This window comes from Thiomonas sp. OC7 (assembly GCF_900634595.1).
Taxonomy (GTDB): domain Bacteria; phylum Pseudomonadota; class Gammaproteobacteria; order Burkholderiales; family Burkholderiaceae_C; genus Thiomonas; species Thiomonas arsenitoxydans.
In genome coordinates, this window is sequence record NZ_LR131953.1 from 1,860,816 (window position 1) to 2,087,851 (window position 227,036).

General features: G+C 64.4%; 201 protein-coding genes, 3 tRNA genes and 1 pseudogene (2 of these 205 cut by a window edge). 118 read left to right on the plus strand and 87 right to left on the minus strand.

Features of this window, described 5'->3' with window-relative positions; all coding sequences use genetic code 11:
* The 9 genes from tuf to BIO17B3_RS09030 form a co-directional block, all read right to left on the minus strand.
* Positions 1-1,007: the 5' portion of an elongation factor Tu gene (gene tuf, locus BIO17B3_RS08990; protein WP_013107281.1), read on the minus strand. Its footprint begins 184 nt before the window's first position; only the first 1,007 of its 1,191 coding nucleotides appear in the window; it begins with the start codon at positions 1,005-1,007; the stop codon falls past the left edge of the window.
* A gap of 49 nt (positions 1,008-1,056) precedes the next feature.
* Positions 1,057-1,131: transfer RNA gene (locus tag BIO17B3_RS08995), tRNA-Thr, on the minus strand.
* Between the two features lie 60 nt (positions 1,132-1,191).
* Positions 1,192-1,265: transfer RNA gene (locus tag BIO17B3_RS09000), tRNA-Gly, on the minus strand.
* Positions 1,266-1,387: 122 nt separating this feature from the next.
* Positions 1,388-1,473, minus strand: a tRNA-Tyr gene (locus BIO17B3_RS09005).
* 64 nt (positions 1,474-1,537) lie between these two features.
* The gene (gene trpC / locus BIO17B3_RS09010; protein ID WP_232054233.1) at positions 1,538-2,410 is read right to left on the minus strand and encodes an indole-3-glycerol phosphate synthase TrpC; all 873 of its coding nucleotides are present in this window, start codon (positions 2,408-2,410) and stop codon (positions 1,538-1,540) included.
* The gene (trpD, locus tag BIO17B3_RS09015; RefSeq protein WP_013107513.1) at positions 2,407-3,453 is read right to left on the minus strand and encodes an anthranilate phosphoribosyltransferase; all 1,047 of its coding nucleotides are present in this window, start codon (positions 3,451-3,453) and stop codon (positions 2,407-2,409) included. Before trpD ends, trpC begins: the two co-directional genes overlap by 4 nt.
* A complete protein-coding gene (locus BIO17B3_RS09020; protein WP_156053787.1) occupies positions 3,440-4,030 on the minus strand; it encodes an aminodeoxychorismate/anthranilate synthase component II in 591 nt (196 codons plus the stop codon). The genes trpD and BIO17B3_RS09020 overlap by 14 nt, the downstream gene beginning before the upstream one ends.
* 44 nt (positions 4,031-4,074) lie before the next feature.
* Positions 4,075-5,574, minus strand: coding sequence for an anthranilate synthase component I (trpE, locus tag BIO17B3_RS09025; protein WP_013124523.1), 1,500 nt, complete (start codon positions 5,572-5,574; stop codon positions 4,075-4,077).
* Between the two features lie 302 nt (positions 5,575-5,876).
* Positions 5,877-6,341, minus strand: a complete 465-nt coding sequence (locus BIO17B3_RS09030; RefSeq protein ID WP_156053788.1) for a PaaI family thioesterase — start codon at positions 6,339-6,341, stop codon at positions 5,877-5,879.
* 122 nt (positions 6,342-6,463) lie between these two features.
* On the opposite strand from BIO17B3_RS09030, the gene BIO17B3_RS09035 reads away from it, so the two are divergent.
* Positions 6,464-7,087 carry a chalcone isomerase family protein gene (locus BIO17B3_RS09035; RefSeq protein ID WP_156053789.1) on the plus strand — a complete coding sequence of 208 codons (624 nt, stop codon included), beginning with the start codon at positions 6,464-6,466 and terminating at the stop codon, positions 7,085-7,087.
* Between the two features lie 144 nt (positions 7,088-7,231).
* Positions 7,232-7,807, plus strand: a complete 576-nt coding sequence (locus BIO17B3_RS09040; protein WP_013107518.1) for a chalcone isomerase family protein — start codon at positions 7,232-7,234, stop codon at positions 7,805-7,807.
* A gap of 72 nt (positions 7,808-7,879) precedes the next feature.
* On the opposite strand, the gene gph is transcribed toward BIO17B3_RS09040, so the two are convergent.
* Positions 7,880-8,581, minus strand: a complete 702-nt coding sequence (gene gph / locus BIO17B3_RS09045; protein ID WP_156053790.1) for a phosphoglycolate phosphatase — start codon at positions 8,579-8,581, stop codon at positions 7,880-7,882.
* Complete coding sequence (gene rpe / locus BIO17B3_RS09050) at positions 8,581-9,279, minus strand: ribulose-phosphate 3-epimerase (protein ID WP_013107520.1); 699 nt, start codon at positions 9,277-9,279, stop codon at positions 8,581-8,583. The genes gph and rpe overlap by 1 nt, the downstream gene beginning before the upstream one ends.
* A 131-nt stretch (positions 9,280-9,410) precedes the next feature.
* On the opposite strand from rpe, the gene apaG reads away from it, so the two are divergent.
* From apaG to BIO17B3_RS09070, 4 genes are all read left to right on the plus strand, one after another.
* Complete coding sequence (apaG, locus tag BIO17B3_RS09055; protein ID WP_013124528.1) at positions 9,411-9,785, plus strand: Co2+/Mg2+ efflux protein ApaG; 375 nt, start codon at positions 9,411-9,413, stop codon at positions 9,783-9,785.
* Positions 9,785-11,908, plus strand: a complete 2,124-nt coding sequence (locus BIO17B3_RS09060; RefSeq protein WP_156053791.1) for a site-specific recombinase — start codon at positions 9,785-9,787, stop codon at positions 11,906-11,908. The genes apaG and BIO17B3_RS09060 overlap by 1 nt, the downstream gene beginning before the upstream one ends.
* 2 nt (positions 11,909-11,910) lie before the next feature.
* A complete protein-coding gene (locus BIO17B3_RS09065) occupies positions 11,911-13,176 on the plus strand; it encodes a murein transglycosylase A (protein WP_232054234.1) in 1,266 nt (421 codons plus the stop codon).
* A gap of 95 nt (positions 13,177-13,271) precedes the next feature.
* The gene (locus BIO17B3_RS09070) at positions 13,272-13,508 is read left to right on the plus strand and encodes a YdcH family protein (RefSeq protein WP_156053792.1); all 237 of its coding nucleotides are present in this window, start codon (positions 13,272-13,274) and stop codon (positions 13,506-13,508) included.
* A gap of 30 nt (positions 13,509-13,538) precedes the next feature.
* Here the strand turns inward: BIO17B3_RS09070 and BIO17B3_RS09075 are convergent, their stop codons facing one another.
* A complete protein-coding gene (locus BIO17B3_RS09075; protein WP_156053793.1) occupies positions 13,539-14,459 on the minus strand; it encodes a DUF808 domain-containing protein in 921 nt (306 codons plus the stop codon).
* 113 nt (positions 14,460-14,572) lie between these two features.
* Here BIO17B3_RS09075 and BIO17B3_RS09080 point away from each other — a divergent pair, with 113 nt between their 5' ends.
* Positions 14,573-15,328 (plus strand): sulfite exporter TauE/SafE family protein, encoded by a 756-nt coding sequence (locus BIO17B3_RS09080; protein WP_013107526.1) that lies wholly within the window; start codon positions 14,573-14,575, stop codon positions 15,326-15,328.
* 26 nt (positions 15,329-15,354) lie between these two features.
* Here BIO17B3_RS09080 and BIO17B3_RS09085 read toward each other — a convergent pair whose 3' ends face one another.
* A complete protein-coding gene (locus BIO17B3_RS09085) occupies positions 15,355-15,534 on the minus strand; it encodes a hypothetical protein (RefSeq protein WP_156053794.1) in 180 nt (59 codons plus the stop codon).
* A gap of 193 nt (positions 15,535-15,727) precedes the next feature.
* Between BIO17B3_RS09085 and BIO17B3_RS09090 the strand changes: the two genes are divergently transcribed.
* From BIO17B3_RS09090 to BIO17B3_RS09105, 4 genes are all read left to right on the plus strand, one after another.
* Positions 15,728-16,114, plus strand: a complete 387-nt coding sequence (locus BIO17B3_RS09090) for a CZB domain-containing protein (protein WP_156053795.1) — start codon at positions 15,728-15,730, stop codon at positions 16,112-16,114.
* A gap of 155 nt (positions 16,115-16,269) precedes the next feature.
* On the plus strand, positions 16,270-17,364 hold the full coding sequence (hemE, locus tag BIO17B3_RS09095; RefSeq protein WP_156053796.1) for a uroporphyrinogen decarboxylase: 1,095 nt from the start codon (positions 16,270-16,272) through the stop codon (positions 17,362-17,364).
* 394 nt (positions 17,365-17,758) lie between these two features.
* Positions 17,759-20,032: a primosomal protein N' gene (locus BIO17B3_RS09100; RefSeq protein WP_156053797.1), complete on the plus strand. Its 2,274-nt coding sequence runs from the start codon at positions 17,759-17,761 to the stop codon at positions 20,030-20,032.
* 156 nt (positions 20,033-20,188) lie between these two features.
* Positions 20,189-20,776 (plus strand): CBS domain-containing protein, encoded by a 588-nt coding sequence (locus tag BIO17B3_RS09105; protein WP_156053798.1) that lies wholly within the window; start codon positions 20,189-20,191, stop codon positions 20,774-20,776.
* A 12-nt stretch (positions 20,777-20,788) separates the two neighbouring features.
* Here the strand turns inward: BIO17B3_RS09105 and BIO17B3_RS09110 are convergent, their stop codons facing one another.
* The 7 genes from BIO17B3_RS09110 to BIO17B3_RS09140 form a co-directional block, all read right to left on the minus strand.
* Entirely contained in the window at positions 20,789-21,973 is a 1,185-nt protein-coding gene (locus BIO17B3_RS09110) for a multidrug effflux MFS transporter (protein WP_156053799.1), read from the minus strand.
* A gap of 59 nt (positions 21,974-22,032) precedes the next feature.
* On the minus strand, positions 22,033-23,286 hold the full coding sequence (locus tag BIO17B3_RS09115) for a cytochrome c (RefSeq protein WP_156053800.1): 1,254 nt from the start codon (positions 23,284-23,286) through the stop codon (positions 22,033-22,035).
* 245 nt (positions 23,287-23,531) lie between these two features.
* Positions 23,532-23,864 carry a chemotaxis protein gene (locus tag BIO17B3_RS09120; RefSeq protein WP_156053801.1) on the minus strand — a complete coding sequence of 111 codons (333 nt, stop codon included), beginning with the start codon at positions 23,862-23,864 and terminating at the stop codon, positions 23,532-23,534.
* Between the two features lie 3 nt (positions 23,865-23,867).
* Complete coding sequence (locus BIO17B3_RS09125; RefSeq protein ID WP_156053802.1) at positions 23,868-24,737, minus strand: neutral zinc metallopeptidase; 870 nt, start codon at positions 24,735-24,737, stop codon at positions 23,868-23,870.
* A 147-nt stretch (positions 24,738-24,884) separates the two neighbouring features.
* The gene (locus BIO17B3_RS09130; RefSeq protein ID WP_156053803.1) at positions 24,885-28,511 is read right to left on the minus strand and encodes an indolepyruvate ferredoxin oxidoreductase family protein; all 3,627 of its coding nucleotides are present in this window, start codon (positions 28,509-28,511) and stop codon (positions 24,885-24,887) included.
* Between the two features lie 245 nt (positions 28,512-28,756).
* The gene (locus BIO17B3_RS09135; RefSeq protein ID WP_156053804.1) at positions 28,757-30,622 is read right to left on the minus strand and encodes a hypothetical protein; all 1,866 of its coding nucleotides are present in this window, start codon (positions 30,620-30,622) and stop codon (positions 28,757-28,759) included.
* A gap of 212 nt (positions 30,623-30,834) precedes the next feature.
* Positions 30,835-31,431 carry an MliC family protein gene (locus tag BIO17B3_RS09140; protein WP_156053805.1) on the minus strand — a complete coding sequence of 199 codons (597 nt, stop codon included), beginning with the start codon at positions 31,429-31,431 and terminating at the stop codon, positions 30,835-30,837.
* 210 nt (positions 31,432-31,641) lie between these two features.
* Between BIO17B3_RS09140 and BIO17B3_RS09145 the strand changes: the two genes are divergently transcribed.
* The 3 genes from BIO17B3_RS09145 to BIO17B3_RS09155 all read left to right on the plus strand — a co-directional run bounded on the left by BIO17B3_RS09145 (position 31,642) and on the right by BIO17B3_RS09155 (position 37,818).
* Positions 31,642-34,176: a DNA internalization-related competence protein ComEC/Rec2 gene (locus BIO17B3_RS09145; RefSeq protein ID WP_232054235.1), complete on the plus strand. Its 2,535-nt coding sequence runs from the start codon at positions 31,642-31,644 to the stop codon at positions 34,174-34,176.
* 139 nt (positions 34,177-34,315) lie between these two features.
* Positions 34,316-36,889 carry a circularly permuted type 2 ATP-grasp protein gene (locus tag BIO17B3_RS09150; protein ID WP_156055259.1) on the plus strand — a complete coding sequence of 858 codons (2,574 nt, stop codon included), beginning with the start codon at positions 34,316-34,318 and terminating at the stop codon, positions 36,887-36,889.
* A gap of 11 nt (positions 36,890-36,900) precedes the next feature.
* Positions 36,901-37,818 (plus strand): transglutaminase family protein, encoded by a 918-nt coding sequence (locus tag BIO17B3_RS09155; RefSeq protein ID WP_156053806.1) that lies wholly within the window; start codon positions 36,901-36,903, stop codon positions 37,816-37,818.
* A gap of 12 nt (positions 37,819-37,830) precedes the next feature.
* Here BIO17B3_RS09155 and BIO17B3_RS09160 read toward each other — a convergent pair whose 3' ends face one another.
* Together BIO17B3_RS09160 and BIO17B3_RS09165 are read right to left on the minus strand one after the other, a co-directional pair.
* A complete protein-coding gene (locus BIO17B3_RS09160) occupies positions 37,831-38,412 on the minus strand; it encodes a hypothetical protein (RefSeq protein WP_156053807.1) in 582 nt (193 codons plus the stop codon).
* Between the two features lie 97 nt (positions 38,413-38,509).
* On the minus strand, positions 38,510-39,574 hold the full coding sequence (locus BIO17B3_RS09165; protein WP_156053808.1) for a homocysteine S-methyltransferase family protein: 1,065 nt from the start codon (positions 39,572-39,574) through the stop codon (positions 38,510-38,512).
* A gap of 188 nt (positions 39,575-39,762) precedes the next feature.
* Here BIO17B3_RS09165 and BIO17B3_RS09170 point away from each other — a divergent pair, with 188 nt between their 5' ends.
* The 4 genes from BIO17B3_RS09170 to BIO17B3_RS09185 all read left to right on the plus strand — a co-directional run bounded on the left by BIO17B3_RS09170 (position 39,763) and on the right by BIO17B3_RS09185 (position 42,447).
* Positions 39,763-40,176 (plus strand): transcriptional regulator algP, encoded by a 414-nt coding sequence (locus BIO17B3_RS09170; RefSeq protein ID WP_156053809.1) that lies wholly within the window; start codon positions 39,763-39,765, stop codon positions 40,174-40,176.
* Positions 40,177-40,261: 85 nt separating this feature from the next.
* Positions 40,262-41,350 carry a transporter gene (locus BIO17B3_RS09175; RefSeq protein ID WP_156053810.1) on the plus strand — a complete coding sequence of 363 codons (1,089 nt, stop codon included), beginning with the start codon at positions 40,262-40,264 and terminating at the stop codon, positions 41,348-41,350.
* Between the two features lie 45 nt (positions 41,351-41,395).
* The gene (locus tag BIO17B3_RS09180) at positions 41,396-41,908 is read left to right on the plus strand and encodes a copper chaperone PCu(A)C (protein ID WP_013124551.1); all 513 of its coding nucleotides are present in this window, start codon (positions 41,396-41,398) and stop codon (positions 41,906-41,908) included.
* Positions 41,909-41,919: 11 nt separating this feature from the next.
* The gene (locus BIO17B3_RS09185) at positions 41,920-42,447 is read left to right on the plus strand and encodes a TlpA disulfide reductase family protein (RefSeq protein ID WP_156053811.1); all 528 of its coding nucleotides are present in this window, start codon (positions 41,920-41,922) and stop codon (positions 42,445-42,447) included.
* 35 nt (positions 42,448-42,482) lie between these two features.
* Here BIO17B3_RS09185 and BIO17B3_RS09190 read toward each other — a convergent pair whose 3' ends face one another.
* Positions 42,483-44,378 carry a potassium transporter Kup gene (locus BIO17B3_RS09190; RefSeq protein ID WP_172979049.1) on the minus strand — a complete coding sequence of 632 codons (1,896 nt, stop codon included), beginning with the start codon at positions 44,376-44,378 and terminating at the stop codon, positions 42,483-42,485.
* Positions 44,379-44,580: 202 nt separating this feature from the next.
* Between BIO17B3_RS09190 and hemN the strand changes: the two genes are divergently transcribed.
* From hemN to BIO17B3_RS09205, 3 genes are all read left to right on the plus strand, one after another.
* A complete protein-coding gene (gene hemN, locus BIO17B3_RS09195) occupies positions 44,581-45,981 on the plus strand; it encodes an oxygen-independent coproporphyrinogen III oxidase (RefSeq protein WP_232054237.1) in 1,401 nt (466 codons plus the stop codon).
* 155 nt (positions 45,982-46,136) lie between these two features.
* Positions 46,137-46,760, plus strand: a complete 624-nt coding sequence (locus BIO17B3_RS09200; protein WP_013107573.1) for a MarC family protein — start codon at positions 46,137-46,139, stop codon at positions 46,758-46,760.
* 250 nt (positions 46,761-47,010) lie between these two features.
* Complete coding sequence (locus tag BIO17B3_RS09205; RefSeq protein ID WP_156053813.1) at positions 47,011-47,766, plus strand: TSUP family transporter; 756 nt, start codon at positions 47,011-47,013, stop codon at positions 47,764-47,766.
* Between the two features lie 84 nt (positions 47,767-47,850).
* Here BIO17B3_RS09205 and BIO17B3_RS09210 read toward each other — a convergent pair whose 3' ends face one another.
* Both BIO17B3_RS09210 and BIO17B3_RS09215 read right to left on the minus strand, forming a co-directional pair.
* Positions 47,851-48,042: a DUF2892 domain-containing protein gene (locus BIO17B3_RS09210; RefSeq protein ID WP_013107575.1), complete on the minus strand. Its 192-nt coding sequence runs from the start codon at positions 48,040-48,042 to the stop codon at positions 47,851-47,853.
* A gap of 78 nt (positions 48,043-48,120) precedes the next feature.
* Entirely contained in the window at positions 48,121-48,792 is a 672-nt protein-coding gene (locus BIO17B3_RS09215) for a Crp/Fnr family transcriptional regulator (protein WP_156053814.1), read from the minus strand.
* A 121-nt stretch (positions 48,793-48,913) separates the two neighbouring features.
* Here BIO17B3_RS09215 and mnmG point away from each other — a divergent pair, with 121 nt between their 5' ends.
* From mnmG to BIO17B3_RS09240, 5 genes are all read left to right on the plus strand, one after another.
* Positions 48,914-50,848, plus strand: a complete 1,935-nt coding sequence (gene mnmG / locus BIO17B3_RS09220) for a tRNA uridine-5-carboxymethylaminomethyl(34) synthesis enzyme MnmG (RefSeq protein ID WP_156053815.1) — start codon at positions 48,914-48,916, stop codon at positions 50,846-50,848.
* On the plus strand, positions 50,845-51,519 hold the full coding sequence (gene rsmG / locus BIO17B3_RS09225; RefSeq protein WP_156053816.1) for a 16S rRNA (guanine(527)-N(7))-methyltransferase RsmG: 675 nt from the start codon (positions 50,845-50,847) through the stop codon (positions 51,517-51,519). Before mnmG ends, rsmG begins: the two co-directional genes overlap by 4 nt.
* Before the next feature lie 116 nt (positions 51,520-51,635).
* The gene (locus BIO17B3_RS09230) at positions 51,636-52,409 is read left to right on the plus strand and encodes a ParA family protein (protein WP_013107579.1); all 774 of its coding nucleotides are present in this window, start codon (positions 51,636-51,638) and stop codon (positions 52,407-52,409) included.
* Positions 52,406-52,972: an alpha/beta hydrolase gene (locus tag BIO17B3_RS09235; RefSeq protein ID WP_156053817.1), complete on the plus strand. Its 567-nt coding sequence runs from the start codon at positions 52,406-52,408 to the stop codon at positions 52,970-52,972. The genes BIO17B3_RS09230 and BIO17B3_RS09235 overlap by 4 nt, the downstream gene beginning before the upstream one ends.
* Before the next feature lie 27 nt (positions 52,973-52,999).
* Positions 53,000-53,902: a ParB/RepB/Spo0J family partition protein gene (locus tag BIO17B3_RS09240; protein ID WP_156053818.1), complete on the plus strand. Its 903-nt coding sequence runs from the start codon at positions 53,000-53,002 to the stop codon at positions 53,900-53,902.
* On the opposite strand, the gene BIO17B3_RS09245 is transcribed toward BIO17B3_RS09240, so the two are convergent.
* Both BIO17B3_RS09245 and hemP read right to left on the minus strand, forming a co-directional pair.
* Positions 53,903-54,181 carry a hypothetical protein gene (locus BIO17B3_RS09245; protein ID WP_156053819.1) on the minus strand — a complete coding sequence of 93 codons (279 nt, stop codon included), beginning with the start codon at positions 54,179-54,181 and terminating at the stop codon, positions 53,903-53,905.
* Between the two features lie 75 nt (positions 54,182-54,256).
* On the minus strand, positions 54,257-54,397 hold the full coding sequence (gene hemP, locus BIO17B3_RS09250; protein WP_232054362.1) for a hemin uptake protein HemP: 141 nt from the start codon (positions 54,395-54,397) through the stop codon (positions 54,257-54,259).
* A 224-nt stretch (positions 54,398-54,621) separates the two neighbouring features.
* Here hemP and istA (BIO17B3_RS09255) point away from each other — a divergent pair, with 224 nt between their 5' ends.
* Together istA (BIO17B3_RS09255) and istB (BIO17B3_RS09260) are read left to right on the plus strand one after the other, a co-directional pair.
* On the plus strand, positions 54,622-56,163 hold the full coding sequence (gene istA / locus BIO17B3_RS09255) for an IS21 family transposase (protein ID WP_156053820.1): 1,542 nt from the start codon (positions 54,622-54,624) through the stop codon (positions 56,161-56,163).
* Positions 56,164-56,175: 12 nt separating this feature from the next.
* Positions 56,176-56,913: an IS21-like element helper ATPase IstB gene (gene istB / locus BIO17B3_RS09260; RefSeq protein ID WP_156053821.1), complete on the plus strand. Its 738-nt coding sequence runs from the start codon at positions 56,176-56,178 to the stop codon at positions 56,911-56,913.
* A 503-nt stretch (positions 56,914-57,416) separates the two neighbouring features.
* On the opposite strand, the gene BIO17B3_RS19215 is transcribed toward istB (BIO17B3_RS09260), so the two are convergent.
* Together BIO17B3_RS19215 and BIO17B3_RS19220 are read right to left on the minus strand one after the other, a co-directional pair.
* On the minus strand, positions 57,417-58,403 hold the full coding sequence (locus BIO17B3_RS19215; protein ID WP_232054238.1) for a GGDEF domain-containing protein: 987 nt from the start codon (positions 58,401-58,403) through the stop codon (positions 57,417-57,419).
* Positions 58,346-58,987, minus strand: a complete 642-nt coding sequence (locus BIO17B3_RS19220; protein WP_232054239.1) for a hypothetical protein — start codon at positions 58,985-58,987, stop codon at positions 58,346-58,348. Before BIO17B3_RS19220 ends, BIO17B3_RS19215 begins: the two co-directional genes overlap by 58 nt.
* 191 nt (positions 58,988-59,178) lie before the next feature.
* Between BIO17B3_RS19220 and BIO17B3_RS09270 the strand changes: the two genes are divergently transcribed.
* From BIO17B3_RS09270 to trxC, 5 genes are all read left to right on the plus strand, one after another.
* Positions 59,179-65,838 (plus strand): non-ribosomal peptide synthetase, encoded by a 6,660-nt coding sequence (locus BIO17B3_RS09270; RefSeq protein ID WP_232054240.1) that lies wholly within the window; start codon positions 59,179-59,181, stop codon positions 65,836-65,838.
* Positions 65,839-65,852: 14 nt separating this feature from the next.
* Entirely contained in the window at positions 65,853-66,695 is an 843-nt protein-coding gene (locus BIO17B3_RS09275; RefSeq protein ID WP_156053823.1) for a helical backbone metal receptor, read from the plus strand.
* A 66-nt stretch (positions 66,696-66,761) separates the two neighbouring features.
* The gene (locus tag BIO17B3_RS09280; RefSeq protein WP_156053824.1) at positions 66,762-67,379 is read left to right on the plus strand and encodes a carboxymuconolactone decarboxylase family protein; all 618 of its coding nucleotides are present in this window, start codon (positions 66,762-66,764) and stop codon (positions 67,377-67,379) included.
* A 39-nt stretch (positions 67,380-67,418) separates the two neighbouring features.
* Positions 67,419-68,096 carry a DUF6790 family protein gene (locus BIO17B3_RS09285; protein WP_232054241.1) on the plus strand — a complete coding sequence of 226 codons (678 nt, stop codon included), beginning with the start codon at positions 67,419-67,421 and terminating at the stop codon, positions 68,094-68,096.
* Positions 68,097-68,149: 53 nt separating this feature from the next.
* A complete protein-coding gene (trxC, locus tag BIO17B3_RS09290) occupies positions 68,150-68,566 on the plus strand; it encodes a thioredoxin TrxC (protein ID WP_013124577.1) in 417 nt (138 codons plus the stop codon).
* Positions 68,567-68,606: 40 nt separating this feature from the next.
* On the opposite strand, the gene BIO17B3_RS09295 is transcribed toward trxC, so the two are convergent.
* The gene (locus tag BIO17B3_RS09295) at positions 68,607-69,278 is read right to left on the minus strand and encodes a PhaM family polyhydroxyalkanoate granule multifunctional regulatory protein (RefSeq protein WP_156053825.1); all 672 of its coding nucleotides are present in this window, start codon (positions 69,276-69,278) and stop codon (positions 68,607-68,609) included.
* A 173-nt stretch (positions 69,279-69,451) separates the two neighbouring features.
* Between BIO17B3_RS09295 and BIO17B3_RS09300 the strand changes: the two genes are divergently transcribed.
* Positions 69,452-70,636, plus strand: a complete 1,185-nt coding sequence (locus BIO17B3_RS09300) for a DUF3108 domain-containing protein (protein ID WP_156053826.1) — start codon at positions 69,452-69,454, stop codon at positions 70,634-70,636.
* Between the two features lie 48 nt (positions 70,637-70,684).
* On the opposite strand, the gene BIO17B3_RS09305 is transcribed toward BIO17B3_RS09300, so the two are convergent.
* A complete protein-coding gene (locus tag BIO17B3_RS09305; RefSeq protein ID WP_156053827.1) occupies positions 70,685-72,292 on the minus strand; it encodes an L-lactate permease in 1,608 nt (535 codons plus the stop codon).
* A 377-nt stretch (positions 72,293-72,669) separates the two neighbouring features.
* Here BIO17B3_RS09305 and BIO17B3_RS09310 point away from each other — a divergent pair, with 377 nt between their 5' ends.
* On the plus strand, positions 72,670-72,951 hold the full coding sequence (locus BIO17B3_RS09310) for a DUF3567 domain-containing protein (protein WP_156053828.1): 282 nt from the start codon (positions 72,670-72,672) through the stop codon (positions 72,949-72,951).
* Positions 72,952-72,971: 20 nt separating this feature from the next.
* Here BIO17B3_RS09310 and BIO17B3_RS09315 read toward each other — a convergent pair whose 3' ends face one another.
* On the minus strand, positions 72,972-74,264 hold the full coding sequence (locus tag BIO17B3_RS09315; protein ID WP_232054242.1) for an MFS transporter: 1,293 nt from the start codon (positions 74,262-74,264) through the stop codon (positions 72,972-72,974).
* 365 nt (positions 74,265-74,629) lie between these two features.
* Here BIO17B3_RS09315 and BIO17B3_RS09320 point away from each other — a divergent pair, with 365 nt between their 5' ends.
* Entirely contained in the window at positions 74,630-74,980 is a 351-nt protein-coding gene (locus BIO17B3_RS09320) for a helix-turn-helix transcriptional regulator (RefSeq protein WP_013107595.1), read from the plus strand.
* A gap of 62 nt (positions 74,981-75,042) precedes the next feature.
* On the opposite strand, the gene BIO17B3_RS09325 is transcribed toward BIO17B3_RS09320, so the two are convergent.
* Positions 75,043-75,612, minus strand: coding sequence for a CoxG family protein (locus BIO17B3_RS09325; RefSeq protein WP_013107601.1), 570 nt, complete (start codon positions 75,610-75,612; stop codon positions 75,043-75,045).
* A gap of 234 nt (positions 75,613-75,846) precedes the next feature.
* Here BIO17B3_RS09325 and BIO17B3_RS09330 point away from each other — a divergent pair, with 234 nt between their 5' ends.
* A complete protein-coding gene (locus BIO17B3_RS09330) occupies positions 75,847-76,857 on the plus strand; it encodes a D-2-hydroxyacid dehydrogenase family protein (RefSeq protein ID WP_156053830.1) in 1,011 nt (336 codons plus the stop codon).
* Between the two features lies 1 nt (position 76,858).
* Here BIO17B3_RS09330 and mnmE read toward each other — a convergent pair whose 3' ends face one another.
* The 5 genes and pseudogenes from mnmE to rpmH form a co-directional block, all read right to left on the minus strand.
* The gene (gene mnmE, locus BIO17B3_RS09335; protein WP_156053831.1) at positions 76,859-78,277 is read right to left on the minus strand and encodes a tRNA uridine-5-carboxymethylaminomethyl(34) synthesis GTPase MnmE; all 1,419 of its coding nucleotides are present in this window, start codon (positions 78,275-78,277) and stop codon (positions 76,859-76,861) included.
* Positions 78,278-78,320: 43 nt separating this feature from the next.
* Positions 78,321-80,018 carry a membrane protein insertase YidC gene (gene yidC, locus BIO17B3_RS09340; protein WP_156053832.1) on the minus strand — a complete coding sequence of 566 codons (1,698 nt, stop codon included), beginning with the start codon at positions 80,016-80,018 and terminating at the stop codon, positions 78,321-78,323.
* Positions 80,019-80,296: 278 nt separating this feature from the next.
* Positions 80,297-80,503 (minus strand): annotated as a pseudogene (gene yidD, locus BIO17B3_RS19225) (membrane protein insertion efficiency factor YidD); the annotation flags it as partial.
* Positions 80,500-80,916 (minus strand): ribonuclease P protein component, encoded by a 417-nt coding sequence (locus BIO17B3_RS09350; protein WP_232054243.1) that lies wholly within the window; start codon positions 80,914-80,916, stop codon positions 80,500-80,502. The pseudogene yidD and the gene BIO17B3_RS09350, both read right to left, overlap by 4 nt.
* 131 nt (positions 80,917-81,047) lie before the next feature.
* Positions 81,048-81,182 (minus strand): 50S ribosomal protein L34, encoded by a 135-nt coding sequence (rpmH, locus tag BIO17B3_RS09355; RefSeq protein ID WP_013107607.1) that lies wholly within the window; start codon positions 81,180-81,182, stop codon positions 81,048-81,050.
* Positions 81,183-81,773: 591 nt separating this feature from the next.
* On the opposite strand from rpmH, the gene dnaA reads away from it, so the two are divergent.
* From dnaA to BIO17B3_RS09385, 6 genes are all read left to right on the plus strand, one after another.
* Positions 81,774-83,228, plus strand: a complete 1,455-nt coding sequence (gene dnaA, locus BIO17B3_RS09360) for a chromosomal replication initiator protein DnaA (protein ID WP_156053835.1) — start codon at positions 81,774-81,776, stop codon at positions 83,226-83,228.
* Between the two features lie 250 nt (positions 83,229-83,478).
* Positions 83,479-84,594: a DNA polymerase III subunit beta gene (gene dnaN / locus BIO17B3_RS09365; RefSeq protein ID WP_156053836.1), complete on the plus strand. Its 1,116-nt coding sequence runs from the start codon at positions 83,479-83,481 to the stop codon at positions 84,592-84,594.
* Positions 84,595-84,710: 116 nt separating this feature from the next.
* The gene (gyrB, locus tag BIO17B3_RS09370) at positions 84,711-87,194 is read left to right on the plus strand and encodes a DNA topoisomerase (ATP-hydrolyzing) subunit B (protein ID WP_156053837.1); all 2,484 of its coding nucleotides are present in this window, start codon (positions 84,711-84,713) and stop codon (positions 87,192-87,194) included.
* Positions 87,195-88,106: 912 nt separating this feature from the next.
* On the plus strand, positions 88,107-89,366 hold the full coding sequence (locus tag BIO17B3_RS09375) for a hypothetical protein (RefSeq protein WP_156053838.1): 1,260 nt from the start codon (positions 88,107-88,109) through the stop codon (positions 89,364-89,366).
* Positions 89,347-89,874, plus strand: coding sequence for a hypothetical protein (locus BIO17B3_RS09380; protein ID WP_156053839.1), 528 nt, complete (start codon positions 89,347-89,349; stop codon positions 89,872-89,874). The genes BIO17B3_RS09375 and BIO17B3_RS09380 overlap by 20 nt, the downstream gene beginning before the upstream one ends.
* Complete coding sequence (locus tag BIO17B3_RS09385; RefSeq protein WP_156053840.1) at positions 89,862-91,802, plus strand: ATP-binding protein; 1,941 nt, start codon at positions 89,862-89,864, stop codon at positions 91,800-91,802. Before BIO17B3_RS09380 ends, BIO17B3_RS09385 begins: the two co-directional genes overlap by 13 nt.
* A 293-nt stretch (positions 91,803-92,095) precedes the next feature.
* On the opposite strand, the gene BIO17B3_RS09390 is transcribed toward BIO17B3_RS09385, so the two are convergent.
* Entirely contained in the window at positions 92,096-92,920 is an 825-nt protein-coding gene (locus BIO17B3_RS09390) for a hypothetical protein (RefSeq protein WP_156055420.1), read from the minus strand.
* Between the two features lie 315 nt (positions 92,921-93,235).
* On the opposite strand from BIO17B3_RS09390, the gene BIO17B3_RS09395 reads away from it, so the two are divergent.
* From BIO17B3_RS09395 to BIO17B3_RS09410, 4 genes are read left to right on the plus strand one after another with little or no spacing between them, the layout of a single operon-like run.
* A complete protein-coding gene (locus BIO17B3_RS09395; RefSeq protein WP_232054244.1) occupies positions 93,236-93,841 on the plus strand; it encodes a hypothetical protein in 606 nt (201 codons plus the stop codon).
* Complete coding sequence (locus BIO17B3_RS09400) at positions 93,838-95,826, plus strand: DDE-type integrase/transposase/recombinase (protein WP_156053842.1); 1,989 nt, start codon at positions 93,838-93,840, stop codon at positions 95,824-95,826. The genes BIO17B3_RS09395 and BIO17B3_RS09400 overlap by 4 nt, the downstream gene beginning before the upstream one ends.
* Entirely contained in the window at positions 95,823-96,797 is a 975-nt protein-coding gene (locus tag BIO17B3_RS09405; RefSeq protein ID WP_156053843.1) for a TniB family NTP-binding protein, read from the plus strand. The genes BIO17B3_RS09400 and BIO17B3_RS09405 overlap by 4 nt, the downstream gene beginning before the upstream one ends.
* Complete coding sequence (locus BIO17B3_RS09410; protein WP_156053844.1) at positions 96,797-98,527, plus strand: TniQ family protein; 1,731 nt, start codon at positions 96,797-96,799, stop codon at positions 98,525-98,527. Before BIO17B3_RS09405 ends, BIO17B3_RS09410 begins: the two co-directional genes overlap by 1 nt.
* Here BIO17B3_RS09410 and istB (BIO17B3_RS09415) read toward each other — a convergent pair.
* Together istB (BIO17B3_RS09415) and istA (BIO17B3_RS09420) are read right to left on the minus strand one after the other, a co-directional pair.
* Positions 98,487-99,224: an IS21-like element helper ATPase IstB gene (istB, locus tag BIO17B3_RS09415; protein WP_156053821.1), complete on the minus strand. Its 738-nt coding sequence runs from the start codon at positions 99,222-99,224 to the stop codon at positions 98,487-98,489. The two genes, BIO17B3_RS09410 and istB (BIO17B3_RS09415), sit on opposite strands and share 41 nt — an antisense overlap.
* 12 nt (positions 99,225-99,236) lie before the next feature.
* The gene (gene istA, locus BIO17B3_RS09420) at positions 99,237-100,778 is read right to left on the minus strand and encodes an IS21 family transposase (protein ID WP_156053820.1); all 1,542 of its coding nucleotides are present in this window, start codon (positions 100,776-100,778) and stop codon (positions 99,237-99,239) included.
* Positions 100,779-100,998: 220 nt separating this feature from the next.
* Between istA (BIO17B3_RS09420) and BIO17B3_RS09425 the strand changes: the two genes are divergently transcribed.
* From BIO17B3_RS09425 to BIO17B3_RS09445, 5 genes are all read left to right on the plus strand, one after another.
* Positions 100,999-101,388, plus strand: coding sequence for a hypothetical protein (locus BIO17B3_RS09425; RefSeq protein ID WP_156053845.1), 390 nt, complete (start codon positions 100,999-101,001; stop codon positions 101,386-101,388).
* A gap of 69 nt (positions 101,389-101,457) precedes the next feature.
* A protein-coding gene (locus tag BIO17B3_RS09430) for an IS5 family transposase (protein WP_156052812.1) occupies positions 101,458-102,221 on the plus strand; the annotation gives its coding sequence in 2 pieces (ribosomal slippage) (positions 101,458-101,830 and positions 101,830-102,221; 765 coding nt in all).
* A gap of 181 nt (positions 102,222-102,402) precedes the next feature.
* A complete protein-coding gene (locus BIO17B3_RS09435; RefSeq protein ID WP_156053846.1) occupies positions 102,403-103,185 on the plus strand; it encodes a TIGR04255 family protein in 783 nt (260 codons plus the stop codon).
* Between the two features lie 32 nt (positions 103,186-103,217).
* Positions 103,218-103,814 carry a hypothetical protein gene (locus BIO17B3_RS09440; RefSeq protein ID WP_156053847.1) on the plus strand — a complete coding sequence of 199 codons (597 nt, stop codon included), beginning with the start codon at positions 103,218-103,220 and terminating at the stop codon, positions 103,812-103,814.
* Between the two features lie 6 nt (positions 103,815-103,820).
* Positions 103,821-104,663 carry a hypothetical protein gene (locus BIO17B3_RS09445; protein WP_232054245.1) on the plus strand — a complete coding sequence of 281 codons (843 nt, stop codon included), beginning with the start codon at positions 103,821-103,823 and terminating at the stop codon, positions 104,661-104,663.
* Between the two features lie 82 nt (positions 104,664-104,745).
* Here the strand turns inward: BIO17B3_RS09445 and BIO17B3_RS09450 are convergent, their stop codons facing one another.
* Positions 104,746-109,266 carry an AAA domain-containing protein gene (locus BIO17B3_RS09450; RefSeq protein WP_156053848.1) on the minus strand — a complete coding sequence of 1,507 codons (4,521 nt, stop codon included), beginning with the start codon at positions 109,264-109,266 and terminating at the stop codon, positions 104,746-104,748.
* Positions 109,267-110,061: 795 nt separating this feature from the next.
* Between BIO17B3_RS09450 and BIO17B3_RS09455 the strand changes: the two genes are divergently transcribed.
* Positions 110,062-110,637 (plus strand): type IV toxin-antitoxin system AbiEi family antitoxin, encoded by a 576-nt coding sequence (locus BIO17B3_RS09455; protein ID WP_172979047.1) that lies wholly within the window; start codon positions 110,062-110,064, stop codon positions 110,635-110,637.
* Positions 110,638-110,830: 193 nt separating this feature from the next.
* Here the strand turns inward: BIO17B3_RS09455 and BIO17B3_RS09460 are convergent, their stop codons facing one another.
* The 3 genes from BIO17B3_RS09460 to BIO17B3_RS09470 form a co-directional block, all read right to left on the minus strand.
* Positions 110,831-111,049: a cold-shock protein gene (locus BIO17B3_RS09460; RefSeq protein WP_156053850.1), complete on the minus strand. Its 219-nt coding sequence runs from the start codon at positions 111,047-111,049 to the stop codon at positions 110,831-110,833.
* A 118-nt stretch (positions 111,050-111,167) separates the two neighbouring features.
* A complete protein-coding gene (locus BIO17B3_RS09465; protein WP_232054246.1) occupies positions 111,168-111,419 on the minus strand; it encodes a hypothetical protein in 252 nt (83 codons plus the stop codon).
* An 82-nt stretch (positions 111,420-111,501) separates the two neighbouring features.
* Positions 111,502-111,837, minus strand: a complete 336-nt coding sequence (locus tag BIO17B3_RS09470) for a hypothetical protein (protein WP_156053851.1) — start codon at positions 111,835-111,837, stop codon at positions 111,502-111,504.
* A 179-nt stretch (positions 111,838-112,016) separates the two neighbouring features.
* Between BIO17B3_RS09470 and BIO17B3_RS09475 the strand changes: the two genes are divergently transcribed.
* The 3 genes from BIO17B3_RS09475 to BIO17B3_RS09485 all read left to right on the plus strand — a co-directional run bounded on the left by BIO17B3_RS09475 (position 112,017) and on the right by BIO17B3_RS09485 (position 114,077).
* On the plus strand, positions 112,017-112,553 hold the full coding sequence (locus tag BIO17B3_RS09475) for an HAD domain-containing protein (protein WP_156055265.1): 537 nt from the start codon (positions 112,017-112,019) through the stop codon (positions 112,551-112,553).
* Between the two features lie 40 nt (positions 112,554-112,593).
* The gene (locus BIO17B3_RS09480; protein ID WP_156053852.1) at positions 112,594-113,394 is read left to right on the plus strand and encodes a metallophosphoesterase; all 801 of its coding nucleotides are present in this window, start codon (positions 112,594-112,596) and stop codon (positions 113,392-113,394) included.
* Positions 113,395-113,552: 158 nt separating this feature from the next.
* Positions 113,553-114,077, plus strand: coding sequence for an HAD domain-containing protein (locus BIO17B3_RS09485; protein ID WP_156053853.1), 525 nt, complete (start codon positions 113,553-113,555; stop codon positions 114,075-114,077).
* On the opposite strand, the gene istB (BIO17B3_RS09490) is transcribed toward BIO17B3_RS09485, so the two are convergent.
* Both istB (BIO17B3_RS09490) and istA (BIO17B3_RS09495) read right to left on the minus strand, forming a co-directional pair.
* Positions 114,020-114,787, minus strand: a complete 768-nt coding sequence (istB, locus tag BIO17B3_RS09490) for an IS21-like element helper ATPase IstB (protein ID WP_156053323.1) — start codon at positions 114,785-114,787, stop codon at positions 114,020-114,022. The two genes, BIO17B3_RS09485 and istB (BIO17B3_RS09490), sit on opposite strands and share 58 nt — an antisense overlap.
* Positions 114,774-116,366 carry an IS21 family transposase gene (gene istA / locus BIO17B3_RS09495; RefSeq protein ID WP_156053322.1) on the minus strand — a complete coding sequence of 531 codons (1,593 nt, stop codon included), beginning with the start codon at positions 116,364-116,366 and terminating at the stop codon, positions 114,774-114,776. Before istA (BIO17B3_RS09495) ends, istB (BIO17B3_RS09490) begins: the two co-directional genes overlap by 14 nt.
* A 363-nt stretch (positions 116,367-116,729) precedes the next feature.
* Here istA (BIO17B3_RS09495) and BIO17B3_RS09500 point away from each other — a divergent pair, with 363 nt between their 5' ends.
* The 3 genes from BIO17B3_RS09500 to BIO17B3_RS09510 are packed head-to-tail and all read left to right on the plus strand — an operon-like array spanning position 116,730 to position 122,807.
* Complete coding sequence (locus BIO17B3_RS09500; protein ID WP_232054247.1) at positions 116,730-120,083, plus strand: TM0106 family RecB-like putative nuclease; 3,354 nt, start codon at positions 116,730-116,732, stop codon at positions 120,081-120,083.
* 45 nt (positions 120,084-120,128) lie between these two features.
* A complete protein-coding gene (locus tag BIO17B3_RS09505; protein ID WP_232054248.1) occupies positions 120,129-121,502 on the plus strand; it encodes an McrB family protein in 1,374 nt (457 codons plus the stop codon).
* 3 nt (positions 121,503-121,505) lie between these two features.
* Positions 121,506-122,807: an McrC family protein gene (locus tag BIO17B3_RS09510; protein WP_156053856.1), complete on the plus strand. Its 1,302-nt coding sequence runs from the start codon at positions 121,506-121,508 to the stop codon at positions 122,805-122,807.
* Between the two features lie 69 nt (positions 122,808-122,876).
* Here BIO17B3_RS09510 and BIO17B3_RS09515 read toward each other — a convergent pair.
* A protein-coding gene (locus BIO17B3_RS09515) for an IS5 family transposase (RefSeq protein WP_156052812.1) occupies positions 122,877-123,640 on the minus strand; the annotation gives its coding sequence in 2 pieces (ribosomal slippage) (positions 122,877-123,268 and positions 123,268-123,640; 765 coding nt in all).
* 555 nt (positions 123,641-124,195) lie between these two features.
* Here BIO17B3_RS09515 and BIO17B3_RS09520 point away from each other — a divergent pair.
* The 3 genes from BIO17B3_RS09520 to BIO17B3_RS09530 are packed head-to-tail and all read left to right on the plus strand — an operon-like array spanning position 124,196 to position 129,848.
* Positions 124,196-125,989: an NADH-ubiquinone oxidoreductase-F iron-sulfur binding region domain-containing protein gene (locus BIO17B3_RS09520; RefSeq protein ID WP_156053857.1), complete on the plus strand. Its 1,794-nt coding sequence runs from the start codon at positions 124,196-124,198 to the stop codon at positions 125,987-125,989.
* Complete coding sequence (fdhF, locus tag BIO17B3_RS09525; protein WP_156053858.1) at positions 125,990-128,839, plus strand: formate dehydrogenase subunit alpha; 2,850 nt, start codon at positions 125,990-125,992, stop codon at positions 128,837-128,839.
* A gap of 31 nt (positions 128,840-128,870) precedes the next feature.
* Positions 128,871-129,848 carry a formate dehydrogenase accessory sulfurtransferase FdhD gene (locus BIO17B3_RS09530; RefSeq protein WP_156053859.1) on the plus strand — a complete coding sequence of 326 codons (978 nt, stop codon included), beginning with the start codon at positions 128,871-128,873 and terminating at the stop codon, positions 129,846-129,848.
* 100 nt (positions 129,849-129,948) lie between these two features.
* Here BIO17B3_RS09530 and BIO17B3_RS09535 read toward each other — a convergent pair whose 3' ends face one another.
* The gene (locus tag BIO17B3_RS09535) at positions 129,949-130,929 is read right to left on the minus strand and encodes a glucokinase (RefSeq protein ID WP_156053860.1); all 981 of its coding nucleotides are present in this window, start codon (positions 130,927-130,929) and stop codon (positions 129,949-129,951) included.
* Positions 130,930-131,065: 136 nt separating this feature from the next.
* Between BIO17B3_RS09535 and edd the strand changes: the two genes are divergently transcribed.
* Positions 131,066-132,958: a phosphogluconate dehydratase gene (gene edd / locus BIO17B3_RS09540; RefSeq protein ID WP_156053861.1), complete on the plus strand. Its 1,893-nt coding sequence runs from the start codon at positions 131,066-131,068 to the stop codon at positions 132,956-132,958.
* Positions 132,955-133,578 carry a bifunctional 4-hydroxy-2-oxoglutarate aldolase/2-dehydro-3-deoxy-phosphogluconate aldolase gene (eda, locus tag BIO17B3_RS09545; RefSeq protein WP_156053862.1) on the plus strand — a complete coding sequence of 208 codons (624 nt, stop codon included), beginning with the start codon at positions 132,955-132,957 and terminating at the stop codon, positions 133,576-133,578. Before edd ends, eda begins: the two co-directional genes overlap by 4 nt.
* A 20-nt stretch (positions 133,579-133,598) precedes the next feature.
* Here the strand turns inward: eda and BIO17B3_RS09550 are convergent, their stop codons facing one another.
* The 4 genes from BIO17B3_RS09550 to BIO17B3_RS09565 all read right to left on the minus strand — a co-directional run bounded on the left by BIO17B3_RS09550 (position 133,599) and on the right by BIO17B3_RS09565 (position 136,924).
* Positions 133,599-133,802: a hypothetical protein gene (locus tag BIO17B3_RS09550; RefSeq protein WP_013121841.1), complete on the minus strand. Its 204-nt coding sequence runs from the start codon at positions 133,800-133,802 to the stop codon at positions 133,599-133,601.
* Positions 133,803-133,923: 121 nt separating this feature from the next.
* Positions 133,924-134,133 carry a hypothetical protein gene (locus BIO17B3_RS09555; RefSeq protein WP_013121842.1) on the minus strand — a complete coding sequence of 70 codons (210 nt, stop codon included), beginning with the start codon at positions 134,131-134,133 and terminating at the stop codon, positions 133,924-133,926.
* 14 nt (positions 134,134-134,147) lie between these two features.
* Positions 134,148-135,281 carry a cytochrome d ubiquinol oxidase subunit II gene (gene cydB, locus BIO17B3_RS09560; RefSeq protein WP_156053863.1) on the minus strand — a complete coding sequence of 378 codons (1,134 nt, stop codon included), beginning with the start codon at positions 135,279-135,281 and terminating at the stop codon, positions 134,148-134,150.
* A 5-nt stretch (positions 135,282-135,286) separates the two neighbouring features.
* Complete coding sequence (locus BIO17B3_RS09565; RefSeq protein WP_013104169.1) at positions 135,287-136,924, minus strand: cytochrome ubiquinol oxidase subunit I; 1,638 nt, start codon at positions 136,922-136,924, stop codon at positions 135,287-135,289.
* A 382-nt stretch (positions 136,925-137,306) separates the two neighbouring features.
* Here BIO17B3_RS09565 and BIO17B3_RS09570 point away from each other — a divergent pair, with 382 nt between their 5' ends.
* Positions 137,307-137,630, plus strand: a complete 324-nt coding sequence (locus tag BIO17B3_RS09570; protein ID WP_156053864.1) for a DUF1840 domain-containing protein — start codon at positions 137,307-137,309, stop codon at positions 137,628-137,630.
* On the plus strand, positions 137,631-138,599 hold the full coding sequence (locus BIO17B3_RS09575) for a cation diffusion facilitator family transporter (protein WP_156053865.1): 969 nt from the start codon (positions 137,631-137,633) through the stop codon (positions 138,597-138,599).
* Here BIO17B3_RS09575 and BIO17B3_RS09580 read toward each other — a convergent pair.
* Together BIO17B3_RS09580 and BIO17B3_RS09585 are read right to left on the minus strand one after the other, a co-directional pair.
* Entirely contained in the window at positions 138,587-139,630 is a 1,044-nt protein-coding gene (locus BIO17B3_RS09580; protein WP_156053866.1) for a sterol desaturase family protein, read from the minus strand. The two genes, BIO17B3_RS09575 and BIO17B3_RS09580, sit on opposite strands and share 13 nt — an antisense overlap.
* 29 nt (positions 139,631-139,659) lie before the next feature.
* A complete protein-coding gene (locus BIO17B3_RS09585) occupies positions 139,660-140,712 on the minus strand; it encodes a beta-propeller fold lactonase family protein (RefSeq protein ID WP_156053867.1) in 1,053 nt (350 codons plus the stop codon).
* Positions 140,713-140,991: 279 nt separating this feature from the next.
* Here BIO17B3_RS09585 and BIO17B3_RS09590 point away from each other — a divergent pair, with 279 nt between their 5' ends.
* From BIO17B3_RS09590 to hprK, 16 genes are all read left to right on the plus strand, one after another.
* Positions 140,992-141,396, plus strand: coding sequence for a hypothetical protein (locus BIO17B3_RS09590; RefSeq protein WP_156053868.1), 405 nt, complete (start codon positions 140,992-140,994; stop codon positions 141,394-141,396).
* 43 nt (positions 141,397-141,439) lie between these two features.
* Positions 141,440-142,018 (plus strand): hypothetical protein, encoded by a 579-nt coding sequence (locus BIO17B3_RS09595; protein ID WP_156053869.1) that lies wholly within the window; start codon positions 141,440-141,442, stop codon positions 142,016-142,018.
* Between the two features lie 92 nt (positions 142,019-142,110).
* The gene (locus BIO17B3_RS09600; RefSeq protein WP_156053870.1) at positions 142,111-144,684 is read left to right on the plus strand and encodes a penicillin-binding protein 1A; all 2,574 of its coding nucleotides are present in this window, start codon (positions 142,111-142,113) and stop codon (positions 144,682-144,684) included.
* A 79-nt stretch (positions 144,685-144,763) separates the two neighbouring features.
* A complete protein-coding gene (gene glyQ, locus BIO17B3_RS09605) occupies positions 144,764-145,759 on the plus strand; it encodes a glycine--tRNA ligase subunit alpha (protein WP_156055266.1) in 996 nt (331 codons plus the stop codon).
* Positions 145,760-145,822: 63 nt separating this feature from the next.
* Entirely contained in the window at positions 145,823-147,940 is a 2,118-nt protein-coding gene (gene glyS, locus BIO17B3_RS09610) for a glycine--tRNA ligase subunit beta (RefSeq protein WP_172979046.1), read from the plus strand.
* A 26-nt stretch (positions 147,941-147,966) separates the two neighbouring features.
* Entirely contained in the window at positions 147,967-148,554 is a 588-nt protein-coding gene (gene gmhB / locus BIO17B3_RS09615; protein WP_013104179.1) for a D-glycero-beta-D-manno-heptose 1,7-bisphosphate 7-phosphatase, read from the plus strand.
* Between the two features lie 10 nt (positions 148,555-148,564).
* Entirely contained in the window at positions 148,565-149,302 is a 738-nt protein-coding gene (locus BIO17B3_RS09620; protein WP_013104180.1) for a 1-acyl-sn-glycerol-3-phosphate acyltransferase, read from the plus strand.
* The gene (locus BIO17B3_RS09625) at positions 149,289-150,185 is read left to right on the plus strand and encodes a M48 family metallopeptidase (protein ID WP_232054249.1); all 897 of its coding nucleotides are present in this window, start codon (positions 149,289-149,291) and stop codon (positions 150,183-150,185) included. Before BIO17B3_RS09620 ends, BIO17B3_RS09625 begins: the two co-directional genes overlap by 14 nt.
* Before the next feature lie 26 nt (positions 150,186-150,211).
* Positions 150,212-151,654, plus strand: coding sequence for a cardiolipin synthase (gene cls / locus BIO17B3_RS09630; RefSeq protein ID WP_013104182.1), 1,443 nt, complete (start codon positions 150,212-150,214; stop codon positions 151,652-151,654).
* A 78-nt stretch (positions 151,655-151,732) separates the two neighbouring features.
* Entirely contained in the window at positions 151,733-152,122 is a 390-nt protein-coding gene (gene gloA / locus BIO17B3_RS09635; RefSeq protein WP_156053872.1) for a lactoylglutathione lyase, read from the plus strand.
* A 57-nt stretch (positions 152,123-152,179) separates the two neighbouring features.
* Entirely contained in the window at positions 152,180-152,512 is a 333-nt protein-coding gene (locus BIO17B3_RS09640) for a multidrug efflux SMR transporter (RefSeq protein ID WP_013104184.1), read from the plus strand.
* 143 nt (positions 152,513-152,655) lie between these two features.
* Complete coding sequence (locus BIO17B3_RS09645; RefSeq protein ID WP_156053873.1) at positions 152,656-153,456, plus strand: transcriptional initiation protein Tat; 801 nt, start codon at positions 152,656-152,658, stop codon at positions 153,454-153,456.
* A gap of 61 nt (positions 153,457-153,517) precedes the next feature.
* Positions 153,518-154,549 carry a substrate-binding domain-containing protein gene (locus BIO17B3_RS09650; protein ID WP_013104186.1) on the plus strand — a complete coding sequence of 344 codons (1,032 nt, stop codon included), beginning with the start codon at positions 153,518-153,520 and terminating at the stop codon, positions 154,547-154,549.
* A gap of 434 nt (positions 154,550-154,983) precedes the next feature.
* The gene (hpf, locus tag BIO17B3_RS09655) at positions 154,984-155,316 is read left to right on the plus strand and encodes a ribosome hibernation-promoting factor, HPF/YfiA family (RefSeq protein WP_013104188.1); all 333 of its coding nucleotides are present in this window, start codon (positions 154,984-154,986) and stop codon (positions 155,314-155,316) included.
* 128 nt (positions 155,317-155,444) lie between these two features.
* Positions 155,445-155,915, plus strand: a complete 471-nt coding sequence (ptsN, locus tag BIO17B3_RS09660; RefSeq protein ID WP_013104189.1) for a PTS IIA-like nitrogen regulatory protein PtsN — start codon at positions 155,445-155,447, stop codon at positions 155,913-155,915.
* A 99-nt stretch (positions 155,916-156,014) separates the two neighbouring features.
* Positions 156,015-156,968 (plus strand): HPr(Ser) kinase/phosphatase, encoded by a 954-nt coding sequence (hprK, locus tag BIO17B3_RS09665; protein WP_013121858.1) that lies wholly within the window; start codon positions 156,015-156,017, stop codon positions 156,966-156,968.
* Between the two features lie 48 nt (positions 156,969-157,016).
* On the opposite strand, the gene fur is transcribed toward hprK, so the two are convergent.
* On the minus strand, positions 157,017-157,496 hold the full coding sequence (gene fur, locus BIO17B3_RS09670) for a ferric iron uptake transcriptional regulator (RefSeq protein WP_156053874.1): 480 nt from the start codon (positions 157,494-157,496) through the stop codon (positions 157,017-157,019).
* A 141-nt stretch (positions 157,497-157,637) separates the two neighbouring features.
* Here fur and BIO17B3_RS09675 point away from each other — a divergent pair, with 141 nt between their 5' ends.
* From BIO17B3_RS09675 to BIO17B3_RS09690, 4 genes are read left to right on the plus strand one after another with little or no spacing between them, the layout of a single operon-like run.
* A complete protein-coding gene (locus BIO17B3_RS09675; RefSeq protein WP_232054250.1) occupies positions 157,638-158,237 on the plus strand; it encodes an outer membrane protein assembly factor BamE in 600 nt (199 codons plus the stop codon).
* 23 nt (positions 158,238-158,260) lie between these two features.
* Positions 158,261-159,082 carry a 4-hydroxy-tetrahydrodipicolinate reductase gene (gene dapB, locus BIO17B3_RS09680; RefSeq protein WP_156053876.1) on the plus strand — a complete coding sequence of 274 codons (822 nt, stop codon included), beginning with the start codon at positions 158,261-158,263 and terminating at the stop codon, positions 159,080-159,082.
* Between the two features lie 7 nt (positions 159,083-159,089).
* Entirely contained in the window at positions 159,090-159,743 is a 654-nt protein-coding gene (locus BIO17B3_RS09685) for a MotA/TolQ/ExbB proton channel family protein (RefSeq protein WP_156053877.1), read from the plus strand.
* Between the two features lie 12 nt (positions 159,744-159,755).
* The gene (locus BIO17B3_RS09690) at positions 159,756-160,202 is read left to right on the plus strand and encodes a biopolymer transporter ExbD (protein ID WP_156053878.1); all 447 of its coding nucleotides are present in this window, start codon (positions 159,756-159,758) and stop codon (positions 160,200-160,202) included.
* 6 nt (positions 160,203-160,208) lie between these two features.
* Here BIO17B3_RS09690 and BIO17B3_RS09695 read toward each other — a convergent pair whose 3' ends face one another.
* Both BIO17B3_RS09695 and BIO17B3_RS09700 read right to left on the minus strand, forming a co-directional pair.
* The gene (locus tag BIO17B3_RS09695) at positions 160,209-160,547 is read right to left on the minus strand and encodes a cytochrome c (protein ID WP_232054251.1); all 339 of its coding nucleotides are present in this window, start codon (positions 160,545-160,547) and stop codon (positions 160,209-160,211) included.
* 302 nt (positions 160,548-160,849) lie between these two features.
* Positions 160,850-162,676, minus strand: a complete 1,827-nt coding sequence (locus BIO17B3_RS09700; RefSeq protein ID WP_232054252.1) for a diguanylate cyclase — start codon at positions 162,674-162,676, stop codon at positions 160,850-160,852.
* Positions 162,677-162,835: 159 nt separating this feature from the next.
* Between BIO17B3_RS09700 and BIO17B3_RS09705 the strand changes: the two genes are divergently transcribed.
* Entirely contained in the window at positions 162,836-163,474 is a 639-nt protein-coding gene (locus BIO17B3_RS09705) for an MBL fold metallo-hydrolase (protein WP_156053880.1), read from the plus strand.
* Position 163,475: 1 nt separating this feature from the next.
* On the opposite strand, the gene BIO17B3_RS09710 is transcribed toward BIO17B3_RS09705, so the two are convergent.
* From BIO17B3_RS09710 to pyrE, 9 genes are all read right to left on the minus strand, one after another.
* Complete coding sequence (locus tag BIO17B3_RS09710) at positions 163,476-164,735, minus strand: OmpP1/FadL family transporter (RefSeq protein ID WP_156053881.1); 1,260 nt, start codon at positions 164,733-164,735, stop codon at positions 163,476-163,478.
* Between the two features lie 159 nt (positions 164,736-164,894).
* Positions 164,895-165,227 carry a BON domain-containing protein gene (locus tag BIO17B3_RS09715; protein WP_013121870.1) on the minus strand — a complete coding sequence of 111 codons (333 nt, stop codon included), beginning with the start codon at positions 165,225-165,227 and terminating at the stop codon, positions 164,895-164,897.
* An 11-nt stretch (positions 165,228-165,238) separates the two neighbouring features.
* Positions 165,239-165,715 carry a DUF6691 family protein gene (locus BIO17B3_RS09720; protein ID WP_156053882.1) on the minus strand — a complete coding sequence of 159 codons (477 nt, stop codon included), beginning with the start codon at positions 165,713-165,715 and terminating at the stop codon, positions 165,239-165,241.
* Positions 165,716-165,739: 24 nt separating this feature from the next.
* Positions 165,740-166,285 carry a YeeE/YedE family protein gene (locus BIO17B3_RS09725; RefSeq protein WP_370512637.1) on the minus strand — a complete coding sequence of 182 codons (546 nt, stop codon included), beginning with the start codon at positions 166,283-166,285 and terminating at the stop codon, positions 165,740-165,742.
* Positions 166,224-166,463, minus strand: coding sequence for a hypothetical protein (locus BIO17B3_RS09730; RefSeq protein WP_013121873.1), 240 nt, complete (start codon positions 166,461-166,463; stop codon positions 166,224-166,226). The genes BIO17B3_RS09725 and BIO17B3_RS09730 overlap by 62 nt, the downstream gene beginning before the upstream one ends.
* Before the next feature lie 240 nt (positions 166,464-166,703).
* Positions 166,704-168,074 carry a sigma 54-interacting transcriptional regulator gene (locus BIO17B3_RS09735; RefSeq protein ID WP_156053883.1) on the minus strand — a complete coding sequence of 457 codons (1,371 nt, stop codon included), beginning with the start codon at positions 168,072-168,074 and terminating at the stop codon, positions 166,704-166,706.
* Between the two features lie 9 nt (positions 168,075-168,083).
* Positions 168,084-168,587, minus strand: a complete 504-nt coding sequence (locus BIO17B3_RS09740; protein ID WP_156053884.1) for a hypothetical protein — start codon at positions 168,585-168,587, stop codon at positions 168,084-168,086.
* Positions 168,584-170,047, minus strand: coding sequence for a HAMP domain-containing sensor histidine kinase (locus BIO17B3_RS09745; RefSeq protein ID WP_156053885.1), 1,464 nt, complete (start codon positions 170,045-170,047; stop codon positions 168,584-168,586). The genes BIO17B3_RS09740 and BIO17B3_RS09745 overlap by 4 nt, the downstream gene beginning before the upstream one ends.
* 32 nt (positions 170,048-170,079) lie before the next feature.
* Entirely contained in the window at positions 170,080-170,778 is a 699-nt protein-coding gene (gene pyrE / locus BIO17B3_RS09750; RefSeq protein WP_156053886.1) for an orotate phosphoribosyltransferase, read from the minus strand.
* Between the two features lie 104 nt (positions 170,779-170,882).
* On the opposite strand from pyrE, the gene BIO17B3_RS09755 reads away from it, so the two are divergent.
* The 4 genes from BIO17B3_RS09755 (at position 170,883) to ubiM (ending at position 175,048) form a co-directional block, all read left to right on the plus strand.
* A complete protein-coding gene (locus tag BIO17B3_RS09755) occupies positions 170,883-171,728 on the plus strand; it encodes a 23S rRNA (adenine(2030)-N(6))-methyltransferase RlmJ (RefSeq protein ID WP_156053887.1) in 846 nt (281 codons plus the stop codon).
* Between the two features lie 216 nt (positions 171,729-171,944).
* The gene (locus BIO17B3_RS09760; protein WP_156053888.1) at positions 171,945-172,277 is read left to right on the plus strand and encodes a YegP family protein; all 333 of its coding nucleotides are present in this window, start codon (positions 171,945-171,947) and stop codon (positions 172,275-172,277) included.
* 93 nt (positions 172,278-172,370) lie between these two features.
* Positions 172,371-173,774: a dihydrolipoyl dehydrogenase gene (locus tag BIO17B3_RS09765; protein ID WP_156053889.1), complete on the plus strand. Its 1,404-nt coding sequence runs from the start codon at positions 172,371-172,373 to the stop codon at positions 173,772-173,774.
* Between the two features lie 44 nt (positions 173,775-173,818).
* Positions 173,819-175,048, plus strand: a complete 1,230-nt coding sequence (gene ubiM / locus BIO17B3_RS09770; RefSeq protein WP_156053890.1) for a 5-demethoxyubiquinol-8 5-hydroxylase UbiM — start codon at positions 173,819-173,821, stop codon at positions 175,046-175,048.
* 6 nt (positions 175,049-175,054) lie between these two features.
* Here the strand turns inward: ubiM and cydC are convergent, their stop codons facing one another.
* Positions 175,055-176,842, minus strand: coding sequence for a thiol reductant ABC exporter subunit CydC (gene cydC / locus BIO17B3_RS09775; protein ID WP_156053891.1), 1,788 nt, complete (start codon positions 176,840-176,842; stop codon positions 175,055-175,057).
* Complete coding sequence (cydD, locus tag BIO17B3_RS09780) at positions 176,842-178,599, minus strand: thiol reductant ABC exporter subunit CydD (protein WP_156053892.1); 1,758 nt, start codon at positions 178,597-178,599, stop codon at positions 176,842-176,844. The genes cydC and cydD overlap by 1 nt, the downstream gene beginning before the upstream one ends.
* Positions 178,600-178,792: 193 nt before the next feature.
* On the opposite strand from cydD, the gene BIO17B3_RS09785 reads away from it, so the two are divergent.
* From BIO17B3_RS09785 to BIO17B3_RS09830, 10 genes are all read left to right on the plus strand, one after another.
* Positions 178,793-179,242: an OsmC family protein gene (locus tag BIO17B3_RS09785; protein WP_156053893.1), complete on the plus strand. Its 450-nt coding sequence runs from the start codon at positions 178,793-178,795 to the stop codon at positions 179,240-179,242.
* 48 nt (positions 179,243-179,290) lie between these two features.
* Positions 179,291-179,941: a class I SAM-dependent methyltransferase gene (locus BIO17B3_RS09790; RefSeq protein ID WP_156053894.1), complete on the plus strand. Its 651-nt coding sequence runs from the start codon at positions 179,291-179,293 to the stop codon at positions 179,939-179,941.
* On the plus strand, positions 179,942-180,253 hold the full coding sequence (locus BIO17B3_RS09795; protein ID WP_156053895.1) for a hypothetical protein: 312 nt from the start codon (positions 179,942-179,944) through the stop codon (positions 180,251-180,253).
* A gap of 159 nt (positions 180,254-180,412) precedes the next feature.
* Complete coding sequence (locus tag BIO17B3_RS09800; protein ID WP_156053896.1) at positions 180,413-180,625, plus strand: hypothetical protein; 213 nt, start codon at positions 180,413-180,415, stop codon at positions 180,623-180,625.
* Between the two features lie 243 nt (positions 180,626-180,868).
* Entirely contained in the window at positions 180,869-180,958 is a 90-nt protein-coding gene (gene kdpF / locus BIO17B3_RS09805) for a K(+)-transporting ATPase subunit F (protein WP_172979044.1), read from the plus strand.
* Positions 180,958-182,751 carry a potassium-transporting ATPase subunit KdpA gene (gene kdpA, locus BIO17B3_RS09810; protein ID WP_156053898.1) on the plus strand — a complete coding sequence of 598 codons (1,794 nt, stop codon included), beginning with the start codon at positions 180,958-180,960 and terminating at the stop codon, positions 182,749-182,751. The genes kdpF and kdpA overlap by 1 nt, the downstream gene beginning before the upstream one ends.
* 50 nt (positions 182,752-182,801) lie before the next feature.
* On the plus strand, positions 182,802-184,889 hold the full coding sequence (gene kdpB / locus BIO17B3_RS09815; protein WP_156053899.1) for a potassium-transporting ATPase subunit KdpB: 2,088 nt from the start codon (positions 182,802-182,804) through the stop codon (positions 184,887-184,889).
* 50 nt (positions 184,890-184,939) lie between these two features.
* Positions 184,940-185,527 (plus strand): potassium-transporting ATPase subunit KdpC, encoded by a 588-nt coding sequence (gene kdpC, locus BIO17B3_RS09820; RefSeq protein WP_156053900.1) that lies wholly within the window; start codon positions 184,940-184,942, stop codon positions 185,525-185,527.
* A gap of 10 nt (positions 185,528-185,537) precedes the next feature.
* Positions 185,538-188,282 carry a DUF4118 domain-containing protein gene (locus tag BIO17B3_RS09825; protein WP_156053901.1) on the plus strand — a complete coding sequence of 915 codons (2,745 nt, stop codon included), beginning with the start codon at positions 185,538-185,540 and terminating at the stop codon, positions 188,280-188,282.
* Positions 188,283-188,355: 73 nt separating this feature from the next.
* The gene (locus BIO17B3_RS09830; protein WP_232054253.1) at positions 188,356-189,120 is read left to right on the plus strand and encodes a response regulator; all 765 of its coding nucleotides are present in this window, start codon (positions 188,356-188,358) and stop codon (positions 189,118-189,120) included.
* An 84-nt stretch (positions 189,121-189,204) separates the two neighbouring features.
* Here the strand turns inward: BIO17B3_RS09830 and BIO17B3_RS09835 are convergent, their stop codons facing one another.
* From BIO17B3_RS09835 to BIO17B3_RS09845, 3 genes are all read right to left on the minus strand, one after another.
* A complete protein-coding gene (locus BIO17B3_RS09835) occupies positions 189,205-189,474 on the minus strand; it encodes a hypothetical protein (RefSeq protein ID WP_156053902.1) in 270 nt (89 codons plus the stop codon).
* 133 nt (positions 189,475-189,607) lie between these two features.
* Complete coding sequence (gene ssb / locus BIO17B3_RS09840; RefSeq protein ID WP_156053903.1) at positions 189,608-190,105, minus strand: single-stranded DNA-binding protein; 498 nt, start codon at positions 190,103-190,105, stop codon at positions 189,608-189,610.
* Positions 190,106-190,209: 104 nt separating this feature from the next.
* On the minus strand, positions 190,210-191,481 hold the full coding sequence (locus BIO17B3_RS09845) for an MFS transporter (RefSeq protein WP_156053904.1): 1,272 nt from the start codon (positions 191,479-191,481) through the stop codon (positions 190,210-190,212).
* A 261-nt stretch (positions 191,482-191,742) separates the two neighbouring features.
* Between BIO17B3_RS09845 and uvrA the strand changes: the two genes are divergently transcribed.
* Both uvrA and BIO17B3_RS09855 read left to right on the plus strand, forming a co-directional pair.
* Positions 191,743-194,619, plus strand: coding sequence for an excinuclease ABC subunit UvrA (gene uvrA / locus BIO17B3_RS09850; protein WP_156053905.1), 2,877 nt, complete (start codon positions 191,743-191,745; stop codon positions 194,617-194,619).
* 69 nt (positions 194,620-194,688) lie between these two features.
* Positions 194,689-194,928: a GlsB/YeaQ/YmgE family stress response membrane protein gene (locus BIO17B3_RS09855; protein ID WP_013104236.1), complete on the plus strand. Its 240-nt coding sequence runs from the start codon at positions 194,689-194,691 to the stop codon at positions 194,926-194,928.
* Between the two features lie 27 nt (positions 194,929-194,955).
* On the opposite strand, the gene tyrS is transcribed toward BIO17B3_RS09855, so the two are convergent.
* Positions 194,956-196,191 carry a tyrosine--tRNA ligase gene (gene tyrS, locus BIO17B3_RS09860; RefSeq protein WP_156053906.1) on the minus strand — a complete coding sequence of 412 codons (1,236 nt, stop codon included), beginning with the start codon at positions 196,189-196,191 and terminating at the stop codon, positions 194,956-194,958.
* A 302-nt stretch (positions 196,192-196,493) separates the two neighbouring features.
* On the opposite strand from tyrS, the gene BIO17B3_RS09865 reads away from it, so the two are divergent.
* Genes BIO17B3_RS09865 through BIO17B3_RS09875 form a run of 3 tightly spaced genes read left to right on the plus strand, consistent with a single transcriptional unit; the run spans position 196,494 to position 200,578 of the window.
* Positions 196,494-197,924, plus strand: a complete 1,431-nt coding sequence (locus BIO17B3_RS09865; protein WP_156053907.1) for a M23 family metallopeptidase — start codon at positions 196,494-196,496, stop codon at positions 197,922-197,924.
* Positions 197,917-199,476 (plus strand): M23 family metallopeptidase, encoded by a 1,560-nt coding sequence (locus BIO17B3_RS09870; protein WP_232054254.1) that lies wholly within the window; start codon positions 197,917-197,919, stop codon positions 199,474-199,476. Before BIO17B3_RS09865 ends, BIO17B3_RS09870 begins: the two co-directional genes overlap by 8 nt.
* Positions 199,466-200,578, plus strand: coding sequence for an anhydro-N-acetylmuramic acid kinase (locus BIO17B3_RS09875; RefSeq protein ID WP_156053908.1), 1,113 nt, complete (start codon positions 199,466-199,468; stop codon positions 200,576-200,578). Before BIO17B3_RS09870 ends, BIO17B3_RS09875 begins: the two co-directional genes overlap by 11 nt.
* Positions 200,579-200,640: 62 nt before the next feature.
* Here BIO17B3_RS09875 and erpA read toward each other — a convergent pair whose 3' ends face one another.
* Both erpA and argC read right to left on the minus strand, forming a co-directional pair.
* Positions 200,641-201,018, minus strand: coding sequence for an iron-sulfur cluster insertion protein ErpA (gene erpA, locus BIO17B3_RS09880; RefSeq protein ID WP_013104241.1), 378 nt, complete (start codon positions 201,016-201,018; stop codon positions 200,641-200,643).
* A gap of 76 nt (positions 201,019-201,094) precedes the next feature.
* Complete coding sequence (gene argC / locus BIO17B3_RS09885; protein WP_156053909.1) at positions 201,095-202,153, minus strand: N-acetyl-gamma-glutamyl-phosphate reductase; 1,059 nt, start codon at positions 202,151-202,153, stop codon at positions 201,095-201,097.
* 179 nt (positions 202,154-202,332) lie between these two features.
* Between argC and yajC the strand changes: the two genes are divergently transcribed.
* From yajC to secF, 3 genes are all read left to right on the plus strand, one after another.
* Entirely contained in the window at positions 202,333-202,668 is a 336-nt protein-coding gene (gene yajC / locus BIO17B3_RS09890; protein WP_156053910.1) for a preprotein translocase subunit YajC, read from the plus strand.
* 118 nt (positions 202,669-202,786) lie between these two features.
* Complete coding sequence (gene secD / locus BIO17B3_RS09895; protein WP_156053911.1) at positions 202,787-204,757, plus strand: protein translocase subunit SecD; 1,971 nt, start codon at positions 202,787-202,789, stop codon at positions 204,755-204,757.
* 39 nt (positions 204,758-204,796) lie between these two features.
* Positions 204,797-205,750, plus strand: a complete 954-nt coding sequence (gene secF / locus BIO17B3_RS09900; RefSeq protein WP_013121899.1) for a protein translocase subunit SecF — start codon at positions 204,797-204,799, stop codon at positions 205,748-205,750.
* Between the two features lie 58 nt (positions 205,751-205,808).
* Here secF and BIO17B3_RS09905 read toward each other — a convergent pair whose 3' ends face one another.
* The 4 genes from BIO17B3_RS09905 to BIO17B3_RS09920 form a co-directional block, all read right to left on the minus strand.
* Positions 205,809-206,657, minus strand: coding sequence for a hypothetical protein (locus BIO17B3_RS09905; RefSeq protein WP_156053912.1), 849 nt, complete (start codon positions 206,655-206,657; stop codon positions 205,809-205,811).
* A 61-nt stretch (positions 206,658-206,718) separates the two neighbouring features.
* Complete coding sequence (locus BIO17B3_RS09910) at positions 206,719-207,177, minus strand: DUF494 domain-containing protein (RefSeq protein ID WP_013104248.1); 459 nt, start codon at positions 207,175-207,177, stop codon at positions 206,719-206,721.
* Between the two features lie 93 nt (positions 207,178-207,270).
* The gene (dprA, locus tag BIO17B3_RS09915; protein ID WP_156053913.1) at positions 207,271-208,410 is read right to left on the minus strand and encodes a DNA-processing protein DprA; all 1,140 of its coding nucleotides are present in this window, start codon (positions 208,408-208,410) and stop codon (positions 207,271-207,273) included.
* A 30-nt stretch (positions 208,411-208,440) separates the two neighbouring features.
* Positions 208,441-209,592 carry a LysM peptidoglycan-binding domain-containing protein gene (locus tag BIO17B3_RS09920; protein ID WP_156053914.1) on the minus strand — a complete coding sequence of 384 codons (1,152 nt, stop codon included), beginning with the start codon at positions 209,590-209,592 and terminating at the stop codon, positions 208,441-208,443.
* Positions 209,593-209,934: 342 nt separating this feature from the next.
* Between BIO17B3_RS09920 and def the strand changes: the two genes are divergently transcribed.
* The 3 genes from def (at position 209,935) to htpX (ending at position 212,395) form a co-directional block, all read left to right on the plus strand.
* Entirely contained in the window at positions 209,935-210,441 is a 507-nt protein-coding gene (def, locus tag BIO17B3_RS09925) for a peptide deformylase (RefSeq protein ID WP_232054255.1), read from the plus strand.
* 35 nt (positions 210,442-210,476) lie between these two features.
* On the plus strand, positions 210,477-211,433 hold the full coding sequence (gene fmt / locus BIO17B3_RS09930) for a methionyl-tRNA formyltransferase (RefSeq protein WP_172979077.1): 957 nt from the start codon (positions 210,477-210,479) through the stop codon (positions 211,431-211,433).
* Positions 211,434-211,525: 92 nt separating this feature from the next.
* On the plus strand, positions 211,526-212,395 hold the full coding sequence (gene htpX / locus BIO17B3_RS09935; protein ID WP_156053917.1) for a zinc metalloprotease HtpX: 870 nt from the start codon (positions 211,526-211,528) through the stop codon (positions 212,393-212,395).
* A gap of 70 nt (positions 212,396-212,465) precedes the next feature.
* On the opposite strand, the gene BIO17B3_RS09940 is transcribed toward htpX, so the two are convergent.
* On the minus strand, positions 212,466-212,828 hold the full coding sequence (locus tag BIO17B3_RS09940; RefSeq protein ID WP_156053918.1) for a phage holin family protein: 363 nt from the start codon (positions 212,826-212,828) through the stop codon (positions 212,466-212,468).
* A gap of 16 nt (positions 212,829-212,844) precedes the next feature.
* Positions 212,845-214,248: an adenylosuccinate lyase gene (gene purB / locus BIO17B3_RS09945; RefSeq protein ID WP_156053919.1), complete on the minus strand. Its 1,404-nt coding sequence runs from the start codon at positions 214,246-214,248 to the stop codon at positions 212,845-212,847.
* Positions 214,249-214,352: 104 nt separating this feature from the next.
* Between purB and BIO17B3_RS09950 the strand changes: the two genes are divergently transcribed.
* Complete coding sequence (locus tag BIO17B3_RS09950; protein WP_013121908.1) at positions 214,353-214,973, plus strand: glutathione S-transferase N-terminal domain-containing protein; 621 nt, start codon at positions 214,353-214,355, stop codon at positions 214,971-214,973.
* A gap of 12 nt (positions 214,974-214,985) precedes the next feature.
* On the opposite strand, the gene BIO17B3_RS09955 is transcribed toward BIO17B3_RS09950, so the two are convergent.
* From BIO17B3_RS09955 to thiL, 3 genes are read right to left on the minus strand one after another with little or no spacing between them, the layout of a single operon-like run.
* Entirely contained in the window at positions 214,986-215,498 is a 513-nt protein-coding gene (locus BIO17B3_RS09955) for a CinA family protein (RefSeq protein ID WP_156053920.1), read from the minus strand.
* A 4-nt stretch (positions 215,499-215,502) separates the two neighbouring features.
* The gene (locus tag BIO17B3_RS09960; protein ID WP_156053921.1) at positions 215,503-216,018 is read right to left on the minus strand and encodes a phosphatidylglycerophosphatase A; all 516 of its coding nucleotides are present in this window, start codon (positions 216,016-216,018) and stop codon (positions 215,503-215,505) included.
* 22 nt (positions 216,019-216,040) lie between these two features.
* On the minus strand, positions 216,041-217,012 hold the full coding sequence (gene thiL, locus BIO17B3_RS09965; protein WP_156053922.1) for a thiamine-phosphate kinase: 972 nt from the start codon (positions 217,010-217,012) through the stop codon (positions 216,041-216,043).
* 136 nt (positions 217,013-217,148) lie between these two features.
* Between thiL and BIO17B3_RS09970 the strand changes: the two genes are divergently transcribed.
* The 3 genes from BIO17B3_RS09970 to BIO17B3_RS09980 all read left to right on the plus strand — a co-directional run bounded on the left by BIO17B3_RS09970 (position 217,149) and on the right by BIO17B3_RS09980 (position 220,607).
* On the plus strand, positions 217,149-219,437 hold the full coding sequence (locus tag BIO17B3_RS09970; RefSeq protein ID WP_013121912.1) for an NADP-dependent malic enzyme: 2,289 nt from the start codon (positions 217,149-217,151) through the stop codon (positions 219,435-219,437).
* A gap of 314 nt (positions 219,438-219,751) precedes the next feature.
* Positions 219,752-220,198, plus strand: coding sequence for a ribonuclease domain-containing protein (locus BIO17B3_RS09975; protein ID WP_156053923.1), 447 nt, complete (start codon positions 219,752-219,754; stop codon positions 220,196-220,198).
* Complete coding sequence (locus BIO17B3_RS09980) at positions 220,161-220,607, plus strand: barstar family protein (RefSeq protein WP_156053924.1); 447 nt, start codon at positions 220,161-220,163, stop codon at positions 220,605-220,607. Before BIO17B3_RS09975 ends, BIO17B3_RS09980 begins: the two co-directional genes overlap by 38 nt.
* 183 nt (positions 220,608-220,790) lie before the next feature.
* On the opposite strand, the gene rsmA is transcribed toward BIO17B3_RS09980, so the two are convergent.
* The 3 genes from rsmA to BIO17B3_RS09995 form a co-directional block, all read right to left on the minus strand.
* A complete protein-coding gene (gene rsmA / locus BIO17B3_RS09985) occupies positions 220,791-221,597 on the minus strand; it encodes a 16S rRNA (adenine(1518)-N(6)/adenine(1519)-N(6))-dimethyltransferase RsmA (protein WP_156053925.1) in 807 nt (268 codons plus the stop codon).
* A 105-nt stretch (positions 221,598-221,702) separates the two neighbouring features.
* Positions 221,703-223,121, minus strand: a complete 1,419-nt coding sequence (locus tag BIO17B3_RS09990) for a peptidylprolyl isomerase (protein ID WP_156053926.1) — start codon at positions 223,119-223,121, stop codon at positions 221,703-221,705.
* The gene (locus BIO17B3_RS09995; protein ID WP_232054256.1) at positions 223,114-225,399 is read right to left on the minus strand and encodes an LPS-assembly protein LptD; all 2,286 of its coding nucleotides are present in this window, start codon (positions 225,397-225,399) and stop codon (positions 223,114-223,116) included. The genes BIO17B3_RS09990 and BIO17B3_RS09995 overlap by 8 nt, the downstream gene beginning before the upstream one ends.
* A gap of 303 nt (positions 225,400-225,702) precedes the next feature.
* On the opposite strand from BIO17B3_RS09995, the gene BIO17B3_RS10000 reads away from it, so the two are divergent.
* Entirely contained in the window at positions 225,703-226,731 is a 1,029-nt protein-coding gene (locus BIO17B3_RS10000) for an aminoglycoside phosphotransferase family protein (protein ID WP_156053927.1), read from the plus strand.
* 26 nt (positions 226,732-226,757) lie between these two features.
* Positions 226,758-227,036, plus strand: the 5' end (the start) of a protein-coding gene (gene murU, locus BIO17B3_RS10005) for an N-acetylmuramate alpha-1-phosphate uridylyltransferase MurU (RefSeq protein WP_156055271.1). Its footprint extends 408 nt past the window's final position; only the first 279 of its 687 coding nucleotides appear in the window; the start codon lies at positions 226,758-226,760; its stop codon lies off the right edge, out of view.

Below are 227,036 nucleotides of genomic sequence, written 5' to 3' on the forward strand. Positions count from 1 at the left end.
CGGAAGTAGAACTGGGGACGGTAGTTGTTGAAGAAGGGGGTGTGACGGCCGCCTTCGTCTTTGCTGAGCACGTAGATCTCGGCGGTGAAGTGGGTGTGGGGCTTGACGCTGCCGGGTTTGCACAGCACTTGGCCGCGCTCGACGTCTTCGCGCTTGGTGCCGCGCAGCAGGATGCCGACGTTGTCACCGGCTTGGCCTTGGTCGAGGAGTTTGCGGAACATTTCGACGCCGGTGCAGGTGGTTTTCTGCGTGGCGCGAATGCCGACGATTTCGATTTCTTCACCGACTTTGATGATGCCGCGCTCGATCCGGCCGGTCACGACGGTGCCGCGCCCGGAGATGGAGAACACGTCTTCGACGGGCATGAGGAAGGCACCGTCCACAGCGCGCTCGGGCGTGGGGATGTAGCTGTCGAGGGCGTCGGCGAGGTTGAAGATGGCTTTCTCGCCGAGTTCGCCTTTGTCGCCTTCGAGGGCGAGTTTGGCGGAGCCTTTGATGATGGGGGTGTCGTCGCCGGGGAAGTCGTACTTGGACAACAGTTCGCGCACTTCCATCTCGACGAGTTCGAGCAGCTCGGCGTCGTCGACCATGTCGCATTTGTTGAGGAACACGACGATGTAGGGCACGCCGACCTGGCGGGCGAGCAGGATGTGCTCGCGGGTCTGGGGCATGGGGCCATCAGCGGCGGAGACGACGAGGATGGCGCCGTCCATCTGGGCGGCACCGGTGATCATGTTCTTGACGTAGTCGGCGTGGCCGGGGCAGTCGACGTGGGCGTAGTGGCGGTTGGCCGTCTCGTATTCCACGTGCGCGGTGTTGATGGTGATGCCGCGAGCCTTCTCTTCGGGCGCTGCGTCGATCTGGTCGTAGGCCTTGGCCGATCCGCCAAACTTGGCCGCCAGCACGGTGGTGATGGCCGCCGTCAGCGTGGTCTTGCCGTGGTCCACGTGACCAATCGTGCCCACGTTGACGTGCGGCTTGGTCCGCTCAAACTTTTCCTTCGCCATGATTCAAACTCCTCAAGCCTACAAAGATGGACAAATCGATAAATTCAACTGGTGCCCATGGCGGGAATCGGACCCGCGACCTCTCCCTTACCAAGGGAGTGCTCTGCCACTGAGCCACATGGGCCTGAACGCTTGCACGCTCAAGAAAAAACCGTTACATAACAACACTAAATACCGCAGGAGCTGGAGCGGGAGACGGGAATCGAACCCGCGCCATTAGCTTGGAAGGCTAAGGTTCTACCATTGAACTACTCCCGCCTTGCCTAGCACTGGACACCCTGGCGAGGCCCGCAGCGACCAACTCGGAGCGACTGATCGCCGCCAACACGACGAAGCCCGCAGCAAAAACCAAAAGCAGCAAAGCACATCATTCTTGCGCCTGGTGGAGAGGGCTGGATTCGAACCAGCGTACTCGTAAGAGGGCAGATTTACAGTCTGCTGCCATTAACCACTCGGCCACCTCTCCGAGGCGAACCGCAGATTCTTAGCGATTTTTGCAGCAATGTCAAATAGAAGGCCTTTTAGCCGGGTCAATCGAAGAGCGCGCGCAGGGCTGTGCCGGGGTCGTCCGCGCGCATGAAGGCTTCGCCGACGAGGAAGGCCTGAACGCCGGCGGCCCGCATGCGCGCGACGTGATCGGCGGTCAGAATGCCGCTTTCGGTCACAACGACGCGGCCCTCAGGAATCTGTGGCAGCAGATCAAGGGTGGTCTCCAGCCGGGTTTCAAAGCTGCGCAAGTCGCGGTTGTTGATGCCAAGCAGCGGCGTGCGCAGCGCCAACGCCGCCTCCAGTTCAGCCGCGTTGTGTATCTCGACCAGCACATCGAGGCCGTAGCTCATCGCCTCGGCTTCCAGTTCGATCAATTGCGCCCGCGGCAGAGCGGCGGCGATCAACAGCACGCAGTCGGCCCCCATCGCGGCCGCCTCGGCGATCTGGTAGGCATCGACCATGAAATCCTTGCGCAATACGGGCAGCGCGCAAGCCGCCCGCGCCTGCTGCAGATAAGACGCCGCCCCCTGGAAGTACTGCACATCGGTGAGCACGGACAAGCAGGTGGCGCCCCCGGCCGCGTAGCTGCGAGCGATAGCGGCCGGATCGAAGTCGGCACGCAGAACCCCGCGCGACGGACTGGCCTTTTTCACTTCCGCAATGACGGCGGGCCCACCCTCGGCGACTTTGGCCTGCACCGCGGCGGCAAACCACCGCGTTGGGCCCCGCGCCGCAGCCTGCTCGCGCAGCGCCGATAAAGGCACCTGCTCGCGCGCCGCTGCCACTTCTTGCGCTTTGGTGGCGAGGATGCGCTGAAGAATGTCGCTCTCAAGAAACTCGCTGGGCCGCCCCGAGAGTTTCTTGCCCCTTGAGGGGAGAGCCGAGCGAAGCGAAGGGTTTCGGGGTGGGCTCATACGCTGGCCGCCAGATTCTGCATGGCGCGGGTGACGCGCACGAACTCTTGCATTTTGTCGCGTGCTGCGCCGCTGGAAATGGCTTCGCGCGCCATCTGTACGCCGTCGATCAATGCGGGCGCGACGTTCGCGGCGTACAGCGCGACCCCTGCATTGAGTGCCACGATGTCTCTGGGCGCGCCCGCCACATCGTTGAGCGCCTCGTGCATCAGCTCGATGGACTGAGCCGGGCCTTCCACCCGCAGCGCCTCCAACGGCGCGGACTTCAGCCCGAGATCGCCGGGGTGAATGGCGTATTCGCTGATCTGGCCGTTCTTGAGTTCGCCAATCAGCGTCTCGCCCGACAGTGACACCTCGTCCAGACCATCCAGCCCATGCACCACCAGGGCGTGCTCGCTGCCCAGCCTTTGCAAAACACGCACCAGAATACCGACCAGATCGGGGTGGAACACCCCCAGCAACTGGTTAGGCGCACCCGCGGGGTTGGTCAGCGGCCCAAGAATATTGAACAGGGTGCGCACTCCCAACTCCTTACGCACCGGCGCCGCGTGCTTCATGGCCGGATGGTGGTTGGGCGCGAACATGAAGCCGATGCCGCATTCGGCCAGACTTTGCGCCACTTGCTCTGGCGTGAGCTGGATGTTGGCGCCCAGCGCGTCGAGCGCGTCGGCCGAGCCGGAGGAAGAACTCACGCTGCGCCCGCCATGCTTGGCCACCTGCGCCCCGGCGGCGGCGGCGACAAACATGCTGGCGGTGGAGATATTGAAGGTGCGCGCGGAATCGCCCCCTGTGCCGACGATGTCGACCAGGCGCTTTTTATCGGCCACTTCGACCGGCGTGGCGAATTCGCGCATCACCATCGCGGCGGCGGTGATTTCGCCGATGGTTTCCTTTTTCACCCGCAGGCCGGTGATGAGCGCGGCCATCATGACCGGGGACATCTCGCCGGTCATGATGCGGCGCATCAGCCCGATCATTTCATCGTGGAAGATTTCGCGGTGCTCGATGACGCGCACCAGCGCATCGTGATTACTGATGGTCATGGAAGTGGCCCTCGTTCAACGCCAGAAAATTCTGCAGCAGCCGGTGGCCGTGCTCGGTCTCGATGGATTCCGGGTGAAACTGCACGCCCTCGATGGCGAAATGGCGGTGACGCACCCCCATGATTTCGCCATCTTCGGTCTGCGCGGTAATTTCCAGGCAGGTCGGCAGGCTGTCGCGCTCGATGGCCAGCGAGTGATAGCGCACCACGGTGTACGGACTGGGCAGATCGGCGAACACGCCTCGGCCGTCATGGGTGATGGGGCTGGTCTTGCCGTGCATGATTTGCCGCGCCCGCACGATCTGGCCGCCAAACGCGGCGCCGATGGCCTGATGCCCCAGGCAGACGCCCAGAATGGGCAGTCGCCCGGCGAAATATTGCAGCACCGGCACGGAGATACCCGCCTCGGCGGGCGAGCAGGGCCCGGGAGAAATGACGATGCGCTCGGGATTGAGCGCCGCGATGGCTTCGAGATCGAGCTCATCGTTGCGCACGGTGTGCACGTCCTGGCCGAGTTCGCCGAAATATTGCACCAGGTTGTAGGTAAAGCTGTCGTAGTTGTCGATCATCAGCAGCATGGTGGGCTCCGTGGGTCTGGGAAGAGAGGGGGCAGGTCGGCGCTTTAGCCGTCCAGCCCTTCCTGCACTTGCTCGGCCGCGCGCAACACGGCGCGGGCCTTGGCCTCGGTTTCGCGCCACTCCATCTCGGGCACGGAATCAGCCACCACGCCAGCGGCCGCCTGCACGTACAACCAGTTGTCCTTGACGATGCCGGTGCGAATGGCAATGGCCAGATCCATGTCACCGGCAAAACTCCAGTAGCCGATGGCCCCGCCGTACAGCCCGCGGCGGGTGGGTTCGAGTTCGTCGATCACTTCCATGGCGCGAATCTTGGGCGCGCCCGACAGCGTGCCCGCCGGGAAGGTGGCGCGCAGCACATCCATTGGCGTGCGCTGCGGTTGCAGCAGCCCCTCGACGTTGCTGACGATGTGCATCACATGCGAATAGCGCTCGATGGCGAACGCCTCGGTCACCTTCACGCTGCCGGTCTGCGCGATCCGGCCCAGATCGTTGCGCGCCAGATCAATGAGCATCAGATGCTCGGCCCGTTCCTTCGGGTCGGCCAGCAGTTCGGCCTCGTTGCGCACATCGGCCTCGGCGGTGGCGCCGCGCGGCCGCGTGCCCGCCAGCGGGCGGATGGTGACCTTGCGTCCTTCGGGCACGGCCTCTTCGCGCACCAGAATCTCGGGCGATGAGGCCGCAATCTGAAAGTCGCCGAAGTTGAAATAAATCATGTACGGCGAAGGGTTGAGCGAGCGCAGCGCACGGTAGAGCGACAGCGGCGAATCGCTGAAGCGCTTGCGCAGGCGCTGCCCCACCTGCACCTGCATGAAATCGCCGGCGGCGATGTAGTCCTTCGCCTTCTCGACCGCTTTCAGATAGTCGGCCTTGTCGAACTCGCGCTCGATCGGCGTCACGCTGCTGCGCTGCATGGGCGGCGCCGAAACGGAATAGCGCAGTTGCTCGCGCAGACCGCGCAAGCGCGAGCGCGCCTGGCTGTAGGCCTCGGGCTGGCCGGGGTCGGCATAGACGATGAGGTAGAGCCGCCCCGACAGGTTGTCGATCACGGCGAGTTCTTCGCACAACATCAGCAGGATGTCGGGCATACCGAGCGGATCGGGCTTGGGATGCTTGGCCGCAGACGCCATCAGGCGCGGCTCGATATAGCGCACCGCGTCATAGCCGAAATACCCCGCCAACCCGCCGCAAAAACGCGGCATGCCTGCAGGCAGCGCCACCTTGAAGCGGGCGTGGAACGCTTCGATGAAATCCAGCGGCGGCGCTTCGGAGGTTTCCACCACCGCGCCGTCGCGCAGCACCTCGGTGAGGCCGTTCTTCACCCGCACCTGCGTGCGCGCGGCCAGGCCGATGAAGGAGTAGCGGCCGAAGCGCTCGCCGCCGACGACGGATTCCAGCAAAAAAGTGTTTTTCCCGGCTCCTGCACCCACCCCCAGCTTGAGGTAGAGCGACAGGGGAGTTTCCAGATCCGCCAGCGCTTCCGACACGAGCGCAATGCGGTTGTAGCCCTGGCGGGCCAGTTCTTTGAATTCGAGTTCAGTCATGTTCGTCTCAAGGGTCGGCTGCCCCGCAGGGGCGGGCAGCGGATATCGCGGGAGTGCAGCCTGTTGCCGACACGGCCCCGAGCATTGACGCGCGAATGGGGCGCAGATCGGAGGTGATTCAGGCCGCAGCAGCGGGCACGATCAGCCAGAACCGCCAGGGCCAGGCCCCCCGGTCTCCAGAACCCGATGCGTGTCGCCGATGGATGAACATGGACAGTGAATGAATCGCGCAGATCTATCCGAGTGAGCGAATGTAGCAAACTCGCAGGGCCATTTTCCGCGTAACGGGCTCAAACGCGGTCTCAAGCGCCGAAGTTTTCCGGCATCTGTACCGCGACGACCTCCCCGCGCACGGTGGCCACGCCGCCCGCAAACACCGTGGACTCCACAATGACCTTGCGGCCCTTGATTTCTTTGACACGACCGCGAATTTCAAGCGCTGTGCCCAAGGGCGTCGGTTTGAGAAAATCGACATGCAGCGATCCGGTGACAAAACGGAACGCCGGTTGCGTGTCCATCTCCCGCCCTTCGGCACGGTACATCGCCGCTGCCGCCGTGCCGGTGCTGTGGCAATCGATCAGCGAGGCGATCAAGCCGCCGTACACAAAGCCAGGCACTGCGATGTGATAGGGCTGGGGCGTGAAGCGCGTGACCGTTTCATCACCATCCCAGACGGTCTTGATCTGATGCCCCTCGGCATTGAGGCGGCCGCAGCCATAGCAGTGCGCCAGTGCGTCGGGGTAGCTGTCCTGAAAAACCTTGGGCATGACGTCTCCTTCATGGGTGTCGTTGCAGTATCTTAAACGGCGCCCGATCCAAATTCACTTGTCAAAGCACGGCGTTTTACGAAAAATGAACGACCGTTCGATAACAGACAACAGGAGACTTCATGGATCACACCGCTCACAAGCCGCTGCGCACCTTCGGCGCAACCGCCTCGCTGATCGCTGCACTGGCCGCCGCATCCTTCATGCCGAGCGCGCAGGCGCTCACCCTGCACGGCGTGGATATTCCGCCGCAAGTGGATGTCGGCGGCAAGGCGCTGACGCTCAACGGCGCCGGTACCCGGTACGTGTTCTTTTTCAAGGTTTACACCGCCGCGCTGTATTTGCCGCAGAAAAGCACGCAACCGCAGGCGATTTACAACATGGCCGGGCCCAAGGAGTTGAAACTCACCCTGCTGCGTGATGTGAGCGGCAAGGAGCTCGGCGACAAACTCAACGAAGGCATCAAAAACAACCTCAGCCCGGAGGAGTTCAGCGCCTTTATTCCCAGCCTAGTGCAACTGGGCGGACTGTTTGCCCAAAAAAGCCAGATCAAAACCGGGGAAACGGTGACTATCCGCGAGATTCCCGGCAAGGGCAGCACTATCGCCATCGATGGCGTGCCCTCGGGCGGGGTGTTCACCGAGCCGCAGTTTTTCAACTCCATGCTCAAAATCTGGCTGGGCAAAGATCCCGCTGAAGACCGGCTCAAACGTGCGCTACTGGGCAACGAAGCGGACAGCAACTGACCGGCTTCACCGGGCAAGGCTTGCGCGCCGTCATGTTTGGTGACCACTCAAACACGCCGTTTCGGTGAAAACCCGAACATGCAAGGGGTGGGTTCATAAAATAAGATTTGGCTGATATACCCACAAACCACCCGAGGATCGTCCATGAAAACAGTTCTGACCGCAACCGCCATCGCGCTGGCCGCGACGTTCGGCGCCGTAAGCGCCAATGCCGCCGTCAAAGTGGGCGGCGTTCCTGTGATGCAAACCGCCCCGGCCAACGGCGTGCCCCTGCTGATCAACGGCGCTGGCGTGGTCGATATGGGCGGCAAGATGGCCGCGGCGGTTTACCTGCCGCAAAACACCACGTCGGTCAGTAACATCATGACCATGCCCGGGGCCAAATCGATTCGCCTCACCGCCATTTCCAATATGTCGGCTGACGCTTTGGCCAAGGCGCTGGATGCTGGGGTGAAAAAGGGCGTGTCCGCCGCGCAGTACGCCTCGTTCAAGCCGGCGATGGACGCCTTCAGTAAACAACTGGCCAGCGTGAAGCAGATCGCCAAGGGTCAAACGGTTGAACTGCTGTTCGAACCCTCCAACGGCATCGTGCTGATGGGTCCGGGCTCGCACATCATTCCGGGCACCGGCAACGCCGAGCTGTATCAGGCTATGCTGCGCATGCTGCCCGCTGGCGTGCTGTCCAATACCTCGATTCAAAAGCAGAACATCAACGGCTGATCGCAGCGGCTCTGCCCACAAAAAAGCCGCTCCTGTTCGGAGCGGCTTTTTTATTGCTGCGTGCTGAATTATTCAGGCGAGGAGCAGATCGCCGATGCGGTCGGCAAAGCCATCTGCGTCCACCGCACGCACGGGCTCGCCGTGGTTGTAGCCGTAGGTGACCAGAGCCACCGGGCAACCGGCGGCACGGGCGGCCAGGGCATCGTTCTGCGAATCGCCGATCATCAGCACCACCGCGGTGGGCAGGCCGATCTGCTTGCAGGTTTCGACCAAGGGCATGGGGTCGGGCTTCTTGCGCGGGAAGGCGTCGCCGCCGTTGACCACTTCAAAGTGCTGCAGCAGCCCTTTGAGGTCGAGCAGTTCGCGCGCGTAGCGTGTGGGCTTGTTGGTGATGCAGGCCAGCCGCAAGCCCGCAGCCTTCAAGGACGCTAGCCCTTCGGGCACGCCGGGAAACGGGTTGGAATACTGGCCGTTGATGGTGCCGTAAATACGCTGATAGGTTTCGATGGCGCGCGGGTACAGGTCTTGGGCCTGATCGTCGCGGAGGTGAATGCGCAGGGTCTGCAGCACCAGATATTCGGAACCTTTGCCGATGCGATGCTCCACCTGCTCACGGCTGACCGCGGGCAGACCGAGTTCGTCCATCAACCGCGAAAGCGCCGCATGAAAGTCGCCCAGGGTGTCGATCATGGTGCCGTCGAGATCGATGATGGCGGCCTGCACGGCGTGGCCGACCAAGGTCAGGGCTGGCGTTGCAGCGGTGCGGGCGTCCATCAGGCCACCGCCGCGAGGTTGGCGCGCATGGCGTCGATCACGGCCTTGTAGTCGGGCTTGCCGAAAATGGCGCTACCGGCCACGAAAGTGTCCACCCCGGCCGCGGCGGCCGCGGCGATGTTGTCGGGCTTGATGCCGCCGTCGATTTCCAGCAGGATGTCGCGGCCCGTCTGTGCCTTGTAGGCGTCGAGCTTGGCACGTACCTGTTTGGCCTTGGGCAGGCTGCTTTCAATGAAACTCTGTCCGCCAAAGCCGGGGTTGACGCTCATCAGCAGCACCAAATCGACCTTGTCCATGACGTAGTCGAGCACGGAAAGCGGCGTGGCGGGGTTGAACACCAGCCCGGCCTTGGCGCCGCCGTCGCGAATCATCTGCAGGGTGCGATCGACGTGCTTGCTGGCTTCGGGGTGGAAGCTGACGATGTCGGCGCCCGCCTTGACGAAGGACTGGGCGATGGCATCGACCGGCTCGACCATCAGATGCACATCCAGCGTGATGGGGGTGCCGTCGGCCTTCTTGCAGTAGGGCTTGATGGCCTCGGCCACCAGCGGGCCGATGGTGAGATTGGGCACGTAATGGTTGTCCATCACGTCGAAGTGGATGAAATCAGCGCCGGCGTCGATGACGTTGCGCACCTCCTCGCCCAGGCGGGCAAAGTCGGCCGAGAGAATGCTGGGAGCGATGCGGTAGGTTTTCATGGCGTTCATTTTAGAGGGATGCCCAACTGATTCTGTAGGGATTTGAACCCAACTACCTGACGCGGCGCAATTCCCTGAATGTCAAGCCATCTCAAGCGCGCACTCCACTGCTAACTCCTAGAATCGGGCGCATGTCGACCTATCAATTTTCCGTTTCGGTGATTCCGCAATACCTGCCCGAGCAGTCGGATGCGGAGCAAGGCGTTTATGCCTACAGCTACACCGTCACCGTGATCAACACCGGACGCGTGGCCGCGCAGCTCATTTCCCGCCACTGGATCATTACCGACGGTGCGGGCAAGGTGGAAGAAGTGCGCGGCCTGGGCGTGGTGGGGCAGCAGCCCTTTCTCAAGCCCGGCGAAGCGTTCGAATACACCAGCTGGTCGCAACTGAGCACGCCGATGGGCAGTATGCGCGGCAGTTATTTCTGTGTCGCCGAAGATGGCGAGCGCTTCGAGGCGCACATTCCCGAATTCGCGCTGGTTCAGCCGCGGAGTCTGCACTGATGTTTTTTGCCAAGCGACGGGCGCGCAAGGCGGCGGCGCGCGCGGCGACGGAGGTGCATTCGCTGCTCGACGCGGCCAGCGCACAGGCGCAGCCCGTGGAGCAAGCGCTCTGGATCATCGAACTGCTGGACTGGCTGCGACGCGGCCCCGACGCCGATCTCCTGCGAGAGGGTCTGAACCTCCCGCCCGCTCTCGCTGCGCAAAACGGCGAAGACACTACGGCGCTCGCCGAAATCCGCCGACTGCAAACCCTGCTGGACGTGCTCGACCACCTGCCCGAGCGCCGCGCCGAAATCGCCGCCGTGATCAACGGCCTGCTGCGCAACACCGATGCCACCTTGCTGCTGGCCGATTTCGGCTTCAGCCAGCGGCCTTCGTTTTTCAGCGAATTCAGCGAACGGCTGGGCAACAAATGGCTGCCCAAATCGCCCGAAACGCGCGATCTCGCCGTGCTGTTCGCCCTGTTTTTTCCGCAGGCGCACGACGCCGTCTGGCTCGAAGCGCTCGATGCCGAGACCCTCGCACGCCTGCGCGAATTGCTGGCCACGCGCGAGATCGAAACCGAAAAAACCGCCAGCGCGCAGCTCTGGCGCACCGCCCTGCTCGATGCGCTGACCTATACCGTCAGCCAGATCCGCGCCACCGGCTTCTCGCCCGATCTGCGCTCGCGTATGCACAACAGCGGCCCACTGGCGGGCGAGGTCGAAGCCCCGTTCAAGCATCTGGCCGCGCAGTATGAAACGGTACAGACGCTGTTGGCGCAGCAGCCCCCCGGCGACGAAGAGGCGCTGCGGCAGTCGCTCACACTGCTTCGCGCCGGGCTGGAAGCCTGTCGCCAGCAGGCCGATTCGGTCACGGCGCATCTGGAAGACTACGGCACTTCGCTCAGCCTGGTCTATGTGCTGCACCAGTTGCATCAGCGCATCGACCGCGCCGAGGCGCTACTCAATTGCCTGGTGGGCGACACCCCGGCGCGCGACACCGCCCATCTGTTCGCCAATTTCGTGCGCCTGAACGCCCAGCGCCGCAGCCTGCGCGCCCTGTGGCGGCACAACACCGCGCTGCTGGCGGAAAAAATGGCCGAACGCCACGCCGAGACGGGCGAGCACTACATCACCCGCGACCGCCGCGAATACCGCGCCATGCTCGGCGCGGCGATGGGCGGCGGGCTGATCATGGGGTTCACCACCTGGATCAAGATCGGCATTCTCGGCCTGAAAACCGCGCTGTTCTGGACCGGCCTGCTCGCCGGGCTGAACTACGCGGTGAGCTTTGTCATCGTGCAATTGCTGCACTGGACCATCGCCACCAAACAACCGGCGATGACCGCACCGGCCATGGCCGACAAGCTCGGCGAGCTGTCCAAACCCGGTGGGGTGGAGCGATTCGTTGACGAAGTCGCCAACCTCACGCGCTCGCAGTCGGCCGGGGTGTTCGGCAACGTGCTGCTGGTCATGCCGGTGGCGCTGCTGCTTGGCCTGGGTGGGCTGGCCGTGTTCGGGCCGCAGTTTCTGCCCGTGCCCAAGGCGGAGCACGAGCTGCAATCGTTGTCGCTGCTGGGCCCCACACCGCTGTTTGCCGCGTTTACCGGGGTGCTGCTGTTCCTCTCCAGTGTGATGGCAGGCTGGGCGGAAAACGCCTTCGTGCTGCACCGGCTCGACAGCGCCATCGCCTGGAATCCGCGCATCCGGCGTCGCCTGGGCGCGCTGCGCGCAGCGCGCTGGGCCGCCTGGTGGCGTCGCAATATCGGCGTGATGTCGGGCAATGTGTCGCTCGGCCTGCTGCTCGGATTGACGCCGGAGTTCTTCCGCATTTTCGGCCTCGACCTGCAAGTGCGGCACGTCACCCTGTCATCGGGCCTGTTTGGCGCGGCGTGCGCCAGCCTGGGGCCCGCGGTCGTGAACGATCCGGCGTTCTGGTGGGCGCTGGCGGGCATTGCCGTCAACGGCGTGCTCAACGTCGGCGTGAGTTTCTATCTGGCCTACCGCCTGGCCTTGCGCGCCCGGGGCATTCAGGTGAAAGAGCGCCGCGCCATCTACACCAGCATTGCCCGTCGGCTGTGGCGCAGGCCCTGGACGTTCATCCTGCCGCCGCGACACGCTGCGGCCAGCGCACACGGCTGAGCATGACGTTGTTTTCGCACCGACCGGGGTTGATGGGCCGGGTCCGCACCGCCCTGCTCTGCCTGCTGGGGCTGGTACTGGCGTCCTGCGCCACGCCGCCCGCGCCGCCCACTTCTTCGCTCACGACCCTCCCGCCCACTTCGGCGCCGACGGCGCCTTGGCCTGCAACCCCGCCGGGCACCGCCGCCGCGCTCACCGGCCCCGGCGTGCGGCTGCAACCCGCCCAGTGGGCCGATTTGCCTGGCTGGCCGCAAGACGATTTCAGCGGCGTCTGGCAGGCCTTCCGGCGCGACTGCGGCGCACGCCTACCCAGCGCGCTGGCGGCGGTGTGCCGACGCGCGGCGTCCGTGCCGGCGGACGATCCGCAGTCGCAGCGGGCGTTCATCGAGGCCGAGTTCGCGCCGTGGCAAATCACCGCCTCGGAAAAACCGGACCAAGAGAACAAAGGCTTGATCACCGGCTACTACGAGCCGGTGCTGCACGGCTCGCTCACCCGCATCTGGCCTTATGTGGTGCCCGTCTGGGGGCTGCCCGCCGACCTCGTGCCGCGCGCGCCGGGCGCCGATGGTGTCAGCGGCGGCCGGGTGGCTTGGGTGGACGGGCAGCAGCGCGTGCTGCCCTACTGGAGCCGGGCGCAGATCCAGTCCGACCCCGCCTTACAGGCCGCGCTGGATCGTCACACCGTGGTCTGGCTCGACAGCGCGGTGGACGCCCTGTTCCTGCAGGTACAAGGCTCCGGCCTCGTGCGTCTGCCCAGCGGCCAGACCTTGCGACTGAGCTACGCCGGCACCAACGGCTGGCTCTACAAATCGGTCGGTCGCTGGCTGCTCGACACCGGGCGGGTGAACGGCACGATCACCATGTCCATCATCCGCGCCTGGGCGCAGATGCACCCAGCTGAAGTGCCCGAAATGCTGGCCGCCAACCCGCGCGTGGTGTTCTTCAACGCCGCGCTCGACACCGACCCGCAACGCGGCCCCATCGGCGCCCTGGGCGTGCCCCTCACGGCCATGCGCAGCATCGCGGTGGACAAGCGCGCCATCGCGCTGGGCCTGCCGGTGTGGCTGTCCACCGCGCAACCTTACGACGGCAGCGCCAGCCCCCCCAAGGCGCTCAACCGGCTGGTGTTCGCGCAGGATGTGGGCTCGGCCATCACGGGCACTGTGCGCGCCGACTTGTTCACCGGCACCGGCGATGCGGCCGGCGAACTCGCAGGCCGCATGCAGTGGCCCGGGCGCATGTGGGCGTTGCTGCCGGTCAATCCCTGAAAGGCCTGCAACGGGCAGCTTGCGCGCAGCGGTGGCACGTCCGCGCGAACCGTCCTATGGTTAAGCCTTGCTCAACAACACAGGAGGACGTCCCCATGACACTAGACCCGCACGATCTGACCCACGAATTTCCCGCCCAGGCCGACAAGATCCACGCGCTGAAAGCGGACAACGCCCACTTCCAAAAGCTGGCCCAACGCTACGAAGAACTCAACAAGGAAGTGGTGCAGATTGAAGAAGGCGTGCACGCCGCCGATGACCTGCACCTGGAAACGCTGAAAAAAGAGCGTTTGCAGCTCAAGGACCAGATCGCCGCACTGCTGGCTGCCTAAATACTTTGTCGGTATGCGCACCGGCGCGGCTCAATGTGCCGCCGCGCCGCGCCCCCGAAGTTTCTGCCCGAGCGTCCACACGCCGAGCACCCCGATGCCGGTGGCGATGCCCACCGCGGCATCCAACAACAGCGGGCTCAACCAGCCCAGCGCCGCACCCGACTGATGCACCACGGCCTCGCTGGCGTGATGCAGCCAGGGCCAGCCGTGGCGGATGATGCCGCCGCCCACCAGAAACATCGCGACAGTGCCCACCACACTCAGCCCCTTCATCAGCCAGGGCGCCGCAGTCAATAGGCCGCGCCCCAGCGCCTGCGCGGCGGCAGACGCCTGACGGCTCAGGTAGAGCCCGGCGTCGTCCAGCTTCACAATGCCCGCAACCAGCCCATAAACGCCCACGGTCATCAGCACCGAAATGCCGACCAGCACGGCGACCTGCGTGATGAAGCTCGCACCAGCCACCGCACCGAGCGTGATGGCGATGATTTCGGCGGAAAGCACGAAGTCGGTGCGCACCGCCCCCTTCACCTTGTCGCGCTCAAGCGCCAGCAGATCGACCTCCGTGTGGGTCAGCGCCTGGGTCAATTCCTCGTGATGGGCTTCTTCTTCTGATGGGCTGTGGAAGAACTTGTGCGCCAGCTTTTCCGCGCCCTCAAAGCACAGATACGCCCCGCCCAACATCAACAAAGGGGTGATCGCCCAGGGCGCAAAGGCGCTGATCGCCAGCGCCAGCGGTACAAGAATCGATTTGTTGATCAGCGAGCCCTTGGCCACGGCCAGCACCACGGGAATTTCGCGATTGCTCTGCACCCCGGTGACCTGCTGGGCGTTGAGCGCCAGATCGTCGCCCAGCACGCCCGCGGTTTTTTTGGCCGAGAGTTTGGTGAGCACCGCGACGTCATCCAGCACGGTGGTGATGTCATCTAAAAGAGCGAGCAGACTGGTTGCCATTGCAGTAGGGGGTCGTGTTACCAATTGAAAGCGGTATTGGACGACAAACCGCAGGCCTGCCGGGCGCAGCGCTGGCGTTCTGCGTATGCTTGACGCTTTTTCGCATCAAGCTCATGTTCAACGACGGTTTCACTTTGGCGCTGGTCGCGCTGGCCGCATTTTTTGGGGCGGCGCTCAACGCCGCTGCCGGTGGCGGTAGCTTCCTCACCCTGCCCGCATTGATCTATGCCGGGATTGCGCCCGTTGCCGCCAACGCGACCGGCACCACGGCCCTGTTGCCCGGCTACTTGGCCAGCACCTGGGGCTTCCGCGAAGACCTCGGCCCGCCGCGCTCGGTCGGCATGACCGCGCTGATGCTGACCTGCCTGGTGGGCGGGGGCATCGGCGCCGGGCTGTTGATCACCACCAGCAATCACGCATTTCGGGCACTAGTGCCGTGGTTGCTGTTGTTCGCCACCGCCTTGTTCGCCTTCGGGCCGACCTTGTTGCGCCGCATCGGCCGCCACCCCGAGCAGCATGCGCCGCGGCTGCAGGCGCTGGTCGGCCTGTTCGTGGTCAGCGTGTACGGCGGCTACTTCAACGGCGGCCTCGGCGTGCTGCTGCTGGCGATGCTCACCCTGATCGGCGAGACCCATCTCAACCGCATGAACGCACTGAAAAACGCCATCTCCGCCGTGCTCACCCTGTTCGCCGTGGGCATCTACGCCGCCGCTGGCACCGTGCAGTGGCGCTGGGTGGCGGTCATGCTGCCCGCCGTGCTGGTAGGCGGCTATGTAGGTGCGCGCGTCGCCCGGCGAATTCCGCGCGAGGTGATGCGCTGGAGCATCGTGCTGATCGGTCTGGTGATGAGCGCGCTGTTCTTTCGCTGAATTCCCGGGCGTCTCATCCCGGCCTCTCATCGCCCGTCTTTGACGATGAGATAGACGCCCACAGCGACCAGCCCCATCCAGAGCGCGACCGCCCCCGTGCCCAGCCATTGCGCCGCCTGGTCGATGAACAGCAGAAACACCGCGGCCAGCGCCAGAATGCCGTTGCCCAACCAGAATCTTGGTCCGTGTTTGGGTTCTTGTTGCACAGTTCCTCCCGGGTTGATAAAGAGGTGCAGCCTATCGTAGGGCGATGCTGAAAAACATCGCTTGGGTGGAAACTTGGCCTCTCGCCTTCCGAATTTTGAAGCCCCTCAGCCCAAGGCGCATCGCCGAATTGTAAAGTTTCATCCTGACAACTATATTTGGGCCATCTGCCAAACTATCGTCAACCCAACCCGTATGGAACTGAACTTTTTTTCGGCGACAAACGCCCACAAAGCGTGGAAGAAGCGGTTGCACGATTGTGTCAGCGGCGCCTGCTCCACCCTCGACCCGGACACCATCGCGCTGGACAACCGCTGCGATCTGGGCAAGTGGCTCTATCGCATTCGCGAAAGCCGTCCGGCGCTGAGTACCGACACGCAGCGCTTGTTCACACGGCTGTTCGAAGAACACGCCGCATTTCATCGCGTGGCCGCCGATGTCGCCCGCCAGGCTTTGGCCAATCAACGACAAGAGGCGCTGCAGCAATTGCAAGGCGGAGGCGAGTACGCCCGCATTTCCAATCAAGTCATCGGCACCTTGGGCGATCTTTATCTCAAACGCAGGGAATTCGGCATGGATTGAACCCGGATGATCCACCCCGGCCTGTGGCGACCATGATGACAAACGCTACTGGCGCACCCGCGCCGTCGTCCCTTGTCCCCACAGAGCATCCGGGTTGAAACATCCAGAGCAAAACGCGCGCTGGGCTGCGCCTGCAGTTTGCGACAATACCGTCCATGACTGCACCCATTGCCAACGACACCTTCCTGCGCGCTCTGCGCCGCCAGCCCACCGACTACACCCCGCTTTGGCTCATGCGCCAGGCCGGGCGCTACCTACCGGAATACAACGCCACCCGCACCCGCGCCGGGAGTTTTCTCAGCCTGGCGCAGAACCCGCACTTCGCCACCGAGGTGACGCTCCAGCCGATCGACCGCTACGCGCTGGACGCGGCCATTCTGTTTTCCGACATTCTCACCGTGCCAGACGCCATGGGCCTGGGCCTGCGCTTCGAGGCGGGCGAAGGGCCGAAATTCGATCGCCCGCTGCGCACCGAGGCCGATGTGGCCGCGCTCGCCGTGCCCGACATGGACAAGCTGCGCTACGTGTTCGACGCCGTCAGCGAAATCCGGCGCGCGCTGGTGCAGAACGGCACCCAGCGCGTGCCGCTGATCGGTTTTTCCGGCAGCCCCTGGACGCTGGCCTGTTATATGGTCGAAGGCGGCGGCAGCGACGACTACCGCACCGTCAAGACGATGCTGTATTCCCGCCCCGATCTGATGCACCGCATTCTCGCGGTCAACGCCGAAGCGGTGGCGCAGTATCTGGCCGCGCAGATCGACGCCGGCGCGCAAGCCGTGATGATTTTCGATAGCTGGGGCGGTGTGCTGGCCGACGGCGCTTTTCAAGAATTTTCACTCGCCTACAGCCAGCAGGTCATCGCCGCGCTCAAACAGCGGGCGCCTCAGACCGACGTGCCCGTGATTCTGTTTACCAAGGGCGGCGGCCAGTGGCTCGAAGCCATGGCCGACACCGGCGCCGACGCGCTCGGGCTCGACTGGACGACTTCGCTCGCCCAGGCCCGCGCCCGCGTGGGCCAGCGCGTGGCGCTGCAAGGCAATCTCGACCCCAACGTACTGTTCGCCCCGCCCGCCGCCATCGAAAAAGAAGTGCAACGGCTGCTGCACAGTTTCGGCCCGGTCGGCGCGGGCGCAGGCCATGTGTTCAATCTCGGACACGGCATTTCGCAATTCACCCCGCCCGAGCATGTGTCGGCGCTGGTCGAAGCGGTGCACACCCACAGCCGGGCCTTGCACCGCAGCGCGTCCTGAACGGGTGAAGCTGGCTGCGTTCAGGCTCGCGGCCAGCTCCCCGGCGCGCCCCTCTGTCGCTGCCCGGCGATACCTCGCGCTGCAAGGGAAATTCTGATTTGTCAAGCTTGACAAATTGGCTTATGCACATTTTTGGTCAGCTTGCACCGCAGCAAGTTGATCACAGATTTAGCTTTAGATCTTCTCGCTTAATTCATTGATTTATCTTGATTTTTTCGATATTTCACAATTCGGTAAATTTTTCTGCACAGGCTTATCCACAAGGCTGCCGTCCTGGCGCATGGTATTGATGCACAGAGTTATCCACACCCTGTTTTGATCCAGAATAACTCCTGATCTGACGCCGACTTAGCGCCCGTTTCGAACGCCGACCTCAACCCGCTACGCACTACCCATGTCCGTCGTTCTACAGGTTGCCGTCGACGCGCCGGGCCTGCCGCCACTCGATTACAGCGCTCAGGCGCCGCTGGCGCCGGGCACGCTGGTACGCGTTCCTCTGGGACGCCAGACCGTCAGCGGGGTGGTGATGGCGCTGGTACCGCAGCCGGACGCAGCCCGTCTCGCCGTGCTGCGCCCCATTGCCGCAGCGCACACCGCCCTCACCCCGCTGGCCCCCGCCTGGCTGGACTTGATGCAGTTCGTCGCGCGGTATTACCAGCGCGCGCTGGGGGAAGTCATCGGCGCGGCCCTGCCCGCCCAGTTGCGCAACCGCCAACCCGGCGAGGGAACGGCCGCGCCGCCTCGATCTTCGAACACGAGCTATCGCTGCACCGCAGCGGGCCTGTCGGCCTTGCCCGGCCAGATTGCGCCGCGCAGCGTGGCGCTCTGGCGGCTGGCGCGCGCACTCGGCGTCGCTGAAGCGGGGGAAACTCCTGCTGCCTCGACGCTGCCGTGCCTCAGCCTGACCGAGGCGCGGCGCTTGCATCCGCAAGCCGTCAAGGTGCTGGCCGACTGGGAGGGCTCGGGCTGGGTGGAAGCCACCGCAGCCGCCCCCGTCTCGCCGAACCCGGCCGCATCGGCCGCTGCGCCCACGCTGCACCCAGAGCAGGCGCAGGCGCTCGAAGCCATCGCCGCCAGTTCGGGCTTTTCGCCCTTCCTCTTGTTTGGCGTGACCGGCAGTGGCAAGACCGAGGTTTATCTGCACGCTGCGGCGCAGGTGTTGCAGCGCGAGCCCGAAGCGCAGGTGTTGGTGCTGACGCCCGAAATCAATCTCACGCCGCAACTGGTGGGCCGTTTCGAGCAACGCTTCGGCGCAGAGCACCTCGCCGTTTTGCACAGCGGCCTGTCGGAAGGGCAGCGGCTGCGACACTGGCTGGCGGCCCACAACGGCGCGGCGCGCATCGTGCTCGGCACCCGGCTGGCGGTGCTGGCTTCGCTGCCGACGTTGCGGCTCATCGTGGTCGACGAAGAGCACGACCCGTCCTACAAACAGCAGGAAGGCGCGCGCTATTCCGCCCGCGACCTGGCGCTATGGCGGGCGCAGCAACTCGGCATTGCCGTCGTGCTCGGCTCGGCCACACCCTCGCTGGAAAGCTGGCGGGCCGCGCAGACCGGGCGCTACCAGTTGCTCACCTTGAAACAGCGCGCCACCGGGGTGCTGCCCAGCGTGCGCATCGCCGACACCCGGCGCGACCCGACGCTGCGCGCCAGCGGCACGCTGATCGGCCAGACACTCGACGCCGCGCTGCGCCAGCGGCTCGCGCGCGGCGAGCAAAGCCTGTTGTTTCTCAACCGCCGCGGCTATGCCCCGGTGTTGAGCTGCCCCGACTGCGGCTGGATGTCGGACTGCCCGCACTGCGACGCGCATCTGGTGTTTCACCGCACCGACCGCACCCTGCGCTGCCACCACTGCGGCTACCAGGCCGCCGTGCCGCGCGCCTGTCCGGGCTGCGGCAGCCTCGATCTGCAGCCCGTGGGCAAGGGCACGCAGCGGGTGGAAGAGGCGCTGGCCGAAAAATATCCCGAGGCCCGCATCGCCCGCATCGACGCCGACAGCACGCGCCGCAAAGGCGCGGCGGCGAGCCGTTTCGACAGCGTCCACGCCGGTGAAGTGGACATTCTGGTGGGCACGCAAATGGTGACCAAGGGCCACGACTTCCAGAAAGTCACCTTGGTCGCCGCACTCAACCCCGATGCCGGACTGTTCACCCACGATCCGCGCGGCCCCGAGCGTCTGTTCGCCCAACTCATGCAGGCGGCCGGGCGGGCGGGCCGCGCCTTGCCGCCCCAGGGCGATACCCCCGCCTCCACCCCCGAGATGCTGGTGCAGACCGCCCACCCCGAACATCCGCTGTACCGCGCGCTGGTGGCGCACGACTATCCCGGTTTTGCGCAGGCCGAACTCATCGAGCGCGAGCGCGGCGGCATGCCGCCGTTTTCCTATCAGGCTTTGCTGCGCGCGGAACACCGGAATATCGACGCCGTGGTCGAGTTTCTGGCGCAGGCGCAGCAACTCGCCGCGCCCTTGGCCGAGGCGCTGGGCGTGACCGTCTATCCCCCCATTCCCGCCACGCTCGCCCGCATGGCCGATGTGCACCGCCTGCAGATGCTGATCGAAGGCAGCCATCGCGGCGCGTTGCAGAGCCTGCTTTCGCAGTGGCGCGCCGAGCTCACCGCCCTGCGCTCTCGGGTGCGCTGGGCAGTCGATGTCGACCCGCTCGATTTCTGAACGCCCGCATTGGCGGATGAAATGGCGCATATGTCGCATTCGGCGGCGGATTCGACATTTCGATACAACAGCCTGGCGCAGCACGGACTAAATTGGGTGCATCGAAAGCGTATTGCAGTGCAGCAAACGCTGGTCCTTTTCTGGGAGAGAACCCTCATGTCCACTCAACGCCCTCTGCATCATCACCCCCTTCCCGCAGGCACACCCGTGATCGAGTTCGACCACGGCCGCCCCGGCAGTGTCACCCCTGACTCTCCGGCCACCGATGTGATGACCGACCTGCGCCACACCCCGGCCTTCACCACCGAAGCCGACGCGTCCGCCAACCAAGCGCTGCAAAAGATGATGCACGCCGGGGTGCGTCTGCTGCTGGTCACTAACTCCGCGCGGCACGTCGTCGGCCTGATCACCGCGCGCGACCTGATGGGCGAAAAGCCGGTACGCGCCGCCACCGAAAACCAGATTCCGCGCGACGCGGTCACCGTGGCGCAATGCATGGTGCCGCAGCAGCACATCGAAGTGCTCGATTACGCCGAAGTGCTGCGCTCTACCGTGGCTGAAATCGTGCTCACCCTGCGTCACTCCGGCCGTCAGCATGCGCTGGTGCTGGAAGCCGACGGCAAACCCGTGGTGCGCGGCATTTTCTCGGCGGTGCGCATCGGTCGGCAACTGGGGATCGAACTGCAGGCCAGCGGCCAGATGCAGAGCTTTGCAGAACTAGAGCAGGCAATCGCCGCGCTCTGAACGAGGCCTGCGTCAACGCGGCGCAAGGCGCTGGTTCACCCACAAGGCCAGGCCCGCAAACGCACAGAACACGGCGGCCATCGGCAAGGCGCTGTGGGCGGCGATCATGCCCACGGCCGAGCCGCTGGCCGCCGCCAGTGTGAACTGAAGGCTGCCCATCAGGGCCGCCGCGCTGCCCACGCGGCCCGTCTGATGCGCCAGCGCCAGCGCCGTGGCGTTGGGAAACGAAAAACCCAGGCTGGACAGGGCGATGAACAGGGGAATGACCACGCCCCATAAACCGCCCACCTTGAACACGGCAAGCGCCAACATCACGCTCGCCCAGACCGTCAGACTGAGCAAGGCCCAGTGCAACAGCACGCCGCTGCCCACGCGAGCCAGCAGCGCATGATTGATCTGCGACGCGGCAATCAGGCCCAGGGCATTGGCGCCGAACACCCAGGCGAACTGCGCCGAACTCAGTCCGAATACCTGCATGAACACGAACGGCGCAGCGGCGATGTAGGCAAACATGGCCGACTGCCCTAGTGCCCCGCTGAGGGCAAAACCGATGAAGCGCCGATCGCGCAACAGATCGAAATAAGTGCGCAGGGCATTGCGCACCGGGTGCTGCTGGGCATTGCTGCGAGCCCCCGGCGCCAGCGACTCCGGCAGCGCTAGCGCGGCCAGCAGGCAGGCCACGCCGAAGGCTGAGAGCACCAGAAAAATCGCCCGCCAGCCCCAGGCCTGCACGAGGGCCGCACCCGCCAGCGGCGCCAGAATGGGGGCAGCGCCAAGCACCAGGGTCAGCCGCGAGAACACCCGCGCGGCGTCAACCGGGGCGTAAAGATCGCGCACCATGCTGCGCGCAATCACGATGCCCGCACAGCCGCCCAGTGCCTGCAAGAGTCGCCACAGCATCAAGGCATCCATCGAGGCCGCCATGGCGCAGCCCAGCGAGGCCAGAACGTAAAGCGCGATGCCGATGAGCAGCGGCCGCTTGCGGCCATAGCGGTCGGACACCGGCCCCCAGAATGCCTGACCCAGCGCCAATCCGACAAAAAACACCACCAGCGTGCGCTGTACTGCCTCGGGCGTGGTGTGCAGATCATGCTGCAGGGCGGTGAAGCCCGGCAGGTACATGTCGATGGACATGGGGGCGAAGGCGGTGAGCGCCCCCAGGGTGAGAATGCGCTGCAGCGCGCCGGATCGGGCCATGCAGCGCATTGTCGCAGCGCTGCCACGCTGCCACTGCGACTGACCCTGGCCCGTGGCGATCAGTGCGAGTCGATGGCGCGCCGCAACTCCTTGACCTGCTCGGCCGAGACCGGCTCGGCAGCGTTGCCCCAGCTGGTGCGGATGTAGGTCACCAGATCGGCGATCTGCTGATCGCCGAGTTGCGCGCCGAACGGCGGCATGACCATCGGCGCGGGGGCTGATGCCGTCACCGCGGTGCTCGCCCCGGCCAGAATGACGTGGATGGCGTTGGTCGGGTTGATGCACTGCACAGAGGGATTGGCCACCAGGCTGGGAAAGGCGGCGGGCACGCCCTGGCCGTTGGGTTGGTGGCAAGCCACGCAATGCTGGTTATACAGCGCCTTGCCGCGCTGCACCGCAGCGGGGTCGGGCTGGGTGCCCGCTACCTGCGCGCTGGTCTCGGAGGGCAACGATTTGAGATAAACGCCCATGGCGAGCAGATCCTCATGGTCGAGGTGCTGGGTGCTGTGGTGGATGACCTCGGTCATGCCGCCCGCCACGGTGTAATTCTGAGCGCTACCCGTTTGCAGCAACAGCGCGAAGTCCTGCGCGCTGAGGGTTTTCTGCAGACAGGCGCTGCGCAGATTGCTGGCATACCAGTGCTCCACCGTACCGCCGGTGAGGTAGAGCCTGCCGCCCGGCCCGTTGGCGCTCAGCGCTTTTTCCTGGAAGAACAGCCCGCGCGGCGTATGGCAGGCGCCGCAATGCCCCAACCCTTCGACCAGATACGCGCCGCGGTTCCACTGCGCGCTCTGCTTGGGATCGGGTTTGAACACCGTGTCGCGCACGAACAGCCAGTTCCAGATCGCCAGCGGCCAGCGGATGGTCATCGGCCACACCATATCGGGTTTGCGGTTGGGCGTGGGGTTTGGCGCCACGCCTTGCATGAAATAGGCATACAGCGCGTGCATGTCCTGCGGCGTGACGCGCGCGTACGACGGATACGGCATGGCCGGGTAGAGGTATTTGCCGCCCGGCGCCACACCATGGCGCACCGCACGGTCGAACTGTTCGAAGCTGTAGTTGCCGATGCCGTGCGTCTTGTCCGGGGTGATGTTGGAGGAATAGATCGCGCCCATGGGCATGACCATCTTCAGACCGCCGACAAAGGGCTTGCCGCCCGGCGCCGTATGGCAGGCCACGCAATCACCCGCGCGGGCCAGATACGCGCCACGCTGCACCTCCTGGTCGGAAAATTGGGCCGCCACCGCCAAACCGCATTGCGCAGCCAGCAGCCCGGCCAGCATGACACGCCACCCCATCTTCTTGTTCATACCCGTTCCTTTTCAGCGCTGCGATGAAAGAGTTTGCAGCGCAACAATCTGTAATCAGGTTACGGGGCGTGGCGGCCTCCAGGGTTGATGCAGGCCAAAGGAGTGCGACACGGTGTCGCAACCCGCGCCCGGCGACAGGCAGGCGGGCGGACGGGTTGACCTGCTGCAGGGCCGGGTGCAGATCCCTGCATTCCTCCCGCACGGCAAACAGAAACTCTTTGCCGACCGCAGCCAACCGCGGCGCTTCAGCGCAGCAACGCGGCGAGGGCCAGCACCAAAGCCACGGCGCCCAGGCTCAGCGCCAGTGCGGCCCAGCGCTGCTGTTTGCGCTGCGCCTCGGCGAGTTGCAGGCCAGCCTGCTCCAGCGCGGTGACCGTGGTTTGCAGTTGCTGTGCGAGCGCCCGCACGTGTTCGGCGTTGTGGGTCACGGCCGTCTGCAATTCCTCGATCTGCTTCTGCTGCGTATCGGCCGCCTCTTTGTCTGACTTGCGTTGCTTGAACACCGGCAACGCAAGTTTCGCCACCGACTCGATATACGGCAAGGCGGCGCCGATGGCCGTCATCCAGGTTACGGGCATGGCTCAGAGCTGAGAGGCGTTGAAGGTATCGCAGACCTGCGGCCGCCCGCTGGCGAAGCCGGTCTGGAACCAGCGCGCGCGTTGCGCCGAGGTGCCGTGGGTGAACGAATCGGGCACCACATAGCCGTGCGCCAGCTTTTGCAGCCGGTCGTCACCCACGGCCTCGGCCGCGTTGATGGCCTCTTCCACATCGCCCGGCTCCAGCACCTTGCGCTCGTTCTGCGCGTGATAGGCCCAGACCCCGGCGTAGCAATCGGCCTGCAGCTCCAGCCGCACCAGCAGGGCGTTGGCGCGAGCGGGGCTGCTGCGCTGCATGGCGTCGCGCACCTTGCTCTCCACGCCCAGCAGATTCTGCACATGGTGGCCGACTTCATGCGCGATCACATACGCCTCGGCGAAGTCGCCCTTCGCGCCAAGGCGCTGCTGCAACTCCTGGAAAAACTGGGTATCGAGATACAGCTTCTGGTCCGCCGGGCAGTAGAACGGCCCGGTGGCTGCCTGCGCGTAGCCGCAGGCCGACTGCACCGCGCCGGAAAACAGCACCAGCTTGGGATCGACATACTGCCGCCCCGCCTGCTGGAACAGCGCGCCCCAGGTGTCTTCGGTATCGGCCAGCACCACGGAGAGAAACTCCTTGTCCTGCTGATCCTTGGCGGTCAGCGCGGCAGGGGCTTGCTGCGTGGATTGCTGCGTCTGCTGCTGCGCCACCTGATTGAGCACCACACTCGGGTCGACCCCGAAATACAGCGCCACCAGCGCCAGCACGATGGTGCCAATGCCGCCGCCCACAAGCCCGCCCCGCCCGCTGGGCCGAGGCCCGGAAGCCCGCTGATCTTCGACGTTGTCACTGCGTCTGCCATTTTTCCAGAGCACGATGCCCCTCCCCTTCAAGGAAACGCCGGGCCGCCCCAAGTTTCCTTGACCCCCATGGGGGGCGGGTCGGCAAGCCGACCCCGGGGGCACTCGAATGGCGCGAATTATGCCGTTTCAACGAACCCGCCCGGAAGGATGGCACATACATCAAGCCACGGTCTCTGGCACGGTCTGGGAGTCTGGAGACGAGACACCCGCCGTCACTTGCCGCCACTTGCGCATCAGCGCCTCCCACTGCGGCAGCACTTGCGCCAGATGGCGCTGCTTGATGTGGCCGTAGCCGCGGATGCCGTCGGGCAGACGGGCGATCTGCGTGGCGAGCTGCAGGCGCTCGGGCGGGCTGTTGGCGTCGAGGCCGCGCAGCAATTCGGCAATCGTCTCGCGGTATTGGCCGATCAGGGCGCGTTCCTGCTTGCGTTCCGCCGTATGGCCGAAGGGGTCGAGCGCGGTGCCGCGCAGCACCTTGAGCGGCGCGAGCAGCTTGAATGCCGTCCCCATCCAAGGGCCGAACTCGCGCTTGATGAGTTCGCCCTTGGCATTGCGCTTGCTCCACAGCGGCGGGGCCAGGTAGTAATGGCGCTTGAAATCGCCCTCGAACTGCTCTTGCAGTTGTTTGGCAAACGCCGGGTCGGACTGCAGCCGCGCCACTTCGTACTCGTCTTTGTAGGCCATGAGCTTGAACAGATTTTGCGCGACCGCCGTGGTGAGCGCGGTGGAGCCCAGCGGCGCTTCCGCAGCGCGCACTTGCGCGACGAAGTCGGCGTACTGCCGGGCGTAGGCAGCGTTCTGGTAGCCGGTGAGGAACTCCACCCGGCGCTGAATGATTTCGTCCAGGCTGGGACGCTTGACCAGTTGAATGACTTGCTCTGCAGCACTCAGCGCGGCGATGCCCTGCGGATCGTGCGCCGCATGGCGGCCCCATTCGAACGCCGCCTTGTTCTTCTCGACCTGCACCGCGTTGAGCTCGATGGCGCGCATCAGCGCGGCATGGCCCAGCGGCACCCAGCCCTTCTGCCAGGCGAAGCCCAGCAGCATGGGGTTGGCGTAAATGGCGTCGCCCAGCAACTTCTCGGCGGCGCGCACACAGTCGAACCCCGCCACATGGTCGGCGCCAGCGGCCTGTTCAATGGTCTTGTGGCAGGCAGCGTCGGGAAACTGCCAATCGGGGTTGTGAACGAAGGCGGCGGTGGGCGTGCTGTGGGTGTCGATCGCGACGAAGGTGCGGCCTTCGCGCACGCGCGCCAGGGTTTCGCGGTCGGCAGTGACGATGGGGTCGCAGCCGAGAATCAGTTCGGCCTCGGCCGTGCCGACCCGGGTGGTGACGATCTGCTGCGGGTCATTCGCGATCAGCACATGGCTCCAGGTCGCGCCGCCTTTTTGCGCCAGCCCGGCGGCGTCCTGCGTGACCACGCCCTTGCCCTCGATGTGCGCGGCCATGCCGAGCAACTGGCCGATGGTGATAACGCCGGTGCCGCCGACACCCGCGACGACGATGCCGTAGCTGCCGCCGCCCGCCACATCGTCACGCACCGGGTCGGGCACCTCGGGCTGAGGCAGTTCGGGCATGGAAGCCAGATCGGCCCCCGGCTGCGGCTTGGGTTTGCGCAGCGTGCCGCCTTCTACCGTGACGAAGCTGGGGCAGAAGCCCTTGAGGCAGGAAAAGTCTTTGTTGCAGCTGCTCTGGTTGATGCTGCGCTTGCGGCCGAATTCGGTTTCCAGCGGCTCGACCGACAGGCAGTTGCTCTGATCGGAACAGTCGCCGCAGCCTTCGCAAACCAGCGGGTTGATGACCACGCGCCGCGCCGGATCGACCATCAGCCCGCGTTTGCGGCGGCGACGCTTTTCAGTGGCGCAGGTCTGGTCGTAGATGATGACGGTGATGCCAGCCTCTTCGCGCAACTCGCGCTGAATGGCATCGAGATCGTCGCGGTGGCGCACCGTTGCCCCGCTGGCCAAGCCGACGGCGTTGTCGTACTTCTGCGGCTCGTCGGTGACCACCACGATGCGGCGCACGCCTTCTGCCTCGAGCTCGCGGCTGATCTGCGGCACGGTCAGGCCGCCTTCGACCGGCTGCCCGCCCGTCATCGCCACGGCATCATTGAACAGAATCTTGTAGGTGGCATTCACCCCGGCGGAGATGGCTTGGCGGATGGCGAGCAGCCCCGAGTGGTAATAGGTGCCATCGCCCAGATTGACGAACACATGCTTGTCGGTGGTGAACGGCGCCTGGCCCACCCAGGCCACGCCCTCGCCGCCCATCTGGCTGAAGGTCTGCGTGGCACGGTCCATCCACACCACCATGTAATGGCAGCCGATACCGGCCATGCCGCGCGAGCCTTCGGGCACGCGGGTAGAGGTGTTGTGCGGGCAGCCCGAGCAGAACCAGGGCGGACGCTGAGCACTAGCGCCCGGCGCCTGCAGGGTGCGCTCGCGCGCGTCGATCACCGCCAGCCGTTCGCTGATGCGGCGCTGCACATCCACCCCGGCGTCGCGCAGGATGCCCAGCCGCTCCAGCCGCGCGGCGATGGCGCGGGCGATGATCGCCGGATTGAGGTCCGCCTTGGCGGGCAGCAGCCAGTTACCACCGGGATTGGGCTGGCTCCATTCGCCGCCGGTGCGGTCTCCCGCGATTTCGTCGAACTTGCCGATGACGTTGGGCCGCACGTCTTCGCGCCAGTTGTAGAGCTCTTCCTTGAGCTGATACTCGATGACCTGGCGCTTTTCCTCCACCACCAGAATTTCCTGCAGCCCGGTGGCGAATTCGCGGGTGAGCTGCGCCTCGAGCGGCCAGACCACGGCGACCTTGTGCAGACGGATGCCGAGCTGCGCGCAGGTGTGGACGTCCAGCCCGAGATCGTTCAGGGCTTGACGGGTATCGTTATAGGCCTTGCCCGAGGCCATGATGCCCAGCCGCGCGTGCGGGCTGTCGATGACGGTGTGGTTCAAGCGATTGGCGCGGATATAGGCCAGCGCCGCGTACCACTTCACATCCATCAGCCGTGCCTCCTGGGCCAGCGGCGTGTCGGGGATGCGGATGTGCACGCCGTCCGGCGGCAGGGCAAAGTCTTCGGGTAGCAGAATGCGCACGCGGTCGGCGTCCACATCGACCGTGGCCGAAGACTCCACGATTTCCTGGATGGTCTTCATGCCCGACCAGACGCCGGCATAGCGGCTCAGGGCAAAGGCGTGCACGCCCAGATCGAGAATGTCCTGCACCGAGGTGGGAAAGAACACCGGCAGCCCGCAAGCCTTGAAGATATGGTCGCTCTGGTGCGCCAGCGTCGATGATTTGGCCACATGGTCATCGCCCGCCACGGCGATCACGCCGCCGTGACGCGCGGTGCCAGCGCTGTTGGCGTGCTTGAACACATCCGAGCAGCGATCCACGCCGGGGCCCTTGCCGTACCAGATGCCGAACACCCCGTCGAATTTGTTTTTATCGGGAAACAGATCGAGCTGCTGCGTACCCCAGACGGCGGTGGCCGCCAGTTCCTCGTTGACCCCGGGCTTGAACACCACGTTGTTGGCCTCGAGGATTTTTTTGGCCTTCCACAGCGCCTGGTCGTAGCCACCCAGCGGCGAGCCGCGGTAGCCCGAGATGAAGCCCGCGGTGTTGAGCCCGACGGCGGCATCGCGCTGCCGCTGCAGCATGGGCAGACGCACCAGCGCCTGAATGCCGCTCATGAAGGCGCGGCCGGAATCTAGGGTGTATTTGTCGTCCAGCGAAATGGTCGCCAGCGCACGACGGATGTGCTCGGGTAGGGGAGCGTTCATCGCCTGTCTCCTTGTGTGGCGCGCACCGCTCAAAGGCCGCGCCGTTGGGTCACCGATCGGCCGCCGATCAGGCTGGCCGGGCAATTGCGGTGCCATGTCTCAGCACGGCCCGCACGCCGTCTTGTGAACGGCGGTCGGCTTTATGCCGACAAGGTCATGCTAGTGCGGCTGCGAAGGAGTGAACAGGGGGAGAAGCGATAGGCGCTTTGGGCTTGCGGACTTGCGCGCGCAAGCCTTGCGCGCGGTCAGGCGTAGGACGGCAGAATGAGCACGTAGGTGTCCACCGCCGCATTGGGGTTGACTACCGGATTGCTCGGATCGCCATCGCCCCAGTCGCTGTTGAACAGAATGCGCGTGCCGCTGGTGCTGAAGGTCACGTTCGGCTGCGCCCAGTAGTTGCTCTGCGAGGCGTTGCTCCAGTTGCCCGTACTGCGGTGGTGGGCCAGCCGCCAGGTGACGCCACTGGTCAGGTTGGTGATCATCAGCTCCTGGTCGAGGATGGTGCAGGGATTGGCCGTCGGGCCGCTGTTGCCGTTACTGCCGGGCGAGGCCACCCCATTGCTGCCGGTGCCGTAGATGTTGCCCGTCATGCCGGTGACGACCCAAGACGGATTTTTCCAGGCGGTCGAACCGCTGAGGCTGCCCGTCGTGGGATAGCCCCAGCCGCTACTCTCGCCCACATCGTTACTCACCGCTCCGGTGTTGAGGTTGCAAACAATCACATTGCCGTTGCCGCCGGTGTTGCGCGAGAACTGCGAGCCCACCAGCAGATCGTTGCCGCTCGCATCCATCGCGGTATCGCAGTGCTCGTTGGTGTCGAAGTTCACCCAGCGCACCAGCTTGCCGGTAGCGGCGTCCAGTACGGCGCTTTGCGTGGTGGGCTGCGAATTCAGCCCCACGGCAGCGTTCCAGATGAAGAACTTGCCGGACACCGACGGGAACGGCGTCGATCCCCGCGCCTGCGGTTGCGGCACGATGCTCTGGTCATACAGCGTGAACGCCCCCGTCGCCTCGTTAAAGCCGAACACCCACATGCCTAGTTCGCCGGACACATTGGGCACATTGGTGCCAAACGCGCCCAAGCCCCAGATGCGCTGCCCCTGCGCGTTCACGCCCAAAGCGAACGGGTAGCCGCAGCGCACCCCTTGCGTGCCGGAAGGACAACCCGGCGGCAAGCCGTTGGGCAGAAAACTGTGGATGATGGTCTTGGCCCCGGTTTCCACATTGATCGCCGTGAGGTCGGCCAGGTTTTGGCTGCCCACAGAGTGGTTGTCGATATAGCGCAGCGTGGCCGGGTCGGCGTGATCCCAGTAGAACTGTTCCACGTCACCCGGATTGATGTCGAGGAACTTGATGAAGGCGTAGGTCGTGCCGTCATACATCGCCCAGCCCTGCTGCCCACCGGCCTGTGCCGTCGAACCGGGCACGTAAAGGATGAAGCGGGTTTCATCGCAATTCCAGGCCATCGCCGTGGGGTAGGCCGGGGCGACACACAGATTGTTGAAGTCCTTGACACAGTCCGTGATGCGAGTGATCTGCAGGCCCGTGTCCGGATCTTTGATGGTTTGGCCCTTGGCGGGTTTTGTCAGTTTGCTGTAGGGGATGGGCGTCTGCCCAAATTGTTTTAACCCAGCAGATAAGTCAGTTCCGGACGCAACCTGTTGCGTTGCCTGCGTAGGCGACGACGCGGGCTCAGAAGGCTGAGCCGACGTCGTGGTGGTCTGCGTTGGTTGCGTCTGCTGTGAAGCGGGCGAAGTGGTGGGAGCTGACGATGCCGTCGAAGTCGGCTGTGACTGTGATGACGCGGCTGGTGGCGATGTGGCTGGCGCGGTCTGGCTAGGCGCCGTGCTGCTTGGAGCTGTCTGCGTCTGCTGCGCGCTGGACGCGGTCGTCGTCGGCATCACAGGCGGCATGGTGTTGCCGCCCGAGGCGACCGGCTGCACATTGTTGGGACTCGCCTGGGCGCCAGTGGACAGGGCCGTCGGACCGGAGGAGCTTGCCCCGCCCCCGCAAGAAGCCAACGTGCCGATCGCCGGCAAGGTCAGGATGGTTTTCTGGATGAATAGGCGTCGGGATTGCTGCACGGTGGACTCCAGGATGATGGTTGCCATGGGTGACGGGCCGCTTGCAGGCCCTGCCTTCCAGTCGCCCTAACAGCCCGTTCTTGGCCGGTAACGCCCCCCCTGACCATGCCCAGCGCATGAAATATTTCACGCCGATGGCCATGGAATTGGCATTCATCCCTAATTTAAGGGGGTAAGCACCTTCAGTCTGTATCTTGAAGTAAAAGTGGTGAGATTTATCCGGGGTCCTTCGGCGCCGCTCACTGCTGCTGACACACCGTGTTGGTGTTCTGCAGGAAGTTGGTCACCGTGGCCTGGCGGCCTTTGAACCAAACCTGGAAAGCGCTGTTGCGATAGCGGGCGCCGTCGGCGGAGACGGTCTGATCCAGGGTGAGATTGCCCAGCGCGGTTTGCAGCGTGACCGACACATCGCCGAAGGTGGCGATGAAAGAGCTGCCGTCCTGGCAGTTGAAGCGCACGGCGCCCGGCGGCAGGGCGGATGCACTGGGCTGCGGTGCCGAAACTTCAGGCGTGGGCGCTGGGGGCGCGAACTGCGGCGCAGCGGGCGCGCTTGCGGCCGGGGCCACACCGGCCGGCCCCAGGGGCTGCACGGTGATGGGCGCGGAGGGTGCCAGCGGCTGGGCTTCGCTCTGGGGCGCTTGCGGAGTGACGGGGGCGTAGGTCGACGGCGGCACCGTGACGCGCGGCGTGGGCGGGTTGAGTTGCTGCACCGGCACCGGCTGGTTGAGATTGACCGGCGTGGCGCATCCCGCCAGGGTCAGCGCACCGAGGGCCGCAAGTGCCGCCGCACCGACTGCGCTCAAGCGCAGAAAAGAAGTGTGTTCTTGCCGATTCATGCAGGGACTCCCGAAATCTGTTGCAGAAATTGAACCATACAAACTTAACCTGCTTGCCCATGTGATGGCGCGCAACTGTAGAGACTTGTAAAACCCGCAAAACTACCGCGTCGCCCTGCCCGCTTTTTATGATGCATCAAGACGCCCTCCCGGGAAAACGCCGGGACGCCCCGCGATAAACCCTCTGCCTGCGGCCTGAAGGAACCCGACTTGCCGACCTTTGCCCTTGCCGTCCTGCTGGGCTGTGCGCTGCAGACCGCGCAGGCCGCGCTCTGGCCGCAGCCGATTTACGGCGTGATGGCGACCGCAGGCATCGGACTGACTGCGGCGCTGCTGCTGTGGCAGGGCCGCTACGGCGGCTGGGCGAACAAAAAGCAAAAGCGGCAACGCATCGCCCTTGAACTTCTGCTCGCCAGCGGCGGTTTTGCGCTCGCTTTCGGGTTGACGGGCTGGCGCGCCACTCCGCTGCTGGCCGACCGCCTCGATCCGGCGCTCGAAAGCCAGGTCATCCAGGTGCGCGGCGTGGTGACCGGGCTGCCGGTGCTCTACCCCGATGCCACGCGCTTCGTCCTCACGATCACCCCGCCCGCCCCGGCCGGGGTACCGAGCAAGGTGTCGCTGAGCTGGTATGCGCGGCGTAACGGTTCCGGCCCTGCTGAAGCTCCGCCGCGAGTGCATCCCGGCCAGGAATGGCAGTTTTCGGTGCGCCTCAAGCGCCCGCATGGCCTCGCCAATCCGGGCGGCAACGACACCGAACTGACGCTGTTCCGCGAGGGCATCGGCGCTACCGGAACCGTGAGCCGCATGGGCGCGCCCCCGCAGCTTCTCGGCCTTCGCCGCGCGCCTGCCGACTGGATCGCGCAACTGCGCGACCACCTGCGCCAGCGCATGATGACCGCGCTGCAAGGGCAGAACGCGCCTCACCCCCTCCCTACCTCCCCCACGGCGTGGGGGAGGAGCGATCACTCCGTCCCCGCTGCCGACACCGTCATCGCGCTGGCTCTGGGCGATCAAAGCGCCATTTCCGCGCAAGACTGGGCGACTTACCGCATCACCGGCGTCGCGCATCTGATGAGTATTTCCGGTCTGCACATCACCCTGCTGGCCTGGCTGGCGCTGGGTCTCGTGGGCGGTTTGTGGCGGCAGAGCGCCCGGCTGCGTCATCCCTGGACGCTGACCCTTCCCGCCCCCACCGTCGCCGCCTGGGGCGCGCTGCTGATCGCCACCGCCTACGCGTTCATCGCGGGCTGGGGCGTGCCGGCGCAGCGCACCCTGCTGATGCTCGCGGTGGTGCTGTTGCTGCGCCAGCGGGGGCTGCGCGCCGACTGGCGCGACGTGATGGCGCTGGCGCTGACCGCCGTGCTGCTGTGGGATCCGTGGGCGGTTCGGCAGGCCGGGTTCTGGCTGTCTTTCGTGGCGGTGGGCATGTTGTTCGTTGCGGGCAACCGCAGGCACCCGGAAACCGCAGCGCTGGCCTGCGGCCCCGCTGAAGCCGCGCCCGCCAGTCGGCTGCAGCGCGGCGCTCAGGCGTTGCGCCGCGCCGCGCACTCGCAGTGGGTGGCCACTATCGCCCTGCTGCCGCTCACGCTGTTGTTCTTTCAGCAAATCGCGGTGCTCTCGCCGCTGGCCAATGCTCTGGCGATTCCCGTGGTCACCCTGGTGGTTGCGCCGCTGGCGGTCGGCGGCCTGCTGCTGCCCGCGCCGCTGGACGGCTGGGCGTGGCGGCTCGCGGCCTGGGTGCAGCAGGGCCTGGACGCGGTGCTGCGCCAAATGGCCGACTGGCCGCTGGCGCAGTGGCACGCCGCCGCGCCCGACGGTCTAACGCTGGCGCTGGCCGCGCTCGGCGTGCTGGCGCTGGCGCTGCCGTGGAACTGGCGGCTGCGCGCGCCCGGTCTGTTGCTGCTCCTGCCACTGGCGAGCAACCCCGGCACAGCGCCCGAGACCGGGGCGATGGAGGTGTGGTTTGCCGATGTCGGACAGGGCATGGCGGTAGTGGTGCGCACCGCGCGGCACACCCTGCTGTACGACACCGGGCCGCGACAGGCGCCGGGCGTGGACGCCGGTGGCCGCGTGCTGCTGCCGCTGCTGCACAGCCTGGGCGTACGCCGTCTCGACCGCGTGGTGGTGAGTCACGACGACAGCGATCACGCGGGTGGCGCAGCCACCCTCGCCCGCGCCCACCCCGAGGCCGATCTGCTCACCTCGGCCCCACCGGACGTCGCCGCCCGCTACGGCCTGCAACAGCGCCAGCCCTGCACCGCCGGCCAGCACTGGCGCTGGGACGGCGTGGACTTCCGCATCGTCAACCCCCCGCCCGGCGACGCCCCCAGCAGCGACAACGCCCGCTCCTGCGTGCTGCATGTGGCCGCGCGCGGCGCCTCGGTGCTGCTCACCGGCGACGTCGATCAGCCGCAGGAGCGCGCCCTGCAGCGCGCCGATCTACTGCCCTATGCCGACGTGCTGCTGGCGCCGCATCACGGCAGCAAGACGTCGTCGAGCGAGGCTCTGCTCGACACGGTGATGCCGCGCGCCGCGGTGGTGCAGGCGGGCTACCGCAATCCGCACGGCCACCCCCACCCCGCTGTGCTGGCGCGCTACGCCGAGCGCGGCATCGCCGTCTGGCGCACCGACCAGCAGGGCGCGCTGCTGTGGCGCGACACCGCGCCCGACACCTTCATCGCCTGGCGCGATGCGAAACCGCATTACTGGAGCGCAAATGTGAAGCCTGCCGAGGTTTCTCGCTGAAGTTTCACACCAAACGACCTGTTTGGCCGGTATCTTGCCGAATCTGCCCTATGCTCGCAGTCAATGGGCGCATGAAGTTTGACCGCAATCGGGGGAGGCCCGCCGCTGTCTGGGCGTCCCCTGCATGCCACAATGCCGTATGGTCAGCCTGTTCCAATCTCAATCTCAAGGCGCGTTCGGTCCGGGTGAAGATTGCGCCGCGCTCGCCCGTGACCTGGCCTCCCCCGTCATCCCCGGCCACTGGGACGAATTGCGCGGCCGCGTCTCCGATGGCGGGACGGGTGCGCCGCTGGCCCCGCTCTGGGACCAATTTTTTCGCCTGCTCGGCTCCGGCGGCTTCGACAGCCTGAGCGCCCGGCAGCAGCAGTTGCTGCAGCAGATTCACGACGACGGCGTGACCTACAACGTCCACGCCGACGCCGCGCAAGCCGTGCGCGCCTGGTCGGTCGATCTGTTCCCTCTGCTGGTCGACGCCGCCTCGTGGAAGCAGATTTCCGCCGGCGTCGCCCAACGCGCCGCGCTGCTCAACACCATCCTTGCCGACCTCTACACAGGCCCGCAGCGCACCCTCAAGGAAGGGCTGCTGCCACCGGCGCTGGTGCAGGGGCATCCCGGCTATTTGCGTGCCCTGCACGGCCACGCACCGCCGGGCAATATCTGGCTGCACATCGCCGCCTTCGACCTGGCGCGCGGGCCCGACGGCGTGTGGCGCGTGGTCAATCAGCGGGTGCAGGCGCCCTCGGGCCTTGGCTATTTGCTGGAAAACCGCCTCCTCATCTCCCGCCTGTTCCCGGACGCGTTCAGCCAGCTCAAGGTGCAGCGCCTGGCCGCCAGCTACCGGTTGCTGATGGATATGCTGCTGCGGCTCTCGCCCGGCGGCGTGGGCAGCCGCGTGGTGTTGCTCACCCCCGGCCCGTATAGCGAAACCTATTTCGAGCAGGTCTATTTGGCGCGTTACCTGGGCATCACCCTGGCCGAAGGCAGCGACCTCACGGTGCGCGAAGACCGGCTCTACCTCAAGACCCTGCGCGGCCTGGAGCCGGTGCATGTGGTGCTGCGCCATCTCGACGACAGCTTCTGCGATCCGCTCGAACTGCGTCCCGATTCCATGCTGGGCGTGGCCGGGCTGCTGCAGGCGGTGCGTGCGGGCAACGTGCTCGTGGCCAACGCGCTCGGTGCCGGTTTTCTGGAGTCGCCTGCGGTGGAGGGTTTTCTGCCCAAGCTGTGCGAAACCCTGTTGGGCGAGCCACTCCAGCTGCCCTCGCTGCCCACCTGGTGGTGCGGCGAGCCCGGCGTGTGCGACGCGCCGATGGACGATCTGCGCGCCTGGGTGATCAAACCGGTGCACCCGGATTGCGGCTTCGAGCCCACGGTGATGGCCAGCCTCGATTACGGCCAGCTGCCCGCCTGGCGCGAACGGGTGCAGTCCAACCCGGCACTGGTCACCCTGCAGCAATATCAACCCCTGCCGCATGTGCCGGTGTGGAGCAATGAGCGGCTGGCCGCCCGCGCCGCGATGCTGCGGGTCTACGCCATTTCCGACGGCCAGGGTGGCTGGCGGGTGCTGCCCGGCGGGCTGGTGCGCACCGCGCCGCGCGGGGGCAACACCGTGTCGATGCAGCGCGGCGGCAGCAGCCAGGACGCCTGGATCATCACCGGCGACGCGGTGGACAGCTCCACCCTGCTGCCCGAGCCGATGCGCCCGCAAGATCTGATCGACCATCACCGCGTGGTCACCAGCCGGGCGGCCGAAAACCTCTACTGGCTCGGACGCTACTGTGAGCGCGCCGAATTCAGCGCTCGGCTGGCGCGCATCACCCTGCGCGCGCTGTCGGGCGACGACGATCTGGGCCCGGCCGTCTGCGACATGCTCGACCAATGGTGTCGCAGCAACGGCCTGGTCGAGAAGGAAGCGCCCGATCTTCGCGACAACCCGCAGGGCTTCGAGCACTGCGTGGTGCGCGGTCTCGTGCCGGGGCAGCACGCCGGCGGCATCGTGCAGAACCTACAGGCGCTGGGCCACGCGGCCACTCAAGTGCGCGAACGTCTGGGCGGCGACCACCGGCAATGGATCGCCTCGGCCACCGCACTGGAGCTTTTGCCCACGGCCTCGCGGCGGGAAGAATTGCAGTCGGCCCAGGCCTTGCGCGGGCTGGAGCAGCTCACCGAAGTGCTCAGCGCCATCACCGGCGCGCAAACCGACCGCATGACCCGCGACGACGGCTGGCGCCTGCTGAGTATCGGCCGCCACATCGAACGCCTCTTGCTGCTGGGGCAAGCGCTGGCCGTAGCCTTCCGCAGCGGCGCGGTGCACAGCGACAGCGGCTTCAACCTGCTGCTGGCGCTGTTCGACAGCACCATCACCTACCGCGCGCTATACCAGAAGCGGCTGGAAGTTCCGCCCCTGCTCGACCTGCTCATGCTCGACCGCGAAAACCCCCGCGCCCTGGGCTGGGTGGCGCAGACCCTGCGCGCCCGCATGGCCAGACTGCCCGGCGAGGCCGCCGACAAAGAAGCCCTGATCGCCCTCGCGCCCGACCCCGATGACTGGCATCTGCCCGAACTCTGCACCCACACGCAAGAATTGCATTACATGGGGCTGGATCTCGCCCTGACGCAGAGCATGGATCTCGCCTGGCGCCTGTCGGACGAGATCAGCCGCCGCTATTTCGCCCACGCCAGCCTGCCTGACCGCACGCTGGGCGGGTATTGAAAGCCGCACGCATGACCCAAGTCGCTTCTACCGCGCAGGCTGACGCCGTGCTCTACCGCGTGGTGCACGAAACCGCCTACGCCTACGCCACCCCGGTCGAGCTGGCCCACCATCTGGCGCACCTCTGCCCGCTCGATCACGCCGCGCAGAAACGCATCGACTACGTCTGCGACATTCACCCCGAGCCCGAACATCGGCACAGCGATGTCGATGTGTTCGGCAACCAGCGTGAGTTCTTCGCCTACTACAGCCCGCATGACACGCTGACCGTGCGCGCCGTCAGCCTGGTGCAAGTGCGCGCGCCCGAGGCGCCCGACTGGGACGCCAGTCCGCCGTGGGAACAGGTGCGCGAACAACTGCTCTACCGCGTCGGCAAGCCCTATGTCGCCGAGGCCGAGTTCACCTTCGGCACCCATTTCGCCCCCCTGTTTGCCGCCGCAGCCGCCTACGCCGCCCCCAGCTTTGCGCCCGAGCAACCGTTGCTCGGCGGCGCCCTCGACCTGATGCAGCGCATCCACGCCAACTTCACCTACAACCCCGAGAGCACCGAAGTGCAGACCCGCGCCCCGCAGGCGCTCGAACTGCGCGCCGGCGTCTGCCAAGACTATGCGCACGTCATGATTTCCGCCTTGCGCAGCCTCGGGCTGGCCGCGCGCTACATCAGCGGCTACCTGCGCTCGCATCCCAAGCCCGGCGAAGAACAACTCGTCGGCGCCGATGCCTCGCACGCCTGGGTGGCCGTGTGGTGCCCGGTCAACGGCTGGGTGGAGTTCGACCCCACCAACAACCGCCAGCCCGCCGCCGACTATGTCCGCATCGCCCTGGGCCGCGACTTCGCCGACGTCTCTCCCCTGCGTGGCGTCATCCGCGGCGGCGGCGATCACACCCTTAAAGTCGGGGTGCGCGTCAGCCCGGCAGACCCGCGCTGACCTTGCCCCGCCTTATGCGCGCAGCCGATTGAGCGACTGCAGCTCGTAGATCAACCTCGTGCGCACGCCATTGATCGACAGCGTGTCCTCGATGCCCTTGACCGCGCGCCCTGCTGCCGGCGCGTACCAGTAGTGCGTCATCACCGTGGCCTGCGCGGCGGTGTAGTGCCCTTGCAGGCGAATGGCGTGAAAAGTGCCCGCGGGCACGGTGATGGTCTGCTCGGCCTCCACGCTCACACTCACGCCCAGCCGGGTGTGCAGTTCCCAATCGGGCTGGCTCTGGGTGATGGTGTCTTTCCAGTTCTTGCCCACGCTCAGCGGAAAGTCGAACTGCGGAAACGCCGGGCTGTACTTAATCGCCTCGCCCGGCACGATTTCGCGTGAGAGCAGATCGAACTGCTTGGAATAGATGTTTTTCAGCACCGGCGCGTCGGCCTTATTGGTGCGCTGCACTTCGACATGCACCTCGCCATTCGGCCCGATCTGCGTGACGTGATTGGCCAGCACCAGACCGGCGTCACCACGCTCGATTTCTTCCTGCGTGCGGGTGACGAACACCCAGCGGTCTCCAACGCGGATATCGGGCAACTGCATCTCATGTCTCCTCTAGGGCTCGAACGGTGTTGCGATTTTGCCCGCACGCCCGGCAAGACGCTGCGCGCGGCGCAATGCCCGTCAAGGCATAGGTGAATCAGTCCGCGTCGGCATAGAACCCGGCACGGCGGCGCGCGCGCGGGGCTTCGTCTTTCACCGCCGATTGAATGGCGGCGATGTGCTCGGGCGTGGTGCCACAGCAGCCGCCGACGATATTCACCAGCCCCTCGGCGGCAAACTCGTGCAGCAGCCGCGAGGTCACTTCGGGCGTTTCATCGAAGCCGGTGTCGCTCATCGGATTGGGCAGGCCGGCATTGGGGTAGCAGGAGATGAAGGTATCAGGCGCGGCCTTGGCGAGTTCCTGCAGATAGGGCCGCATGAGGGCGGCGCCCAGTGCGCAGTTCAGCCCTATGGCCAGCGGCTGGGCGTGGCGCACGCTGGCCCAGAATGCGGTCACGGTCTGGCCGGACAGCACGCGCCCGGAGGCGTCGGTCACGGTGCCGCTGATGATGATGGGCAGACGCTCGCCGGTCTGCTCGAAGACTTCGTCAACGGCGAACAGCGCGGCCTTGGCGTTGAGGGTGTCGAAAATGGTTTCCACCAAAATGACGTCGGCGCCGCCGCGCATCAGCGCGCGGGTCTGCTGGGCATAGGCAGCGCGCAGGGTCTCGAAATCGACATTGCGCGCACCGGGATCGTTGACATCGGGGCTGATGCTCGCGGTCTTGGGCGTGGGGCCCAGAGCGCCCGCGACGAAACGCGGCTTGTCCGGGGTGCCGAACTTGTCGCAGGCCGCGCGCGCCAGCCGGGCCGAGGCTTCGTTCATCTCGTCCACCAGTTCGGCCATGCCGTAATCGTCCTGCGCCACCGTGGTCGCACCAAACGTATTGGTCTCGACCAGATCGGCGCCCGCGGCCAGATAGCCCTCGTGAATGTCGCGGATGATCTGCGGCTGCGTCAGGCTGAGCAGTTCGTTATTGCCCTTCACATCGCGCGGCCAGTCTTTGAAGCGCTCGCCACGATACTGCGCTTCGCTGAGTTTGAAGCGCTGGATCATGGTGCCCATGGCGCCATCGAGGATGACGATGCGTTGCTTGAGCAGAGCAGGCAGTTGGGCGGCGCGGGTGTAGGGCTTGGGGGCGGGTGGGTGGACGGTCTGCATCCTTGCATGGTAAAGGCTTGCAGGGTGGGTGCCTGTGGCCTGGTCTGCGCGGTGCGAAGCCTGTCTGACGGCGCCGCTGCGGGTGCTGCTGCGCCGAATCAGATTTCAGCCGCAATGTATTGCGCAAACGCAAAATCGCCAGCGACGGCGCTTGTTTGCGTAAGATGCAAAGCAGACACTCCACCGCCATGCGCTTTCTGCCGCGTCTGTTTTCCACTCTGCGCCGCGCCTCCCATCTGATCTGGGTGGTGCTCGCGGCGCTCATGCTGCAGCCGCTGGCGTTGGCGCGGCAGCCGACTGCCGTTTGGATCTCGCTGCCGTATTGCGCGAGCGCAGCCGCCGACCACGATGCGTCGGCGCGCAGCGCACAGCCCGCGCGCCACAGCCCGTCGCAGCCGCACGCGCACAGCCTGCTGGTCCTGCTCAACCCGGCAGCGGCGGTCACGGCGTCCGCCCAGGCTGCGTTGCCCGCGCCCGACACATCGGCCCTGCCCAGCAAAGCAGGTGTGGTCGCACAATGCCCTGCCTACCGGGCCGCGCCGTATGCGGCAGCGCCGCCCCACTCCCCGCAACAGCCCCGCGCTCCACCCCGGTTCTCCTGACCCGCTTTCCAAGTCGCGCCGCGCGTTTCGCCACACGCGGCGCTCGGCACGCACGCCCGCCCCTGCGGGCCTACAGGAGTCTCCGATGCTTTGCGTACATTCCCCACGGGCAAGACGCTTGCCCGCCCCCCAGTCGCGTGCCCTGCGCGCAGCCAGCCTGGCCTGCAGCGCCATGGCGCTGGCTTTTCCCTTGTCTGCGCACGCCTGCGCCACCTGCGGCTGCAGTCTGAGTACCGACGCCGCCATGGGTTATTCCGCCGCCTCGGGTTGGCGGGTCAATCTGCAGACCGACTACATCAACCAGAGCCAGCTCCGCACGGGTACGCACAGCGTGTCGGCGGCGAGCGTGGCCACGCTCAACCCCGCCGCGGGGCAGGAAGTCGAGCACGACACCATCAACCGCTACACCACCCTGGGGCTGACGTACAGCCCGAATGCCGACTGGTCGGTCAACCTGCAGATTCCCTACATCGACCGCAGCCACAGCACCTATGGCGCAGCCACGCCGGATCAGCTCACGGCAGACAACCTCAGCGGCGCCACGCTGCGCGGCCTGGGCGACGTCAAACTCATCGGCAGCTACCAGGGCCTGCTGCCCACGCACAACGTCGGGCTGCAGCTCGGCCTGAAGTTACCGACCGGCCGCTACGGCGGGCCGAACGCCGACGGCACGGGTACGGTGGGCCGCAACCCGGTTGCTTTTTCCAGCGGGCCGAGTGCCGGGCAATTGGTGGATACCAGTCTGCAGCCCGGCACGGGCAGCACCGATCTGATCGTCGGCGCCTACGCCTATCAGGCCATCAGCCAAGACTTCGACGCCTTCGTCAGCGGCCAATTTCAGGCGGCGGTGGCGCACAAACTCGACACCCCGGGCGAGGACTACCGCCCGGGCAACCTCGCCAGCCTGAGCTTTGGCCTGCGCGATGAGGCGCGCCCCGATTTTGTGCCGCAAGTGCAGGTGAATATCACGCACAAAAGCCACGACCAGGGCGCGCTGGCCGACACCGCAGATACTGCGGGCACCGTGGCCTACCTCAGCCCCGGCCTATCGGCGACACTGGTCAAGGGCTGGCAAGCCTACGGCTTTGTGCAACTGCCGGTATACAGCCGCCTCGACGGCTATCAGCTCTTCCCGCACTGGACGGCCAGCCTGGGAATCAGTACCGCGTTTTAATCTCTGCTTATCTCTGCTTTCTTTCACTCGCAAACGGAGTTCACCATGCGTTCTAACGCTTTTTTCTCTCGCACCGCCCGGCGCGGCTTGGCCGCGGGCGCGCTCAGCCTGGGGCTGCTCGGCTCGGCCTTCGCCGCGGGCATCCAAGTGACCGATGCCTGGATCCGCTGGCTTCCGGCCAACCTGCCCGCAGGCGGCTATGCCAAGGTCACCAACGATACCGACAAGGAGATCAAGCTCGTCGGCGCCTCCAGCCCGAAATACGGCATGGTCATGCTGCACCAGACGGTCAACAAGAACGGCATGTCGAATATGGTGCACGTCGATGCCATCGCCATCGCCCCGCACAAAAGCATGGCGTTCACCCCGGGCGACTATCACATCATGCTGATGCAGCCCAAGCCGGGGATCGAGCCGGGGCAGAAGGTGCCGGTCACGCTCAAGTTCTCGGACGGCCAGACGGTCACCGCCGAATTCGAGGTGCGCAAGCCCACCGCCTCGGGCCCGGGGGACATGAAGGGCATGGACATGGATCACATGCACGGCATGCAGCACTGAGCCGTCAGACGATGACCGCATGGTCCCGGCGCGCCCTGCTGCAACGCGGCGCCTACCTTGGCCTGAGCCTGCTCGGCATGGGCTCGCGGACGGCCCGGGCGGCTGGCCTGCACGTCGGCCAGCCCGCACCGGTCGCGGTGCTGCAGACCCTGGACGGGCAGACGATCTCTACCGCGGCGCTGCGCGGCGAGGTCGTCATCCTCACTTTCTGGGCGACCTGGTGCGACCCCTGCCGAGCAGAGCTGCCCGTGCTGTCGCGCTATGCCGCAGACCACGCCGCGCAGGGCTTGCGGGTGCTGGGCTTCTGCCTGGACGGGCCCGAGCGGCTGGCGCAGGTGCGCGCCGTCGCTGCCACGCTGTCTTTCCCCGTCGGCTTGCTGCCCAGCCCGTGGATGCCCGGCTACGGCCGCATTTGGCGGATTCCCGTGAGCTTTGTCATCGACCGCGACGGCCGTCTGGCCGATAACGGCTGGAACGATCCGCACCCGGCGTGGACGCAAGAGCGGCTGCAGCAAGTCGTCGGTCCGCTGCTGGTTTGAGTGTCCCTAGATTTGCCGCGCGGAGACAGCCTGGCTCAGATCTCGACCTGCGTGCCCAGCTCCACCACACGGTTGGGCGGAATGCGGAAGTAGTCCGACGCATCCTGCGCGTTGCGGCTCATCCATGAGAACAGCACTTCGCGCCACAACGCCATGCCGGGCAGCTTGGACGGGATGATGGTCTGCCGCGCCAGGAAGAAGGAGGTTTCCATCAACTGGAATTCCAGGCCGTAGAGCCGTTCGCATTCCTTGAGCAGGCGCTGAATGTCGGGCTCGTCCTGGAAGCCCAGCTCGACGTGCAGCAGGTAGATGCCCTCGTCCATTGGCGTGAGCTTGAGCCCCTGTTCGGCGCTCACATGCGGCACATCCATGGTCTGCGCCGAAAGAAAAATCACCCGCTCGTGCAGCACCTTGTTGTGCTTGAGGTTGTGCAGCAGCGCGTGCGGCACGGTGGTCGCGCTGGGGGTGAGGTAGATGGCCGTGCCTTCCACCCGGGTGGGCGGATAGGTGGACAGGCTGGCGACGAAATCTTGCAGGTTCAGCGCGTGCTCTTCGAGCTGGCGACGCAGCAGAGTGCGGCCGCGCTTCCAGGTGGCCAGCAGGGTGTAGACCACGGCGCCGAACAGCAGCGGGAACCATCCACCGTGATCGATCTTCAGCGCGTTGGACGACAGAAAGGCCAGATCGATCAGCGCGAACAGCCCGAACACCGCATTGGCCCGCGCGGCGCTCCAACCCCAGCGGTGCTGCGCGATCATCCAGCAGAACGCGGTGGTGACGATCATGGTGATGTTCACCGCGATACCGTAGGCCGCCGCGAGGTTTTCCGCCGTTTTGAAACTCAGCACCAGCAGGATGACAAAGATGAGCAACAGCCAGTTGATGAAGGGCACGTAGATCTGACCCTGATTGCTCTCATTGGTGAACAACACCCGCATGCGCGGCAGATACCCCAGCTTGATCGCCTGCGTGGTGATGGAGTAAGCGCCGGTGATGACCGCCTGCGAGGCGATGATGGTGGCGGCAGTCGCCAATGCCAACAAGGGCCACAGCGCCCAGGACGGCGCCAGATAGAAAAAGGGATTCTTGGTGGCTTCAGGGTGCGCCAGCACCAACGCGCCCTGGCCGAAGTAGTTAAGCACCAGCCCGGGCATCACCAGACTGATCCAAGCGAGCTGAATCGGCTTGCGGCCGAAATGCCCCATGTCGGCATACAGCGCCTCACCGCCGGTGAGCACCAGAAACACCGCGCCCAGCAAAATGAGCGCCACACCGGGTTCGCGCACGAACAGCTCCGCACCGTAATACGGGTTGATCGCCAGCAGCACCGCGGGGTTTTGCACGATCTGCGCCAGTCCTAGCACGCCAATGGCGGTGAACCACAACAGCATGATGGGGCCGAAAAAGCGCCCGACCAGCGCGGTGCCGTGCTTTTGCACCACGAACAGCCCCACCAGAATGCCCGCGGTGATGGGCACGATCCAGTCATTGAAAATCGGCGTGGCCACACTTAGGCCCTCCATCGCCGAGAGCACCGAAATCGCCGGGGTGATGACGCTGTCGCCATAAAACATCGACGCACCCACCAGCCCGAGGGTGATGGCAACCGTCCGCCCGCGCGTGCCTTTGGCATAGCGGCGCATGACCAGCGCCATCAACGCCAGAATGCCGCCCTCGCCATCGTTGTCGGCGCGAAGCACCAGCAGCACATACTTCACCAGCACGATCAGGGTGAGCGCCCAGAAGATCAGCGACAGCACGCCCAGAATGTTGTCCGGGCTATAGGGCACGCCGTGATCGGGGCTGAAAGCCGTCTGGAAGGCGTATAGCGGGCTGGTGCCGATGTCGCCGTACACCACGCCCAGGGCGCCGAGGCTGAGGGCCGCCATACCAGATTTGTGTTCGGTCGCGGAATGCGTTTCTGTCTGCATGGGAATTGCGCGAGGCCAGGCCCGCGACGCCGGAAGATGCGCGTCGCAGGATAGTTCATTCCTCCCTTGTTTCCACGCGCGGCGCCCCAGCCTGGCCTGCAACTGTTGGTTTTGCGTCGCAGCAATTGTGCCGCTGCCTCGCCAACCGTTGCGTCAGATCAAAACCTTCCTACTGGCTTTGCGCAAACATTCAATCATTATGATGAATCAATCTCTCGACTTCCAGCCCGAGCTGCTGCAGCGTTTCGACATCTCCGGCCCGCGTTACACCTCCTACCCTACCGCCGACCGCATGCACTCCGGTTTCGGCGCGCGCGACTACGCCGAGGAATTGCGACGCCGCGCCCAGCGTCCCGACGAGCCGGTGTCGCTGTATTTCCATGTGCCGTTCTGTGAGACCCTGTGCTACTACTGCGGCTGCAACAAGATTCCCACCAAGAATCACGGCCGCTCCGCGCCCTATCTCGACAGCGTGGAACAGGAGTTGAGGCTGATCGCCGGCCTCTTGCAGGCCCGTCTGCCCGTCACCCAACTGCACTGGGGCGGCGGCACGCCCACCTTTCTGAATGACGAGGAAGCCGCGCGGCTGATGGCCATGACGCGCGAACATTTCGACCTGCAGCCCGGCGGCGAATTCTCCATCGAGATCGACCCGCGCAAGGTGAATGAGGCGCGCGTGGCGCATCTCGCCCGGCTCGGCTTCAACCGCATGAGCGTGGGCGTGCAGGATTTCGCACCGGAGGTACAGCAGGCGGTCAATCGCATCCAGAGCGTGGAAGAAACCCGGCTGGTGATCGACGCTGCCCGCGCCAACGGTTTTGGCTCCATCAGCCTCGACCTGATCTACGGCCTGCCCTTGCAGAACCTCGATTCGTTCGCCCGCACCCTCGATCAGGTGATCGAGATCTCGCCCGACCGGCTCTCGCTCTACAGCTACGCGCATCTGCCGCACATTTTCAAGCCGCAGCGCCGCATCAACGCCGAAGACCTGCCTACGGCCGAGGTCAAGCTCGGCCTGCTGGGTCTGGCCATCCGTCGGCTGGAAGAAGCGGGTTATGTCTACATCGGCATGGATCACTTCGCCAAGCCGGGCGACGAGCTCGCCCGCGCCCAGCGCGAGGGCAAGCTGCACCGCAATTTCCAGGGCTACTCCACGCAGGCCGAACTCGATCTGCTGGCCTTTGGCGTGTCCAGCATTTCCAACGTCGGCAATTGCTATGCGCAGAACGCCAAGACCATCGATGAATACACCGAGATGCTGGCTTTCGGCAAGCTGCCCACGGCGCGCGGGGTGCATCTCACCCCCGAAGACCACCTGCGACGCACCGCCATTCAGCGGCTGATGTGCGATTTCCAGCTCGATCTGGCCGCGCTGGCCGACGAATTCAAAGTGGACGCCGCCGCCACCTTTGCCCTCGACCTGCAGCGCCTCAAGCCGCTGGAAGATGCCGGGTTGGTCGTGCGCGAAGGCCCGCAAGGTCTGCGCGTCCAGGTCACGCCGCAAGGCCGCCTGCTGGTGCGCATCGTCGCCATGCAGTTCGATGGCTATTTGCATCAGCCGCGCGAGCAATTGTTGCAGCCCCGCTATTCGCGGGTGATCTAAACCCTGGCCTTCACGCGGCGACGAGGTGAGCGCGAGGGCGTCGATAATGGAGCCCGCGCACTCTCAAGGTAACGCCGGGCCGCCCCAAGTTTCCTTGACCCCCGCGGGGGGCAGGCCGGCGAGCCGACCCTGGAGGCACTCACAACTCCAAATCCATGAATCTGGTCAAGCCCTTGATCGCCCTGCTGGCGATCGTCAATCCGCTGGGCATCATTCCCTTTTTCATTCTGTTCACCGAGAGTTTCTCGCGGGAGCAGAAGAAGCGGACCATCCTCGTCGCTTCGATCTCGGCGTTTCTGGTCATCGCCGTCAGCACACTGATCGGCGCTGACCTGCTGCATTTTTTCGGCATTTCCATCGCGTCGTTTCAGGTCGGCGGCGGCATGCTGTTGCTCATCAGCGCCATCAGCATGCTCAACGCTAAAACCGGCGCCACCAAATCGACCAGTGACGAGGTAGAAGAAGCCGCCGACCGCGCCAGCGTGGCGGTGGTGCCGCTCACCATCCCCCTGCTCACCGGCCCGGCCACCATCAGTACGGTGATCATCTATGCCAGCAACACGCACCACTGGTGGCAGCACGCGGTGCTGATCGGCTACGGTGTGATCATTGCCGGGGCCGCGGCGCTGTGCTTCATGGCGGCCGAACCGATTGCGCGGTTTCTGGGCAAGACCGGCATCAATGTGATGACCCGCTTGATGGGTCTGATCCTCTCGGCGCTCGCGGTGGAAATGATGAGCGACGGCCTGATCAAGCTGTTTCCTGGCCTCGGACGCTAACCTGCAAACCCCAACTCTCAGGGTTCGCCCCTAGTGCGCGCGGCAGCCAAAATTCGAACAATGTTTTGTATTGCGATTGGGCTCACCCAACGCGCCCCAACAAGAGGGATCGAGGAGACAAACGACCTGCAACCCAGGTTGTTTCACGACAACAGCGCTGCACAAGATGGCAGCGCAGCAGTACCCCGAAGCACCGTGAACACTCGTTCCGGTGCTTTTTTACGCCCCGCTCCCCACGCCCGCTCCCAATATGGAACTGATCTTGCTCGGCATTGCCGCACTCTTTGCCGGGTTTGTCGATGCCATCGTCGGCGGCGGTGGTCTGGTACTCGTACCCGCTCTGTTTGCCGCGTTTCCCAACGCGGCTCCTGCCACGCTGTTTGGCACCAACAAAGGCGGCGCCATCTGGGGCACCTCGGCGTCAATGTGGTCGTATGTGCGCCGGGTTCAGCCCCCTTGGTCCACTGTGGCGCCCGCCACCCTTGCAGCGTTTGTCGGCGCGCTTGGCGGCGCCTGGCTCATCACACAAGTCAAGTCGACTGATTTTCGGCAGGCTCTGCCTTTCATTCTGCTGGCCGTATTGCTCTACACCCTCAAGCGCAAGGATTTGGGACATCACCATGCCCCGCACCTGAGCGGCGGCGCCGAGCGGGCTCTGGCGGTTAGCGGCGGCCTGCTGATCGGTTTTTACGATGGATTTTTCGGGCCGGGCACGGGCAATTTCTTGATTTTCCTGTTTGTCCGTGGCTTTGGTTTTGATTTTCTCCATGCCTCGGCCAGCGCCAAAGTGGTCAACGTGGCCTGCAATCTTGCGGCCCTGCTGGTGTTCGCCAGTAAAGGCCACGTCATGTGGCAGTATGCCGCGCTCATCGCGGTGTGCAATATTGCGGGTAGCCTGCTGGGCACCCGGCTCGCCTTGCGCCGGGGCACGCACTTCGTGCGCGGCGTCTTTCTGCTGGTCGTCGCGGCGCTCATTCTCAAGACCGCGCACGATGCGTTTTTTTGAACAATCAGAAAAAAAGCGCCGCCTGTTGCCAGGGGGCGCTTCATCTGAAACACGGCGTTGAAGCACGGCACATGGCCGCCTGCCTTATTTTTTCATCGGGCAGGTGTTCATGCCGATGATGGAATACAGCGGGCAGAATTTGAACAGGCCCGTGACCAGCGGCACAATGCCGATCCAACCCCAGACGCCGATGGTGCCCATCAGGCTCAAGGCGATCAGAACGATGCCCACAATAATGCGCAGAATGCGATCGATACCGCCGACGTTGAATTTCATGGTCCACTCCTTGAAAAAAGAATATCGCAATTTGACACCGATTCCTGCGGACGCACAGTGACCTCGGTCACACGCGTCTTACCCCGACAGCTCCCCGGCGGCCACTTGGCGCAGCACGGCGGGCTGCAGAATGTCGATCTTCTCGCGCGACAGCCCCACCCACCCGGCGGCTTCGAAGCGCTTGAGCAGGCGCGTAACGATCTCCCGCGCCGTGCCCAGCCGGTCAGCCAGTTGCTGATGAGTGCTCTGCAGACGCGGCCCTTGGCCCAGCAGGGCTTGCGCCAGACGTTGATCCAGGCGATGAAAGGCCAGCGCATCGATCAAGGCAGTCAGGTCGGCCATGCGCGCGGCAAACTGGCCGAGAACGAACCGGCGAAAGGCCGGAGCGCATTGCAGCCAATGCTCGAACAATTCAGGACGGATCATCCACAGCGCCCCCTCGGTCTGCATTTCCGCAAAGGCCGTGAGCACCTCACCCGAAAACAGGCTGGCCGACGACACCAGGCAGATTTCACCCGGCGTCAGGCGATACATCTCCAACTGCCGCCCGGAGGGCGCCATGCGAAACACGCGTGCCTCGCCAGACAACACCAGCGGGAACCCGCCGCAGTTCGCGCCGGGCGCGAAAAGCTGCGTTCCGCGCGGCACCTGCATCACGGTTGCCCCGCCAGCCCATTCCGCCTCCAGCTCAGCGGCGGGCACAGAGGTCATCGAGGGATAAAGCTCTTGCAGTTCGCGCAGGGTTTGCATGGAATTGAGTCGAAAGATCAAAATAATGCGGTTCGTGGATATGTTTCACGTGAAACAAAGCCCGACCAAGCTGCCGCACCGGGTAAACCCGCATAAAATGATCGGGTTGAGGAGACACACAGTGGATTATCCGCGTAACTTTGATGTCGTTGTCATCGGGGGTGGGCATGCCGGCACCGAGGCGGCTCTGGCCGCTGCGCGCATGGGCTGCGCCACCTTGTTGCTGACGCACAATATCGAAACCTTGGGCCAGATGTCGTGCAATCCGTCGATAGGTGGCATCGGCAAAGGACACCTCGTCAAAGAGGTGGACGCGCTGGGTGGCGCGATGGCCGAGGCGACTGACGAAGCAGGCATCCAGTTCCGCATTCTCAACGCCAGCAAAGGCCCCGCGGTGCGCGCTACCCGGGCGCAGGCCGACCGTCAGCTCTACAAGCGCGCCATACGCGGACGGCTGGAAGACCAGCCCAATCTGTGGCTGTTCCAGCAGGCGGCCGATGATTTGCTGGTGGAATCGACCGGCCAAGGCGAGCGGGTTACAGCCGTGGTCACACAGACGGGCATCCGCTTTCGCACCCGCACCGTGGTGCTGACCGCTGGGACGTTTCTGGACGGGAAAATTCACATCGGACTCGACCAATACGCCGCCGGGCGCGCGGGCGATCCGCCCTCGCTGCGTTTGTCCGCCCGGCTGAAGGCGCTCGCACTGCCGCAGGGGCGGCTCAAGACCGGCACGCCAGCGCGCATCGACGGCCGCACCATCGACTTTTCCAAGCTCATCGAGCAGCCGGGCGACCTCAACCCGATGCCGGTTTTCAGTTTTCTCGGCTCTGCCGATCAACATCCTGCGCAGGTCGCCTGCTGGATCACCCATACCACCGAACAGACGCACGACATCATTCGCGCCGGGCTCGATCGCAGCCCGATGTTCACCGGAGTGATCGAAGGCGTGGGCCCGCGCTATTGCCCGAGCATCGAAGACAAGATTCATCGCTTCGCCGACAAGTCCTCACACCAGATTTTTCTCGAACCCGAGGGGCTGCAGACCAACGAGTTTTACCCCAATGGCATCTCCACCAGCCTGCCCTTCGATGTGCAGATTGCCATGGTGCACTCGATTCCGGGGCTGGAAAATGCCCATCTGCTGCGTCCCGGCTATGCCATCGAGTACGACTATTTCAACCCGATGGCGCTAAAAACCTCGCTGGAAACCAAGTCCATCGATGGACTGTTCTTCGCCGGGCAGATCAACGGCACCACCGGCTACGAGGAGGCCGCTGCGCAAGGGCTACTGGCGGGCATCAACGCCGCGTTGCAGGTACAGGGCCGTGATCCTTGGTGTCCGCGGCGCGATCAGGCTTATCTCGGCGTGCTGGTTGATGACCTGGTGACCAAAGGGGTGAGCGAGCCCTACCGCATGTTCACCAGCCGCGCCGAGTACCGGCTCAGTCTGCGCGAAGACAACGCCGATCTGCGCCTAACCGAGATCGGCCGCGAACTCGGCGTGGTGAACGACGCCCGCTGGGATGCGTTCTGCCGCAAACGTGACGCCATCGAGCGCGAGATTCAAAGGCTGCGCACCACCTGGGTCACGCCGCAAAGCCTTCCGCCCGAACAGGCTGAAGCGCTGCTGGGCAAATCCATCGAACGCGAATACAACCTTGCCGACTTGCTGCGTCGCCCCGAACTGCGTTACGACACCCTGGCCGCGTTCCCGCACCCCGCTTTCGCCCCGGAATTTCCGCTGGGCGAGACCGAGCGCGAGCAGGTTGAGATACACCTGAAATACGCCGGCTACATCGAACGCCAGCAAGACGAAGTCGAGCGCGCTGCGCAGCAGGAATCGTTGCGCCTGCCGGCCGATCTCGACTACCGCGAAGTGTCGGGACTGTCGATCGAAGTGCAGCAAAAGCTCAATCAAGCCCGCCCAGAGACGCTTGGCCTGGCCTCGCGCCTGTCGGGCATGACCCCCGCAGCCGTTTCCTTGCTGTTGATTCATTTGCGCAAAGGCGTCCTCAAACAGGCGCTCAAGCTGGAAAAGGATGCCCTCGCGTGAGTGCGATTACCCCCCGCACCGCTGGCGGCTTTTCCCTCGAAGATTTTTTGCACCAAACCCTGTCCGCGCTCCAACTCGACTTTACCGCGCGCCAGCGCCAGCAATTGCTCGACTACACCGCCTTGCTGCAACGCTGGAACCGGGTGTTCAACCTCACCGCAGTGCGCGATCTGGAAGGCATCGCCCAGCTGCATCTGGCCGATTGCCTGGCCGCACTACCCGCTCTGCAGCGCCTAGGCCCCCAGCGCCTGTTGGACGTCGGCTCGGGCGGTGGCCTGCCCGGCATCGTCTTTGCCATCGGCCTGCCTGAGGCGGAAGTTCATCTGATCGATACGGTGCAGAAGAAATGCGCCTTTCTGCAGCAGACCTGCGGCAGTCTGCAACTCAGGCAGGTCAACGTCCATCATGCGCGCGTCGAGGCTCTGGCCGATGCACGCGGTTTTGATTGCATTACCAGCCGCGCCTTCAGCGATCTGCCTTTGCTGATTCAGAGCACCCGACACCTGCTTGCCGACGGCGGCCAGTGGTGCGCCATGAAGGGCCAAGCGCCTCAAGATGAAATCATGGCATTGCCCGCGGATGTGGCCGCGCAGGTAGAACCCCTGCAGGTGCCTGGGCTCGATGCCCAGCGTTGCCTGGTGTGGCTGCGGCTGACGTCTGCTGACCGCTGATTTCGCGGCCGAGCCATCGGCTCCGGCACAATACAGCCTCGGTTGAGCCAGAAGTCTGTTGGGCTCCTCACTCAGCACCGTTTCACGTGAAACATCGGTTTTCTGGAGAATCCGGCTTGGCGCAGATTTTTTGCATCGCAAACCAAAAGGGTGGCGTCGGCAAGACCACCACCAGTGTCAATCTGGCGGCCGCCCTGGCGAACATCGGCCAGCGCGTTTTGCTGGTCGATATGGACCCGCAGGGCAATGCCACCATGGGTTCCGGTGTGGACAAACACGCCCTTGAGGCCTCGGTTTACGAAGTTTTGATCGGGCAGGCCGAGCTTGCCCAGGCCCGGCAACGCAGCGCCAAAGCCGGGTATGACCTCATCGGCGCCAATCGCGAACTGGCCGGCGCCGAAGTTGAGCTGGTCAGCCTGCCGCAGCGAGAGCGCCGACTCAAGACCGCGCTTGCCACCGTCGATGCCGACTACGACTTCATCCTGATTGACAGCCCGCCCGCCCTGGGCCTGCTCACACTCAACGGCCTTTGCGCCGCGCACGGCGTCATTGTTCCGATGCAATGCGAGTACTTCGCCCTCGAAGGGCTGTCCGATCTGGTCAACACCATCAAACAGGTGCACGCCAACCTCAACCGCGATCTGCGCATCATCGGCCTGCTACGGGTGATGTTCGACCCGCGCATCACCTTGCAGCAGCAGGTCAGCGAACAAATCAAAAACCATTTTGGCGACAAAGTGTTCAACACCGTCATTCCCCGCAACGTGCGCCTGGCCGAAGCGCCAAGTTACGGCCTGCCTGGCGTGGTGTTCGACCCAAGCAGCCGCGGCGCCAAAGCCTTCACCGAGTTCGCCCAGGAAATGGTTGACCGCCTGGCCGTGGCCGCATGACCCGCATTCTGCTGCTCCCCGGCTGGCAAGGCTCGAGCGACGGGCACTGGCAGCGTCGATGGGAAAGGCTTTACGGCGACACCGTGGTGGAACAGGCCGACTGGGACTTTCCGCGCCGCGGCGACTGGATCGCACGGCTGGAAGACGTCATCCTCGCCCAGCCCGGCCCGGTCGCGCTCGTCGGCCATAGCCTGGGCTGCCATCTGATCGACGCCTGGTCGGCCAGCACGCGCCATGCCGACCGCGTCGTCTGCGCGCTGCTGGTCGCGCCGCCCGATATGGAGAGCAATGAACTGCCCGCCGCCTTGCTCCCCTGGCGACATCCCTTGAGCCAAGCGCCGCTGCCCTTCCCTGCCATGCTCGCCGCCAGTACCGACGACCCCTATTGCCGCTGGCAGGTCGCACAACAGCTCGCCCAGCGCTGGGGGGCCCGCTGCGCCAACCTCGGCGCCTGCGGGCACGTCAATACCGCGTCCGGCCTGGGCGATTGGCCCCAAGGCCGTCAACTGCTGGACGCGATACTGCCGCCCGCCCAGCACCCTACCGACCTTTTTTCTGCTTGATCACCCAGCTTGATCCGTCTCACGCTCATGGCAACCAAAAAACCCAAAGGACTCGGCCGCGGCCTCGACGTGCTGCTCGGCCCCTCCGTCGAACTCTCGGAAACCGACGCCGCCGCACTACGCGAACTGCGGCTGGACGATCTCGTGCCCGGCCGCTACCAGCCCCGTGCGCAGATGGACGAGGGCGCCCTCTACGAACTGGCGCAGAGTATCAAGGCGCAAGGCGTAATGCAGCCCGTGCTCGTTCGCGCCCTGCCCGATGGCCGCTATGAAATCATCGCCGGCGAGCGCCGCACCCGCGCCGCCCGCCTTGCCGGGCTCGACAGCGTGCCCGCACTGGTGAAAGAGGCCGACGACCGCACCACCCTAGCCATGGCCCTGATCGAAAACCTTCAGCGCGAAGACCTCAATCCGCTGGAAGAAGCCCGCGGCATCGCCCGGCTGATCGAAGAGTTCGGCCACACTCACGAGCAGGCCGGGCAAGCCGTCGGCCGCTCGCGCACCGCCACCAGCAATCTGCTGCGCCTGCTGCAACTGAGCGAGACCGTGCAGACCATGCTGCTGGCGGGCGATCTCGACATGGGTCACGCCCGCGCGCTGCTATCGCTCGACAAGGCGCAGCAGGTTCAGGCCGCACAGCAAATTCTGGCCAAACGCCTGAGCGTGCGCGAAGCCGAGCGACTCGTGGCTCGCACCCAGCAAGCGCAGAACCCGGGCGCCACGCCCAAAAAAGCCAAAGCCGCCAAAGATCAAGACTGGAAGCGGCTGGAAGAAGAACTGTCGGAACGCTTCACCGCCCCGGTTGAAATTCGCAGCAAGGCGGGCCGCAAAGGCCAGCACAGCGGAGAAATCGCGATTCGATTTTCCTCGCTCGACGAGCTCGACGGGCTGCTCGCGCTGCTGCGCGGCGGTGATAGCGCTCAACCGTAATTACTGCAACGCCGACGACGCCGTCGCAAAGCGGCAGGCCGAATGCGCATCGGCCCGCTCCACCTCGCAGCCCAGCGTCAGCCAGTACGCTGCCAGACGGCGGCAGACGATGCTGAGTTCGGCGCTGAGTTGAGGGTGTTGCTGCAAGGTCTGCAGATTACGGCCGATTTTCTGCATGACCGCCAGACTGGGCTTGTCCGCGTAAAACGTCATCAACGCCAGGGTTCCGGCCAACAGCGGCTCGGCGGAGTCGACTCGGGTTTTCTGGGTATTCGGCATAAAAATCGCATGGCTGGCTAATGTGCTGGAGGACTAGTCCACACAAGGCTGGCGAGCAAAGCTGCGAGAAATCAACTACTTGGTCAAAATCAACTTGTCCTGCCGCGTTAAACGCAGTTGGTAAGTCTGCCCCTGATGGCGAATCTGCACCACAGAGCCTTGCCGGAACAGCTCGCGCGAATGCAGGGTCAACCCCGCGCTCGCACCCGGCTCCAGCGCGGAGACTACGTTCGCCGCTCGCGGCAATGGCTTGCACAGCTGCGTATTTCAGCCCATCGTGGACGGCATTTCAGGCTGATCGTGGACGGCATTTCAGCGGGATCGTGGACGGCGTTTCAGCCTGATCGTGGACGCTGTTTCAGCGTCATCGTGGACGATTGGGGGTGGCGGCAAGTGATTTCCTAGGCGGTCTAGGCTGGTCGATTTTTTGATCGAAGCCGATGCCCACAACCAGAATCACGATGCGCCAGATCCGAGAAGCATTGCGCCTGCACCTGCAGGTTGGGTTGACCTATAGCGAAGTGGCCCGCGCGCTCAAGCTGTCCAAGAGCGCGGTGGGCAAGTACGTGTCGCAGGCCCGCGTGGCCGGGGTGGACTGGGCGGTGGCCCAGACGCTGACCGACGTTGAGCTGGAGGGGCGGCTGTACCGCCCGCCGGTGCCGCGCGCCAGCGATCATCTCGCCCCCGATTTTGCCGCCATTCACCAGGAACTCAAGCGTCCCGGCGTGACGCTGATGCTGCTGTGGGAGGAGTACGCGCAGGGCAACGCGCTGGCCTACAAGTACACCAGTTTCTGCGTCAAGTACCGCGCCTGGGCGCAGACCCTCAAGCGCTCCATGCGCCAGGTGCATGGGGCCGGCGAGAAGCTGTTTGTCGATTACGCCGGGCAGACGGTGCCGATCACCGACGTGGCCACCGGCGAGATCAGCGCTGCACAGATCTTCGTGGCCACGCTGGGGGCGTCGAGCTACACCTACGCCTGCGCCACGCCTCGGCAGACCACCGCCGACTGGATCGGCGCGCAAGTCCAGGCGCTGGAGTTCTTCGGCGGCGTACCGCGGCTGATCGTGCCCGACCAGGCGCGCGCCCTGATCAAACACCCCGACCACTACGACCCGCTGCCCAACCGCACGTATGAGGAATTTGCCAACCATTACGGCTGCGCGCTGCTGGCCGCACGCCCGGCGCACCCGAGAGACAAGCCCAAGGTCGAGGGCGCGGTGCTGCTGATCGAAAGGTGGATCCTGGCGCGGCTGCGCAACCGTCGCTTCTTCAGCCTGATCGAGCTCAACGCGGCGATCGCCGCGCTCATTGCCGATCTGAACCTGCGCCCGTTCCAGAAGCTGCCCGGCTGCCGCCGCGACGCCTTCCTGGCCCTCGACGCCCCGGCGCTCTCGCCCCTGCCAGCCACGCGCTACGTGGTTGGCAACTGGAAGCAGGCCAAGGTCAACGTCGACTATCACGTCGAGTTCGAGGGGCACTACTACAGCGTGCCGCACCGCCTGGTGGGCAGTTCGGTGGAGATGCGCGCGGGCGCCGGGCTGCTGGAGATCTTCTGCGCCAACCAGCGCGTGGCCTGTCATGCGCTGAACGCCCGGCGCGGCCAGCACTCCACCACGCCCGAGCATATGCCAGCCTCGCACCGTGCGCACCTGGAGTGGACCCCGGCCAAGCTCATCAAGTGGGGCCAGAGCATCGGGGTGGCCGCCGCGGGCGTCGTGACCTGGCAACTGGAGAACCGCCCGCATCCCGAGCAGGGCTACCGCGCCTGCCTGGGCCTCAAGCGCCTGGCGCGTGAGTACACGCCCCAGCGCCTGGAAGCGGCCTGCGCCAGGGCGCTGGCGATCCGCTCGCCCACTTACCGCAGCGTGGCCTCAATCCTCAAGAGCGGGCTTGATCGCCAGCACGCCTCAATCCCCACGGCGGCGTCCACCGCCTTGCCCGAGCACGAGAACGTGCGCGGTGCCGATTACTACCACTGACGGAGAACAACGATGCTCAATGAACACACCCTCGACCAACTGCGCGCGCTGCGCCTGGACGGCATGGTCCACGCCCTGACGGAGCAGGCCAGCAGCACGGCGGCAGCCGCCCTGGCTTTCGACGAGCGGCTCACGCTGCTGGTGCAAAGCGAGATCGCCTGGCGTGACGGCCGCCGCCTGCAGCGCCTGCTCAAGGCGGCCAGGCTCAAGGTTTCTGCTGCCTGCGTGGAGGACATCAACTGGCGTGCCAGCCGCGGCCTGGACCGTCATCTCATCGCCAACCTGGCCGGTGGCGACTGGCTACGCCATGCACAGAACTTGCTCATCACCGGCGCCACGGGGTGCGGCAAGACGTGGTTGGGTTGCGCCCTGGCGCATCAGGCCGCCCGCGCGGGCTTCTCGGTGCTGTACACCCGCGCAGCACGCCTGTTCGACGAGCTGCAGGTCGCCCACGGCGACGGCAGCTATGCCAAACGCATGACCCAACTGGCCAGGCTTGACTTGCTGCTGATTGACGACTTTGCGATCGCGCCCATGGGCGCGGCCGAGCGCAATGACTTGCTCGAACTGCTCGACGACCGCGTCGGCAGCCGCTCCACGCTGATCACCAGTCAGCTTCCAGTGAAAGCTTGGCATGCCTACCTCGACGACCCCACGCTGGCTGACGCCATTCTCGACCGCATCGTGCACAGCAGCCACAAAATCGAGCTCAAAGGCCCATCGCTGCGCGAGAAGGATAAAGATCAATGACCCCCCAGAACCTCCGCCACCGCTGCGCCGAACACGCCTTATCCACCGCGGCGGCCGGTCCGTCGCAAGCGCCGTCCGCCGCCGTGGATAAGCCTGCAAAGAATCCCCTCACCAACCGCTTCGCAAGAACCGTTTCAGGCTGATCGTGGACGTTTGAGATACAGTCCAACCCATCGCTTGCGCGCACCCCACGCGCGTCCACGATCGCGCTGAAACGCCGTCCACGATCAGACTGAAACAGGCGTCCACGATCGCTGAAATGCGCACACAGCCCCGGGTTCATCGTGACCACTCCATCGCTGCCCACGTCAGCAGCAGCACCACCAACAGACTGAGCCCAAGTTCTGCATATCCCATGATCGATCTCCCAAGTCAGGTCGGCCCGGAATCAGACCCACCGAGGCGAAACGCTCTGCGCCATCGCCATGGGGGCTATCTTATTGCGAATAATTCTTATTTGTAGGAATGCCCTCATGATTCAGAGGGAATAGCGTGAACAGACCCTAATCGCAATACAGCTCGGTGCGATTACGCCCGCCCTGTTTGGCGCGATACATCGCCTGATCGGCCATCGACAGCACCCGGTCGATGCTCTGCACCGGCGCATCGCATCCCGCGATGCCCAGACTCAGGCTCAAGCGCACCACTCCGGCCGAGGTCTGGAACGGGTGCGCCGCGACGAACTCGCGCACCCGTTCCGCCACCTCCAAGGCCTGCGACGCGCGCGTATGCGCGAGCAGAATGCAGAACTCCTCGCCGCCCATGCGAGCGAACACATCGCCCTCGCGCAAAAGCGACAGCACCACCTGGGCGAACTCCACCAGGATTTCGTCACCCACCGGGTGGCCATAGCGGTCATTGATCTGCTTGAAATGGTCGAGATCGATCAGCATGATGCAAGGCCCTGGCTGCCCTGCGGGCCGCGTCCGCAGGGCGTGCTCGACCATGGCGAAAAATCCGCGTCGGTTCTGCAGCCCGGTCAACGGATCGGTGTGGGCCAGCGCGCGCAATTGCTGTTCAAGGTGCTTCTGCGCTGAAATTTCGACCATGCCCGTGACAATGCAGTCCTCCCCGGCAAAGCGCAGCGGGCGCATAGACAAGAGCGCGTCCACACCCTGCCCTCCAACCGTCTTCAGCCGCACTTCAGCCTGACGCACCGTGCCCTCGGCTTGCAGACGCTCGAGCAACTGCAGGCGCTGCGCCGGATTTTCGTAAAAATCGGTCGTAAACACGTCGCCGTGCGAGAGATCATGCGGGTCGAACAGCACCTTCGCCGCCGCGTTGTAACGCAACACCCGAGAATCGGCCACACGCACCAGCACCAGTGGCATCGGCGAGGCGTCGAACAGGTGTTCGAGGTTTTCCTCGCTTTGCTCGGCGCGCTGGCGCGCCTGCTGGGCCGCTTGCGCCTGCTGTTCGAGTCGGCGTCGGTCTAGCCAGGCCAGCCGCATGCCCCGGCTGAGCGAGACCGCAATCTGCCATCCGGCCACGTTGGCAAAGCCGAACAGCACCAGCGCGATATTGACATATTTGGCGTCAAAATGCAGCGAAGTCCAGACAACGATCGCGAACAATACGGTAAAGACCCCCCCACCCACATCGCCTCGCGCCGCAACACGGGCACATAGGCATAGCCGGCAAAAATCAGCGCCAGTGCGGTGATCGAGTGATAGTCTGCGCTGCCGCCATAGGCCAGCACCACCAGCAGGAACAGCACCATGATGCTCAGCTCGAAGCCGAGCAGCGCCGTCGCCACACGGCGCACATCCGGCACCTCCTTGGCCCGACCCACCCGCGCCAGCCACAGGCCCCAAGCCAGAATGCCAAAGCGCGCGACCAGCAAGCTCCAGTACACCGCCGTTGGACCAAGCACCGAAAGGTCGGTAAAGGTGGCGGAGAGAAAGGCCAAGGCGCCATAAAGCCCGATCTGCCGCACCCGGTGGCCGATCACGCCCCATTCCGCGCGGATGAATATCTCGTCCTGCTGGCGGTCAGAGAAAAGCCCATCCCTCCCGATGTGCCAGGAAGGATCCGCTTCACCGGGGGGCGCAACCGCATGCAAAGAGTCGGACATGGGCAAATTGGCACATCAACAAAACACGCATCGTATTGCCCAGACTACGCTTCGCAAAACTCGCCCTCCAAACGGAAGCGAAATAGTTCACAAAACCGGCCCGAGTTGAAGTCAACCGTCATCAAGCCCCACCTAAGATGCCGCAAACAGCAGAAAATTCGTCTCTGCCGCACCCGACTTCCTCTTTCTGCATGTCAACCACGCTCTTGAGCCATCTCCCAGACGCCGACGCCACGCCACGAGCCTGTGACGAGCGCTGGCCCTTGAGCCAAACCCAGCAGGACATTCTGCTGCGCCAGCAGTTGCTAGGCAGCGCCATCTACAACATCGGCCTGACGGTGACCATCGACGGTGCGCTCGATGTGCTCGTGTTGCAGCGCGCCATTCAGGAAGTCGCCGCCGCCGAACCCATGCTGCGCGCCCGCGTGGTCGAGACCTCTCAAGGAAACGCCGGGCCGCCCCAAGTTTCCTTGACCCCCTCGGGGGGCGGGCTGGGCGCAGCCCGGCCCTGGGGGCACTCAGAAGGCCCGCAGTGGCAAATCGCCTGGGCGCAGTCCTGGCGATTGCCCTACACCGACTTTTTCGCCGAGACCCACAACCCCGACCGCGCCGCCCAGCTCGCCGCGCAGGCCATCGAGGCGATCAAAACCGAACCTACGCCCCCGCAAGGCCCCCTCCTCTGGAAATCCGCCCTGTACCGCACCGCCGCGCAGCGCTACGCCTGGCTGCTGTGCTTCAACCACCTTCTGCTCGATGGCTATGGCGTCATGCGGGTCGGTCAGCGCATCGCTCAACGCTACAACGAGCTGCTGGACAATCCCCTGAGCGCCCCGCCGCAGCCCGGACCCGACTACGCACGGTTCCTCGAAAGAGAGCAGGCCTACCTGCAGTCCGCCCGCTTCGAGCGAGACCATTCCTTCTGGCAGCAACGCATCGCAGGCGCCCAAGCGTTGGCCGCGGTTTCGGCCCCCGACCTTCAAACGCCACCCGAACCGCTGGTGCATCAGTGGCGCGTTAGCCCATCGACCTGGGCGCACTATCTGCAACAGGCGGCCGAACAGGGCCTGACCCCGGCGCAGGGCATCCACTTTTTTCTGGCAACGTACATCGCGCGTGTGACCGGACAGGCCGATGTGCTCATCGGCATGCCGCTGCACAACCGCAAGGACACCCTCGACAAACAGACCGTCGGTCTGTTTGCCAACACCCTGCCCCTGCGACTCAACACCGCCGACGACGACAGCCTGCCCAGCCTCATGCGCGCGCTGGCCGAAGACACCCGGCAGATCCTGCGCCATCAGCAATATCCGCTCGACCGCGCCCTGGCGCGACAGCCGCCCCGGCAGGGCATCGCCGGCATGCACTTCGACCTGATGGTGTCGTTCGAAGACTTCGATCCGCACGCCACGCTGGGAGACGCCCGCCTGTCCTTCGCCCCCTTCAGCGGACAACCCGGGTTTGCGCCGATCGCCGCCTATGTGCGCCAATACGGCGACTCCGAAAATCTGCCCATCGATCTGGTGATCGACCCCCGCGCCCCTGCCGCGCTGCGGCATACCGAATTTCTCAGCGCCCGTCTCGATCAGCACCTGGCCGAACTCATCGCCCATCCGCAAGCCCGTCTGCGCGATCTCGACCTGCTGTGCACCCAGGAGCGCGCCGCACTGGCCGCGCTGAACCACACCGCCCAGCCCCACCCGGCGCCGCAGTGCATGCACCTGCTCGTCGCCGAACAGGCGCGCGCCACGCCGCAGGCCGTTGCGGTGCGCTTCGGCGACACCCAGCTGAGCTACGCCGATCTGGAGCAGGCCGCCAACCGCCTGGCGCACAGCCTGCGCGGCCTGGGGGTGCAACGCGACGTGCTCGTTCCCGTCATCATGGAACGCCGCGTCGAACTCGTCGTGGCCCTGCTCGCCGTGCTCAAGGCCGGCGGCGCCTACGTTCCGCTGGACGCCGACCTGCCTCCCGAACGCCTGCAGCGCATCCTGCTCGATACCCAGGCCCGCGTCGTACTCGCGCAGCCGTCGCTGCAGCCCGCCGTGCGAGCGGCCGCGGCTTCGGAGACGCCGCAACTTCTCGATGTCGATCTGACGCCGCCCTACGGCGACGTTGACGCCCCCGTCACCGAAAGCACCCCCGACGATCTCGCCCTGGTCATCTTCACCTCGGGCTCCACCGGGCAACCCAAGGGCGTGATGATCCCGCACCGCGCCCTGTGCAACCACAAGCTGTGGAACGCCCGCGTGCTCCAGTTCGGCCCGCACGACCGGCTGCTGCAAAAATCCTCGCTGAGTTTCGACGCGTCGATCTCCGAATTTTTCATGCCCCTGATCTGCGGTGCGGCGGTTCACCTCGCCCCGCCCGGCCTGCAGCGCGATCTGCCCGCCCTATTGCAAACCGTGCGCGAACAGGGCATCACCCACCTCACCCTCGCGCCCACCACCGCCCGGGCGCTGGTGGACGACCCCCAGCTGCCCGCCTGCACCAGCCTGCGTTGCGTTCAGTTCGGCGGCGAGCCGCTGGACGCCGCCCTTGCCGCGCGCTTTCAGTCGCTGCTGCCGCAGGCCACCCTGCTCAACTACTACGGCCCGAGCGAAACCACCGAAGACAGCACGCTCTACGCGCTCTACGTCGTGGACGGCCCCATCACCCAGACGCGCGGCAACCTGCCCGTCGGGCGACCGATCGACAACACTCGCGCCTACGTGCTCGACGAGCAGTTGCGGCAAATGCCCTTCGATGTCACCGGCGAAATCGGCATCGCCGGTCTGGGCGTGGCGCGGGGCTACGTCGGCCAGCCCGAACTCACCGCCGAGCGCTTTTTGCCCGACCCTTTCTGCCCCGGTGAGCGCCTGTACCGCACCGGCGATCTGGGCTACTGGTCAGCCGACGGCCAGCTGCACCTCGTTGGCCGCAATGACGAGCAGATCAAAATCCGCGGCTTTCGCATCGAAATCGGCGAAATCGAACGCCGCCTCGCCGCCCACCCCGCCGTGGCGCAGGCGGCGGTCATTTCCTGGATGCCGCGCGAAAACGACCCGCAACTGGCCGCCTATATCGTCTGGCGCGAAGGCCATGACCCCGCCTCGGTTGCCGCACTGCGTCAGGCGCTGCAGATCAGCCTGCCGCACTACATGGTGCCCAGCGCCTGGCAAGTGCTCCCCACTCTGCCCCTGACCCCCAGCGGCAAGATCGACAAACGCGCCCTGCCCGCGCCGCAGCTTGAAGCCGCCACGACCCTGCCGCGCCTCTCGCCGCGCACCCCCACCGAACAAACCCTGTGGACCATCTGGCATGAGGTGCTGGGCACCGAGGCTTTTGGGGTGCTCGATCACTTTTTCGAGCTGGGCGGGCACTCGCTCACCCTCACCCAGGTGCGCTCGCGCATCCAGCAGCACTTCGGCATCGAACTGCCTCTGGCCGATCTGTTCACCCACCTCACCCTCGCCGAGCTGGCGGCGCACATCGACCAGCGCCAGCATCCCGCCAGCCCGGCTGACGCCATGCCCGCCGTCGATCGCAGCGGCCTGCTGCCCACCTCGCTGTCGCAGCGGCGCATGTGGGTCATTCAGCACTTTCACCCGGAATCCGTCGCCTACAACATCACCGCGCCGGTCAGGCTCAAAGGCACTTTCAATCTGAGCTTGTTCGAGCGCGCGCTCGATCTGCTCATCGCCCGTCACGAAGGCTTGCGCACCCAGTTCGTCCTGCGCGGCGAGGAGCCCGTACAGATCATCCTGCCCGCCCTGCGCGTGCAGCCCGACTATCGCGACCTGCGCTCGCTGCATGCCGACGAGCGCGAAAACGCCGCCCGCCAGATCGCCTCGGCGCTGCTGGCCCAGCCCTTCGACCTTTCCGCGGCGCCCCTGTTTCGCATCAGCATCCTGCAAATGCAAGACGACGAGCAGGTGCTGCTCTGGGTGTTCCACCACGCCATTGCCGACAACTGGGCGCTCGCCGTGTTGTCGCGCGAAACCCTGCAGATCTACGCCGCACTGCTGCGAGGCTGCACCGATCCGGCCAACATGGGTCTGGCGCCCCTGCGCACCCAGTACGCCGACTACGCCGCCTGGCAGCGCAGCGCGACGGTCAGCGCGGCGCGCGAGTCACATCTTCAAGCGTGGCTGCAAAAGCTCGAAGGACTGACCGATCTGCCCTTGCCCACCGACTATCCCCGCCCGGCGCAACCCAGCTTTCTGGGCCATACGATTTACGCCCCGCTGTCCGAGCCGCTGCAGCGCGCGCTGCAAGGCTATGGCGCGCGCCACGGCGTCACGCCGTTCATGGTGCTGCTGGCCAGCTTCAACGTGCTGCTGGCGCGCCTGAGCCGCCGCACCGACATCGCCGTGGGCACACCCATCGCCAACCGCCACCATGCCGCCACCGAGCAGCTCGTGGGCACCCTGGTCAACACCTTGGTGATGCGCAACACGGTCGAGCCGCAAGCCACTTTCGATCAGCTCATGCAGCAGGTGCGAGCCACCGCCCTGCACGCCTACGCCCACCAGGATGCCCCGTTCGACGAGCTGGTCGAACGCTTGGGCGCGCAGCGCGCCGATCACCCCCAAGACCTCGTGCGCGTGCTGTTCAACGTGCTCAACGCCCCGGCGGGCCAACTGGCCGATGTGCCCTTCACCTACGAAGCCTTCGATTTCGATCGCGTGGCCGCGCAGTTCGACCTGTCCATCCACGTCGATACCGAGTTCACCCACCGCATCCAGCTCGAATACGCCACCGATCTGTTCAGCTTGGATACCGCGCAGCGCCTGCTCGACAGCTATGTTTTTCTCACCGAGCAACTGCTGGCGCAACCCGCTCTGCCCGTGTCGAGTCATGCCCTGGTCACGCCCGCCCAGCGTGCCGTGCTCGATCAGTGGAACGCCACGCCGCAGCCGCTGACCGCGCCGCTCACCCTGCCCGCCGCGCTGCTGCTCGACGCGCCCGACCGCCGCAGCCGCCTCGCCCTCACCGACGCACTGGGCCATACGCTGCGCTACGGCGAACTTCACGCCCGCGCGCTGGGCATCGCCCACCACCTGCGCCAGATGGGCGTGGGACGCGGCGACCGCGTCGGGCTGTGCCTGCACCGTCACGCCGACATGCTTGCCGCGCTGCTGGGCGTGCTGCAGTCTGGCGCCGCCTATGTCCCGCTCGACCCCGGCTTTCCGCCCGAGCGCCTGCATTACATGGCCACCGATGCCCAGCTGCGCTGCCTGCTCACCCAGACCGCCCTGCTGCCGCTATTGGCCAATGCCGACGTGCCGCAACTCGCGCTCGACAGCGCGCCGCTGGCCGGGCTACGCCGCGACGCCCCCCTCCCGCCCGACCCCGCCCGCGACGCCCGCCCCGACGACCCGGCCTACCTGATCTACACCTCCGGCTCCACCGGGCGGCCCAAGGGGGTGGAGGTGCCGCACCGCGCCGCGGTGAATTTTCTGCACAGCATGGCGCGCGAACCCGGGCTGCAAAGCGACGACATCCTGCTCGCCGTGACCACGCTCTCGTTCGACATCGCCGTGCTCGAACTGCTGCTGCCGCTGACCGTGGGCGCGCGCGTGGTGCTGGCCGATCACGCCCAGTCGCGCGATCCCTTTGCCCTACGCGACCTGCTGCAAACCAGCCAGGCCACGGTGCTGCAAGCCACGCCCTCGACCTGGCGCATGCTGCTCGACGTCGGCTGGCCCGGCAACCCCGACCCCTCCCGTCCCCCCAGACTTCGCGCCTTCATCGGCGGCGAAGCCCTGCCCGCCGATCTGGCGCCGCGTCTACTCGCCGCCTGCGCCGAAGTATGGAACCTGTACGGCCCGACCGAAACCACCGTCTGGTCCACCTGCTGGCGGGTGCAGCCGGGGCAGCCCATCGTAATCGGCCGCCCCATCGCCAACACCCAGGTCTGGATACTCGATCCGCAGGGCCAGCTCTGCCCCATCGGCACGCCGGGCGAAATCCACATCGGCGGCGCCGGCGTCACGCTGGGCTATTTCCAGCGGCCCGAACTCACCGCCGAGCGCTTCATCCCCGATCCGTTCAGCGCCGATGCCCAGGCCCGTCTCATGAGAAAACGCAGGGCCGCCCCAAGTTTTCTTGTCCACCTCGCGGCTTGCAAGCCGCTCGGATTCGGGTCCGTCCAAGCTGCCACAGGGCAGCTTGGAGCCGCGGGCCTCATCCCCCTCGGGGGGCCTGACGCGAACGCGGCAGGTATGGGGGCGCTCTATAAAACCGGCGATCTCGGCCGCTGGCGGCACGATGGCCAGCTCGAACACCTCGGCCGCCTTGATCATCAGGTCAAGATTCGCGGCTTTCGAATCGAACTGGGCGAAATCGAAGCCGCGCTGCGCGAGCAAGCCGGCGTGGCCACCTGTGTGCTCACCACCTACGCCCCCACCCCGGAAGACGTGCGCCTCGTCGCCTACCTCGTGGCGAAGCCGGGCGCCGCGCCCAACCCGGCCGATCTGCGCCAGGCCCTGCGCGCGCGCCTGCCCGACTACATGGTGCCGCAGCACCTCGTGCCACTCGACGCCTTGCCCCTGCTGCCCAACGGCAAGCTCGACCGCGCCGCCCTGCCCGCGCCCCAAACCGCCGCCCCGGCGGCGCACACGCGCCAAGCCGCGCGCCTGCCGTCCACGCCGCAAGAGCAGCAGATCGCCGCCATCTGGCGCGAGCTGCTCGGCGTCGAGCGGGTGCAACTCACCGACAACTTCTTCGATCTGGGCGGCCATTCCCTGCTGGCCATGCGCGCCGTCATCGCCATCGAGCAGCAGCTCGGCTGGCGCATCGCCCCGCGTCGGCTGATTTTCGAAAGCCTGGGGCAACTCGCCCGCCCCGGCGCTGCTGAACCTCACACCATCTGAGCCCGGCGCCCGCCATGCCCGCTGTGCCCGTCTGCGACGCCCTCGGCCAGCCGATTGCCGTAGCCGACGCCCAGGCGCGTATCGCCAGCCTCGTTCCCAGCCTGACCGAAACCCTGTTCGCCCTCGGGCTGCGGCAGCACCTCGTGGCCCGCACCGGGTTCTGCGTGCATCCCCGCACCGAGGTACGCGCCATTCCCAAGGTCGGCGGCACCAAAGACGTTCACCTCGACGCTCTGCGCGCGCTGCAGCCCACCCATGTGCTGGTCAACATCGACGAAAACACCCGCGAAACCGTGGATGCGCTGCGCACCTTCGTGCCCCACATCATCGTCACCCATCCGCAAGTTCCGCAAGACAATCTGAGCCTGTTCGACCAGCTCGGCGCGGCCTTCGGCAGCCTGCCCGGCGTGACCGAGCGCGTCGCCGCCCTGCGCCAGCAGTTGCAAGCCGTACTGGAAGACGTGCAAACCCGCCCCGGCGCGCCGCGCAACGTGCTCTACCTCATCTGGCGCGATCCGTGGATGACCGTGGCGCGCGACACCTACATCAGCCAAAGCCTCGCCGCCGTGCGCTGGCACACCCTGCCCGAGGTGCTAGGTGGCGATGGCCTGCATCAGCCCGGCCGAAGCCGCTATCCGGTGTTCGACTGGTCGGCAGACTGGCTCGGCGCGGTGGACGAGGTACTGCTGTCCAGCGAGCCCTATCGCTTCGGCGCCCGGCATGCGGCCGAAGTGCGCAGCCTGCTCGCCGCGCGCGGCTTGCACCCGGCCGTGCGCTGCATCCCCGGCGAATGGGCCAGCTGGTATGGCGTGCGCGCCATCGACGGCCTCAGGCAACTCGCCGCACTGGCGCGCTGAAGCCGCTGGCCTCAGCGCCCAAGCGGGGCTACAGTCCAGCCATTCCATTTTCTTTATGTTTCCATCATGCCGCGCATCGCCTATTTGCCGCAACACCACGCCGAGCCTGAAGAACTGGTGGCCGCCATACGCCAGCGACGCGGCGGAGAACTGCTCAACCTCGACCGCATGCTGCTGCACAGCCCCGCATTCGCGCGCGGCTGGAACGGCCTGCTGGGCGCGGTGCGTGGCGAGCTAGAGCTCGAAGCCGATTTGCGCGAACTCGCCATTTGCGTCGTGGCGCGACTCAATGGGGCCGAGTATGAATTCATGCATCACGCCCCGCTGTTCCTAGCCGCCGGCGGCTGCGCCGAGCAGCTCGCGCTGCTGCACGACATTCCTGCGGCGGTGGAGAACCGGCTGGCGTTCTCCCCCCGCGAGCGCGCAGTGCTGGCGCTCACCTACGACATGACCCGGCGCGTGCGGGTGAGTGAAGCGCATTTCGCCGCCGTCCGCGCCTTGCTGTCGCCCAAGCAAGTGGTCGAGCTCGTCGGCGTGGTCGCCACGTACAACATGGTGTCACGGTTCCTGGTGGCGCTCGACGTGGGCATAGAAGACCGCTCTCAAGGAAACGCAGGGCCGCCCCAAGTTTCCTTGACCCCCACGGGGGGCGGGCAGGGCGCAGCCCGGTCCAGGGGGCGCTAAGAGTCGGACGCGGCGCACTGAAGCAAAAAAGAGGACGACATGAGCGCATTCTGGCCGCTGTTTGCGCAACAGGCGCTGCACTACCGCACCTTCACCCTGATCGTGATCGGCCTCGTGCTCGGAGCGCTGGCCTTGCTCATCAGCAAACGCGCGCGGCATGATCTGCGGGTGGCGCAAGTGCTGCTGCGCTGGTTTTTGCTGTGCGCCGTCGGCGTGGGTTTTCTGGGCGTAAGCCTGCAGCATCTGCTGCCGCACACCACCCCAGACCCGGCCGGTTTTCAGATTGGCCTGGCCGCCGCAGGGTTTGCCGCGGTAGGCGTGGCCAGCGCCTGGGGCGGCATCGGCATGCGGCTGGCCGCGCTGCTCGGGCCCACGGCCTGGATCGTCGGTGCACTACTGGCACAGCGGCGGACGCGGTCAGCGTGTTCCGGCCCGGTGATCTGCTCCTGCCGCTGGTCGGCTTCGCCCTGCTGGTCTGGCAGTTCCGCGCGCAGCGACACCGCAGCGTATTTGCCCGTTCGCGGCTTTGATCAATACCCCCCGAAATCCTCGCTGCGCCCGGCTCTCCCCCAAAGGGTGCGAGAACCCCTTGGGGCGGCCCGACGGGGTTCTCAGCCCAGCCCCCCCCCCGAAAGCCTCGCTGCGCTCGGCTCTCCCCCCAGGGGGGCGAGAACCCCTTGGGGCGGCCCGGCGGGGTTCTCTGAACCTCTGGGTTGAAAACCGTCTGGCCTTGCCGCATATTCGCGGTATTGCCATTTGGAACAACCGCCATGCTCATCGTCTGCCCCCACTGCGCCACGCTAAACCGCGTTCCCGACGACCGCCTGAAGGACGCCCCGGTCTGCGGGCAATGCGGTCAGGAAATCCTCCCGGCCGCCCCCGTCACCCTGACCGATGCCAACTTCGAGCGCTTCATCGCCAAAAGCGAGCTGCCCGTGCTGGTGGACTTCTGGGCGGAATGGTGTGGCCCGTGCAAGATGATGGCGCCGCAGTTCGCCCAGGCGGCCATCCAGCTTCAAGGCCGGGCGGTGCTGGCCAAGGTGGACACCGACGCCAACCCGCAGGTGTCAGTGCGCAGCCGCATTCGCAGCATTCCCACCCTGGCGCTTTATCGCGGCGGGCAGGAAGTCAAACGCCAGTCCGGCGTCATGCCGGCGCAAGAACTGGTGCGCTGGGTAGGCGCATAAGTCGGCGCATAAGTCGCGCCCCTCCGAATCGGCCTGCGACTCAACGCGACGCTTTGCCGGTCGCTTTGCTTGCTACCTTGACTGCCGCCTTGCCGCGTTTGGCCGCAGGCGATGCGGGCCGGGCGGACACTTTTCGAGCCACACGGCCCACAGTCTTTGCAGCCGGTTTTTTCGCCGCCACTTTCTTCGCCCCAGGTTTGGACGAGCTCACCGGCGCGGCCGAACCCGCAGGCGTTGCCCCGTTCTCCTGCAACGCTTGGCTCGCCAACTCGGTGAATTGCTGGGTCATCGCATTCCACCACTGCATCGGGTCGAACAGCGGCGATGCACCCGCTGCGGCCTGCGGCGACTCGGCGGACTTAGCCGGCTCGGCTTGCGGCGCTTCCGTGGGCTGCACGGCGGCGGGCGCCGGTGGCGGCTCGGCCACCATGCCCTTGGCGAAGTCCTGCATATCCACATTCATGGTCTTGAGCGCCCGCAAGGTCATGCGCTGCACCTCCAGCGCCTGAATCATGTTTTGCGTCATGCGCGCATTGGTTTCCAGCCAGCTCAGCACGGCCTTGAGGTCGGTGATCTTCTGCTCGATCTCTTCCACATCGAGGGTCGGCGCCACCCAGTTGGCAAACTGCGAAGGCATGCCCGCGCCTTTGAGCAGGGTCTGAAAAAACTCCATGCCGGGAATGAAATCCTTGAACTCGGGAATTTGCGCCATGACGGCCTCCTCATGCGTTGTGCGGGGGATGGGTGCAGCATACGCGCGGCGCTGCCAAGCGAGAACCCGCATCCGCCCTGCGAACACTCCCAAGCGAACGGCAAAATAGCAGGCATGTTTCCCCGCTCAAGCCGCATCGCCGCACGCCGTTGGCTCGCCACGAGGCCCTGGCCATGACGACCGATCGGCGTACCCGCGGGCGGCAGGGCTGGCGCACCATCGCGCTGCTCGCGCTGGGGGTGGTCGCCCTGCATCTGGCCGCGCTCGATTGGCTCGGCACCGCTTTCCGCCCTCTGGCCGCTGGCAAACTGCCCGAGCCGATCTACACCCAGCTTCTCAAACCCACGCCCCCCGTCGTCACTGCGGCACGCCCTGCGCCCGCGTCGCCGCCCAAGCCCGCCAAGGCGAAACGGCCACCGGCGCTACAGCCTGCACCCATGCCTGCTCCCGAGCCCGCAGCCGACATCGCCCGCCCCCGCCCATCCGAAACCGTCGCCTCCCCTGCGCAGGCACCTCCGGTCCCGGTGGAAGCCCTCAGCGCGCCACCGCCGCCCACATCGGCGCCGCTTCTGGCCGCCGCGACCAGCCTGGGTGACCTGGCGCCAGCAGACCAAGTCAGCCAGCCCGCGCGTCCCATCCCCACCGAATCCAGCCCGACCCCCACGGCCAGTGCACCGGCCTCAGGCGCGGCCCCGCGTCCCTGGCCACCCTCCACCCGGCTGTCCTACACCATCACCGGCTACTGGCGCGGCCACCTGCACGGCAGCGGCGCATTGGTCTGGACGGTCGATGGCGACCACTACGAGGCCCGCCTCTCCGGCAGCGCGCTGATCGGCTTTTCCTACCGCAGCACCGGCCGCATCGAAGGCGACTGGCTCGCGCCCTCGGAGTACACCGAGCGCGTGTTCACCCGCGAGAAATCCGTGCATTTCGACCGCGGCGACAACACCCTGCACTTCAGCGCCAGCCCCGCAGTGCTGCCCTTGCCGCCTCATGTGCAAGACAGCGCCAGCTTGTTTCTGCAACTCGCCAACCGCCTCAGCGTCGCTCCCGGCGACTTCCACCCCGGCGCCACGCTCAGCTTCGCCGTGGCCCGACCCAGCGGCATGGCGGACTGGGCCTTCACCATCGCCGGCATGGATATCGTCGATACCCCGATCGGATCACTGCCCTGCTGGCATATCGTGCGGCAGGCCACGCAGACCAACGACCTCGGCGCGCAAATCTGGCTGTCGCCGCAGCTGCAAAACCTGCCCGTGCAAATCCGCCTGCAGCACTCCGCTGATAGCTATCTGCTTTTCACTCTCGACCACGCCGAACAAGCTGGCACAGCGGCCCCAGAATCGGCCAAGCCATGAAAGACGCCGCGCAGAGCGCGGCGTGTGCGGCGGGGAAAAGAGAACGACTCAATGCGGCGGCAACACCGGAATCATCCAGGTCAGCACATGCTGCTGCAGATAGACCAGGATGCCCAGCAGCAAGGTGAGAAACACGCTGTGCTTGAAGGTGCGGGCGAACACCACGCCCTCCTTGCCCTTGAGCGCCGTAGTCGAAACGCCCGTGGCGATGTTCTGCGGCGAAATCATCTTGCCCATCACCCCGCCGGACGAATTGGTCGCCGCCATCAGCACGGGATCGAAGCCCAGCTGCCGCGCGGCAACCACCTGCAGATTGCCGAACAGCGCATTGCCCGATGTGTCGCTGCCCGACAGGAACACCGCCACCCAGCCGAGAAAGGCCGATACCAGCGGAAATAGCGCGCCGACACCGGCTACTCCCAGCCCAAGCGTGTAACTCATGCCGGAATAGTTAAGCAAAAAGGCCAGGCCGACGATCATGCACACCGTGAGCACCGCAATCCGCACCTGCACCCAGGCATCGCGCATCGCCGCAAAAAACTCCCCCACCGGCAGCCGCACCAGCACCGCCGTGATCACCGCAGACAACAAAATGGCCGTGCCCGTGCCCAAAGGCTGGAAGTCCCACAAGGCCACGTACGGCTTGTTGTAAAGCGTGATGAACACCTGTTTGTCCAGGCCCGGCCAGAGCACCTTGATCTCGCCAAACGCAAAAATCTTGGCATAGACCCAGAAAATCACCACCACGGTAATGACCACCCAGGGCAGCCAGCCACCATAGCCCACGCGCGCTTCATTCGGCGCGCGCACTGGGCGGGCAATGGCGAATTCCGGGTCAGGGGCCGGGCTCCAGATTTTGAGAAAACCAACCGTCAGAATCAACGAGAACATCGAAGCCAGCACATCGGTCAGCTGATAACTGATGAAGTTCGATGAGACGAACTGCGCCAGCGCAAAGCTGCCGCCGGCCACTAGCAAAGCGGGCCACAAGGCGCGGATCGACCGCAGCCCTCCGTAAATCGCAATGACATAAAACGGCAACAGAAAGGCAAAAAACGGCAACTGTCGCCCCACCATCGCCGCCAGCGGCTCTGATGGCATGCTCGTTACCGCGCCCAACACCGTCAGCGGCACGCCCAATGCGCCAAACGCCACCGGCGCCGTGTTGAAAATCAGGGTGTAGGTCAGCGCCTCCAGCGCCGGGAAGCCCAGGCCGATGAGCAAGGCACTGGTAATCGCCACCGGGGTGCCAAAGCCCGCTATCCCTTCGAGCAGACAACCGAAGGAAAACGCCACTACCAGCAACACCAGCCGACGGTCGTTGGGCAGATGCTCCAGCATCCACAGGCGAAACATTTCAAACCGGCCCGACTTGACCGCCACGTTGTAGAGCACCAACGCGCTATACACGATCCACATCACCGGCAGCAAGGCAAACACCACGCCGAGCGCGACGGCATTGAACGCGAGCCCCAGCGGCAACTGCCAAACGCCAACAGCAATGATCAGTCCCGCGACCAAGCCCACCGCAGACGCCTGCCATGCCGGTCGCCGCAGCACACCCAGCATCAACAGCACGATGGCAATCGGAATGGCCGCCACCAAAAACGAGGGCAGCAAAGCGCCGCCCACCGGGGTCAGAATTTGATGAAACATGCTTGTCTCCCGCCCGATAGCTCGCTGTGCGCGCTCCGGGCCTATCAATGTGCGATGTGAACAGTGAAATCCCCGCACACGCCAGTAATCCGTCCGTTGCGAAGTCTGGTTTGTGCAGCGCCGCAAGCCTATGAGCGCTCTGCAAGGCGAGCAAGCGAATCGCGGCAATTCTTACGTCTTGTTGCAGGTGAGCGATGACAGTCAACACAGATTTGCGATGCGCACTGGCAATCCTCCGCGCAGACCCGGATGGACAAACCGGCGGTCAACGCAAGCCCATCGCCGGGCGTTGTGCATTTAACAAAGTTGCGCGTTTTTGTCGGGCTTGTTTTTTGCTTCGATGTCCACATCTCCTCATCAACCAGCGGAGAACCACCATGCAAACCATGATCTATGACTCAGACGCCTTTTGTGTCCTGCAGCTCGACTGGTCGGGCGCGCAGGAGTCTCGAACCGACCACGAAACCGACCTCTCTCGCGGCGGGTATGAAATCGTCGACAAATTCGCCCGCAAGGAAATTTTTCTGGGCGGCCGCGCAGCCGAAGGGTTTCGCGCCAGCGTGCAGCAACTCATCGCCCAAGAGCCCAGCAGCGAAGAAATCGACGATTTTCTCGACCGCTATTCCGCCCTCTCGCGGCAGTCTTTGCATGCGCATTGAATGAGCGCCCCAGGCGGGGTTCAGCCCGGGGCCACCGCCACGGCATAAGGTCGGGCGTGAGTTTCGCGCGCCAGCAGCACGCACAGCACCGACAAGGCAATCCAGGCCAGCAGCACACCATTGGCCGCCTGAAATGCCGTGCCGTCATACAGCCGCGCACCGCCCGCCTGCTGCCCCGTCCAGAACTGATCGAGCACCCAGCCCAGCAAAGGCAACTGCACCAGCGCGCCCACCATCACCCCCGTGTTGTGCACGCCCGATGCGGTACCCGCCAGCCGCTGCGGCACTGATTCCTTGGCCCAGGCGAAACCCACCACCATGCCGCCTGAACCCACCGAACTCAGCAGCAACGCCAGCAACAACAAGCTCCAGGGCGCCTGCGGCCAGGCCACTAGCAGGCCAAAGCCCGCCAGCATCATCACCCCGCCGAGCAGATAGGGCAATTTGCGCCGACGCAGCCGGTCGGAAACCCGCCCCCACAGCACCCCGCCCACCGAAAACGCCACCAGCATCGACGCCACCACCCACGAGGCCCGCCCCGCCGACATCTGCCGCTGCTGCACCAGAAACGGCATCCCCCAAAGCGTGGTGAAGGTCAAAAACGCGCCGCAAACTCCGCCGGGCGCGATGAACAGCAAAGCGGTATTGCGATAGCGCCAAACTTCGCCCAGACCCCGCCCGACCTCTCCCAGCGTCTGCGCCTTGCGCGCAGGCAGATAGCCGTCGAACCCCATGTCCTCTGGCCGGTTGCGAATACGCAGCAAAGCCAGCAGCGACAAACCCAGGCACAGCACGCCCACCGCGCCGAGCACCCAGCGCCAGCCAAAACTGTGCGACAAAATCAACAAAGGTGCTTGCGCCAACACCGCGCCCAGCGTGCCCAAGGCGAGCGACAACCCCGACATGGTGCCGAACACCCGCGGTGCAAACCACGCGGCGGAAAGCTCCAGCAACGACACCCAGGCCACGCCATGCCCCAGGCCGATCAGGGCCCGTGCCACGGCCGCCGACTCAAAGCTGCCCGCCACCGCAAACAGCAGCGCGCCGACCCCGGTCACCGCCTGCCCGACCACGATGAGAATCTTCGGGCCGAACCGATCGTTGGCGATGCCCGTCGGAATTTGCGAGGCCGCGTAAAAGTAGAAGTAAAACGACGCCAGATTGCCCAACTGCGCGGCGTTCAGATGGAAGTCGCGCATCAAATCGACATTGAGCACGCCCGGCGTGACCCGCAGGAAAAACCCCACCATATAAGCCGCCGCCGCGATCCCCCACAGCAGCAAGGCCAGACGAACAGGAGGATGACGGAGCATGTGTGGCATCGGCTTGCTTGCTGCAACGGTGGGCAAAGCAGAGCAGCTTACCCAATTCGGCCCGCTTGCGGCGAACAGCGGTGAAGCTCATGAGAAAACGCAGGGCCGCCCCAAGTTTTCTTGTCCACCTCGCGGCTTGCAAGCCGCTCGGATTCGAGCTCCGTTCAAGCTGCCACAGGGCAGCTTGGAGCCGCGGGCCTCATCCCCCTCGGGGGGCCTGACGCGAACGCGGCAGGTCTGGGGGCGCTCTCAAACCGCGCACATCGGCACGATTGGCGCCCCAAGGCTCATGCGGGTCCCGCAGAAGCGCCACTTTCTTGTGTTGCATCAAAACCTTACAATTTGATATTCATAGACTCCAAATCATGAATATCGCCGAACTGCCCCCCCAGACAGCGCCGAACCTCATCCTGCCGACGCCGATGCATCGGCTTGCCCGCCTGGAGCGCATGGCCGGCGGGGATGTCGTGCGCATTCTCAAGGCGCTGGCGCACCGCGAGCGTCTGGCCATTCTCTGCCTGCTGATGGATGGCGAGCGTTGCGTGCGTGAACTCGAGCACGAGGTCGGCATGCGCCAGGCCGCTTTGTCACAACAACTCGCCAAGCTGCGCGCCGAAAACATCGTCGAAGCCACCCGCCGCGGCCGCTTCGTGCACTACCACATCAAAAGCCAGCAGGTGCTCAACGTCGTCCGCGCCCTGTGTCCGGCTGAATAAACAGCGGCCGCCTCGGTGGCAGCAATCGGCAGCAACCGGCAACGATTGTCAGCAAGGGCACATCACCAAGTGCCGTGCAGCCCCCAGTACACGATAAACACCAGCACCAGGGTGGATATCGCCCACCCCCAAGGGGGCATCATGCCCCACAGTCGGTCGAGGGCACCGGCGCCGTCGTCCACCGGCAGTTGCCCGCGCATGACCTGATCGAAGCGGGAGAAAAAGGTCTCCGCCAGACTCTGCGCCGTGCTGTCCACCGTGCCCTTGCCCAGCTGGCCGATGGCGCCGCCCACCTCGGCGGTAGCCTGGTAGTTCATCTGCGTGCCGCCGTCTGCCGTGGGCTGCAACGCGACCAGGGCGCGGCCCAGGCCAAAACCGGCGCTCCCCGCGTTGCCCTCGAAGCGCAGCACGTAGCTGTGCGGCGGGTTGGGGTCTTCCAGCGTGAGTGTGCTGCTGAAGCGCGTCTTGAACCCGGCGACCGCCAGCACTTGCACGATCTCGAAATGTCCCGATCCGGTGTCGGTGATCGATTCGCAACCTGGAATGCAGGCTTTGAGCACTTCCGGGCTGTTGAGCGCCTCCCAGGTTTTCTGCGGGCTGGTGGGCAGCAGCCATTTCCCTTTGACATCCATTTCGGCCTCCATGTCGTCTCACCCAGCCGCGTCGTTCGAATCATCGGACGGCAGACGGGCATATATCAAGACCAGCTTATATTCTGTGACTGACGACAGACGCAAGCTGCGGTGCAACAAAATCGGGAAACTCCTATTCGGGGCATTACCGATCCGCCCGCTGCGGCGCCTTTCTTCCGCGCTGTTCCAAGGGCCTACACTGACCGGCTCTGGTGTTTCATCGGACGGATAACCATGCAGATCACCGTGCTCGACGACTATCAGGATGCGGTGCGCAAGCTCGATTGCGCGCAGCAGCTCGACGGTCACGACCTCAAGATATTCAACAACACCGTCAAAGGCGTGGGGCAGCTCAGCGTGCGCCTGCGCGACACCCAGGCGCTGGTGCTGATTCGCGACCGCACCGTGCTGTCGCGGCAATTGCTGGAAAAGTGTCCCAAGCTGCAGCTCGTGGTGCAGACCGGCCGGATCGGCCCGCATGTGGACGTGCAAGCGTGCAGCGATCTGGGCATCGCCGTAGCCGATGGGCAGACCGACCCCGGCGTCACCGCCGAGCTGACCTGGGCACTGGTGCTGGCCGCCATGCGGCGTCTGCCGCAGTATGTCGCCAGTCTGAAGCATGGCGCCTGGCAGCAGGCCGGGCTGAAGTCGCAGTCGATGCCGCCCAATTTCGGTCTCGGTCAGCGCCTCGCGGGCAAGACGCTGGGCATCTGGGGCTATGGCCGCATTGGCCAGCGCATTGCGCGGTACGGGCAGGCTTTCGACATGCGGGTTCAGGTCTGGGGCAGCGAGGCCTCGCGCACGCGCGCAATCGAGCATGGCTTGCTGGCGGCCGAGTCGCGTGAAGCCTTCTTCGCCACCAGCGACGTGCTCAGCCTGCACCTGCGCCTCACCGACGCCACCCGCCATCTCATCACTCTGGCCGATCTGTCGCTGATGCAACCCACCTCTTTGCTCGTCAACACCGCCCGCCCCGACCTCCTCGCCCCGGATGCGTTGGTGGCCGCGCTCAATCGCGGCCGGCCGGGTCTGGCGGCGGTCGATGTGTTCGAAGCCGAGCCGATTCTGCAGGGCCATCCGCTGCTGCGACTGGAAAACGCCATCTGCACGCCGCACATCGGCTTTGTCGAGCAAGATCACTACGAGCAGATGTTCGCCCAGGCCTTCCGGACCATCGCCCAGTTTGCCGCGGGCGATCTGAGCGCGGCGATCAATGCAGGCGATTTATCGCCGCGCCGACCTTGATTTATTTGCCAATACAGAAACTGGAAAAAATCGCCCCGAGCAGATCGTCTGGGGTGTATTCGCCGGTGATCGCCATCAGCGCCTGATGCGATAGCCGCAATTCCTCGGCGAGCAGATCCAGCGGCGCCTGCGCGTCCAGCTCGATCAGGCGCAAGGCCGCCCCGAGGTGTTGCCCGGTTTGCTCCAGCGCCTGCACATGGCGCTGACGGGCGATGAACACACCCTCGCTGGTCGGCTGCGCCCCTGCCAGTTGCAGCAGCTTGAGACGCAAGTCCTGCAGACCGTCTCCGGTCGCGGCGGAAATCCAGACCGACTCACCGGCCTCCACGCCCCATTGCGCCCAGACTTGTGGCAATAGCCGCGCCTGGGCGAAGGTTTCGACGCAATCGCGCTTGTTGAAAACGTGGAGCAGGGGCGCGCCCTTGGGGAGTCCGCGGGCGATTTCCGCCTCGGCCTGGGCATAGCCCGGCGCCTGCAGACGAGTGAGATCATGCAGGAACACCACCACATCCGCACCGGCGATGGCGTGCCAACTGCGCTCCACGCCGATGCGCTCCACCGCGTCGGCGCTGTCGCGCAGGCCTGCGGTATCGACGATGTGCAAGGGCACGCCCTCGATCTGGATGGTTTGGCTGACCTTGTCTCGCGTCGTGCCCGCAATGGGCGTAACGATGGCCAGCTCGGCCCCCGCCAATGCGTTGAGCAAGGAGCTCTTGCCCACATTCGGCTGCCCTGCCAGCACCACCTGGAGTCCTTCGCGCAGCAGTGCGCCCTGCCGCGTCTTGGCCTGCACCTGCTGCAGCGTCTGCTGCAAAGCCTGCAAACGCCGCTGCGCCTGTGCCTGGCGCAAAAAGTCGATGTCTTCCTCGGGAAAATCGAGCGTGGCCTCGACCAGCAGGCGCAACTCGACCAGCTCGGCGGCCAGTGCGCGCACCGCCTGCGACAACTCGCCGGCCAGCGCCCGGGTGGCGCTGCGAGCAGCCGCCTCGGTGCTGGCCTCGATCAGATCGGCCACGCTCTCGGCCTGCGCCAGATCGAGTTTGCCGTTGAGAAACGCGCGCCGGGTGAACTCGCCGGGCTGCGCCACCCGCAAGCGTGAAGAAGCCCCCAGTTCGAGCAGCCGCGCCAGCAGCAGTTGCAGCACCACCGGCCCACCGTGGATCTGCAGCTCCAGCACATCTTCCCCGGTGTAGGAATGCGGCGCCGGAAAAAACAGCGCCAGCCCTCGGTCTATCACCCCGCCCTGACCATCCCCAAACGGCAGGTAAGTGGCATGGCGCGGCAGCAGCGCCCGGCCCGTGATGGCCTGCGCCAAAGCCCCGAGCGATTTACCCGAAGCCCGGACGATGCCCACGGCGCCGCGACCGGGTGCCGTGGCAATGGCCACGATCGGATCGGCGTCTTGCGCCAACAGATTCATGGCCTGGCAACCGCGCGGATCGAATGGGCCTTTGAGTGGGCCTTTACTTGGCCGCCGCTGCGGTGTCGGTCAACACACCCACGCCCATCTTCTTGTTGATGAACCACTGCTGCGCAATCGACGTGGTGTTGTTGGTCAGCCAGTACAACACCAGACCGGCCGGGAAGAAGAAGAACATGATGGAAAACGCCGCCGGCATGATCCACATCAGCCGCGCCTGCATCGGGTCGGGCGGGGTCGGGTTGAGCTTGACCTGCAGGAAGGACGTTGCCGTCATGATGGCCGGCAGGATGTAGTACGGGTCTTTGGCCGACAGATCGTGTATCCAGAGAATCCACGGCGCGCCGCGCAGCTCCACGCTCGACAGCAACACCCAGTACAGCGCGATGAACACCGGGATCTGGATCACGATCGGCAGGCAGCCACCCAGCGGATTGATCTTCTCCTTGCGGTACAGCTCGACCATGGCCTGATTCATCTTCGCCTGATCGCCCTTGTACGACTCGCGCAGCGCGTTGATGCGCGGCCCCACGGCCTTCATGCGCGCCATCGACTTATAGCTCGCCGCCGTCAGCGGGAAGAACGCCAACTTGATCAGCAGCGTGAGCACGATGATCGACCAGCCCCAGTTCTGCACCACTTTGTGGATCATCTCCAGCAGCCAGAAAATCGGCTTGGCCAGAATGGTCACCCAGCCGTAGTCCTTCACCAACTCAAGGCCGGGGGCGAGCGCGCCCAGCGTGCTCTCCAGCTCAGGGCCGACGAACAGCTTGGCATCGGTGGTGATGCTCTTGCCCGGAGCAATTTGCGGCAGCGGCTGGATCACCCCAACCGCATACAGGTTGTCGCCCAGCTTGCGGGTATAAAGGTCACGCGAGCCTTCATAGGGCTCAGGCACCCAAGCCGAAACGAAGTAGTGCTGAATCATGGCGACCCAGCCGCTGTCCGCCTTCTTAGGCGCCTCGTTGGTCTTGAGATCCTTGAACTCGAACTTCTGGAACTTGTTGGCGTTGTCGTAATACGCCGGGCCGGTATAGGTGTGATAGAAGTGCGACTCGTCACCCGCAGGCGTGTTGCCGTCGCGCACGAGCTGCATATACATCTGCGGCGCCACTGCGGCACTACCGGTGTTGGTGATGGTGTTCTGCACATTCACCACATAGCTGTCGCGGGTGAAGGTGTAGGTGCGCTCGAGTTTGATGCCGCCCAGATCGGGCGAGACCAGTTTGACCTGCAGCGTCTTGGCGTTGCCCATGTCGCGCGGGCCAGGCAGCACCGTCATCTCGGTTTCATGGTTGGGAAAATCGCCCCCGATCAAGCCCGACTGCGCCATGTATTTATTGCTCAGCGTATCGTCGAACAAGACCACGTTCTTGCCCGGTTCGGTACGGCTCTCATACTTGAGCAGTTTGGCATAGACCAGATTGCCGCCGCGCGAAGAAATTTTCACATCCATCAGATCGGTGCGGATGGTGGTGAGCTGGGCCGCGGGAGCGGCGGACGCCGCTGCGACCGGAGCGGACAGCGGTGCCGTTGCCGCAGCACCGGCGATATTCGGCGGCGTGGCCGCGGTTGGCGCCGCCTGCGGCACTGCGCTGGTCGGCGCGCTGGCGACTTGCGCCGGATGGGCCGGTGGCGTTCCGAACAAATCCGTCTCGCCGTTGTAGCGCAGCCAGGAGTTGTACAGAAAAATCATCGACATGGTGAAAACCACCCAGAGAACCGAACGGCGGAGATCCATACGCAAATCCTGTTGTAGTGATGCAGAAGTGCCCGATGACTTCAGGGCTTGGGGGTGAACGATGAAGCACTCAGGGGTGAAGCAGAGGGAAATGAAACCGGGCTTTCCGGCCCCTCAGCGCAAGCGCCAGACTCCGCAGACGAGACTGATTCATCAGACCTCGACCCGCTATTGTGCATGGGCTGCGGTGACACAGCCTGCGCGCCATCTGAAGCAATCGCATCTGACGCTTCGTCCTCTTCCACCCGTCGGCGCCAGGGCGCCCAGGTGAAAGCGTCCGGCACCGGCTCATGCCCCCCCTGACACCAGGGCTGGCACCGCAAAATTCTGACCGCGCCCAGATAGCTGCCCGCCGCTGCCCCGTGCCGCTCCAGCGCTTCGATGGTGTATTGCGAACAAGTGGGGTAAAAACGGCATTGCCCGCCCACCCAAGGGCTCAACAGCAGACGGTACAGCCGTACCAGACCGATCAGAACAGACTTCATGCGGCACTTCGCCCAGTCACCACGACGGTGCGTTCGATCCAGCTTTTGAGCAAAGCGTTCACCGCCTGCTGCACATAGGCCAGCAACGCCGGTGAACGGGCGCTGCGGAATTCCGCGGGCAATTTGCGCGTCAACCGCAGCATCAGCACCGGCGCCTGCATCTGTGCCTCGCTCGGCAGCCGCAATTCACGCAGCGCCTGGCGCATCACCCGCTTGATCAGATTGCGCCGTACCGCCGGTTTGCAGAACTTTTTCGGAATGACCAGACCAAGCCAGCAGCGCGGCTGGGCAGAGGCAGGGGAGGCGTCTTGCACCCACTCGGTCGGCGCAGCGCGGTAGTGCAGGCGAAATTCAGCCTGTTGCGCGTAGCGCGCAGCAAACATCGCGGCAAACGCTTCGGGTTGCCGCAACATTTCGAGATGCAGAGTGCCCGATCGTGAGATCGGCTGATCTGCCATGACTTCCCCGACTGTCGAAAGATCGATATCGGCAGCCCGCAAAGCAGCAAGCCGCAGATCGTTCAAACCCAACAGCCCAGCGGATCTTAGACAGCCAGGCGTTTGCGGCCCTTGGCGCGGCGCGCATTGATGACCGCGCGGCCACCCCTGGTCTTCATCCGCACCAAAAAGCCGTGGGTACGCTGACGGCGGGTCTTCGAAGGTTGATACGTACGTTTCATGAAACTCACCTTGATAAAAATAGAAGCTGCGCGCCTGGACCTGTGCCTTCATGCTGTGCACACTCATGCACACCACCCCACAAATCCAAAATACGCGCGCCGAAAAAACTTAAAGTCGCAAACTTGAAGTCTTGCCACGCGCAAGACCAAGATTCCGAAAAAAAGCTCTCCATTGGACTGAGATTCCATCCACTTGTCAATCAAAAGAGGTTTTTCCAGAAAACCCAGGCCCTGATGACCTTCAAAACGGCATTCAAAACCAACGACCATCCGCCTCAAATGCGCCCTGCAGCGCAAGCCCCCGGCCCCAAGAAAAATTGCCTGTTCCGTCTGTGGATAACTTGCACTGTGGAGTTAAACTGAGCGCTTTCCAAAGTTGACGATCGATGGCCTTTTCGACGGGTTTTGCAGGTGACTAACGCCCCTGTCGAGGCCGATTCAGCCCCCGGCTGAATGTCAAATGTCCTGAAAATTGTCCACAAAATTTTTGTCTCCCCCTCAAGGCGCGCAGCCCGGTTCCGCAGCCAGGTTCTTTAACCGGCTACCGTTGAGCCAGCGCCTTCTGGAACTCGTCTCTCTCGCCGTACCTGCATGACACAAGAACAATCCTGGCAGCAGTGCTGCGCCCAGTTGGCCACAGTCATCCCCGATCAGCAATTCGCCGCCTGGATCAAGCCGCTGTCCTCCCCCCACTGGAGCGAGGATGGCAACACTGCCATCCTGCACGTTCCCAATCGCTTCAAGCTCGACTGGTTGCGCTCACAGTATGGCGCGCGCATCACCGAGTCGCTTAGCGCGATCGTGGGCCGCCCTGTGCAGGTCGAATTCATTGTGCAGAAAGCGCCGACACGCGCCGCCCTACATCACAGCGGGGCGCTGGGTTTGCAGTCCGGCAGTGGGGCAAGCTCCACATCGGGATCAGCGCAAGCGACTCATTCCGCCGACCACGCCACGCCCCAGCAATTGGCCAGTCCGGACGGCGTGAGTAACGCTGCGAGAGATGCCGCAGAAGCCGACGCCCTGGAGCGCTCGCGCCTCAACCCCATGCTCAGCTTCGAAACCCTGGTCACCGGCAAGGCCAACCAGCTTGCCCGCGCCGCGGCCATTCAGGTGGCGGAAAACCCCGGGCGCTCCTACAACCCGCTGTTCATCTACGGCGGCGTCGGTCTGGGCAAGACCCACCTCATGCACGCGGTCGGCAACGCGCTGCTGGCGCAACAGCCGGGCGCCCGCATTCGTTACCTGCAGGCCGAGCAGTTCGTCAGCGAAGTGGTGCGTGCCTACCAGCGCAAGGCCTTCGAGGAATTCAAGCGCTACTACCACTCGCTCGACCTGCTGCTGATCGACGACGTGCAGTTTTTCGCCGGCAAAGACAAGACGCAGGAAGAGTTTTTCTACGCTTTCGAGGCGCTGATCACCAAACGCTCGCAGATCATTCTCACCAGCGACACCTACCCCAAGGAACTCCGGGAGATGGATCAGCGCCTGGTCTCCCGCTTCGATTCCGGTCTGACCGTGGCCATCGAGCCGCCCGAACTCGAAATGCGCGTGGCCATTCTGCTGCGCAAGGCCGATGCCGAACTGGCCCATCTGCCGGAAGAAGTGGCGTTTTTTGTCGCCAAGAACGTGCGATCGAATGTGCGTGAACTCGAAGGCGCGCTGCGCAAAATTCTGGCCTACGCCCGCTTCAGCGGCCAGGACGTGTCGATCGGTCTGGCCAAGGAAGCGCTCAAAGATCTGCTGTCGCTGCAAAATCGCCAGGTGTCGGTCGAAAACATCCAGAAAACCGTGGCCGACTTCTACAAGATCAAGGTGGCCGATATGTATTCCAAAAAGCGCCCTGCCAGCATCGCCCGTCCGCGCCAGATCGCCATGTACCTCGCCAAGGAGCTGACGCACAAGAGCCTGCCGGAGATCGGCGAGCTGTTCGGAGGGCGCGATCACACCACGGTGCTGCATGCGGTGCGCAAGATCGGACAGGAGCGCATCAAACTGCAGGAACTCAACCAACAGCTCCATGTGCTCGAACAAACTCTCAAAGCCTGAAGCCGAACCGCTTTTAGCGTCCTCCTTCTCAAAATGAACAAGTCGTTGTGTAGTGTGTGAAGAGTTTCTGGATAAGTCGGGGGCCAGCGCGTTTTCGGTCAAGTTGTTCCAAACCGTCCTTGCGCTCCAGACCGCTTGTCCACAGACCTTGGCTGCTGCGCAAACCGCGTGAATACAGCGTTTTTTGTCTTATCCACAACACAGGCCGACCCTTACTATCAGTCCTATTCTGAATAAAGGAAAAGAAAGAATGAACAGATTGACGTCTTCCCGCGATGAACTGCTCAAACTGCTCGGACAGGGAGCGGGTATCGTCGAGCGCCGCCAAACCCTGCCCATCCTCGCCAATGTGCTCATCCAGCACAACGCGAATGGCACGCTGTTCATCACCAGCGATATGGAAGTGCAGATCCGTCTGCAAGCGGGCGAAGCGGTACAGACCAGTGCGGAAGACGCGGCCATCACCGTCAATATGCGCAAACTGCTCGACATCCTGCGCGCGGCCAGCCCGGGCAATGTGACGCTGGAATGGTCAGACGGCAAGATGACGGTTCGGGCTGCCAAAAGCCGCTTCAGTCTGCAAACCCTGCCGGCAGAAGACTTTCCGCTGGTACGCGCTGCGACCGACTTCAGCGACCACGCCCTGCGCCTGCCGCAAAAGCTGCTCAAGCGCCTGCTCGGCTTGACCCACTTCGCCATGGCGCAGCACGATATCCGCTACTACCTCAACGGCATGTTGTGGGTGGCCGATGGACAGCAGATGCATCTGGTGGCCACCGACGGTCACCGCATGACCCTGGCTTCCGCCCCGCTGGAAAAGGCGGTGGAGCGGCGCGAAATCATTCTGCCGCGCAAGACCGTGCTCGAACTCAGCCGCCTGCTCAGCGATGAAGACGACGCCATGATCGACATCGCCCTGGCCAGCAATCAGGCGCGCTTGACCCTGGACGGGCTGGAATTCACCAGCAAGCTCATCGAAGGCAAGTTTCCCGATTACCAGCGCGTCGTGCCCAAGGGGCACCGCAATATGCTGCAGGTCGAGCGCACAACCCTGCAGGCGGCGCTGCAGCGCGTGGCCATTCTGACCAACGACAAGTTCAAAGGCGTGCGCGTCAACCTCGAACCGGGGCTGTTGCGGCTGACCTCCATCAACGCCGAGCAAGAAGAAGCGCAGGAAGAAATCGATGTCGACTACGGCGGCGACGTCATCGAAATCGGCTTCAACATTGCCTACCTCATCGACGCGCTGGCCAATATGACCTCCGACCAGATTCGCCTCGAACTGCAGGACGGCAACAGCAGCGCGCTGTTCACCATGCCCGACGAGCCCAACTTCAAGTACGTGGTCATGCCCATGCGGATCTGAGTGCGCCAGGGGTAGGCTGCGCCCAGTCCGTCTCTGTCCCCATTGAGTTTCACCCCGCCTCACCGAATCGATTTTTTTCCATGAAAGCTCATGGAATCCGTTTTTGAAAGTGTCTGATGAACGAACCGAAGAACGACAGCTACAGCGAAAATTCCATTCAAATCCTGGAGGGACTCGAAGCGGTGCGCAAACGTCCCGGCATGTACATCGGCGACACCTCAGACGGCACCGGCCTGCATCATCTGGTGTTCGAAGTCGTCGATAACTCCATCGACGAAGCCCTGGCCGGGTTTTGTGATGACATCGTCGTCACCATCCACTCCGACAACTCCATCAGCGTGACCGACAACGGCCGCGGCATTCCTACCGGCGTGAAGATGGACGACAAGCACGAGCCCAAGCGCAGCGCGGCCGAAATCGCCCTCACCGAGTTGCACGCTGGGGGCAAGTTCAATCAGAACAGCTACAAGGTCTCCGGCGGTCTGCACGGCGTGGGCGTGAGCTGCGTCAACGCTCTGTCGCAATGGCTGCGGCTTGTGGTGCGGCGCGACGGCGAGGTGCATACCCTCGAATTTGTCCGCGGCGCGCTGCAAAACCGGCAGACGCAGGTGGTGAACGGCGTGGAAGTCTCCGCTGCGCCCGTCACCGGCAAGACCGACAAGCGCGGCACCGAGGTGCATTTCCTGCCCGATGCCGAGATTTTCACCACCGTCGATTTCCACTACGAAGTGCTGGCCAAGCGCCTGCGCGAGCTTTCCTTCCTCAACCACGGCGTCAAGATCCGCCTGGTGGATGAGCGTCAGGGCAAGGAAGAAAACTTCGCCTTCTCTGGCGGGGTGAAAGGCTTTGTCGAATACATCAACCGCGGCAAGAGCGTGCTGCACCCCAATATTTTTTATGCCCAAGCCGAGAAAGCTTCCGAGGTAGGCAGCACCATCAGCGTGGAAGTCTCCATGCAATGGAACGACGGGTACGCTGAAACCGTGCAGTGCTTCACCAACAACATTCCGCAGCGCGACGGCGGCACCCACCTCACCGGCCTGCGCGCAGCGATGACCCGGGTGATGAACAAATACATCGACGACAACGAGTTGGCGAAAAAAGCCAAGGTCGAGATCAGCGGTGACGACATGCGCGAAGGCCTCACCTGCGTGCTGTCGGTCAAGGTGCCCGACCCCAAGTTCAGTAGCCAGACCAAGGACAAGCTGGTATCGAGCGAAGTGCGCGGCCCGGTCGAAGACTTGGTGGCCAAGGCGCTGTCCGACTACCTGCTCGAAACCCCGACCGACGCCAAGATCATCTGCGGCAAGATCATCGACGCCGCCCGTGCCCGCGAAGCCGCGCGCAAGGCGCGTGAAATGACCCGCCGCAAGGGTGTGATGGACGGCCTGGGCCTGCCCGGAAAACTGGCCGACTGCCAGGAAAAAGACCCCGCCCTGTGCGAGCTCTATCTGGTGGAGGGCGACTCCGCCGGCGGCTCGGCCAAGCAAGGCCGCGACCGCAAGTTCCAGGCGATCCTGCCGCTGCGCGGCAAGATTCTCAACGTCGAGAAGGCGCGGTTCGAGAAGCTGCTCACCAGCAACGAAATCCTCACCCTCATTACCGCGATGGGCACCAGCATCGGCAAGGACGATTTCAACATCGACAAGCTGCGCTACCACCGCATCATCATCATGACCGATGCCGACGTGGACGGCGCCCACATCCGCACCCTCCTGCTGACGTTCTTCTTCCGCCAGATGCCCGAGATCGTAGAGCGCGGGCACATCTACATCGCCCAGCCGCCGCTTTATAAAGTCAAACACGGCAAGGATGAGCAATACCTCAAAGACGCCTCTGAGCTCGACGCCTACCTGCTGCGCGTGGCGCTGAAAGACGCCGTGATCCACCGCCCCGATACCCCGGCGCCGCTGGCGGGTGAAACCCTCGAACAACTCGCCCGCCAGCATGTGCTGGCCGAGGCCGTGATCGCCCGTCTGGGCGTGTTCATGGACGAGCAGGCCCTGCGCGCCATCGTCGATGGTGTCGTCATCGACCTCGACCATGCGGCGCAAGCCAGCGCCGACGCGATGGCCGCCTATCTGGCGCAGCACACCGACCACGGCGAAGCCCCGCAAGTGCTCGCCGAGATCGACCCGCGTACCGAAAAGCCGTTTCTACGCATCGTGCGCCGTCACCACGGCAACCTCAAATCCACCGTGCTTCACGTCGACTTCGTTCACGGCGCCGACTACGCCGTGCTGGCGCAGGCCGCGCAGACCTTCCACGGACTCATCGCCGCGGGCTCCACCGTGCGGCGCGGCAACGGCGACAACGCCAAGGAAGCCGCCGTGGCCACCTTCCGCGAAGCCATGGACTGGCTCATCCGCCAGGCCGAAAACACTGTCGGTCGCCAGCGCTACAAAGGCCTGGGCGAAATGAACCCCGAGCAACTCTGGGAAACCACCATGGACCCGGCCGTACGCCGCCTGCTGCGCGTGCAGATCGACGACGCTATCGAAGCCGACCGCGTGTTCACCATGCTCATGGGCGACGAAGTCGAACCCCGGCGCGACTTCATCGAAACCAACGCCCTGCGGGCGGCGAATCTGGATATTTGACGACGTTTGTAGGTGAAGGCATAAGCTGAGAATTTGGACGCCATAAGTTGAGAAACCTATGGGCCTTCTAACCCAATAAATTTAGCTTATGGTTCGGTGCCTGCCTTGGTCACACTTGCGCAGTCTGAGACATCTACAAGGACACCTGCTCGCATTCATGGCGACCAACGGACCGCGAGGCGGAACGGCAACCGTGGGCGAAGCCGGCATTGTTGCGCAGCGTCCAGTCGACGGGCGAGAGCGGAGTCGCGACCTTACCGCCGCAGCGCAGGGCGAGGGATAACCTGAGAATTTGAGGCGCATAAGGTGAAAACCATATTGGGTCGTCGAGGTCTCAGGTTTGCATCCCCACGGCCCGGAATTAGGCGCGACCGGCCCTAGAGTTTGCGATGGCGTCGTAGTTGCCGCAATTTCCTCAACTACACCACCGCCTATGTTGTTTGCCCTCGGTTAAGAGGTATACCTGCCTCGCATTTGAACGCTGAATTGTGTTGCCGAAAGAACCTGTCCTCCATCCCCGCCAGGCGCCGCAGCACTTAAGCGGCAAGGCTGGGCTAAGGCTGGTGAGCTGGCACGAAATGCACCGTCCGGTGGACTTCCAAACCGCTTGCTGGCTTGGTTAGCAACAGGGCCCGCCCAAAATGCTCCAAATCCACGCGAACACGCAAGTGAAGGCTGGATGCACTTTCTAGGTAAGCGGAAACGACGTTTGGCCCATCGACTGTGTACCACTATCCAAGTTCGAGGGCACCATTGGGTGCACGGTGATTGCAGCTATCCGTTGGAGTTCGCCAAAGGCAAGTTAGCCGTCGGTAACTGGCCTCACCAGTTGTTGCAAAGTACCTATGCGTCGCGCCCGGACGTCATGTACATTTCCCCAGACCGAAACAACACCTAAGGCAAGGGGACGCGATGGCAACGGTAGAAAACGCCGACGACGTCAGCCATATAAATCGTGAAGCCGGCGACAAACAAAAAGGCTTTCGGTTCCAAAAGCTGCGTGCCGCAATTCGCTTCTTAGAGCACGTCGAGACCAATTCGCATGGACAGGTCTTTTGCGCCATTGAGTTTCTCGAAGACTCGCTCCTGTACGACGGAAGTGCAGATGCGTCGATTAGCGGTGAAGAAAATAAATATTACTCGTCAGCGGTAAGTTTCAATTCTCCCGCGATTAAAAATACTATTGTAGCGTTCCTCGACCTCCACTTTTCCTTCAATAAATCCCCTGAACTCAAGCTTTCCGTCTATGCTTCCGCAGAAACCGCACAAGAGAGAATAACTGCCGCCGTTCGGTATGAATTGGGGTATAAAAAGGAACAGGCTCAATACAACATTCTCCAAAAATTAGTATCAAATTCCGATTTCACCGACGAAGAAGAGCACATCGCTTATCATATTGTTTTCAAGGAATACAAAAAACAGTATGAAGGGAGAAATGGTGGCTTCTTAGGCAGTTTTGGAGATTGGACGGCCAACGATTTTTGTAATTTTCTCAGAACGATAGAGTGGTCAATCTCAACAGAGTCGAATGATGCACTCGAATCCCAAGCGCTTCAAAAAGTTCGTTCATGTAAATTTTTCACGCATCGCCATGAAGCGTTGGAGCCATTTATTCTGGCAACCCTGCTTGACCAATTTGAAAAGCGTTCAGGTGCTTCAGACCCACTAAGTCGTCTACTCAGCACCGACACATTAAACTTGATTTACAAGGACGTCTTGGGAAGTGCCGGTCTTGACTTGAAGCCCGCTGACCCAGCCGCAGATTCATGGGATGGAATCGAAATTCACGACTCAAGAAATCTCAAGGAGAAAATTCTTGCGGTCTCGCCGACATTTCCCGTCAGCTCTCTTCGTAAGCTCGCGCGAAAGTGCACACTGGCGAAGGCAGAGACATTGCTACGAGCGCGCGAATTTGCGGCGCTACGACGACGAATCCTTGACGTGTGCGAGAATGAAATGGAGAAATCGACGTTCTCCAATTCAATGAGTCCAAAGGACGTGAATGACGTCATTGACGTCCTTTCTGAAGCAGCCCATTCGCACTTCTCGACTCTTTCCAAAGGATATTCATATCAGGCCAGAGATATTCATTCAATCAAAGGCGCCGTATTAACACTTTTTGATGATTGTTACTTGGCGTTCGACGAGAATAATGGACAACAACAAGAATAAACGCCGCCTGAATTTTATTTCGGGTGAAGATTTCTATTTCTTGGCGTATTCAATACTTTTGGTACTTGAATGCCTCGGCGGTACTGCACGACGAATCAAAGACCATCGAAAAATTACGTTTTTAATTCAGTTTATGACAGACGATAGACTGTTAAGTATTTTGAGCAGGACAATTACGAATGGTGTTGCCAATCCCGTCGACCGAGAGCTCCTCTTCAACAGCTTTACAACCGCAGAGCTCCACAAGCGAGAGGTGTTCAAGATACTTTTTTCACTTGAGCGGCGTGACCTAGTTGAGATTCAGAGAACGGACGTCGCGGAGGTTCTCGACGTGACGCTTTGTAAAAATAGACTACCCATGAAGTTTTTCGAAAATGCCAACTTCGAAAAGGAACGGATAAATGCAGAGAAGCTCAAAAGAATCATTCCGCGTATCTCAGCGTTGAATTTTGATAATCTTATTGAGCGCCTGTATAAAGACCGTGGAGTGCAGGTATGGGCAACCTAAAAATCTTGAAGGTAGAGTACGCAGGGGACAGGTTCTTTTTTGAGTCCCCTTCCCTCGACAGCAGGCTGTGTATTATTGAGGGTCCGAACGGCGCCGGGAAATCAACCCTCTTTAATCTAATATATTATGGGCTTGGAGGAAGAGTCGAAGAATTCGAGCGTGACGCCTCTGAAGCGCACAAGGAGATTACGGGCGACTCCAACAACTTCGTTCGCCTTGTAGTAAAACTGCGGGGGCAAGCGTACACATTTACTCGAAAAATTGGCGACAATCTCGTAACAGTATTTAAGGCGGGTGTCGAGACAGATGGAGTCATTTCGGAATTGGTTTCGCTCACGCTACCAATCCATCGACGGGAAGAGCACGAGACATTTTCCGATTGGCTTCTTACCCAGCTAGATATTCCCGTGGTCGACATTTTTCAGGGCGGGAAGAATTTTAAATTGAATTTTGCCGACCTAGCACGATTGATATATCACAATCAGAGTCCGGACCCACTCGGAATCTATAAGCCTGCGGATAGTGTTAATTTCATAACCGACTCACTCGAAATTCGTCGTGCGATTTTTCAAATCCTCGTCGGGAAAAGCCAACTGGAATTGTACCGCTCAATCGGGAAAATGAAGCTTGCAGACCGTGAAGCTCAGGCGGCGAGAACAGTCCATCAAGAATATGTGGACATTGTGACTCAGTTACTGAAGGAAAGTGGGTTCACCCAGGTCCAGAATACAAAATCACTTGGCGCGCAAATTGAGGCGCTGGAATCGCAAATTGACCGCATTCGGAAATCGCGATGGGCCCTCTCTCATGGGAAGTTGGGAGAAATTGCTGCTCGGCAGATGTTACAAGCCGAAGTTTGGCAATTGCAGGAACTCGAGGCAGCCAGGCGGAAAATTGACGACCAGAGAAATGAGATTGCAGAGGAAGCGGGCCGTCTGGTAGACGTAGAGCGTTCGTTGAAGGCCGACATTGAACGAATTAACAAAGTTATCTATACGCACGGTCAGTTGAACCTGTTCTCGAGTGATACGTGCCCTTTCTGCTTAAATAGTGTGCAAAGAGAGGAACACCGATGTGTGTGCGGAAACGTTGTCGACGAGCATGATTACCAACGATTTTTTTATAGTCCAACAGAATACCTTGACATCCTTCGCAGCAAGTCAAAATCCCTTGAAACGCTTCGAGTGGCTGCCGAAGGTATCAAAGAAGAATCAGCACACTTGATTTCGGAGCGAGCGCTACTGGAAACGAAATTGGCTGAGAGGCGGCAACGCGCGGAAGGGGCAATTGGGGAGTCTGGAAGTTCCTCGGTAGCAGTAGAAGAGCTGGACGACAAACTTCTCGAGACCCGCGAAAAGCTCGCAAAGGCCCAAGAGGCGTTACGGCTGGAGACAAAGCTGGCACAACTCCAGGAGCGATGGAGCCAACAGAAGGCTTTGTATGACGCCGCTAAGGCCGATGTGCTGAGACTGGATGCGCTGTCAAAAACTGAGCTTCAAACCCAAATTATCGCCTTTAATAAGGTATTTAATGAGTTCATGACAACGGTACTAGCGGGATGTAGGGTTGCGACCATTGATGCGGAGACATATCTTCCTATCATCAACAATGGCGAATACCGGGAGGCCAGTGCCAAGGTCCCAAAGCGTTTCTTGTACTACTTGACGCTGCTTCAGTTGTCATTGCTTTCTGCTATCCCGTTTCCCAGACTGTTGCTTATTGATACTCCAGAAACCGCAGGAATCGACAGAGAAAACCTAGATTTGATGGTCGGACAAATTGGTGAATTGAGAAATCCGAATAATCAAGATTTTCAGGTGTTGTTATCTACTGGCACGGGAAAATACCCGGAGAAGTTCAGGGGTAATGTTGTACTGACACTCACAAGAGCTTCACAACTCTTGCAGGCTCGTCCGGTCGCCACCTGATTGACAGGACAGGCGGCAGTGGCGAGTCCTGCACTTCCACGCATGGCCCCGGTCCTTAAGGTGGTTGAGGGAAATGCACCATGGACTGTTTTTCCCGACGGATAAATGAGCCAAATCTTCGAGGACTGCGGGCGTGTCGTTGAGCGACTTGCCGGGAGACGGTACCAAGGCTTCACGCGAGTTTCGCAGTGATTGGTGTGGCTCACCGATTTGTCGGCGTGCTGGCTCATTCTGCGGTAGGCGGCAACACGCTGAGCAAAGCGCGGACCTATGAATATGGGTTCGGTGACGTTTTACTCAAAGCTTCCTTGAAGAACGCGCGCTTTGTCGAGCAACTGTCCAGTATCTCCAATGACCATCAAGAAATTGACGTTGCTGAGTACCTGGGCGGGCGCCTTGGCCCATCCGTGCAGTAGCTTTAGCGTTTCCTCTGCGTAGAGCTGCGCTTTTCCCGGCATCACAATGACCACTTGGTCGAACCGAAGCCTCAATACAGCGATGCGCGATGCGTAGGACGCAGCTGCGGCTGACAGGGACCTAGCGGCGGTGACATCAGGAGCTCGCACGTCGATGGCGGCAGGTCCCTTTTTGCAATGTGCCACAAGCTTCGGCATAAGCGTGCTTCGAACGTCGCTAATTTCCAAGGATTTAATCGGCCCAAGTCCAAGCAAATGAGGATTGCGGTGGAGCAACTCAAATGCGCTGCGCGTGAAATCCGCGTACCGCTGGTTGCTACTGCGCGAGGACGCCTTCTGATGGCGAGCGAGTTCTTCTCGGAGATGGCCAACCCGGCTGCGGAGAGTGCGTACGGAGGTGATGCCATGGAAACAGTCAGGCGCCTCCAGGCGCGCCTGCTCAATCGAGAGCGCATGCAGCTGGATGAATTCCAGCATGACGGCCGAGCCCGCTTGAAATCCGCCACTCTTCCTGAGCACCTCCGGGTAATGCGTTTCCAGAAATGCCGCAAGACGCACGAAGCGGTTCAAGGTCTGAGGGCGCTCATTGGACGCGGCAATCGCCCGCTCCCATCCTTCCTCATCGCCACGCTTTCGGAGGGCGTGCAAATGCAGTCCAAGCTGTAGCCAGCTGGGCAGGGCCTGCGTTTGCGATGGAGACACGGTGAGCAAAGAAATCTACTGGCAGTATGAAAATGCATTCTGCCAGTTTTCGCGCGCCGCGATGGTTGTTCGATGTAGGCGCAGCGCTTACACTACCCCACCAATTTTGGTGACCTTCAATCACCGGGGCAGGAAGTGGAGGCAAAGACGGTGAGCGGTGGCGGGAACTATGGAAGACGTTCAAAACTGAACGCCGCAGATGCGGGTGTGCGCCGGGTTGCGTCGACGTACGGCAAGGTTCAGTTTCTTACGTACAGCAGCAAATCCATCGGTTCAGTTGCCGTCGAGTCGGACACCGAGCGCCTAGTCGCACACATGCTGACCCTTGACCCCGGCGTAAGCCGGTTCCAGACGCAGCCCTTTACCGTGGACCTGATTGACGGCCGGTTGCTCAAAACACCGGAAGCCGTGACGGAGGCCCGTGCCAAGCACAGATTCCGCCTGGGTCCCAAGTTCTACACCCCAGATTTCGCCGTGGACTGGCTGAATCTTCCACGCAGCGCCCTTGAGGTGAAGCTTGAGCGCTACGTGGGTGACGAGACCTACGCATCCGTGCTGGGGCGAGGCGCAGACATTCTGGAGTCCAACGGTTACCGATTTACGAAGGTGGTGATGCCGGCGAACCCCAAGCATCCGTTGCGCAGCAACCTGCCTTTGTTGAGAAAAGCCGCTTCACGCGGGGACCTCTGGCCTGATGCCGCTTTGGTGGAGCGCATCGAGGCCCTCTGTGGGGAGCGCCCCGTCACCTTGAAAGACCTCTGTGCTGCGCTTGCGTTGTCGCCGAATCTTGTGCCGGCGCTTCTTGTCAGCGGCACCTTGTGTGGAAACCTGGTCAGACAGAGGCTCGAGGGCGTCATGGAGCTGCGCGCGGCGTACGGGGACCTGGGTCACCTTGCCCTGCTGGACGAGGTGAGCGTATGACACGTGCCCTGCGCTATCGCGATGAACTGTGTGAGCGCGGACGCGACGCCGCGCGCTGGCAAGTTGTGGACCCGGAGCCGCGTGATGGGTGGATAAAGCTCTTTGACAAAGAGACGCACCAGGAGGAGTACAAGCCCCTGTCGGACATCAACGACGCCATCGTCGCTGGGAGCCTGACACTTGCAAGAAAAAACGCGCCCCGCGTCAGCGTGCCGGCGCAGCATGACCCGACACTGGACAACGCCATCGCGCAAGTGATGGAGCACATCAGGCTGGTCGAGGGTCTAAAAGAAAAATACAAGGTCAGTCTGGCGAAGGCCTACGTGTTAGCGAGGGACCAACACAAGTGTGAGGGCGCGGCAAGCGGACCCTTTCCATCCAGGGCTTCCATCTACCGCTACATCCAGGCAAATCGCAATAGGCTGCCGGTGCTCCTGGGCGCCAAGAACAAGGGAAACCGAAATCCCCGATACACCGCGGCCATCACCGAGCTGATAGCCCACGCGGCCAGCGGCCTGTACCTGGTGCAGGAATCCACTTGGTCACTCAAAGACTTGGCGACCTATGTCAACGACCGGGCCGTGGCGGCAGGTTGGCTGTCCTCGGGACAAGCTGTCAGCCGGGCGTTTATTCGCAAGGTGGTTTTTGAGGACCTGAGCATTGACCCCGAAATCGACCGCATGGACCCGAAGCTGGTCGCTGCGGCGAAATCAATCGGCAAAAACAGAATCTCCTGCGCCGCCCCCTTCGAACGTATCGAGCAGGACGCCGTGCATTTGCCGTTTGTGGTTCAGACGCCCAATGGCGAGACGAGCAATGTCTACCTCATTCATGCCATCGACTGCTGTACTGGCATGCCCGTGGGCTGGTACATGGTGATTGGCGGAGCCTCGGAGTCCGATGGCCTGAAGTGCGTCGAGTCCATCCTCTATTCCAAGAGGGCGCGGCTCGACAAACTCGGTCTGTCCTATGACTTCGATGTTTATGGCACGCCCCATCAGCTGGTGTTCGATAACGGCCCCGAAACACGAGGCGAACGCATGCGCAAGCTCGTGCGTCTGGACATTGATGTGATGCACTGCAAGTCACGTCATGCGCACGGCAAGCCGTTCATCGAACGACTGAACCGCTCACTCAAGGAAGCGCTGCAAACGTTGCCTGGTTGCACACGAATGGATGGCCGTGACGGGCAGCGGGACCCCGTCAAGCTCGGCGACCGTTTGATGACCATCGAGGAGCTCGAACGCTGGGTCGTTCGTTGGTACTACGAGAGCTGGGCGGACACGGTTCTCAAGCGACATTTGCGCACGGACTTTCATGACACGGTCAAGCTAGGCGGGACGCCCGCGATGCGCTGGAAGAAGATGACCCAGGAGCTCGCCTACGCCATGCCGCTCTCGCCCCCGTTGTCCGAGTGGATGCTGACGCTCTACGAGCATGAGGTGCGAACACTGAGCCGCAAGACCGGCGTCACCTGCCGAGGCTTCAACTACCGCGGGGACAACCTGCCCTACCTCGTCCAGAAACATGGTGAGAAGCAACTGAACATCCTGGTCAATCCAGATGACTATCGCCAGATTTATGTTGATGAAGGGGGTGGCCAGCCGCTGGTCACCTTGACCGAGGAATTCGTCGACGACACCACGCCGGCATACTCGTTCAGCTTCATGCAGGAGCGGCTCAAGGAGATGCGCGCGGGGCAAAGCGAATCAGCGGCGAAAGCGCAGTTTCGCCAGGATGTTCACGGACGCTCCATGGAGACTGCGGGCAAAACGCCTCGCAAAAAGCAAACCAAGGCTGAAAAAAACCGCGCCGTGGCTGACCAGGCCAAGGCGTCCAGCGCAGTGCGGAGGGCCATTGACAATCCAGTCCGCCCAGCCGGTCGCGGGGCAACGGCAGACGCAAGCGCGCCGGTGCAGATGGCGTTTGATGATGTCGCGCCGCTGCCTGTGCTGAGTCGAATCAACGGTGAGGTGCAAGGATGAGCACCGCACGTGAATTGCGCCGACGCATCGAGAGCTGCGAGCTGCAACATCCGGCATTTATGGAGTTGTACGGTGTCCTCAAGCAACGCCTCGACGACGCGTACGACGGCTTTGCCTCGCGCATCGAATGGGTGGTCGGCCCGTCGCGGGTGGGCAAGACCATGCTTATCAACGCACTTTCGCGTCTCCATCCCGAGCAGAAAGTGGATGGCAAACGCCAAGTACCGGTGCTCATCGTGCCGGTCTCCCCCAACATCTCACCTCTCCTGTTGCCGACCAGCGTGCTGATGGCTTTGGGTGTTCCATTGCCGCAGCGCGGTATCACCTCAGGTGTGATGTTCAACAGGATGATGGACCAGTTGCGCTTGGCACAAACGAAGGTGTTGATGTTCGAGGAGGCCAGCCATCTGGTCGAGCCTGGCGCCAGGGTGCCACCCCGGGCGGCGGGCGATTGGTTCAAATCGGTCGCCGACAACCTCAACCTGGCGCTGCTGTTATTTGGCGTCCCGCGCCTCGAGCGCTTGTTCGACAGCAACGAGCAATTGCGGTTGCGCGCGTCCGCCAGGCGTGAATTCCGGCCGTATGATTTCCGCAGCAGAGAGGAGCAGGTGGCCTTTGCGTCGTGTGTGCGGACCTACGCGGACCTGTTTGCGGCGTCTGGTTGGCCGATTGGGTTGCCGCTGCATCAACTGGTCCCGCAGTGCTACCTGCTCAGTGGCGGCTTGGTTGGCGTCTTGAGCCGGTTCATGCAGGAGCTGGCCAGCCAGATGGCGTACGAATCTCCGCGCGAACTGACTCTCGAGGACTGCCAGTCCGCTGCGGGTGCCATTGAAAGCGCTGGGCACCCTGATTTTCCAGCGTTCCACAAAGCCGACGCCACTGCCATTGAGCTCAATATGGCGCATGCCCACGTGCTTGACACCAACGGCATGGCGATACGCCGTGTTGTTGCATCTGAGGGAGCTGTTTGATGGCTCTGGTCCAGACGTTTGCACCGCGTGACGATGAATCGGGCTCCGGCTACTACAGGCGCTTGGCAGCGGCCAATGCCCTGTGGGGTTGGCGCGAGTTGGCCGGCCTGGCAAACGTGGCGCGCAGCCGCGGCGCATTACTCGGCCGCCCAGAACATGTCGCCCGTGAGTTGGGTTTGGAGCTTCGCTGGGCCCAGGACGCAAGTCGGCAGGAACAACGCAGCCGCGGCTGGCGTGGTTTGCACCGGGTAACGGGCGATGCCCTCTGTCCGCTCTGCCTCACCGAGGAGGCCTACCTCAGGCGCGACTGGGAACATGCCTACGTGACAGCGTGCCCCCTGCACCACGTGCGTCTGGTTGACCGGTGTGAGGGCTGCGGGGAGTTACTTTCTCCCAACCGCGAGCGCATCGAGCAATGCCCTTGCGGGCACGACCTGCGCACGCTGACCAGCAGTCCAGCAACCGACGCGCAAGTCTGGCTATCGGCTCTGATTGCGAGTGACGGCATGTCCTCTGGCGGCGTCGTGCCGAAGCTGCACCACGTCGACATAGCTTCACTCTGTGAACTGGCCGCGGTGTTGTGTCTGTACGCCGACCCGTCGGTGCCGCCGCCGCGTCGCAGCGCGGCGACTACAAGAAGCGTGGGTGAAGCTGTTGAGCTTCTTGCGCCCCTGGAAACCTTGCTGCTCGATTGGCCCAGAGGGTTCGAAGCGCATGTTGCTGCGCGCATCGCAGTGGGCGACCCGGCGGCGCGCACGCTCAATACCTTGCTTGGGCGTTGGTACGTCGGCCTCAAGAAGGCGTGCAAAGGAAATCCCTTGGAGATTTTTCTGGAGGCCGTGGTGCGCGTGGCAGCCGAGTCCTTTAACGGCGTGCTCGGTCTCGACACGGCGAAGGACGTGGTGGCTCAGGTGAGCGAGTATGTGCTGCTCACGGACGCCGCCAGAGCGCTCGGCGTGAGTCGCGACCGCTTGCTCAAAGCTGCCAAGGCCGACGCCTGTGCGTCGCGCACGCGCCGGTTCGGCACACGAGGATTGGTCTACGAGATTCCACGCTCCGAGGTCGAGCGCATCCGACTTCAGCGCGAAGCCTGGGTGAGCGAGGCACAGGCGTGCGATATCGCGCAGGTGCCGGCCGCGGTGTTGCAAAACATGGTGGCGGCCAAAGTCATCTCAGCCGACGCGCAGTGGAGAAACGACATTTGCAAAGGCGGGCCCGTCGAACGTCAGTCTTTGCTGTCTTTGTTCGAGGCCGTTCACCGACTGTCCACGCTGCACCCGCCCAAAGACCAGGAGTGGGTCACCTGGGCTGATTTGACCAGCCGCCGCATGGGGGACAAGCAGGCCATTCAGGCAGTCATGCGGGCTGCTGCTGCGGGTGAGCTGGTCGCGGCGGTGCGGGGGCGCCATCTAGGTCAGATGGGTGCGCATTTCAGCGATCGTGGACGCCTGTTTCAGTCTGATCGTGGACGGCGTTTCAGCGCGATCGTGGACGCGCGTGGGGTGCGCGCAAGCGATGGGTTGGACTGTATCTCAAACGTCCACGATCAGCCTGAAACGGTTCTTGCGAAGCGGTTGGTGAGGGGATTCTTTGCAGGCTTATCCACGGCGGCGGACGGCGCTTGCGACGGACCGGCCGCCGCGGTGGATAAGGCGTGTTCGGCGCAGCGGTGGCGGAGGTTCTGGGGGGTCATTGATCTTTATCCTTCTCGCGCAGCGATGGGCCTTTGAGCTCGATTTTGTGGCTGCTGTGCACGATGCGGTCGAGAATGGCGTCAGCCAGCGTGGGGTCGTCGAGGTAGGCATGCCAAGCTTTCACTGGAAGCTGACTGGTGATCAGCGTGGAGCGGCTGCCGACGCGGTCGTCGAGCAGTTCGAGCAAGTCATTGCGCTCGGCCGCGCCCATGGGCGCGATCGCAAAGTCGTCAATCAGCAGCAAGTCAAGCCTGGCCAGTTGGGTCATGCGTTTGGCATAGCTGCCGTCGCCGTGGGCGACCTGCAGCTCGTCGAACAGGCGTGCTGCGCGGGTGTACAGCACCGAGAAGCCCGCGCGGGCGGCCTGATGCGCCAGGGCGCAACCCAACCACGTCTTGCCGCACCCCGTGGCGCCGGTGATGAGCAAGTTCTGTGCATGGCGTAGCCAGTCGCCACCGGCCAGGTTGGCGATGAGATGACGGTCCAGGCCGCGGCTGGCACGCCAGTTGATGTCCTCCACGCAGGCAGCAGAAACCTTGAGCCTGGCCGCCTTGAGCAGGCGCTGCAGGCGGCGGCCGTCACGCCAGGCGATCTCGCTTTGCACCAGCAGCGTGAGCCGCTCGTCGAAAGCCAGGGCGGCTGCCGCCGTGCTGCTGGCCTGCTCCGTCAGGGCGTGGACCATGCCGTCCAGGCGCAGCGCGCGCAGTTGGTCGAGGGTGTGTTCATTGAGCATCGTTGTTCTCCGTCAGTGGTAGTAATCGGCACCGCGCACGTTCTCGTGCTCGGGCAAGGCGGTGGACGCCGCCGTGGGGATTGAGGCGTGCTGGCGATCAAGCCCGCTCTTGAGGATTGAGGCCACGCTGCGGTAAGTGGGCGAGCGGATCGCCAGCGCCCTGGCGCAGGCCGCTTCCAGGCGCTGGGGCGTGTACTCACGCGCCAGGCGCTTGAGGCCCAGGCAGGCGCGGTAGCCCTGCTCGGGATGCGGGCGGTTCTCCAGTTGCCAGGTCACGACGCCCGCGGCGGCCACCCCGATGCTCTGGCCCCACTTGATGAGCTTGGCCGGGGTCCACTCCAGGTGCGCACGGTGCGAGGCTGGCATATGCTCGGGCGTGGTGGAGTGCTGGCCGCGCCGGGCGTTCAGCGCATGACAGGCCACGCGCTGGTTGGCGCAGAAGATCTCCAGCAGCCCGGCGCCCGCGCGCATCTCCACCGAACTGCCCACCAGGCGGTGCGGCACGCTGTAGTAGTGCCCCTCGAACTCGACGTGATAGTCGACGTTGACCTTGGCCTGCTTCCAGTTGCCAACCACGTAGCGCGTGGCTGGCAGGGGCGAGAGCGCCGGGGCGTCGAGGGCCAGGAAGGCGTCGCGGCGGCAGCCGGGCAGCTTCTGGAACGGGCGCAGGTTCAGATCGGCAATGAGCGCGGCGATCGCCGCGTTGAGCTCGATCAGGCTGAAGAAGCGACGGTTGCGCAGCCGCGCCAGGATCCACCTTTCGATCAGCAGCACCGCGCCCTCGACCTTGGGCTTGTCTCTCGGGTGCGCCGGGCGTGCGGCCAGCAGCGCGCAGCCGTAATGGTTGGCAAATTCCTCATACGTGCGGTTGGGCAGCGGGTCGTAGTGGTCGGGGTGTTTGATCAGGGCGCGCGCCTGGTCGGGCACGATCAGCCGCGGTACGCCGCCGAAGAACTCCAGCGCCTGGACTTGCGCGCCGATCCAGTCGGCGGTGGTCTGCCGAGGCGTGGCGCAGGCGTAGGTGTAGCTCGACGCCCCCAGCGTGGCCACGAAGATCTGTGCAGCGCTGATCTCGCCGGTGGCCACGTCGGTGATCGGCACCGTCTGCCCGGCGTAATCGACAAACAGCTTCTCGCCGGCCCCATGCACCTGGCGCATGGAGCGCTTGAGGGTCTGCGCCCAGGCGCGGTACTTGACGCAGAAACTGGTGTACTTGTAGGCCAGCGCGTTGCCCTGCGCGTACTCCTCCCACAGCAGCATCAGCGTCACGCCGGGACGCTTGAGTTCCTGGTGAATGGCGGCAAAATCGGGGGCGAGATGATCGCTGGCGCGCGGCACCGGCGGGCGGTACAGCCGCCCCTCCAGCTCAACGTCGGTCAGCGTCTGGGCCACCGCCCAGTCCACCCCGGCCACGCGGGCCTGCGACACGTACTTGCCCACCGCGCTCTTGGACAGCTTGAGCGCGCGGGCCACTTCGCTATAGGTCAACCCAACCTGCAGGTGCAGGCGCAATGCTTCTCGGATCTGGCGCATCGTGATTCTGGTTGTGGGCATCGGCTTCGATCAAAAAATCGACCAGCCTAGACCGCCTAGGAAATCACTTGCCGCCACCCCCAATCGTCCACGATGACGCTGAAACAGCGTCCACGATCAGGCTGAAACGCCGTCCACGATCCCGCTGAAATGCCGTCCACGATGGGCTGAAATACGCAAGATGGGGTTCTTGCGCTCGGAGGTGGCGCCCTACTTTGGGACACCGGTGCTGGAGGCGGGGATGTCGATGCAGCGTTTGGCGAAGTTCACCGGCTGGAAATGGGAAAGCATCGCGCACTGGGTGAGCCTGGGCTTGCTCGAATCGCAGCAAATCATGCTGCGCGGGCAGCCCTGCCAGGTGGTCTCACCCCAGCAACTGCTGGTGTTCCGGCAAACCTACGTCCCGCTGGCGGACTTGGCAAGAGCGATGGGAACGAGGCCGTCCGCACTGGCGGAGTTGCTGACGGGCGTGGAAATCGTCGGCGCGAAGCCCCTGCCGAACGGACTCAGGAGAGGTGGCCTCGTCCGCATGAGTGACCTCGGGCAGCTGGCGGTTTTTGGCGCGCGATTCACTCTGCCGCAGCACCTTATGCGAGCTTCTGAAGGAGCGTCTGCTTGCCAGAATCGGTGACAAGTGCCTAGATAGAGTCGTCACGAGTTGTGGCATGATGGCGCTGTTCATACCAACCGCGCTATTGAGATGCCCGAGACGCTTCATCGACACGATCTATCAGATCGGCACTGGGAATTGCTCGAACCCCACTTGCCTGGACGAGCGGGAGTTTGGGGCGGGGTTGCGCGGGACAACCGCCAATTCATCAACGCCGTGTTCTGGATTCTTCGCACCGGTGCGCCGTGGCGAGACCTGCCCGCCTCATATGGCGGCTGGAAAAACACCCATCGGCGTTTTTGCCGCTGGCGCGACAAGGGCATTTGGGAGTCGCTCCTGGAGCAGTGCATTGATGAGCCCGATTTCGAGTGGATCATGATCGATGCCAGTCACTGCAAGGTTCATCCGCACGCAGCGGGTGCGCGGGGTGGCAATCAGGCGATGAGCCGCACAAAAGGGGGCTCAACACCAAGATACATCTGGCCGTGGATGCGCATGGTCTGCCGCTCCGAGCGGTTATTACAGAAGGTACCCGAGCGGATTGTGCAGAGGCTGAGCGGTTGATGGACGGGTTCAAGATGGACTACCTGCTTGCCGACAAAGGCTACGACAGTGACGCCATCGTGGCGCATGCCCAAGCGCAAGGCGCGCAAGCCGTGATTCCGCCACGCAAGAACCGCAAGCAACCCCGCACGTATGACAAAGCACTCTACAAACTACGTCACCTGGTCGAGAACGCCTTCCTGCATCTCAAGCGGTGGCGGGGCATCGCCACGCGCTACGCGAAAAACGTCGCCTCATTCGTTGCCGCCGTGCAAATTCGCTGCCTTGCCCTCTGGCTGCAAATCTTGTGACGACACTATCTAGACAGCGCAGTCGCAACATCACATGCGACAAGCGATGACAGTGTGTGCCGGACGCTCTTTGCAAATCCTTCATCGTGAAGCTAGTTTCTGCAGCAGCTTTGACTGCGACAGATGGATGAGCTACATTTGTCAACCGATATGTAAACTTTGAGATTTTGGGGAGTTCAGGATGGGAAAGCCGTTGAAGAATCCGCCGGTCTACTTCACGGTAGTACAGGCGCGTTTCAACACGCTCCTAAAGCTGGCTGACTACCTCCCCGCCATGCAAGAGGGGCTGCGCAAGGCAGGCTTCCCCGCGTTTACACATCACCGCGCTATCGCGCTACAGTTTTCAGTGCAGGATGGTCAGCAGGTACCTAAGCCAGTGCCGTATGACCAGTACCTATTTGCCAATGTCGAGCAAACACATAGTTTTGTAATGAGCGCGGAAACGCTGACCTTTCAATCCACGGACTATGGGGCTTTCGATAATTTCTCTGCTTCTTTTTTGACGGGGCTGGCGCTCTTGCATGAGGTGGTGTCGCTGGACTTCACTGAGAGTGTCGGTCTTCGGTATCTTGACCATATCTTTCCAAGGAGTAGCGAGACGTTGGAGCAATACCTCAGGCCAGAGGTGCAGGGCATGAGCGCACGCTTAGGTGGTAAGGCATTGCATTCGTACGCGGAGACGGTTTGTCTCTTCGACAAAATCCAACTGCGTTCTCGTGTCGTCATACAAGAGGGGAGTCTGGCGTTTCCGCCGGATTTACTACCTCTAGGCATGACCATACAGGCCAGATTCGCTCAAGCTCAGGGCAAACATGCCATCTTGGACACGGATGGGGTTGTCCAGGGCCGCTTGCTATTTTCACTGGAAGAAGTGAAACAGCAATTGCACGATATTCATGAGGTCATCAGCACCGCATTCAGGGCGACAGTAACCGAACACGCGCTTAGCGTCTGGGACGAATGATGCCGGCAATTTTGCATAACCGACCGCAGACCGTGGACATCACTGCCATATATGGTCGTCCGCAAGTGGCCATTTATGGCCAACCTTTTGATGGTGACTGCCCGTGGCCGATGCGCGAGGTGGGCACAGGTGGGGTCGCCTTCGAGTCGTTCATTCGGGATGTGCGCGGCTACCAGCGAATCACCGTGCTGCAGTCTCCGGCACCCGTTGCAGAGTCGCCTTATGCCAAGCTTATGCAGCAAGTCAAGGCTGGATTCGGCCGGACGATGTCGAGGCTGCCGGAGGTCTTTGGGGTGTCTCGTCAAACCCTTTACAACTGGTTAGATGGCGAAACGCCCAGACTGACTTACCAAGAACGATTGCGTCAACTCGCTGAGGCGGCGGTCATCTTTCAGGAACTTGGTATCAAGCCAACTACGCCGATGCTCGACCGCACCATTTCGCAGGGCAAGAACTTCCTTCAGCTTCTCGCCGATGGTGCTGACGGCAAGGAAACGGCCAAAAAGCTTATGCGGATATTGCAGCGTGGCAACGAATCCCAATCGAAGCTCGATGGGTTGCTCGGAGGCCGCAAGGCAAAGTTGTTGCCATCAGATATCGGAGCGCCGTCGTTCGACGAGACCGCTTGACGCCCCATGCTGGAGACCGCGACGCCGCAGTGGACCCGCGAGAGTAGCTGGAGGCAGGGGCATGTCCTGACGCGAGAGGCTGCGCAGCACTTTGGCCTCTCTAACACGGTGGACGGGGCGAACACCTGCGTGGTGGTCATTTCGCACGATTGCGACTTGGCGAATGACAACCTTGATGTAGAGCCATTTGTTGAGGTTATCGTAGGCCGAGTCGTGTCGAGTGCCAACGGCAACTTCACCTGGGGCAAAGCACCTCGCACGCTGCATTATCCTGCACGGTGCGCCAATGCGCCTGTCGTTATCGAGCTCGTCAACACCAGCAAGTGTTCCATTAAAAAATCCCTATTAGCGCAGTTTAACCCTGACTCATCTTTCATGATTGATGGCAAGGGGTTAGCGGTACTTCGAAGCTGGCTTGCCTCGCGCTACAACCGGGCAGCCTTTCCTGACGCGTTCGTAAACCGCATGAGGGACACAAAAGTCGATAACAAGTTAGCCAAGGTACTTCAGGACCATGGCGAGCTAATCTCGTTCGTGTATTTTGACCTCGACGCCGGGCAAAACGTCGAACGCAAGGAGGCTGACCCCTACAGACTCAGCATTGTCTTGGTATTTAACTCGGGAGAAGACGCTGAAACGGCCGCCCATAGCGCTGATGCTGTTGCTGACGCTGTCGAGAGGGCGCTTCACGCTCGATTGCAAGGCTCCAAGAACCTCATTCTCACATCATGCTTCCCGATTTCGGAGGATGACCTTCGCGTGAGTCAGGCACGTATCCTTTCCCAATGGCGGCTTGAGTACATGACGCAGAAAGCCGACGATGCACAACTTGGACCACCCGACATCTGATACGTCGCCCAAAGCGGTCTAAGAATTTTGTAATTCCGTGTCACGGCTAACGCTTCTTAATGTCGGTGAGCGCCGCCCAAGGTTACCCACCAGCATGCTGACCGTCCATTCCGGCTCCGACGTAAGTCCGGCTCTCAACAAACTCCGGGATGCGGTCCAACGCCCCCAGTGGCTCAATGCCCATGCCGTTCAGCCGCTCTAAGAGCTCGGAAAGAACGTCCTCTTTTCTGAGCGACCAAGTGGATGCAAAGCACCGCCAAAACGTCCATCCCGCTCGCTCGAGGACGCGCTGACGGCTCATATCCGCTTGCCAACGGTCCGGTCCGTGAAACTCGTCGCCATCGCATTCGATAGCCAGCCGGGTGTCATTCGCACCTTCCACCACCATGTCGATGCGGAACGAACCCGCCTTGACCTGCGGCACGACGCGGTAGCCACGACTGAATAGTTCTCCATAGACCTGGCGCTCAAACCCGGATTCGCATTGGTCAATCAGACTCTTGCTCTCATCGACGCTTCCCCCCATGGGCCTACAGAAGTGGGACAGCAACCCGACACGAATGTCGGAGGACGAGAGGTCCGTGAGCTGCACCGACCGAACCAGATACATCCGGTCCCGCGCACGGCTCGCCGCGACATTGAAGCGCTGCTCGAACGCGTTACCGGCAAGGGCGCGGCAATCACCCGGCGACGCCACCATCGACAGGAACATGAAGTCCCGCTCGCTCCCCTGAAACACACGCGCATCGCCGCACGTGAAGTTCCGTCTCAAGAGCTCGTTCGCATCGCAGCGTGAGCGGATGAGTTGGTCGATGTGTTTGGCTTGCCCGGGCCCGAGCAACGACACGACGCCAAGGGTTCGGCCAGCGAATTTCTCATCCGCAAGCAAGGCCTCGATTTCAGTGGCAATCGCTTGCGCCTCTTCCTTGTTGAGGTCCTGCGCATCCCGGCGCCCTGTCGGGACAAAAATATCCACCAGCGGCGGGTCCATCCGTTCAGACGCTTTCGGAATCCGCAGCGGCTGGATGAAGTCTTTATAAAAGGTGTGATTGCTGTACGCGATGATGGGCGGAACGCACCGAAAATGCTCACGCAACATCACCTTGCTGGCCGCGAACACGGTAGACGCGATGTCGTAGAGAGATTTCTCCGGCGTCAGAATCGGCGCGTAGGGTTGGTCGGGTAAGAACCGGTCCTTGAGTTCCTGGATTCGTGCCGCGCTGATGAAGGCGCCGTCCGGTGACACCTGTTTGTCGTCGCCGACGACAAGTATCTTCTTGCCCCGCAGCACGGCCGGCAAGGCCCAGAGGTCGGACTGGCTCGCCTCATCGACGATGATGAGGTCAAAGCTGCCGAGATGGGCAGGCAGCGTTTCCGACACCTTGGCGTGACTCATCACCCAGCACGGTACGGCCCCCTGGGCGTCATACATCGCCCTCTGGGCATCCCGCCGATGCCGCACGGCATTGGGCCCGGTGCCCTGGCCGATGCGGCGCACCGCAGTGCGATACGTTTCCAAGGCGGACAGGACACGGGGAGAGGCACCCTCTTTCGTCGCCAGCCAAGCCGCCTTGGAGACCAAGTCCACATACAGTCGGGCGAGCCCGCTCTCAAGATGGCTGCGCCGCGTCGCCAGCGTGCGCAACTCGTCACGGGCTTCAATGTTGTCGAGGTGTGTCTTGACGCGTGCCCAATTCCATGCGTCGCGCCAGTTCGCCGGGAAGGCCGTGTCGTCGCCAGACGTTGTCGCTGGCTGTGCGCGCACACGTGCAGCCAGCTTTGCGGCACCAGCGGCTTCGAGCTGACCGGCCATCGCGTTGACAGTCGCGATATCGTGCGCCAGGTTCTCGACGCGCCGAAGCTCACTGAGCAGCTCGGTGTAGCGGGCCACGATACGCTCTGGCGGAAATTGGCGCTGGCCCAGTTCCGCCTCGACGAAGTCGCGCAGCGCGACCGCAATGAGGGCAGTGGTGCCGGCAAGCCGCTCGTGCAAAAACGCTAACTGCGTGGCTGCCCGTGCAAGCTCGGCGCGTGTGAGGTGACTGCGGAGATGCTCGCGGACACCCCGAAGTTCTTTTGAGTTGCCGCGGAGTTGGGCGATGGGCGGTTCGGCGAACACGGTGGTGGCCAACACGGGAAGATGTGCGTCGTGATTCAAGGCCAGCCTGTGCGCCTTGCGGGCGTTCACCGCGAGCAGTTCGATATGGCGTAGTGCCGTGACACCCCCATGCACCTCGGGCACCGAGAGCAAACCAGCGACGGCGTTCCAGCGCACGCTGAATGACAGGACTTTGCCGTGTAGGTCGACATAGCGCTGCACATGTTTCCAGTCTTCGGAATTGGCGGGCGGCAACCCGGCGACGCGAATCGCGCCGACCTGTGCCTTGACATCCGAGCCGCCCAGGCTCAAGAGCCCGAAGGGCTTGCCATTCTCGACTCCGCGTTCGATAGCCTCTTTGGCCTTCGGTGCGGCAAGAATGGGCTCGGGCATGTCCACCGGGCGCTTCAAGAATTCGGCACGCGCGTCGATGAGTTCTTCAATTTCGCTGAACAGGGCCTCGAGGGCTTGCCGCTCACTGGCATAGCTGGACTGCCTGCATTTGTGCCGCAGTTCTGCGGTCCAGACTTCGCCGGTCGCCTCTAACTCTTCAGTCAGCGCGATGGCCGCCTCGACCTGTGCAAGCAACTGGCGCGCTTCGTCCAAAATATCCGGCGTTGCGGCGCGCAGGGCAAGCAGACTGCCGCTGGCTTGCGCAGCTTCGATATCGCGCATGCTGACGAGCACATCGTGCAGGCGACCGATATCCTCCGCAGACAGGAGGGCTTGGCTGGACGGAAGCCGCGCACCCACATAAATCAAGTCCTCACCCAGCCGGTGCCGTGCCAAGCGCAGCATCGCTGTCTCGACGGTATTGAGTGGGGGTGCATGGGTTGGGTCGAGGGACAGCTCGTCATCGAACCAACCAAACCGCTCGGCTCCACTGACCACGAGTTCTGCCATCTTCTGGGCGCGCATGCCCACGCCGTCAACCACGACTTCGGATAGCTGCGTTGTAGCAATGTCATCGATGCGCCGGTCAATGCTTGCCAACTCGGCATGCGCGCGGTCAATTGCGCTGTCCAGCGAGGCAATCTGGTCTCGCACAATGGCCGGGTTGAGTTGCGAAACATTGTGGATGATGGCTTCGATGGACGATTGAAACTGCCGCATGCCCTCGCGGTCGCCGGCCAGAAGCGCCACGGTCAGGGGTCTGACGTCTTCGGGAATCTTGGACTGGAGCTCCTTCAGCGCCTGTTCACCCTTTGAGGTCACCAAGACCCTCCGGCCCGTTGCCAGGTAGTGACAGAGGATGTTGGCTATTGTGTGGGTCTTGCCCGTGCCAGGAGGTCCCTGGACGGCAACGCCGCTGGAGCGCTCGAGCTGCTCGACGATGGTGACCTGCTCGTGGTTATACGGGAGCGGGAAAAAAAGCTCTTGCGGCTTTCCTTCGCCCACAGCGTTCGAGCCGCCTGATAGTCCCCGGAACGTGATGGGTTCAAACTCAGGGAGCGCATCGGAAGGGGGTGTCACCAGAGCCAGGGGCCCGAGCGGAATCTCGGCGCCGTCTCGAATGCCCGTCTTGAGACGTTCGATATCTTCGTGCAGGTAATTGCCTGGCCGCGGGCGAGACAGCAGCACCCAGGCGTCGCTTACCACCAGGGCGTCGCCGGGGACAGGGAATGCTTCCACTGCATGCTCGTATCGACCGCGCTCATGCAAATTGCCAGCGACGAGTTTCAAGAGGGGCTCGAAGCTTCCGGGGTCAAAGGGGGTGACTGGCCGCTCGGCGCCGCGGGCAAGGTATTCCTTTAACGAGCGCTCGACCTCGGCCGCGCCGTGCAGGCCGGCAGCAATGAAGGCATCAAACTCCAAGCGTGGTTCGATGGCCCGAGGGCGAACCTCGATGGCCAAGGTGCTTTCGTCCAGGGACAACTCGACCGTCTGCGTCAGTATCGGATACTGGAAATCGATGGTGACCGGACGCGAGCGTTCTTCATACTGCAGTTTCCAGGCTGCGACACCAAGACCCCAGACGAGTTCATGCGGTTTGGCCGTTTCCTCCGATTCGAGCTGGTGTTTAAGGGCGAAGAGGTCGCCGTAGAGTGCGATGCTTTTGCGGCGCGGCTTTTCGCCTTCAGCCCACGCGGTCCACAGTGGCGCGTAATCGGCCAACTGGGCAGCGGCCTGGGCCCGCAATTGGGCGTCCATGGCTGCAATGACGTCCGATGATTTCCCGGCGGATGCCGATGCAATGAGGTGCTTGAGCGCATCCTCGTTGAGCGCAGGTGGCGTACCACTTGGGTTGTCATTGACCGCGATGACGCCCTTGAGCGTGTTGTCCGGCAATGTCGGCGGGGAAAACGCCCCGAGGCGTTGCACGCGCAGCCAAGTGTGGTCGCCTTCGATTTGGATGTTGAAATCGACCCCCGGCAAGCCCTGCAAGTCTCCCCGACTCAGGACGAATCCCTTGGATGACGCCAGATTGAAGCCGCGCGGATTGATGTCCTTGTCCTGCTCGAGAACATAGTCAAGCAGCTTGATGAGGAGATTCTGAGCGCTCATAGGCGTCTATAGGGCGAAAAGGCTCTACTCCGATTGGATTAGAAGGACTGCATGCGCCAGAACGCAGAAAGCGCAATGCGCGGCTTCCATGCTTTCAAAACCGCCAATTTGGTGGTTCAACTCGAGGCAATACGCAGCCCCATTGAGACTGGAGGCAGCGTCTGGCATGCTTGATTTCGGTGCCAGTTTACGAGCAGTGTCTGAGATGTAATTGGCTCAAATGTGACCAAGGGTACTGGCCATCACAGCTCAAATGGAGGCCGGCACTGGCCACCGAAGAATGGGTCATCCTATGGGTGCTATGAAAAATTATTCAAAAATTTATAACTCATTGCATGCGAGCGTGGATAGGGATTCGTCCAACACATTGCTTCCGCGGCAGCGATAGCGACGAGCCCGGTCAGGAAAAATAGACGCGCATGAGGAATCAAGGCGGTGGCTTAACGTGGACACACGCACAGCACGTCGGTGCAGGGCGTTGACAGCATTTGCAGATAGTTTGCGAAAAGTACCTATATTGGGTTTTATTCGAAAACGTTTCGACCCATGCACGCCGCTGATTTTTCTCCCTCCACTCCTCGCTCTCGCGGGGCAGTCGCCCGCCTGCTGGACCAGTTTCAGGGGCGTGGCCAACTTGTCGCTAGTTTGCCCGACCTGGTGGCCCTGAGCGGGCTGAGTCCCTTGGCTGTCAAACGCCAGCTGGAACACCTGGCCGACAGAGTGGTGCGACTGCCCGGCCGCACCAGCTGCTTTCTCATCGTCCCCCCAGAGCACCGAAGGCGAGGCGCCCCACCCGTGGCCTACTGGCTCGCGGACTATTGCCGGTTGCGCCAGAAGCCCTACTACGTTGGCCTGCTGTCCGCCGCTGCCCTGCATGGTTCTGCCCAGCAGGCAGTGCAACTCACGCAGGTCATGACAACGACGCCGACGCGCGCGCTCGAGGTGGGCGGCGTGCATGTCGAGTTCCACGTCAAGCAGCGTCTGCTTGATACCCCGCTGACTCCGATAAAGGGGCTTGCGGCTCCACTTGCGGTGAGTAGCCCCGAGGCAACCGCCTTGGATTTGCTCGCCTTCCAGCACTGCGTTGGCGGTGTCGCCCTTGCGGCCGAGGTTGTCGCGGGCCTGTTGCCGGTGATGACCGCTGTGGGGTGGCGCAGCGCCTTGTCCTCTGCGCCCGTCCCTGTGCGACAGAGAACGGGCTATGTCCTGGACACCCTTGGCGCGCACCGGTTCGCCAAGCTTGTTCAAGCCAGCTTGCCATCAAAATTGCGCCCAGTGCTTTTGCAGTCGGCCACGCCCTCGCTCGGCACAGGTGGACAGCTACCCTGGCAAGTTGATGACAACGCAGGACTGAAAGGAGCATTGAACTGACCGCGCTGACCCTACAAGACGTGCTGGCTTGTTGCCGCTGACGGCGAAATGAGCCGAATCTCGGAGGACTGCCGACGTGCCGTTGAGCTGCCTGCCGCGAGACGATACAGAAGTTTTATGCGAGCTCAGCGACGATTGATACGGCCCACCGATTTGTCGGTGGGCCGGCATTCTGCGGTCGGCGGGAACATCTTCATATGAGCATGAGTTCTTCGACCCGGCCCTGGCCGCGCAGCCGAAACCGGACCCGCGCACCGACGCGCAGCCTTCCAGCTTCCACATTGGAGAGGGCTTTACCCACCACGAAGATATAACTATGTGTCTCGGTAGCGTCCAGCACGTAGCCAAAACCCCTGTCCGGGTTCAGCCGTACCACCGTACCGAACTGCATCTGCCCGTCGGGTTCGTCCATATCAGTCTCCCTTGTTGCCCGGCAGCCTCAAGGTGCGCTGTGTCCTAGCGCGAACGCACGGACCGCGCGGCTTCGCAGTGAGTGAAAAGGCTGCCCCGCCGCGAGGCAGCCTGCCAACTCAACTGCCGACGTACACGACCTCACCGCTTACTTTGCAGGCGGCCCGCATCTGCCCGTGCGCCAGCAGCTGCTGAACGACTCCGCCCGGCAACGGCACCGATATTCTGTTGAAGCTCAACCGGTAGGTCAGCGGCGTTGCTGACGATTGCTTGATAACCGCTCCCGCAGCGAGCAGTTGAAGTGCGGCTTGGTACTGCTGATGACTTGCTTCCATTTCGACCCCTGTGTCGTCTGGGCGCACGACTCCCATGTCATGCGCTCTCAATTTGGGGTCAGCGGGCAAGGACCGCGCGGATGCATCAAGGCATCAGTGGCTCCCGCTTGGCATCACTTCATTCCTCACCTGCTGCGGCGATTTCCGCCTCGACGTCGGCCGTAATTTCTGTGTACGTCCGGTCGGTTTGGTGGTGCTTCCAGAGGTTCCACACATAGTCAGCATCTGAGTTCCAGCCTGCCTCCCCAACTAGGTCGTACACGCGCCCCGATTCCGTGACGGCGCGCTTCTGCTTCGCATCGAAGGAGTTCACCTGGCTGGTGACTCTTCCTTCCCGAAGAGTCAGGTTGTACCCGACGAGATGCCGTTCTCCGAGGTTGCTCTCAAACACGCGCCAGCTCGCCAGGCGTATCTCTGGCACGTTCTCAACACTCGCTGTGGCCCAAACTGGCATCGCCGCGCTCCTTGCAACGTCCGTCGACTTGACGGCTGAATGATAGATGCATAGATTGCCAATATCAACTCCAAATGACGCATAAGTAGTTGATACTACTAGTGTTTGTTTCAACACAGCCAGTTAATGGCAGGGGCTCTAACGGAGGCGAATGCCACGCTAGGAGACGTGAATTGCAGATGCCGAAATCGACTGGAAAGCCTCTGCCTGCGGGCTACGGTGCGCCAATCTTGTACCTGGATTTTGATGGTCCATTGCACTACGACAACGCCCTCAGGCATCCACGCCGCGGTGTGTATCTGATGGCACCGCCTGGCTACGTGCTGTTCCAGCATGTCGCTCTTCTCGAATGTGCACTTGAGCCGTATCCGGAAGTGCTTATCGTCCTCAGTACCTCCTGGGTAAAAGCGTTGACTTTCAGCCGTGCAAAGAAGCGTCTGACAAGCAATTTGCAATCGCGTGTCATTGGCGCGACCTATCACACACAAATGAATCGTTTCAACTTTGAGGACATGACAAGAGCTGAACAGATTCTCGATGACGTGCAGCGCCGCCGACCGCGCGATTGGCTGGCGCTTGACAACGATGGCTGGCAGTGGCCCGCGGTACATCGCGACCACCTCGTGCTGACTGACGACTGCGATGGACTCAGTGTTCCCGAGGTGTTGAACGAGTTTCGGCAAAAGCTAGCCGCAATGTGCGCGGTTCATACCTGACCCGTCCGCGCAATATCAATTCCCCACACGGCTAACCACGATGCGTATCCAAATTGCGAGCGACTTGCATCTCGAATTCCTGCAAGAGAATTTTCCGGGGGAGCGTTTGATTGCGCCGGCGCATGGCGCGGACTTGCTCGTGTTGGCAGGCGATATTGGCAACGGCACACAAGCGGTTCAGCTGTTTGGCAATTGGCCCGTCCCAGTGCTCTACGTTGCCGGAAATCACGAGTATTACGGTCACGCGATGGAGCAACTGCGTGCAGACCTGCGAGCAGCGACGTGCGACACGTCTATGCGGTTCCTCGATAACGACATCGCAGACTTTGGCGGCGTTCGATTTATCGGGACGACGCTCTGGACAGACTATCGACTGACACTCAATCGTCTGCAGAGCGAGCTCATGGACACCGCCGAGCGGCGCATCAGTGACCACCGCCGCATTCGGTTTCACGGTCGAGCATTCACTGCGCGGGACGCGCTTGCAGAGCACGAATCCAGTCGCGCATGGCTCAAAGAGGCATTGGACACCGAATATGACGGTCGGACCGTGGTCGTCAGTCATCACGGTCCGCATCCTCTGTCCGTGCATCCGCGGTATGCAGGGGACCCACTCAACGCCGCCTTTGTCAGCGACCTGAGCGAGCTGGTTGTGAAGGCCGACTTGTGGATTCACGGGCATGTGCACGACTCTTTCGATTACGCAGTCGACACATGTCGTGTGGTGGCTAATCCGCGCGGATATGCGCGGAACCAGAACTCATCACCGAAAGCGCACGAACTGCAGTTTGAGAACCCGGCATTCGATTTTGCGTGTGTTGTCGATGTGCCAACCAGTTGAGCGCCGAAGAGACGTCGGCGACGCCAACGCCTCGAACCGATACGCCAAAGGCTCCACATGAACCCGGATGTCAAGCACGGCCACCTTCTCAAAGATGCCGCCGTGGAATCTCCAACCCCAGCACAGCCCACCTCATACGATGCAAGCCAAAGCTAGTCATGAACCCACACACTGACACGGCGTTGTTCCTCGACTTCGATGGCGTCCTGCACCCCGCAGTCGCAGAAGGGGAAAAGGTGCGCTACTTCGAGTGGGCTACCACTCTGGCAGAAGTGCTGCGTGGACAGGAGCGCCTGGGGCTTGTCGTGCACTCCACATGGAGATATATCTACGACCCCGCTGAACTTGCGCAGATGCTGCGGCCCGTCAGCGTTCCGTTGCTTGGCGTCGTCCCGCGCGGTCCGCGATACGAATCGATACTCTGGTGGCTGCATCTGAATCCATCGATTCAGAACTACCGCATCGTCGACGATGCGGCCACTGAATTTCCGCGCCCCGCACCGCCTGAGCTCATCCTCAGCCATCCGCTGCGTGGTGTTTCGGACCCCGCCGTATTGACCCTGATGGCCACTTCAAATTCCCCCATCTGTGGCCACCCAAACTCCCCCAGTGCAGGACGGGTTAATTATGCGTCGGCGGTGGTGTTGAGGGCGATGCGAGCGGCGGCCTCCTTGAGCCTGTAGCTCTTGCCGTCGAACTCGAGCATGGCGGCGCGGTGCATGAGGCGGTCGAGGATGGTGGTGGCCATGGTGGCGTCGCCGAGGTATTTGCCCCAGTCCTGCACGACGCGGTTGGAGGTGACGACGATGGAGCGACGATGCTTGTAGCGCTGGTGCACGACGGTCTGCAGCAGTTCGGCTGCAGCGTCGCCGATGCGGCGTGCCAGGAACAGGTCGTCGAGGACGAGCAGATCGGGCGCGACGTAGCCGCGCAGCAGTGCGGCCTGCTCGGCGGCGCTGCCCAGTGCGAACTTGGCGAACTCGGTGTCGGCCTCGACGTAGCGCACATCAAAGCCCTGCAGCGTGGCCTGATAGGCCACGGCCTTCGCGACATGGCTTTTTCCGGTGCCGGGCCTGCCGATGATCATGGCGTTGGCTCCCTCGCTGATGAACTTCAGGGTGTGCAACTCGAAGCAGGCCTGGCGCGGCAGCTTGGGGTTGAAGCGCCAATCGAAGTCGGCCAGACTCAGGCGCTCGTCGAGTCGCGAGTGCTTGAAGCGGCGCTCGGTCAGGCGCGAGCGGCGCCGGTCGAGTTCGTCCTGCAGCATCGAGGCGAAGGTTTCCAGGAACGGTTCCTGGGTGCTCTGGGCCTGCATGAGGCGGGTGCTCAGCGTGTCGGCAATGCCCGACAGACGCAACTCGCGCAGCGCGCGATCGATCTCATTCATGGTCATGCGTGAATCTCCTCGGGGTGGTGGGTTCGGGTGCCTGCGCGGCGCTGCGCGCGAACAGTTCGGCGTAGTCGTCACCGGGGCGAATCAGGGCGTGTTCCTGGGTCAGGGCCAGTTCGGCCTGCGGCGGCACGTCCAGCGCCGCCAGCGCGTCGGCGACGAGTTTCTCGGTCAGCGCCTTGACGTGGCGGTAGCTGTGCAGGCCGTCGCTGATGGCGGTCGCGCATGCGGTGTCGATGAGGCGCCGGGGATAGCGCTGCGCCAGACCGACGATGCCCCAGAGCTTGCGCTGGCCAACGCGGCCTTCGATGGCGAACAGCATCTCGCACAGCCGCGACGTGTCGGGGCCGATGTCCTTGGCCTGCGCCAGGATGCGGCGTGTCTCGCGCGAGGGGTTGAACACGCGCTCGTCCTGCGGCAGCACAACGGTGCCTGGGCGTTCGGCCTTGGTGTGGCTGCGCAGCAGCGCCTGGGTGGCGAGGTCGCGGATCTCGATGCGCCGGGCAAAGATGCGCACCAGAACCTTGGAGCCGATCGGCGCCGGGCGCGCGGCGTAGCTGCAGTGCTCGACGCGCACGCAGGAGTCGTCATAGACGGTGCGCTCCTCGTCCTTGAAGGACTGCATGCCCAGGACCGGCAGCGGCTGCAGCAGCGGGCGTTCCTCCTCGAACATGGCCTTCACCTGGCGGCGCTCGGTGCCGTGGATGCGCGTGGCCGCCCACTTGCGCTCCCAGTGGTCGAGGAAGGTGTTCTGCTCCTCGATCGAGGCGAAGCGGCGCCCCTTGAGCGCGGTGGCCTGGGTGTGTTGAATAGCGTTCTCCACCGTGCCCTTGCGGTTCGGGTCACGGACCCGCGCCGGGTCGGCGACGACGCCGTAATGGGCGAGCGTGGCCGCGTACACCGGGTTGAGCCGGGGCTCGTACAGGTCGGGCTTGAGCACCCCCTCCTTCAGGTTGTCGAGCACGACGTAATGGCACGATCCGCCAAAGTACCTCCACGCCTGCTCGTGCAGTTCGGCCCAGACCTGCTGGCTGGACTTCCACACCACGCGCCGGAAGCTGGCCCGCGAGTAGCGCAGGGTGGCCACGAACAGCCTTGGCTTGCGATAGCGGTCGGTGCCGGGCACGAGCGTCAACGCGCCCTCGCCGTAGTCGACCTGCATCTCCTCGCCCGGCACGAAACTCAGACGGTCGAACTGCTCGGGCTGCTTCTTCCTGAGGCGGGCGACGAAGCGCTTGACCGAGTTGTAGGCGCCGGTGAACGCGTACTGGTCGACCAGATCCTGATAGATCGCCATGGCGTTGCGCTGCAGCCGCAACTGCGCCTCGACGAACGCGCGGTGCGGCTCGCACGCCGACACCGAGGTGGTCGTCGGAGTCGGTGGCCGGGGTGGAGCAGTTTGCGCTGGCGAGTCGGTGGCCACCCCGGGGGAGTTTGCCGGTTCGGCGGCGGCAAAACGCTTCGCGTAGGCGCGGATCGTCTTGCGATCGATCCCCGTCACGCGTGCGATCTCGTGCTGGCTGGTGTCGTTCCTCAGCAGCGTCCAGATCGTTGTTTGCAAATGCGGCTTCAAGACGTTCACTCCTTGCCCCCCTGCGGTGAGAGGGAGAAAGTAACGTCCTGCCAGACCTCAGGCCGCCGGCGAAATCGCCGGCTTCAGCACCTCATCGCGCCGTGGCCAGGGTGGGGGAGTTTGAGGTGGCCACAGATGGGGGAATTAGGGTGGCCATCGGGGATTGAGAGCCCTGCACGATTGGCTGACGGGTGGGCGCGGCTGAGCGGCGGTGTGTGACGTCGCCAAATCCGGCCGGTTACAAAGTTTCCACCAGATACGCCTTGGCCGATGAGCGTCGGCTAGCATCAGATTCATCAAAACGAATAACAAGCAAACAAGGTTCTACGGATGCAAAGGATTGGAGGGGGGCAACGTTTTTCAGCGTCCGACTTGGTCAACTTTGCGGCCTGCACTCATCTGACCCATCTTGACCTGCTCAATCTGGACACTCCGCTGCCCAAAGCGGAGGACACGGAGGAGATGGTGCTCATCCAGGAAAAGGGCTTCGCACACGAGGGCCGCTACTGGGAGCTTCTCCGCGACCAATCCCCGGATGCGGTCGACCTCAGCAGTGATGGCGAGAGCGACATCGAGCGTGACGCGGCGACGCGCCGCGCCTTGCAAGGCGGCGCCGCCGTGGTGTTTCAGGGAACATTCCTCGAGGGACAGTGGGTCGGCCATGCCGACTTCCTGATTCGCGTAGAGCGTCCGTCACGGCTGGGTGGATTCAGCTACGAGGTCGCTGACACCAAGCTCGCGCGCAGCAGCCGAGCTAAGTTTCTCATCCAACTCTGCCTCTATTCAGAGCTCCTGGCGACCGTGCAAGGCACGATGCCAGGCCACATGCACGTGGTCCTTGGCGACGGGCGTCGCGAGACCTTCCTGGTCGATGACTATCTCCGATATTTCCGGCGATTGAAGGCACGCTTTCTCGCCTGGGTGGAGACGGTTCAACGTGACAGCGCGCCCGAGCGCGTCGAGCGGTGCGGCTCCTGCCGATGGCGAGACCTGTGTGCTGAGCGGTGGGAAGCCGAGAACCATCTGAACCGGGTCGCCAATATCACGCGCACCCAAATCACGCGGCTGCGGGCGGCTGGCATCAGGACGGCGCAAGCGCTGAGTGAACTGCCCGCCAGGGCCACCGTTGCGCGGATGCAGCCAGACACCCTTCAACGTTTGGCCCAGCAAGCGCGCTTGCAGCGCATTTCGCAGGAGCGTGGCGAGCCGGTGTATGAACTGCTGCCGCTGGCGACTGGCCGTGGGTTCTCGCGACTACCCAAGCCGGACGCCGGGGACCTTTTCTTCGATATGGAGGGTGACCCGCTCGAGGACGGTGGCCTGGAATACCTCTTCGGCATCTATCACTTTGAAGAGGGGCAGCCGCGGTTCCGCGCGTTCTGGGCGCACTCGCGAGACGAAGAGCGCCTCGCCCTCGAAGCCTTCATGGATTTTGTCGTTGCCCACCTGCGGCAGTTTCCACGCGCCCATATCTATCACTACGCGCCCTATGAGCCCTCTGCGCTGAAGCGCCTGATGTCGCTGCATGGGACGCGGGAGGCAGAGGTGGACGCCCTACTGCGGCAACACAAACTGGTCGACCTGTACTCCGTCGTCCGCGAAGGGATGCGCGTTGGCGAGAACAGCTACTCCATCAAGGCGATGGAACGCTTCTACAGCAGCAAGGCGCGCGAAAGCGACGTCAAGACTGCCGGTGCCAGTGTGGTGTTCTATGAGCGGTGGAAGGCGACTCGGGATGAGGCGCTCCTGACGGCCATCGAGAACTACAACGAGGACGACGTTCGCAGCACCTACGAGCTCCGCGAGTGGTTGTTGTCCTTGCGGCCGGCCGACGCGGTATGGGCGATGCAAGAGGAAGGCGCAGAAGCACAGCTCTTGGCGCCGGTGTCGGAGAGGGCAAAGAAGGCTGCAGCCCGCATGGAAGACTATCGCCGACGCCTTGTCGGAGACCTGCCTGCTGACCGACTTGCCTGGACAGATGAACATCGTGTGCGGGAGCTGCTGTTTCACCTGCTGAATTTTCACCGGCGTGCAGACAAGCCGGTCTGGTGGGCGCTCTTTGCCAGGCAGGATGCGTCGCCCGACGAATTGCTGGACGACTTAGAAGTCATCGCTGGGCTCACGTGCAGTCGGCTACCGACGCCGGGGCCCGATGGGCTACCGCGGTATACCTACACATTTCCGGAGCAGGAGACCAAGCTCAAGACCGGAGACCGTTGTGTACTCGTCTCCAACCTTGAGGAAGTCTTCAACCTGGTCGTTGATGAAGACGGGCGCGAGGTCCAGTTCGACGTGCGCCTCGATGAGCAGTTGCCCGAAGCCGGCATCGCACTGGGTACCGGCAAGCCCATCATCAACACGGTAATCGTCAATGCCATTCAGACCTTCGTCGATGCCTACCTCTCGAGCGGACAGCTCTACAAAGCCGGTCTGAGCTTCCTGCGGCGGGAGACACCGAAGGTTGCCGGCATCGCTGCGGGTGAGCCGCTCGTCCGCGCTGACGAAACGTTGCTGGATGGCGCCATCCGGACCGTCACCTCATTGCAGGACAGCTACCTGTTCATTCAAGGACCGCCGGGTGCCGGCAAGACCTACACAGGCTCGCATGTCATCACCGAGTTGTTGCGGCAGGGCAAGCGGGTTGCTGTGTCATCGAACAGCCACAAGGCCATCAACAACCTGCTGAAGGCGGTGGAGAAGGTGGCGAAGGCCACTGGTCTGACGTTTCAGGGAATCAAGAAGTCGACCTCGGAGGATTCCTGTATCCAGGGCACCTTCATCGTGGACATGTTCTCCGGGGATGACATTTTCGATGTCCTGGACGATGTGACCTTGGTGGCCGGTACGGCGTGGCTGTTTGCATCGAGCAAGTTCAAGCAGAAATTCGATTACCTGTTTGTCGATGAGGCGGGCCAAGTATCTCTTGCGAATCTGCTGGCGATGTCGACCTGCGCACGCAACCTGGTGTTGCTGGGCGACCAGATGCAGCTGGGGCAACCCATTCAGGGCGTGCATCCAGGCGAGTCTGGGCAGTCGACGCTGGAGTATCTCCTGCAGGGAGAGGCAACCATTGCGTCCGACCGCGGCATCTTCCTCAAAGAGACATGGCGGATGCATCCCGATGTCTGTCGTTTCATTTCGGATGCGGTGTACGCGGGGCGTTTGGAGCCAGAGGCGAGCACCGCGAATCAGCAGCTCGTGCTTTCGGGACATCACCACACTGCCATCCGACCTACCGGTATCTCGTTCATCGGCGTTAATCACGATGGCTGTTCGCAACGCAGCGATGAAGAGGCGGAGCTCGTGCGGCAGCTGTTCGATGAGTTGCTCGGGCAACGGTACATCGATTGCAAGGGTGTGAGCCGGGAAATGACCATCGACAGCATCCTGGTCGTTGCGCCCTACAACCAGCAGGTCAATCGTCTGCGGACCGTATTGCCCGAAGGCGCACGCGTCGGCACGGTCGACAAGTTTCAGGGTCAGGAGGCCGAGGCAGTCCTCGTTTCCATGACCACGTCGAGTGGTGAATACCTGCCGCGCGATATTGATTTTCTGTACAGCAAGAACCGACTGAACGTCGCGATTTCAAGGGCGAGATGCTGGGTCGGCGTGGTCGCGTCACCCCGTCTGCTCGACGTGTCGGTAGCGACGCCTAGTCAGATGGCATTGGTTAATACCCTCTGCTGGGTTGAAGAGTATGCGGGCCGCACTTCGACATCGGCTTGAGCGGTGCATGAAGTATGGCGGCTCACACATATGGAGACTGAGCGAGTGGATTCCGAAAACTGGTCCGTAGTCCTCACAAGAGGGGCTGTGGAGAACGGGTATGTCAAGGTTCCTCTGGAGGGTTCGATATTCCCACCGGATTCCTATGGGGGTGCGAATAATTCGGAGCTTGGAACCACGTTCGAGCTAGCCGCCCAAGGCGGTCAGGTTTACACAACGGATATTCGGGTGGACAGAGGGGCTGCACGCATCAGGAGCCGGTTTGGGCGTCTGTTTAAGGAGGTCGGCGCAATTCCAGGCGATGTTGCCGTGGTCACCAGGATTGCAGCGGGGAAGTATTCCTTGCAAATCCAAAAGGCACTGGCTGCAGCAGCCGAGGAAGTTCTGCCCGGGACGGGCGACCTTACAGATGAGATTCTCGACGAAGAAGTTCCAATGAATGCTCCCTCTAACACCATCCTTTATGGTCCTCCGGGAACCGGGAAGACCTACAGCACCACAGCGCTTACCGTGGAAATCTGCGATGGGGGCGTTGAAGGGAACAGCAACGCGGTCAAGGCAAGATTCGACGAGCTGCGAGCGGAAAGAAGGGTCACCTTCGTGACGTTTCATCAGTCCTATGGGTACGAGGAATTCATTGAAGGTCTCCGCCCCCATGTCAACCATCGCGGACAAATCGTCTATAGCGTCATACCCGGCGTCTTTAAACGTGCGTGCGACCTCGCGCGCAACGGTGACCTCGACGATGCAGAGCGTGATGGCGTCGACGCACTGCTCCCGCATGTCATCATCATCGACGAAATCAACCGCGCCAACATCTCCAAAGTATTTGGCGAACTCATCACCCTCATCGAGCCTGACAAGCGCGAAGGACAACCCAACGCTGTTACCGTCAAGCTGCCCTACTCCGGAGAGGATTTGAGCGTACCGAGCAACCTCCACATCATCGGGACGATGAATACAGCGGACCGCTCCATTGCCCTGCTCGACACTGCACTGCGACGCCGATTCGACTTTGTCGAAGTGATGCCTGACCCGACAAAGTTAACGGGGCAGGTCATTGAGGGTGTCGATTTGGAGCGCCTGCTGCGCGCGCTGAACGAGCGCATCGAAGCGCTTTACGACCGCGACCACACCATCGGACACGCGTACTTCATGGGTGTCCAAACCCTGTCCGAGCTGGAGGCCGTTTTCCGTCGAAAAGTCCTTCCCCTGCTCCAAGAATACTTCTTCGAGAACTGGTCCAAGGTCCGACGGGCGCTGAACGACCTTGGCGATGGAGCCTTCATCCGAAAGGAAGTGAAGGCGGTTGTCTTGTCGGACGGTGATGACGACGGCAGTGATGAACCAGTCATCGTGTACTCCGTGAATCCGACCCCTTTTCCAGCGACGGCCTATCAGAACATCTACGCTGGGTAGGCCATGCCACAGGTCCTCTTGGTCAAGGAGTTCGAGCACATCAAGTGTGGCCCGGCGTGGGATGCGAATGAGCGCATCGTGACGGCCGCGCAGCGCGAACAGCTGGAACGATTTAGCGAATCGTTCCGTCGCGCGCGGGGTGTGCCGGCCTTCGCGCATGGACCTCGCGGCACGCTTGTCGCCCAAAACTTCGTTGGCGTTGTGTGCTTGGGGCGATACCAAGTCGAAGTTCTTCCGAAGGTCGATGGTTCAGAAAACCAATCCGTCCGTGCCAGCCTCATGCGCATGGTTGCCGCAACATTTGACCTGCACCTTGACGGTGAAGCCGCGAGCCAAATCGAGCGTTCGGAAGACTCCGTCCTTGAGGTCATGATTCGACTGTTCTGTGATGGTCTCTGGGCCGCTGTCCGCAGGGGGCTTGTCCGGCACTACGAGAGCCGTGAAGAGAACCTTGTGGTGATGCGGGGGCGTTTGCACGTTGCAGGTCAAGTCCTGCATAACCTGGCACGGCCGGATAGGCTGTATTGCACCTTCGATGAGTTTTCAGAGGACACCGCACTGAACCGCATCCTCAAGGCCACTGTCCGCCTGCTGCTGGAAGTGGCACGAAGTCCCGCAAGCACACGAAGCCTCTCGGAGCTCCTGTTCTGTTTTCAAGATGTAGCGGACCTTCATCCAAGTGGCGCTCAGCGAGAGAGAGTGGTGCTGAATCGGTTGAGCGACCGGTATCGACCGCTTGTCGCACTCGCACAGATGTTCTTACGGGGCTATTCGCCTGATGTTGTTTCAGGCGGTGGCCATGGATTTGCGGTGCTCTTCGACATGAATGAGCTGTTTGAGGAATATGTCGGCAGGCAGACGCGCGCTGCACTGAAGCCGCTGGGATGGAACGTTACCTTGCAGGGCCCTCGGCGCCACTTGGCGCGGTCCATTGAAGGCGAGCCAGCATTCGCGCTCCGACCCGACATCGTGGTGGAGCGCGATGGGGAGACGCGGCTCATCATTGACACGAAGTGGAAGCGTCTAAAGGAGGGGCAGAACCGGGAAGGGGTCATCCCAGCCGACGCTTATCAGATGTTTGCGTATGCCGAGCGTTATGACGCAAGGGACGTGGTTCTGCTATACCCGCATCATGCCGGCCTTGGCGATTGGGCAGCCCGGCGCGCAACCTACGAATTCGGCCACGCCCAGGGGTTCGGCAACCGACGTGTGGCTGTGTCAACGGTCGACCTGACGGCCCTCAACACGGTCCGCCAGCAACTGGTTCAGATTGCCCAGGTCGGGGCGCTGGAGGAGGCCGTATGAGGTGGCCTGCGCCGTCTTGAATCGGGCGATTTGCTTCGCACCCAAATGGCGATAGACTAGATAGTGTCGTCACAAGATTTGCAGCCAGAGGGCAAGGCAGCGAATTTGCACGGCGGCAACGAATGAGGCGACGTTTTTCGCGTAGCGCGTGGCGATGCCCCGCCACCGCTTGAGATGCAGGAAGGCGTTCTCGACCAGGTGACGTAGTTTGTAGAGTGCTTTGTCATACGTGCGGGGTTGCTTGCGGTTCTTGCGTGGCGGAATCACGGCTTGCGCGCCTTGCGCTTGGGCATGCGCCACGATGGCGTCACTGTCGTAGCCTTTGTCGGCAAGCAGGTAGTCCATCTTGAACCCGTCCATCAACCGCTCAGCCTCTGCACAATCCGCTCGGGTACCTTCTGTAATAACCGCTCGGAGCGGCAGACCATGCGCATCCACGGCCAGATGTATCTTGGTGTTGAGCCCCCTTTTGTGCGGCTCATCGCCTGATTGCCACCCCGCGCACCCGCTGCGTGCGGATGAACCTTGCAGTGACTGGCATCGATCATGATCCACTCGAAATCGGGCTCATCAATGCACTGCTCCAGGAGCGACTCCCAAATGCCCTTGTCGCGCCAGCGGCAAAAACGCCGATGGGTGTTTTTCCAGCCGCCATATGAGGCGGGCAGGTCTCGCCACGGCGCACCGGTGCGAAGAATCCAGAACACGGCGTTGATGAATTGGCGGTTGTCCCGCGCAACCCCGCCCCAAACTCCCGCTCGTCCAGGCAAGTGGGGTTCGAGCAATTCCCAGTGCCGATCTGATAGATCGTGTCGATGAAGCGTCTCGGGCATCTCAATAGCGCGGTTGGTATGAACAGCGCCATCATGCCACAACTCGTGACGACTCTATCTAGAAACCGCGACACCTGCAAACGACCCATGGGAGCGCATCTGGCCCTTCAGTTTTGGGCGGACTCGATGGGCGCAACGCCCGTTCGAATGCTGGATTGAGACGACCTGCAAAGGCCATCGGAGGTTTTTCTCGCTTTATGCCTGAAGCTGTCTCAACTTATGCCCGCGCAGGTTTCCCAACCCCTTGATTTGGAAGGGGTGGGATTCTTGCCTTATGCCTCTTCCTACAACGTTGTAGGGGAAGGCATAAGCTGAGCAAGCTATGGAGCTTCCAGTTCGATAAAGTTGGTCAATAGCCCGGCGCTTGAGCGGCGCTGGGCTTTTTTACTCGCCGTGCTCGCATCGGCTGAGCAGAATTCAGTGTTCTGGCACGTGCAATACGCAGCGGCTAAAGTGACAGAGATGCGGTGACAGGGATGCGCGCAGCAGCGCGAGCTTGGCGCCGTTGCCAAAACAATTCCAGCTTGCGGAGCATCGATGTTCCGCTGAAACATCATGACCGATTCCTCTCCATCTTCCGACACCTCTGCCGTGGTTCTGGCTTCGGCCGATGAAATGCGCGGGCGTGCCCGGCGTCGGGGCAAGCTCAAGGGGCGCCAGCCCGAGCCGCAGGCGCTGGCCGAGGTGCAGCAGCTTATCGGCGCCGGGCCGCACCGCCGCGATCTGCTGATCGAGCATTTGCACCGCATCAATGACCAGTGGCACGGGCTGCACGAGCGCCATTTGGTGGCGCTGGCCCGGTTGATGAATCTTCCGATGGCCGAGGTGTACGAGGTGGCGACTTTCTATCACCACTTCGAAGTGCTGCGCGATGATGCCCAGCCTGCGGCCATCACAGTGCGTGTGTGCGACAGCCTGTCGTGCTCGCTGGCCGGGGCGAGCGATCTTCTGCAGCGTCTGCCGCAGTTGCTCGGCGCCGAGGTGCGCGTGATGCCCACGCCTTGCGTGGGCCGCTGCGAGCAGGCGCCGGTGGCGGTGGTGGGGCAATGGCCGGTGGCGCATGCCACGCCAGACACGGTGCGCGAGAGCGTGGCAAACCGCCGCTTGCAGCATCCGCTGCCCGCAGTTGATGCAGACTTCGACCTGGCCGCAGTCGGCCCGCAGGCGGTCACCAACGGGTCGGGCGAGGTGACCCCGGCCTGTGTCGGCTATGACGCTTACCGCGCGCGGGGCGGTTATGCACTGGCGGCGGCTGTAGCCAGCGGCCAGCGTTCAGCGGAAGAGGTGATCAAAGCCTTGAGCGACTCGGGCCTGCGCGGCCTGGGCGGCGCGGGTTTTCCGGCAGGGCGCAAATGGGGCATCGTGCGCAGCTACCCCGCGCCCCGGCTGATGGCGGTGAATATCGACGAGGGCGAGCCGGGCACCTTCAAGGATCGCACTTATCTCGAGCGCGACCCGCACCGCTTTCTCGAGGGCGTGCTGATTGCCGCGCAGGTGGTGGGCATTTCCACCTGCTACCTCTACCTGCGCGACGAGTATCACGGCGGCCGGGCCGTTCTGGAGCGTGAGATTGCCCGGCTGCGGGCCGATCCGCCCTGCGCGTTGCCTCACATCGAGCTGCGGCGCGGCGCCGGGGCGTATATCTGCGGCGAAGAGTCGGCGATGATCGAGAGCATCGAAGGCAAGCGCGGCGAACCGCGTATGCGTCCGCCCTACATCGCTGAAATCGGTCTGTTCGGACGCCCCACACTCGAACACAACTTCGAGACCCTGTATTGGGTGCGCGATATCGTCGAGCGTGGCGCGGCCTGGTTCAGCGGCTTTGGGCTGAATGGCCGCAAGGGGCTGCGTTCCTTCAGCGTCAGCGGCCGGGTGAAGTCGCCCGGGGTGAAACTCGCTCCGGCGGGCATCACCTTGAAGGAACTGGTCGACACCTATTGCGGCGGCATGCTCGACGGCCACACGCTCTACGCCTACCTGCCCGGCGGCGCTTCCGGGGGCATCCTACCGGCGCGGCTGGCCGATGTGCCGCTCGACTTCGACACCCTGCAGCCGCATGGCTGCTTCATTGGCTCTGCAGCCATCATCGTGCTCAGCCACCAAGACCGGGCCCGCGACGCCGCGCTCAACGTCATGCGCTTTTTCGAGCACGAAAGCTGCGGCCAGTGCACGCCCTGCCGCGTCGGCACCGGCAAGGCTGCGCAACTCATGCAGGCTCCGCAATGGGATCACGCCACGCTTGAAGACCTGAATCAGGTCATGTCCGACGCCTCCATCTGCGGCCTCGGACAGGCGGCGCCCAACCCGGTGCGCTGCGTGCAGACCTATTTTGCTCACGAGGTGTCTTGAATGAACGTGAAGACGATTGAGCTTGAACTCAATGGCCGCCCGGTGCAGGCGCTCGAAGGCGAAACCCTGCTGGAGCTGGCCGACCGCCACGGTGTGGCGATACCCCGGCTGTGCCACAAACCCGGCTACCGGCCTGATGGCAACTGCCGCGCCTGCATGGTCGAGATCGACGGCGAGCGTGTGCTTGCGCCAAGCTGCTGCCGCACCGCGGCCCCCGGCATGAAGGTGCATGCCAACAGCCCGCGCGCGGTGAAGAGCCAGAACATGGTGCTCGAAATGTTGCTTTCCGACCTGCCCGAAAAGGGCTACAAATGGCTGGGCGACGACGCCACCCGCCCGCACGGCGAACTCAGCGACTGGGCCTCGCGCCAAAACGTGCAGGTGCGACCGGCGCTGGCTGCAACCCGCCGCAACCAGCCCGCGCCCGACGTGTCGCACCCGGCGATGGCGGTCAACCTCGATGCCTGCATTCAGTGCAACCGCTGCGTGCGCGCCTGCCGCGAAGAACAGGTCAACGACGTCATCGGCTACGCCTTTCGCGGCCATCACAGCGAAATCGTCTTCGACCTGCACGACCCCATGGGCGACAGCACCTGCGTAGCCTGCGGCGAGTGCGTGCAAGCCTGCCCCACAGGCGCGCTCATGCCCAAGACCCACATCGGCGCGCAGACGGTTGATCGCCGGGTCGATTCGGTCTGCCCGTTCTGCGGCGTGGGCTGCCAGATCACCTACAACGTGAAAGACGAGATCATTGTCAGCGTCGATGGCCGCGACGGCCCCGCCAACCACGGCCGCTTGTGCGTCAAAGGCCGCTTTGGCTTCGACTACGCGCACCACCCGCAACGCCTGACCCGGCCGCTGATCCGCAAGCCCGGCGTGCCTAAAGACCCGGCTCTGCTGTCGCACCAGGGCGACTGGCGCGACGCCTTCCGCGAGGCCACCTGGGAAGAAGCGCTCGACTTCGCCGCCGGCAAGCTCAAAGACCTGCGCACCCGCCACGGCGATAAGGCGCTGGCTGGTTTCGGCTCGGCCAAAGGCAGCAACGAAGAGGCCTATTTGTTCCAGAAGCTGGTGCGCACCGGCTTCGGCAGCAACAACGTCGATCACTGCACCCGGCTGTGCCATGCGTCCAGCGTGGCCGCGCTGCTCGAAGGGGTGGGCTCGGGCGCGGTGAGCAACCAGGTCAACGATGTGGAGCATGCCGAGCTCATTCTGGTGATCGGCTCCAACCCCACGGCCAATCACCCGGTTGCGGCCACCTGGATGAAAAACGCCGCCAAGCGCGGCACCAAAATCGTGCTGGCCGATCCCCGCGTGACCGACCTCGGCCGCCATGCCTGGCGCACGCTGCAGTTCCGCCCCGATACCGACGTGGCCTTGCTCAACGCCATGATTCACTCCGTCATCGAAGAAGGCTTGGTCGATCAGGAGTTTGTCACGCAGCGCGCCAGCAACTTCGAGGCGCTGAAGCAAAACATCCAGGGCTACAGCGCCGAGGCCATGGCGCCGATCTGCGGCATACCGGCCGAGACCATCCGCGAAGTGGCCCGCGCCTTCGCCACCAGCAAGGCCTCGATGATTCTGTGGGGCATGGGCATCAGCCAGCATGTGCACGGCACCGACAACGCGCGCTGCCTCATCGCGCTGACCAGCGTGACCGGCCAGATCGGCAAGCCCGGCAGCGGGCTGCATCCCCTGCGCGGGCAGAACAATGTGCAGGGCGCCAGCGACGCCGGTCTCATTCCCATGATGTACCCGAACTACCAGCTCGTCAGCAATCCGCAGGCGCATGCGTGGTTCGAGGCGTTCTGGCAGACGCGGCTCGACGACAAGCCCGGCTACACCGTGGTCGAGATCCTGCACAAATGCCTGGCGCCCGACAGCGATCCGCACAAGATACGCGGTATGTATGTCGAGGGCGAAAACCCGGCCATGAGCGACCCCGATCTGAACCACGCGCGGCAGGCGCTGTGCGCACTGGAACATTTGGTGGTTCAAGACATTTTCATGACCGAGACCGCCTGGCTGGCCGATGTGGTGCTGCCCGCGAGCGCCTGGCCCGAGAAGACCGGCACCGTCACCAACACCGACCGCATGGTGCAACTGGGGCGGCGCGCACTGAACCCGCCGGGCGATGCGCGGCCCGATCTGTGGATCATCCAGCAGATGGCCGCGCGCATGGGGCTGAACTGGCACTACCCCGGCCCGGAGCAGGGCGTGGCCGCGGTGTATGAAGAAATGCGCCAGACCATGGCGGAGGCCATCGGCGGCATTACCTGGGAGCGGCTGGAGCGCGAGGGCAGCGTGACCTATCCCTGCCTCACGCCGCAAGACCCGGGGCAGCCCATTGTGTTTGCCGACCGTTTTCCGACTGCGGACGGCCGCGTCAAATTGGTACCCGCCGACATCATTCCAGCGTCCGAGCGGCCCGATGCGGAGTTTCCGCAGGTGCTCATCACCGGTCGCCAGCTCGAACACTGGCACACCGGCAGCATGACGCGGCGCTCGGCCGTGCTGGGCGCTATCGAGCCGATGCCCACCGCGTCGATGAATTCGGCCGAGCTGCGCAAACTCGGCGTGCAGCCGGGCGAGCCCATCACCGTGCGTTCGCGCCGCGGCTCCGTGGTGCTCACCGCGCGGCGCGACGACGGCACGCCCGACGGCGCCGTATTCATTCCCTTCGCTTATTACGAGGCCGCGGCCAATCTACTGACCAATCCGGCGCTCGACCCGTTCGGCAAGATTCCCGAGTTCAAGTACTGCGCGGTGGCCGTGAGCGCAGGCGGCACGCTGGCGCCGGTTGCGGGTTACGCCCGCAGCGGGGCTGAGATTTCGGAGCCAGCGACATAGGCCTTATGGGCTTCAAATAGGGACGTCAAATATGGGCGATCTACCCGCTTTGGAGACCATAGCGCCAACCGCCTTCGAGGCCGTGGCGCTGCCGCGTCGGCCCGACGCACCCCGCCTCAGCCGGGCACGCTGCGAGGTCGTGCGGCCGATCGGGATACTCGATCAGCATGGCGAGCATCGGCAGATCGATATCCCGACCGAACGTCCGCTGACGATCTATCTCGACAAACGCGAGCTGGTCACGCTGATGACTCTGGGCGCAAACCCCGAACTGCTGGTGCTCGGCTACCTGCTCAATCAGGGCCTGGTCGAGCAGGCGGGCGAGATCGACGGCATCGATGTGGACTGGGCGGTGGAGGCCGCGGCGGTGCGCACCCGCCATGGCGTCAGCGACCTCGAAGCCCGCGTCGCGCGCCGCGTCGTCACCACCGGCTGCGGGCAGGGTACGGTCTTTGGCGACGCGATGGCGCAACTGGGCCAGACCCGCCTGCCCGACGCGCAGGCCGCGCGCCTGCGCCAGGCCACGCTGATCAGCCTGCTCGACCAAATGAAGCTACGCGACAGCGTGCACCGCCAGGCCGGATCGGTGCACGGCTGCGCGCTGTTTCACGGCGACGCGCTGCAATGCTTTGTCGAAGACGTCGGCCGCCACAACGCCATCGACACCGTCGCCGGCTGGATGGCGGTGCACGGCGTGCAGGGGGGCGACAAGGTGTTCTACACCACCGGGCGGCTCACCAGCGAAATGGTGATCAAGTCGGCGCGGATGGGCGTGCCCATCATCGTGTCGCGCAACGGGGTGACCGCCATGGGCCATCAACTGGCCGAGACGCTGGGCATGACCCTGTTCGGCCGCGCCGCGGGCCGTCACTTCCTGTGCTACACCGGGTTTGAACGCTTCGACGCCGAAGCCCCGCCGCCCACCGCCCCTCTCGCCTTCACCGACACGGTTCATGAGAAAACGCCGGGCCGCCCCTTCCCGACCTCCCCCACGACGTGGGGGAGGTGAGATCACTCCCTCCCCACTTGTGGGGAGGGTCGGGGTGGGGATTGCCCGGCCCTGGGGGCGCTCGGTAGGCGCCGCGCTGCTTCCCGCGGGACAAGAAGAGTCAGTGCGACTGCAGAAACTGATCAAGCGCCGCGGCTGCGCCGAGCAAGGCAGGCCAGGGGCTGTGGATCACCCAGACCGGAATATCGCGCAGATACGGCGAGGTGCGCCCTTTGTCTTCGAAGCGCTGGCGGAACGGGGAATGCCGAAAGAAGTCGCCCAGCCGCGGCACGATGCCGCCGCCGATATACACCCCGCCGCGCGCTCCCAGGGTAATGGTCAGATCGGCCGCCACCGTGCCCAGCAAGGTGCAGAACAGCGTCACTGTGTCGTGGCACAGCGCGTCGCTGCCGTCCAGGGCCAGGCGGGTGATTTCGGCGGCGCTGCGCTCGGGCGGCGTCTGCCCGGCGATCTGTCCGAGCGCCTGATGCAAAAACGCCATCCCGGTGCCGCTCAGCAAACGCTCGGCCGAAACATGCCCGAAGCGCGCATGCGCCAGACGCCGGATGGCCACCTCGCGCTCATCAAAAGGGGCGAAGCTCACATGCCCACCCTCGCCCGCAAGCGGCGTCCAACCCCCTTGTCCGTCGGGAATCAGGCCCGACACGCCCAGGCCGGTGCCCGCGCCCAGCAGCGCCAGCGGCGCGCCGGGCACGGCGCTGCCGCCGCCCACCTGAACGAGCTCGGCCGCGGGCAATTCGGGCAGGGCGCGCGCGAGCACAGCGAAGTCGTTGAGCACCAGAAAGGTCTCCAGCCCCAGCTCGGCGCGGGTCTGGGCGATGGAAAAGGCCCAGTGATGGTTGGTCATGCGAATCTGGTCGCCATACACCGGGTTGGCGATGCCGATGGCGACATGGCGCACGGCGGTCGCGCCCGTGGCGGCGAGATAGGCGAGCAGCGCATCGGCAAAGCGGGCGTAATCCGCCGTGGGCAGCACGCGAATATCGCTGAGCCCTTGCGCGGTGTGCAGGGCGAATCGGGCATTGGTGCCGCCGATGTCGCCGACCAGGCGGGTGGCAGGAAGGGAGAGATTCGAGGTCATCTTGGGGGTGTACTCTGAACAGCCTTGCCGGTGGGGTAGGCATAGTATGTTGCCTGATGAAGTGGGTTTGAGCCCCTTAATGGCCTGTGGGTACGGAGTATCGCGGCCTATCGCTAAATGACTGTTTGGAGTTGCCATGTCTTCTTTGCATCCCGTATTAGTGACCGTGACGCAGCGCATCGAGGCGCGTAGCGCGGCGCGGCGCGAGGCTTATCTGGCGCGCGTGCGCGCAGCGCGGGGCAGCAAGGTCGAGCGCGGGCACCTCTCCTGCACCAACCTGGCGCACGCGATGGCGGCCGCCCCGGCGCCGGCTAAGCTGATGCTCAAGGAAATCAGCCCGCAGTCCCGGCCCAATCTGGCCATCGTTTCCGCGTACAACGACATGCTCTCGGCGCACCAGCCGCTGGGCGCGTTTCCGGCCTGGATCAAGGAGGCTGCGCAGTCGGCGGGCGCCACGGCGCAGTTCGCCGGGGGCGTGCCCGCGATGTGCGACGGCGTGACCCAGGGGCAGGCCGGCATGGAGCTGTCGCTGTTTTCGCGCGACGTCATCGCCATGGCCACGGCGGTGGCGTTGAGCCACCAGATGTTCGACGCCGGGCTCTACCTCGGGGTGTGCGACAAGATCGTGCCCGGCCTGCTGATTGGCGCCCTGGTTTTCGGCCATCTGCCTGGCATATTCGTGCCCGGCGGCCCCATGACCAGTGGCATGGGCAACGACGAGAAGGCCCGCATCCGCGCGCTGTATGCCGAAGGCAAGATCGGCCGCGCCGAACTGCTTGACGCCGAGATGCAGTCGTATCACAGCGCGGGCACCTGCACCTTCTATGGCACCGCCAATTCCAACCAGATGCTCATGGAGATCATGGGCCTGCACCTGCCCGGCTCGGCCTTCGTCAACCCTGGCACGCCGCTGCGCGAAGCGCTCACCCGCGCGGCCGCCACCCGCGCCGTGGCGATTTCTGCCGAAGGCCCGGAGTACACCCCGATTGGCGAACTGGTCGATGCGCGCGTGATCGTCAACGGCCTCGTCGGCCTGCTGTGCACGGGGGGCTCGACCAACCACACCATCCACCTCGTGGCCATCGCCCGCGCCGCGGGCATCGACATCAACTGGACCGACTTCGACGATCTCTCCAAGGCCGTGCCCACGCTCACCAAGCTCTACCCCAACGGCCGAGCCGACGTCAATCAGTTCCACGCGGCCGGGGGCATGGGCTTTGTCATCCGCGAACTACTCGCCGCCGGGCTGCTGCACCCCGATGTGCAGACCGTGGCCGGGCCCGGGCTGGCGCGCTACGCGCAGGAGCCGGGATTCGATGGCGGCCAGCTCGTCTGGCGCCCGGTAAACGACGAGACGCTCGACCGCGACATTTTGCGGCCCGTCTCCGATCCGTTCGCCCCAGACGGCGGCCTCAAACTCATGACGGGCAATCTGGGGCGTGCCGTCATCAAGGTCTCGGCGGTCAAACCCGAATACCGCGTGATTACCGCGCCCGCCCTCATCTTTGACGATCAGGACGACCTGCTCGCCGCCTTCAAGCGCGGCGAGCTCGAGCGCGATTTCGTCGCCGTCATCCGCTTTCAGGGTCCGGCGGCCAACGGCATGCCCGAACTGCACAAGCTCATGCCCACGCTGGGCGTGTTGCAGGAGCGCGGTTTCAAGGTGGCGCTGGTGACCGACGGGCGCATGTCGGGCGCCTCCGGCAAAGTGCCCTCGGCCATTCACGTCACGCCCGAGGCGGTGCACGGCGGGCCGATCGCCAAGGTGCGCGAAGGCGATCTCATCACCCTGAACGCCCACACCGGAGAAGTCAACGCCGAAGTGCCGCCCGAAGTCTGGGCCGCGCGCCAGGCGCAGAGCGTCGACCTCAGTCGACGCCAATACGGCGTGGGCCGCGAGCTGTTCGCCGCCTTCCGCCACCATGTGGACGGCGCCGAGCAGGGGGCGACCAGCTTTCAGCATCCCGACTGGGCCAAGCCTGAGCCCGCCTTGTCCGCTGCGCCCGTCGCAGCAGGAGCCACGCGATGACCGCCGAAGAACTGCTGCGCGCCGGGCCGGTGATGCCCGTGCTGGTGATCCGCGATGCCGGACAGGCTGTCGATCTGGCCACGGCGCTGGTGGCCGGCGGCATCCGCACCCTGGAGGTGACGCTGCGCACCCCGGCGGCGCTGGACGCCATCCGTCAGATTCGCGACCGCGTGCCCGGTGCGCTGGTAGGCGCGGGCACCGTGCTGAGCCCGAGCGACTGGCAGCGCGCGCAAGACGCGGGCGCTCTGTTCGGCATCAGCCCCGGGCTGACGCCCGCACTGCTGGCGGCTACCCGCCCAAGCAGCTTGCCCTTCGTGCCCGGCGTGGCCACCGCCAGTGAAGCCATGACGGCGCTGGACGCGGGTTTCACCGCAATGAAACTGTTTCCGGCCGAAGCCGTGGGCGGTCAGGCGCTGCTCAAGTCGTTGCACGGACCGCTGCCGCAATTGCTGTTCTGCCCGACCGGGGGCATTCACTCGGGCAACGCCGCGGCCTATCTGGCGCTGCCCAATGTAGGCTGCGTGGGCGGCTCCTGGCTGGCGCCCGAAGCGGCATTGGCCGCGCACGACTGGGCCGCCATCACCGCCCTGGCGCGTGAGGCGGCGGCGTTGCGACGCTAAGGGGCCGACAGCTCGCTGGGTCAGTTCGGCTGGTGCGGTTCTGCTGTGCGGGGTTCATCCAGACGTTCGAACCACACGACGGCGCCTGCCAGCAGCAGTACGAAGAAAGCGGTGCCGAAAATCCAGGCGAAGTACCACGAGGCGTTGCTGCCCACAAGGATGCCGATGCCGATCACAACGGCACCGATGACCAGGAACAGCGCGAGAGAGAGTAGTTTTTTCATGGCTGTCATCCATAAAAACCAAAGGTTTCAGCAAAACCGAAGGTTGCAATAAAAAGGGCCAGGTTGCCCTGGCCCTGGAGCAGGCTCTGCCGCGAAGCGAGAGCCTTCGGTGCGGCGTGACTCAGTGGCCGCCGCGTGGAGCGCCGCCGTTGCGGCGGTCATCTTCCTGTGCGTCGAAAAAAGCGCCCGAGGCGGCAGAAACCAGCACGATCATCGCGGTGCCCACGATCCAGGCGAAGTACCAGGAGGCGTAGTCGCCGATGATCACGCCGATGACAATCGCAATCAGCGCGATGGTCATGAAGAGCACGAAATAAAGAAGGTTTTTCATGATGAGATCCTTGCTCAATAGGCGTGGGGGTCGGCTTCGACTTCCTTCGGATCGACCCTGCCGCGCATGACGTAGAACGCCCAGCTGGTGTACCAGAAGATGATGGGCACGAACACCACGGTCCAGCCGGTCATCCACAGCAGCGTGGTTTCACTGGAGATGGAATTCCACAGGGTCAGGCTTTGCGAGGGGTTGGAGCTCGACGGCATGAGGAAGGGGAACATGGCCACGCCGATGGTGCCGACCACGCCGATCCACGATACCGCGCCCAGCCACCAGGCCAGGGTGTGCTTGTTGCTGCGCACGCTCGTCCAGCCGAAGAACAGACCGGCAAAACCGAGCAAGGGCACGGCCCAGAGGATGGGATAGCTCTTGTAGTTGGACAGCCAGCCACCGGGCACCAGTTGGACCGTTTGCTGCAGCGGAGTTTGCGGCACGCCGGCTCCGGGGAAGCTCACGATCTTGTAGCCGTTGACCATGCTGACCCACACGCCGAGCACCGCGAACAGCACGATGGCGGCGAGCGCAGCATAGCCCGCTGCAGTGCGGGCACGGCCCGCGACGGGTTCGGGCGCGCGGCCCATCATCATCACGCCACCCATATAGACCGACAGCGACAGCGACAGCAGGCCGGCCAGCACCGAGAACGGGTTGAACAGGGTGATGAAGCTGCCGGTATAGACCGAGCGCATATCCCACTGAAAGTGGAAGGGCACGCCCATGAGCATATTGCCCATGGCGGCGCCGAAAATGATCATCGGCAGCGCGCCGCTGAGCAGCAGCGTCCAGTCCCAGGCATTGCGCCAAGCCGGCGAGGCGATTTTGCTGCGGTATTCAAACCCCAGCGGGCGCACGATCATGCTCCACAGCAGCAGCAGAATGACCACATACAGACCGGAGAACGAAGTGGCGTAGATCAGCGGGTAGGCCGCGAAGATCGCGCCGCCGCCGAGAATGAACCACACCTGATTGCCGTCCCAGTGGGGGCCGATGGCATTGAGCATGGAGCGGCGCTCGGTATCGGTTTTGCCGATGAAGCGCAGCAGCGTGCCCACGCCCATGTCCATGCCGACCATGGTGCCCAGCCCGACGAACAGCACGCCGAGCAGGACCCACCACAAGACTTGAAGGATGAGATACAAGTCCATGACTATTACTCCTTATGGGCGCTCATCGGAGCGGCCGGGTTGGGGGCGAAACCACCGCCGAACGACGGCTGGGGTTTGCGGCCTTGGGGAATGGTCGGAGTGGACGGCGTGCCGTGCTCTTCCGGCCCTTGCTTGATCGCGCGCACCATCAGATACATCTCGACGGCGATGAAGATGGAGTAGAGCGACACAAAGCCCACCAGCGAGAAAATCATGTAGCCCACGCTATGACTGGATGCAGACATCCAGGTAGGCAGCATGCCGAACACGGTCCAGGGTTGACGGCCCACTTCAGCAGTGAGCCAGCCCATTTCGCAAGCGAGGAAAGGCACGGGAATCATCCAGGGGGCGAATTTGAGGAACCAGCGGTTCTTCGGCTGCTCCAGCTTGCCGCTGATGGTGAGCATGGCGGCGTAAACGAAGTAGGCCAACATCAGCAGGCCCATGCCGACCATGAGACGGAAGGTCCAGAAAATCACCGAGACTTCGGGGATGGTGTCCTTGGCGGCCTTGGCGATGTCCGCGTCCGTTGCCTTGGAGACATCTTGTTCAGGCGAGTAGCGCTGCGCGAGGAAACCGTAACCCAGGTCTTTTTCGTGCGCCTTGAACTGCGCCATGGCAGCGGCATCGTTGGGGTTCTTGCTCAGCAGCTTGAGCGCTTCCACCGCCGGAATGCCGTTCTTGATGCGCTGCCTCGCGTCCGCCTCGATCTGGTCAACACCCGGCACGACCTTGGTGAGGGTGTGGGTCAGCAGCGGCGTCAGCACATACGGCACCTGGATAGACCAGACGTTCTTTTGCTCGCTCTGCGACGGCCAGGCCACCACATTGAACGGAGCAGGCGCAGCCTCGGTTTGCCACATGGCTTCCATGGCGGCGAGCTTGGACGGCTGCGCATGCGCGCCGACGAAACCCAGCGCGTCACCCAGGGTGATGACCCCGGCAGTGGACAGCACGCCGAACAGCGCGGCCATGCGGAAGGAGCGGCGAGCCAGTTCCATATGGCGGTTGCGCACCATATACCAGGCGCTCACCCCGGCAACGAACACCGCGGCGGTGACGTAACCGGCGATGCTGGTATGCACGAACTTGGCCTGCGCGTCCGGGCTGAAAATCAGCGCGCCGAAGTTGGTGAGTTCCATGCGCATGGTCACCGGGTTGAACGCGGCGCCTTGCGGGTCTTGCATGAAGCCGTTGGCCACCAGAATCCACAAGGCCGACAGGTTGGAGCCGATGGCCACCAGATAGGTCACCAGCAGATGCTGACCTTTGGTCAGGCGCTTCCAGCCGAAGATCATCATGCCGATCATGGTGGATTCCATGAAGAAGGCCATCAGTCCTTCAATGGCCAGCGGCGCACCGAAGATGTCGCCGACGAAACTGGAATAAAACGACCAGTTGGTGCCGAACTCGAACTCCATGGTCAGGCCGGTGGCCACGCCCAGGGCGAAGTTGATAAGAAACAGCTTGCCCCAGAACTGGGTCATGTCGCGGTAGATCGTTTTGCCGGTGGTGACGTAAACCGTCTCCATGGCGGCGATCATGAAGCTGATGCCCAGGGTGAGGGGGACGAAAAGGAAGTGGTATAGCGCGGTGGAGGCAAATTGCCACCGCGATAAGTCCACGACGAGGGTGTCGATCATTTTGGCGCTCCTGTTGTGTCGATCCGTGGGTCTTGCGCAGCATGGCGCGGCTGATTGACACCCACGCGGCGAAGAACACGGAGCAAGGATAGGCGCCCACGTATCTCGTTTTTTTGATTTGGAGCAATGTCCGGGAATTCCCTAGGCTTGGCAGTGGCCCTTACGCTGCATTGTTCTGCGACAAAACGTCGCAGTCTGCTCGTCTGCGTTGATTTTTCATGCGGGTGGAAGCTTTTTCTGCGGTTTTGCTGCGCCCACGCGACGCGGGCGAGCTGCGGACGACCCATTCCAGAAAAGGACATTTGCATGGCATTCGACCGTCAGCGTCGGCACAATGCATCTGAGAGACGGCGCAACGACGTTTCCCCTGCAAGGAGCCCCCATGATTTACAAATTTCAATCCAAGGCCGACAGTGATTTGTTCATGAACGCCGGCCCGGCCGAACGCATTCTGTCCATCATCGGCAAGTCGGCGGGCGCGCAAGGCATCATCGAGCCGTCCGAAATGCCAGCGGCCATTGCCGCCCTTGAAGCGGCCGTGGACGCAGAAGAACAGGCGCGCAACGCGGCGATGGAGTCGGCCGCTGCGGACGGACAGGTGGTCTCGGCGGCGCAACCCATCGGCCTGAAGCAGCGGTCCTGGCCGTTCATCCAGATGCTCAAGCGTTGCCAGGAAGCGCAGACGCCGGTTGTCTGGGGCGTGTGAATGCAGGACCCTGAGCACACGCATGCGGCGCACGATCACGCGCCTCATCGCGATCGCGCACACGCACACGCCGCAGGGCATCACGGCCACGACCATGCCCGAGGCGCCAGCGCGCACCGACTGCGGTGGGCGTTGGCCGTGCTGCTAATTTTCACCGTCATCGAGGCGGTCGGCGGCTGGTGGGTGAACTCGCTGGCGCTGCTGTCCGACGCGGTGCATATGGCGGCGGACAGCGCCGCGCTGCTGCTGGCGCTCGTAGCCATCCGCCTCAGCGCACGCCCGCCGAGTGCGCGGCTGACCTATGGCAACGGACGCTGGCAGACGCTGGCGGCCTTCGTCAATGGGCTGGTGCTGCTGCTGTTGACCGTGGGGCTGATCGTGGAGGCCCTGCAGCGTCTGTGGCGGCCCGAGGCGGTGGAGGGCGGCTGGATGCTGGTTATCGCCGCGCTGGGCGGCCTGGCCAATCTGGGGGCGCTACTTGCCCTGACGGGCGGCGAGTCGCTGAATGAACGTGGGGCGCGGCTGCATGTGCTGTCCGACTTGCTGGGCTCGGCGGCGGCCATGCTGGCGGCGGGGCTGATTCTGGGGTTCAACTGGACGGTGGCCGACCCGCTGCTGTCACTGCTGGTATCGGCGCTCATCCTGCGCTCGGGCTGGCATCTCACCCGCGATAGCGCGCACGTGCTGCTCGAAGGCGCGCCTGCGAGTCTGAGCGCAAGCGAAGTGCGCGAGGCCTTGGCCGACGTGCCGGGCGTGGCGGGAGCCCACCATGTGCATGTCTGGTCACTCGATGGCGCGGAGCCGGTGGTGACTTTGCATGTGCGCCTCGCGGCCCAAGCCGAATCGGAGGCGACCTTGCGCGCAGTGCATCATCGCCTGCATGACGCGCTGGGCATCGAGCATGCCACGGTGCAGATCGAGGCTGGCGCCTGCATCGGCCCCGGTCAGCCCCATTGTCACCTGGGCTGACGGTCTGGCAGGGTCGGCGCAGCGAATGGCGCAAACAGCCGCCGAACCATGCGGCGCAGACCGAGCCCCTGTTGCGCCCAGAAGCCGTCGCCGTAATCCTCGCCCTGGCCGTCTGGCGCGGCAAGCTGGGCACGAACGCCGGTGGGCTGCAGCGGGGTGGTGAAGTCGGCAGAACGGAACAGCACGTCCCACCACGGTAGCAGCACGCCGAAATTGCAGCCGTAGAGTCGCGCGTTGTTCTGGTGGCCAAGCTCGTGGCCGTAGCCCACCGCGTGATGCAGGCGGTGAAAGCGCGGGCTCACCAGCAGCCGCTCCCCCAGCCAGCCGAAAGACAGCCGGATGTTGGCATGTTGCAGACTTTGCAGCGCACCCGACACCAGCGACAGCGCGACAAACTGGTTGGGCGGCACGCCGATCAACAGCGCCAGCGCTGCGAAAAATGCCGCCATCAGCACGTCGTCGAGCACATGGTTGCGATCGTCCGACCACAGGCTAAGCTGACGCTGGCTGTGGTGCACCGCGTGCAGTTCCCACCACCACTGGATCTGGTGCTGGGCGCGGTGATACCAGTAACCAGCAAAGTCGAGCACGATCAGGTAGATCAGGAAGCTGATCAGCGGTCGGTCGGTGATGCCCGGCCACAGCGCGTCGAGGTTGAGGTTGTCCACCCCGCGCAGGCGGAACCATTCCTGCAGGCTGTCAAACGCGGGTTGCAGGGTGAAAAACAACACCAAATTGATCAGCCCCAGGCGGTTGATGAAGGTGTAGAGCACATCCACCCGCACCGCGCGGCGGTTGGGCCAGACTTCAAGTGGCCGCAGCGCTTCGAGCGGCCGCAACACGGCGTAGACCACGCCGATCTGCAGCAGCCCGGCAAGAAACCACAGCACGCCGTCATAGGCGAAATCGTCATCCACCATGAGGTGAAAGTGGTAGAACACCGGCTGCACCAGGGTGACGAAAACCCAGGTCTGCGCCTCGCCGATGAGCAGGCTGGTGGCGTGGCTGATCCAGTCGAGCGGATTGAGCATGGCGGTGGGTGGAGGAGATCGGCGGGAGCTCAGCGCGCAGCGGCGATGGTCGGGGTCGGCTTCAGCTGCAGTGACGCAGCCTGCTGACGCGGCAGCGTGGACAGCGGCGGCAGGTTGTCGTAGAACGGCGCGCGGTTGTAGAAGTAGATGCCGTGCGGCGACTTGCCTACTGGAATCACATCCACCAGCTTGCGCGTGTCCATGTCGATCACCCCCACCGAGCGGGCGAAGCGGAAGGTCACCCACAGCCAGCGGCGGTCGGCGGACAGCTCCATATCGTCCGGCCCCGGGCGCAGGCCGGTGATGTCGCCCACCTTGGTGAGGGTGTCCATGTCGAGAATGCTGATGGTGTCGGACACACGGTTGCTCACCAGCACATGCCGCCCGTCGGCCATGGAGCGGAAGTTGTGCGCCGCCTTGCCGGTGACGATGCGCTTGAACACCGTGCGGGTGCGCGGATCGACGGCCACCACCGCATCGCTGCCGGTCAGCGCGACCAACAGGGTTTTATCGCCTGGCGTCAGCCACAGCCCGGCCGGGGTTTCGCCCACTTTGAGCGTCCACATCACGGTTTGCGTGGGCAGGTCGATGGCGGCCACCGAATTGGTTTCCTGCAGGCTGATGTACACCGTCTTGCTGTCGGCGGTGAATGCCATGTGGCTGGGCAGCGACTTGAGGGGAATACGCTTGGCGAGCAGGAACTTGCCCTGGTCGTAGCTGTAGATGTCCACCCGGTTCAGGCGCAGGCAGTTCACCACGAACCAGCGGTGATCGGGCGAAAAACCGATCTGGTAGGGGTCGGGAATATTGGGCACGTTGCCGATGGGCTTGCCCGTCTGTGGGTTGAGCAACATGAGGTCGCCGCTCACCGCGTTGGCGACGATCAGGTCTTGATTGTTCGGCGTAGCCATCAGGTGATGCGGCTCCTTGCCGGTGGCAAAGCTGCCGATGGGCTGACGGGTGTCCTGGTTGATCAGGGTGATGCGGGCGTCGCCCGAATCGAGCACCACCACATCGTCCTTGGCCTGCGCCAAACCGGTCTGTGCCAACAAGACCGAGAAAACAAACAGGAATTTACGCATGGGATCACCAAGGAAGCACTCAGGAAGGCGCGTTGCAGCCCCGAATACGGGTCATCAGGACGCGCTGCGGCCGCAACTGTAACGCGCGCGCAGGCCGAGCTGTTGACCAGAAACAGTCTGCAATCAATCCGCATTAAAAATTTGCATTCTCCGCACCCCATGGGTTGTCCCCCATTGGGGGCTGATGCTCGTTAAAGTGCAAAGCCTGTGGTGGGCATGGCTGTGGGCGTGTGGCGGAACTTGGTCAGGCGGCCGGGTTCCAATCGGAAAAGAGTTGATATGCATCCCTTCTCTCGTATCAAGATGGTTTTGCTGGCCGCCGCGGCGGTCGGGGCTTTGCTCGTGCCGGGCCTGGCTCAGGCGCGCGTGCATTGGAGTATCGGTATTGGCGTGCCGGCTTACTACGGCTGGGGGCCGGGTTGGGGTTCTGGTTGGGACGGCGGTTGGTACGAGCCCGGTTGGTATGGGCCTTTCCCGGGCTATGGCGGCTGGTCCGCCTGGAGCCCTCCGGTCGTGGTGGAGCGGCAGCCGGTGGTGGTGCAGTCGCTGCCGCCCGGCCCGGCGCCCCAGTCGTTCTGGTACTACTGCCAGAACCCGGCGGGCTACTACCCCTATGTCTCGGTCTGCCCGGGCGGGTGGACGCCGGTGCCTGCCTCGCCTCCGCCGCCGCCACCAGCCAAATGATTCACGCTTTCCACTTTTTATAACGATCTATCGAGGAAGCATCATGCGAATTTATCGAAACCTTCGGTTTTCCCGTCCCTTTTTTCTTTTTCCTGCCGCTGTGGGCGCGCTCGTGCTGGGGGGCTGTGCCACCGCGCCGCTCGGGCCCACGATTGCGGTCATGCCGGCGCCGGGTATGCCTTTTGAGCAGTTTCAGGCAATCGATGCGAGCTGCCGCCAGTTCGCGCAGCAGCAGGCCGCGCCCTACCAAGGCGGCGCGAGCAATTCCGGCGTGACCTCGGCGGCCCTTGCCACCGGCATCGGGGCCTCAGCCGGGGCGCTGATCGGCGGCAACAGCCAGGGGGCCGGTGTGGGCGCGGGCCTTGGCCTGCTCGCGGGCAGCGCGGGCGGTGCGGGGTCTTATGGCGACACGCAGGGCAGTGCGCAGCGCGCTTACAACATTGCGTATCAGCAGTGCATGTACTCAAGAGGTGCGCAGGTGCCGGGTTATGCGGCGCCGCGATATGTGGCGCCGCCTCCGCCCCCGGCCTATCCCGCGCAGCCGTCTTACCAGCCGGCGCCTCAACAGCCGAGCTATCAGCCGCAGCCGGCCTATCCACCGACCTATCCCCCGGCGCAATGAGGGCGTCCTGCGCAGATCGTTACGCCGGGTCACAACTGCTCACAGGATGGCGGGTGTTTTAGCGGATGCGGCGGCTATCATGCCCCGCGACTATGAGTACCTCTGCTGACTCCGCCCCTGCGGGTTCTCCCAAGCCGCCTGCAGGCCGCGACAAGCGCCCCAAGCGCGCTGTGCGTTACCGCCCTCTCTGGCTCAAATTTTTGCTCGGCGCCGTGCTGCTGGGCGTGGCCGGAATATTGGCGCTGGTGTTTGCCGTGGTCATGCTCTATCCGCGTTTGCCCGCGCTGAGCGAACTCACCGATTACCGCCCGGATCTGCCGCTGCGGGTGTATTCGGCCGAGGGCACGCTGATCGGCGAGTTTGGCGTGCAGCGCCGCACCGTGGTGCCGTTCGAGCAGATTCCGCTACAGGTGCGCGAGGCCTTTCTTGCCGCCGAAGACTCGCAGTTTTACGAGCATGGCGCGGTGGACTGGACGGGCGTGTTTCGCGCCGCGCTGGCCGACCTGATGCACGGCGCCGCCGTGCAGGGCGCGTCCACCATCACCATGCAGGTGGCGCGCGACTTCTATCTCAGTCCGCAAAAAACGCCGCTGCGCAAGTTCACCGAAGCGCTGATGGCCTACAAAATCGAGCATGAGCTGAGCAAGAATCAGATTCTTGAGCGCTATCTGAATCAGGTCTATCTTGGGCAGCGCGCTTACGGCGTGGCGGCGGCGGCGCAGGTTTATTTCGGCAAGCCGCTCGACCAGCTCACGTTGGCGCAGGCGGCCGTGCTCGCGGGCTTGCCCAAGGCGCCTTCGGCCTTCAACCCGCAGACCAATATCAAGGCCGCGCTCATTCGCCAGCATTATGTGCTCGGCCGCATGAAGGCGCTGGGCGACATCACCCAGGCGGAGTATGACGACGCCATGCAGGCGCCTCTGAATGTGGTGTCCGGGCAAGGTCTGCTGCGCTACAAGGTGGACGCCGATTACGCCGCCGAGCAGGTGCGCGAGATCATGGTGGCGCGGTTCGGCGAATCGGCCTACACCGACGGCTACAAGGTCTACACCACCTTGCACGACCGTGACCAGAAGGCGGCGGTGGACGCGGTACGCGCCGGGGTGCTGGCCTACGACCAGCGCCACGGCTGGCGCGGACCGCAGGCGCGCATCGATCTGCCCGCGCACGATGCCGATGCGCTCGGCGTGGCGGTCAAGGCGCTCAAACCCTACGACGCGGCCGGCAGCCTGCATCCGGCCGTGGTGCTGCACGCCAGCCCCAAGCTGGTCGAGGCCGTGCTCGAATCGGGCAACACGGTGGAACTCAGCGGCGATGCCCTGCGCTTCGCCGCTGCGGGCCTGTCACCCAAAGCCACTGACAAATTGCGCATCGATCGTGGCGCCGTGGTCTGGCTGCAAAAGCTGGCCAAGGGCTGGCGCATCGCGCAGATGCCCGATGTGCAGTCGGCGCTGGTGTCGGTCGATCCGCATGACGGCGCGGTGCGCGCCTGGGTGGGCGGCTTCGACTACAACCACGAGAAGTTCGACCATGTGAATCAGGCCTTCCGCCAGCCCGGTTCGAGCTTCAAGCCCTTCATCTATTCCGCCGCGGTGGACGAGGGCCTGGCGCCCACGACCGTCATCGACGATTCGCCCATCACCATTTCGCAAGGCCCGGGGCTGCCGCCGTGGACGCCGCACAACTACGACAACGAGCAGCTCGGCGCCATTCCCGCCACCCTGGCGCTGGCGCATTCCGACAACGTCTGCGCGGTCAAGGTGCTGCTGGCCGTGGGCATTCCCTACGCCCGCCAGTTCGCCTCGCGCTTCGGCCTGCCGCTCGACCAGATTCCGCCCTATCCCACCATGGTGCTGGGCGCGGGCAGCTTCACGCCCCTGCAGATGGCCACGGCCTATGCGGTGTTCGCCAATGGCGGCTCGCTGGTGCAGCCCTATCTCATCAAACGCATCGTCGATGCTCACGGCGCCGAGGTCTATGTCCACAAGCCGGAAATCGCGGGTCAGAACGCGCCGCGCATCATCAGCGCGGCCAATGCCTTCCTCACCACGCAGATGATGCAGGCGGTGATCCAGCACGGTACGGGCGCGGCGGCGCTGTCGCTAGGCCGCATCGATCTGGCGGGCAAGACCGGCACCTCGCAGAATTTTCACGATGCCTGGTTCGACGGCTTCAACCCCGATCTGGTCGCCATCACCTGGATGGGCTACAACAACCAGCGCGACCTGTACCGCGGCGAGCAGGGCGCCAAGGCCGCGCTGCCGATCTGGATGGACTACATGCGCGTCGCGCTGCAGGGCAAGCCCGACGTACCCTGGCCGGTGCCGTCTGGAGTGATCATGTCGCAGGTCAACCCGGCCACCGGCTTTGCCTCCAATGGTCCGGGCGCGGTGAGCGGCTACTTTCTGCAGAATTTCCCGCCGCTGGCCATCGACGCCCAGATGCCGCTGTCAGCGCCCTCTTCGGCGCCGCTGGCGGCAGGTGGCATCAGCACCGGCAGCGGCGGCATGCTGGTCGGACCCGGCGGCGTGCCGGTGGGCACTTCCACCGTCAGCGTGCGCGGTCAGGGGCCGGGCACGCACCCGGCCGCGGTGGCCCAGCCCGTGGCGCCCCCGCCGTCTCTGCAGCCGGGGGCCATCCTGCCTTCGCTGGGCGGCAATCCCTGAGGAGGGCGCCACCATGCCTGCTGCTGCGCATTGCGTAGCGGCGGGTTTCTACAATGGCGCCTTCTTCAAGGCCGATTCCATGCGCACCTTTCAAGACCTCATACTCACCCTGCAAACCTATTGGGCCCGGCAGGGCTGTGCCGTTCTTCAGCCCTACGACATGGAAGTGGGCGCCGGCACCAGCCACACCGCCACCTTTCTGCGCGCCCTCGGCCCCGAGCCGTGGAAGGCCGCCTATGTGCAGCCCAGCCGTCGTCCGAAAGATGGCCGCTACGGCGACAACCCCAACCGGCTGCAGCATTACTACCAGTTTCAGGTGGTGCTCAAACCCGCGCCCGACAACATCCTCGATCTCTATCTTGGCAGTCTGCAGGCGCTGGGCTTCGACCTAAAGACCAACGATATCCGCTTCGTTGAAGATGACTGGGAAAACCCCACGCTGGGCGCCTGGGGGCTGGGCTGGGAGGTCTGGCTCAACGGCATGGAAGTCACCCAGTTCACCTATTTCCAGCAGGTCGGCGGCATCGACTGCAAGCCGCTGACCGGCGAGATCACCTACGGCCTGGAGCGCCTGGCCATGTATTTGCAGGGCGTGCAGAGCGTGTACGACCTCGTCTGGACCGAAACCGAGGTCGCCGGTGAAGTGACTGCTCCCCAAGGGCGCGCGAGCGCCTTGGGACGGCCCGGCGGCGCTCGTACCCTTCTCAAATACGGCGACGTGTTCCACCAGAACGAAGTCGAGCAGAGCGCCTACAACTTCGAGCACAGCGATGTGGACTTTTTGCTGACCGCCTTCGCCGCGCATGAAAAGCAGGCCAAGGCGCTGATGGCCGCGCAACTGGCGCTGCCCGCTTACGAACAGGTACTCAAGGCGGCGCACAGCTTCAATTTGCTCGACGCTCGCGGCGCGATTTCCGTCACCGAACGCGCCGCCTACATCGGCCGCATTCGCAACCTGGCGCGCGGCGTGGCGCAGGAATACCTCGACAGTCGCGCCCGTCTGGGTTTCCCGCTGGCGCCCCGCGCCTGGGCCGACGAAGTCTCTGCCCAGCTCGCCCAGAAGAAAGCCGCCTGACGTCTGCCGCACGCCGTGCCCGCGCTGCTGTCGCGGGCCGGCGGCGGCCTGCAATTGCCCGCCATGAACCCACAGAACCTGCTTGTCGAACTCTTCGTTGAAGAACTGCCGCCCAAGGCGCTGCCCGCGCTGGGCGAGTCCTTCGCCCGCACCCTGGCCGCGAGTCTGCGGTCTCAGGGACTGGCCGCATCTGACGTCGAGCCGACGCCCTACGCCAGCCCGCGCCGACTGGCCGTGCGCATCCCCGCCGTCGCTGCCAAGGCGGCCGACAAGGCCGTAGCGCAGAAGCTCATGCCCGTGGCCGTGGGGCTGGATACCGACGGCAAGCCCACCCCGGCGCTGCTCAAAAAGCTCGGCGCGCTGGGGCTGGATGCCGACGCCGCCCCCCGCTTGCGGCGCGAAGGCGAGGGCAAAGCCGAAACCCTGTTCATCGACACCGTGGCGCCCGGCGCCACGCTGGCCGAAGGTCTGCAGAGGGCGCTCGCCGAGGCCATCGCCAAACTGCCCATCCCCAAGGTGATGGCCTACCAGTTGGAAGATGGCTGGACTACGGTGAAGTTTGTGCGCCCCGCGCATGGTCTGGTCGCCCTGCATGGCGTCGACGTCGTGCCGGTGCAGGCGCTGGGGCTGACGGCGGGACGAGAAACGCACGGCCATCGGTTTGAGGCCCAGGCCGATCCCATCGTGCTGCGCGACGCCGACAGCTACGCCGACCAACTGCGAGAACAAGGCGCGGTGATCGCCAGCTTCGACGCGCGCCGTGCTGAAATCGCGGCGCAGCTGCAGGCCGCCGCGCGACAGGCCGGGCCGGGCCTGCACCCCATCGACGATGCCGCGCTGCTCGACGAAGTTACTGCTCTGGTCGAGCGCCCGAACGTGCTGCTGTGCCAGTTCGATCCGGCCTTTCTCGCCGTGCCGCAGGAGTGCCTCATCCTCACGATGAAGGCCAACCAGAAATACTTTCCGCTGCTCGACGCGGCGGGCAAGCTCACCCACCGTTTCCTGGTCGTCAGCAATATCTCGCCGGCCGATCCCAGCGCGGTCATCGAAGGCAACGAGCGCGTGGTGCGCCCGCGCCTGGCCGATGCGCAATTCTTCTTCGAGCAAGACCGCAAGAAGCGCCTCGAAGACCGCGTGCCCGGCCTCGACAAAGTGGTCTATCACGCCAAGCTGGGCTCGCAGGGCGAGCGCATGCGGCGGGTGCAGGCGCTCGCAGGGGGCATTGCCAGGCAGATTCCGCCGTCCTTTCCGGTCGAGCAGGCCGAGCGCGCCGCGCTGCTGGCCAAGACCGATCTGCTGACCGACATGGTCGGCGAGTTTCCCGAACTGCAGGGCGTCATGGGGCGTTACTACGCCGCGCATGATGGTGAAGACGCCTTGGTGGCCGAGGCTATCGAAGACCACTACAAGCCGCGTTTTTCTGGCGACGAACTCCCGCGCAGCGACGTGGGTTTCGCGCTGGCACTGGCCGACAAGACCGAAACCCTGGTCGGCCTGTTCGGCATCGGCGAACGCCCGACTGGCGACAAAGACCCGTTCGCGCTACGTCGCCATGCGCTGGGCATTTTGCGCATGTTGATGGAGCGCGGCCAGGGCATCGAACTCTCGCGTTATTTGGAAAATGCGGTGCCGGTGTTCAGCGGCGTGGCCGGGTTTTCAGACCCCAGCGCCGATGTGCAGACCTTCCTTTACGACCGTCTGGCCAACCTGCTGCGCGAGCAGGGCTGGACGGCGCAGGAGGTGGACGCGGTGCTGGCCCTCAGTCCGCAAATTCTGGCCGATGTGCCGCGCCGCCTGGAAGCGGTGCGCGCCTTCGCCGCCTTGCCAGAAGCCGCCGCACTGGCCGCGGCCAATAAACGGGTGGGGAATATTCTGCGCAAATCCGAAGGCGCGAAACACGGCAGCGGCTTCAACGTCGATTTGCTGGTCGAGCCCGCCGAAATCGCCTTGTCACAAGCCTTGAATGCCGTGGCGCCGCAGGTGCAGCAGTTTTACGCGGCAGGCGACTACACCGCCGCGCTCAAGATGCTCGCCGCGCTGAAAGCCCCGGTGGACACCTTCTTCGACCAGGTGATGGTCAACGCCGAAGACCCCGCGCTGCGCGCCAACCGCTTGGCCCTGTTGGCGCGGCTGCAGGAGGCGATGAACCAGGTGGCCGATTTGTCGCGTCTTGCGGCCTGACTCCCATCCTGCACGACAATCACGGCATGAAACTGCTCATCCTCGACCGCGACGGCGTCATCAACCAAGACAGCGACGACTTCATCAAGTCGCCCGACGAGTGGGTGCCCATTCCCGGCAGCTTGGAGGCCATTGCCCGGCTGAACCACGAGGGCTGGCATGTGGCGGTGGCCACCAATCAGTCGGGCATTGGGCGGGGCCTGTTCGACATGAGCACGCTCAACGCCATCCACCGCAAGATGCACAAAGCGCTGGCGGCGGTGGGCGGGCGCATCGACGCCATTTTCTTCTGCCCGCACGCGCCGGAAGATCACTGCAGCTGCCGCAAACCCAAGCCCGGCTTGTTCCAAGACATCGCCCGCCGCTACGAGCTTGAGAATCTCCAAGGCGTGCCTTCGGTGGGCGACAGCGTGCGCGATTTGCAGGCCGGTGAGCCGCTGGGGTGCGGGCTGCATCTGGTGCGCACCGGCAAAGGCGAGCGTCTGGCCGATCTGGGCAATCTGCCCGCGGGCACCCGGGTGCACGACGATCTGGCAGCCTTCGCCGCCTGGCTGCTGGAACAACCCAAGGCGAAGTCTGAAAAGACCTCCGACAAGACGCCAGACCCGGCGTGACCGAGCCGACATGCGTTTTTTCCGTTCTCTGCTTTACATGGCGTGGCTGATCGTGACGGTGGTGCCTTACGCGGTCATCGTGGTGATTCTGTCCATTTTCATTCGTGGCACGCGGCTGTATCGCTTCACCCTGGGTTGGGTGCATCTGTCGGTCTGGGGTGCGCGCGTGATTTGCGGCATACGCAGCCATATCACCGGCATGGAGAACCTGCCAGACGGCCCGGTCATCCTGCTGTCCAAGCATCAATCAGCCTGGGAAACGCTGGCCTTTCCGCTGATCATGCCGCGTCCGCTGGCCTATGTGTTCAAACGCGAGCTGCTCTATGTGCCGTTTTTCGGCTGGGCGCTGGGGCGGCTGGACATGGTGCACATCGACCGCAGCAAGCGTGCCGAAGCGTTCGGCCGGGTGGAAAAACAGGGCGGCCGGATTCTCAAGCAGGGCAACTGGATCATCATGTTTCCCGAAGGCACGCGCACTGCGCGCGGCGAGCAGGGCGTCTATAAAACAGGCGGCACGCGGCTGGCCATCGCCACCGGCGCCTGGGTGGTGCCCATCGCCGTGACTTCGGCGCGCTGCTGGCCGCGCCAGGCCTTCATCAAAACCCCCGGCGTGGTGGAGGTGTCCATCGGCAAACCCATTTCGCCCGAAGGCCGCAAGCCCGCCGAAATGATGGCCGAGGTCGAACGATGGATCGAGGCCGAAATGCGCCGTCTCGATCCGCAGGCCTACGCGCATGCCCCGCGCTGAGTCTTCCGGCCGCGCCGCCTTGCCCGGCTCGGCGCAACTGGGTTTGTTCGACTGGGACGAGCCGACGCCCGCCCCCGCCCCTATCGCCGCCCCGGCGCCAGGAGCCGCGGTGAGCTCATCCCCAGGTTCGTCGCCGACCCCGCCGCCGGTCTCAATACCCCGCGCTGGCGTGCCGACGCAGCGATATGACGACGGCATCCACCGTTTTGACTGGTCGCTTCATCGCGCCGCCCGCCGCACCCTGGCGCTGCGAGTGGACGACCGCGGCGTCAGCCTGCACGCCCCGCGCCTAGCCAGCGGCGCGTCCATCGCCCAGTTTCTGCAGCAGCACGCCGCCTGGGTGCAGCGCAAGCTGCGGCAGCGTGAACAGCGTCTGCAGGCGCTGCAGGCCGCGCGCATCGAGTGGGCCGATGGCGGCCGCATCCCTTATCTCGGCCAGCACCTCACCCTGCGGCTGCGCGGCGCCAGCCAGTTGCGGTGGGACGAAGCCCGCGCCGAACTTCACTTGCCCCTGCCGCAAGGCAGCAGTGCGCAGCAGGTGCGCGACAGCGTGGCCGCCTGGCTGCAGCGACAGGCGCTGGGACTGTTCACCGCGCGGGTGGCGCATTTCGCGGCCCAGCTCGGGGTGCGCGTGACGGCGGTGAAACTCAGCGCCGCCACCACCCGCTGGGGCAGCGCCAAAAGCGACGGCAGTATCCGCCTGCATTGGCGTCTGTTGCACTTCAGCCCGCAACTCGTCGATTACGTCGTCGCCCACGAAGTGGCGCATCTGCGCGAAATGAACCACAGCCCGCGCTTCTGGGCGCATGTGGGCAGCCTCTACCCCGAATACCAACAGGCCCGCGCGCAACTGCGCAAAAGCGTGCTGCCGCCCTGGGGTTGAGCGGGTGTGAACCCGGCTAGCTTCGCATGACGCCCCTGCTCTTCCTGCTGCTGCACCTCACGCTGACGTTGACCTGCGCGGCGCATGTGCTGCTGCGCGCGCATCGTCAGCCCGAGTCGCGGGTGGCCTGGTTGCTCATGCTGGTGGCCTTTCCCTACCTCGGCGTTCTGGCCTATCTGTTGTTTGGCACGACCCAGATCGGCCGTCGACGGGCCGAGCGGCTGAGCGCCGTCGCCCGCGGCCTGCCCCGTCCTGAAACCGCCCCCGGCTGGCCGACAAACGCCGCGCTGCCGCCCGACCAAGACGCGCCGCTGTTCCGCCTCGGCACATCGATCAGCGGCTACCCGGCGGTCGGCGGCAACCGCGCCGAACTGATGGCCGACTCGAACGCCGCCATCGCCCGCATCGTGGCCGACATCGACGCGGCGCAGTACAGCGTGCACCTGCTCTTCTATATCTGGCTGGACGATGGCAACGGCCGCCGCGTGGCCGATGCCCTGCGCCGCGCCGCCGCGCGCGGCGTGAGCTGCCGCGCCCTGGTGGACGACCTCGGATCGCACGCGTTCATCCGCAGCGCGCAGTGGCCTGCGCTGGTCGCCGCTGGCGTGCAGGTGCTGCGGGCGCTGCCCGTGGGCAATCCGCTGCTGCGCGCGCTGCGGGGTCGCATCGACCTGCGCAATCACCGCAAGATCGTCGTCATCGACAACCGCCTGAGCTACAGCGGCAGCCAGAACTGCGCCGACCCCGCCTTCCTGCCCAAGGCGAAATACGGCCCCTGGGTCGATCTGTTCGTGCGCTTCGAAGGCCCGGTGGTGCGCCAGAACCAGCACCTCTTCGCCACGGACTGGATGGGCAACGACGGCGACGACCTCACCGCCCTGCTGGTCGAGCCCTTGCCGCAAATCCAAAACGGTCAAGACGGCTTCGTCGCCCAGGTCATCGCCACCGGCCCCACCGACCGAAGGGCCGCCATGCCCGAACTGTTCGAGTCGCTCATCTTCGCTGCGCGGCATGAGCTGGTCATCACCACGCCGTATTACGTGCCCGTGCCCGCGCTGCAGGCCGCGCTGTGCGCCGCGGCCAACCGCGGCGTGTCGGCCACGCTCATCCTCCCCGCCCGCAACGACGACTTCGCCGTGGCCGCCACTTCGCGCAGCCATTACCGCGCCCTGCTCGAAGCCGGGGTGCGCATTTACGAGTTCAGTCCCGGGTTGCTGCACACCAAGTCCATCACCGTAGACGGCCATCTCAGCCTCATCGGCTCGGCCAATATGGACCGGCGCAGCTTTGACCTGAACTACGAAAACAACATCCTGCTGCTCGACGCCGCGATCACCGCGGCATTACGCGAAAGGCAGGAGCAGTATCTCGCCAGTAGCCGCCGCATCACCCTGGACGAAGTGGCCGCCTGGAGCGCGCCCAGGCAACTGTGGCAGAACGCTCTGGCCATCGTCGGCCCCATTCTGTAGGTCGAGTCACGCTGCCGCGAGCGCGTCGCCCGACCGCGCGCTACGCTTTGGGGCCCGATCTTTTTCACAGGATTTCTCATGCGTTTTCTCCACACCATGCTGCGCGTCGGCGATCTGCAGCGCTCCATCGATTTCTACACCCAGGTCATCGGCATGAAGCTGCTGCGCACCACCGACCGCCCCGAGCAGAAATACAGCCTGGCCTTTCTCGGCTTCGAGCCCAACCCGGCGCAGGCCGAACTCGAGCTGACCTACAACTACGGCGTCGATCACTACGACCTGGGCACCGCCTACGGCCACATCGCTCTGGGCGTGGACGATGCCGCCGCGGCCTGCGCACGCATCAAGGCAGCCGGTGGCAAGGTCACCCGCGAGGCCGGCCCGGTTGCCGGGGGCAGCACCATCATCGCCTTTGTGCAAGACCCGGACGGCTACAAGATCGAGCTGATTCAGCGCGGTACGTTGTGAGCCGGGCAGGCGCCCCATCCGGCCGAAGCTGACACGTCCGGCCGCTATGCTCGTTCCATGCAATCCTGGTTATTTCTGTTCGGCGCGATAGCGGCCGAGGTGATCGGCACCACCGCGCTCAAGGCCACGCACGGCTTCACGCGTCTGGCCCCTTCGGTGGTGGTCGTGGCGGCTTACGCCCTGGCGTTTTACCTGCTGTCACGCACCATGCAGACCATTCCGATGAGCATTTCCTATGCCGTCTGGTCGGGCGTGGGCATCGTGCTCATCACCCTGATCGGCTATGTGGTTTATCACCAGTCGCTCGACTTGCCCGCGCTCGTCGGGCTGGGGCTGATTCTCGCCGGGGTGCTGGTCATCCACCTGTTCTCCAAATCGGTGGCGCATTAAGCCCCAAGGCGGGCAGTCGCGGCTGAAATCTATCGATTCGATCGATGCATATGATTTCAAATAATCGTTTGTCTTTATGAATTCGGCCTCATAAGCTCTGGGTCAACGCGGGTTTTCCCGCGCATGTCACAAGGAGCTTTTGTATGTCGACTCACAGTCCCGTTCAACCGTCGCGCCGCCTGGCGCTGCAATCCACTCTCGTTGCGGGCCTCGGCCTGACGGCGCTGGGCGCAAAAACGGCCCAGGCCGCTTCGGCGCAAGAGCGCTTCATGCCGCAAGGCGCCAGCACGCTGGCCGAGCTCGGCAAAAAACTGGCCGCCGCCCCGCGTCGCCGCGACTTCAAGACCACGCAAATGGTCCTGGAAAACCGCGACGAGTGGGATGCCGAGGCCCTTGATCTGGTGCTGGCCTACGCCGGTCAGCCCAAGCAAGTGTGGAACAACACCAATCTGGAGGGGCCATGGCTCAACCTCATGCGCAACTCGATGAACGCGCAGATCTGGTCGTTCAAGCATCCCGATTTTCTGGCCGTCTCGGCTACGCACGGCTCGGCGCACCTCGCGCTGTATGACGATGCGCTGTGGGCCAAATACCAGTTGGGCAGCCTGACCAAGGGCAAGGCCAAGACCAATACCTGGATCAAGACTTCTCTCGCTGCCGATGCCGACCCCAAATCGGTCGAAGACCCTAAGGGCGTGTATTCCCCGGCCGACAACAGCATCACCGTGCTGCAAGAACGCGGCGCCGTGTTTCTGGCCTGCCACAACGCCATCTGGGAGCTCACCGGGCATCTGCACGCCATCGGTCACAACCCCGACAAGGTCTCGCACGCGCAGATGGCTGCCGAATTCACCAACCATCTGATTCCCGGCGCCGTGCTCACGCCCGGCATCGTGGGCACGCTGGTCGAGCTTGAAAACGCGGGCTATCGCTACGCCGGCTGAGCGTTCGCTGCTTACCCGGCCGCCTTAATCCATCCCTCGAAACCTATAAAAGGAGACTTTCATGCGTCGTATCCCTCTCGCCACAGGCACCCCCTTGCTGGCCGCGCTGCTGCTGGCCTTGCCGGTGCTCGCCAACGCACAACAGGTGCAACAGGCCGACACCGGCTGGCAGGGCAAAGTGCATGCCCCGCAATACAAGGAAACCATTTTCCCGCCCTGGCAGCACGGCGCCAACAACCCCGCGCTGAACAAGGGCCTGGAATTCACCGTTCCGGAGGTCAACGATCTGCCCGACTTTCACGGCGATCTCGATCATCCCAAGCTGGTGATCTTCGTGGCCGGTAACTACTACTTCGCCATGGCGCCGCTTGTGCAGGCCTTCGAGAAAGAGCATCCCGACTTCAAGGGCCGTGTGTTCTACGAAACCCTACCTCCCGGCATTCTGCTCAAGCAGATGAAAGCGGGCGGCACGATCACCGTGGGCAATATGACCTGGACGGTCAAGCCCGATGTGTATGCCGCCGGGCTGAAAAAGATCGAGGCCGGCATTCACGACGGCGTGCTCACCGGCAAAGCCATTTCCTATGTGAGTAACGACCTCACCATCATGGTGCCCAAAGGCAATCCGGCGCATATCACCGGGCTGGCCGATCTGGGCAAGCCGGGCGTCACCCTGTCCATGCCCAATCCCGCCTGGGAAGGCGTGGCGCGGCAGATCGAGGCCTCGCTGAAAAAGGCCGGGGGCGATGCGCTGGAACAGGCGGTCTATGACACCAAGGTGAAGAATGGCGAGACCACGCTCACCCACATCCACCATCGCCAGACGCCGCTTTATCTCATGCAGGGCGTGGCGCAGGCCGGTGTGACCTGGAAGTCAGAAGCCATCTTCCAGGAACAGGCGGGTCACCCCATCAGCAACGTGCCCATTCCCGCCGATCAAAACACCACGGCGATCTACGCCGCCGCAGTGGTCAAGGGCGCCGCGCACCCGAAGGCCGGTCTGATGTGGGCGGAATTCCTGCGCTCCCCCACGGCGCTGAAAATTTTTGAGCGCTACGACTTCAAGCCGGTGTCGGCCCACAAGCCCGGCTGAGCGGGCTCTCCAGAAACTCGCCGGGCCGCCCCCAGAGTTTCTTGCCCCTTAAGGGGGAGATCCGAGCGTAGCGACGGATTTCGGGGTGGGCTCCATTTCATAAATTGGCTCTTCATGCGCCCCCGCCGCAAGGCCGGGGCGATTTTTTCGTCTCGTGCAGCGCGTCCGCCTCACTGTGGCCGGCAAAGTGTGAGCCTTCAAGTGTGAACATTTGCACGTTTTGGCGACTGTCAGCAAAAACCCGGTGAAGAGATCGGGAGTGGGCTTGATTTTGGCGGGGGGCGGTAGCACACTGAATCTGACAGATCAATCACAACCGCGCACCGGACAAGCGCCGCAGCGCACAACACAGGAGGTCGAACCACCCTACACATCGTCCCGGCAAGGCGCCCAGCCCTGCTGTTTCTTTTCTTTCCGAAATCAGGAGCCTCACTATGAATCTGACCATCAGCGGCCACCATTTGGATGTCACCCCCTCCCTGCGCAGTTATGTCGAAAGCAAGCTCGATCGCGTGGTGCGGCACTTCGATCAAGTGGTGAATGTGAACGTGCTACTCAGTGTGGAAAAACTCAAAGAAAAGGAAAAGCGCCAACGTGCCGAATGCAATCTGATGGTCAAGGGCAAATCGATCTTCTGTGAAAGTCAAGACGAAGACCTCTACGCGGCCATCGACACCTTGGTCGACAAGCTGGACCGGCAGGTGGTCGAGCACAAGAACCGCTTGCGCGATCACCAGGCCACTGCGGGCAAACACTTGGCGAGTTGATCGCTACTTACTGATGTTCGCCCTTGCCGCGAATCCTCAACGGAGTTTCCGGGCTGGATTCGCGGTGAGTACGAACTGCCGCAAAACCCGTTTAAACTCGCTGTCCTCTTTGGCCCAAGCGTGATCCCATGAACCGTCTTGCCCAGATTTTGCCGCCGACCCATGTGCAACTCGACGTGGACGTCAGCAGCAAAAAACGCGCGTTTGAATACGCCGGACTGCTGTTTGAAAACAGCCTTGGACTCAACCGGGCGCTGATTACCGACAATCTGTTCGCCCGCGAGCGGCTGGGCTCCACCGGGCTCGGTCAGGGCGTGGCGATTCCGCATGGGCGCATCAAAGGGCTCAAGCAACCGAGCGCCGCTGTCATTCGCCTGCGTCAGCCCATCGCCTTCGAGGCGCCGGACAACCAGCCGGTGTCACTGTTGGTGGTGCTGCTGGTGCCCGAAAGCGCGAATGCCAAGCACCTCGAGCTGCTGTCGGCCATCGCAGAAATGCTCTCCGATACCGATCTGCGCGAACAACTCCTGAGCGAGGCCGACGCCGCCGTGCTGCATCACCGCATCAGCGCCTGGGCGCCTTTGCAAACCGCAGCATGAGTCTCAGTGGCGTCACCATTGGCGTCATCAGGGGTGCAGTAAGGCGCTACCACCCGCGCCGCTGGTCCGACACAGTCGCCATGATCTTCCCCGCCTGATTTGAAAGCTTCCACCCTCGCCGCCGAACGCCTGTTCGAGGCCAATGCCGCGCAGCTCATGTGGCAATGGATCGCCGGGCAGAGCAACCCCGAGCGTCGCTTCGACATGGCCGCCGTCGAGGGGGCGACTTCCGGCGCAGATCTGGTGGGGTATCTGAATTACATCCACCCCTTTCGCGTACAGATCCTGGGCTGGCGCGAGGTTGATTACCTCAACAACTCCAACCAGGAAGACCGTCTGCGGCGCATACGCCGCATCATCGGACTGGAGCCGCCGGCGCTGGTGCTGGCCGACGGCAAAGAGCCACCGCCCTGTCTGATCGACGAATGCAACGCGGCGCAGGTGCCGCTGTTTCGCACCGCGGAGACGGCCGCCTTCACCATCGACGTGCTGCGCGCCTATTTGTCCAAGCACTTCGCCAACCGCGTCACCCAGCACGGCGTGTTCATGGACATTCTCGGTCTGGGCGTGCTCATCACTGGCGAGTCCGGCCTGGGCAAGAGCGAGCTGGGGCTGGATCTCATAACGCGGGGTCACGGCCTGGTGGCTGACGATTGCGTGGACCTGCTGCGCGTGGCGCAGAACACCATCGAGGGCCGCTGTCCGCCGCTGTTGCAGAACCTGCTGGAAGTGCGCGGTATCGGTCTGCTCGATATCAAGACCATTTTTGGTGAGACCGCGGTGCGCCGCAAAATGCGGCTCAAGCTCATCTGCCACCTGATTCGCCGCGATGTGCTCGACCGCAACTTCGACCGTCTGCCCGCAGGCAATCTGGAAGAAGATGTGCTGGGTGTGCCGATTCGAAAGGTGATGATCCCGGTGGAAGCCGGACGCAACCTCGGCGTGCTGGTCGAGTCAGCCGTGCGCAACACCATTCTGCAACTTCGGGGTATCGACACCCTGAGCGAATTTCAGGAACGCCAGCGCCAAGCCATGCGCGATGGGGACGACTGAAGGGTGACTGAATGGCAACTGAGCGGGGCGACGGAGCGAACCTAATAGCTATTCGTGCTCTGGCGGACGTGCCGCAAGCGGCGTGTGATCCGCCTTGTTGTAGTGCGGGCAAGTGGCCTTTTTGGCGCAGCTCGCGTAGAGCGAGAGCGAATGTTCCTGCAACTCGAAGCCGTGCTCCGTGGCGATTTTTTTCTGCCGCCGCTCGATCTCAGGATCGAAAAACTCCACCACCCGACCGCAGTCCAGGCACACCAGATGGTCGTGGTGCGTGCCTTCGTTGATCTCGAACACCGACTTGCCCGACTCGAAGTTGCTGCGCAGCAAAATGCCGGCCTGCTCGAACTGGGTCAGCACGCGGTACACCGTGGCCAGACCAATGTCTTGCTGCTCATCGAGCAGCACGCGGTACACGTCTTCCGCCGTCATGTGGCGCTGCGTGCCCTTTTGAAAAATCTCCAGAATGCGCAGGCGCGGCTGAGTGACTTTCAGACCGGTATTGCGCAAACCTTGTGCATTGCTCTGAGCCATGGGGGAGAGGGCCGTATTCAGTAGAATGCGCCGATGTTAAACGACCCCGGCCGCGTTGACCACGCGAGAGTCCCGATGCGGTTTTACTCTGTTTTTCGTTTCTCTGAACACGCTTTTGCTCAGGCGTCCTCCCGGGCGGATTTGCGGCGAGGGCTTGCCACTGCGGCGCTGTGCTGCCTGACCTTGCTGGGCGGTTGCAGCACCACAACCACCCAGCACGATCTCACGTCGATATTCAAGCCCTACCGCGCCGATGTGATTCAGGGAAATTTCGTCTCGCGTGAAATGGCCGAGGAGCTCAAGCCCGGCATGACCAAGGAACAGGTGCAAGCCATCATGGGGACGCCCCTGCTCAAGACGGTCTTCAATCAGAACCGTTGGGAATATGTGTTCAGCCTGCGTCAGGGCTATCACGCCCCCATCGTGCGCCGCTACACCGTGTATTTCGACAAGGACGGCAAGATGGTGCGCGCCGACGGCGATCCGTTGCCTTCCGAGCAGGAGTTCGTCGCGCAGATCAACACCCTGCGCGATGGCGGCAGCAAACCCAAGTCGCTGACCGAGGCGCAGCTGCAGGCCGAAATCGCCGCTGCGGACAAGAAGTTTGCGCAAACCAAGCGTCCGCCGGCCGCCGCCTCGCAGCCCGGCAATCTGACGGTTTACGCACCGCCGGCCGAGATTGCCGAGTTGCAAAAGGCTGCGCCGCCCGCTGCGGCTTCCTCTTCCGCTGGCAATCCTTGACCTCTTCTGAGAGGCTTTCGCGCATGAGCACATCGTCTGCAGAAACGCATCGCATCGCCATTGCCGGCGCTAGCGGCCGCATGGGCCGCACGCTCGTCGAGGCCGTCCTGGCCGCGCCGGATTGCAGCATCGGCGCCGCGCTCGACATGCCGGGCAGCCCGGCGCTCGGGCAGGACGCCGGGGCGTTTGCTGGGGTGCACACTGGCGTGGCCATCCGCTCCGATCTTTACGCCGCGCTGCAGCACGTCCGCTATTTCATCGACTTCACCCGGCCTGAAGGCACCATGGCGCATCTGGCCGCGTGCGAGGCGGCGGGGGTGGCCATGGTCATCGGCACCACGGGCTTCGACGAGGCGCAGCTCGCGCGCATCCGCATCGCATCGCAGCGCAGCGCCATTGTCATGGCGCCCAATATGAGCATCGGCGTGAACGTGGTGTTCAAGCTGCTGGAGCAGGCGGCGCGCGCGCTGGCGCAGGGTTATGACATCGAGATCATCGAAGCCCATCATCGCCACAAGGTGGACGCGCCTTCGGGCACCGCGCTGAAAATGGGCGAGGTCGTCGCGGGTGCGCTCGGGCGCGACCTCAAGCAATGCGCCGTCTATGGCCGCGAAGGCGTCACCGGCGAACGCGACCCGTCCACCATCGGCTTCGCCACCGTGCGCGGCGGCGACATCGTGGGCGACCATACCGTGCTGTTCGCGGGCACGGGCGAGCGCATCGAAATCACCCACAAGTCGAGCAGCCGCGCCACTTACGCCCAGGGCAGCCTGCGCGCCGTGCGCTTTCTCGCCGCCAAATCCCACGGCCTGTTCGACATGCAGGACGTGCTGGGCTTGAACTGAGTCACCCATGGGAGGGCTCGCACAGTTCTGGCAGCAGGGTGACGCGCTCAGCCATCTGGTCACGCTCGTGCTGCTGGCGATGTCGGTGGCGAGCTGGTTTGTCATTTTGTGGAAAGCGGCCTTGCTCTGGCGGGCCACGCGTCGTGTGCCCGCGGGTATTGCGGCGTATTGGGGCGCCGCGTCCCCTTTGCAGGCCGCAGCGGCTACGCAGAGCACCGACCCCGACGGTCTGTCCAGCCTGATGGCCGAGACCGCCTCCAGGCTGGCGCGGCCCGATACCGCGCATCGCTGGCAGTCGCATGAAGACCGCGTCACCCGCGAATTGCGCGAGGCTTTGCAGGCGGCGCAGCGGCGTCTGCAAGCGGGCCATGTGCTGCTGGCCAGTGTGGGCAGCACCGCCCCGTTCGTCGGCCTGTTCGGCACGGTCTGGGGCATCTATCACGCCCTCACGGCCATTGCAGCGAGCGGGCAGATCAGCGTGGACAAAGTGGCTGGGCCGGTAGGCGAAACCCTCATCATGACCGCCGCGGGCCTGGCCGTGGCCATTCCCGCCGTGCTGGCCTACAACGCGCTGAGCAAGCGGGCGCGCCGCGTGCAGGGTGCGCTTGAAGGGTTTGCGCATGATCTGCAGCGCCTGCTGGCGGCCAGCCCCGTTCTTTGAATTGCGCGCGCCATGAGCTTCGGCAGTTTTGATCAGGGCGACGAAGGCGAAGCGATGAGCGACATCAATATGACGCCGCTGATCGACGTCATGCTGGTGCTGCTGGTGATTTTCATCATCACCGCACCGCTGCTCACCGGCAGTCTCAAGCTCGATCTGCCCAAGGTCGATGCCCCCGCCGCGCAACAGACGCCAACGGTGCTGAATGTCGGGTTGCGCAAGGATGGGCAGCTTTATCTGGCCGACCAAACCATCACCCTGGCGCAGCTCACGGCGCGTTTTACCACCGCCGCGCAACAGTCGCCCAAGACCGAGGTGCACATCAGCGCCGACGCCGCCGTGCCCTACGGCGATGTCGCCCGGGTCATGGGGGCCGCGCAAAACGCGGGACTGAGCCGCATCGGCCTCATCACCCAGCCGCCTGCGGGACACAGGCCCGGCGCGGCCTCGGCGCCCTAGCAGACCTTACTTGAACTTGTAGTAAGTCTGGTTGAGGTAGGCGGCGATGTCTTTCACCTCTTCCGGAAACAGGTCGTGGTTGAGCTGGGTGACGCACATCTGGGTGAACGCCATCAGTTGCTGCGGGTTGTGCACCTTGCGGTCGGCGCGGGTGTACATCGCCGAGGACGAGCCCATCATCCGCTGGGCATGACAGGCGGCGCATTTGAGATTGTCGTAATACTTCTGGCCCTGCGCGATATTGGCGCCGACGAACTGCGGCGGAACCGCCTCCGCAGCCTGCGCCAGTGGCCACGCCGCATCCAGCACAGCAAGCAGGCCGAAGGTGGCGAGGGATCGCCGCATTTGTCGCATCGGTCGAATCATCGTTGTCTCCCCTGTTATTTGTTGAGACTTTAGTGTGCGGGTTGCGGCCGGGCTTGTCTACAGCAGCCCTGCTGCGTACAGGGGAAACGTCGGCTCTCAAGGAAACGCAGGGCCGCCCCAAGTTTCCCTGTCCACCTCGCGGCTTGCAAGCCGCTCGGATTCGGCTCCGTCCAAGCTGCCGCAGGGCAGCTTGGAGCCGCGTGCCTCATCCCCCGCGGGGGGCCTGACGCGAACGCGGCAGGTCTGGAGGCGCTCTCAAGAGTGTCGGCGCAGGAGTCGCTTCAAGACCGCGCCGGGCGGGTGAACTGGAACAGCGAAGTCTGCACGTCGGCCTCCATGTCGGGCTCCCACACGACATAGGTATCGCGTCCGAGGGCCTTGGCGCGATACATCGCCACATCGGCCAGGCGCAGCAACTCCTCCAGCGTTTGCGCATGAGACGGGTATAGCGCCACGCCGATGCTGCCCGAGGCGCGGAACTCCCGCCCGGACAGGGCGTAGGGTGCGCGCAGCCGCTCCAGCGCATGCCGGGCCAGGTTTTCGGCCAGGCGCGGCGAGGGCAGATTGGGCAGTACGACGGCGAACTCATCGCCGCCCAGGCGGGCGCAGACCGCGTCCGGCCCGAAGGCTTCGCGCAGTCGCGCCGAGGTGGCCTGGATCAGCGCGTCGCCTGCGGCGTGGCCGAACTGATCGTTGATGCGCTTGAGGCCGTCGAGATCGAGCCACAGCACGGCGGCAAATGCCTGGCTGTCCTGCGTGCGGTCGAGTTGGCGCTGACCGCTGTCGAATAGGCCGTTGCGGTTGAGCAGGCCGGTGAGCGGGTCTTTGAGCAGCAGATCCTGCAAGCGCGTGGCGCGTTCGCGCAATTGCGCCACGCGCACCGACAGGCCATAGGTCAGCACCAGAGCGAGAAACACCAAAATCCACTGCAGCGCGTCGGAAGTGAGAAAAGTCTCTGGCAGCCAGCCCAGAGTGCGTCCGATGTTGGCAAAGCCGACGATCAGCAGGGGAAACAGACTGAGCAGCAGGATGATGGCCGGCATGAACCGCTGCTGCCAGCGCACCGCCGCGGCCCACGCAATCAGCACCAGCGAGGCCGCCGCGATCAGCTGGGCGGGAACCAGCAGCCATTCGCTATTGGGCAGCAACACCGCCACCGCGAGGGTGATGGCCAGCCATTGCACGATCTGCAGCGCCAGATCGGTACGCGGCGCGTGGCGCGGCAACAGCAGATAGGCGCGGATGAAATACAGCCCTCCGGCGCACATCAACGGCAATCCACCCACCAGGCCGATGCTGTTCCAGACGAGGGTGTCTGGCCAGAGTTGGTGCTGCCCTACGCCCGAAATGGCGAGCATGTAGAACAAAGTGGCCGATTGCCACAGGATGTAGGCGAAATAGGCCCGGTCATGCGTACTCAGAAACAGGAAGGCGTTGTAGATCAGCAGCGCCGCCACCATGCCGTAAAACAAGCCCTGCAGCAGCGCGTCGTCCACCGCGTATTGGCGGAACGCCCCCGCGTTCCACAGGTGAAACTCAGGCGTGAGCGCGCCGTACTGCGCCACGCGAAGCAGCAGCGTGCTGGGTCCTTCGGGCGGCTGGAAGGCGTAGGCGGTGTAACGCGAATGCAAGGCGTCGAGCTGGCCGATGCCCGCGGGGCGCTCACCGCTGGCCTGCGCCAGATCGGCCGGCAGCAGATAAGCCTGCGCCTCACGCCAGACCGGGCGACCCAATTGCAGCACCAGCTGCTCGGGCGACTGCGCGCTGCGAAACAGATGCACCCGCAACCAGAGGGCGTCTTCGCTGATGCCCAGATTGCTGCCGTTGACCGCCTGGAACCGCGCATCGGGCAAGGCGGCCACGGCGCTGGGCTCCAGGCGCTTGCCGTTTTCGCGGTAAACCTGCAGCGAATTTTGCAGATTCTGGCGCCGGAGATCCTGCGGCACCAGAACCACCAACGGGCTCGCATTAGCGCCGAAGGGGGCATCCGCCCAGGCGGGCGCTGACATGGGCGCCGACATCATCAGCACCAGCAGCATGACGGCCTGCAGCAGCATCTGCGCACGCGGCCTCTCGCGTCGATGGGAGTGCAATGACAGGCGAGGCATGGCGGGGCATGGGCGAACTGGCCGGGCGGTCGGAAATGGACGAAATCAGTGTAGGCAGGGGCACAAGTCGCTTCAATCCCTCTCAGCAGGGGGAGGCAGAAGATTCCGCTATAGACTGGATCGCCTGCCCTTTCTGTGTCAAATCATCCGCTTCAAGCCATGCTCCGTTACCGCATTCTCCCGGTCACCGCCTTTGCCCAGAACACCTGTCTCGTGTGGGATGACGCCACGCAGGAGGCGGTTTTCACCGATCCCGGCGGCGAGGTGGATCGTTTGCTGCAGGCGGTGGTCGAGGCCGGCGTGACGCTGCGCGCGGTCTGGCTGACTCACGCGCACATCGACCACGCGGGCGCCGCGGCGGAAGTAGCGCAGCGCGCGGGCGTGCCCATCATCGGCCCGCATCCGGGCGATCAGTTCTGGATCGACGCCCTGCCGCAGCAGGCGCAAAGGTTCGGCTTTCCGCCCGCCAAGACGTTCACGCCCGACCGCTGGCTGGCCGATGGCGACACCCTGCAGCTCGGTTCGCTGCCCTTCACCGTGCGGCATTGCCCGGGCCACACGCCGGGCCATGTGGTGTTCCACCAACCCGAGGCGCGGCGTTGCTGGGTGGGCGATGTGTTGTTCGCCGGGTCGATCGGCCGCACCGATTTTCCCGGCGGCAATCATCAGCAGCTGCTCGACAGCATCACCAGCAAGCTCTGGCCCATGGGCGATGACACGGTGTTCATTCCCGGGCATGGGCCAGAGTCGACCTTCGGCGAAGAACGCCGCAGCAATCCCTACGTCGGCGGAACGTAGATCAAAACTTCCAGCCGACCGACACGCCCAGCGTGTTCTGGTTCATGCGCACGGTTTCCGTCGAGCCCGCCGTGGCGAAGCCGGGCGGCAGCGGGCCGGTCACGCTGTTGTCGAGCGCATGGACGTAATCCACCGAGACTTCCATGTCCTTGCTCACCGCATAGGTGGCGCCGAGGGTGAGGTGGTCTTGGGTAACCGCGGGGGCGATGGTGTTGAGAAAGACCTGTGAACTCTGCACCGGGTTGTCGGCGTGGTTCCAGCCGAAGCGCAGGGTCAGGTCGGGGCTGTACTGGTAGGCCGCGCCGAGCTTGATCACCGTGATGTTCTTCCAGCCGAAAGCCGGGCCGTTGTCCTGGCCGAGCAGGCATTGCTGCTGATAGAAGCAGTCGGCGGTATTGCCGATGGCCTTGACCTTGGCGTAGTTGATGCGCACCACGTCGCCAGCCAGGGTCCACTGCGGTGCGGGCGTCCAGGCAAAGCCCAGGCCGTAGGTTTCGGGAATGTCGAAATGCGCGCCTCCGGCGAACAGTCCGGTGTATTTGCTGAAACTGCTCATGCGGGTTTCGGGCTGCCAGGTGGCGCCCAGAGTGAGGCCGGGGGCCACTGTGCCCGTCCAGCCCAGCCGCACACCCAAGCCGGTGGAGCTGTCGTGGCCGTTGTCGGTGAGTTTGTCCGGATCAACCGAGTAGGCCTTGAAATTGCTCAGGCCGTTGGCGCGAAAAGTTTGCTTCACCAGGTTGAGGGCGATACCCACGGCGTTGTTGTCGTCGAGCTTCATGGCGAAGGACGGCGAGATGAAAATCTGCTGCAGATCGACCCCGGTGCCCGCTTGCAGGGGCGGAAAAATTTCAGAGTAGCCACTGTTCATGCCGCCGTTGCCGTACATGCTGATGCCGACGGCCATGCGCGGGTTGAGCATCCAGTTCATCCCGATTTCGGGGATGAGAAACAGCGACTGGTCATTGCCCGAATAGGTGCCGGTGATCTGCGTGCCAGCGGCCGGGCCCATGGCCGACCCCAGACTGCCGGTGGTGCTCACGCTGCGGTCGGGCTTGAACAGACTCAGTCCGCCGTCCACGCGGTTGCCGATCAGCGCCATGCCGGCCGGGTTGGTGGCTGCGGCCAGCGCATCCTGCGGCAGGGCGATGCCCACGCCCCCCATGCCGTTGGATTTGATGCTGTAACCCGGCTGAAAGTAACCGTCGGTGGCCTGGGCGGCCGGTGCGGCGAGGCTGGCAAAGACGAACGCAAGTTTTTTCATGGCTCTGGGGGCTGGAAGGGGGAGAAAATCGCCGCAGCCGAAAAGCTGCGGCGAAAACACTCCCGACCCGTCGCGCAGACGGGTGGGCGTGCGAGGAGCGCGACAAGTCGCTGGGGACGGCGCGCAGGCGCCGAATTCGGGGATGGGCGTGAACGGGTGTTAATGCGGCGAGGACGGAGCCCTGCCGGGGTCGATCTGCCAATCGCTGCACACCGCCTGCACCCCTGCCGTGGTGAACACCAGCCATTCCGCATGGGTGCGCAGCTTGGGGTCGCGCAGGGTGCCGCACAGCCGCACCAAGCCTTCCTGAACCTCGATCTGAATGCCGAGGTGGCGCAGAGAAGTCTGGCTCAGCCGCTCCAGCACCTGCGCGCGCAGGCGCTGGTCGGCGTCGTCAGGGGCGGCGGGTAGCGCCGGGCGGGGCGTGTTGGAGCGCGGCCGCTCGGTTCCGGCAGGGCGTAGCGGGTAGCGCATCGGGGAAGTTGTGGACATGAGAGCCTCCTTCAGGGTTTGGCCGTCAGCGGGGCGGCCTTGCGGTTTGTTTGGAGCGGTGCGGTTTGCGATGACTTGGCCGCGGCGCGCTGCCACAGCTCGAAGCCCGCCATGCCGGCCATCATGCTGGCGAAAAACAGCCATTGCGGCGCGTGCAGCGAAGCCAGTGAGGCCAGCGACGGGCCGGGGCACAGCCCGGTCATGCCCCAGCCGATACCGAACACCGCGCTGCCCAGAATCAGCTTGCCGGTGATGCTGCGGGTATCGGGAAAGGCGATGGACTCGCCCAGCAGCGCCTTGCTGCGACGCTGCGCAAGCTGCATGGGCACGAAGGCCACGACGACGGCGGTGACGAGAACCAGCAACAGACTGGGGTCCCAGGCGCCGGCGATATTGAGAAAACCCAGCACCTTGTCGGGGTTGGTCATGCCGGAAAGCAGCACGCCCAGGCCGAACAGCAGGCCGGAGAAAAACGCGAGCTTGTTCATGAGGATCTCCTTGAGAATTCGGGGTCAGTACAGCAGGGCATGAACCGACACGGCGGTGACGATGCCGGTGGAGAGGAAGGTGGCCACGGCGGCGAGCGAGCGGCGCGACAGCCGCGCCAACCCGCAGACACCGTGGCCGCTGGCGCAGCCCGAACTCAGCCGCGCGCCCACCCCCACCAGCAGACCGCCGACGAGCAGGAGCCCCCAGGGCGCCTCGAATTGCGCGCCGGGCAGGGGCATCGACAGCGCCCACAGTACCGAAGCCGCGAGCACGCCGACGAGAAAACTCAGCCGCCACGAGGCTGGGCGACGCGCGGCCAGAGCGTCGCTGAGCGAGCCGCCCAGAATGCCGCTGATGCCCGCGATCTTGCCGCCGCCCAAGGCGAGCGCGCCCGCTGCGGCGCCGATCAACGCGCCGCCTGCAAGGGCGGAATAAGGGGTGAATACAGACCAGTCGATAGTGAACATGGCGGTTCTCCTGTCAGGGTGAGTTGGGGGCAGGGGCGAGTCAGCGCCGCGGCCCGGACGAGCGGATCGGGCGCGGGGATGCGCCCAAGGCGCTGGCGTCAAACTCGCGTTGCAGAAGGTCGAGGTCGTGCGCCTGCTGACGCTGCAGCCGGGCCAGCGGATCGGGCTGGTAAAGCGCCCGCAGTTGCGCGGCGAGCGCGTACAGCTGGCGCTGCATGGCGTGGAATCGGGCCAGGGCGATTTCGGGATGCGGGGCTGCGGGGGAAGGATGGGTGTGCATGAGGATTCTCCGGTTGGGGGCAGATCGACCCAATGCGATCTGCGCGCAGTCCTAGTGCAAACCCTGTGCCACCGGGGTGCTTTCAGAGGGAGGTGAGGGAAAAAATCACACAAATCAGCGACAAACGGCCGATTTGCCCAAGAAAAGCGTCGGGCAGCGGCGACGGATTGCCCGGTGTTTTGGCAACACCTTGATTTATCGAATGATTTTTGTCGCGGTGGAGCGACAGTGCGACAAGCCCTAGTCTTGCGGCGGCGCTTCTTCGGCAGCGGCTTTGAACTGCGCCGGGTCGAGATGGTGCTTGCCGAGCAGGCGATAGAACTCGGTGCGGTTGCGTTGCGCCAGCCGCGCGGCCTGGGCGACATTGCCGTTGCTCATCTTGAGCAACTGGGCCAGATAGTCGCGCTCGAACTGTTCGCGGGCTTCGGCGAAAGGCAGCAGGGTGGTGGGTTTGAGCCGCATCGCTCGCGTCACCGAGGTGGCCGGTATGCGGCTGGTGGTACTCAGCGCGCAGCACTGCTCGACCACATTCATAAGCTGGCGCACATTGCCGGGCCAGTCTTGTTGTTGCAGCAGATCGAGCGCGTCGGGCGTGAAGCCGGTGATGCGCCGGTGCAGCCGGGGGGTGAGAATCTTCAGCGCATGCTGCGCCAGCATGGCGATGTCTTCGCGTCGCTCGCGCAGCGGCGGCAGGTGCAGGGTGACGACATTGAGGCGGTAATACAGGTCGTCGCGAAACTGGCCGAGGGCAATGGCGGCGTCGAGATCGCGGTGGGTGGCGGAGACGATGCGCACGTCCACATCGACCGCCTGCGCCGCGCCCAGCGGGCGCACCTGGCGCTCTTGCAGCACGCGCAGCAGCTTGACCTGCAGAGGCAGCGGCATATCGCCGATTTCGTCGAGAAACAGCGTGCCGCCGCTGGCCTGCTGAAACAGCCCGGTCTGCGCCTGGCTGGCGCCGGTGAACGAACCCTTGGCATGACCGAACAGCTCCGATTCGAGCAGGGTTTCGGGAATGGCGGCGCAGTTGATGGCGATGAACGGCCCGGCCTGCCGGGGGCTGGCGCGGTGAATGGCGCGGGCCAGCATTTCCTTGCCGGTGCCCGACTCGCCGCGAATGAGCACGCTGGCCTCGCTGCGCGCCACCAGCCCGGCTTCGGACAGCAGTGCGAGCATGCGCGGACTGGCGGTGAGAATGTCGGCGCGCCAGGCTTCGTCCTTGGGCGAGGGCGCGGCGGCTTGCTTGGGCTGCAGCGCGATCGCACGCTCCAGCAGAGCAAGCAGCTCGCGCGCTTCGAACGGCTTGGTCAGAAAGCCGAACACGCCGCGCTGCGTGGCGTCCACCGCGTCGGGAATGGTGCCGTGCGCGGTGAGAATGATGACCGGCAGCGAGGGGTCTTGCGCGCGGATGTGCTCGAACAGCGACAGCCCGTCCATACCGTCCATGCGCAGATCGGTAATGACCGCGCTGGGGCGGCTGGCCGCCAGGCTGCCCAGCGCCTCGGCGCCGCTGGCGGCGGTGACGGGCGCATAACCGGCCGAGCGCAGACGGATGGCCAGCAGCTGGCGCAGGTCGGGGTCGTCATCCACCAGAAGAACGGTTGCGGGCATGGCGTGGGATCAGCGGCTGCGGTTCTGGAGCTGGGTCTCCAGCGATTTGATCTGATCGATCTGCTTTTGCAGGGCCTGGACGTTTTTCTGCGCCTGCTGCAGGGCGAGTTGCTGCGCGGCATCGCGCTGCAGCAGGGTGATGAAGTTGCGCATCGGCACATCGTCAGCGCGGGCTCGCACACCTTCAAGCAAATTCTGTGCAAGTTCGGCGTCGCCCGGCTCGCCGCGCGCCAGCAGCAGCATGGCGAGCTGCAGTTGTTCTGCAACCCCGCGCCGCTTGCCCAGCACCAGCAGCCGCGTCGTCTGGCTCTGCAGCGCCGGGCCCGCGGTCTGCGGGGTGTCGCGCAGCAGGCGGTCGAGGGTGGTTTCGTCGAGGCGATCGGTCGGGGCCGAGCCGGAGGTCGTTGGTGCGGCCATTTGAGCCAACCGCGGCAGTTCGGCGCAGGACGTCAGCGCGAGCGGCAGCGCGAGAGAAAGAATGAAGCGTTGGCGTAGAAAACGTGGCAAGGTCATACCGGATTTTGAGCTTGGTCTGGAAGAAACACGCGAAACACCGCGCCGGGGCCGGGGTGGGGCGCGAGCTCCAAGGTGCCGCCGTGCATTTGGGCGTATTGCCGCGCCAGGGCCAGACCGAGCCCGGTGCCGCGCAAGGCGCTGGCCGGCTGGTTGCGGCCCTGGAAAAACGGCTGGAACAACTGCTTGCGGTCTTCCGGCGCCACGCCCGGGCCCTGATCGCTGACGCAGATTTCAACGCCGCCTTCGACCCGATTGGCGTCGAATCCGATTCGGCCGCCCTGCGGGCTGAAACGGATGGCGTTGACCAGCAGGTTCTCGAACAGGCTTTCCAGCTTGGCGCGGTCGCCCTGCACTTGTAGCGCAGCACAGCCGCACTCCACATGCACGCCCTTCGCCCGCAGCGTGAGATGATTGCGGCGGATCAAACTGGCGAGCAATAGCCGCAGCTTCACCGGGCCGATCTGCAGCGGTTCGGGGTGATGCAGCGCGCTGTCGTAATGGATCAGGCTGTCGATGCGGTGGTGCAGGTCGCGCACATTGCCGCGCATGATGCGGGTGATCGACTGCTGCTCGGCGTTGAGCGGGCCGGGCACGCCTTCGGCCAGCAAGTCCACGCCCTCTTTCATCGAGGCCAGCGGGGTTTTGAGCTCGTGCGACACATGCCGCAGCAACTGGATTTTCTGCGCCTCCAGATCGGCCAGCCTGCGGCGCAGCCAGTCAAGTTGCACGCCCAGATCGACCAGATCGCGCGGCCCGGCCACGCTGGGCGCCTGATCGAGCTGCCCTTCGCCCAGACGGCGGATGGAGCGTTTGATCTGCCGCAAAGGCTGGCTGAGCAGCCAGGAAAACAGCAGCGCCAGGCAGACCGACAGGCTCACGCTGGCCAGCGCCAGCCAGCCCAGCACCGACCACACGCGGTTGGAGACCTGCAGCAGCCGCGCTTCCAGCGCATCGACCAGGCCGTTGCTGTGGTTGATCAGCCTGTCGGCCGACAGGCGCATGGCGTCGAATTGCGGGTTGAGCGCGTTGAACACCCGAGCGCCATCCTTCACCTTGCCCGAGGCCATGACCCCGGAAAACAGCGCCGCTTCCCGCGTGTTCAGGCTGTGGAGGGTGTGCTGCTGGTCGGGCGGCAGCGGCATGGCCTGGAGCTGCGAGGCATCTTGCACATAGGCCTCATGCGCCTGCTTTACCCCGCTGCACAGCGCGGCGTCCTGCAGCACCAGACACTGGCCGCTGGCCCGCTGCAGGTTGTCGATGTCTTGGGCGATCTGGCGCGAGGTGCGCGTGAGCTGCACCGCCACGGCCACCGAGCTGCGCGCCTGCGTGGCCACCTGATCGAACAGATACGCCGTGACCGATAGCCCGATGAGCAGCGGCAGCCCCACCAGCGCAAAGCTCCACAACAGCAGCGCGGAAAAAGAGATGCCGAGCGGCGCGCGCAGCTTGAGGGTCATGGCGGATTCGTTCGCGACTCTTGCGTGCTGTGTCAGACCCCGTAAGTGTCGCGGTACTGCTGTACCGCGGGCCGCCAGCGCGCCAGCTCTGGGTGCCCGCTGTCGGCCAGATAGGCGAGCAGGCTGTCGAGATTGGCGATGGAAATGACCGGCAGCCCGTACTCGCGGCTGACGTGCTGTACGGCAGAAACGTCGAGGGTGCGGCCCTCAATTGCGGCCTTCTCCTGGCGGTCGAGCGCGATGAGCACGGCGGCGGGTTCGGCCCCTGCCGCGCGGATCAGCCGGACCGATTCGCCCGTGGCCGTTCCCGCGGAAATCACGTCATCGACGATGACCACCCGGCCGCGGATGGGCGCGCCCACGGTGCTGCCGCCCTCGCCGTGATCCTTGGCTTCCTTGCGGTTGTAGGCGAAGCCCACATTGCGGCCCAGCCGCGCCAGTTCCACCGCGACCACCGCGCCGAGCGGAATGCCCTTGTACGCCGGGCCGAACAGCATGTCGAACGCCACGCCGCTCTCCAGCAGCGCGCGCGCATAAAACTGCGCCAGCCGCGCCAGCATGGCGCCGTCGTTGAACAAACCTGCGTTGAAAAAATAGGGCGACTGCCGCCCCGCCTTGGTGGTGAAGTCGCCAAAGGCAATTACGCCGCTGTCGACGGCGAAACGGATGAAGTCGAGCGCGTTGGGGAGCGCACTTGGCGCGGAAGCGGTTGCAGGAGAAGGGAAGGACATGATGGCGGTGCAGGATGGGGCGGCGCAGCAAGACGCGCCGCAGATTCAGAACGGCATTGTGCCGCAGGATTTCTCCCCGACGCGTCAGCGGCTACAGTGCACACATGCTCGCCTACCGACACGCCTTTCACGCCGGCAACCACGCCGACGTGCTCAAACATCTGGTGCTGGTGCAGGTGCTCCGGCACATGAACCGCAAAGAAAAACCCTATTGGGTGATCGACACCCACGCGGGCGCCGGGGGTTACCCGCTGCACGAAGCCTCCGCGCAAAAAAATGCCGAGTATGCCGACGGCATCGAGCGCCTCTGGAGCCGCAAGGACGCGCCGGAGGCGGTGCAAGACTACCTCGCGCAGATTCGCGCCTTCAACACGGGCGGCCCGCTGCTCTACTACCCCGGCTCGCCCGGCATTGCCCACCAGCTCATGCGGCCGCAAGACAAGCTGCGGCTGTTCGAGCTGCATCCCACCGATCACCGCGTGCTCGACGCCACCTTCGGCGCGCAGCCGGGGGTGCAGGTTCGCTGCGCCGACGGTTTTGTCGCCCTCAAAAGCCTGCTGCCGCCGCAAGACCGCCGCGCCGTCGTGCTGCTCGACCCGTCTTACGAACTCAAGACCGATTACGCCGCGCTGCGCAACACGGTCAGCGACGCGCTGCAGCGCTTTGCCGTCGGTACCTATGCGGTGTGGTATCCGGTGCTGCAGCGGCGCGAGTCGCACCTGCTGCCGCAACAGCTGCGCCGCATCGCAGGCCAGGCCGATTGGCTCGATGTACGCATGCAGGTACGCGAACCCGACGCCAGTGGCTTCGGCCTGCTGGGCAGCGGCATGTTCCTCATCAACCCGCCGTGGACGCTGCACGCCACCTTGCGCGAGGTGCTGCCCTGGTTGACCGGGGTGCTCGGGCAATTCAATGGGGCGCATTTCGCGCTGGAGCAGCAGGCCGGCTGATCCACCCTCGGCTGATCGACCCCCAATACGCGGTCGATCTGTCAACTATAGTCAAAAGTTGGGTCGCAAGTCTTGCATTTGTCACAGAACGCGCCGACCATTCGGGGCGTGCGGGGAGGCTTCGTCCCTGCCCTTGTTCCCATTCGTCCATCGGCGCGCGTTGCCTGACAAGCGCCTGCGTCGCCCGGCTTCGACTTACCCATCCAGGAGTTCTCTATGGCAGTCAGCTTTGAATTGCACAAAAACGAAAAAGGCCAGTTCCACTTTTCGCTCAAAGCGGCCGATGGCGGCACGCTGCTGAGCAGCGAGCACTACGAGAGCAAGGCCTCCGCAGAGAATGGCATGGCCTCGGTGAAAAAGAACAGCGTGCTGCCCGAGCGCTTTGAAAAACAGGTCGCCAGCGACGGCCGTGCCTATTTCACGCTGAAGGCGGCCAACCATCAGGTGGTGGGCACCAGCCCGATGTTCGGCACCGCCGACAAGCGCGATGCCATGCTCGCCATGGTGCACGCCGAGGCCGAGCACGCCGCCGTGCACGATCACACCTGAAGTGTTTTGCACCGCGCGGCTTGACCCTGCCCAAAACGGGCGTCAAGCCGCGCCGATAGACTGGCGCGCAGTCCTCTTCACCGGAGTTCCTCCGTGCGTCACGTTCATATCGCCATCCTTGGCGCCGGCACAGCCGGGCTCACCGCGCTGTCGCAGGTGCGCAAGCACACCGACGACTTTGTCATCATCAACCACGGCCCCTACGGCACCACCTGCGCCCGCGTAGGCTGCATGCCGTCCAAGGCGCTGATCCAGGCGGCCGACGACTTTCATCGCGGCAGTCAGCTGGCTACCCTGGGTATTCGGGGCGGCGAGGGGCTCAAGGTCGATCTGCCCGCCGTGCTGCAGCGGGTGCGCGACTACCGCGATGCGCGCGTGGCCGGGGTGATGGGCGCGACTCACAGCCTGCAGCCTGCGCAGAACATCGCCGGGCGGGCCCGGCTCGACGGGCCGGGTCGCGTCATCGTCACCCATGACGACGGACGCGAAGAGGTCATCACCGCCGACCGCATTCTCATCGCCACCGGCAGCCGTCCGGTGGTGCCGCAAGCGTGGCAGGCGTTTGGCAACCGCATTCTCACCACCGACGACCTGTTCGAGCGCCCCGATCTGTCGCGCCGCATCGCCGTGGTCGGGCTGGGGGTGATCGGCCTCGAACTGGGGCAGGCGCTGGCACGGCTGGGCCTGGACGTGCACGGCTTCGAGCTGCGCGAAAGCCTCGGGCCGTTGACCGATCCGGTCATCCAGGCCGAGGCGCAACACCGCATCGGCGCCGAATTTCCTCTGCATCTGGGCCGCGCCGTCGATCTGCGCGAAGGGGCTGCGGGCACGCTGATCGTGGACGACGGCGAAAGCCCGGTCGAGGTCGATGCCGTGCTGGCAGCCATGGGGCGGCGCACCAACACCGACGGCCTTGGGCTTCAGACGCTGGGCGTGCCGCTCGACGCCCGCGGCCTGCCCGACTTCGACCGCAACACCTTGCAGATCGGCGACCTGCCGGTGTATTTCACCGGCGACGTCAACGGCGAGCTGCAAGTGCTGCACGAGGCGTCCGACGAAGGCTTCATCGCCGCCTTCAATGCCCTGCATGGCCCGACGCGCTTTCGCCGCCGCGTGCCGCTGGCGATTGCCTTCACCGATCCGCAGATTGCCGTGGTCGGCCAGACCTGGCAGGCGTTGCAGGGGCGGTCGTTTGCTACCGGCGGGTTCAACTTCGCCCAGCAGGCGCGCGCCATGGCCATGCTGCGCGCGGCCGGACAATTGCATGTGTACGCCGAGCCCGGCAGCGGCAAACTGCTGGGGGCGGAGATGTGCGTGCCCGGCGCCGAGCATCTGGGGCATCTGCTGGCCCTGGCCCTGCAGCGCAACATGACCGTGGCCGAACTGCTCACCCTGCCCTTCTATCACCCGGTGCTCGAAGAGGGTTTGCGCGCGGCGTTGCGGGTGCTGGCGCGCGCGGTGTATGGTGAAGCGCCGCTGGAAATGGCGCGGCTGTAAACACTGGACAAACTTTCTTTATGACCGCTTCACAGGACTTTGACATGACGTTCGATCTCGCCATCATCGGCGCCGGCCCGGCCGGTCTGTCCATGGTGCGGGCGCTGGCTGGCAGCGGCCTGCGCATCGCCCTCGTCGAGCAGCAAAGCGCGGCCGCGCTGGCCGACCCCCCTTTCGACGGCCGCGAAATTGCGCTCAGCCTGCGCACCCTGCGCACCTTGCGCGAGTCCGGGGTGTTCGACCACATCGCGCCCGATCAGGTGTTTCCGCTCGAACACGCCGTGGTGCTCAACGGCAACGATCCGCATCCCATGCGCGTATCGCCGCTGCGCGGCAAAACCCAGCTCGGCGCCCTCGTGCCCAATCAGCAAATCCGCCGCGCGCTTTGGGCTGCGGTGCAGGGCCAAAGCGAATACACCCTGTACGACCAGACCCGCCTGGGCGCGGTGCGCACCGATGCGCAGGGCGTTGAGCTCGACCTCGAACCGGCGCAGGCAGCGGCGGCCGCTGCCCCGGCCCAGACTATCCGGGCGAAGCTGCTGATCGCCGCCGACAGCCGGTTCTCCGAAACCCGCCGCAAGATGGGCATCGGGGCCGACTCGCACGACTTCGGCAAGACCATGCTGGTGTGCCGCATGCAGCATGAGCAGCCGCATCACCACACCGCGTGGGAGTGGTTCGGCATCGGCCAGACCCTGGCCTTGCTGCCCTTGTCCGAACACCTCTCGTCCGTGGTGCTCACCCTGCCGCAGCATGAGATGCAGGCCCTGCTGGAGCTGCCCGACGCCGACTTCGAGCGCGACATCACCCGGCGCTATCAGGGTCGTCTGGGCGAAATGAAACGCGCGGGCAGCCGTCACACCTATCCGCTGGTCGGGGTTTATGCCCAGCGCTTCGTCGCGCCGCGTTTCGCCTTGATCGGCGACGCCGCCGTGGGCATGCACCCGGTGACCGCGCATGGCTTCAACTTCGGTCTGCACGGCGTCGATCTGCTGTCGCGCGAAATTCTGGCCGCCGCGCGCGCGGGTACCGACATCGCCGCGCCCGAGCGCCTGCAGCGCTTCGAGGCGGCGCATCGCCGCGCGACGCGCCCGCTGTATCTGGCCACGCAAGCCATCGCCACGCTCTACACCGACGACCGCGGCCCGGCCCGTCTGGTGCGACGGCTGGTGCTCGATGCCTCCAGCCGCATCGGCCCCCTGCGCCTGGCCATCGCCACCGCGCTGAGCGAAGACGGATTGAGCCTGCGCGGGCTGTTGCCGCGCATGACCTGAGCCGATTTACAGCGCGTCGTGCAGCGCGCGGAAGGCGCCGCCCTGCCGCGCCAGCAACTCGGCGGGCGCGCCGGCCTCCACCACCCGGCCGGCTTCCATCACCAGCACCCGGTCGACCGCAGCGGGCAGCGCGGCGATGCGGTGGCTGATCAGCAGCACGGTGCGGCCCTGCATCAGTTGCACCAGGTCGCGCAGCAGATCGCGCTCGGTCAGCGCGTCCAGACCCTCGGTGGGTTCGTCGAGAATGAGCAGCGGCGCGTTGCGCAGCAGCGCGCGGGCGATGGCCACGCGCCGCGCCTGTCCGCCCGACAGCCGCATGCCGGCCTCGCCCACCCAGGTTTCATATCCCTCGGGCAGCGCGGCGATGAAGTCGTGCAACTGCGCCGCCTTGCACGCCGAGATGACTTCGTCCTCCGTGGCCTCGGGTTTGGCCAGCATGAGGTTGTCGCGGATGGTGGTGTTGAATAGATAGGTGTCTTGCGACACTACGGCGATGTGCGCGCGCAGCGCCCCGCCCGGCCAGGCGCGCAGGTCGTGGCCGCCGATGCGCACGCTGCCCTCCTGATAGTCCCAGAACCGCAGCAGCGCCTGTACCAGCGTGCTCTTGCCCGCGCCGCTGGGGCCGACCAGGGCGACGCGCTCGCCCGCGCGCAGATGCAGGCTCAGGCCGTCGAGCGCCCAGGCCGCCTCGCCGCGTGCGCCGGGGTAGCGCAGCCGCAGCCCATCGATCTCGACATCGGCGCGCTCCCACGACGGCACAGGCATGTCGGCGGGCTCCTCCACCTGCGGCCGGGCGTCGAGAATGCCGAACACCCGCCGCGCCGCGGCCAAGGTCTCGCCCAGCATCTGCAGCGCCAGTGGCAGCGGCAAAACCGCCTCGAAACTGGAGAGCACGAACAGCGCCAGCATCGGCAGTTCGGCCGGGGTGATGGCGGCATCGGTCACCAGCGGAATGGCCAGCAGCAGCGCACACCACATCGCCAGATTGGCCGACAGCCCGAGCAGGCCTTGTGACAGGCCGGTGGCGCGGCTGAGCTGGCGCTGCTGGCCGATCATGACGTCGGTCAGCGCGTCGATGCGCTGCGCCTGCCGCGCCGCCCCGCCATAAACCCGCAGCTCGCCCAGCCCCTGCAAGCCATCGACTGCGGCGCTGCGCAATTCGGCGCGCAGCGCAACCAGCCGCCGCCCCGGGCCATGCCCCAGGCGGAAGGTGAGCAGGGGCACGGCCACCCCGGCCAGCAGCAGGAACAGCAGGGTGGACGCCGCCACCCGCCCGCTGTAGAGCGTCATCATGCCCAGAATGAGCGCGCCGCCCAGCAGCGCCACGCCCACGGGCACGAGCACGCGCAGGTAGAGGTGGTTGAGCGCGTCGATGTCGCTGATGAGGCGGCTGCTCAGGTCGGCGCTGCGCAGCTCTTGCAGCCGCGCCGGGGCCAGCGGCTCCAGCCGCCGGTAGAACCACACCCGCAGTTCCTGCAGCAGCCGGAAAGTGGCTTCATGCGTGATCAGGCGTTCGATATAGCGCCCGGCGGTGCGGGTGATGGCCATGCCGCGGATGAAGGCGGCCGGGGTGAAGTAATCCATCGCTGCGCCCACCAGGCCGACCAGCGCCATTTGCGCGATGAACCAGCCCGAGGCCGTCATCAGCGCCACATTGGCGAGCAGGGTGAGCAGCGCGGCGAGCGCGCCCCACAACATCCAGTTGCGGTAGGGCGCAAACAAACCGACGAGCCGCTTCAGGTCGGCGCGCGCCTGGGGCAGATCGAAATCGGGCGGCAGCGGGTTCCAGCGCATCAGGCTTGCTCCTGAACAGCGGGCTCGTGGGCGCGCACCAGCCGGGCAAAGGCGCCGCCTGCGGCCAGCAGATCGGCGGGCGCGCCCTGCTCGATCACGCGCCCGGCTTCGAGCACCACCACATGATCGGCCTGCAGCACCGTGCTCAGGCGGTGCGCGGCAAGAATGACGCAGCGCTCTTTTGCCAGGGCCAGAATGGCCTCGCCGACCTGCGCCTGCGTCTGCGCGTCGAGCTGCGCCGTGGCTTCGTCGAGCAGCACCAGCTTTGCTGGCTTGAGCAGCGCCCGCGCCAGCGCCAAACGCTGCACCTGTCCGCCCGACAAGCCCAGACCGCGCTCGCCCAGCGGGGTGTCGTAGCCCTGCGGCAGCGCGGCGATGAAGTCATGCGCCTGCGCGGCGCGGGCGGCGCGCTCCACTTCGTCCTGCAGCGGGTCGGACTGGCCTAGCGCGATGTTGTCGCGCACCGTGCCCTCGAACACATGCGGACGCTGCGGCACCCAGGCCACATGCCGCAGCCAGTCGGTGGCGTCGACTGCGGTCAGCGGCGTTTCATTCACCAGGATGCGCCCGGCCTCGGGCTGCACCAGCGCCATCAGCGCATGCAGCGCGGTACTCTTGCCCGCGCCGCTGGCGCCCACCAGCGCGGTGAGGCCGCGCGGTAGGGCGGCAAAGCTCACCGCGTCGAGCGCGGGCGGCAGATCGGCGGCGTGGCGCACGGTCACGGCGTCGAAGCGAATCCGCACCTCTTGCCCCGCGTCCAATTTCTGCGTGCCGCCGGTGGCTTGGGCGTGTGGCGGAATCGGGGTGTCGAGCAGCTTGAGTAGGTTCTGCGCGGCGCCGATGGCCTCCATGCGGGCGTGGTAGAAGGTGCCCATATTGCGCAGCGGCAGGTAAAACTCGGGCGCAAGGAGCAGCACGAAAAAGCCGTTAAAAAACTGCATCTCACCGTAAAACAGGCGAAAGCCGATAAAAACCGCCACCATCGCAATGCTGATGGTGGACATGAACTCCAGCGCCACCGAAGACAGAAACGCCACCCGCAACACCTTCATGGTGCCGATGCGGTATTCCTCGGTGAGCGCGGCCACTACCTCGGCCTCGTGGCGGCTCACGCCAAACAGTTTGAGCGTGGTCAACCCCTGCAGCGAATCGAGAAACCGCGCGCTCATGCGCGAGAGCAACTGCCATTGCTGCTGGTTGAGGGTTTCCGTGCCCTTGCCGATCAAAATCATGAAAATCGGAATCAGCGGCGCGGTTAACAACAGCACCAGCCCCGACACCCAGTCCTGCGGCAGCACGAACACCAGAATCGACAGCGGCACCAGCGCCGTGAGCGACATATTGGGCAGGTAGCGCGCGTAATAGGCTTCGAGCGCGTCGATGCCGGTCACGATGGTGTTGGCGATGTCGCCGCTGGACTGGCGCGTGAGCCACAAGGGCCCCAGCGCCTGCAAATGCTCGTAAAGACGCCCGCGCAAATCGCGCCGCACCTGCGCCGCAGCTTCGAAGGCCACGTTTTCAGACGCTCGCATCAGCGCGAAACGCAGCGCGAATATCGGCAGCATCGCCGCCAGATAACCCCACACCTCGGCGAGATGCTGATGGCGGGTGATGACCGCCGACACCACCCGCGCCAGCAGCCAGGCCTGCACGATGATCAGCCAGCCGGCAAACAGCCCCAGCCCCACGGCGCGATTGAGCTGCGGGCGGATATCTTTTTTGCGGGCCTTGAGCCAGAGTTCTTCGGAGGTTGCCAAGATCGAGGTGCAGCGGGAGCAGTCAGCCGCAGAGAAGCCGCGGCGAAACACGCATATTAGAGGGCGCCGTCAAGGGATGGGTCGCGCCTCAGGTATTAAAGTTGACCGTCATCGGTCTGGTTGCAAAATGGACCGGCCTGCCCTCTCGCCAGCCTTGCACAACGCCAGGCAGCGTCCTCACTCAGGAGCTTTCATGGACGATAAACAGCCCCCCAGCATCACCCTCAAGCAGATCAACGCCTACCAGTTCGACCTGCACTTTGCCGACGACCGCCCCACCATTCTGACCGACGAGCCGCCGCCGCTGGGCGAGGGCGCGGGGCCGTCGCCCTCGCACCTGCTGCTCGCTGCCGTGGGCAACTGCATGAGCTCCAGCCTGTATTTCGCCCTGAGCAAATTCAAGCTCGACCCCAAGGGGCTGACCACCACCGCCACGGGCGAGATCGGCCGCAACGAAGCCGGTCGTCTGCGCGTGCTGTCCATCACGGTCGATATTCGCATGGGCGCTGCCGCCGAAGGCATGGAGCGGCTCGACCGCGTGCTGATGCAGTTCGAGCAGTTTTGCACCGTGGGCGAAAGCGTGCGCCAGGGCATTCCGGTGACGGTTTCGGTATTTGACGGCACCGGGCAAAAACTCAAATAACTGCGCAAAATGGCGGTTTTGCTTTTGCCAATATCAGTCCATACCGCCATGACTGCCCACACTCCCGCCACACCGCCCGCCGGCAGTTTTGCCGATCCGCGCGAAACCTGGAACGCCCGCTTCGCCAAGCCCGGCCTGCATTACGGCGCCGAGCCCAACGCCTTTTTGGTGCGCGAATCCGTCCGCTTCGCGCCCGCCAGCCGCATTCTCAGCGCGGCCGACGGCGAAGGCCGCAATTCCATCTGGCTGGCCGAGCAGGGCCACCACGTCACCGCCTTCGACCTCTCGCCCGTCGCCGTCGATAAAGCCCGCCGCTGGGCGCAAGAGCGCGGCGTATCGGTGGACTTTCACGTCGCCTCGGTAGATGAGTGGGACTGGGCGCCGGGTCGATTCGATGCCGCCGTGGCCATCTTCGTGCAGTTCGCCGACCCGGCCCTGCGCGAGCGCCTGTTCTCCGGCCTGTGGCGCACCCTCAAACCCGGCGGTCTGCTGTGCGTGCAGGGCTACGCGGTGAAACAGCTCGAATACGGCACCGGCGGCCCGGGCCGCGCCGACCATCTCTACACCCCCGAACTGCTGCGCGAGCTGCTGCCCGAGGCCGACTGGTTGTTGCTGCAAGAGCACGAAGCCACCCTGCACGAAGGCACAGGCCACGTCGGGCGTTCGGCGCTGGTCGATGCGGTAGCGCGCAAGCGCTGAGTGCGGTACTTGATAGAAACGCAGCACCCTGACCAGCTCTACCGCGGGCGCTTCGGCACTCTGCTGGTCGGCTCGCGCAGCAAGCTCAACGACCGCGTCAGCCTGTACGAAGAAACCCGGCGCACCACCGGCTATGGTCAGGCTGGCCTGCTCCATGCCTTCGGCGTCGACCTCGTGCTCACCGAGCGCTGGAGCACCGGGCTGAAAATGGAAACCGGCACCATCAGCGACCCGCTCAACGGCGACATCAAGCGCCGTGTCGTCGCGCTCTCCATGGGCTACAACGCCACCGTCCTTGCCTCCAGTCTGTAATACCGCCACGACCAGAGCAACCTCACCGGCGAGCGCACCTCCTGGCTCACCCGCAACAGCTTCGGCCAGCAGCTCACCGCCGCCTGTCGCCTGCTGGGCAAGCTCGACCTCGCGCGCAGCAGCGCTAGCCTCGTGGTGTTGCGCGGCGAGTGACACTTCGTGCGCGAATGGAGCGGCCTGGTCGGGTGGCGTCGCCTGCACGCCAAAGAGGCCGGCGATGCCCAGAGCGGGGCGTTGCTAGCCGTGTACCGGCGCATGAACGAGCACGTCAAAATGGGCGTCGGCGACAACTTCACCAACTTCTCAGACAACCTCACCGACCTGTCCTACAACAACCGGGGCGTGTTCCTCAACGTGCTGGCCACCTACTGACCCTGGCCACGGACTGAGATCGCAAGGCCCTCCGCCGCCGTGCGTGGGCGCTTGTACTTTGGCCCGCATTTTTTACGCGCGGTTTACACACATCTGCCTACGCTTTCGATCCATCAATGGCACGAGGCGGCGCAGTGGCGTCGAACTGCATGGATCTGTTCTGGATTGCTCTGACGCTGGCGCTGTTCGCCGCGGTCTTCGCCCTGGTGGCGTTCTGTGACCGTCTGCTGCAAAGGAGCTGAGGTGAGTCCATTCGTCTGGATCGGCGCGGTCGCCGCGCTGGCGCTCCTGATTTACCTGCTGGTGGCGCTGTTCCGCGCGGAGGGCTTCTGATGACGCCCGAATTCTTCGCCTTGCTGGCGGTGCTGCTCTTGGTGGTTCTGGGCGCGGCCCGCCCCCTGGGACGTTACTTCGCCTGGATCATGGACGGCGGTCCCGCCTGGCGGCCGCTGGCCCGGCTGGAGGCCGGTCTGCTGCGGCTGTGCGGCGTCGATGCCGCCGGGATGCGCTGGTCGCGCTATGCCGTGGCCTTGCTGGTGTTCAGCCTGCTGGGCACGCTGCTGGTGTATGCGCTGCAGCGGCTGCAGGGCGTGCTGCCGCTCAACCCGCAGCAGTTCGGCGCGGTCAGCCCCGACTCCAGTTTCAACACCGCCATCAGTTTTGTCACCAATACCAACTGGCAGGGCTATGCGGGCGAATCGACCCTGAGCAACCTCACGCAGATGATGGGGCTGGCGGTGCAGAACTTCGTCTCGGCGGCGTCGGGCATCGCCGTGGCCTTTGCCCTGATCCGGGGATTCGCGCGTCACCGTGCCACCGAGATCGGCAACTTCTGGGTGGATCTCTATCGCATCACGATCTATGCCTTGCTGCCCCTGTCGATGCTGCTGGCGATGGCCCTGGTCAGCCAGGGCGTCATCCAGAATTTCTCGGCCGACACGCCCGTCACCACGCTGCAGTCCACGACCTACGTCGCGCCCAAGCTGGACACCGCGGGCCAGCCGATGAGCGATGCCGCCGGGCAGTCGGTGCAGCAGACCGTGACCGTCACCCAGCAGATTCTGCCCATGGGGCCAGTGGCGTCGCAGGAGGCGATCAAGGAGCTGGGCACCAATGGCGGGGGGTTTTTCAGCGCCAACTCTGCCCACCCCTATGAGAATCCGAACGCGTTGAGCAATCTCCTGGAGATGATCGCGGTGCTGCTGATTCCCGCCGCGCTGGTCTACACCTTTGGCCTGGCCGTGGGCGACACCCGCCAGGGCTGGGCCCTGCTGGCGGCGATGACGCTGGTGTTCTCGGTCGCCGTCACCGGTCTGGCCGCAGCCGAACAGCAGGGCAACCCCACCATCGCCGCGCTCGGCGTCGATCAGGCGCACGGCGCGCTGCAGTCCGGTGGCAATATGGAAGGCAAGGAGACGCGCTTCGGCATCGCCGCCTCGGCGCTGTTCAACGCCGTGACCACTACCACCTCCTGCGGCGCGGTGAACGCCATGATCGACTCGTTCACGCCGCTGGGTGGGCTGGTGCCGATGGCGCTCATGCAGCTCGGCGAAGTGGTGTTTGGCGGTGTTGGCACGGGCTTGGCGGGCATGCTGGTCTTCGCGCTGGTGGCCGTATTCGTCGGCGGGCTGATGATCGGCCGCACGCCCGAATATGTCGGCAAGAAGGTCGAGGCCTTCGACATGAAGATGGTGTCCATCGCCGTGCTGCTCATGCCCGCGCTGGTGCTGCTCGGCACGGCACTGGCCGTCGTGGTGCCGGCCGGGTTGGCGGGACTGGCCAACCCCGGGGCCCATGGCTTCTCCGAGATCTTCTACGTCTTCACCTCGGCCGCGAACAACAACGGCAGCGCCTTCGCCGGGCTGTCGGTGAACACGCCGTTCTACAACGGCTGGCTCGGTGCGGCGATGCTGTTCGGACGTTTCGCCGTGATGGTGCCCACCTTGGCGCTGGCGGGTTCGCTGGCGGCGAAAAAGCGCATTCCTGCAGGCGGCGGCACCCTGCCCACGCATGGCCCGCTGTTTGTCAGCCTGCTCATCGGCGTGCTGCTGCTGGTGGGCGCGCTGAACTTCTTCCCGGCCTGGGGCCTGGGCCCCATCGTCGAGCAGTTGCAGCTCTGGAAATGAACCGGATATGAAACAACCCCCTGACTTGCTACGGGCTATTCGCATCTGATATGACGCGCTCATCCCTTTCCTTATTCGACGCCGATCTGCTGCGGCCAGCCGTGGTGGATGCCTTTGCCAAGCTTGATCCCCGCGTGCAATGGCGCAACCCGGTGATGTTCGTGGTCTATGTGGGCAGCCTGTTCACCAGCGCGCTGTGGCTGCAGGCGCTGGCCGGGCACGGCGAGGCACCGGCCTGGTTCATCGGCGCGGTCACCCTGTGGCTGTGGTTCACGGTGTTGTTCGCCAACTTTGCCGAGGCCCTGGCCGAAGGCCGCGCCCGGGCGCAGGCGGCCTCGCTGCGCGGCATGAAAAAAACCGTGGTCGCCAAGAAGCTAGCCGAACCGCGCTCCGGCGCCCCGTGGACCCAGGTGCCCGGCGAGAGTCTGCGCCGTGGCGATGTGGTGCTCGTGGAAGCCGGTGATCTGCTGCCCTGCGATGGCGAGGTGATCGAAGGCGTGGCCGCGGTGGATGAGAGCGCCATCACCGGCGAGTCGGCCCCGGTGATCCGCGAGTCCGGCGGCGACTTCTCCGCCGTGACCGGAGGCACCAAGGTGCTGTCGGACTGGATCGTGGTGCGCTGCACGGCCGATCCCGGCGAGTCCTTCCTCGACCGCATGATCGGCCTGGTCGAAGGCGCCAAGCGGCGCAAGACGCCCAACGAGATCGCGCTGACCATTCTGCTGGTGGCGCTGACCCTGGTGTTCCTGCTGGTGACGGTGACGCTGTTGCCGTTTTCCATCTACGCGGTGAACGCCAATCACGCGGGTGTTCCGGTCACTCTCACGGTGCTGATCGCACTGCTGGTCTGCCTCATCCCGACCACCATCGGCGGTCTGCTGTCGGCCATCGGCGTGGCCGGCATGGGGCGCATGCTGCTGGCCAATGTCGTGGCCACTTCGGGCCGCGCCATCGAAGCGGCGGGCGATGTCGACGTGCTGCTGCTGGACAAGACCGGCACCATCACCCTCGGCAACCGTCAGGCCAGCGCGTTCCTGCCAGCGCCCGGCGTGAGCGTAGCTGAACTGGCCGACGCCGCGCGCCTGGCCTCGCTGGCCGACGAGACACCCGAAGGCCGCAGCATCGTGACCCTGGCGCGACAGGAGGGCTCGGCCCATGAGCCCGCCGCCGATCCGGCCGCTAGCTTCGTCGCCTTCTCGGCCCAGACCCGTATGAGCGGGGTGGACCTGCCTGGCCGCCTCATCCGCAAGGGCGCGGCCGACGCGCTCAAGCACTGGATACTTGAGACCGACAGCGCTTGGCCCGAGGCGGTCGTGCGGCATGTCGAAGCGGTGGCGCGGCGCGGCAGCACGCCCCTGGTCGTGGCCGAGCGCGCGTCGCTCGAAGCCGGGTCGCCTGCCCGTGTGCTCGGCGTCGTGGAGCTCAAGGACATCGTCAAGAGCGGCATCAAGGAGCGCTTCGCGCAATTGCGCCGCATGGGCATCCGCACGGTGATGATCACCGGCGACAACCGGCTCACCGCAGCGGCCATCGCCGCCGAGGCCGGGGTGGACGACTTCCTCGCCGAGGCCACGCCGGAGAACAAGCTCGCGCTCATCCGCCAGACCCAGGCCGAGGGTCGGCTCGTGGCCATGACGGGCGATGGCACCAACGACGCCCCGGCGCTGGCCCAGGCCGATGTGGCCGTGGCCATGCACAGCGGCACCCAGGCCGCCAAGGAGGCCGGCAATATGGTGGATCTCGACTCCAACCCGACCAAGCTGATCGAAGTGGTGGAGATCGGCAAACAGATGCTGATGACGCGCGGCGCGCTCACCACCTTCAGCATCGCCAACGACATCGCCAAATACTTCGCCATCATTCCAGCGGCCTTCGTCGCCACCTATCCGCAGCTCGGCGCGCTCAACCTCATGCACCTGGCCTCGCCGGATTCGGCCATCCTCTCGGCGGTGATCTTCAACGCCCTGATCATCGTCGCCCTCATTCCGCTGGCGCTCAAGGGCGTGCGCTACCGCGCCCTGGGCGCCGCCGTGCTGTTGCGCCGCAACCTGCTGATCTATGGATTTGGCGGCATCGCCGCGCCCTTTGTCGGCATCAAGCTCATCGACATGCTGCTGCGCCTGATGGGTTGGACCTGAGCCGCGTCGGCCTGCTTCCCATCCGTTGCTCTCACACCGCTTTCACCGCCATGACATCCCATTTGCGCCCCGCACTCAGCCTGCTGATCCTGCTTGCCTTGATCACCGGCCTGCTCTATCCGCTGGCCGTCACCGGCCTGGCCCAGCTCGTCTTTCCCTGGCAGGCCAATGGCTCGGTGCTGGCGCGGCAAGGCCGTGCCGTCGGCACGGCGCTGATCGGGCAGAACTTCACCGCCCCGGGCTACTTCTGGAGCCGCCCCTCGGCCACGGCGACCTACCCCTACAACGGTCTGGCCTCCGGCGGCTCCAACCTGGGGCCGACCAATCCGGCGCTGCTGGAGGCCGTGCGTGCCCGCATCGCCGCGCTGCGCGCGGCCGATCCGGGCAACACCGCGCCGGTGCCGGTCGATCTGGTCACCGCGTCGGCCAGCGGGCTCGATCCCGACATCTCGCTGGCCGCGGCCCGGTATCAGGCGGCGCGCGTGGCGCGGGTGCGGCATCTGCCGCTGGGCCGGGTGCAGGCGCTGATCGACGCGCAGGCGCACCCGCGCTGGCTTGGCCTGTTTGGCACACCTCGGGTGAATGTGCTGGAATTGAACCTGGCCCTCGACGGCACGCCGCCGCAACGCGCCGAGTGACCCTGACACCTTGACCGATCCCGACATTCGCCCCTCTCCCGATGCGCTGCTGGCCCAGGTCCAGCAGGACGCCGAGCAGGCGCAGCGCGGTCGGCTCAAGCTCTTTTTTGGCGCCTCGCCCGGTGTCGGCAAGACCTACGCCATGCTTATGGCCGCGCGCCGCCTGCGCGACGAGGGCGTGGACGTCTGCGTCGGCCTGGTCGAAACCCACGGCCGCGCCGAGACGGCCCGGCTGCTGGAAGGGCTGGAGCAGATTCCACTGCGCGAGGTGCGTCACGGCGCGCACCTGCTGCGCGAGTTCGATCCAGCCGCGGCGCTGGCACGTCGCCCCGCCGTGCTGCTGGTCGACGAACTGGCGCACAGCAACGCACCGGGCAGCCGACATCCCAAACGCTGGCAGGACGTGGAGGAACTGCTGGACGCCGGCATCGACCTCTACACCACGCTGAACGTCCAGCACCTCGAGAGCGTGAGCGACATCGTCGGCGGCATCACCGGCGTGCAGGTGCGCGAAACCCTGCCCGACCGCATCTTCGAGCGGGCCGATGAAGTGGTGCTGGTCGATCTGCCGCCCGACGACCTGCTGCAACGCCTCAAGGACGGCAAGGTCTATCTCCCCGAACAGGCCGCGCACGCCGTGCGCAATTTCTTTCGCAAAGGCAATCTGCTGGCGCTGCGCCAGCTCGCGCTGCGGCTCACCGCCGAGCAGGTCGAAGGCGAGATGCGCGACTACCGCAGCCGCCGCGTGGGCGGTGCCGTGTGGGACGCGGCCGAGGCCCTGCTGGTGTGCGCGGGCCCGCGCGACGACATCGGCCTGGTGCGCGCCGCCGCCCGCCTGGCCGACGCGCTGCATGCGCGCTGGCACGTCATCACGGTGGAGACCCCCGCGCTGCAAGGCGCCAGCGAGGCGCAGCGCGACCATGCCCTCGCGCTGCTGCAGCGCGCCCGCGACCTGGGTGCGCAGACCGCCATGCTGGCCGGTCCCCACGCCGCCGAGGCCGCGCTGGCCTATGCCCGAACCCACAACCTCAACCGCGTCGTGCTCGGCCGCGCCCCGCGCTGGCCCTGGTGGCGCCGGGTGCTGGGGCGCTCGACCACGGCGGTGCTGGCGCGGCAGGCGCCCGATCTCGACCTCATCCTCATCACCCGCGACGCGCGTTCGCCGCCCACGGCCCTGGCCGGGCTGCATCCCGCTCTGCCGTCGGCCGATGCACTGATGCGGCGCTACCTGGCCGCGCTGCTGATCTCTGGCGCCATCACCCTGCTGGCCAGCCCGCTGCGCAGCTACTTCGACCTGTCGAACACCGTCATGCTGTTCATGCTCGGCGTGGTCGCGGTGGCGCTGCGCTTCGGCCGCGGGCCCGCGGCACTGGCGGCGGTGGTCAACGTGCTGGCCTTCGATTTCTTCTACGTGCCGCCGCGCTTTTCGTTCGCTGTGAGCGACGTGCAATACGTCTTCACCTTCAGCGTGATGCTGGGCGTGGGCCTGCTCATCGGCCACCTCACCTCGCACCTGCATTTCCAGGCCCGAGTCGCGGGTCAGCGCGAGCGCCGCACCCACGATCTCTACGAACTCTCGCGCGAGCTTTCGGGCGCGCTCACCGTCGATCAGGTGGCCGAGATCGGCACACGCGTGGTGCAGGCCAGTTTCCGCTGCCGGGCCACGCTGCTGGTGCTCGGTCTGGACGAGCGCCTGCAGCCTTCGGCAGACGTGGCTGCCGATGCCCTCCTGCCTTTCGACGCCGAGCTGGCGCGCTGGTGCCTGCAGCGCGGCGCGCCAGCCGGCCAAGGCACTGACACCCTGCCCGGCGCGCCGCTGTTCTACCTGCCGCTGAAGGCGCCGATGCGGGTGCGCGGCGTGCTCGTCGTCGACCCCGGTAACACCCGCCTATCCACCATTCCCGAGCTGCGCCGCTTGCTGGAAACCTGCGCCACCCAGATCGCTATTGCGCTCGAACGCATCCACTTCGTCAGCGTGGCACAAGATACCCTGCTGGCCATGCAGGCCGAGCGCATGCGCAACTCCCTGCTGTCGGCGCTGTCGCACGATCTGCGCACCCCGCTGACCGCCCTGGTGGGCACGGCTGAAGTCCTCTCCACGCGTCTGGTCGCTCATCCACCAGGCGATGCCGCCACGTTGCACAGCCAGGCGCTCAGCCTGTTGCAGCAGTCGCGGCGGCTGGCCCGCATGGTGGACGATCTGCTCGACATGGCCCGCCTGCAGTCCGGGCAGGTCACGCTGCGGCAGGACTGGCAATCGGTCGAGGAGCTGGTTGGCAGCGCGCTGCGCGCCGTCGATGCCGCTGCCCTGGCGCAGCATCCGCTGCAGATCGACCTTCCCGCAGACTTTCCGCTGGTGCGGGCCGACGCCGTGCTGCTCGAACGCGTGCTGGTCAACCTGCTCGACAACGCGCTCAAGTTCACCCCGCCCGGCACCCTGCTGGGCGTGCGCGCCCGCGTGCGCGGAGCCGAAGCCGAGATCACCGTCTGGGACCGCGGGCCAGGCCTGCCCGCAGGGCGCGAGCGGGCGGTCTTCGAGACCTTCACCCGTGGCGATCCTGAATCGCCCATCCCGGGTGTAGGCCTGGGGCTTGCGATCTGCCGCGCCATCGTCGAAGCTCATGGGGGCCGGGTGACGGCAGCCAACGCCCCCGAGGGCGGGGCTGCGTTCAACGTGCTCCTGCCCCTGCACGAGATGCCGCCGCTCGACGCCGCCGCCGAACTCGGCACTGAACCCGCCGGGCCGACCCCATGACTGCGCCGCACGGTCGCTGCGAGGAGGCGCGCAACGCCCTTGGGGAGTTGCGCGCAGCACGGAGGGTCGTGCCATGACCACACCCTCCAGCCTCATCCTGGTGATCGAAGACGAGGCCGAGATCCGCCACGTCGTGCGCACGGCGCTCGAAGCCGAGGGCTGGCGCGTCTGCGAGGCCGACAGCATGGCGCGCGGGCTGATCGACGCCGCCTCGCGCAAGCCCGACCTCGTCATCCTCGATCTGGGCCTGCCCGACGGCGATGGCATCGACTTCATCCACCAGTTCCGCGGCTGGAGCGGCGCGCCGCTGCTCGTGCTCTCGGCCCGCTCGGCCGAAGGCGTCAAGGTAAGTGCCCTCGATCTGGGCGCCGATGACTTTCTCGGCAAACCCTTCGGTGTGGCCGAACTGCTGGCGCGGGTGCGCGCCGCGTTGCGCCGCCCGCCCGTGAGCGAGGCCGCGCCATCGGTGCCGCTGCGCTTCGGCCGCGTCGAGCTTGACCGCGTGCGCCGCCTCGTGCGGCGCGACGGCGAAGACCTGCGCCTCACCGCCGTCGAATATCGCCTGCTCTGTGCCCTGGCCAGCCGCCCCGGCCAAGTGCTCACCCACCGGCAACTGCTGCGCGAAGTCTGGGGCCCCGGTGCGGTGGAGCATGGCCACTACCTGCGTATCTACATGGGCCGCCTGCGCCACAAACTCGAAGACGACCCCGCCCGCCCGAAGCACCTGCTCACCGAGTTGGGCGTGGGCTACCGCTTCATGGCGGATTTACCCCCGGGGGGTGTATCGGTACGGCTTGGTGAAGTCCGCAGTGCAGGGTTCAGAGCTTCCCCAGCCTAACCGCTCGCCAGCACACGACAAGGTGCACCGTGCTGGCTGTGGGTCAAGCTGGGTTGAAGTGCCGAGTCGTCGCTGGCCGCCCGGTCAGCGCAGCGCTTCGGACTCGGCGGCAATCAGGCGGAACTGCTCCAGTGCGGCTTCGAGATCGTCCACGATTTCGGCGGCCCTCACCTCTGGCGCGGGCAGGTTGTCCGTGTCGGAAAGTGAATCGTCCTTCAGCCAGAAAATGTCCGGACTGGCCTTGTCGCGGTTGATGCGTTCTTCATAGTCGTAGGCGCGCCAGCGGCATTCGGGGTTGTCGGCTGACCACGTGGCGTTCCGGTCATGCCGGTTCGCCGGGTGGTAGCACTGCACAAACTCGCCCAGATCTTCCTAAACGATTATCAGTGTCTGCCGGATTCAGAAAAAGAAACAGCGCTCGACATAAAAATCAAGCGCTGTCAGTAACTTAAGGATCCAACGATACAGAACGACTTCTTATCAAAATCTAAAAAGGTATGTCGTCGTCCATATCGCTGAAGTCGCTCGCCGGTTTGCTGGCGGCCGGGGCGGGGGCGCGGCTGGGGGCGGGGCGGCTGGGTGAGGCGCGGTCTGAGTCGGTCTCACGGTTGCGGCTGTAGCCTTCGTCGTCTGCACCGCCGCCCCCGCCTTCACGGCCGCCGAGCAGTTGCATTTCTTCGGCGATGATTTCGGTGGTGTATTTTTCGACGCCGTCCTTGTCGGTCCACTTGCGGGTTTTCAGGCGGCCTTCCACATACACCGGGCGGCCTTTTTTGAGGTATTCGCCCGCGATTTCGGCGAGCTTGTCGTAGAACACCACGCGGTGCCACTCGGTTTCCTCGCGTTTTTCGCCGCTGGATTTGTCTTTCCAGTTGCGCGACGTGGCGAGGGTGATGTTGCAGATGGCGGAGCCGCTGGGGGCGAAGCGGGTTTCGGGGTCGCGGCCGAGATTGCCGACGAGAATGACTTTGTTGACGGAGGCCATGAGGTGTCCTGAATTGCGGCGTCCCGCGGGCTGCGGGACGATGGCGGCAAGCATAACGCCAGCCGCTGCCTCACTCGCGGCCGGGGTGAGGTGCGGCTAGGGGTTCAGGCGTTTTGCGGCTGCGCGGAGGCGGCGTCGGCTTCGGCGGGTTTGTGGCGATTGGGCGGGGGCTGGATGGTGAACGACACCAGCAGCCACAGCGCGGCCAGCGCGGCCAGCGCGGCAGCGACAAAAAACACATCTTCGCTGCTGTATTGCGACAGCCATCCGCCCACCGCGCCACCGGCAAACAAGCCGAGCGATTGCCCGGTGTTGTACACGCCCATGGCCAGGCCCTTGCGGTTGGCAGGCGCGGTGCGCGACACCAGCGAGGGCAGCAGCGCTTCCATCAAGTTGAAGGAGAGAAAGAAGAAGAACAGCGCGGCGATGAGCGCCACGGGGTTTTTGTAGCCTGCTGCAAAGCCCAGCATGGTCAGCACCAGCAGCGCCACGCCGCCGACGAACACGGGTTTCATATAGCCGTATTTCTCAGCGTAGATGATGCCGGGAATGGATACGGCAAACGAAATCAGCGTGACGGGCAGATAAACCATCCAGTGATGCAGCAGGGGAATGCCGGCGTATTTCACCAGCGCCACCGGCACCACCACGAACATGCTGACCTGCAGAAAGTTGACGACAAAAATCGAGAAGTCGAGCTTGAGCAGCGCCGGGGTGAACACCGCCTTGGCCCAGTGGCCCTGCACCTCTTCAGAGTGCGTGGTCATGGGTACGTTGGGCACGATCCAGATGACCACGGCAATGGCCAGTAGCGCAAGAATGCCGGTGAGGTCGAACATGCCGGGCACCGAGATGGCGTGATAGATGGGCGGGCCCAGCACCAGCGAGAGGATGAAGGAAAAGCCGATGGTCATGCCCACCATGGCCATGGCCTTGGTGCGGTGTTGGTCGCGGGTGGAGTCGGCAATCATGGCCGAGATGGCCGCCGAAATGGCCCCGGCGCCCTGAATGGCGCGGCCGATGATGATGAGGTAGAGGTTGTCGCTCGCTCCGGCGACGAATGAGCCGATGGCGAAAATCAGCAGTCCGAACACCATCACCGGCTTGCGGCCGAAGCGGTCGCTGGCCACGCCGAAGGGAATCTGCAGCACCGCTTGCGTCAGGCCGTAGATGCCCAGCGCCAGACCGACGAGGAATTTATCGTGTCCGTGCGGCAGATGCTCGGCGTAGATGGAAAACACCGGCAGGATGAAAAACAGCCCCAGCATGCGCAGGCCGTAGATCGACGCCAGCGTACTGCTGGCGCGGCGCTCGGCGGGCGTCATGGCGTCCTTGGGGGCTGTGGTATTGGTCGATCGGGAAGATTTGGAAGCCATCGTCTGGAACTCTGGAGGGCCGCGCCACGGCGGGGCCTGAAACAAACAGGGCGATGCACAAGCGCTCGGCAAGATTGAGGCGACATTTTCGCTGAAACGCCGCCCAGATTCGTGACGGACTCTGTCGAGAAGTGCCCGTGTTTACATACCGTTTCAGCAAAACCGGTGCCTGGCGCAATTTACTCGGCGTGAATTTCCCGGCTTCGCCTGAAGTGGCTTGGCGCTTTATAGTGTCAGGTTGACTTTTTTCCGCCCTCGCCCATGAATGACCTTGCCTCCTCGTTTGAACCGCTGGCCAGCACCCAGGCCGAGGCGCTGATTCGCGTGCGCGGGGCGCGCACTCACAATCTGAAGAACATCTCGCTCGATCTGCCGCGCAACAAGCTGGTGGTCATCACCGGGCTGTCGGGTTCGGGCAAGTCGTCGCTGGCGTTCGACACGCTGTACGCCGAGGGGCAGCGCCGCTATGTGGAAAGCCTGTCGGCCTATGCGCGGCAGTTTTTGCAGTTGATGGAAAAGCCCGATGTCGATCTGATCGAAGGGCTGGCCCCGGCCATCGCCATCGAGCAGAAGGCCACCAGCCACAACCCGCGCTCCACCGTAGGCACGGTGACGGAAATTCACGATTACCTGCGGCTGCTGTACGCCCGCGCGGGCACGCCGCATTGCCCCAACCATCCCGACGAGCCGCTGCAGGCGCAGACGATTTCGCAAATGGTCGATGCGCTCGTCGCCTGGCCCGAGGGACGGCGGCTGCTCATTCTCGCGCCGCTGCCTGCGGCGCAAATGGGCGCTTCGGCCACCGGGCGACTGGCGGCGCTGCGGGCGCAGGGCTTTGTGCGTTTTCGGCTCGACGGCGTGGTGGTCGATGCGCAAAGCCTGCCCGATGCCGACGCCCCGCCGCCGCAGCGCATCGAGGTGGTGGTCGATCGCATCAAGACCGGCCCCGATCTGCGTCAGCGTCTGGCTGAGAGCCTGGAGACCGCGCTGCGTCTGTCCGAAGGCCCGGTGGGCGCGCTCGACGCCGACAGCGGTGAGCTGACCACGTTTCACAGCCGCCCCACCTGCCCGATTTGCGGCACGACGGCGCCGCTGCTCGAACCCAAGCTGTTCTCCTTCAACAATCCGGTCGGCGCCTGCCCGACTTGCGACGGGCTCGGCGAGGTCGAGCGCTTCGACCCGGCGCGGGTGGTGGCCCATCCCGAGCTCAGTCTGGCCAGCGGCGCGATTCGCGGCTGGGACAAACGCAACGCCTTTTACTTTCAGATGCTGCAGGCGCTGGGCGCGCATTACGGCTTCGATCTCGACACGCCTTACGAGCAGTTGCCGCAGGCGGTGCGCCAGGTGCTGCTGCACGGCAGCGGCTCGGAGGCCATCGCCTTCACCTATCTGAACGACCGCAACAAGCCCACGGTCAAGTCGCACCCCTTCGAGGGCATCATTCCCAACCTCGACCGGCGCTGGATCGAGACCGACAGCCCGGCGGTGCGCGAGGAACTCGCGCGCATGCGCACTGTGCAGACTTGCCCCGACTGTCTGGGCGCGCGGCTCGGGCCGATTGCACGCAACGTCACCATCAGCGGCGAGCGGCTGCAGGCACTGGCGCATCGCCCGCTGCGCGAGCTGCACGACTGGTTCGCCACGCTGCAGCTCGAAGGCCAGCGCGCCGAAGTGGCGGCGCGGCTGGTGATTGAAATCGGCAGCCGCCTGCGCTTTCTCATCGACGTGGGGCTGGACTATCTCACGCTGGATCGCAGCGCCGACACGCTCTCAGGCGGCGAGGCGCAGCGCATCCGCCTGGCCAGCCAGATCGGCTCGGGGCTGACCGGGGTGATGTACGTGCTCGACGAGCCGTCCATCGGCCTGCACCAGCGCGACAACGACCGGCTGATCGCCACCCTCAAACGCCTGCGCGATCTGGGCAATAGCGTGCTGGTGGTCGAGCACGACGCCGACGCCATCCTCTGCGCCGATCATGTGGTGGACATGGGCCCGGGCGCGGGCGAGCACGGCGGCAGCATCATCGCCCAGGGTACGCCGCAGGCCATCATGGCCGATCCCAGCTCGATCACCGGCGCTTATCTGAGCGGCGCGCGCAGCGTGTTTCGCGGCAAGCCGCGCCAGGACGCCGCGCCCGAACACTGGCTCACCCTGAGCGGCGCCTGCGGCAACAATCTGCACGACGTGACCGCGCGCTTTCCGCTGGGGCGCATCACCTGCGTGGCGGGGGTGTCGGGTTCGGGCAAATCCACCCTGATCAACGACACGCTGTACGCCGCCTGCGCGCGCGAACTCAACCGCGCCTCTCTGGAGGCCGCGCCTTATGCGGCCATCGACGGGCTCGATCAGCTCGACAAGGTGATCGCGGTCGATCAGTCGCCCATCGGCCGCACCCCGCGCAGCAATCCGGCCACCTACACCGGGCTGTTCACCCCCATCCGCGAGCTGTACGCGCAGACGCCCGTGGCGCGCGAGCGCGGCTACGACGCCGGACGCTTCTCCTTCAACGTCAAGGGCGGGCGCTGCGAAGCCTGCCAGGGCGACGGCGCGGTGAAAGTGGAAATGCACTTCATGCCCGACCTCTACGTGCCCTGCGATGTGTGCGGCGGCCAGCGCTACAACCGCGAAACCCTCGAAGTCACCTACCGCGGCCTGAGCATCGCGCAGGCGCTGGAACTCACGGTCGAGCAGGCGCTGGAGACCTTTTCGGCGGTGCCCGCCATCGCCCGCAAGCTGCAGACGCTCAAGGACGTGGGGCTGGGCTATATCCGCCTCGGCCAGTCGGCCATCACCCTGTCGGGCGGCGAGGCGCAGCGGGTGAAACTGGCGCTCGAACTCTCCAAGCGCGACACCGGCCGCACCCTCTACATCCTCGACGAGCCCACCACCGGCCTGCACTTCGCCGACATCGAACTGCTGCTGGGCGTGCTGTTCAAACTGCGCGAGGCCGGCAACACCATCGTCATCATCGAGCACAACCTCGACGTCATCGCCAGCGCCGACTGGGTGGTCGAACTCGGCCCCAATGGCGGCGCGGGCGGCGGCCGCCTCATTGCCGAAGGCAGGCCGCAAGACATCGCAGCCCATCCGAACAGCGTCACCGGCCCCTACCTCGGCCAGGTGCTGCGCGGCACGTAACACAAAACGGCGGCAACGCTGTTACCTTGCGCCCATCGTCAACCGCCCTTGCGGGCAAAGGAGCGCGGCATGGGACTTATCGGATTTCTGATCATCGGCCTGATCGCGGGCTGGCTGGCGGGCAAGATCACCAAAGGCAGCGGCTTCGGCGTGCTGGGCGATCTGGTGGTCGGCGTGGTGGGCGCCTTCATCGGCGGCTTCCTGTTCCGCCTGCTGGGCCTGTTTCCCGGCGGCGGCATGCTGCCCAGCCTGATCGTGGCCACCATCGGCGCCATCGTGCTGCTCTGGCTCATCCGGCTGGTGAAATGAGCCAGAGGCAGCCCGGCGAGGCGCGGCTCAGCCCAGCATCACCCGGGCGAACTTGCGTTTGCCGACCTGCAACACCACGGTTCCCGCGCCGAGTTTGAGGGTGCGGTCTTCGGCCACCGTGCCGTCGATGCGCACGCCGCGCTGTTCGATCATGCGCACGCCTTCGGCGGTGGAGGGCACCAGCCCGGCCTGCTTGAGCGCCTGAGGCAGCGCCAGCCCGCCATCGGGCAGGGCGAGCTGCACTTGCGGGATGTCGTCGGGAATGCCGCCGCTGGCGCGCAGGGCGAAGTCGGCCTCGGCCGCGTCGGCCGCGGAGGCAGAGTGGAAGCGGGTGACGAGTTCGCGCGCCAGCATCACCTTGGCATCTTTCGGGTTGCGTCCGGCTTCGACTTCTGCCTTGAGTGCGGCAATCTCGCTCATCGGGCGGAAGGACAGCAGCTCGTAGTAGCGCCACATCAACACGTCGCTGATGGACAGCAGCTTGGCGAACATGGTGGCCGGAGCTTCCTGGATGCCGATGTAATTGCCCTTGGACTTGGACATTTTTTCCACACCGTCCAGCCCTTCGAGCAGCGGCATGGTGAGAATGCACTGCGGCTCCTGGCCGTATTCGCGCTGCAGTTCGCGCCCGACCAGCAAGTTGAACTTCTGGTCGGTGCCGCCGAGTTCGAGGTCGCTCTTGAGCGCTACCGAATCAAAACCCTGCATCAGCGGGTAGAGCAGCTCGTGCATGGCAATGGGCACGCCCTCCTTGAACCGCTTGGTGAAATCGTCGCGCTCCAGCAGTCGCGCTAGGGTGTATTTGGCGGCCAGGCGAATCATGCCGTCGGCGCCCAGCGGCTCGCTCCACTCGGAGTTGTAGCGAATCTCGGTTTTTTGCGGGTCGAGCACCAGGCTGGCCTGGGCGTAATAGGTCTGGGCGTTGGTCTTGATCTGCTCGATCGTCAGCGGCGGACGGGTGGCGTTGCGCCCGGACGGATCGCCGATGCGCGAGGTGAAATCGCCGATAAGAAAAATGACCGTGTGGCCCAGATCTTGCAACTGCCTAAGCTTGTTGAGCACCACGGTGTGGCCGATATGAATGTCGGGCGCAGTGGGGTCGAGGCCGAGTTTGATGCGCAGCGGCTGGCCGGTTTGGTGGCTGCGGGTCAGTTTGGCGATCCAGTCGGCCTCCACCAGCAGTTCGGCGCAGCCGCGTTTGGTGATGGCCAGTGCGTTGCGCACGGCGTCGGGAAGTTCGACGGGAGAGTTGGAGTCCATCATGGGGAGAATCGAAAAATGCGCCAAGCGGGCTGTTAGACTCGCGCCTTTATGTCCGTGCTGCGCCTGCTTCAGCAAAGGGTGCAGTGTATTCGGTGCCACAGCGTGACTGTTGGGCGGCAAGCGAGTGTGAAACACACATGCGCAGACCGTTCAGCCGCGCCCAGGGTGCGCTCGCAGATGCTTGCCGCGTCTCGCCGCCCGTTGTCGGTGGTGCCATCACGGTGTCGGAGGCAGAGCCTTCGGCGCCACTTTCCATTGTCGGGACGGCGTGCGCGCCACAGCCTGAAGTGTGAGGAGTGGGAATGTCGTTTGTCGAATTCAAGCAGTCTGCGGCGCAAGGCGCGCAGAGTTTGGCCGGTTGGATGCATCAGCATCACAAACGGGTTTTGGCGGGGGTGGGAAGTGGTTTGCTGCTGACCAGCGCCGCCGCCTTCGCCCTGGCTTACGAAGGGCCGCAGGCGCATCCGCCCGCGCCGACCTGGGTCAGCGTGGCGGTGGCGAGCACCGCGCCGCAGCAGGCCGATGAGCTCTCGAATGCCGATCAGGTGGTCTACACCACGGCGCATGTGCGGGCAAGCGATACCGTCGAATCGCTGCTGCGCCGTCTGCAGGTGACCGATCCGCAGCAGTTGCGCCAGCTCAGCGCGCAAGCCGATCTGCGGGCTCTGGTCACCGGAGATCCCGGCCGCGTGGTCGCGGCCCAGGTGAGCAATCTGGGCGAATTGCAGTCGCTGCACGGCCGTTTGCCCGGGCTCAAGCCGGTGGCCGAGGGCGCCCAGAAGGCGCGCCAGTTGCGCGAACTGACGGTCAAGGCCACGCCAACAGGCTGGGACGTGCGGCCGCAATCGCGCCTCGTTCAGCCGGTTTTGCGTGTGGCCAGCGGCACGGTGAAATCCAGCTTTTTCGCCGCAGCCGACGAGGCCGGGATGCCACGCAATGTGGCCTCGCAACTGATCGACGTGTTCGACACCCAGATCAACTTCCGCCGCAATCTGCGTCCGGGCGACCGTTTCAATGTGGTGTACCGGGTCTATCAGGCGCAGGGCCAGACGCTGGCCGATGGCCGCCTGGTGTCGGCTGAATTCGTCAACCAGGGCCACGACTACAAAGCCGTGTGGTTCGACGCCAAGGGCGATGCCAAGGGGGTTGCCAAAGTTTCCGGCTATTACGCGCCCAATGGCGACAGCCTGAGCCGCGCCTTCCTGCTGTCCCCCCTGCCCTACGACCGCATCACTTCAGGCTGGGGCTGGCGCGAAAACCCGGTGATGCACTTCCATGAATTCCACAAGGGCATCGATCTGGCCATTCCCGTGGGCACGCCGGTCAAGACCATCGCCGACGGCCGTGTGGTGTATGCGGGCTGGGGCACGGGCTACGGCAAATATGTCAAGGTCGATCATCCCGGCGGTTTTGCCACCATCTATGCGCATCTGAGCGCGTTCAAGGTGCATGTGGGCGAGTCGGTCAAGCAAGGCGAGGTGGTGGCGCTGTCGGGCAATACCGGCTGGTCCACCGGGCCGCATGTGTATTTCCAGTTTTTCGTGCACGGCACGCCGGTCAATCCCCTGGACATTGCGCACTATTCGCCCAAGGGCACGGCGGTTCCGGCCGCGCTCAAGCCGGAATTTCTGGCGCAAACGGCTGAACCGCGCCATCTGCTTGCCGTCCTCGATGGCGGCAGCCCGGTGGTCGATGCCGCCGCGCAGGCCGCCAAGGAGCCGCAGCATGGCTAAGGCGCTGCGCGCTCAAGAGCGCCCCCAGACCTGCCGCGTTCGCGTCAGGCCCCCCGAGGGGGATGAGGCCCGCGGCTCCAAGCTGCCCTGTGGCAGCTTGGACGGAGCCGAATCCGAGCGGCTTGCAAGCTGCGAGGTGGACAAGAAAACTTGGGGCGGCCCTGCGTTTTCTCATGAGGCGGCGCTGTGGGTGTCGCAACGCTCGGCCGAGGTGGTGCAGGCGCTGCGTGCACATCCGCGGCGTCTGGCCGCCAGCGTGGGCGGCGCTCTGCTGCTGAGCAGCGCCGGGGCTTATGCCCTGGTCGAGGCGCAGCCGCAGCTGCCGCCGCGCGCCACTCTCGCTACCGTGCTCGACAACGATGTTCAGGGACAGACCGAAGCGCTTGCTGCGGTCGATCTGCGTTATGCCAGCAGCACCTCGGTGCGGCATCGGGACACCGTGCAGCAATTGCTCAAACGCCTGGGCGTGACCGATCCGGCCGCCATCGCGCAGCTCGGCAAGAATGCAAGTTTCCGCGCGCTGCTCGCCGCAGGCGGCGGGCCCGAACCCGTGCGGGCGCAGGTGAATGCACAGGGCGAATTGCTGCAGCTTGCCGCCGTGCTTCCCATGCCTGCGGGAACCGATCCGCTGGCCGCCCCGGTTTGGCGCGAACTCACGGTGCAGCCCGGTGCCGACGGCACCTTGCAGGTATCGACCACCGAACGCAAGCTCGAACCCCGCACGCGGCTGGCCAACATATCGGTGCGCGGCGCTTTGACGACCGCGCTGAGCCAGTCCGGCGTACCTTCGCCAGTCGGTGCGCAGCTGGTCAAGGCATTCGCTCCACAGATCGACTTGCGCCGCAGTCTGCGCAAGGGCGATCAGGTCGCGCTGGTATACGAAATGCAGACGCTCGACGGCCGCGAGCTGCGCCCGGGCCGCCTGCTGGCGGCGGAAGTGCGCAGCCGTGGCGTGGTGCGTCAGGCAGTGTGGTTTGCCGCGCACGGTGATGCCGCCGGTGGCTACTACACCCCTGCCGGCCAGGGGCTGGAAAAAGCCTGGGCCGCGACGCCGCTGCCGGGCGCCAAGGTGACGTCGCCCTTCGGCCTGCGCATGCATCCGGTGAGCGGGCGCCGTGAAATGCATGAGGGTGTCGATTTCGCCGCGCGCATCGGCACTCCGGTGCCCAGCGTCGCCGAGGGCCGGGTGAAGTTTGCCGGGGTACAGAGCGGCTATGGCAACGTGATCAAAATCGCGCATCCTGGCGGTTTCGAGACGGTCTACGCCCACTTGAGCAGCATCGCCGTCAAGCCGGGCCAGACCGTGAGCGAAGGCCAGAACATCGGCAAGACCGGCAATACCGGCACCTCCACCGGGCCGCATCTGCATTTCGAATTTCATGCCGCCGGGCGGCTGATCGATCCGCTGCGCATGGCCAGCTATGTGCCGCAGGGCAAACCTTTGCCGCCGGGCGAAAAAGCCTCGTTCTTCGCCGCCACCGCCGTGATGCGCACCCAACTCGCCCTTGCGGCCGGCAGTGACGACGCCGTGCGGCTGGCGCGTGTCGACTGAGCCGGGCCTGTTCATCGGGCTCATGTCGGGCACTTCGCTCGACGGGGTCGATGGCGTGCTGCTTGAATCTGCGCCCGGCACACAGCCTCGGGTGCTGGCCCATGCGGCGCGGGCGTTTCCCGCCGGGTTGCGCGCTGAATTTCTCGCCCTCAACACCGCGGGTATCGACGAACTTCACCGCAGCGCCCTCGCCGCGCAGCAACTCGTCGACCTCTACGCCGAAGTCGTCGCCACCCTGCTGCGCGACAGCGGCGTGAGCGCCGCATCGGTTCGCGCCATCGGAGCGCATGGGCAGACGGTGCGTCATCGTCCCGATCTCGGCTACACCGCGCAAATCAATGCGCCGGCCTTGCTGGCCGAGCGTTGCGGCATCGCGGTGGTGGCCGACTTCCGCAGCCGCGACGTGGCGGCCGGCGGCCAGGGCGCGCCGCTGGTGCCCGCGTTTCATCGCGCCGTGTTCGCGGTGGCGGGCGCCGATGTCGCCGTACTCAACCTCGGCGGCTTTGCCAATCTCAGCCTGCTGTTTGCCGATGGCCACACCCTTGGTTTCGACACCGGCCCCGGCAACGCCCTGCTCGATTATTGGACGCAGCGCCATCTCGGGCAGCCTTACGACGCCCAAGGCGCCTGGGCGGCGGGCGGCGCGGTGCGGGCGGATTTGCTCGCGCAATTTCTGGCCGATCCCTACTTCTCGCGTGCCGCCCCAAAAAGCACCGGTCGCGACGACTTTCATCCGGCCTGGCTCGAACGCCATCTGTCGGCTCATGCGGCCCAAGCTTCGCCCCAGGATGTGCAGGCCACGCTAGCGGCATTGACCGCACACAGCGTGGCCGAGGCGTTGCGGCGCGCCATGCCCGGCGTTTGCGAGTTAGTGATCTGCGGCGGCGGCGCGCGCAATACCGACCTGCTAAGCCGCCTACAGCAGGCGCTCCCCGGCGTGACCTGCCGCCCGAGCGACCACAGCGGCATACCCGCCGAACAGGTCGAAGCCGCCGCCTTCGCCTGGCTGGCGCAGCAAACCTTGTTGGGCCTGCCGGGCAACCTGTCCGCCGTCACCGGGGCCGCTGGCCCACGGGTGCTCGGGGCGGTCTATCCGGCTTGAAACCAAAAAACCGCCTTCAAAGGCGGTTTCGGGGCGTTTTTAAGCCAGCCGAAGGCGTTCGCTCAAACCGAAAACGACGAGCCGCAGCCGCAGGTGGTGGTGGCGTTCGGGTTCTTGATGACGAACTGGGCGCCTTCGAGGCCATCCTTGTAGTCGATCTCGGCGCCCACCAGATATTGCAGGCTCATGGCGTCGATCAGCAGGGTGACGCCGTTTTTTACCATCTGCGTGTCGTCTTCGTTCACCGCTTCGTCGAACGTGAAGCCGTATTGAAAGCCGGAGCAACCGCCGCCTTGCACGAACACGCGCAGCTTCAGGTCATTGTTGCCTTCCTCGTCGATCAGCTCCTTGACCTTGGCCGCCGCGCTGTCGGTGAACAGCAGGGGGGCGGGCGGGGCGGCCATTTCGGCGGTGGGGGCGGTATCAAGCATGGCGCTCATGGGGTACTCCTTTAAGTTGTACGCAATTTTAGTGCCGCGCAAGACCTTGTTCCCGTCTGCGGGTTTACGGCAAAAATCAGGGCAATACCGCCAGCCCGTCCAGTCCCATGTTTTCGGGCAGGCCGAACATCACATTCATGTTCTGCACCGCCTGGCCCGAGGCGCCTTTGGTGAGGTTGTCCTGAACGACCAGGATCAGGGCCCTATCGGGGCGCGGCTTGTGCACCGCGAGCCGCAGGGTATTGGCGCCGCGCACCGAGCGGGTTTCAGGCGCACTGCCCGGGGGCAGCACATCGACGAAAGGCTCTTTCGCATAGAACGAGGCGTACAGCGCTTGCAGGTCGAGGGCCTGCCCGGCGGGCGTGAGGCGGGCCGACAAGGTGGCATGCATGCCGCGAATCATGGGGGTGAGATGCGGCACGAACAGGCAGTCGACCGCGCTGCTGCCGGGGGGCGCGCCCGCGATGCGGCGCAGTTGTTCGTTGATTTCAGGCCCATGCCGGTGCCCTTTGACGCCGTAGGCCTTGAAATTGTCCGAAGCTTCGCTGAACAGCAGACCGATTTCCGCCTTGCGGCCCGCGCCCGAAACCCCCGAGGCGCAGTTGGCCATGAGGTGGGTGGCCTCCACGAGGCCGGGGGTGCGCAGCAGGGGGGCAAAGCCCAGCTGCACCGTGGTGGGATAGCAGCCGGGATTGGCAACAATACTGGCCTTGGCAATGGCCTCGCGGTGCAGTTCCGGCAGGCCGTAAACCGCCTCTTGCAGCAGATCGGGGCAGGCGTGCTCCATGCCGTACCACTGGGTGAACTCGGTCAGGTTTTGCAGGCGGAAGTCGGCGGCCAGATCGATAAGGCGCACACCGGCATCGAGCAGCCGCCGGGCCTGAGCCATGGCCACCCCGTGCGGCGTGGCGAAAAAGACGATGTCGCAGGTGTGCAGCGGTGCGTCGTCCGGCGTGGTGAAGGCAAGATCGACCTGCCCGCGCAGGCTGGGGAACATATCGGCCACCGGGGTGCCCGCTTCCTTGCGCGAGGTGATGGCGGCCAGCTCGGCCTGGGGGTGGCGGGCCAGCAGCCGCAACAGCTCCACCCCGGTGTAGCCGGTACCGCCAACGATGCCAATGCGCAGACGTTTCATGGTGCAGGGCCCTTAAATGAAAGCGGTCATCTTATGGTCTTTGTGCGACAGGGGGCGGGGCACGACTGAGAGATTTGAAGAAATTTGCGGCACCCGGCCTCAGCTTTGCGACAATACGCGGCTAACCGACCCTGGCCACGAGCCAGGATGCCGATGAAATCCACCGTTCCATCTTCCCCATGAACCTTATTTCTGTTGCCCACGCGCAAGCTGCTGCCCCCGCACCCAGTGCAGGTTCCACCCTGATGAGCCTGCTGCCCATCATCGTGATGTTCGTCATCCTGTACTTCGTCATGCTGCGTCCGCAGATGAAAAAGCAAAAGGAACTGCGCGCCATGCTGGCTGCGCTGGCCAAGGGCGACGAAGTGGTGACCACGGGCGGCGTCGTGGGCAAGATCAGCAAAATCAACGACAACTATGTCACGCTGGAAATCGCCGCCAACACTGAGGTACTGCTGCAGCGCAGCGCGGTGACCATGGTGCTGCCCAAGGGCACGATCAAGAGCGGCGTCTGAGCGCGTCCATGCGTCCCTGTCGACCCGCGCCGTCGCGGGCCCAACCGTGCAGGCCCGACTTGTGCGGGATTTTTATTTGAACCCGCGCCGCATCGGCGGGTGAAACGAGGTTGTTGTCATGAATCGCTATCCCTGGTGGAAATATCTCATCATGGTCGTCGTCCTGGTGGTTGGCGTGGTGTATGCGCTGCCCAATCTGTACGGCGAATCGCCCTCAGTGCAGATTTCAAGCACCAACGGCGGCAAGGTCGACAACGCCCTGCTGCTCAAAGGCGAGCAGATTCTGGACGCGGCTAACCTCAAGCCCGATTCGGCCGACTTCAACGGCGCCACGGTCAACTACCGCTTCAGTAACACCAGTGTGCAGCTCAAGGCGCGCGATGTGCTGGCCAAGGCGCTCAACCCCAATGCGGACGATCCGCGGTATGTGGTCGCGGTCAATCTGCTGTCGCGTTCGCCCGCGTGGCTGACGGCGCTCAACGCCAATCCCATGTACCTCGGTCTCGACCTGCGCGGGGGCGTGCACTTCCTGCTGCAGGTGGACATGCAGGCGGCCGTGCACAAAAAGCTCGACTCGATTTCCGGCGAGCTGCGCCGCGATCTGCGCGACAAAGACGCGCGCTACACCAAGCTCGAACGCGTGGGCGACACCCTTCAGGGCGTTTTTGTCGATGCCAGCGCACTGAACACGGCCAAGGAACTCATCACCCGCCAGCATCCCGATTTGCAGCTGGCCCCGCAAGCGCCCGCAGGCCCTAACAGCCTCAGCGCCAGTCTGACGCCTGCCGCCGTGTCGCAGGAAGAAGACTACGCCATCAAGCAGAACATCCAGACCCTGCACAACCGCATCAACGAACTCGGCGTGGCCGAGCCCATCATCCAGCAACAGGGTCGCGACCGCGTGGTGGTCGAATTGCCGGGCATTCAGGACGTGGCCCGGGCCAAGGACATTCTCGGCCGCACCGCCTCACTCGAAGTGCGCATGGTCGATGACAGCGCCGCAGCCCAGGCCGCGCTGGCCGGGCAGGGCCCGCTGCCCGCCGGCGACCAGATCTTTCCCGACCGCGATGGCGGCAAACTGGTGGTCAAGCGCGACGTGCTGCTGACCGGTGACAACCTCACCGACGCCCAGCCCGGCTTCGACCAGCAGACCAACGAGCCCGCGGTGTTCCTCACCCTCGACTCCAAGGGCTCCCGCATCTTCCAGCAAGTCACGCGGGAGAACGTGGGCAAGCGCACCGCCATGATTCTGTTCGACCGCGGACGCGGCGAAATCATCACCGCCCCGGTGATCCGCAGCGAAATCGCCGGCGGCCGGGTACAGATCTCCGGCCACATGACCGTGCAGGAAGCCAACGACACCGCGCTGCTGTTGCGCGCCGGTGCCCTGGCTGCGCCGATGAACATCATCGAAGAGCGCACCGTCGGCCCCAGCCTGGGGCAGCAGAACATCAGCCAAGGTTTTCACTCGGTGACCTGGGGCTTCGTTGCCATCGTCATTTTCATGTCGATCTACTACATGTTCTTCGGCGTGGTGTCGTCCATCGGTCTGGCGGTCAACCTGCTGCTGCTGGTGGCGGTGCTCTCCATGTTGCAGGCCACACTCACTCTGCCTGGCATCGCGGCCATGGCGCTGGCGCTGGGTATGGCCATCGACTCGAACGTGCTGATCAACGAACGCATCCGCGAGGAACTGCGCAATGGCGCCAGTCCGCAAAACGCCATTTTCCACGGCTACGAGCGCGCTTGGGCCACCATCTTCGACTCAAACGTCACCACGCTGATTGCCGGGGTCGCGCTGCTGATCTTCGGCTCGGGCGCCATTCGCGGATTCGCCGTGGTGCACGTGCTGGGTATTCTCACCTCGATGTTCTCGGCGGTGTTCTTCTCGCGCGGCATCATCAACCTCTGGTATGGCCGCAAGCGCCGCCTGCACAGCATCTCCATCGGCCAGATCTGGAAGCCGCAAGCGGCTGAGGCCACGGCGGGGGCGCTGTCGTCCGGCGCCGCAAGTGACGCGGTGAAAGCTGGAAAGCCGCTGGACGCACCCACACCGCGCACCACCAAGCCGCGCCGCAAGGTGCATTGATCCGCCGACGGCCCAAAGACTTCCGATTCAAGGCACATCATGGAATTTTTCCGTATCAAGCGCGACATCCCGTTCATGCGCAATGCGCTGACGTTCAACGTCGTCTCCGCGGTGCTGTTTGTCGCCGCGGTGTTCTTCCTCTTCACCCGCGGGCTCAATCTGTCGATCGAATTTACCGGCGGCACGGTGATGGAAGTCGGTTACAGCCAGGGGGCGAACATCGACGGCATCCGCGCCACCCTGAGCAAACTCGGTTACGCCGATGCGCAAGTGCAGGCCTACGGCAACGCCAACGATGTGGTCATCCGCCTGCCGCTGCACAAGGGCGAGACCAGCTCGGAGCAAAGCACCAAGGTCATGGCCGGGCTGCTGGCCGCCGATCCGCAGGCGCAGCAGCGCCGCACCGAATTCGTCGGCCCGCAGGTGGGGTCTGAGCTGGCCACCGATGGTCTCAAGGCGCTGGCGCTGGTGATCTTCGGCATCGTCGCCTACCTGGCGGTGCGCTTCGAGTGGAAATTTTCGGTGGCGGCCATTCTCGCCAATCTGCACGACGTGATCATCGTGCTCGGCTTCTTCGCCCTGTTCCAGTGGGAATTCTCCCTGCCCGTGCTGGCGGCGGTGCTGGCGGTGCTGGGGTATTCGGTGAACGAGTCGGTGGTGATCTTCGACCGGGTGCGCGAAAACTTCCGCAAGTACCGTAAATACACCACGGTGCAGGTGATCGACAGCGCCATCACCAACACCATCAGCCGCACCGTCATCACCCACGGCTCGACGCTGGCGATGGCGTTTTCCATGTTCTTCTTCGGCGGCCCGGCGCTGCATTACTTCGCGCTGGCGCTGATCATCGGCATTTCGATGAGCATCTACAGTTCGGTGTTCGTCGCCGCCGCGCTGGCGATGTGGTTTGGCGTGAAACGCGAAGACCTGATCAAGCCGGGCGGCAACAAGCCCAGCGACCGCAACGACCCGAATGCCGGCGCGGTGGTCTGAAATCAGGCGCCCACAAAAAAGCCAGCGTGAGCTGGCTTTTTTGTGGGCGCCGAGACGGTCAGTTGAAGTTGAAGCTGACCCCGGTCGTACCGTTGGCTTGGTTGTAGGCCGTGCTGTAATCCGCAGAAACAGTGCCTGCCGTGGTGGCTGATCCGAGATTGGTCCAGTTGAGCAGATTGGCGCCGTAGGGGTCGTCGGTGGCGCCGAGTGTGGTGCCCATATTGAGCAGGTACTGATCCACTCCGATCAGCACCTTGTCGTAAGCATCTCCAGCCGTGGGAACCGCCGTGGCCAGGGCAAGGCTGCCCAGGCCGAATTGCCCGGCGATGTCTTGCAGCGAGGCGGTGTAGTTGGCGAGCGTCAGGCCACTGTTCGGGGTGATACGGGCCACGGCGAAAGTGGTCAGCGGGGTGATGTTGGCCGTGACCGTTCCGCCACCGCCCACGTTCACCATGGCTTGCAGGCTGGCGTTCGTCGCCAGTGCGGCGTTACTGGCGCTGGCGGCGAGATTGAGCGCCGTGGAGGTCAGGCTGTTGAGCGCCTGCGAAGCGCCGTTGTAGCTATACGTGCCGCCCACGACTTGCAGCAGGACCGGCCCATAGAAGCTGGTGAGGTTCATGCTGAAGCTGCCGTCGGCCGCTGAAGGCACGCAGTCCAGCACAGTGCCATAGCTGGTGTACGGCGTCACCGTGGTGGTCAGCGGATTGCCCTGACCGTTGACGATGGCGTAGGCGCAGACATTGTTGGTGCCGTTGCCGTTCACCGGGCTGTTCGCCCCCATGAGCACCTGCCCTGTGACGGTCGAGCCGGAATAGTTGGTGTTGGTCGCACCGCCGCCGCAACCGGCGAGGGCGAGACTGGCCAGCAGGGCGGCGCCCAGGCTGATGCGGATGGGAGAAACTGGCATCGGAAATCTTTCAGGGAGGGGTTGGGCGAGTCGTGGCCGAAGCCGAGCGGCAGCAGTTAGCTCAATGCACCACGCGGTCTTCGGCTTCGACGAACAGCTCGTCGAGGATCAGGGCATCGGGCTCTTCGTCCAGACGCCAGAAAATCAACAGCACGATGGTTTTGAGATGCTCCAGCGGCAGCGGCTGCATGCCGGTGGCCAGCGCGCGCTCGATGGTGAGTTCGCGCAGATGCGGCTTGAGCACCCCGGCGCTTTCGAGAAAGTTGAGATAGCCGATGGCTTCCAGCCCCAGGCAGTCGAGCTCTTGCTGCGCGTAAAGACGAATGGCGTGTGCGCTCTGCTCGTGCTGGGTCTTGAGGCCGCCTACGGCGCTGTCGAGCCCGCGAAGCCAGTCGATGGCTTCGTGGATTTCGTCGCTCTCGAACCCGGCCGCGCTGAGTTTGCGCGTGAGCTGCCCGAACTCGGGGCAGGCTTCCGGATGCCAGTAGGACTCGTAGAGATACATGAGAATATCGAACATGAGGCCATTCTATGCATGACGCGATGACGGATTGTTTCGCGGTTTTCTCCAGGCATCAGGCCGGGTCAGGAGCACGCGAAGGGTGGCCGGATTTCAGGCGCGGGCGATGCGCTGAAAGCGGCCGCCGGGCAGGCGCGCGACCTGGCCCTGCAGCTCAAGTTCGAGCAGGCGAGCGCCCAGCCGGTCGGCAGGCCAGCCGGTGCGCGCGCTGAGATCGTCGAAGCTGCGGATGTCGTAGCCGAGGGCGCGCAGGATGTCGCATTCGGTGTCGCATTCGGGCGGGGTTTCCGTGGCGGGTGATGCGTCTTTCGTCGTGGTTTTCACGGCGGGGCGCGCATCCCAGGCAAATTCCTCCAGCACGTCTTGCGCGGTTTCGACGAGCTTGGCGCCCTCGCGGATGAGTCGGTGGCAGCCATGCGCCAGGGGGTTGTGGATCGAGCCGGGCATGGCAAAGACTTCGCGCCCCTGCTCGCCAGCCAGCCGCGCGGTGATGAGCGAACCGGAGTGCGTGGCGGCCTCGACCACCAGCACCCCGCGTGACAGGCCGCTGATGAGGCGGTTGCGGCGCGGAAAATTGCCCTTGGCGGGAGCGGTGCCCAGCGCAAACTCGGACAGCAGCAGCCCGCGATCGGCCACGAGATGCGCCAGTTCTTTGTGGCGTGGCGGATAGACGCGGTCGCAGCCGGTGCCGAGCACGGCGATGGTCGAACCGGCCTGCTCGCCCGTCGCGGCCAGGGCGCCGCGATGCGCGGCCGCGTCGATGCCCAGGGCAAATCCCGACACGATGGTGACCCCGGCTTCGCTGAATGCCTGCGCAAACGCCTGGGCATCGCGCTCGCCCTGCGCGGTGGGGGTGCGTGCGCCCACCATAGCCAGCCGCCGTGGGGCGCCCAGCAGCGCGGCATTGCCCAAGGCGTAAAGCAAGGGCGGCGGGTCGGTGATGTCGAGCAGGCTTTGCGGATAAGCCGGATCGTCCAGGGTGATGCAGGCCTGCCCCGGCTGGGCGGCCCATTGCCGGGTGCGAGCGATGAGGTCTTGGGTTTCGCGGTCGGGGTCGGCCAGCAGCGCCGAGGCGACGGCGGCGCTGACCACCTGAGTCAGCGCGGCGTGCGAGGTCTGGAAAATCAGCGATGGCGGCCCGAAGGCGCTGAGCAGTTGGCGCGCGGTGAGGGCGCCAACGCCCGGAGTCTGCATCAGCCGCAGCCAGGCGGCGAGGTCTTCAGGCGGCGTCATGCTCGACCGTGCCGAAGGCCGCTGCGGCGATCAGGGCTGGGTGAAGCGGTCGGCGACTTCAACCGGTTCGTCGGCCGACAGGATGAGCGCATAGGCCACATGCTTGAAGGTGCGAAACACCATCATCACGCCCACGCGGCGGTCGGGCAGTTCGATCTCGGGTTTGCCGGGCGCCGTCGAGTCTTTGACCATGCGGCTGTTGTGCCACAGCGCCAGCACGTCGCCGCGCTCCAGCCCGTCGTCGGCCCCGCGGTTGAGCGCGACCACGCTGTTCTTGGCCGCCATGCTCAGATCGCCGTAGATCGAAACAATGTCGCCGCTGATCGGCTTGGCCGGGGCGTGCGGGGTGTAGTTGAGGAATTCACGCGGCGGCGCGATGACCAGCCGGTCGCCCACGCCGACTTCACGCTCAATGCCATCGACCCGGAACACCGACACCGCATCCGGCCCGGAGGGCGGCTCGACGAGATTGGTCGTGCCAAGATATTCGGCCTGGTAGGCGATGATTTTTTTCGTGGCCGGGTCGACCAGCGGCTTGGCCGGACGATAGATCTGATAGCGCGTGGCCTTGCTCACATCACCGCGCACATAGACCTGCGTGCCGGGCGACGCCATGGTGTGCCCTTTGGGCAAGGCCACGATGCGCGGCGAGGCTTCGAGGGTGTCGGGCTCGACGATCAGCGGCTGGGTGAGGAAGGGGGCGATGAGTTCTGGCGAGATGGTGGGAATACCTTCAGGCGGCAGCGGGCTGGATTCGACCTGCGGGTTGAGCTTCACCGTGGGAATGCCCTGGCTGTCACCGCCCATGCTGAGGCGGGCACGGCCGTTGGAAATGTCGAGAAACAGCACTTGTCCTGGAAAAATCCAGTGCGGGTTGCGGATCTGCTGCAGATTCATGCCCCACAGCTTGGGCCAGTCCCAGGGCTTGCGCAGGTACATGCCGGAAATTGCCCACAAGGTGTCACCGCGTTTGACGGTGTAGCGCGAGGGCGCGTTGGCCGCCAGCTCGGAAACCGGCACGCCGGTCTGCGCGGTGAGTTCAGCCTGGGCGCGCTGCGCCGGAGCCACCGGATAGTTGGGCAGACCATGCAGCGCGGGCGCGTCGGCCGATGGGTTGGCGGCGCAAGCCCAGGGCGCCGCAGCGGCCATCGCCAGCGTGGTAGCCAGAGCGCGGTAGCTCATACGACGTGAAAAAAGGTTGAAAGGGTGGTGGAAAGCCTGTCTCAGCATGGCGCAAAGTCCCCAGATCAAAACGGTGGCCACATCCGGCGCGGTGTGGTCTTTTGTGAATCTGCCCCCCGTGGAAATTTGCGATTCCAGGGCCCATATCTCAAAATTGTTGAGCACATTGTGCACGCAACACCTTGATGCGGCAATCAAATCACCGTTTGGTCGGGGTTTGGACGGGGCGGCAGTTGCAAGAATGTTGCGGGCGCGCCCGACCGACGGCGCGTGCAGAGTCGGCCACCCCCGTTTTTGCAATGGATAAAGCCTTTTCCATCGCAAATAACTAAAATGCGAGCCATGGAACAACTGACCATTCTTCAATATCCCGATCCGCGTCTTTACACCGTGGCCAAACCGGTTGCGGCGGTCGATGAGCGGGTGCGCGCCCTGGTGGCGGCGATGTTCGAGACCATGTACGCCTCCAATGGCGTCGGCCTGGCCGCGACGCAGGTCGATGTGCACGAGCGCATTATCGTCATGGATACCTCGGAAGAACGCAATCAACCGCTGGCGCTCATCAACCCGGAAATCGTGCGGCACAGCGCGGAAGACAAGGAATGGGAAGAGGGTTGCCTGTCCGTCCCTGGCATCTACGACAAAGTCACGCGGCCGGCCACGGTGCGGGTGCGCGCGCTGGACGCGCAGGGCCAGCCCTTCGAGATGGACGCCGACGGGCTGACTGCGGTGTGCATTCAGCATGAAATGGATCATCTGATGGGCAAGGTTTTTGTCGATTACCTCTCGCCGCTCAAACGCAACCGGATCAAGACCAAAATGCTCAAACGGCAAAGGCAGGCCGCTTGAGCCAGGCCATGCCCGCCTCCCCTTCGGGGCGCCGTTTGCGCGTGGCGTTTGCCGGCACGCCGGAGTTCGCCGCGGTGGCGTTGCGCGCCATTCTGAGCGCGGGCTACACCGTGCCTCTGGTGCTGACTCAGCCCGACCGCCCCGCGGGCCGCGGCATGAAACTGCAGTCCAGCCCGGTCAAGCAAGTTGCTTCGGCGGCGCAAATCGAGGTCATTCAACCCCAAGGTCTGCGACTGGACGGGCGCTATGCCGAACAGGCCGCGCAGGCACACGCGGCGTTGCGCGGTGCCCAGGCGGACGTGCTGGTCGTGGCGGCCTACGGCCTGATTCTGCCGACGTCGGTGCTGACGCTGCCGCGATTGGGCTGCTTGAACATTCACGGCTCGCTGCTGCCGAGGTGGCGCGGAGCCGCCCCGATCCAGCGGGCGATCGAGGCAGGCGATGCGCAGACGGGCATCACCCTGATGCAGATGGACGCGGGGCTCGACACGGGCGACATGCTGCTGGAGCAGGCCCTGCCGATTGAATCCACCGACACCGCGTCCACCCTGCACGACAAACTCGCCGTCTTGGGCGCGGCCCTGGTGGTTCAGGGACTGGATGGGCTGGAGCGCGGCGAACTGCGCCCGCGTCCGCAGCCCGAAGCTGGGGTGACGTACGCCGCGAAAATCAGCAAGGACGAATCGCTGTTGCAGTGGGATTTGCCCGCGGAGCTGCTTGCCCGGAGGGTGCGGGCGTTCACGCCTTGGCCGGGGACGCAATTCACCTTGCCTGACGGCGGGGTTGTCAAGGTGGGTGCGGCTGAGGCTTTGACGGCACCGCATGTCGGCCCGCCCGGCTTGGTGCGGCAGATGAAGGCCGAAGGGCTGGATGTGGGTTGCGGCAGCGGCGTGCTGCGCATCACACGACTGCAAAATCCCGGCGGCACAATGCAGAGCGCGGCGCAATGGCTGCAGGGCGGGGCCGACCTCACGGGCTTGATGCTGGGTTAAGCCCCTCGTTGGGTTAAACCCCTTTGCGGCCTTGAACTTTTGATTCGCTGCACAATCTAGCGCTGTTGTATCCAAACGTATCGGAGCGAAGCATGTTCAATATCATGAAAACCGCCATCCTGATGGCTGCGATCACCGCGTTGTTCGTGGTCATCGGCTCCATGCTGGGCGGACAGAAAGGCATGATTCTGGCGCTGCTGTTCGCGCTGGGCATGAACTTCTTCAGCTACTGGTTCAGCGACAAGATGGTGCTGAAGATGTACAACGCGCAAGAGGTCGACGCTAGCAGCGCGCCCCAGTTCTACGCCATGGTGCAGGAGCTTGCGCAGCGCGCCGGGCTGCCCATGCCGCGGGTCTATCTCATCCAGGAAGACGCGCCCAACGCCTTCGCCACCGGCCGCAACCCGGAGCACGCGGCGGTTGCGGCCACCACGGGCATCCTACGGGTACTCAGCGCGCGTGAGTTGCGCGGGGTGATGGCGCATGAACTGGCGCATGTGAAGCACCGCGACATTCTGATTTCCACCATTTCCGCCACCATGGCCGGGGCCATTTCGGCGCTGGCGAACTTCGCGATGTTCTTCGGTGGACGAGACTCCGAAGGGCGTCCGTCAAATCCAATCGCCAGCATTGCCGTGGCCATTCTGGCGCCGCTGGCTGCGAGCCTGATCCAGATGGCGATTTCCCGCGCCCGCGAGTTCGAGGCCGATCGTGGCGGCGCCGAAATCTCGGGCGATCCGGCCGCGCTGGCCGCGGCTTTGCAGAAAATCGAGGCTTACGCGCGCGGCGTGCCGTTCCAGGCCGCCGAGGAGCATCCGGCCACGGCGCAGATGATGATTCTCAACCCCCTGCACGGCGGCGGCATCGCCAAGCTGTTCAGCACTCACCCGGCCACCGAGGAGCGCGTGGCCCGGCTGATGCAGATGGCGCAGACCGGCACGGCCCAGGCCTGGCAAGGCTGAGCTGCGGCTCAGGGCAAAACAAAGCCCGGCTGGCCCCATGAGGCCAGCCGGGCTTTTTGCTGGACGCGGATTACCGGCGCTGTCCGAACTGCACCCCTTCCAGCGCGCTGTCGATGATGACTCCGGCGATGCTGTAGAGAATCGACCCGAGCAGCGCCGCGCCGAAGCTGCGCACATGAAAGCCGTCGATCACGCCGGACGCCGCATAGAACATGGCGGCGTTGAGCACGAAGAAAAACAGCCCGAGGGTGAGGATGGTGATCGGCAGCGTGAGGATGAACAGAATGGGCCGCACCAGCGCATTGAGCAGACCGATGAACAGCGCCGCCCACATCGCCGCACCAAAACCCGAGACCTGCACGCCGCTGTAGAGGTAGGCCACAGCCAGCAGGGCGCAGGCGGAAAGCAGCCACTTGAGCAAGAGTTTGAGCATGGTGGGTCTCCGAGGTTCAGCGGCCTGCGGCCAGACGCTTGGCCAGTTCGGCTGCCAGTCCGGTGTAGCTGGCCGGTGTCATGGCGAGCAGGCGTTGGCGGTCGTCTTCGGGCAGGTTCAGCCCTTTGATGAATTCCCGCATGGAGTCTGCCGTGATGGCCTTGCCGCGGGTCAGTTCCTTGAGCTGCTCGTAAGGACTGGGCAGACCGTGGCGGCGCATGACGGTCTGTACCGGTTCGGCCAGCACTTCCCACGCGTTGTCGAGATCTTCAGCCAGGCGTTGAGGATGAACCAGCAGCTTGTCGAGCCCGCGCAGCAGGGAATCCCAGGCCAGCACGCTGTGGCCCAGCGCCACGCCCATATTGCGCAGCACGGTCGAGTCGGTGAGGTCGCGCTGGAAGCGCGAGATCGGCAGCTTGTCGCTCAGGTGCCGCAGCAGCGCGTTGGCGATGCCCAGATTGCCCTCGGCGTTTTCGAAGTCGATGGGGTTGACTTTGTGCGGCATGGTGGACGAACCGATTTCGCCCGCCTTGGTCTTCTGCTTGAAGTAGCCCCAGGAGATATAGCCCCAGATGTCGCGGCTGAGATCGATCAACAGGGTGTTGGCGCGGGCGACTGCGTCGAACAGTTCGGCCATGGCGTCGTGCGGCTCGATCTGGATGGTGTAGGGGTTGAAACTCAGCCCCAGCGACTCGACCACGCGGCGCGCAAAGGCCTCCCAGTCCACCTCGGGGTAGGCCGCCAGGTGCGCATTGTAGTTGCCCACCGCGCCGTTCATCTTGGCGCTCAGCTCGACCGACTCGATGGCCGCCATGGCACGCTGCAGGCGGTGGGCGACGTTGGCGAATTCCTTGCCCAGGGTGGTGGGGCTGGCCGTCTGGCCGTGGGTGCGCGACAGCATGGGCTGTTCGGCCAGCTCGGCGGTGAGATCGAGTAGTCGGCGCAGCACGCGCTGCAGCAGTGGCATGACGACTTCACGCCGCGCGCCTGCGAGCATCAGCCCATGCGCGGTGTTGTTGATGTCTTCCGAGGTGCAGGCGAAGTGGAAGAACTCGGCGTGTCGGTGCACATCGGCCATCTCGGCCGTTTGCGCCTTGAGCCAGTACTCCACCGCCTTGACGTCATGGTTGGTGGTGCGTTCGATGGCCTTGATTTCAGCCGCCTGCGCGCTGCCGAAGCGGGCAACCAAGTCGCCCAGCGCGTCGCGAGCCGCTTGCGGTAGGGCCGGAAACTCTGCAAGGCCCAGATCGGACAGACCGATGAACCAGGCCACTTCGACCTGGACGCGGCTGCGCATCAGCCCGGCCTCGGACAGATGCGCACGCAGGGCGTCTACCTTGGCGGCATAGCGCCCGTCCAAGGGCGAGAGCGCGTCCAGTGTGGACAGCGCGGCGGATTGCGGTGTGGGGTTCGTGCTCATGCGGGCATTGTAGGAATTGCGGGCTGCAGCGGGCGGCGCCTGCGGCAGGGCGGCATCGAGGCCGGTTGATATACTCGATCGCCCATTGATTGCAGTGCCAAAACATGAAACTCATCGGCTCCCTGACTAGTCCTTACGTGCGCAAGGTGCGCATCATGCTGGCCGAAAAAAAAATCGAGGCCAAGTGGGAAGAAGAGAACGTCTGGTCGGACGCGACCCAGATCGGTCGCTCCAACCCGCTGGGCAAGGTGCCGTGCCTGCTGCTCGACGACGGCGAAGCGATTTTCGATTCGCGGGTGATCGTCGAATATCTCGATACCCTCACCCCCGTGGGCAAACTCATTCCTGCTGGCGGGCGCGAGCGCGCCGAAGTCCGTACTTGGGAGGCTCTGGCCGATGGGGTGATGGACGCCGCAGCCACGGCCAGGCTGGAACAGACTTGGCCCGGCCGCACCGAGGCGCAGCGCAGCCCGGCGTGGATTGCGCGGCAGATGGGCAAGGTCGATTCCGGCGTCAAGGCCATGTCGCACGGCCTGGGCGACAAGCCGTTTTGCAGCGGCAACCATCTCAGTCTGGCCGATATTGCCGTGGGGGCCGCTCTAGGCTACGTGGTGTTTCGCTTTCCTGAACTCGGCTGGCAGCAGCAGTACCCCAACCTCGCCAAGCTCTACGACAAGTTGATGCAGCGACCGTCGTTTCGCGATACGGCCCCGCCGCAGGGCTGACGCGGCGCGCGCCTATGACGACTGCGCTGCCTGCAGCTGCCAGCGCAGTGCAAACTCTGCAGCCTGCAGACGCACGCTGTCCCGGTCGCCTTTGAACAGGGCGTGACGGGTTTCGCTTTGCACTGCGTCACCTTCTTTCCAGGCCAGCCCGAACCACACCGTGCCCACCGGTTTTTCTGCCGTGCCGCCGCCTGGCCCGGCGATGCCGGTGATCGCCACGGCGACCTCCACCCCCGCGCGTTGCTGCGCGCCCAGCGCCATCGCGCTGGCGACCTCCGGGCTCACCGCACCGACTTGCGCAAACAGCGCGGGGTTCACGCCGAGCAGATCGGATTTGGCGGCATTGCTGTAGGTGACAAAACCCCGGTCGAACCAGTCGCTCGACCCGGCCACGCTGGTGACGGCCGCCGAGACCAGCCCGCCGGTGCAGGATTCGGCCGTGGCCAGCCGCCAGCCGCGCGCGCGACAGGCTGCGCCGACATCGGCTGCAAGGCGGCAAAGTGCGTCGAAGTCGGGCCGGGTCATGGACTCAAACCAGGGCGTAAAGCCGGATGCCCAGTGCCATGACCAGCAGCGTGAAAGCGGCGGCGATCAGGTCGTCGAGCATGATGCCCAAGCCGCCTTTCACATTTCGGTCGGCCCAGCCTACGGCCAGCCATTTACCGGCGTCGAAAGCGCGAAACAATAGAAAAGCGGCCAGTTGCTCAGCCCAGCCCGCCGGGGTGACGAGCAGCAGAATCAGCCAGAAGGCGATGATCTCGTCCCACACCACGGGCGAGGCGTCTTCCAGGCCCAGCGCACGCGAGGTATGGCCGCAGGCCCAGATGCCGACGACGGCGCCCACGCCGATGACCACTGCCCAGTTCAGCGGGCTCAGCCAGAGCGAAAGCAGTTCGTAGCTGGCCCAGGCGAACAGCGTGCCCGCAGTGCCCGGTGCGATGGGCGACAGGCCGCTGCCGAAACCCAGTGCGAGCACATGCAGGGGGTTGCGCCACATGAAGCGCCAGGAAGCGCCTTGTGCGGCGGCGGGAATGGGGGTGGTCATATCTGAGGAGTGCAAGCGTGCGTCAAGGCGTGCGGAAATGGTCGAAACCTGCGTAGACATTGTCCAACACCTGTCCGCTCGCGTCGATCAGCCGCAGGCCCGGCTCGGCGTCGATGCGGCCGATGCGGGTGACGGGCGTGGCAGCCTGTGCCGCGGCGGCGGCAACGGCGTTGCGCGCGCCGGGTGGGGCGGTGAACAGGAGTTCGTAATCGTCGCCGCCTGCGAGTTGGCACAGGCGGCGGCGCTGCAGGGGTTGGGCGGCAAGCGCTGCGCTGGCCGGGCAGGCGTCGGCATCGACGGTGGCGCCCACCCTGCTTGCGCGCAGGAGGTGGCCGAGGTCGGCAAGCAGGCCATCGGAAATATCGAGCGCGGCCTGCGCCACGCCCCGCAGCGCCAGACCGAGGGCAACGCGGGGTTCGGGGCGATCCATGCGCACAAAAGTCGCGGCTTGCGTCTGCGCATCCAGCGTCCATTCGCCCAGGCGATGACCCAGCGCCAGCCGGGCGTCGCCCACGGTGCCCGAGACCCAAAGGTCGTCACCGGGCCGCGCGCCGCTGCGCAGCAGCGCTTGGCCGCGGGGCACGAGTCCGAGCACGGTGATGCAGAGGTTGCGAGGGCCGCGGGTGGTGTCGCCGCCGACCAGCTCGATGTCGTGGGCTTCGGCCAAGGCGAACAGGCCGCGCGCAAAGCCTTCGAGCCAGCGTGGATCGGCCTCGGGCAATGCCAGCGCCAGGGTGAAGGCGTGCGGCCTTGCGCCCACGGCGGCCAGATCGGACAGGTTGACCGCCAGCGCCTTGTGTCCCAAAGCGGCTGGATCGGCCCCGGGTAGGAAATGCCGACCTTCCACCAGCATGTCGCTGGAAATGGCGATTTGTTCATTTGCGGCGGGCGCGGCGAGCAAGGCGCAATCGTCGCCCACGCCTAAAGCGGCGCGGCGTACGGGTCGGGTGAAGTAGCGGGCGATGAGATCGAACTCGCCGAGCGGTGCAGTCATGGAAAGGCTATGCGATCAGAGGTGGTATGCACGCCATGTTCGCATATCGGTGCGCGGGCAGGCTCCTACAATGCATGCGTCCCGTGCGGCGACAAGATGCGAAACGTTCACGACGGCCGCGTGAGGAGGAGACTTCATGTCCAGCCCAGAAGACACCAAGGCCAAGCTGCGCCAAGCCGCGCTCGAATATCACGAATTTCCCCGCCCCGGCAAACTCGCCGTCGTCGCCACCAAGCAGTTGTCCAATCAGCGCGATCTGGCGCTGGCCTATTCGCCGGGTGTGGCCTCGGCCTGCGAAGAAATCCAGTCCAAGCCCGATGATGCGTTTCGCTACACCGGGCGTGGCAACTTGGTTGCGGTGATCACCAACGGCACCGCGGTGCTGGGGCTGGGCGACATCGGCCCGCTGGCAGCCAAGCCGGTGATGGAAGGCAAGGCGGTGCTGTTCAAGAAGTTCGCGGGCATCGATGTGTTCGACATCGAGGTGAACGAAAAAGACCCGGCCAAGCTGGTCGAAATCATCGCCGCGCTGGAGCCCACGTTCGGCGGCATCAACCTCGAAGACATCAAGGCCCCGGAGTGTTTCGAGGTTGAGCGCAAGCTGCGCACGCGCATGAACATTCCGGTGTTCCACGACGATCAACACGGCACGGCCATCATCGTCGGCGCGGCCATTCTCAATGGCCTGAAGGTGGTGGGCAAGGACATCGCCCAGGTCAAGCTGGTGTGCTCCGGCGCGGGCGCTGCGGCGCTGGCCTGCCTGAGCCTGCTGGTCGATCTGGGGCTGCCGCGCAAAAACATCTGGGTCAGCGATCTGGCCGGCGTGGTGTACGCGGGCCGCACCGAGCTGATGGACGAGGACAAACGCCGCTTCGCGCAAGACACCCCGGCGCGCACCCTGGCCGAGATCATCGACGGCGCGGACGTGTTTCTCGGCCTGTCCGCAGGCGGCGTGCTCAAGCCCGAATACACCCTGCGGATGGCGGACAAGCCCATCATCCTGGCGCTGGCCAACCCCACGCCCGAAATCCTGCCGGAAGAGGCGCGCGCGGCGCGGCCTGATGCCATCATCGCCACGGGCCGGTCGGACTATCCGAACCAGGTCAACAACGTGCTGTGCTTCCCCTACATTTTCCGCGGTGCGCTCGACAGTGGCGCCACCACCATCACTGCCGAGATGGAAGTAGCCGCGGTGCGTGCCATCGCCGAGCTGGCGCAGGCCGAGCAAAGCGACGTGGTGGCGGCCACTTATGTGGGTGAGCCGCTGCGTTTTGGCCCCGACTACCTGATTCCCAAACCCTTCGATCCGCGCCTGATGATCAAGATCGCCCCGGCAGTGGCCGAGGCGGCGGCGAAGAGTGGCGTGGCGCGCCGCCCCATCGCCGATCTGGACGCCTATCGCGACAGCCTGCAGCAGTTCGTCTATCAGTCCGGTGCGCTGATGCGCCCGATGTTCAGCATCGCCAAGAAAGCGGCGAAAAAGCGCATCGTCTATGCCGAGGGCGAGGACGAGCGCGTGCTGCGCGCCGTGCGCGTGGTGGTCGATGAGCACCTGGCCCGGCCCATTCTGGTGGGGCGTCCGGCGGTCATTGCCCAGCGCATCGAGCGTTTCGGTCTGCGGCTGGAACAAGAGCGCGATTACGACGTGGTCAACACCGATTTTGATCCGCGCTACCGCGATTTCTGGCAGACCTACCACCAACTTGCGGGCCGCAAGGGCGTGACCCCGGCGATGGCCAAGATCGAAATGCGTCGGCGCCTGACCCTCATCAGCTCCATGATGCTGCACAAGGGCGAGGCCGACGGCATGCTCTGCGGCACCTGGGGCAATACCCACATCCACCTGCACTACATCGACCAGGTCATCGGTCGTCGTCCCGGCGCCAAGGTGTATGCGGCGATGAACGTGCTGGTGCTGCCCGGTCGGCAGGTGGCGCTGGTCGATACCCATGTCAACATCGACCCCAGCGCCGATGAAATTGCCGAAATCACCTGCATGGCGTCGCAGGAATTGCGCCGCTTCGGTATCGTTCCCAAGGTGGCCTTGCTGTCGCATTCCAATTTTGGCTCCTCTCCTGCGCCCAGCGCGCTGAAAATGCGCGAGGCCCTTGCCCTGCTGCGCGAGCGCGAGCCCGATCTGGAAGTCGATGGCGAAATGCAGGGCGACACTGCGGTCGACCCGGTCTTGCGCGCCAGCCTGATGGTCGATTCCGCCCTCACTGGCGAAGCCAATCTGCTGGTGTTCCCCAATCTGGACGCGGCCAATATCTCCTACAACCTGCTCAAGGCCACCGCGGGCAACAACATCGCCATCGGCCCCGTTTTGCTGGGGGCGGCCAAGCCGGTGCACATCCTCACCGCGTCCAGCACCGTGCGTCGCATCGTCAACATGACGGCGCTCACCGTCGCCGAGGCCAATCTTTGAGCGCCCCCAGGGCCGGGCACTCCCCACCCCAACCCTACCCACAAGTGGGGAGAGAGTGATCTTGCCTCCCCCACGACGTGGGGGAGGTCGGGAGGGGGGGCTGAGGCCTGCGGCACTTTGACCGTAAAACCTGCCTAAAAATTGGGCGAATCCTTGTGTTTCCGTGGCGATTTCGCTACGATTGCGCCTTGGCTGGTGTGCAGGGCCGAAGAATTTCATTATGGCCCAATACGCGAAACCGAACAGCATCAGCCAGTAACTTTCACGCAATTGCGTCCAATTTTCTCTAACGGTGCGGCTTTTGCCGCAGCAGCATGAATCGCCGGTGCATTCGTTCTACGCTGCAATCCCTGTTTTTTGCGGGACTGCTGATTGCCACTTTGTCGCTTCTGGCATCAGGCGGAACCAGCGTGTGGCCTGCAGCCCAGGCGCGCGAAACGTCGCAATCGTCGCAAACCTCGGCACTGCAGGACATTCCAGTCATTTCCGTGGCCGACCTGCCGGTGCAGGCGCGAGACATGTTGAAGCGCATTGAACAAGGCGGCCCGTTCGAGGGATACAAGGACGGCGTCATTTTTGGAAACTATGAGCGGCTTTTGCCCTCAAAACGTCGTGGTTATTACCGCGAATACACCGTCCCGACTCCAGGCGCCCGCAACCGAGGGGCGCGCCGCATTGTGTGCGGAGGGGCCAAGCACCATCCCGATGTTTGTTACTACACCCATGATCACTATGCCAGTTTCCGACGCATCGCCCAATGATGCCGATCCCGCCGTGCTGCTCAAATCGGTACGGCCGAACATCGTGCAGTCGATCCGGGCTTACCGTGTTGCGCAGTTGCAAGACGCAGCCGAGACGACCGGCCAGCATTTTCTCTATGCCAACCTCGCCGAGGCGACCACCAAACAGGAAGTGCTGGAGACGATTGCGCGCTCCTTCCTGTTTCCCAAGCATTTCGGCAAAAACCTCGATGCCCTGCACGATTGTCTGACCGACGTGGTGCACAGCGGCGGGCCGCAGCCCGGTTTCGTGGTCGTGCTCGAACAGCTACCGGCCACGCAGCGATTCGACAAGGAAGCGCGCGAAACGCTGCTCGACGTGTTCCGCGACGCGGCCGATTTCTGGGCGGAGCGCGGCATAGCCTTCAGGGTCTTCTATTCTTTTCTGTAACCCGCACTCCTGGCCGGGAGGAGATGCGGGGCGAAGCGGTACCGGAACCCAGAGTCAAGGCCGTCAAGGTCTGCACGCCGTGGGAAGGGGCTTGGGCGCAGCTCGTGGTTTGAGCCCTGCCTGATCTTTTTCTGCGGTGCTGGAGGTGGTGCAAGACACGTTTTGTCTTGCACCATTTATTTTTTACGGCGACGATGGAAGCGACTGAGCCAGCGCGATGTACTCGGCCGTGCTCACTTCCTCGGCGCGGCGCTGCAGATCGAAGTCGCCGGCATAGCCTTGGGTGTCGAGCCAGGGGCCCAGGCTGTGTCGCATCAATTTGCGGCGCTGGGAGAACGCGGCGGTCACCAGGGCGGAAAGCAGTTTGCGGTCGAGCCGCGGCGATTCCTGCACAGGCAGCGGGGTCATGCGAACCACCGCGGAATCGACCTTCGGCGGCGGATCGAAGGCTTCGGGCGGCACATCGAGCAGATTGACCATGCGATAGCGCCACTGCAGCATGACCGAGAGTCGGCCGAAATCGTGACCACCCGGGGCGGCCACCATGCGGTCGATCACCTCTTTTTGCAGCATGAAGTGCTGATCGCGAACTTGCTCGGCCACGTCCATGAGATGAAATAGCAGCGGCGTGGAAATGTTGTACGGCAGATTGCCAACCAGGCGCAGATCGGTGCCCAGGCTGGCGAAGTTGAAATCGAGCGCGTCGGCCTCGATCAGTTCCACCTTGTCGGGCGCTTGCTTGCGCCAGCGCGCGGCGAGGTCGCGGTCGATTTCGATGGCGGCCAGGCGGGGAATGCGCTGCAAGAGCGCGAGCGTCAAGGCGCCCAGGCCGGGGCCGATTTCCACCAAGCGCTCGCCAGCCTGCGGGTTGATGCAGTCGACGATGCCCTGGATGATCTGCTGGTCGATGAGGAAATGCTGGCCGAAGCGCTTGCGCGCCACATGCGTGGTCTGCGCCGCCCCGCGCGGCCGGGCGGGCGGGTGCTTCATGCTGCCGACCGCCCCCAGGGTCGGCTCGCCGACCCGCCCCCCGTGGGGGTCAAGGAAACTTGGGGCGGCCCGGCGTTTTCTTGAGAGCCCAGGCCAACGCGCCGATCAGTCATTTTCCGGAATGTGCACATAGGTGCGGGCGCGCACGTCGCGCACCAGCTCATCGAAGTCTTCCGCAGCCTTTTGGCGTTGCAGCACTTCGCGCGCCAGCGCGCGTTTTTGCGACGCTTCGAGCGGTCGCACCGCGCGGTCAACCAGTTGCAGCAGCACGACCTTGTTGCCCATGACGATGGGCGCAGACACATCGCCCGGATTGAGACGCTGCAACGCGGCGTCGAGCACGGGGTCGAGCTGCCCGGGCAAGACCCAGCCCAGCGCGCCGCCTTTGGCCGCCGTCGCGGGGTCTTGCGAAAGTTCGCGGGCCTTTTCGCTGAACTGCACCTTGCCGTTTTGCACCGCCTGCGCGATGGAGTCCAGCTCGGCCTTGGCGCGAATGCGCTGAGCGTCGGTGCTGGCGCTCAGCACAATTTCGCGCACCTCGCTTTGCATGGCCGTGGTGGGCGCGGCCGTCTCGCCGCTGACCTGCAGCAGCTTCAGGATGTGAAACCCGGCCGCGCTGCGGATGACGGGGCTGATCTGCCCGGGCTGCAGGTTGCGCACCGTGTCGACGAACAGCGTGGGCAGACGGTTGGCCGGGCGCATGCCCAGATCGCCGCCGCGTTTGGCGCCTTCGCCCTGAGAGTCTTGGGTGGCGAGCTGGGCGAAGTCGGCGCCCGCTTTCAGCTTGGCGTCGATGGCGTCGATTTTCTGCTTGACGGCGGCGACTTGCGCCTCGGTGGCGTTTTGCGCCACCGGCAAAAAGATCTGCGCGATGTCATAGGCGGCCTGCGGGCTGGCGGCGGCAGCGTCTTGTTTGGACAGGAACTCGTCGATTTCGCTTTCGGAAACCGTCGGCAGTTGCGCCATGCTGCGCTCACGCAATCGGCTGATGAGAATTTCGCGCTTGAGCTGATCGCGGTAAGCGCTCCAGCCCATACCCTCTTTCTCGATGGCGCTGCGCAGTTCGGGCACGGTCAGCTTGTTGTTGCTCGCCACCTGGGCGATGGCGCGGTCGAGCGTGTCCTGGTTGACGCCCATGCCGATTTGCTCGGCATATTGCGCCAGCGCCACTTCGTCGATCATCTGGTTGAGCACCTGGCTGCGCAACTGCGCTGCAGACGGCAGTGTGGCGCCAGCGGCCTGCGCCTGCTGGCGTGTGGCTTCGACTCGCAGTTGCAGGTCGTAATCGGTGATGACCTGGTTGCCCACGATGGCAGCAATGCCATCGCTGGTGCGCGCACTGCTGAAGGTGGAGGGCAGCGCGGGCGGCGCTGCCATCGGTGGGACGGTGGCCGCAGCCGGTGCTGGCACCGACAGACCGCCCGCAGCGCCGGGAGGCAGCCGCAAACCCTGCGCCTGCGCACAGACGGCCAGAGAGGCCAGCATCATTGCCAGCAGGGCGCGTGGCGGAAGAGTCTTATTCATAGTTGGCAAAACGGCTCGGGGGCACGTTGGATTGCTTGAGGATCTGATAGCCGGGGATATTCTGCTTGAGCGCCGACAGCGGATTGTTGCCCAGCCGGGAAAAACCGACGAGTTCGAGCTGGAAAAGGATGCGGGTATAGGCCGTGGCCTGGGTGAGCGAGTTGCGTTGCAGCACGATGCGGCCGATCCAGCAGCCGCCGTCGTATTCGAATCCGAGCAGGCCGTCGTTGAAGCGCTTATCGAGAATGCTGTAGTTGGCCTGTCCCACCGAATACCAGCGCGGGCTGAGCTGCCACTGCCAAGCCGTGTTGATGTAGCGCAGCGGAATCTGGCCCGATGCGGCGCTTTGGTACAGGTAGCTGGTGCTGATGGTTTTATACGGCCCGGGTGACCAGCGCGCGCCCGCGGAGATCTGCTGGCTTTGTTTGAGCCGCATGTTGTATTGCAGTGCGGCCTCCGCGCTCCAGTGCGTGCTGAGGTTGGCGCTGGCCAGCGCGAAGGTGTCGTTCAGCCCGGCCGGAATGGGATTGCCGCTGAGCACGACACGCTGCGGTGCGAACAATACCCGCTGCGCCAGGGTGAGTCGCCCGAGTTCGACGCCGGTCCGCGGGTCGAGCAGGCGCGAGGTGACGCCGCCGGTGAGGTTGTTGGCGTCGGCGATGCGATCAACGCCCGAAAACACGTTGTCGGTGTAGATGGTCGACAGGTTCAGGTCGAGGTCTGCGCTGTCGAAGTTCGGCAGGTTCTGCTGGTTGCGATAGGGCGTATAGACGTAATAGAGCCGCGGCTCCAGGGTTTGCGTGAGCGCGCGGCCGAACAGCGAGGTGGGGCGCTCGAACACCAGGCCGCTGTCGAGGCTGAAGGTCGGCACCGAGCGGTCGGCGGTGGTGGCGCCACCGGTCATCGCCGTGTCGGTGACGTAGCGGGTGAAGTTGAACGACAGCTTGGGCGTGATAAAGCCGCCGGGACGCACCACCGGATAGCTGATCTGCGGGTTGAGGTAGAGCCGGTCGCCCGAAATCGCGGTGGGGTTGGTGAAGCGGGTCAGCGCCGAGTCGAACTGCCAGCTCAGGCCGCTGTAGTTCGCGCTTTGCAGATGGGTGTAGAGCTGGGGCTGCTGGTTGTAGGGCACGCCGATCGGCGCCGCGGTGTTTTGCAGCGTCTGCCAGCGGTTTACGCTGAGCTGCATATAGCCCAGCGGCAGACCGTAGGTGAGGCTGCCTTGCTGCGGCAGGGTGCGGTTGGAGCCGATGACCGGGTTGACGCCGCCGAAGTCCTGCCACCAGTTGTCGTCGGACACCTGCTGGTAGTTCACCGCGTAGCTCAGGCCGTGGCCGAGGCCGCCGTTCTGCTGCACATAACCGGCCCAGCGACTGTTGCCGCTGTCGCTGCTGTCGGAAGGCAGCAGGTCGAACTGGCTGCGGCCCGAAAACGTCGGCTCCAGCCAGCGCGTGGCCAAGCTGCCCATGAAGCCGCGACGCAGAATGACGCGCGGCGTGAGCGTGGCGTCGTAATTGGGGGCGATGTTCCAGTAGTACGGCACGGCGAGGTCGACGCCGTTGCGGCTGTCCACGCCCAGCGTGGGCGGCAGCCAGCCCGACTTGCGCGCATCGCTCAGTGGAAAGCTGGCGTAGGGCAGCGGCAGGATGGTGGCGCCCTTGAACACCACGCGGGCGTCGCGCGCCACGCCGGTGTTGTCGGCCAGGTTCAGGTCGAGATGCGTGGCCTGCACGAACCAGTCCACCGGGCTGGCGGTGCAGGTGGTGTAGGTGGCGTTGTCGGCTTTGAGGTGGTCGCGACCGAGAAAGTCGATGTTGTCGGCGTGGCCGTGCCCCTGGGTGACGCGAAAGTAATAGTCGGCGTCGGGCATCTGGCCGCGATAGGTGTCGAGCTGCATGCGCAGCGCCGGGCCGGTGAACAAATTGCCGTCGCGCAGCACCCGCACGTTGCCGTTGGCCACGGCCTCGTTCTCGACAAAGTAGTAGCGCAGGCGGTCGGTCTTGATCACGATGCTGTGCTTGCGCAGTTGCACGTCGCCGGTGGCGTGGACATAGATATTGTTCTGTCCGGTGATTTTGTCGGCGATGACGAACAGCGGCTCGAAGGCCTCGGCCTGCGCGGGCAGGCGCTGCAGCAAATCCAGGCTGGGCGTGAGCTGCAGCGGGGCGGAGGCAGGTGTTGCCTCTTGCGCCTGCGCCGTGACATCCCAGCCCAGTGCGAGCGCCAGCATCAGCAGGGTGAGGCGCGGAAGGCGGCGGGACGGCGGGGGAAAAGGCACGGGGATCAGGTGGGAGGCGGGCTTATAACGGCGAACCGCGGCGGATCGCCCGGCCAGTCGATCGATTCGGGCCGCGCAACGATGCCTAAAATGCCAGCGGATTATAGGGAGTGCCCCCAGACCTGCCGCGTTCGCGTCAGCCTCCCCCCGGGGGGGATGAGGCCCGCGGCTCCAAGCTGCCCTGTGGCAGCTTGGACGGAGCCGAATCCGAGCGGCTTGCAAGCCGCGAGGTGGACAAGAAAACTTGGGGCGGCCCGGCGTTTTCTCATGAGGCCATTCTTCCCGTCTTTTCTATCCCATTCCATGTCCGCTACCGACCCCGACACCCGCGCCCAGGCCCTGCAACAGTGGTTGCAGGACATCGCCCCGGCGCACCAGTTGCAGCTTGAGAGCCTGCAGCCCGCTTCCAGCGACGCCAGCTTCCGCCGCTACTTCCGCGTTCAGGCGGCGGGCGGTTCGCGGATCGTGATGGACGCGCCGCCGCCGATGGAAAACGTGCGGCCCTTCGTGCGCGTCGCCCAACTGCTGGCCGAAGGCGGCGTGCAGGCGCCGCAGGTGCTGGAGCAAGACGTGGCGCAGGGTTTTTTGTTGCTCACCGATCTGGGGCAGACCACCTATCTGCAGGCTATCAATGCCCAGCCTGATCGCGCCGACAGCCTGATGCGCGACGCGCTCGGCGCGCTGGTCTCGCTGCAGCGCATCGACGGCGCGGGCGTCGTGCCGGTTTACGACGCGGCCCTGCTGCAGCGCGAGCTCGATCTGTTTCCGGAGTGGTTCGTGCAGCGTCACCACGGCCATGTGCTCAGCGACGCGCAAAGCGTCGCGCTGCAGGGCATCTTCGCCGCACTGATCGCCAACAACCTGGCGCAGCCGCAGGTGCTGGTGCACCGCGACTGGCACAGCCGCAATCTGATGGTCACGCCCGAGCGCAACCCGGGCGTGCTCGACTTTCAGGACGCGGTGATCGGCCCCATCACCTACGACCTGGTTTCGCTGCTGCGCGACGCCTACATCGCCTGGCCCGAAGAGCAGCAGCTCGACTGGGCCATCCGCTATTGGGAGCGCGCCCGCAAGGCCGAACTGCCGGTGGCGCCCGACGCCGCTGACTTCTATCGCGACCTCGACTGGATGGGCCTGCAGCGCGCGCTCAAGGTGCTGGGCATCTTTGCCCGGCTGCACCACCGCGACGGCAAGGCGCAGTATCTCGGCGACCTGCCGGTGGTGCTGCAACACACCCGGCTGGTGGCGGCGCGCTACGGCGCCTTCAAGCCGCTGCTGCAGTTGCTCGACCAGATCGAGCAGCGCAGCCCGCTGGTGGGCTACACCTTCTGAACGTGAACAGCCTGCCCAAGCGCGCCATGATTCTTGCCGCCGGACGCGGGCAGCGCATGCGGCCCCTCACCGACGCTTGCCCCAAGCCCCTGCTGGCCGTGGGGGGCAAGCCGCTGATCGTCTGGCAGATCGAACGCTTGGCCGCGGGCGGCTGGCGCGACCTCGTCATCAACACCGGCTGGCTGGGGGAGCAGATTCCCGCTGCGCTGGGCGACGGCAGCGCCTGGGGCGTGCGCCTGCGCTACTCGCCCGAGCCCGCGCAGGCTTATGAGACCGGCGGCGGCATCGCCACCGCCCTGCCCCTG

Excerpts from the sequence above, each read along its gene's own strand:
- BIO17B3_RS09090 (WP_156053795.1), top strand. The coding sequence starts at position 15,728 with ATGGAACTGAACTTTTTTTCGGCGACAAACGCCCACAAAGCGTGGAAG.
- BIO17B3_RS09135 (WP_156053804.1), bottom strand. The coding sequence starts at position 30,622 with ATGGCAACCATCATCCTGGAGTCCACCGTGCAGCAATCCCGACGCCTA.
- istB (WP_156053821.1), bottom strand. The coding sequence starts at position 99,224 with ATGCTCAATGAACACACCCTCGACCAACTGCGCGCGCTGCGCCTGGAC.
- BIO17B3_RS09535 (WP_156053860.1), bottom strand. The coding sequence starts at position 130,929 with ATGACCTCGAATCTCTCCCTTCCTGCCACCCGCCTGGTCGGCGACATC.
- kdpB (WP_156053899.1), top strand. The coding sequence starts at position 182,802 with ATGACGCGCTCATCCCTTTCCTTATTCGACGCCGATCTGCTGCGGCCA.
- BIO17B3_RS09585 (WP_156053867.1), bottom strand. The coding sequence starts at position 140,712 with ATGCGTAAATTCCTGTTTGTTTTCTCGGTCTTGTTGGCACAGACCGGT.
- BIO17B3_RS09555 (WP_013121842.1), bottom strand. The coding sequence starts at position 134,133 with ATGAAAAACCTTCTTTATTTCGTGCTCTTCATGACCATCGCGCTGATT.
- BIO17B3_RS09625 (WP_232054249.1), top strand. The coding sequence starts at position 149,289 with ATGCCCCGCGCTGAGTCTTCCGGCCGCGCCGCCTTGCCCGGCTCGGCG.
- BIO17B3_RS09245 (WP_156053819.1), bottom strand. The coding sequence starts at position 54,181 with ATGCCGAATACCCAGAAAACCCGAGTCGACTCCGCCGAGCCGCTGTTG.
- BIO17B3_RS09130 (WP_156053803.1), bottom strand. The coding sequence starts at position 28,511 with ATGAACGCTCCCCTACCCGAGCACATCCGTCGTGCGCTGGCGACCATT.
- BIO17B3_RS09550 (WP_013121841.1), bottom strand. The coding sequence starts at position 133,802 with ATGAAAAAACTACTCTCTCTCGCGCTGTTCCTGGTCATCGGTGCCGTT.
- thiL (WP_156053922.1), bottom strand. The coding sequence starts at position 217,012 with ATGACTGCACCGCTCGGCGAGTTCGATCTCATCGCCCGCTACTTCACC.
- BIO17B3_RS09070 (WP_156053792.1), top strand. The coding sequence starts at position 13,272 with ATGACACTAGACCCGCACGATCTGACCCACGAATTTCCCGCCCAGGCC.
- BIO17B3_RS09170 (WP_156053809.1), top strand. The coding sequence starts at position 39,763 with ATGCGCTTTCTGCCGCGTCTGTTTTCCACTCTGCGCCGCGCCTCCCAT.
- BIO17B3_RS09845 (WP_156053904.1), bottom strand. The coding sequence starts at position 191,481 with ATGGCTTCCAAATCTTCCCGATCGACCAATACCACAGCCCCCAAGGAC.
- BIO17B3_RS09715 (WP_013121870.1), bottom strand. The coding sequence starts at position 165,227 with ATGTCCACAACTTCCCCGATGCGCTACCCGCTACGCCCTGCCGGAACC.
- BIO17B3_RS09100 (WP_156053797.1), top strand. The coding sequence starts at position 17,759 with ATGTCCGTCGTTCTACAGGTTGCCGTCGACGCGCCGGGCCTGCCGCCA.
- BIO17B3_RS10000 (WP_156053927.1), top strand. The coding sequence starts at position 225,703 with ATGTCCGCTACCGACCCCGACACCCGCGCCCAGGCCCTGCAACAGTGG.
- BIO17B3_RS09215 (WP_156053814.1), bottom strand. The coding sequence starts at position 48,792 with ATGCAAACCCTGCGCGAACTGCAAGAGCTTTATCCCTCGATGACCTCT.
- BIO17B3_RS09960 (WP_156053921.1), bottom strand. The coding sequence starts at position 216,018 with ATGACCACCCCCATTCCCGCCGCCGCACAAGGCGCTTCCTGGCGCTTC.
- BIO17B3_RS09920 (WP_156053914.1), bottom strand. The coding sequence starts at position 209,592 with ATGAGCTACCGCGCTCTGGCTACCACGCTGGCGATGGCCGCTGCGGCG.
- tyrS (WP_156053906.1), bottom strand. The coding sequence starts at position 196,191 with ATGATGGACTCCAACTCTCCCGTCGAACTTCCCGACGCCGTGCGCAAC.
- BIO17B3_RS09870 (WP_232054254.1), top strand. The coding sequence starts at position 197,917 with ATGGCTAAGGCGCTGCGCGCTCAAGAGCGCCCCCAGACCTGCCGCGTT.
- glyS (WP_172979046.1), top strand. The coding sequence starts at position 145,823 with ATGAACCCACAGAACCTGCTTGTCGAACTCTTCGTTGAAGAACTGCCG.
- BIO17B3_RS09115 (WP_156053800.1), bottom strand. The coding sequence starts at position 23,286 with ATGAACAAGAAGATGGGGTGGCGTGTCATGCTGGCCGGGCTGCTGGCT.
- BIO17B3_RS09705 (WP_156053880.1), top strand. The coding sequence starts at position 162,836 with ATGCTCCGTTACCGCATTCTCCCGGTCACCGCCTTTGCCCAGAACACC.
- BIO17B3_RS09990 (WP_156053926.1), bottom strand. The coding sequence starts at position 223,121 with ATGAATAAGACTCTTCCGCCACGCGCCCTGCTGGCAATGATGCTGGCC.
- BIO17B3_RS09590 (WP_156053868.1), top strand. The coding sequence starts at position 140,992 with ATGCATCCCTTCTCTCGTATCAAGATGGTTTTGCTGGCCGCCGCGGCG.
- BIO17B3_RS09030 (WP_156053788.1), bottom strand. The coding sequence starts at position 6,341 with ATGCCCAAGGTTTTTCAGGACAGCTACCCCGACGCACTGGCGCACTGC.
- BIO17B3_RS09685 (WP_156053877.1), top strand. The coding sequence starts at position 159,090 with ATGGGAGGGCTCGCACAGTTCTGGCAGCAGGGTGACGCGCTCAGCCAT.
- trxC (WP_013124577.1), top strand. The coding sequence starts at position 68,150 with ATGCTCATCGTCTGCCCCCACTGCGCCACGCTAAACCGCGTTCCCGAC.
- BIO17B3_RS09295 (WP_156053825.1), bottom strand. The coding sequence starts at position 69,278 with ATGGCGCAAATTCCCGAGTTCAAGGATTTCATTCCCGGCATGGAGTTT.
- BIO17B3_RS09395 (WP_232054244.1), top strand. The coding sequence starts at position 93,236 with ATGCTGACCCTTGACCCCGGCGTAAGCCGGTTCCAGACGCAGCCCTTT.
- BIO17B3_RS09465 (WP_232054246.1), bottom strand. The coding sequence starts at position 111,419 with ATGGGAGTCGTGCGCCCAGACGACACAGGGGTCGAAATGGAAGCAAGT.
- BIO17B3_RS09975 (WP_156053923.1), top strand. The coding sequence starts at position 219,752 with ATGAATCGCCGGTGCATTCGTTCTACGCTGCAATCCCTGTTTTTTGCG.
- BIO17B3_RS09190 (WP_172979049.1), bottom strand. The coding sequence starts at position 44,378 with ATGCAGACAGAAACGCATTCCGCGACCGAACACAAATCTGGTATGGCG.
- BIO17B3_RS09280 (WP_156053824.1), top strand. The coding sequence starts at position 66,762 with ATGCCGCGCATCGCCTATTTGCCGCAACACCACGCCGAGCCTGAAGAA.
- htpX (WP_156053917.1), top strand. The coding sequence starts at position 211,526 with ATGTTCAATATCATGAAAACCGCCATCCTGATGGCTGCGATCACCGCG.
- BIO17B3_RS09485 (WP_156053853.1), top strand. The coding sequence starts at position 113,553 with ATGAACCCACACACTGACACGGCGTTGTTCCTCGACTTCGATGGCGTC.
- ssb (WP_156053903.1), bottom strand. The coding sequence starts at position 190,105 with ATGGCCTCCGTCAACAAAGTCATTCTCGTCGGCAATCTCGGCCGCGAC.
- secF (WP_013121899.1), top strand. The coding sequence starts at position 204,797 with ATGGAATTTTTCCGTATCAAGCGCGACATCCCGTTCATGCGCAATGCG.
- BIO17B3_RS09285 (WP_232054241.1), top strand. The coding sequence starts at position 67,419 with ATGAGCGCATTCTGGCCGCTGTTTGCGCAACAGGCGCTGCACTACCGC.
- BIO17B3_RS19220 (WP_232054239.1), bottom strand. The coding sequence starts at position 58,987 with ATGTCCGACTCTTTGCATGCGGTTGCGCCCCCCGGTGAAGCGGATCCT.
- istB (WP_156053821.1), top strand. The coding sequence starts at position 56,176 with ATGCTCAATGAACACACCCTCGACCAACTGCGCGCGCTGCGCCTGGAC.
- BIO17B3_RS09270 (WP_232054240.1), top strand. The coding sequence starts at position 59,179 with ATGTCAACCACGCTCTTGAGCCATCTCCCAGACGCCGACGCCACGCCA.
- BIO17B3_RS09035 (WP_156053789.1), top strand. The coding sequence starts at position 6,464 with ATGGATCACACCGCTCACAAGCCGCTGCGCACCTTCGGCGCAACCGCC.
- BIO17B3_RS09305 (WP_156053827.1), bottom strand. The coding sequence starts at position 72,292 with ATGTTTCATCAAATTCTGACCCCGGTGGGCGGCGCTTTGCTGCCCTCG.
- BIO17B3_RS09235 (WP_156053817.1), top strand. The coding sequence starts at position 52,406 with ATGACCCGCATTCTGCTGCTCCCCGGCTGGCAAGGCTCGAGCGACGGG.
- BIO17B3_RS09520 (WP_156053857.1), top strand. The coding sequence starts at position 124,196 with ATGACCGATTCCTCTCCATCTTCCGACACCTCTGCCGTGGTTCTGGCT.
- BIO17B3_RS09160 (WP_156053807.1), bottom strand. The coding sequence starts at position 38,412 with ATGCAGTTGCCCGATATCCGCGTTGGAGACCGCTGGGTGTTCGTCACC.
- gmhB (WP_013104179.1), top strand. The coding sequence starts at position 147,967 with ATGAAACTGCTCATCCTCGACCGCGACGGCGTCATCAACCAAGACAGC.
- BIO17B3_RS09575 (WP_156053865.1), top strand. The coding sequence starts at position 137,631 with ATGCAGGACCCTGAGCACACGCATGCGGCGCACGATCACGCGCCTCAT.
- BIO17B3_RS09530 (WP_156053859.1), top strand. The coding sequence starts at position 128,871 with ATGGGCGATCTACCCGCTTTGGAGACCATAGCGCCAACCGCCTTCGAG.
- yidC (WP_156053832.1), bottom strand. The coding sequence starts at position 80,018 with ATGGATCTCCGCCGTTCGGTTCTCTGGGTGGTTTTCACCATGTCGATG.
- BIO17B3_RS09830 (WP_232054253.1), top strand. The coding sequence starts at position 188,356 with ATGACCACACCCTCCAGCCTCATCCTGGTGATCGAAGACGAGGCCGAG.
- BIO17B3_RS09020 (WP_156053787.1), bottom strand. The coding sequence starts at position 4,030 with ATGCTGCTGATGATCGACAACTACGACAGCTTTACCTACAACCTGGTG.
- glyQ (WP_156055266.1), top strand. The coding sequence starts at position 144,764 with ATGCGCACCTTTCAAGACCTCATACTCACCCTGCAAACCTATTGGGCC.
- dprA (WP_156053913.1), bottom strand. The coding sequence starts at position 208,410 with ATGACGCCGCCTGAAGACCTCGCCGCCTGGCTGCGGCTGATGCAGACT.
- gloA (WP_156053872.1), top strand. The coding sequence starts at position 151,733 with ATGCGTTTTCTCCACACCATGCTGCGCGTCGGCGATCTGCAGCGCTCC.
- BIO17B3_RS09180 (WP_013124551.1), top strand. The coding sequence starts at position 41,396 with ATGCGTTCTAACGCTTTTTTCTCTCGCACCGCCCGGCGCGGCTTGGCC.
- apaG (WP_013124528.1), top strand. The coding sequence starts at position 9,411 with ATGTCGACCTATCAATTTTCCGTTTCGGTGATTCCGCAATACCTGCCC.
- BIO17B3_RS09730 (WP_013121873.1), bottom strand. The coding sequence starts at position 166,463 with ATGCACACCCATCCTTCCCCCGCAGCCCCGCATCCCGAAATCGCCCTG.
- pyrE (WP_156053886.1), bottom strand. The coding sequence starts at position 170,778 with ATGTCCTTCCCTTCTCCTGCAACCGCTTCCGCGCCAAGTGCGCTCCCC.
- hemE (WP_156053796.1), top strand. The coding sequence starts at position 16,270 with ATGACTGCACCCATTGCCAACGACACCTTCCTGCGCGCTCTGCGCCGC.
- BIO17B3_RS09140 (WP_156053805.1), bottom strand. The coding sequence starts at position 31,431 with ATGAATCGGCAAGAACACACTTCTTTTCTGCGCTTGAGCGCAGTCGGT.
- BIO17B3_RS09325 (WP_013107601.1), bottom strand. The coding sequence starts at position 75,612 with ATGGATGTCAAAGGGAAATGGCTGCTGCCCACCAGCCCGCAGAAAACC.
- BIO17B3_RS09955 (WP_156053920.1), bottom strand. The coding sequence starts at position 215,498 with ATGACCCGGCCCGACTTCGACGCACTTTGCCGCCTTGCAGCCGATGTC.
- BIO17B3_RS09210 (WP_013107575.1), bottom strand. The coding sequence starts at position 48,042 with ATGAAATTCAACGTCGGCGGTATCGATCGCATTCTGCGCATTATTGTG.
- BIO17B3_RS09745 (WP_156053885.1), bottom strand. The coding sequence starts at position 170,047 with ATGACCCTCAAGCTGCGCGCGCCGCTCGGCATCTCTTTTTCCGCGCTG.
- BIO17B3_RS09790 (WP_156053894.1), top strand. The coding sequence starts at position 179,291 with ATGACTGCCCACACTCCCGCCACACCGCCCGCCGGCAGTTTTGCCGAT.
- dapB (WP_156053876.1), top strand. The coding sequence starts at position 158,261 with ATGAGCACATCGTCTGCAGAAACGCATCGCATCGCCATTGCCGGCGCT.
- trpD (WP_013107513.1), bottom strand. The coding sequence starts at position 3,453 with ATGACCATCAGTAATCACGATGCGCTGGTGCGCGTCATCGAGCACCGC.
- istA (WP_156053820.1), bottom strand. The coding sequence starts at position 100,778 with ATGCCCACAACCAGAATCACGATGCGCCAGATCCGAGAAGCATTGCGC.
- rpmH (WP_013107607.1), bottom strand. The coding sequence starts at position 81,182 with ATGAAACGTACGTATCAACCTTCGAAGACCCGCCGTCAGCGTACCCAC.
- secD (WP_156053911.1), top strand. The coding sequence starts at position 202,787 with ATGAATCGCTATCCCTGGTGGAAATATCTCATCATGGTCGTCGTCCTG.
- BIO17B3_RS09400 (WP_156053842.1), top strand. The coding sequence starts at position 93,838 with ATGACACGTGCCCTGCGCTATCGCGATGAACTGTGTGAGCGCGGACGC.
- BIO17B3_RS09760 (WP_156053888.1), top strand. The coding sequence starts at position 171,945 with ATGGCAGTCAGCTTTGAATTGCACAAAAACGAAAAAGGCCAGTTCCAC.
- eda (WP_156053862.1), top strand. The coding sequence starts at position 132,955 with ATGACCGCCGAAGAACTGCTGCGCGCCGGGCCGGTGATGCCCGTGCTG.
- istA (WP_156053820.1), top strand. The coding sequence starts at position 54,622 with ATGCCCACAACCAGAATCACGATGCGCCAGATCCGAGAAGCATTGCGC.
- def (WP_232054255.1), top strand. The coding sequence starts at position 209,935 with ATGGAACAACTGACCATTCTTCAATATCCCGATCCGCGTCTTTACACC.
- BIO17B3_RS09475 (WP_156055265.1), top strand. The coding sequence starts at position 112,017 with ATGCCGAAATCGACTGGAAAGCCTCTGCCTGCGGGCTACGGTGCGCCA.
- uvrA (WP_156053905.1), top strand. The coding sequence starts at position 191,743 with ATGAATGACCTTGCCTCCTCGTTTGAACCGCTGGCCAGCACCCAGGCC.
- dnaA (WP_156053835.1), top strand. The coding sequence starts at position 81,774 with ATGACACAAGAACAATCCTGGCAGCAGTGCTGCGCCCAGTTGGCCACA.
- BIO17B3_RS09300 (WP_156053826.1), top strand. The coding sequence starts at position 69,452 with ATGACGACCGATCGGCGTACCCGCGGGCGGCAGGGCTGGCGCACCATC.
- BIO17B3_RS09710 (WP_156053881.1), bottom strand. The coding sequence starts at position 164,735 with ATGAAAAAACTTGCGTTCGTCTTTGCCAGCCTCGCCGCACCGGCCGCC.
- dnaN (WP_156053836.1), top strand. The coding sequence starts at position 83,479 with ATGAACAGATTGACGTCTTCCCGCGATGAACTGCTCAAACTGCTCGGA.
- BIO17B3_RS09205 (WP_156053813.1), top strand. The coding sequence starts at position 47,011 with ATGGAACTGATCTTGCTCGGCATTGCCGCACTCTTTGCCGGGTTTGTC.
- BIO17B3_RS09240 (WP_156053818.1), top strand. The coding sequence starts at position 53,000 with ATGGCAACCAAAAAACCCAAAGGACTCGGCCGCGGCCTCGACGTGCTG.
- BIO17B3_RS09740 (WP_156053884.1), bottom strand. The coding sequence starts at position 168,587 with ATGACCTTGCCACGTTTTCTACGCCAACGCTTCATTCTTTCTCTCGCG.
- BIO17B3_RS09910 (WP_013104248.1), bottom strand. The coding sequence starts at position 207,177 with ATGTTCGATATTCTCATGTATCTCTACGAGTCCTACTGGCATCCGGAA.
- rpe (WP_013107520.1), bottom strand. The coding sequence starts at position 9,279 with ATGAAAACCTACCGCATCGCTCCCAGCATTCTCTCGGCCGACTTTGCC.
- BIO17B3_RS09165 (WP_156053808.1), bottom strand. The coding sequence starts at position 39,574 with ATGCAGACCGTCCACCCACCCGCCCCCAAGCCCTACACCCGCGCCGCC.
- BIO17B3_RS09645 (WP_156053873.1), top strand. The coding sequence starts at position 152,656 with ATGTCGACTCACAGTCCCGTTCAACCGTCGCGCCGCCTGGCGCTGCAA.
- BIO17B3_RS09425 (WP_156053845.1), top strand. The coding sequence starts at position 100,999 with ATGTCGATGCAGCGTTTGGCGAAGTTCACCGGCTGGAAATGGGAAAGC.
- BIO17B3_RS09595 (WP_156053869.1), top strand. The coding sequence starts at position 141,440 with ATGCGAATTTATCGAAACCTTCGGTTTTCCCGTCCCTTTTTTCTTTTT.
- BIO17B3_RS09970 (WP_013121912.1), top strand. The coding sequence starts at position 217,149 with ATGTCCAGCCCAGAAGACACCAAGGCCAAGCTGCGCCAAGCCGCGCTC.
- BIO17B3_RS09065 (WP_232054234.1), top strand. The coding sequence starts at position 11,911 with ATGACGTTGTTTTCGCACCGACCGGGGTTGATGGGCCGGGTCCGCACC.
- ubiM (WP_156053890.1), top strand. The coding sequence starts at position 173,819 with ATGACGTTCGATCTCGCCATCATCGGCGCCGGCCCGGCCGGTCTGTCC.
- ptsN (WP_013104189.1), top strand. The coding sequence starts at position 155,445 with ATGAACCGTCTTGCCCAGATTTTGCCGCCGACCCATGTGCAACTCGAC.
- argC (WP_156053909.1), bottom strand. The coding sequence starts at position 202,153 with ATGAAACGTCTGCGCATTGGCATCGTTGGCGGTACCGGCTACACCGGG.
- yajC (WP_156053910.1), top strand. The coding sequence starts at position 202,333 with ATGAACCTTATTTCTGTTGCCCACGCGCAAGCTGCTGCCCCCGCACCC.
- BIO17B3_RS09460 (WP_156053850.1), bottom strand. The coding sequence starts at position 111,049 with ATGGACGAACCCGACGGGCAGATGCAGTTCGGTACGGTGGTACGGCTG.
- BIO17B3_RS09755 (WP_156053887.1), top strand. The coding sequence starts at position 170,883 with ATGCTCGCCTACCGACACGCCTTTCACGCCGGCAACCACGCCGACGTG.
- cls (WP_013104182.1), top strand. The coding sequence starts at position 150,212 with ATGACGCCCCTGCTCTTCCTGCTGCTGCACCTCACGCTGACGTTGACC.
- gph (WP_156053790.1), bottom strand. The coding sequence starts at position 8,581 with ATGGACGCCCGCACCGCTGCAACGCCAGCCCTGACCTTGGTCGGCCAC.
- BIO17B3_RS09435 (WP_156053846.1), top strand. The coding sequence starts at position 102,403 with ATGGGAAAGCCGTTGAAGAATCCGCCGGTCTACTTCACGGTAGTACAG.
- BIO17B3_RS09450 (WP_156053848.1), bottom strand. The coding sequence starts at position 109,266 with ATGAGCGCTCAGAATCTCCTCATCAAGCTGCTTGACTATGTTCTCGAG.
- fur (WP_156053874.1), bottom strand. The coding sequence starts at position 157,496 with ATGGCTCAGAGCAATGCACAAGGTTTGCGCAATACCGGTCTGAAAGTC.
- BIO17B3_RS09080 (WP_013107526.1), top strand. The coding sequence starts at position 14,573 with ATGTTCAACGACGGTTTCACTTTGGCGCTGGTCGCGCTGGCCGCATTT.
- BIO17B3_RS09510 (WP_156053856.1), top strand. The coding sequence starts at position 121,506 with ATGCCACAGGTCCTCTTGGTCAAGGAGTTCGAGCACATCAAGTGTGGC.
- BIO17B3_RS09580 (WP_156053866.1), bottom strand. The coding sequence starts at position 139,630 with ATGCTCAATCCGCTCGACTGGATCAGCCACGCCACCAGCCTGCTCATC.
- BIO17B3_RS09175 (WP_156053810.1), top strand. The coding sequence starts at position 40,262 with ATGCTTTGCGTACATTCCCCACGGGCAAGACGCTTGCCCGCCCCCCAG.
- istB (WP_156053323.1), bottom strand. The coding sequence starts at position 114,787 with ATGACCATGAATGAGATCGATCGCGCGCTGCGCGAGTTGCGTCTGTCG.
- kdpC (WP_156053900.1), top strand. The coding sequence starts at position 184,940 with ATGACATCCCATTTGCGCCCCGCACTCAGCCTGCTGATCCTGCTTGCC.
- BIO17B3_RS09855 (WP_013104236.1), top strand. The coding sequence starts at position 194,689 with ATGGGACTTATCGGATTTCTGATCATCGGCCTGATCGCGGGCTGGCTG.
- BIO17B3_RS09480 (WP_156053852.1), top strand. The coding sequence starts at position 112,594 with ATGCGTATCCAAATTGCGAGCGACTTGCATCTCGAATTCCTGCAAGAG.
- BIO17B3_RS09620 (WP_013104180.1), top strand. The coding sequence starts at position 148,565 with ATGCGTTTTTTCCGTTCTCTGCTTTACATGGCGTGGCTGATCGTGACG.
- BIO17B3_RS09640 (WP_013104184.1), top strand. The coding sequence starts at position 152,180 with ATGCAATCCTGGTTATTTCTGTTCGGCGCGATAGCGGCCGAGGTGATC.
- BIO17B3_RS09315 (WP_232054242.1), bottom strand. The coding sequence starts at position 74,264 with ATGCTCCGTCATCCTCCTGTTCGTCTGGCCTTGCTGCTGTGGGGGATC.
- BIO17B3_RS09410 (WP_156053844.1), top strand. The coding sequence starts at position 96,797 with ATGGCTCTGGTCCAGACGTTTGCACCGCGTGACGATGAATCGGGCTCC.
- BIO17B3_RS09695 (WP_232054251.1), bottom strand. The coding sequence starts at position 160,547 with ATGCGGCGATCCCTCGCCACCTTCGGCCTGCTTGCTGTGCTGGATGCG.
- BIO17B3_RS09735 (WP_156053883.1), bottom strand. The coding sequence starts at position 168,074 with ATGCCCGCAACCGTTCTTCTGGTGGATGACGACCCCGACCTGCGCCAG.
- BIO17B3_RS09690 (WP_156053878.1), top strand. The coding sequence starts at position 159,756 with ATGAGCTTCGGCAGTTTTGATCAGGGCGACGAAGGCGAAGCGATGAGC.
- BIO17B3_RS09330 (WP_156053830.1), top strand. The coding sequence starts at position 75,847 with ATGCAGATCACCGTGCTCGACGACTATCAGGATGCGGTGCGCAAGCTC.
- BIO17B3_RS09275 (WP_156053823.1), top strand. The coding sequence starts at position 65,853 with ATGCCCGCTGTGCCCGTCTGCGACGCCCTCGGCCAGCCGATTGCCGTA.
- purB (WP_156053919.1), bottom strand. The coding sequence starts at position 214,248 with ATGAGCACGAACCCCACACCGCAATCCGCCGCGCTGTCCACACTGGAC.
- BIO17B3_RS09385 (WP_156053840.1), top strand. The coding sequence starts at position 89,862 with ATGGGCAACCTAAAAATCTTGAAGGTAGAGTACGCAGGGGACAGGTTC.
- kdpA (WP_156053898.1), top strand. The coding sequence starts at position 180,958 with ATGACGCCCGAATTCTTCGCCTTGCTGGCGGTGCTGCTCTTGGTGGTT.
- edd (WP_156053861.1), top strand. The coding sequence starts at position 131,066 with ATGTCTTCTTTGCATCCCGTATTAGTGACCGTGACGCAGCGCATCGAG.
- BIO17B3_RS09950 (WP_013121908.1), top strand. The coding sequence starts at position 214,353 with ATGAAACTCATCGGCTCCCTGACTAGTCCTTACGTGCGCAAGGTGCGC.
- BIO17B3_RS09865 (WP_156053907.1), top strand. The coding sequence starts at position 196,494 with ATGTCGTTTGTCGAATTCAAGCAGTCTGCGGCGCAAGGCGCGCAGAGT.
- BIO17B3_RS09320 (WP_013107595.1), top strand. The coding sequence starts at position 74,630 with ATGAATATCGCCGAACTGCCCCCCCAGACAGCGCCGAACCTCATCCTG.
- BIO17B3_RS09185 (WP_156053811.1), top strand. The coding sequence starts at position 41,920 with ATGACCGCATGGTCCCGGCGCGCCCTGCTGCAACGCGGCGCCTACCTT.
- BIO17B3_RS09150 (WP_156055259.1), top strand. The coding sequence starts at position 34,316 with ATGGTCAGCCTGTTCCAATCTCAATCTCAAGGCGCGTTCGGTCCGGGT.
- BIO17B3_RS09075 (WP_156053793.1), bottom strand. The coding sequence starts at position 14,459 with ATGGCAACCAGTCTGCTCGCTCTTTTAGATGACATCACCACCGTGCTG.
- BIO17B3_RS09720 (WP_156053882.1), bottom strand. The coding sequence starts at position 165,715 with ATGAACAAGCTCGCGTTTTTCTCCGGCCTGCTGTTCGGCCTGGGCGTG.
- BIO17B3_RS09380 (WP_156053839.1), top strand. The coding sequence starts at position 89,347 with ATGGACAACAACAAGAATAAACGCCGCCTGAATTTTATTTCGGGTGAA.
- trpE (WP_013124523.1), bottom strand. The coding sequence starts at position 5,574 with ATGACTGAACTCGAATTCAAAGAACTGGCCCGCCAGGGCTACAACCGC.
- fdhF (WP_156053858.1), top strand. The coding sequence starts at position 125,990 with ATGAACGTGAAGACGATTGAGCTTGAACTCAATGGCCGCCCGGTGCAG.
- BIO17B3_RS09700 (WP_232054252.1), bottom strand. The coding sequence starts at position 162,676 with ATGCCTCGCCTGTCATTGCACTCCCATCGACGCGAGAGGCCGCGTGCG.
- BIO17B3_RS09570 (WP_156053864.1), top strand. The coding sequence starts at position 137,307 with ATGATTTACAAATTTCAATCCAAGGCCGACAGTGATTTGTTCATGAAC.
- cydC (WP_156053891.1), bottom strand. The coding sequence starts at position 176,842 with ATGCGCTGGAACCCGCTGCCGCCCGATTTCGATCTGCCCCAGGCGCGC.
- mnmE (WP_156053831.1), bottom strand. The coding sequence starts at position 78,277 with ATGAATCTGTTGGCGCAAGACGCCGATCCGATCGTGGCCATTGCCACG.
- BIO17B3_RS09060 (WP_156053791.1), top strand. The coding sequence starts at position 9,785 with ATGTTTTTTGCCAAGCGACGGGCGCGCAAGGCGGCGGCGCGCGCGGCG.
- hemN (WP_232054237.1), top strand. The coding sequence starts at position 44,581 with ATGAATCAATCTCTCGACTTCCAGCCCGAGCTGCTGCAGCGTTTCGAC.
- BIO17B3_RS09785 (WP_156053893.1), top strand. The coding sequence starts at position 178,793 with ATGGACGATAAACAGCCCCCCAGCATCACCCTCAAGCAGATCAACGCC.
- BIO17B3_RS09350 (WP_232054243.1), bottom strand. The coding sequence starts at position 80,916 with ATGTTGCGGCAACCCGAAGCGTTTGCCGCGATGTTTGCTGCGCGCTAC.
- BIO17B3_RS09110 (WP_156053799.1), bottom strand. The coding sequence starts at position 21,973 with ATGGCCCGATCCGGCGCGCTGCAGCGCATTCTCACCCTGGGGGCGCTC.
- hpf (WP_013104188.1), top strand. The coding sequence starts at position 154,984 with ATGAATCTGACCATCAGCGGCCACCATTTGGATGTCACCCCCTCCCTG.
- BIO17B3_RS09905 (WP_156053912.1), bottom strand. The coding sequence starts at position 206,657 with ATGCCAGTTTCTCCCATCCGCATCAGCCTGGGCGCCGCCCTGCTGGCC.
- BIO17B3_RS09200 (WP_013107573.1), top strand. The coding sequence starts at position 46,137 with ATGAATCTGGTCAAGCCCTTGATCGCCCTGCTGGCGATCGTCAATCCG.
- BIO17B3_RS09980 (WP_156053924.1), top strand. The coding sequence starts at position 220,161 with ATGATCACTATGCCAGTTTCCGACGCATCGCCCAATGATGCCGATCCC.
- BIO17B3_RS09650 (WP_013104186.1), top strand. The coding sequence starts at position 153,518 with ATGCGTCGTATCCCTCTCGCCACAGGCACCCCCTTGCTGGCCGCGCTG.
- BIO17B3_RS09600 (WP_156053870.1), top strand. The coding sequence starts at position 142,111 with ATGAGTACCTCTGCTGACTCCGCCCCTGCGGGTTCTCCCAAGCCGCCT.
- BIO17B3_RS09565 (WP_013104169.1), bottom strand. The coding sequence starts at position 136,924 with ATGATCGACACCCTCGTCGTGGACTTATCGCGGTGGCAATTTGCCTCC.
- BIO17B3_RS09470 (WP_156053851.1), bottom strand. The coding sequence starts at position 111,837 with ATGCCAGTTTGGGCCACAGCGAGTGTTGAGAACGTGCCAGAGATACGC.
- BIO17B3_RS09375 (WP_156053838.1), top strand. The coding sequence starts at position 88,107 with ATGGCAACGGTAGAAAACGCCGACGACGTCAGCCATATAAATCGTGAA.
- BIO17B3_RS09445 (WP_232054245.1), top strand. The coding sequence starts at position 103,821 with ATGCTGGAGACCGCGACGCCGCAGTGGACCCGCGAGAGTAGCTGGAGG.
- trpC (WP_232054233.1), bottom strand. The coding sequence starts at position 2,410 with ATGAGCCCACCCCGAAACCCTTCGCTTCGCTCGGCTCTCCCCTCAAGG.
- BIO17B3_RS09940 (WP_156053918.1), bottom strand. The coding sequence starts at position 212,828 with ATGCTCAAACTCTTGCTCAAGTGGCTGCTTTCCGCCTGCGCCCTGCTG.
- erpA (WP_013104241.1), bottom strand. The coding sequence starts at position 201,018 with ATGAGCGCCATGCTTGATACCGCCCCCACCGCCGAAATGGCCGCCCCG.
- BIO17B3_RS09105 (WP_156053798.1), top strand. The coding sequence starts at position 20,189 with ATGTCCACTCAACGCCCTCTGCATCATCACCCCCTTCCCGCAGGCACA.
- BIO17B3_RS09310 (WP_156053828.1), top strand. The coding sequence starts at position 72,670 with ATGCAAACCATGATCTATGACTCAGACGCCTTTTGTGTCCTGCAGCTC.
- gyrB (WP_156053837.1), top strand. The coding sequence starts at position 84,711 with ATGAACGAACCGAAGAACGACAGCTACAGCGAAAATTCCATTCAAATC.
- rsmA (WP_156053925.1), bottom strand. The coding sequence starts at position 221,597 with ATGAAGCACCCGCCCGCCCGGCCGCGCGGGGCGGCGCAGACCACGCAT.
- cydB (WP_156053863.1), bottom strand. The coding sequence starts at position 135,281 with ATGGACTTGTATCTCATCCTTCAAGTCTTGTGGTGGGTCCTGCTCGGC.
- BIO17B3_RS09040 (WP_013107518.1), top strand. The coding sequence starts at position 7,232 with ATGAAAACAGTTCTGACCGCAACCGCCATCGCGCTGGCCGCGACGTTC.
- BIO17B3_RS09120 (WP_156053801.1), bottom strand. The coding sequence starts at position 23,864 with ATGCCCGTAACCTGGATGACGGCCATCGGCGCCGCCTTGCCGTATATC.
- BIO17B3_RS09155 (WP_156053806.1), top strand. The coding sequence starts at position 36,901 with ATGACCCAAGTCGCTTCTACCGCGCAGGCTGACGCCGTGCTCTACCGC.
- BIO17B3_RS09405 (WP_156053843.1), top strand. The coding sequence starts at position 95,823 with ATGAGCACCGCACGTGAATTGCGCCGACGCATCGAGAGCTGCGAGCTG.